This is a genomic window from Bacillus sp. Y3, from assembly GCF_008123875.1.
Lineage (GTDB): Bacteria > Bacillota > Bacilli > Bacillales > Bacillaceae > Bacillus > Bacillus altitudinis.
This window is the reverse complement of record NZ_VSSC01000004.1, coordinates 227,011-457,696: the sequence shown is the minus strand read 5'-3', so window position 1 is coordinate 457,696 and position 230,686 is coordinate 227,011. Positions and strand designations below refer to the sequence as shown.

The following is a 230,686-nucleotide window of genomic DNA, read 5'->3' as shown; positions in this document are numbered from 1 at the left end:
ATGCTTGTGAAAGATCGGATGATGTTAGAAGAACGACAAAAGGAAGATCAGGTGGATGAGCGCTTCCAAAATGAAGACCAATTTGGAAGAGCTTTTCACTATGACCGGCGTGCAGCTGTTCAATATGCTGAGACGTATTGGAATAAACGAAATCCAGCCTATAAAAATTTCGAAGATAACTGTACGAATTTTATTTCACAATGTCTAAAAGCAGGGAATGCGCCAACGAGAGGATATCCGAACCGTGGATCTGGCTGGTGGGTTCGTCCACATACGTGGAGCTACAGCTGGACGGTGGCACATTCGATGAAAAATTACTTAGCGAATTCCAAAGCGGGGTTGAGAGCGAAGAAGCTCAAGGAGCCGCAGGAGCTTCAAATAGGTGATGTGATTTGCTACGATTTTGAGGGTGACGGTAGGTATAATCATACAACCATTGTCGTTGATCATGATAAAGGCGGAATGCCTCTTGTGAATGCACAAACGTATGACAGCCGTATGCGTTACTGGTCGTATGAAGATTCAACGGCTTATACACCTAGTATTCGTTATACGTTTTTTCACATTTTGGACGATGCTCCAAAGGATAGTTAATGGTATAATGTTGAGCGGAAAAGAAAATTAGAGGTGAACTTTTTTGGGACTTCATGTCGTTTTATATCAACCAGAAATTCCAGCTAATACTGGAAATATTGCGCGAACATGTGCAGCAACAAATACAACACTTCATCTGATTCGTCCGCTTGGTTTTTCGACAGATGATAAAATGCTGAAGCGTGCAGGACTCGATTATTGGAAATATGCCAATGTCGTCTATCATGATTCATTAGATGAATTGTTTGAGGCTCATCCGAAGGGGCAATTTTTCTATATCACAAAGTTTGGGCAAAAGCCGCATACAACGTTCGATTACTCGCAGCTAGATGAAGACTACTTCTTTGTATTTGGCAGAGAGACGAGTGGATTGCCAAAAGATTTGATTGAACGGAATAGGGATCGCTGTCTACGTTTACCAATGACAGAGCATGTTCGTTCACTGAATCTATCGAATACGGCAGCGATTCTTGTGTATGAGGCGCTTCGCCAGCAGCAATACCGAGATTTGATATAAGAACATGATAAAAGCCGAGATCCGATCTCGCTTTCAGTGAATATGTAAGTACTGAAAATATGAACGAAATGAAAAAGGATGTTCCGCTGATGGAACATCCTTTTTTTCATTTACCAGGCTTGCCTTCGTAGCCAGCTGTGAAAATGGATACTAAAAACGTAATGATGACACCCATCATAATGACCGTTCTCATATAAGCTCCCCCTTATCCCTTTGTTCCTTTGCTGCCGGTTTCATATGTTGTGAAGTTCGCCTTGAAAAGCAGGAGATGAAGATCATTTTTCTCCTGTTTTTCCTTTATTATGAAGGGTCTTGCGGATGGTTGTCAATTCAGTTTGCCAATTCGTCATTTTGAAGAACGAAAGCATGTAATAGGACGCCTCCGCATAGATTGTAAAACAGTATCTGATTTCTAGCTTCAATCTTGAAAGAGGAGGTTCATATGGATATTTTAAAGAAAATTGAACAGCACAGAGAAGAAGAGCAGCGACTGAAATGGGAAGGCACCTTCAGCGAATATTTAGAAATTATTAAAGAAAATCCACTTGTCGCTCAATCTGCTCATTCTCGCGTTTATCATATGATTAAGGACAGCGGGATTGAAGAGGAGAATGGGGTCAGAACCTACAAATTTTTTGATCAGGAGCTTTTTGGTTTAGAGGAATCATTGGAAAGGCTAGTGGAAGAGTATTTTCACCCTGCGGCTAAACGTTTAGATGTCAGAAAGCGTATTTTATTGTTAATGGGTCCAGTCAGCGGCGGGAAATCGACGCTTGTCACAAGGCTGAAAAGAGGGCTGGAAGAGTATTCACTAACAGATCATGGCGCAGTCTATGCGATTAAAGGCTGCCCAATGCATGAAGATCCGCTTCATCTCATTCCGCAAAATCTGCGGGAGGATTTCTATAGAGAATACGGCATACGTGTGCAGGGGAATTTATCACCTTTGAACTTGATGAGGCTCGAAGAGGAATACGGTGGCCGCATTGAGGATGTGAGAGTGGAACGAATTTTTTTCTCAGAGGACAAACGGACCGGCATTGGTACCTTCAGCCCGTCTGATCCGAAATCTCAGGACATTGCCGACTTAACAGGAAGTATTGATTTTTCAACGATTGCTGAATTTGGATCAGAGTCAGACCCGCGTGCGTACCGGTTTGATGGAGAGCTCAATAAAGCGAACCGTGGAATGATGGAATTTCAGGAGATGTTAAAGTGTGATGAGAAATTTCTATGGCATCTTCTTTCATTAACGCAGGAGGGGAATTTTAAGGCGGGGCGTTTTGCGTTGATTAGTGCGGATGAATTGATTGTTGCACATACGAATGAAACGGAGTACCGGTCATTTATTTCGAATAAAAAGAACGAGGCTTTACACTCAAGAATTATTGTGATGCCGATCCCTTATAATTTAAAGGTGACAGAGGAAGAACGCATTTATCATAAGATGATTTCAGAAAGTGATGTCTCAGATGTTCATATTGCGCCGCATACGCTAAAGGTAGCTGCGATGTTCTCTATTTTGACAAGGCTGAAGGAGCCGAAGCGGTCTGATATCGATTTGGTGAAAAAAATGCGACTGTATGATGGGGAAAGTGTCGAAGGTTTCCAATCTGTTGATATTGATGAGATGAAAAAGGAATTTCATGACGAAGGAATGAGCGGAATTGACCCGAGATATGTCATTAACCGCATTTCATCCACCATTATTCGAAAGAACATGGAATCCATCAATGCACTGGATGTCCTCCGTTCCTTAAAAGAAGGACTCGATCAGCATCCATCGATCTCAAGTGAAGATCGGGAACGTTATTTGAATTTTATTTCTGTCGCACGAAAAGAGTATGACGATATGGCGAAGAAGGAAGTTCAAAAGGCATTTGTGTATTCCTATGAGGAGTCTGCGAAAACTCTCATGGATAATTACTTAGATAATGTCGAGGCGTACTGCAATAAAAACAAACTGCGTGATCCGTTAACAGGTGAAGAAATGAATCCTGACGAAAAGCTCATGCGTTCAATTGAGGAACAGATCGGCATTTCTGAAAACGCCAAAAAGGCATTCAGAGAAGAAATCCTCATTCGGATTTCGGCTTATGCGAGAAAGGGCAAACGCTTTGATTATAATTCTCACGAGAGATTACGAGAAGCTATTCAGAAGAAGCTCTTTGCCGATTTGAAAGATGTCGTGAAAATTACGACATCGACGAAAACACCGGATGAGCAACAGTTGAAAAAGGTCAATGAAGTAGTGGCGCGATTGATTGATGAGCATGGCTATAATTCTACAAGTGCAAATGAACTCTTAAAATATGTAGGTAGTCTTCTGAATCGTTAATAAATGAAGGAGGCATTATTGGCGCAAACTAGCACCGGTAATGTCTTTTTTAAAAATCGTCGTCATTTCGACGACGACCAGCATACGATAATGGAATCGATGGGTACAAGAATTGTGCAAAAAGGTGAGGAGGGGGATGGATGTCCCGGCAAGAAAAAAGTCAGTTTATTGTGTCTCAGGAAGACTGGTCCCTCCATCGAAAAGGCTTTGATGACCAGCAGCGTCATCAGAAAAAAGTCAAAGAGGCGATTAAAAACAATTTGCCGGATCTTGTCACAGAGGAAAGCATCATCATGTCTAATGGCAAAGATGTGGTCAAAATTCCGATCCGTTCTTTAGATGAATATAAAATTCGGTACAACTATGATAAAAATAAGCATGTAGGTCAAGGAGATGGAGACAGCCAAGTTGGCGATGTGGTCGCTCGGGATGGATCTGACAGTAAGCAAGGGCAGGGAAAAGGTCAAGGTGCTGGAGATCAAGCCGGTGATGATTATTACGAAGCAGAAGTCTCATTAATGGATTTAGAGGAAGCGCTATTTCGTGAGCTGGAGCTACCAAATCTTAAACAAAAGGAACTTGATGATATCGTTGTCGAGGAAATTGAGTTTAATGATATTCGCAAAACGGGGTTAACCGGTAATATCCATAAAAAACGAACCATGCTGTCAGCATTTAAACGAAATGCCATGACAGGAAGCCCTTCCTTTTATCCCATTTATCCAGAGGATATTAAGTATAAGACGTGGAATGAAGTCACCAAACCAGAATCAAAAGCGGTTGTCCTAGCAATGATGGATACGAGCGGAAGTATGGGGCTTTGGGAAAAATATATGGCGAGAAGCTTTTTCTTTTGGATGACACGTTTCTTGCGGACAAAGTATGAGACAGTCGAGATCGAATTCATTGCTCACCATACAGAGGCGAAGGTCGTAGATGAGGAGCACTTCTTTTCTCGGGGAGAGAGCGGGGGAACCATTTGTTCTTCTGTCTATCGAAAGGCACTAGAGCTCATAGACGAACGATATCCTCCGTCACGATATAATATTTATCCTTTCCATTTTTCTGATGGTGACAATTTGACCTCTGATAATGCACGGTGCGTGAAGCTCGTTTCTGAAATTATGAAAAAAGCCAATTTATTTTGTTATGGTGAAGTGAATCAATATAATCGGCATTCTACGTTAATGTCAGCATACAAACATATTCAGGATGAGAAATTTAAGCATTATATTTTGAAGCAAAAATCAGACGTTTTTCTCGCATTAAAAAAATTTTTTCAGCAGGAAGAAGTTCTTTCTTAAAGAGAACATTCAAAAAAACCTTTCAGCATAAGGGCTGAAAGGTTTTTTGTGTGGAGAAGGAAGGGATCACCAGAAAAAAAGTAAAACTTTCTCTTTGACATTTCAATTTTCATTTATTAATATTTAATCTTGTTAAATATAAGTTTTTCAAAAAAAGATGCCGATCGTCTTTTCTTCTTTTTCTGCTTTTTGCTCATAAGTGAACAATAAGTATAAATGGGCTGCACACCATTTTCAGCAGAGTAGAAAAAGGGGAAACAGGCAGCTCTATGAGCTTGTTTCATAATCTGTCAGATGATGGGCATTCTAAGTTTGCTAAAGCAGATGACACTATATTTTTATACATGAAAGGAGAAACAAAACATGAACAGAGGGCGTTTATTGCTAACAAATATTATTGGCCTTATTGTGATTCTTGCCATTATTGCCGGAGGTGCTTATTACTACTACGAAAGCACAAACTTCGTAAAAACAGATGAAGCAAAAGTGACAGGTGACATGTATCAAATTACAGCGCCAGCAGCTGGACAAATCAAAGGCTGGGACATCAATGAAGGTGACGAAGTGCAAAAAGACAGCACAGTTGCAAAAGTTGAAGGAGAAGCAAAAACAAACATTAAAGCAGTGGCTGATGGCACATTAGTCAAAAAAGAAGTACAAAACAACCAACAAGTGCAGCCTGGGACAGTTCTTGGTGAAACGATTGACCTAAGCAAGCTTTACATTACAGCGAATATTAAAGAAACAGACATTAAGAACATTGAAAAAGGTGACAAAGTGGACATCGTTGTAGACGGCGATCCTGATACAACATTTGAAGGAACAGTTGAACAAATTGGTTATGCAACAAACTCAACATTCAATATGCTGCCAGCAACAAACTCAAGTGGTAACTACACGAAAGTGACACAAAAAGTAGCAGTGAAAATTTCAATTAAAAATCCATCTGACAAAGTACTTCCAGGTATGAATGCTTCTGTCAAAATTTCATCTTAATGATGACTGATATCAAAAAATGAAAGGAGGTTGTCTGAGATGGCAAATCAACCTGCAGCGACAAAACAGGGAGCAGGCTCCTTGTCTTTACTGATCATTTTAATGGCCGGTTTGTTCGTAGCGATTTTAAACCAAACGCTTTTGAACGTAGCCATGCCCCATTTAATGACTGAATTTAATGTGAGTGCGACGACAATTCAGTGGCTTACAACAGGTTACATGCTTGTCAACGGGGTGCTCATTCCGTTATCTGCGTTTTTAATCACACGTTTTGGCCAGCGCAGCTTATTCCTCGTGGCGATGATTTCATTTACACTAGGGACCTTTATTTGCGGTATTGCGCCAAACTTTTCTACGATGCTGATTGGTCGTTTGATTCAGGCAGTCGGTGGCGGTATCTTACAGCCGCTCGTCATGACAACAATCCTTTTTATTTTCCCTCCAGAAAACAGAGGGAAAGGAATGGGGATTTTTGGTCTTGCGATGATGTTTGCGCCAGCTGTCGGACCAACGTTATCTGGTTATATTATTGAACACTATTCATGGCGTATTATGTTTTATGGACTTGTACCAATCGGTGCGATTGTCATTATCGCGGCTTTCTTTATGTTTAAAAATATTGTAGAGCCTAAAAAAATCAAGCTGGACAGCCTTGGTGCGATTCTGTCGATCGTTGGTTTTGCTTCGCTTCTATACGGAGTAAGTGAAGCGGGAAGTGATGGTTGGACAGATCCAATCGTTTTATCTACGATTATCATTGGTGCGATTGCGATCATTCTCTTTATTTTCCAACAGCTAAAAGCGGATAATCCGATGCTTGATTTCCGCGTGTTTAAATACAGCATTTTCTCATTATCAAGTGTTATTAACATTATTATTACCGTTGCCTTATACACTGGGATGTTCTTACTACCGATCTACTTGCAGAACCTCGTTGGGTTTACTGCACTGCAATCGGGGTTATTAATGCTTCCAGGGGCACTTGCGATGCTCATTATGTCCCCAATTTCAGGGATTTTGTTTGATAAATTTGGACCTCGTCCACTTGCCATTGTAGGGATGCTGATTACGGTTGTCACCACATACGAGTTTACACAGCTGACGATTGATACATCTTATAGTCACATTGTGCTTATGTATGCAGTACGTGCCTTTGGTATGTCACTCTTGATGATGCCAGTCATGACTGCTGGGATGAACCAATTACCGCAGCATTTAAACAGTCATGGTACAGCGATGTCAAACACACTGAGACAAATCAGTGGTTCGATCGGTACGAGTTTGATCACGACGATTTATACAAATCGCACGACATTCCATTATTCCAATATGGCAGATCAAACGAATACGGCTGACCCGTTCTTTATGAATTCATTCCAGGCGGCTGTCTCTAATGTGATGCACCATATGGGCATGACAGCAGAAGCTGCTCAAAAATATGTGTCGACCCAGCTCTTTACGAAAGCACAAGTTGATTCCAATGTGATGGGCATCAATGATGCTTACATGTGGGTGACATTATTCTGTGCAGCTGGTGTGATTCTCAGCTTGTTCCTGCGAGATGTACGTAAGGATAAAAAGCGAAAAGAAAAGCAGGATAAGAAACAAGAAATGACATTGCTTCCAGCACCTAAGGAAGCAAACCAAAATGCAAGATAAGTGTGGAGGGACCGTACATGAAAATTTATGTCGTATACGATAGTGAAGGTGACCATACAAAAGCACTTGCAGAAGCGATTGCAGCTGGCGCAGGTGAAACAGAGCAAGCTGAAGTGTTCATTGATCATGTGAAAGATGCGGATATCCGCAAGCTTGATCAAATGGATGCAATCATTTGGGGCTGCCCTGGTCACTTTGGTACCATTAGTTCTGGATTAAAGACATGGATTGACCGTCTTGGGTATTTATGGGCAGAAGGAAAACTTATCGATAAAGTCGGTGCCGTTTTCTGTACCACTGCAACAACACACGGCGGATTAGAAATGACGATGCATAATTTGATTACGCCAATGTTCCATCAAGGGATGCTTGTGGTCGGCCTTCCTGGAAATGTTCCAGAAAATGCGTTATACGGCTCTTATTATGGAGCAGGTGTGACGTGCCCGATTGATTCTGATGAAGTGATTTCTACAGAAGGCATTGAGCTAGGGAAAGCATTAGGAAGACGTGTAGCATCAGTCACTGCGTCATTTAAGCGATAAGGAGAGGGTTCTTTTGGCGACGATTATTGTAGCGTTAGTAGCTGCTGTTCTAGTCATTATCGGATTAGTAGCGTTCAATGTCAGACACGCTTCGGCCGAGAAGGAAGAGATCAAAGAAGATGTATCGAATCATCCTGACGTGCCGCATAGCGAGCCAGAAGTTGCGGCGAGACCTGTAGAGCCTGAAGTGGAAGAAAAAGCGTCAGAGCCTTCTCAGACAGATGATGCTCCGTCAGGTGATGATTTCTATAGACAGGCGCTTCAAAAGTTTAAGCAGCCAGAACCACCTGTCAAAGAAGAAGAACCAGAGACGAAAATGAATGATGATATGTATCGTTCTGCTTTACAGAAACTAAAGCAGAAGGACAAATAAAAAGAGAACCTCTCGTCAGGTTCTCTTTTTTTATTGCACAAAAAAACCGCTGGCATAAAAGCCGAGCGGTTTTCCTTCACTCTATAAAGTGCTAAAAGAGCAGATGCTCTTAAATTACGCTTTGTTAACGTTAGCAGCTTGTGGTCCACGGTTACCTTCAACGATTTCGAAAGAAACTGATTGACCTTCTTCTAAAGTTTTGAAGCCTTCGCCTTGGATAGCAGAGAAGTGAACGAATACATCGTCTTGACCTTCTACTTCGATGAATCCGAAACCTTTTTCAGAGTTGAACCATTTTACTTTACCTTCTAACATGAAATTTCCTCCTAAAGCGATCTTAACGCTTAAATTCACTATTCTTGCTCTTACACAAACTTCAAAGACGAAAACTCTTTCAAAACTTTCTTCTTAAAGATGATACGAACAAAAATAATTACCTTTACTTTACCAGTGTTTGCGGGAAAAAACAACTGTTATACGAAAACTTTTTTAAAAATAATTAGCGCTAACAAATTGAGGAAAAAGCCTATGTTAAGTGTTCTCTTTTACGTCCAGAAAAGCTCACTTGGTTTCTGCCTGACTGCTTCGCTTTATAGAGCTCCTGGTCTGCAATAATCGGTAATTGTTTCATGTTTTCACTTGTTCCTGCATCATAAGCACATCCAATTGACACCGTAATGTGAATCGATGTTCCGTTTTGTAAATAAATTGGCTGATCCGCCATTTTTTTTCGTAAACGTTCCGCAATTTGCCATGTTTTTTCAACGGAACAATTCGGTAAAAGCACAGCAAATTCTTCACCGCCGATCCGCCCAATATAATCAGAGCTTCTTGTGTTCTTAATCAGCCTTGTTCCGATTTCTTTTAAAACGATATCTCCCTCATGATGTCCATACTGATCATTGATGGTTTTGAAATAATCGATGTCTAGGTAAATCAAGGACATTTGATGGATAGGTTGCTTTAAGTTCAGCGAAAAAGCATCACTTAATATTTCATCGAATTTCCGTTTATTTAAAACACCAGTTAAAAAGTCATAATGAGCTTGGAATTTATACAAATTTAACATCTGATACGCTTTTGTTTGATGCTCAATGACATAAAAGTTAAATAAACCGGCAATATACGAGAATATCCAATAGGCAGTATGCAGTTCAAATGATCTTTCATTGACGATGATGATAAATAAAATCGTCGCTATGACGTTGCTCATGGTAATAGATAACAGCATTTTTACGACGTGATTGATATGACGCTCAGCAATTAAAAAGGAAGCTGTGGCGATAAATATCATGGAAAAAATATTAATGAAAGAAGCAACATTGGCTTCGATTAATAATCGGCCAATAATGATCACACAGGCTGCAATGAACGTTTGTGCAATGCCTCCATAAAATGCCGTTAAAATAAGGGGGATATGTCTTAAATCGATGATGGCTGGTCCTGCTTTAATAGAGAAAAACATTAAGAGGACACCGAGTAACCCAGAAATCATTCCTTTAAAAATTTGTCTGAGCAAGGTGTCTTCCTTTTTTAAAAAATTCTCTTTAAACACAAGCATCAATAAATAATGGAAAGTGACAAGAATTGTTAAATTAATAAAGAGGTCTCTTAGCAAAATAAAATCACCTTTTTAAAATTACTAAAATTTGTTGCAAAAGAAAAGAGGAAACAAGATAATTAATAAAAATTTCACTTATGAGGGGTTTAAAATGAGGAGAAAACAATTTCCAGATCGAACGGACTGGCTTTCTTTTTTTGAGACGTGGCCTGATGAAGGATTTGAACGAGATATGCCCATTGAATATCAAGATCTAACGTTTCGGTTTGAGAATGAGGAAGAGCGATTTATAGTGACGATGTCTCTTGGAGTACAAGAATTTTCTTTGAAGGCTATTCGTAAAAAGGACGCATCTGTTTTAGGAGTATATGCCTTTAAAACTGTGCGACATGTAGAAATAAAAAAGGATCGGCAGCATCAAAAAGAGCTGTTGATACTATTAGATGGTGTGGAACGGTTTGTTATCACGATCGAAATCACCTTCTTACCTTCCTTCTGCATCATGGTGAAAGAGCATTTTTCAGGAGAATGAACAGGAGCCTTTCTGAAAAAAGGCTCCTGTTTTAGTTATTTGTGCTCGATGTCATTGAGTACTTGCTGAATAGATTCATCATCCATTACATTCATGACACTTTCATCAATGTGAAGAGACTGGGCGTAAGACTCTCTCGGCGGCTGATGAGTTTGGTATGTTTTTGATGATGTTTGATGCTGGCTTGTTTCATTAGGCTGGACAGCGCTGAATGCTTGCTTGATCATTTGTCCTACTTCAGCTGTGCCTTTTGAGTCTTTACGTGAATGTGAATGGGACTCATGACGAGATGACTCATGCTGGTGTTGATCTTTGCCTTTCATCATTGAGGACAAATTCATTTGAGTCATGCTGCTAAGTCTTCTCCGTAATAGTGGTGAAAATAATGCAATGATGGCTGTTGATGCTGCGATCATTGCACCAGTACTCATACCTTTTCTCTTTTTAAACAAACGAATCCCTCCATTTGATCGTGATGATACTTCTTCATCATGTTTAGGATGACCAATAAAGGCTGATTTATGAATTCATTGCTGAAATAGAGGATGTGTGCATAAAAAGTCTGCTGGATGAAAAACCTATGAGCAAAAGGAGGGAATCAATTGATGAATAAGAAATGGATGCTATCTTTATTACTCGTTCCAACATTGATCACTGCTGGGTGTGGAATGAACAACCAGGGCGATGAACGAAGAGGAACAATGAAACGACAGTATGAAAATGTCACATATAAGAACGACAACATGAGACAGGATCAACCAAATGTGCAGACACCTCAGAAGGTGAAAGTGGCAGATAAGGCATCAGAGCTTGTTGCCAACATGTCTGAAGTGAAAACAGCGAACGTACTTGTCACAGGGAAAAATGCATTTGTTGCTGTCGTGCTTGAAGGCAATAAAAGCGGAGATGTAACAGACGATTTGAAAAAGAAAATTTCTGACAAAGTTAAATCGACGGATCAACAAATTGATAATGTGTATGTATCTGCTAATCCAGACTTTGTCGATCGTATGGCAGGGTACGGAAAACGTATTAGAAGTGGAGAACCAATTTCAGGATTCTTCGACGAGTTTACTGAAACGGTTCGACGTGTCTTCCCTGAATCAAAATAGCTACGACAAAAGCCGTATGTCATATGCGGCTTTTTTGTTTGGAACCGCACCTTGCGCACCTGACTGCATAAAGTAAAAAATATATCACCTCTTGTTGATCTTTGTTTTTTCATAGAAAGAGAAAGAGGTTGCAGGATGAATTCAGGTGGGGAGTAAATGAAAGCAAAACCGTCATTAATTCATAAAAAACTTGTAAGCGGAATGATTGCAGCAGGTTTGATTTTTTATGCGTTCACTGCGTACTTGATTTATGTAGCGTTCCAGCTGGCAGAGCAATATCTAGAGCAGCATTCTTCGCCTAAAACGGTCTTAACGGAAGGACTCAATAAGCAAGTCTATGAACATATTCGAATCTACTATGCAGAGGATGAGGGCGCCTTTGTCGATCTGACCATAGAAGCGCTTGAGCAGGCAAAGAAGAGGACGATGTCAGTGTTTCAGTATGAAGCTGATAAACCGTTAGATATCATTTATTTTGATGATAAAGAGACGATTGAGCAATTTGCCGGTATCAAGCATATTACAGGTTTTTATTCTGATGTTGATCATATGATTGGATTATACCCAGATAAACGGGAAGAATTGTTGAAGAAAGAGACACTGCCTTTATACTTTTTCAACACGTTATTCATTCATGAGTATGCCCATTTTGTTTTCTATGAAAAGGTGCATGCATACAATGTATCTCCAGTCGTCTTTCCTCTTTGGTTCCATGAAGGAACAGCAGAATGGACGGCCTATGATGTGCTGAACGCCACGTCTGAACGGTTTGACGTCATTCCTTTTAAATCTCTTTATTCTGATCAAGACTGGCAAGAATCTCGCACGACGTATGAGACAGATGTTTATTTACAAAGCTACTATATGATCTATGAGCTTGTGCAGCTTTATGGACGAGATGTCATACATGAGATCATGGAGGAAACGGCGAAAACTAGTCGTTTTGATAGAGGGTTTGAACAAGCGACAGGACAACGTCTCACAGATTTTGAAGAGCAATTTAAACTGAATTATCAAAGAAAAAACGGCTGACCTGTAAATAGGTCGGCCGTTGTTTTTATTTAATGAAGCGGTTTTTGCTGGTTGGCTTTGCTCGGCGGCATCTGCACTTGTCCCTGCATAGGGGCAAATGTAGATGTCATCGCCTGCATATCTTGAGCTGTAAGCTGCGGAACTTGATAATAGCTATGTTTGTTTTGATATAAGAAAATTTCATACGCCATTTCAATAAAGTTCGGGATTTGCGCTGCAAGCACACGTCGTACCACAGGGTTTGTGACCTCTAATGCAGTCATTGAGAGTAATCCAGCATGAGATTTCACGAGACCAAGCATATGCCCTGTAATTCCCGCATCCTTTACATCCTGTAATGATTGATTTGGCTTCTTAGGCTGAGATGGTTTTATTCCGTATGTCACCTGTGTCTGTTCGTTCATCATATAAGTAGATGTTTCTTCACTAGGCTTTTGACCAGTAGAAAAGCAATCTACCGTGACGTTGTACTGGGACAATACAAATTGATATTGTCGATCTAACATGTCGGATAATGCGGGATCTTGGATAAATTGCCGAAAGATCATGTATTGATCCAAAATATTAATGGTCCCTGCTAATACCTCATGTAAATCAAATAACTCATGCCCGCCATGATTGAATTGGGGCTGCTGGACATGTCCTTGAACGTTTGGTTGCTGATCGTTTTGCATAAAGAATCCTCCTTCTGTTTTATACAGTCTGTTTTAATGTGAGGAAGTTTTCCTCCTTTCATGCAAAAAACATTATTTACAATTAGAGGGTTTTCTTCCTTTTTGTCGAAAAAATGTATCAGACGAATGAACATGGGGGTACCAGATGCAGGACAAAATCATTAATCGTTTGATAGAAGACGAACATGTGCAGGCACCAGTGATTGGCATCGGTGTTTCGCCGTTTGAACAGCATCATCTTGAGGCTTTTTTTCAATCATTTCCGCATGAATTAAATGCCTCTTTTATTGTTGTGCAAAATCATGTGACAGGCGATTGTGTAACTGATTTGGAAGCACTTGTTTTACCGATTGGCTACCGGGCAAAGCCGATTAAGCATGGTGAGAAAGTCATGAAAAATACGATTTATGTTTGTCCGCAGCATGCAGCTGTGACATTGACAGAAGACAAACGGCTACACATAACAGAGCAGCATCCTACAAACAAGGCGTGTGCTGTGAATTCGTTGTTTCAGTCACTTGCCAATGTGCAAAAGGAAGAGGCCTATGCGATCTTTTTTCAAAAAGGCTATTGTGTAGGAAGTGGTCTGCTTCAAATCGTTGAGCAAGGCGGTACAGCCATATCGTGCAGTGAGACAAATAGTGGGTTTGATCGTATGTATCATCAAACATTTCAAGACCCTTCTGCACTTGCGTCATATATAGCCAACATCATCAACGTTCCGCATACAGATGTTGCAGACCCTTTTTTGATCAGAATCATTGAACGTCTTGAAATGCATAAAGGAATTGCATTTTCAACCTATGAGAAGCGCAGACTGCTCTCTGTCATTCAAAAAAGAATGAGGAGTGCGAACCAATCGATCTCCTTGTTGTCCGAGTACGATCGTTTATTAGAGAGAGAACCAGATGAGCTTGATCGCCTGCATGTACAGCTTTTAAGCGGCACGACTTCCTTTTTTAGAGATATGGAAGCCTTTCGAGTATGTGAACATCACATCATTCCGTCGATCATTGATAATACATTAAAAAATGGGAAATCTCGATGCCGAATTTGGATTGCAGGATGTTCTACAGGTGAAGAAGCCTATTCTTTTGCGATGTTATTTTTAGAAGAAATGAAACGAAGACAAGTGTCCATTGAACTTCAAGTGTTTGCAACAGACATCAACCGGAAAGCCATTCAAAGTGCAAGCAAAGGAGTTTATTCGCTTGAATCTATGGCACGGATGCCAGAAAAATGGAGGGCGCGATATTTCGAAAAAAAAGGTGACGCTTTTATTGTGAAGCAGTCGCTTAGAAAACATATTGTCTTTGCTCCTCACAATTTATTGATCGATTCACCTTTTATCCACCTCGATTTTATCAGTTGCCGAAATGTTCTGATGTACTTCCAGCCAGAAGTACAAAAACGAGTCTTATCTCGATTCCAATATGCACTAAAGGATCAAGGGATGTTGATATTAGGACCGAATGAAAAGGTACCCAATATCCCTCGTTTATTTCATTTGTTAAATGAAAAGTGGAACATTTACACCCACTCAAACGTTCCTAAATACAATGCAGGTCATACGGAGTTAAAAAAACGAGCTGTCCAATATATGAAAGAAGTAGAGCAGGAGTATGATGCATGTTTCATCATAGACGATTGCGAGAAAATTCTCGCGATATCAAACGGTGCCTATTCTTTCTTAGCGCATGCAGAAGTCTCAGATGAATTATGTGAATATGTAACCCCTGATTATATGAAAGAGATACTAAGTCAAAGCTTTCAAAAGGTGTGGACTGAAGAGACTGAGGTTGTCTTTCAACATGTCCTCATTTCGGAAAATGGAAGAAAGCAGTATGCAGATTTTACAGTGAAACATTTTGATCGCCGTTTTAAAGGAGTATACGTCATTCTCATTCGGAAGAGTGAGAGAGGAAAAAATCAAAAGAACGGCAGGGACAAAGGGATGTTAGAGCAGAATTCGGTTTATCAACAGCGAATTGTCGATTTAGAAAACGAGCTCAATGAGGTCAAACAAAAGGAGCAAGAAGCAAGGGCTCAATTAAAAGAAAAAAACAAGCAAATAGAAGTGCGCGAGAAAACAAACGAGCATTTTATTAATATCATCAACAACTTAAAGGTGACAAGAGAAGAACTGTACCGGCCGTCTGTGAAGCCAGAACTTGCCACGTTGTTTGTGGACCGGGAAATGAATATTCGCTATCACACTCCTACAGCTACCTCTTTATTCACTTCAGCTCAAACCCGGCACCAGCAAACGTTTCAGTCGATGGTGAAGAAGTTATCGAAGGAAATGCTCTATCATGATATTCAATCTGTCATTTCAGATAGGCGCGTGATCGAACGTGAAATTGAAACGAACGAAGGAGAACAATTCACGGTTCATATGACACCTTTCTATGATCAAGATCGCGAGGGAGCGGTGATGACCTGGATCAAAATGACCGAAATGACGAAATTGAAGCAGGCTCTTCATCTTGCGGTGACAGCACTTGATAACAGCCATATTCATATTGTGGTTGCAACGGGAGAAGGTGTTATTCAGTGTGTCAATCAGCGCTTTTGTCAGTTTGTACAGCAGCATGAATATGATTTGATCGGAAAAGATATTTTTTCTGTCTATTATGCGTTGTGTCAATGTGATGATCTAGTGAAACAATGGGACGTGTGTTTAAGAGATGGCAGCTGGACAGGTGAGTTGTATTTTCAGGACTTATCAGGGCGTGAGCGATGGGAAAGAGTCTCTTTACACCGAATCGATGACCCTGACAAAATGCAGTCTACTGTCATGCGGATTTCGGAGGATATTACAAGTCAAAAACAGTCTGAGAAAATGCTGATGAAGTCTGAAATGCTGTCAGCAGTTGGACAGCTTGCAGCTGGTATTGCCCATGAGATACGTAACCCACTTACGTCGTTAAAAGGCTTTTTACAGCTAATGATTCAAAGTAAAAAGTATCAGAAGGATTATGCCGATGTGATGATGTCAGAGTTTAATCGGCTTGAGTCTATTATTAACGAATTCCTTGTGCTCTCTAGAAGCAAATCTGTTAAATTTGAACCGGTGAATGTGAATCTTCTGCTCGAAGAAGTCATTATGGTCGTTGAATCTCAGGCGGTCTTAAAAGGAGTGTCGATTCAAAAGAATCTGGCGCCCTCTCTGCCACATATTCAAGGCATTCCAAATGAACTAAAACAAGTGTTCCTTAACATTCTTAAAAATGGAATTGAAGCGATGGATGGAGTAACAGGTGTGATCCAAGTGACTTCATTATTGAAAAACGACCAAATGATGCTGATATTTGAAGACCAAGGAAAGGGCATACCAGAAGACGAGATTGGGAAATTAGGTGAACCTTTTTACACAACGAAAGAAAAAGGCACGGGTCTTGGATTAATGATGACCATTAAGATTATTGAAAGCCATGGCGGTACCATTCGTTTTGAGAGCAAAAGCTTTGAAGGGACACGTGTGATTATTACGTTTCCAAGTAATTGAGATCAGCTTTACATGAAATCCATCCATTCTCAATAATTGCTTTGTACAATAGAAGAGATGAAGTTCAAAGGGGAGAAATCTAATGAAACGTATACAATCCATTCGAATGGTCTGTTGTTTGATTTTGGTGATATTTAGTCTGCAATCTTTACTGCCTAGTATGATGACAGCTGAGACGTTTTCTTCTGAGAAAAAGGAGACTTTATGGAAACAAACAAAGCCGATGAACATAAAAAAAGCCCGAAAACTGATAGGAGAAACGGTAACAGTGAGCGGAATCGTAACAGCAGATCAATCCGCTATAGGGAATGGGAAACTATCAACATATATTCAAGACAAAACAGCTGGTCTCAATATTTATTCTGCGCAGCCTAAGAATTTTCCAGAACTGAAAGCAGGCATGAAGGTCACGGTGACTGGCAAGGTGACGACTTATAAAGGGCTTGTTGAAATTGTGCCAGATCAAGATCGTCTGAAGATAGATGCTGTGAATCAGCCATTGCCTTCGCCAAAGAAAGTTTCCATTAAACAATTGGAATCGGATCAGGCAAGCAAATATGAAGGAAGATTAGTGAAGGTAAAAGGCTATGTAGAACAAGCGCCAGATCAGCCGGCTGGCGGTGGATACAATGTGGTCATCATAGATAAAAAATATCATAGCACAGTCCTTAGAGTCATGGTTGATACGGGTGCCATTGATCAAGTGAAGACCGGAAAATGGTATGAGTTTACTGGCGTTTTAAGCAGATACGATACGCTGCAAGTATTTCCAAGACACAAAACCGATGTCAAATTGCTGAAGAACCAGCCAAAGCCGCCAAAAATCAAAAAAGAATACGAGGCAACGGTAGATCGTGTTGTGGATGGAGATACCATTCATTTGAAGAAGCCTGTGCTCGGCACAACAAAGGTACGCTTCGTGAATATGGACACACCAGAAACCTACCACAAGCCAAAAAATGAATTAGATCAAAACCAGCTGCGTTTTGGACAAAAAGCGACGGATTATTTAAAAACGCTTCTTTCAAGCGGTGATCGAGTCACATTAAAGATTGGCCCGGAAGCAAAGGATGGATATGGACGTCTTTTAGCTCAAGTCAAAACCAAAAAAGGGCTGAATACGAACCTAGAGCTTGTGAAAAAAGGATATGCCCCTACTTATTTCATCTGGCCTGTTGGAGATGAAAAAGAGTATCAGATGTTCCAGCAAGCAGTGAAAGATGCCAAGAAAAAAGGGCTTGGTATTTGGAATAAAGAAGATCCTCTTCTAGAACAGCCGTTTGAATTTAGAGCACGCGAGCAGAAAAAAGGGCTCACACGTTATGTGGGTGATTCATCTGCAAAAACCTACGTATCACCTGACAGCTGGAATGAGATCGATGTGGATAAACGTATCTTTTTTGCTTCTAAAGAAGAAGCAGAGCAGGCTGGATATCAGGCGTCAGAATCAACCCGTGAAGTTCCATTAACCATTTTAAGCATGAATGATTTGCATGGGAAAATTGATCAGCAATATGAGCTGGATGTAAAAGGTGATGGCAGTAAAGGAACATATGGACGGATGGATTATGTGGCGGCTTATATAAAACAAAAGCAAGCTGGGCAAAAAAATACACTGACAGTTCATGCAGGAGATATGATAGGCGGAAGCTCGCCGGTTTCTTCTCTTTTACAAGATGAACCAACGGTTGAACTAATGGAGAACATCGGCTTTGATGTTGGGACTGTCGGCAACCATGAGTTTGATGAAGGTGTAGATGAATTATTGCGCATCTTAAAAGGTGGAGATCACCCGAAAGGCACAAAAGGATACGATGGGCAGAACTTCCCGCTTGTTTGTGCAAACTGCGAATACAAGGACACTGGCAAACCACTTTTACCGGCCTATGAAATCATGGATGTCGAAGGAATTCCTGTGGCTTTTATCGGGGTAGTGACAACATCAGCGGCAGGAATGGTCATGCCAGAAGGAATTAAAGATATTCAATTTACTGATGAAGTCAAAGCTGTCAATGAAGCAACGAAAGAATTAAAGCAAAAAGGGATTAAAGCGATCGCAGTTCTGGCTCATATGACCGCCTCTCAAAATGGTGATACCATTACTGGAGAAAGCGCAAGGCTCGCCAAAGAAGGTGATGACGAAATTGATGTCATTTTCGCTGGCCATAATCACGAAGTGGTCAATGGAGAAGTGAATGGAAAATTAATTGTCCAAGCCTTTGAATACGGAAAGGCAATTGGAGAAGTCAATGTCACACTTGACCGGAAAACAAAAGATATTGTCAAAAAGAGTGCAAACATCCAGTATGTAGACCAGGCTGGTATTGAAAAGGATCAGGAAGCAGCGGACATTTTAGCCCATTACGGAAAAGAAGTGGAGCCGATTATTAGTGAGGTTGTTGGAGAAGCTGGCGTCAAGATGGAAGGTGGCTATTCCAATGATGGTGATACACCACTTGGCAACCTCATTGCGGATGGCATGAGATATTCAATGAAAAGTGACTTTGCCATGATGAATGGCGGCGGGATCAGACAAAATCTCGAAAAAGGACCGATTACTTGGGGAGACCTCTTTAATATTCAGCCATTTGGAAATGTGTTAGTGAAGCTGGACATCAAGGGGAAAGATTTAGTTGATATCATTGAAGCTCAAATATCTCCTCAATTTGGACCAGATTATAGTATTTCAGGCTTTTCTTATTCGTACGATCCGTTAACATATAAAGTAGTCGACTTAAAACTGTCTGATGGTTCTTCCGTTGATTTCGATAAAACGTATACACTCACAGTGAACAACTTCATGGCGACTGCCACTGGAAGTAAGTATGCACCGATTGGGCGGCTAGGGAAAAATCCGGAAACAGGCCCAGAAGATTTAGAAGCAACGGTCGCTTTTGTAAAGAGCTTCGAGGGAGCTTCTATTGTGTATCAAAAAGAGGGCCGAATTCAACAAGCGAAACAAGAAGAAAAGGCAGCAGCAAGCTAAAGAATCATCAGCAAAGACAAAGGAGTTAACGCATGAAAAAATGGCTTGCAGTGATTGTCATGTCAGCGGGAATTGTGGTGCTTGGCTGGGGAATCTGGCAAATCGCTTCTACTCACTTACAAACAGCACATTCGTTAGAGGAAGCAAAGAAGGTCGTAGAAACTGATCAAGGGATGACAAAGGAAAAATTTTCACCTGAAATGGGGAAAGCCTCTGGCATCCTGACCATTCCGAAATTAAAAGCCGATTTGCCGATTGTTGAAGGGACAGATGCGGACGACCTTGCCAAAGGCGTCGGTCATTATAAAGGCAGTTATTACCCTGATCAAAATGGACAAATCGTTTTGTCGGGACACAGGGATACGGTCTTCCGCCGGACTGGTGAACTGGATATTGGGGATCAGCTGAAAATCACTGTACCGTATGGTGAGTTTGTTTATGAAATCACGCATACGAAAATTGTGGATCAGCATGATACATCCATTATTACCTTACAAAATAAAAAAGAAGAGCTTGTGTTAACCACATGCTATCCATTTCATTTTGTCGGCAACGCACCAGAGCGGTACATTATTTATGCGAAAAGAGCATCTGTCTAACGTCAAAAGAGCCTGTATGATCAGGCTCTTTTTTCTACATATTGTCCATTAATTCAGCCATATCAGGTGGGAGCGGTGCTTCTATCGTCAGCTTTTCACCTGTGAATGGATGGTTCATGTCTACTTGTTTGGCATGAAGGGCGCATCTGTTTATCAGGTCACGCTTCCCGCCATATAATGTATCGCCAGCTAAAGGATGCCCGAGACTGCTAAGATGGACCCGAATTTGATGCGTTCTGCCTGTTTCTAATCGCAGCTTAACGGCCGTCATCTGTAAACGTTTATTGAGATGGAAGACCTCATAATGAGTCTTGGCGCTTTGACCAGTAGGAGAAACCCTCCTTCTGACGGCATGGTGTTTATCACGTCCAATGGCTGCTTGGATCGTTCCTTTCTTTTTCTTAAACAGTCCTTGTGCGATGGCAAGATACGTTCTGTTAATTGCTTTTTTTGAAAGCATTTGATCGAGTACAGCATGTGCCAACCTGTGTTTGGCAAAAATGACGGTGCCACTTGTGTCTTGATCCAGCCTATGTATATGTCTGACCCGCTTTTCTTCTCCATTTGCTTGAAAATGGAAAGCGACTAGATTCGCCAGCGTACCTGTTTGTCCTTTTTCATTTGGATGCGTCGGTCTTCCAGCAGGCTTTTGGACAACTAATAAATGCTCGTCTTCAAAGAGTACCTCTAATTCACCGTATTCTGGCGTCACATCACTTTCTTCCGTCTCAAATAAATCAATGAGAATCTGATCACCTGTACTCACTTTTGCAGCATGGTGTGCAGGTTTTTGATTGAGACGGACTTTTTGGTGCTCCATCCAAAAATGGATAATCGGTTTAGAGGCAGACACTTCCTCTTTTAAAAATTGACTTAAGGAAATGCCATTTTGCTGCTCACCTACTTTTAGTGAGAGCGTGTGTCCTTTTATGATCATGATATTCGTCCTCTCTTTGGGTATATATAGGAAACACTTACCTTAGCGAATGACTTTTTTTCTGTGCTATTCTGAATGGAGTAATAACGACAGAGAGGTAGATGCCACGTGAGATTAATGAAAGCTGCGACAGACCTTCAGGAGCAGGCAATTGAAGAAGTATCAAAGGAAATTGAAGATCTTTTAACCCATTCTGTTAATGGAGAAGAGCAGGAAAAACAATCCCCGCTTACATTCATTGATGGTGTGTATAACGGGACAATGGATGATGCTTTTCGTATCTTATCAGGTCTTCAGCTATTACATACCATTATTTTAAAGCCGAAGCGACATATCACAAAACGAGACCGTGAGTTATTTGAACTCAACCGTGAACAAGTTAATGCGTGCGGCTTTTCTTTCCCGTTTGATTTAGATGATTTTGCAGGCCGTCACCTTCAAAATGCGTAAAAGTTGGTGTGAACTTCCTTGTTAACTTACAAGGTCGTCGCACATACTATTTTTAAGGGAACGGAGAAACCTTCAAGATCTGTAATACCAATTCCGCTCTTTTTCAACAATGTCTATTCTCCACGAATCGGAGCGCTTGGATCTCTTGCAGAAAGAATCGAACATGACAGGAGCCTGACAAAACGATGCAGGCTCCTTTTATACATAATCATTTTAGCAGACATTCATCTTTGAAAGTCAATTTTATTCACGATATGATAGCAGTATGGAAGATATTTCAGACTTTCGGAAAAAAGGAGTGGCCTCTTTGGTAAAGGCGATTATATTTGATTTTGATGGATTAATTTTAGATACAGAAACACATGAATATGAGGTTCTGCAGGAAATGTTTGCGGAGCATGAATCGGAGTTGCCTCTGTCTGTATGGGGAAATGTGATTGGAACGCAGGCAGGTTTTAAGCCTTTTGAATATTTGGAAGAGCAGTTAGGAAAGACATTAGATCATGAGGCACTCACAGAAGATCGGCGTTCACGTTTTCAAAAGAGAATGAAGGACGAAGCAGCAAGACCTGGTGTAGAAGCTTATTTAGAAGCGGCAAAGGAGCTTGGAATTAAGATTGGACTTGCTTCCAGCTCAGATTATAAATGGGTGTCTGATCACCTGAAACAAATTGGACTTTTCGATTACTTTGAATGTATCCGCACGTCAGACGATGTGGAAGAAGTGAAGCCTCACCCAGAACTTTATTTGCAAACCGCACAATGCTTAGGCGTTGAGCCAAAAGATTGCGTGGCATTTGAGGACTCTGTGAATGGGTCAATCGCTGCCAAACGAGCGGGTATGAAATGTGTCATCGTGCCAAATAAAGTGACGAGCACACTGCAGTTTGAAGAATATGACGCGAGATTAGAATCCATGGCTGAAATCGAATTGCTCCAGCTATTCCATCAGCTTGAAAAAGAGGATCAGTAAGGGGGCAATACATCATGGCAGAAAAACTAGATTTAACGCGATTTGAAAAAAGAATGGTGATTCGAAATATTAGAGAAGAAGATATCGACCGAATCATCACATTGCAAGAGGTATGCTTTCCAGGCATGGACCCTTGGAAAAAAGAGCACCTTGAAAGCCACCTTGAACATTTCCCAGAAGGCCAGTTCTGTGCGGAATTCGAGGGAGAAATCATTGGCTCATGTTCAAGTTTATTAATTAACTTTGATGAATACGATGATCGTCACACATGGCAGGACATCACAGATGATGGATATATCACAAACCATAATCCAGATGGGATGAATATGTACGGAATTGAAGTAATGGTCAGTCCTGAGTACCGCCGGATGAAAATCGGTCATCGTTTATACGAAGCAAGAAAAGACTTAGCGAGAAGATTAAATTTAAAAAGCATCATTATTGGCGGACGTATCCCGAATTATCATAAATATCAAGAGGAAATGACGCCTCGCCAATATGTAGAGCAAGTTATGCTGCACCAAATTTATGATCCTGTGCTATCTTTTCAGCTGTTAAATGAATTTAGCCTGATGCGGATCAATCCGAATTACTTGCCGGATGATAAAGCTTCCAGCACGTACGCAACGCTAATGGAATGGAACAATGTCGATTATCGCCCGCAATCGAAAAGATATTATAAATCGGCGTTCCCAGTACGTATTTGTGTCATTCAATATGCAATGAAGCAAATTCATTCCTTTGAAGAGTTTATGAATCAAGTGGAGTATTACGTGGATGTGGCATCAGATGCGTCAGCTGACTTTGCCGTTTTCCCGGAAATCTTTACAACGCAGCTTATGTCATATTTAGAAGAGAGATCACCAAGTCTAGCAGTGCAGCGGATCACAGAATATACTGAGGACTACATCAATTTGTTTACAGATCTCTCGGTCAAGTACAACATTAATATCATTGGTGGTTCTCATTTCGTTGAAGAGGAAGGGAAAATCTATAATATCGCCTATTTATTTAGACGTGATGGAACGATTGAAAAGCAATATAAGCTGCATATCACGCCGAATGAAAGAAAATGGTGGGGGATTTCAGCTGGTGACCAAGTCCGGGTATTTGATACGGACTGCGGTAAAATTGCGATCCAAATTTGCTACGATATTGAATTCCCTGAGCTTGCTCGAATTGCAGCTGACAAAGGAGCGAAAATTATATTCACTCCATTCTGTACAGAAGACCGTCAAGGCTATTTACGTGTGCGTTACTGTGCGCAGGCGAGAGCGGTTGAAAATCAGATATATACGGTCATTTCTGGAACGGTCGGAAACCTTCCGCAAACAGAAAACATGGATGTCCAATATGCACAATCAGCCATCTTTGCACCATCTGATTTTGAATTCGCAAGAGATGGCATTGTAGGAGAATGCAACCCGAATATTGAAATGGTGGTTGTCGGTGATGTCGACTTAGAAATATTAAGAAGGCAGCGTCAAGATGGGACGGTTCGTCAGCTGAAAGACCGAAGAAGAGACGTGTACCATATTGAATATAAGAAATAACCAAAACAAGCGCCCCGCAGTTATGCGAGGCGCTTTTCTGTATGTTTACATTTTCTTTAATGCCACTGTAGCAAAATGGGCAATGCTTTTGGCAGCTAAAAATGGAACGTCTGATTTAACAAGAGATTGATAAATCGTTTTTTCTACTTGTTTCCATGTAAGATCAGACTCTTCTAAAAGATTTTTTAAATCAGGTCCTACATGCTGGTTGAAAAACTGTTCAAATTGTTCACGTTTTTCTTGTCCGGCAATCACTTCTAACTTTTGTAGCCACTTTTCTTGTTTTTGGAAAGATTGTTCGATGTTTTGTTTAATGGTGTCTGTTGTTGAAGGAAGCTGAAAATCACTTTCTGCTGTCACCTGCTTCGTTTGAATAGATGCAGCATCAGCTGTTTGAGTAATAGGTGAAGCGAATAAAAGGACAGAGGTGGAGAGCATCAAAGATTTTGCGATTGTTTTCATTAAGAAAACCTCCTAGTTCATTTAGTATTGTGCACGAGATTTATTATACATTTTTGTTAAAATAAGGTAATGGGGCTTACCGCTTATTTTTTCATGCGACAAAGGGATGCCAAATGAAAAGACGAATATACTGAATGGAAATGATGTTTTACAAAGGGAGAGGGATATGGGGCGAGAATCTAAACATCTGTATATCAATTTGCCGGTTAAGCATGTAAATGAGTCAAAGGATTTCTTTGAACAGCTAGGTTTTGACTTTCAACAAGAACTGACGAATGAACATGCTGCTTGTTTTGTGATGAATGAGACGATCACAGTCATGCTGTTATCACTTAAGCATTTCCAATCCATTTCAGAGAAGGAATTGGTAGATGCTAGAAATGGCGCAGAGGTCATTATCTCTTTACAGGTCGAGACGAGGGAAGAGGTTGATGAGCTTGTAGAGCGTGCGATCGCAGCTGGTGGTTCACCGTTTAAGGAAAAACAAGACCATGATTTCATGTATGGCTGGAGCTTTCAGGATCGTGATGGTCATTTATGGGAAGTGTTTTATATGGATGAGGAGAGAAGCGACCTTTCATAAGGGTGCTTCTTTTTTATTGATGATCAGTGGTATGATAAGAGGGTAAAAAAGAAGGAATTCATCTAGAGAAAAGTAGGTGCTGCATGGAGTTTTTACTTGTCTTAATGCCAGTGTTCGGCATATTCCTTATAGGGTATATTGGGCAGAAGACAATTGGTTTTGATATACATACGCTCTCATCAATGTCTTTATATTTAATGTCACCATTTCTTGCATTTGAAACCTTTTATCAAAATAAAGTATCGATGGACTATGTGTACTTATCTATATTTGTCGTAGGGCTTTGTCTTTCACTTGTTTTATGTGTCTTCATTTTATCTCGAATTTACGGGTATTCGAATGAAACGTATTGTGCCATGATTTTGTCATCAGCATTTATGAATAATGGAAATTACGGCACGCCTGTTGTCCTTCTTGTTTTTGGAGCAGCTGGTTTAGATATTGCGATTGTGCTAATGGTCCTTCAACAGCTCGTCATGAGTACGATCGGCATGTATTATGCAGCAAAAGGTGGAGAGGACGCGGGAGACTTGAAGGTCGTTCTAAAAAAAGTGCTGCGTATGCCGGTTGCTTATGGGGCTCTTCTTGGTCTATTATTTCAGCTCATTGACCTTTCATTACCTAAAGAGCTTATGACAGGTGTTCAGCTGGTCGGGGATGCAGCGATACCAACGATTATGCTGATTTTAGGTATGCAGCTCGCAGTGATTTCTTTTAAACAAGTGGATTATCGTAATATTTCCTATGCGGTGCTGCTGAAGCTGTTTATCTCACCACTCATCGCATTCGGCTTTACGCTTATTTTACCGGTAGATGATTTGGTGAAACAAATTATGATTTTAGTTGCAGCGATGCCGACTGCGGCGAATACCACGTTGATGGCTGTGCAATTTCGAACGAAACCTGAGTTTGTCTCAAGCACGACATTTCTCAGTACGATTTTAAGTATTGTGACTTTACCTGTTTTATTATGGATTTTATCCATGCACCCTCTGGGATAGGGGACGGCAAACAAAGGGGGACTTATGAATGAATGTAGATGTTCATTTTCAAGTAAGTGATGTGTTAAAAACGAAGCATTTTACGCATGCGAAAGTGTTAGCTGGGGAAAAGGGATTGTTTCGGCAGGTAAAATGGGTACATGTACTTGAAGTGCCTGCTGTAGAGGATTTGTTAAACGGAGGCGAGCTGATCTTAACGACGGCCGCAGGCTTCCATGATCAATTGGAAGTCTTTCAGGCGTTTTTAAGACAGTTGATTGACTCAGGTGCGGCTGGCTTGTGTATTGAATTTGTACCGCTCCGGTTTGATGTGCCAGAAGAACTGATTATTTATGCAGAAGAACGTGATTTTCCGCTTATTCTGTTTACAAAAGAAGTGAAGTTCGTCAATATTACACAGCATCTCCATACGATGATGATTGAACGTCAGTATCAGATGATGGCGGATTTAGAAACACTGTCGTCCAAGTTGAATGAGCTTTTATTGACCCCTCATCCGCAGATGGATATTTTGGATCAAGTGTATCAGCACGTGAGAGGGATTCTTTTGTTGATCCCTATTCAAGGTGAACCGATTATTTTATGTGATTCTTCCAAACAAACAGAAGAGCTTGTGATGAATTATTTGCAGTATGCTTCATTACCAAAAGGATATGAAGTGACGCAAAAACAAGTCCTTGCACTCAAACAAACCTTTGCAGACCTCGTCCTCATTCATCAATCGAACACGCTCTCGGAATTTGAACTGCTTGTGATGGATAAAGGAGCAAATGCCCTTGCCCAGCAAACATTAAGAGAGCTGTATACAGAAGAGCTGAAGAAGACAAAAGAGAATGAATGGCTGCAAAAATGGTTTCATGAAGAGCATACAGAAAGAGAAATCATAGAACACCTTGAGGAAACAGAAGGACTGAAAAAACCGACCGGCTGTGTGGTGATGCTCTTTCAAAAAAACCACCAAATAGAAGAAATCGCAGGGAATCTTTATTTTCTTGTCTCTTGCCGTTCTATTTTTCAGCGTGCTGGTTTCTATTTGATTGTGTACGAGCATCAAGGACAAACCTTATTTATTTTATTGAATACAAGAAAAGTTGAGGACTGGAAAGAGCGTGCAGAAAAAGCGGCAAACGACATCACGCAATTATATGACCGTGAGAAGCCCGGCGAGGCAGTCATCAATTATGGAATCGGTTCATATTGTGAGCAATTTCAGCACATGAGAAAAAGTTTTCAAGCAGCGAAAGAAGTGCTGCATTTAAAGAAAGTGATGCCGCAACGGATAAAAAGCCCATTTTATCAAGATTTACATATGCTTCGGTTGATGCCTGTCATGAAAGAAAGCGGGTTATTAGAATGCATGGTGAAAGAGTATTTAGAGCCGGTGATTTTATCTGATAAACAAAATAGCGGCAGGCTCTATCAGACGCTGAATATCTTTTTACAGACAAACGGTTCTAAAAAAGAAACCGCAAGCCAGCTCTATATTGTGAGGCAAACGCTTTATCACAGATTGGATAAGCTTCATGCTTTACTTGGTGGGGATATGATGCAAGCGCCAAAACGTCAAGCGCTTGAATTTGCGATCCTTGCTTATGAATTTTTACAGGGGAATCGCCATTAACGGTATATGTTAGATTTTGCCGAGGGATCAAGTAGAGTGTCTCATGGTTCTTTTCAATCAGTTGACGATCTGTCTAATGTAATGTGTCTGGCCCCTTTTTTATAATGAGAGTAACGACACGGGCGGTCTTGTTTCAGTTTCATATGCCTCACTTTTATCCATATAATGAATGGAGAGGTCATATGCAGGACCGGTTTAAGTTTCTTTTATGATGAAAACGGATACATGGGGGCGTGGGAAGATGAAAACACATAACGCACAAGATCTTCAGGCGAAAGATGATCAGTTCATTTGGCATCATATGAAAGGGACAAACAAAGAAAATGAAAGTATGGTGATTCATGAGGCAGAAGGCGCATGGGTGACAGATATTCATGGAAATCGCTATTTAGACGGGATGTCAGGGTTGTGGTGTGTAAATGCCGGATATGGACGTAAAGAGCTTGCAGAAGCGGCGTATAAGCAATTAAATACGATGCCTTACTACCCACTGACACAAAGCCATGTGCCAGCGATTCAGCTGGCTGAGAAGCTCAATGAATGGCTAGACGGGGACTATGTGATCTTCTTTTCTAACAGTGGTTCTGAAGCGAATGAAGCGGCATTTAAGATTGCCAAACAATATCATGCGCAAAAGGGAGAGAGTACACGCACAAAATTTATTTCTCGATATCGATCGTATCATGGCAACACAGCAGCAGCTCTAGCCGCAACGGGTCAAGCGCAGCGTAAGTACAAATATGAACCGTTAGGGCAGGGGTTTATCCATGTCGCACCGCCTGATATGTACCGGCATCCTGAAGATCAAGAGAGCTTGGCAAGTGCTGCGGCAATAGATCAGGCCATGACGTGGGAACTAAGTGAGACGATAGCTGGGGTCATTATGGAGCCGATCATTACGGGCGGAGGTATCCTAATGCCGCCAAAAGGGTATTTGAAGAAGGTCAAAGATATCTGTGAAGCCCATGGAGCGCTTCTCATTGTAGATGAAGTGATATGCGGCTTTGGCCGGACAGGAAAGCGGTTTGGATTTATGCATGAGGAAGTGAAGCCAGATATCATCACCATGGCAAAAGGGATCACAAGTGGATATTTACCGCTATCTGCAACGTGCGTGAAACGAGACATTTATGAAGCGTATGCAGGAGAAGATACGTATGACAGGCTACGGCATGTGAATACATTTGGCGGTCACCCTGCTTCCTGTGCGGTTGCGCTTGCTAACCTAGAGATCATGGAAAACGAGCAATTAGTGGAGCGGTCAGGCACGCTTGGCCAAGACATGCTCGAACGTTTGCAAGAGTTAAAAGAGCATCCATTTGTCGGTGATGTGAGAGGAAAAGGTCTGCTGTTTGGGATTGAGCTTGTGCAGGATCAGGCGTCAAAAAAGCCAGCTGATCCAAGTGTAGTCGGTCAATTGATTGCAGAATGTAAAAAGCGAGGATTGATCATCGGGAAAAATGGCGATACAGTGGCTGGCTATAATAACGTGGCACAGCTCGCCCCACCGCTAAATATCACTGATGAAGACGCCTCATTCATTATTCATACTTTAAAAGAAAGCATGGCACAATTATAGCAGAGAGATTTCTCTGCTTTTTTCTATGCCATGAAAGGATCAGGTCTGAATCGATCTGCTAGGCTGAATGGTCAATGGGCACACTAGGTGTATTGAAAAAAACATGCGATTCTATTACTGTAAGGAGAAGATAGAACCAATACACATTAGAAGGAGACGGCATATGAGTTTTCATGATCAACCCATTCTACCTGCTGTTCGCAATATGAAGCAATTTGAGGAATTTTTAAAAAGTCCATTTACATATGGGGTCTTACTAGATGTTCACTTAGGGCGGCTTAAGGGCATCATGAATGAGGCGAATGCACATCATAAAAAAATGTTTGTCCATGTCGATCTCATTCACGGAATCAAACATGATGAGTACGGAACGGAATTTATTTGTCAGGAAATGAAACCAGCTGGCATTATTTCTACTAGGTCTTCTGTCATAGTAAAAGCCAAGCAGAAAAAGGTATATGCCATCCAGCGAATGTTTTTACTTGATACAAGTGCGATGGAAAAAAGCATGGAGTTTGTCGGGAAACATCGTCCAGATTTTATTGAAGTATTGCCGGGTGTCGTGCCAGATTTAATTACAGAAGTGCGCGAAAGAGCTGGAATACCAATATTTGCAGGAGGATTTATCCGAACAAAAGAAGATGTAGAAAGGGCGCTTGCAGCAGGGGCGACAGCTGTCACCACATCGAATACAGAGCTTTGGAAAGCATTCCAAAAATGAAAAAGATAAAATGTGAAAATTGATTGACAACGTTTTCATCCTCTGATACTATAGCACTAAGTTAATATCATGTGATGGAGAAACGGAGATCCACAACGACGCTTTACTAGGTGACAAATGACCCTGATGTAAAGTATGTTTGTTGTGGATCTTTTTTCTTTATCTTTTCTACACATTTATAGGGGATGGCAACTGAACCAGAGGAGGAATTTTTCATGACACCATTTTGGGGTGAAGTCGTTGGTACAATGCTTCTGATTATTTTTGGAGGCGGTGTGTGTGCGGCAGTCAGTTTAAAGAAATCACTTGCTTATCAGTCCGGCTGGATTGTAATCGCTTTCGGATGGGGATTTGCAGTAGCGATTGCAGCTTATGCCACTGGAGGAATCAGCGGTGCACATTTAAACCCGGCGCTGACAATAGGTCTTGCATTAGAAGGAAGTTTTCCTTGGGCTGATGTTCCAATGTATATTGTCGGTCAAATGCTTGGCGCATTACTCGGAGCTATTATTGTCTTCTTACATTACTTACCACACTGGAAAGCGACAGACGATCCAGGTGCAAAACTAGGCGTATTCTCAACTGGTCCTGCGATTCCGCATACTTTTGCAAACGTGCTCAGTGAAGTCATTGGTACATTTGTATTGGTGGTAGGAATTTTAGCGATTGGTGCAAATAAATTTGCAGACGGAGTCAATCCGCTGATTGTTGGTTTCTTAATTGTCGCGATTGGTCTTTCATTAGGTGGTACAACTGGTTACGCAATTAACCCTGCACGTGATTTAGGTCCAAGAATCGCACATGCCATTCTGCCGATTCCAGGTAAAGGTCCATCAAATTGGAAATATGCTTGGGTTCCTGTTGTTGGTCCAATTTTGGGCGGTGCATTTGGCGGTGTTTTCTATAATGCAGCCTTTAAAGCGAACGTCACACCAGCCTTTTGGATTGTAAGCGTTATTTTAGTTGTGGTATTGTTAGGACTCTATGTTTCTACGAAAAACCAGACAAATGCTGTCAATGAAAGTATGTAAGGGGAGGAAAACACCATGGCAAAAGAAAAATATATTCTCGCATTAGATCAAGGGACAACAAGCTCAAGAGCGATCTTATTTGATCAAGAAGGTAAAATTGCACATACAGCTCAGAAGGAATTCAATCAATATTTTCCGAACCCAGGCTGGGTAGAACACAATGCAAATGAAATTTGGAGCTCTGTTCTATCAGTTATTTCAACTGCTTTAATCGAATCAGGAATTGAAGCAGATCAAATCGCCGGTATCGGAATTACGAACCAGCGTGAGACAGCTGTTGTTTGGGATAAACATACAGGCGCACCTGTTTACAATGCAATTGTTTGGCAGTCACGACAAACATCGGGTATATGTGATGAGCTAAAAGCGCAAGGACACGATGAAACGTTTAGAAATAAAACCGGTCTTCTGATTGATGCTTATTTCTCAGGTACTAAAGTGAAATGGATTTTAGACAATGTAGAAGGTGCTCGTGAGAAAGCAGAAAATGGTGACTTGCTGTTTGGCACAATTGATACATGGCTCATTTGGAAAATGACTGGCGGTCAATCACACGTGACAGATTATTCAAATGCATCAAGAACGTTAATGTTCAATATTTACGATCTGAAATGGGATGAAGAACTACTTGATATCTTAGGTGTTCCAGCTTCCATGCTGCCAGACGTCAAACCATCATCACACATTTATGGTGAAACAACAGACTATCACTTCTTCGGTAAAAATATTCCGATTGCAGGAGCGGCAGGAGATCAGCAGTCTGCGTTATTCGGTCAGGCTTGCTTTGAAGAAGGAATGGCGAAGAACACATATGGTACAGGATGTTTCATGTTGATGAATACAGGGGAAAAAGCAATTAAGTCGGATCATGGATTGTTAACGACGATTGCATGGGGCATTGACGGCAAAGTTGAATATGCTTTAGAAGGAAGTATTTTCGTTGCTGGCTCAGCGATCCAGTGGCTGCGTGATGGACTTAGAATGTTTAAAGACTCAAAAGACAGTGAAGCTTATGCTGAGCGCGTTGAGTCAACAGACGGCGTATATGTCGTACCAGCATTCGTTGGTTTAGGCACACCATATTGGGATAGTGATGTCCGAGGCGCTGTATTCGGTTTAACACGCGGTACTTCTAAAGAGCACTTTGTTCGTGCAACGTTAGAATCACTTGCTTATCAAACGAAAGATGTTTTAGATGCGATGGAAAAAGATTCAAACATCTCACTTAAAACATTGCGCGTCGATGGCGGGGCTGTAAAGAATGATTTCTTAATGGGCTTCCAAAGTGATTTGCTCGATGTACCAGTAGAACGTCCAGAAATTAATGAAACGACGGCACTCGGTGCGGCCTATCTTGCGGGAATAGCAGTTGGCTTCTGGAACGACCGTTCAGACATTGCAAAACAATGGAACCTTGACAAGCGCTTTGAACCTAAAATGGAAGAAGACAGCCGTGACTCGTTATACAGCGGGTGGAAAAAGGCTGTAAAAGCAGCTCAAGCTTTCAAATAAACAAAAAGTATGGTATACTTCAAGTAAGTTAATAGAACGGTTGGAGAACTGGAGAGACCGCATGCACCGAAGTGTAGAAATACGCTTTGGGTGTTTGCGGTCTCTTTTTCTTTACCGTACAACATGGGAGGAACAAGAGATGACTTTTTCTAGCTTAGAAAGAGAACAAATGCTTCAGGACATGACAAAAAAACCATATGATGTGTTTATCATTGGTGGGGGTATTACAGGCGCAGGTACGGCACTTGATGCGGCTTCACGCGGAATGCGTGTCGGTCTTGCGGAAATGCAGGATTTCGCAGCAGGTACGTCTAGCCGCTCAACGAAACTAGTGCACGGTGGACTTCGTTATTTAAAACAATTTGAAGTAAAAATGGTCGCAGAGGTCGGTAAAGAGCGTGCCATCGTATACGAAAACGGTCCTCATGTGACAACGCCAGAATGGATGCTTCTTCCGATGCATAAAGGCGGGACATTCGGTAAGTTTTCAACTTCAATCGGACTTAGAGTATATGACTTTTTAGCTGGCGTTAAGCATAGTGAACGCAGAAGTATGCTAAGTGCAAAAGAGACACTTGCAAAAGAACCACTTGTGAAAAAGGATGGCTTAAAAGGCGGGGGCTACTATGTTGAATACCGTACAGATGATGCACGTCTGACAATTGAAGTTATGAAAGAGGCTGTGAAATTCGGGGCAGAAGCGGTCAACTATGCGAAAGTAAAAGAATTTATTTATGATAAAGGCAAAGTTGTTGGTGTTGTTATTGAAGATGTCACAACACAGAAAACATACGATGTATATGCGAAAAAAATCGTCAATGCGACTGGTCCATGGGTCGATCAGCTAAGAGACAAGGATCACTCAAAAGAGGGTAAACATTTACAACATACAAAAGGAATTCACTTAGTATTTGACCAATCTGTTTTCCCATTAAAACAAGCAATCTACTTTGACACACCTGATAAACGAATGGTCTTTGCGATTCCAAGAGAAGGAAAAACGTACGTGGGAACAACAGATACCGTTTACAAAAAACAGCTGGAACATCCGCGTATGACAAAAGCAGATCGTGATTACGTGATCAAAGCCATTCAATATATGTTCCCAGATCTTCATATTACAGAAAAAGACGTTGAATCTAACTGGGCTGGTCTTCGTCCACTCATTCATGAAGAAGGAAAAGATCCTTCAGAAATTTCTCGTAAAGATGAGGTATGGACATCATCTTCAGGCTTAATCACGATTGCCGGCGGTAAATTAACAGGTTACCGTAAAATGGCTGAACACATTGTGAATCTTGTACGTGATGGACTGAAAGAGGAAACTGGAAAAGATTTCGGACCATGTAAAACGAAACATATGCCAATTTCAGGTGGGCATGTAGGCGGTTCGAAAAATATGGCATCCTTTGTTCAAGCGAAAACGGCAGAAGGAGCATCCGTTGGTTTGACAGAACCGATTGCACAAAAATTAGCTGAGAAATATGGCTCAAACGTCAGCAATGTCTTCAAGCGTGTAGAGCAGCTTCAAGGGGAAGCAGACAAACGAAACATTCCCGCATATGTGTTGGCTGAACTTGTCTATGCGATCGAAGAAGAATTGGCTGTAACACCTGTCGATTTCTTCTTGAGAAGAACAGGCAGCCTATTATTTAATATCAATTGGGCAAAAACGTATGCACAGCCTGTTGTTGACTATATGGCAGATCGTTTTGGCTGGGATGAAGCGACAAAACAGAAACATCAAACTGAATTAGACCGACTATTCCATGAAGCAGTCGTACCGCTTGATGCTGAATAAGTAAAAAGCCGATCGTGTATCGGCTTTTTTTATTTTGTTCATCGTTTTTTCATATGTTCATGATATAACATGACATGAAGGATAATTCCATATAAAATAACAGTAGATGTTATTTTATTGATGATAAGAGCTGGGAGGACGACCATGAGTTGGAATACGAATTATGAGCGTTGGATCAATGAGAAGCACCTGGATACTGAACTAAGGGAATGGCTGGAGGCACATCAAGATGATCATCAAGCGCTTGAAGACTGCTTCTACAAAAACCTTGAGTTTGGTACTGGAGGAATGCGCGGAGAAATTGGTGCTGGAACGAACCGAATGAATGTTTACACTGTTCGAAAAGCATCTGCTGGTCTTGCTGCGTATATTGCAGCACATGGAGAGGATGCAAAAAAAAGAGGCGTCGCCATTGCCTATGATTCACGCCATAAATCTCCTGAATTTGCGATGGAAGCGGCCAAAACACTTGCTTCGCATGGCATTCAAACATACGTATTTGACGAACTGCGTCCGACACCAGAACTCTCTTTTGCAGTTCGAGAACTGAATGCCTTTGCAGGGATTGTTGTGACAGCAAGTCACAATCCGCCAGAATATAATGGCTATAAAGTTTATGGAGAAGATGGAGGCCAAATGCCCCCATTTGAAGCAGATCAAGTCATTAAAGAAGTAGATGCCATCGAAAATGAATTAGCCATTTCAGTGGAATCAGAAGAAGTATTGAAGCAAAATGGTTTGATCCGCATGATTGGTGAAGAAATCGATCAAGCGTATATGGAAAAATTAAAAACCATTCGTGTGCACCCTGAGCTTGCAAAAGAAGTCGATGTTAAAGTGGTGTTTACCCCGCTTCATGGGACGGCGAATAAACCTGTCCGAAACGGACTTCAGGCCTTTGGTTATAAGCATGTGACGGTTGTACCTGAACAGGAGAAACCAGATCCGCAATTCTCGACGGTTACGTCTCCAAATCCAGAGGAGCATGCCGCTTTTGAATACGCCATCAAGCTTGGCGAAAAGCAAAATGCTGATATGTTGATTGCGACAGATCCAGATGCAGATCGATTAGGTATCGCTGTGAAAAATCATGATGGTGAATTTACCGTTTTGACGGGCAACCAAACAGGCGCATTACTGCTGCATTATTTATTATCTGAAAAACAAAAACTAGGTCAGCTGCCGCCTCGCCCCGTTGTAATGAAAACGATTGTGACAAGTGAGCTTGGGCGTGCTGTTGCCTCAGCATTTGGAGCTGACACGATTGATACGCTCACTGGCTTTAAATTTATCGGAGAAAAAATCAAGCAGTTCGAGGAAAGCGGAGAATACACGTTTCAATTTGGCTATGAAGAAAGCTACGGCTATTTGATCGGTGATTTTGCACGAGATAAAGATGCAGTTCAAGCGGCGCTATTAGCAGTTGAGGTCGCAGCCTTTTATAAGAAACAAGGCAAGTCATTATACGATGCGCTTGTTGATATTTTTAAGGAATTTGGATTTTATAGAGAAGGGTTAAAGTCATTAACCTTAAAGGGGAAAGTAGGAGCAGAGCAGATTTCTGCTATTCTTCATACCTTTAGATCAAACCCGCCAGCTTCTATCGCTGGTCAGCGCATTACGGTCATTGAGGATTATCAATCAAGTCAAAGGCACCTTGTGGCTGAAAAGAAAGAAGAAACGATTCATCTGCCGGCATCAAACGTCCTGAAATATTTCCTTGAAGATGGCTCATGGTTTTGTTTACGACCTTCTGGTACGGAGCCTAAAGTCAAATTTTATATTGCAGTCAAAGGCACATCGTTAACAGACAGCGAAGAAAAGCTGAAACACTTATCAGAAGAAGTCATGAAAGTCGTCTATGACATTGTGGAAGAAACAGCTAAATAAAACATCACAAAGCCATCATGTCATGCATGATGGCTTTTTCTCAGTCAAAAGGATGAGAAAAAATCATCCTTTTTGAGAAAGAGCCGCACAGATGCTCATGGTATAATCAACATATTGATCAGAGAGGCAGTAAAAGCCGGGGGTACACACGATGGGAGATTACCAAGAAAAAGTCAAAACATTAAAAACGTTAAAAGAAATTGCTGAAAAGCTAAATGAAGGAATGGAAATGAAGGAAACGCTTCATGAAGTGCTTCATATGCTTATGGAAGTGACAGGCTTTCAAACAGCATGGATTTATTTTATAGAAGAAGACGGATCGTATGAACTAATGGCAGAAGTATGCTTACCTGAAGCGCTGGCAAAGCATCAAAAAGAGCTCATGTGTCAAAACGATTGCTATTGCATCAAACGCTACACGAAAGGCTCACTGCAATCAGCGACCAATATCATCAATTGTAAACGGATTGAAACGGCGATTGAGCAAAAGCTTGGAGATACAGAAGGAATTACCCATCATGCAACCGTTCCGCTCCAAGCATGTAAGCGTACGTTTGGCTTATTAAATGTGGCGGCAAAAGGGAAGGTCACATTTACACAGGAGGAGCTGAATCTGCTTGAAAGTATTGCACTGCAAATAGGTACGGCTATTCAGCGTATGAAGCTTGTGCAAAATGAGCAGCAGCATGCACTGCTAGAAGAACGAAACCGGCTTGCGCAGGATTTACATGATTCTGTGAATCAAATGCTGTTTTCCGTGAGTTTGACTGCAAAGGCAGCGCGTCAAATGACCAGTGATCAACATTTAGGGGAAATGATTGATTTTATTCAGCATTTATCACAAGATGCCCTCATTGAAATGCGCTCACTCATATGGCAGTTAAGACCAAAAGGACTTGAAAAAGGATTTACGACAGCGATTGAAGAGTATGCACAGCTTTTAGGTCTAAATTGTTCATTGTCTTTATCAGGCTGTATGGAAATAGATCATTCAAAGCACGAGACCTTATTTCGCGTATGCCAAGAAGCTCTAAATAATTGCCAAAAGCATGCGGGTGTTGAGAAAGTCGAGGTCAAACTGGAGCAATCAGGAGATACGTTTGGTATGAAAATCATCGATCAGGGAAAAGGATTTCAGTACGATGAACAAATGAGCCTTCCTTCACTCGGTCTGAAAGGTATGTCTGACCGCATCAAAAGAGCTGGAGGGACATTTTGTATAGAGTCTGAGCTTGGTAAAGGAACCACTATTCAAGTAAAGGTGCCATTTTCTCAAGAAAGGAAGGGATCTTCATGAGAGTCGTCATTGCAGATGATCATCATATTGTGAGAAAAGGGCTTGTGTTTTTCCTGCAGACACAGTCTGACATTGAAATCGTTGGTGAGGCTTCTAATGGAGAAGAAGCATTAGTAATTGTCAGACAAACGCGCCCTGACATCGTTCTCATGGATTTATCGATGCCTGTAATGAATGGCATTGAGGCAACGAAACAAATGACGCTGGAAATGCCTGATACCCGTATTGTGATCCTGACAAGCTATGCGGATAAAGATTATGTTATTCCCGCCATTCAAGCAGGGGCAAAAGCCTATCAGCTCAAGGATGTAGCGCCAGAAAAACTTCTTACGACAATGATTGACGTACAAAAGGGCACCTATCAATTAGATGGTCATATCACCAATTTTCTTGTGCAGCATTTGACTGAACCAAAAGAGCAAAGATGGGAGTTAATGAAAGAGCTGACCAATAGAGAGAGAGAGGTCTTATTCGAAATTGCAAAGGGCAAAAGCAATAAAGAAATTGCCTCATCTTTGTTCATTTCTGAAAAGACTGTCAAAACGCACGTATCTCATGTATTATCAAAACTAGAGCTGGCAGATCGTACCCAAGCGGCTCTGTATGCAGTGGATTATCAAAAAAGTCAGCCCAAAGAGCTGCTATAACAGAAGGGAATTTAGTCGTATGCTAAAACTTTTAAGCACACATTTAGTTCAATGAATTGAATAAAAAGAGCACAGTTGTTGGTTTATTTGACGTGCCCTTTTGCGTGAAAAGAGATGTATGTTCAGTCTGATGTCTATTAGATAAAACGTTAAAAGACTTGATGAGTATATGCTCATCAAGTCTTTTTTATTTGAAGGAGGTGATAAGCCAAACCGGCTGACTAAAGGTGAAATGATAAAAGGAGGAAATGAGCATGGACACATATGAATTAGTGAGTGATTATCGCCATGATAACGAATTGAAAGAAAGCTTTAATCAATTAGCGATCAAAACTTTTGATTTGGATTTTAGTGACTGGTACAAAAGAGGATATTGGGATGAAAAATACATTCCTTATTCCTTTGTCCATCACGGGAAAGTCATCTCAAATGCTTCCGTTTATCTTCTGTCACTGGTCATTGATGGCGAAACGTATCGAGCTGTTCAAATTGGCACGGTCATGACGGATCAAGCCTATCGCAACAAGGGATTAGCGACAAAGTTAATGCAGCATATTATGGATGCGTACGAACATGACAGTGATTTGATTTTTCTTTTTGCCAATGAAACTGTACTGGATTTTTATCCGAAATTCGGCTTTACCCGTTACCACGAAAGTGAATTTAGTCTCGATATCGGCAAAAGCGTCATTCAAATAAATAAGGATATGCGCCTCAAGCAGCTAACATTGGAACATGACCTGCCATTACTTGAACAGTTCGCAGAAAAACGTCAAACGGGTTCAATGAAATTAGATGCTGAGGATCATGGCAGCTTATTAATGTTCTACTTTACATTGGTTTGGCCGGATGCAATTTTTTATATTGAAGCGTTGGATACGATTGTCCTGATGAATGAAGAAAATGAAACCATACATGTCTTTGATATCATTTCTCTTGAGCCACAAAATATAGAGGAAGTTGTTGCACATATTATGAATGAAACGACGATAAAAGTGATGTTCTATTTTACTCCTGATACGTCAATTGACGGCTTACACACGGTGAAGGCGCCAAATGATGAGGATGCGCTGTTTGTTTATACAAAACAAGATTGGGTCAAAGACCACTTCATGCTTCCAATTACTGCGCACTGCTAAATGTATGTAAAAAGGCTGATCATCAGCCTTTTTCTTTATGTGTACATCGGTTCTGCATATGCTTCAGCAACGGCAGCCTCTGAAGCATGGTCGATATACTGCAGGAGTCCATATAAACATTTTTCAACATCTGCATCGTTCCGGTTAAATTGATACGCATGTAAGAAATGCTCAATACGTTTCGAGAGCAAATCATCTTGCGTACGGACCATAAGAATAAGTAAATTATCCCATTGCGAGCGATGCGTATAATAAAGTGCCTTATCATAATCTGCCACATTCATTAAACCTTCTCCTTTCCCTTGAGAAGTCTTACTTAGTTTGCTCGGATCAGATCGACTTTTTCAGGGGAAAAGTTGGTGTCTGCATAAACAGGGTACCGGGAATTATAGGCTGAATAAATGCTTGATGTATGAAAAAGAACCAACCAGCAAAACCTAAACAAAATAGATATGAAAGTGAGAATATTGATATTATGCACCCGAAATTATGGATGCTTTTTGCAGCAGGAATTGTTTTATTTGGCAGTCTGATGATTCATCCATCTTCACAAGCAGCCGAGCAGCCGGCAGAGAATTGGGAAAGACTTGCGTACACTGCCTTCCAAGATGAATATGAAGGCGCCGCTTTAAACGATTATCATTACATTGGACGTACACAAGTGAATGAAGATCAAACAAAAGATGTGTTTCGCGTGACCGTGAAGGAAGGCTCCACACGATTTGCAGCACATGCAGAAATTTATTTTCATCCGGTAACGGGTCATTTGATTAGTATTAACGTGTTTCGGTTATAAAAAAGCACCTCTTTTAAAAAGAGGTGCTCCAGCTGAAAAGAAGATTTATTTCATGCTTCCTTGAAGATATGAGCGAATATCCACACCGAGTGAATCCGCTAAACGCTGTCCATAATCTTCATCTGCACGATAGAAGTTGCAGATCGCAAGTAATTTCGTTTTTTCATTTACGTCTTTCAAGTCAGCTGTCAAGTTCTTGATCAATGCTTGTTTCTCTTCTTCAGAGTAGCTTCGATATTTTTCTCCAGCTTGTTTGAAATCGTTTGGTTTTTCGATTTTTTGTCTCACCATACGGTCACCGTGAAGAACCGGTTCACTTTCTTTGTAGTGAGGGTTTTCTTTTGGCTGATCGTCATAACGGTTTGGTTCATAGTTAATATGACCGCTTGGACGAGTTGTTGTCATAAAGCCATCCTGTTGGTTATTGTGAACAGGCGCATAAGGACAGTTCACTGGGATGCGCATGTAGTTTGCACCTAGGCGGTGACGCTGCGTGTCAGGATAAGAGAACAGACGACCTTGAAGCAGTTTGTCTTCAGATGCTTCAATTCCTGGTACTAGGGCACTTGGCGTGAAAGCAGCTTGCTCTGTTTCAGCAAAGAAATTTTCTGGATTGCGGTTCAGTGTCATGCGGCCTACTTTTTGCAGTGGATAATCTTCCTCGCTCCACGTCTTCGTCGGATCACATGGATCATAATCTAGTTCATCATAATCACTGAGCGGCATAAGCTGAACGTAAAGATCCCATGCTGGATAATTTCCTTTTTCAATACGATCATACAAATCTCTTGTCGCATGCTGGAAATCGTTTGCTTGAATTTCGGCAGCTTCTTCCATTGATAAATTGCGAATGCCTTCTGATGGTCTCCAGTGGTATTTCACATATTTTGTTTCTCCGTATTTGTTTACCCATCTAAACGTATGAACACCAGAACCGCGCATTTCAGCGTAGTTCGCAGGAATACCTTCGTCAGAGAAGAGCCATGTGAGCATGTGAGTGGATTCAGGTGTTAACGTCATAAAATCCCAATAACGGTCAGGATCTTGAATGTTGGTTACAGGATCTGGCTTAAGAGAGTGAACCATGTCAGGGAATTTGAGTGCATCACGAATGAAGAAGATCGGCAAGTTGTTCCCAACTAGATCATAGTTGCCTTCTTCTGTATAAAATTTGACAGCGAAACCACGAGGGTCACGTAATGTTTCAGGTGAACCTTTAGGGTGAATAACCGTTGAGAAACGGACAAAAACATCTGTTTGTTTTCCTTCTTCACTTAAGAAAGCTGCTCTTGTATGTTTCTCCATGCTATTTTCTACTTCAAACACACCATAAGCGCCAGCGCCTCTTGCATGAACAACACGCTCTGGAATACGTTCACGGTCAAAGTGTGCAAGTTTTTCAATCAAATGGTAATCATCAAGAAATGAAGGCCCTCTGTGACCAGCAGTTCTTGAGTTTTGATTATCGCCAACTGGCACGCCTTGATTCGTCGTCAAATTTTTATGATTAGAATTTGTCATTCTTTTTCTCCTCCTGTAAACAAAAAATGGTTTCTAGCAATCTATATACCCTAATTATATTGAATCAAACATGATAGTCAATATTTATTTATAATAATTTTAAATAAATTATTATTACAAGGAGGTAAAGAAAAAGACGAAAGAAATAAATTCTTTCGCCTTAGAGCAGAAGCTCTCTTAGAGCATCTTTGTTTTGTGTTAAATCACTTAATGTGTATTGGTCAAGAACGCGTAAATAAGCAGTGAGTGCTTCATGAAGTACGTGCTTTAATGAACAAATCGGGGAGATAATACAGCTGTTTTTCTTCGGATCAAAGCATTCCACCATGACTAAATCATCCTCTGTATAGCGGACAACCTCACCAATATTAATGCTTTCTGGGCTTTTCCCCAGCCTAATCCCACCATTTCTTCCGCGGATCGTTTCTACATAACCACGTTTTCCTAGATGGTAAATGACCTTTGTCAGGTGATTTTTCGAAATGCCATAAATATCGGCAATCTGCTGAATATTTGACAGTTCATTGTTTTCTCTCGAAGCTAAATAAATGAGTACCCTTAATGAGAAATCTGTATAATTCGTAAGTTTCATTTGGACGACCTCTAAACCTAATAGAGTTTTGTATCATCGTAACACATTTTAGACAAAAACTGTTCGAGAAAGTACTAAATGTGACAACATTTAAAACGTGTATTATAAATATTGCTTTTATACGTTGTCTTCCATTACGATAAAGATGTATTTAAAATACATCTTTTGAAAGAAGGAATAACGATGTTATCCACAGATCAAATGAATGCCATTAAACAATCAGCCCCTCTTCTAAAAGCTGAGGGAACAAAACTTGTGACAGTTTTTTATCAAAATATGATTAGACAGCATCCAGAGCTACTCAATCAGTTTAATAAAACAAATCTCATGAATGGAAGCCAGCCAGAGGCGCTTGCCGCAACACTCTATCAAGCTGCACTGCACATTGATCGCTTGGCAGACTTGTTACCTGCTGTGAAACAAATTGCCCATAAGCATGTCAGTGTCATGGTGAAAAAAGAGCAGTACCCAATCGTCGGATATCACCTTCTTGAAGCAATGAAAGAGGTATTTGGGTTATCAGAGGAAGATGACACATTGTTGGCTTGGAAGGCTGCATATGACATCATTGCGAATATATTCATCACCATTGAGGCAGAAATGATGGCTGAAAATGTGAAACAAACGGGTGGATGGGCAGATGTCAAACCGTTTATTCTGAAGAAAAAGAAACAAGAATCTCCATCACTCATTTCCTTTTATTTCGTACCAGAGGATGAATCGGAGCTACCAATGTATGAAGCTGGTCAATACATTACGGTGCAGGTAGATATGCCGGGTGAAGCCTATGTATGCAGCAGACAATACAGTTTATCAGATCAATATCACCCATCTTACTATCGCATCACCGTGAAACGAGATGGGCATGTCTCCACATTCCTGCATGATGAAATGAGAGAAGGCGATATTCTTCACGTCAGTATGCCGCAGGGAATGTTCTGCTTGCAAGATGACACAAAAGAACCCGTTTATTTGATTAGTGCCGGTTCTGGTGTCACACCAATGATTGGTTTAGTGAAAACAGCGTCGCATAACAATCAGCCATTCACGATGATTCATGCAGACAGACTAGAGGATGTAACCGCTTTCGAACAAGAGTTTGAACACGTTCTCACTTCATCTCCAGAGGGGCGTATTATCCTTTGTAACGAACAATTTGAAAAGAGTGGAAAGAGTGAGCTGGTTGAGAAGGCGGCTTCCCGTATTGACCAGCCATTCCTCCAATCAGTCATTGGTGAAGGGAAAGGCCAATTTTATGTTTGCGGTTCCCCAGCATTTACACAAGAGATGATCCTTAGTTTAAAAGCGATGGACATCCCGGAAGAGAATATCCATTATGAATCGTTCGGCGGGCAGTCCATGAAAGAGATGGAAGTCGTCTAAACAACTGGCTGAACATCATGTTTTATTAAGTACGCTCATATAGTAGGGATAAGTCCGATGAGGAGGGATGGTTTCCTTGAGCGTATCTGAAAAGCGTCTTTTACAACGAGCCATTGATGAAATTACAGAAATTGCAGAAGGGTTTGGTCTAGATTTTTATCCGATGAGGTATGAAATCTGTCCCGCGGAGATTATTTATACATTCGGTGCATATGGCATGCCAACACGATTTAGCCACTGGAGCTTTGGAAAGCAATTTCACAAAATGAAGCTTCATTATGATTTAGGATTAAGCAAAATTTATGAGCTTGTGATTAATTCAAATCCTTGCTATGCCTTTCTCCTTGATAACAATTCGCTTGTTCAAAATAAACTAATTGTGGCTCATGTCTTGGCACACTGCGATTTCTTTAAAAACAACTGCCGTTTCCAAAACACAAAACGAGATATGGTGGAAAGTATGTCAGCGGCAGCAGAGCGAATTAAAGAATATGAACATATCCACGGTACAAAAGAAGTCGAGTCCTTTTTAGATGCTGTATTGGCATTGCAGGAGCATATTGATCCGTCGCTTGTTCGTTCAAAATTAAGCTGGAATCTCGACGATGAAGATGAATATGAAGAGGACAAACCAAAACGCCAAACGCCATATGATGATTTGTGGGGAATGGATGAACCAAAAACACGTGAGAAAAAGAAAACGATCAAGCAATTCCCCCCAAAGCCAGAAAAAGATATTTTGCTCTTTATCGAGGCACACTCCCGGGAGCTAGAGCCTTGGCAGCGGGATGTGCTGACGATGCTGAGAGAGGAAATGCTCTATTTTTGGCCACAGCTAGAAACGAAAATCATGAATGAAGGCTGGGCATCGTATTGGCACCAGCGGATTATGCGTGAACTTGATTTAGATTCAAGTGAATCGATTGAATTTGCCAAATTAAATGCAGGTGTCGTGCAGCCATCTAAGACAGGAATCAATCCTTACTATTTAGGGCTGAAGATTTTTGAAGATATTGAAGAGCGCTACGATCATCCATGCGAGGAATTAAAAAAAGCAGGAGTGACGGAAGGGTCCGGTCGCAGTAAAATGTTTGAAGTGCGGGAAATTGAATCAGACATTTCTTTTATTCGAAATTACTTAACGAAAGACCTTGTGATGAGGGAAGATTTGTACTTGTTTCAAAAGCAGGGGAGAGACTATAAAGTCATTGATAAAGAATGGAAGGCAGTCCGTGATCAGCTAGTCAGCATGAGGGTCAATGGCGGCTTTCCGTATTTGACAGTCATCGATGGTGACTATTTAAAAAACAATGAACTCTATATTAAACATTGGTATGAAGGCATTGAGCTCGATCTCAAATACTTAGAAAAGGTACTTCCATATTTGCATCAGCTATGGGGAAGAAGTGTGCATATCGAGTCAGTTCTTGAAGGAAAAGAAGTGATGTTTTCATACGATGGAAAAGGGGTTCATAGGAAGTATCTCACTTAATGATCAAAAAAGATGTCTACGACTAGACATCTTTTTTTGTGATTAGCACTTTATTGGTTTTTCAGCAGTTTGAAAATGTGTTTCGCTTGATCTGTATTTTCCATAAGCCCTTTTAGCTGCTCACTTGTTGGTCCATAAGCATAAAATGGTACTTCATCCCCTGTATGACCCGATGTGGTCCAGCCTGTATGAGACCTCGTATTAATGACTTTTTCGATGGCATCATCAATTTGAACAAGATCTTTTGTTTCAGCTGCCTTTTGAATAGAGGCGATTTCCTCTTTTGTGAAATCAAGGTCGATGTATTGTTTGAGCGCAGTCTCGACCGTCATACCCCCTACAATTTTATTTGCAATGAAATCAGGTGTCTTTTTTGCTGCTTTGACAGGCTGATAATTCCAGCTTCCCGAGCCGTCTGCCCCGAAGGAAAGGCCGCCAGTTGAATGATCTGCGGTCGTGATGACTAACGTGTTTTTATCCTTTTTTGCGAAACGAATGGCTTCTTCAAATGCTTTTTCAAAATCCTTCATTTCGCTCATCGCACTGACAATATCGTGGTCATGTCCAGCCCAGTCAATTTGACTGCCTTCAACCATGAGGAAAAACCCTTTTTTGTTTTTAGACAGCTGTTTGATGGCTGAGGATGTCATGTCTTGCAAGGAAGGAGTCGTTTTATCGCGATCAATTGCTTTATCGAGACCGCCGTCAGCAAAAATACCTAACAATTTTTGCTCTTTGTTTTTTTGTAAGTCAGCTTTATTGGTTACGTAACGATAGCCTGCTTTTTGAAATTCTTTCGTCAAATCACGATCTTTGCGGACAAAATCGATCAGTCCTCCGCCAAGCATGACATCGACTGTATGCTGTTTGCCAATTTTCTCATCGAAGAAATCATCAGCAATGGCTGCTGTGTTTTTTCTAGACACATCGTGGGCGGCATACGCAGCAGGTGTCGCATTGGTTAATTCAGATGTGACGACGAGACCAGTAGACTTTCCTTTGCGTTTTGCTTCTTCTAATACTGTTTTTAGTTTTTTGCCATTTTTGTTTACACCAATGGCGTTGTTGTATGTCTTTTGACCAGTTGCCATGGCTGTACCAGCTGCTGCTGAATCAGTAATGTTACTTTTAGAATCATCAGGGTATGTTTTATGCATGCCAGTGAGGTAAGGGTCAAACGCTGTTTGCTTGGAAAGATCACCGTTGTGTTTAAATGAGCGGTAAGTTGAAAGGTAAGGTGTTCCCATGCCATCTCCAATGAGCACGATCACATTTTGTACGTCATTTTTTGGTTTCTTTTTAGCCTCAGCTTTGTCAGCCTGTCCAAATTCAATTCCTGAAAAAATACCAATCGATAACACTGATGCGGCTGCGATTGCAGCTATTTTCGTTTTCGAGCTTTTCAACACACTCATTCATTTTGCCTCCTCATTGTTTATGTATCGCTCTCACGTTTACAATGGTAGAGCAGAAGTGTGGATTCCAAATGACAGCACCGTAAAGTTCACTTTAAAATTGTAAAGGTCCACTTTACATAGAATGAACCAAAAAGAGAAATGAATGTATGATTTATCTATGACAAGATGCATTTGTTTTGTCATGATTGTGTAATAAAAATGAAATAAAAAGAACCCTAAAAAAAAATAATTTTTGCCGAATTAATAAGCATAATGTCGTAGGAAGTCAAGACTATTTCTTCTGGTATTCGATCCTTATAATAGAAAGTAGATAAAAATTCGGATCACGATAGATACATACAGGAGGAACAAATGAAAAAACAATTGATCACAGCTGCAAGTGCAGTTCTACTTGGGACGACATTATTTGCCGGAGCTGCCTCAGCACAATCAGTAAAGGTTCAAAAAGGTGACTCTCTTTCTGTTCTAGCGAAAAAATACAAAACAACCGTGAGTAAGATTAAATCAGACAATAAGTTGAAATCTAACACGATTTATGTTGGACAAACTTTAAAAGTGAATGGTACTTCTTCAAAAAAGGTAACGAAAACATCAAAAACAACAACAAAAGTAAAAGCGTCTTCAGCGACAGCCACTCATAAAGTTGTCAAAGGTGATACTTTATCTAAAATCGGCAAAAAATATGGAATGACAGTGAAAGAGCTGAAATCGTTAAATAAACTCAAAACAGACCTGATTAAAATTGGACAAAAGCTGAAAGTGAAAAAGACATCCAAAGTGAAACCAACACCTGTCAAAGAAAAAACAGTTGCTACTTCTTCTTTAAACACGTCTAAACTCGTAGCAGATGCGAAAGCACAAAACGGTACACCATATAAATGGGGTGGAACGACACCGAAAGGCTTTGATTGCAGCGGTTTTATGTGGTATATCATTAACAAACAAACAAAGATTTCAAGACAAACAACTGAAGGTTTTTGGGGATCAATGAAAAGCGTCTCAACACCTAAAGTTGGAGATTTTGTCTTCTTTACAACCTATAAATCTGGCCCATCTCACATGGGTGTCTACCTTGGGAACAACAAGTTTATCCACGCTGCTTCTGATGGTGTGACGATCAGCGATATGACTTCAAGCTATTGGAAGCCAATTTACCTTGGCGCAAAGACATTTGTAAACTAATAATGGATCTTAAGAGACTGCTTACTAGGCAGTCTCTTTTTTTGTATATCGTTTGCGCAGCTCAATCAGTCCTTTATCATAGCTCTCTATGAGTCTAAAGGCTTTTAAATAAGCAAAAGTGAAGACAAGTTATCAAAAGAATAATTTTATTTTCACTTTATAAAAATTATATCAAAAAAGTATAATTTTGTATGTTGTATAATAAATAGAAGAAGCCAAGCTATGATTTGAATAAAGATTGAAGAAAATCTACCCTGATGATTGACAAATATTTTGTTGATAAATAAGAATTTTCACTCTATTTCGAAAAAAAGTGTTTTCATTTTTTAATTTTCATATATAATAATTTTACGCCACTAATTTATTGCGCTAAATTAAATCTAAATATTCAGAAAATAAAGTGAATTACGAAGTGGTGGCGTCTTTAGACGGATACTAAGTTTTGGGAGTGATGGTATGAGCAATTCGTTGTTTAGAAAGAAGAGCATTTCAGAGCTAATTGCGGCAACACAAGGGGAAAAAGCGTTAAGAAAGGAATTAGGTTCATTTGACTTAACGATGCTTGGTATTGGAGCGATTATCGGTACAGGGATATTTGTTCTGACAGGTACAGGCGCCGTCACAGCAGGACCAGGACTTGTTTTATCATTTGTGATTGCAGGTCTTGCATGTTTATTTGCGGCATTGTCATATGCGGAATTCGCTTCCACAGTGCCAGTATCAGGATCTGTTTATACATTTACGTACGCATCTATGGGAGAATTTTTAGCGTTTATCATTGGCTGGGATTTGATATTAGAATATATGCTAGCCGCTAGTGCCGTTTCAGCAGGCTGGTCAGGCTACTTTGTGTCGTTTTTAAATGGGATAGGGATTCATATACCGGTTGAATTAACAGCAGCACCAGGTGGTTTAAAGGGTCAAGTGACATATTTTAATCTTCCTGCATTTATTATTTTAATGATCATCACCTTCTTGCTGTACTTCGGTATTAAAGAATCAAAACGAGTCAACAACATTATGGTCATTATGAAAATTGCGGTGATTCTGCTCTTTATTTTAGTCGCTGTGAAATATGTAAAACCTGAAAACTGGACACCATTCGTTCCTTTTGGAACTTCAGGCGTGTTAAGTGCAGCAGCTCTCGTATTCTTTGCATTTATCGGATTTGATGCAGTTGCTTCTGCGGCAGAGGAAACAAAAAATCCATCCCGCAACTTGCCAAGAGGAATCATCACTTCCTTATTGATTTGTACCGTGTTGTATGTGGTAGTCAGTGCGATCATGACAGGCATTGTTCCATTTATGAACTTTGAGGGAGTATCCCATCCAGTGTCTCTTGTTTTACAAGTAGCCGGTCAAAATTGGGTGGCGGGTATTGTAGATGTTGGGGCGATTTTAGGGATGACCACGGTCATGCTTGTCATGCTGTACGGCCAAACACGTGTCATGTTTGCCATGTCTCGTGATGGCTTGGTACCAAAGGTTCTTTCAAAGGTTCATCCAAAACATAAAACACCTTATATCAATACTCTTTTCTTTGGAACATTGTCAGCATTAATGGGTGGATTCATTCCGCTTGATGAGCTGGCAAGTCTAGTGAACATCGGAACACTTTCAGCTTTCATTTTGATTTCAGTTGCTGTCATTGTCATGAGAAAAACACAGCCTGATTTACCGAGAGCATTCAGATGCCCCGCAGTGCCGCTCATTCCAATCTTGGCTATTCTATCTTGCGGACTGCTCATTTATAAGCTGGGCACCATCACATTTGTTCGTTTCTTAATCTGGCTTGCCATTGGGCTTGTTGTCTATTTCTTATATTCAAGAAAGCACTCCGAATTAAACAAAAAATAAGAGTGTACAGAAAAAGCCAGTCAAGTATGACTGGCTTTTTTAGTATTAAAAACCTAATTGAAGATCGACATCAATGGAGACGATCGCATAGACACAAACGATGACAAAAATATTCAGAACGACGCCTAGGAAACCTGGTCCAGTGCGGCCTTTTTTAATGAACAGTTCAATCACACCGAATGGAACTGCGGCCATTGCAAAAGGAAGCATTTGAAACGAATAAAATGTCACATTGCTAATAATGGCGAGGTTCAGCATGAGCAGCGATAAAATAGCGGTGCCGACCGAAATCCAGCCAAACACATTATGCTCTTTAAAAATTCTTACCAATTCCATAATTCCACCTCGCTCACTTTGGCCGTTTTAATGCGTTTTGTCTTCACAAATTTCTCTATTTCTTTAGAAGGACCTGTGACAACAGAACCGTAAACCGTGACACCATTTTGATTGATGTAGCGTATTCGGTTAGAGAGGTCAAGTTCAGGTCTGCCAGAGATCGTTTTTGCCCAGGATGGATGCTGGTTGACATAGGCGAGGGCATCTTTGAACTGATCAACCTCTGTTTTTGATGTGTGCTGAAGCTCTTTTAAAAATTCAGAGTCTTTCCCGGGAAAACCGATTGGACGCTGATTTCCACTTAATGAATCTTCTGTTTTTATCGCATTCCAAAGCACTTTCATATCATATTTTTTAGAAAATGAATACACGTCTTTCGGTGTGTATGCTTTGTCATAGGATACATACACTTCACTCACTGTTCCTTCAGGTAACTTGTCTAAAGTGGTGAGTGTTTGTTTTTTAGATGTATCTGCCTGCGACGAAGGGTGCGTAAAGAAATCCTCCGTATTACGTGCGCTGTCGCCATAATAAGAGATCGTAGGCTGCTTTAATTTATCGAAAAACATTTCGATTTGTTCACTACCGATGGCTTCTGTTTTATTGCCAATTTGTTTTTGCAGCTTAAGTTCTGTGTTCATACCAAACAGTTTGACTTGCCCTTTTAAATCCTTCATATCAATGGCGACATTCGGTTTTGTTAGGGCGACTGTTACAGCGGCCGTTTCCATAAAATGATTGCCTTTACTGTCTGCTCCGCCAACGCCGTAGTATAGATAACTACCTAGTGTACAAAGCGGTAAAATAATCAGTGTAGATATGACAGCAAGCACAGAAATACGTAAATAGGACTTTCTTTTTCCGTATTGTAAAATGGCTTTTTGTTTTTCAGGACTGATGGAGAAGTCTGTCCAATCTGAGTCATTCAGTTCTTGGCTTAAGCGTTTTTCATTTTCTTCGAGCTCTTCTTCAAACGCCATCATTTCTTCTTCGTTCATCTCGCCATTATTATATTGTTCCCATCGCTTATTAAACTCTTCATTCATCATTAACACCTCTGTTATATAGTGCTTTTAGGCGCTGCCTTGCACGAAATAAAACACTTTTAAAATTTGCTTCAGTAATATTCATGACCTTGGATGCTTCTTTGTAATTCAGTTCTTTTAAATAATACAATGTCAACGCTTCCTTGTAGTTATCTGGAAGCTGCTCCAAATACATGTTGAGGACTTCTTTTATTTCAATCTGTTCAGCAGGACTTTGTACAGACGTTTGTAAAAGGCCGCCAATGAGATCATCCGATATGGTCACTTCTTTTTTATGTTTCCTGACATAATCAATAAAAGCATTTCGTGCCACCTGAAATAACCAAGGTTTCACTTTGCTATGGTCGTAGGAATGAATATGTATATAAGCACGCATAAAGGTTTCCTGCAATAAGTCCTCTGCCAAATGTTTGTCTTTTGTCATGGAGAGCAGAAACCTGTAAACATCGTTCATATACATTTGATAAATTTCATCGATCGTCACTGATTTTTCTCCCCTCTATGTTATACACGCATAAGAAAGGCATAAAGTTGCACGAAACTTCTCATAGGCCGTACATTACTCATCTCTTTCACCGAATCAAAATCATTTCTCCTTATCATAGCGAAATTTGCATCATTTATAAAGTGTTTTCAATAGAACAAATCAGGAAAAAAACTCAAAAAACGACAATTTTGGACACATTTCTTCCTCTATTCTCTCCTAAAAACACATACTTGAATACAGAAAGAGCGGTCATCTTAAGTGAAAAGATGATTTTAGTGAACCGTCTCTATTTTATCAGCAGGAGAAAATTTTTAGTACCAGGTAATAAAAAATTTGTTATAATAGAAACAAATCCTTCATTCTTCAAACAAAGGAAGTGCACTATGTATAAATTTTCAGGCTATACCGTCAAAGCATTTTTTGCTCTCCGAGGCGGAATCAAAGTATATCAAAAAGAGAATCTGCCAACAGACCGGGGGTTTGTCATTGCTTGTACGCATGAGGGTTTTGTGGATGTTCTTGCATTAGGCGCAGGAATTCTTCCGTTTGAGATCCACTACATGGCGAAAAAAGAATTGTTTGCAAATAAATGGATCGGCGGATTTTTAAAGAAGATTCATGCTTTTCCAGTTGATCGAGAGAATCCTGGGCCAAGCAGTATTAAAACGCCTATTAAATTATTAAAAGAGGGGAAAATCGTTGGGATTTTTCCAAGCGGAACACGTACAACAGAAGATGTTCCTTTAAAAAGAGGGGCCGTTACGATTGCGCAGCTCGGCAAATCACCAATCGTTCCAGCAGCGTACAAAGGACCTTCTAATGCAAAAAGCCTTTTTAAGAAGGGGAAAATGCGCTTAATCATTGGTGAACCGATTGAGCTGTCTGAATTTGATCATCTGCCGCCAAAAGAAAGATTAGGTGCGATGACAGAAGTATTAAACACAAGAATCAAAGAACTTGAAGCTAAGTTAATCGAAAAGGGATAAAGAAAACGACCACTTGCTAAGGCAAGGGTCGTTTTTTTCTTAAGAAGCGCCTTCTTCAGCTGCTTCTAATAGTTGTTCGTTTAGTTTTTTGACTTCGATGTATGCCACATGGTGTCCATCGACTTCATTAATGATAAATTCATAGCCTTGTTCACGAATCGCGTCATTTTTCTCGACTTCATATTTTTGTGTAAGGAACCAGCCGCCGATTGTGTCGACTTCTTCGTTATCAAGCTGAATACCTAGTAGCAGGTTAACTTGATCTACAAGGACCTTTCCATCAAAGATATAGTGGTCTTCTCCCAGTTTACGCACTTCGTTGATTTCATCAATATCGAATTCATCACGAATCTCACCGACGATTTCTTCAAGGATGTCTTCAACTGTTACAAGTCCTGCTGTACCGCCATATTCATCTGATAAAATGGCCATGTGTACACGCTCACGCTGCATTTTAAGCAGTAGATCATGAACAGGAACTGTTTCAATTACATGAATAATCGGGTTTACAAAATGTTCGATCGTATCACTTGTGGAACATTCACCACTAATACATGCAGTGAGTACTTCTTTAATATTCACAACACCGATGATGTTGTCTTTATCGCCATCTTCAATTGGATAACGTGTATATTTCTCGACCTTTGTCACTTTCAGCATTTCCTCAATCGTAATATCATGAGGGAAGCTGACGACTTCGGTACGAGGAATCATAATTTCTTTCGCCAGACGGTCATCAAATTCAAAAATTTTATTCACATATTTGAATTCAGACTGGTTAATCTCGCCGCTCTTATAGCTCTCTGATAAAATAATCCGCAATTCTTCTTCAGAGTGCGCCATGTCATGCTCAGATACTTGTTGAAGACCAAATGCTTTCGTTAATAAACGAGCAGATCCATTTAACACCCAGATAAAAGGGAACATCACTTTGTAAAAAATCATAAGCGGTCTAGCAAATAGAAGGGACACTTGCTCAGCCTTTTGAATGGCGAGTGTTTTTGGTGCAAGCTCTCCAACCACGACGTGTAAAAACGTCATAATACTAAACGCAATAATAAAAGTGACAATATGACTGGCTGATTGAGGAATCGACAGCTCTACAAATAGTGGAGCAAGCATGTGCGCAATTGTTTCTTCCCCTAACCAACCAATCCCAAGGGCGGTAATGGTAATACCGAGCTGACAGGCCGACAGATACTCATCAAGGTGAGTCGTGACGTGCTTGACAGCAACTGCTGTTTTATTACCTTCTGCAATTAATTGATCAATTCTTGAGCTTCTTAAGCGAATGATCGCAAACTCCGATGCAACGAAAAACGCGGTTAAAGCTATAAGTAAAGCAACTATGAGTAAATTCACTATGTCCAATTAAGGCCTTCGTTCTGACTTTGAGAACGAAGGTAACACCTCCTGTTTAGTAAAAATTTTAACTTAACAGCAGTAAAAATGATTGGACAGCCGTCATTTTTTCAGGAGTAAGCTGCTCTTTTAGTTTTTCACGTTGTTCTGGCTGAAGCTGCTTACAACGTGCCAAAATGCGGTCCATATGCTCATTCATCCGATCGATATCAGAGGTTAAATGGACAAGTTCGTCATGTTCTTCCTTTTGAGAAGGGAATTGTTCATCTAATCTGGATTTGATGTCAGAAAGAGCCAATCTCTGCTGTTTGCAAAGAACGATTAATTGTAATCGTTTTAAAGCATGTTCATCGTAATAACGATAATTAGAGCAAGATCTAACAGGCGCAAGCAACCCTAGATTCGTATAATAATCTACAGTTCGTTTCGTCACCTGTGCAATCTGTGCTAGTTCACCAATACGATACTTTTTCTCAGCCCCATCTGAACATCTCCTCCTAACCGTCACGTTATAGTTTATGAAAATAGTTTAATATAATTCGAGTCTGAAATACAAGATAATTGTTCAGATTTCCTGCCAATATGAAGAAACAAAGGGCATTTCCATCAATTTAGGTTGTCATCTCTAAAATACTGTAGCGATACAGGAATTTTCAGATTATTTATGGTAAGATAAAATGAATACCGTTTCATATATATGTAGAGAGACGGATTTTACGTGAACCGGAGGTGGTTAAGTGGGGCCCTCAAAGTAGTCTTATTTAATCAGTTAACCGTTTTGCAAAAGACAACATCATCAATCAGGAGGTGACTCCTTGTTCTTCTAAGAAAGAGCAAGGTTAAATGGACGATATTGTTAATCTGAGTATAGTCGGAGTTTTGATTGCTTTAACAGCTTTCTTTGTTGCATCTGAATTTGCCATTGTAAAGGTGAGAAGTTCAAGAATTAATCAGCTTGTTGCCGAAGGGTCCAAAAAGGCTATCATGGCGAAAAAGGTGACATCAAGGCTAGATGAATATTTGTCAGCCTGCCAGCTCGGTATTACAGTGACATCCCTTGGTTTAGGGTGGATCGGTAAACCGGCAGTAAAAGAACTTTTAGTTCGAGGTTTTGGTTTGACAAACATTCCTGATTCAGCAATCAGCCTGATCTCAGCAACACTTGCGTTCTCTATTATTACCTTTTTGCATGTAGTTGTTGGCGAGCTTGCACCAAAAACACTTGCCATACAAAAGGCAGAAAAAATGACGCTTTGGCTGTCAGGACCGCTGCATGCATTTTATATCCTTATGTACCCTTTCATTTATGTGTTGAACGGGTCAGCCCGTGTACTAACGAAAATGATGGGTATCGATATGGGGTCTGAAAAAGAACATTCCCATTCCGAAGAGGAATTAAAGATTTTATTATCTGAAAGCTTAAAAAATGGGGAAATCAACTCATCAGAGTATAATTATATGAACAAGATATTCGATTTTGATAATCGAATCGCAAGAGAAATTATGATACCGCGAAGAGAAATTTGTGCGATTCCAGAAGATATGCCGTTAGACGAAATACTGGCGATCATGACAAAGGAAAAGTACACACGTTTCCCCGTGTTTTCAGGGGATAAAGACCATGTCATTGGCATGCTCAACAAAAAGCAGCTCTTTGCAGATATTGTGTATCAAGGAGAAAAAGATCAACTGAAGCTTCAAGATTATATTTATCCAGTGATTGAAGTGATTGACACGATTCCAATTCAAGAGCTTCTCGTCAAGATGCAGCGCGATCGAATGCATATGGCGATTTTAACGGATGAATATGGCGGGACATCTGGACTTGTCACAACGGAGGATATTTTAGAAGAGATTGTTGGAGACATTCGAGATGAATTCGATGAAGATGAGCAGCCTGTCATTCAAAAGAGAGCGGAGCATCATTATATATTAGATGGAAAAGTGAGATTAGAGGAAGTTCAAGATTTGATCGAAATGTCATATCATGATGAAGAAATTGATACGATAGGCGGGCTAATCTTAAATGAGAACATTGATATCCGAGAAGGACAATCCATTTATCTTGATGATATTCGGATGAAGGTCTTGGAGATGGATGGACGCTATGTGAAAAAGATCGACCTGAAAAAAGGCGTCACATCATCAGAAAAAGAAAATACACGCACAGGGCTTGATATAAAAGAGCCACTGTTAGTAAATGAAATGACCTTGAGCGAAAAATAAGCTCAAGGTTTTTTTTAGGTATTTAGCCTCTTTTTTGAGAATATATGTTCGTATATAATAAGAACAAACGTTCGTGAAGGGGGGATGGACATGCTCTGGTATGAAACAGCAAGTATCACGGAGAAAAAAACCTCAATGAAACGTATTGAGTTTCATTTAAAAAATTTCAAGAACTATCAAGCAGCCATTTTAAATATTGAAAGACAGCTTGAAAAGCGAAGTTCTCTCCAACATCATCATATGGCACGTCAAAAATTAGAAGAGCAGAAAAGTCAGTATGAACTGATTGTTGCTTGTATTGAAACGGCTTTAAAAGAATTGGATGAGATAGAGCAGCAGCTCATTGATTATAAGTATTTTCGAGATTGGCGCATGGCAAAATGTGCAATCGAAATCGGCTATAGTGAGAAGACACTGTTTTTAATGAAGCGCCAGCTGATGGATCAACTGCTCATCAGCCTAGCTGCCATCACAGATATTTAAAACAGAAGTTGTCCTATTTGATATAACACCGCAAAAAGGCATAAAGAGCCGATAATTGTCACAAGTAAATAGGCAGCAAGTTTTCCTATTTGACGCTGCATCAGCATCGTCGCAGATTCTACACTAAACGTAGAGAATGTGGTAAAGCCGCCAAAAAAACCGGTTCCTATGATCACTAGTAGTGGATGATTGGACGTTACAGCGCCTGTGAGAAAACCTAAACCGGCTGCACCTAATAAATTAATGAAAATAATACTGTACGGGAAAAGGGCATGGGATGGAGTTTTCTGGATTGTTTGGCTGATGAAGAAACGACATGCACTACCGATCCCTCCAGCTACAGCTGTACAAAAAACAATCATTTATCTGCTTCCTTTCTGCTGCTTATTTTGATGAAAGAGCCGTTCAGCAAGGATCAGGCCAGCTAAAGCAGCGGCTACTCCAGCAATGACTGAGAGCAGGATGTACATCATACTTAAATTGAACTGCCCTGCCTGTAACAGAAGAACTGTCTCTTTAGAAAAGGTGGACATGGTCGTAAACCCGCCGCAAAACCCTGTTCCAATCAAAGCTGCAAGATCTTTTTTTGCTTTCTGAAATAGAAAGTATCCTGTCGCAAAACCAAGAAGCAGGCTGCCAGAAATGTTTTCAATCATCGTTGCATAGGGGAATGTCTGGCTGATGACAGCTTGGCTTAGTTCATATCTGCAAAGTGTACCAATCAATCCACCGATAAAAACGGCGAAATAAGTTTTCATCTGCATCATTTCTCCTTTTGAAAAAATAGCGGGTTATCGGTTACCACACCATCAATTGGATATTTTTTGATTCGATCCGCTGTTTTTTGATCTTTTACAGTCCATATGAATACTTCCATTCCGAATGAATGAATACGATCTATCCACCATTTATTGATCATCGTTTTCTTCATATTAAGACAATTTGCAAACGAGCTGTATGTCGTTAACTTTCGTTTCGTTAGTTTAAATGCATCAGGCTTGATAATCAAAGCTGTGCGAAGAGAAGGGGCGAATGCTTTGATTCTTTGCAGTGCATGAACATCAAAAGATTGAATGATGATATGACGAGAATAGGAAAACCGATTGATGATGCGGGCAACGGCCTTTTCGATTCCTATCTGCCGTTTTGGGTGTTTGATCTCGATCAATATCCCAATCCGCTGACTGTATCTTTCAAGAATTTCTTGTAATGTTGGAATTCGTTCATTCGTATACTGTTGGTCAAACCAGCTTCCTGCGTCCAATTTTTTCAACTGATCAAGTGTATAGCTTTTGACTAAACCGTTTCCGTTCGTCGTTCGATCAACGGTATCATCATGGATGACGACGACGTGCTGATCCATGGTCATTTGTACGTCTAATTCAATATAATCTGCTCCTTGCTCGACAGCTACATCAAACGCAGCGATTGTATTTTCTGGGGCTGCGCTTGATGACCCTCTATGTGCGATAATATACACTTGCTCCAGCTCCCTGACATAAGTTCTGGTCTTATCATATCAAATGCTTTGGTGGTTTTCCTTCTTTACTATATGGAGAAGAAGAGCGCCGTATTATCATGGAACCTCATGTACCGAAAAAGCTTGATGTATCATTTTGAAAAGTTTACAGGAATAGAGCAAGCTTTGATTGAGTAAACCTGAATTACATCAATTTTTCTTCGATCAATTTTGTCCAAATCGTCATCGTTCGTCAAAATATTAGTGCTTTCGTCATGTTGACTGAAAATTCTGATGTTTTATAATGATGAAAAGGAGGCGAGATGATTGGGTAAAGGGAGAATTAGAGTGGAAGAACGTATTAAGGCCGAAACGGATGCTGAAATGTTTAAAGCGACTCTCCTTGATCAGGCTCAGAAGAAAAAGTAGTTTGCTGCCCGTCGATATGTCTCAAGCCAAAATTTCATAATTGAACATCATGCCTCGGGATAGGTCCCGAGGCTTTTTATATAGAGGTCAGACATTTAAGAGAGGACATAAACGAAGGTTATATTATAAACTAGAGAGGATTGTTTTAAAGGAGAGAGACAGAGATGTTTACACAAAAATGGATGGATACATATTTTACAGTCGATATTGCGATCCAAATAGGCATTAGCCTTTGTATTTTATTGCTTTTTTTATTACTTCGAAAAGTATTTACGAAATACTTGTTTCACCTGCTCTTTAAGCTGACAAACCGGTCTAAAACCGAAGTCATTAACCAAATTGTCGTGGCGTTTGAAAAACCTGCGAGGCTGTTTTTTGTGGCACTAGGTTTATATTTTGCGTTAAGACAAGCCCCATACTTTGAGCACCATATGGATGTCATTGTCAAATTGTATAGATCCTCTATTATTTTGATGCTGACGTGGGGACTTTGTAATCTAACCGCAGCTTCTTCTTTCTTATTTCAAAAAGTGAATTCAAAATTTGAATTAGAGATGGATGATATTTTAGCGCCATTTTTATCAAAGGTTCTTCGTTTTATTATTATTGCACTGAGTATTAGCGTCATTGCACAAGAGTTTAATTATGATGTGAACGGACTTGTGGCAGGGCTTGGTCTAGGTGGTCTTGCTTTTGCGCTCGCTGCGCAGGATACAGTGGCGAACTTTTTTGGAGGAATTGTGATTATTACAGAGAAGCCTTTTACAATGGGCGATTTTGTAGAGACTCCAAGTGTACTTGGGACTGTAGAGGACATTACCTTCCGAAGCACAAAATTTAGAACACCTGCTGAAGCGGTGGTGACTGTACCAAATTCGACCCTTTCAAAGGAGCCGATCACAAATTGGACGAGAATGAATAAACGTCAAATTACGTTCTCCGTTCGCGTATCTTACAATACACCGAAAGAAAACATTGATAAGTGCATCAAACGTCTGAAGCAAATGCTTTATGAGCATGATGGGGTTCATAAGGAAACGATTATGGTGAATTTCGATGTGCTGGCAGACAGCTATTTAAACTTATTCTTTAACTTTTATACAAACACAACGGCTTGGTCTGAAAACCTGGATATTAAGCAGGATATTAACTATCGCATTATTGATATTTTCCATGAAGAAGGGGTAGAATTTGCTTTCCCTGGACAGACCATTTATATGAAACAAAAAGGTGAGAAACAGCTCGGTGAATAAAGGAGGAATGGTGGTTGGATCAAACAAAAGTGGCAGCGCTAAGAGAGAGATTATCAAAGGTCTCACATATTACGGTCCTTTCAGGTGCTGGGATGAGCACAGAATCGGGAATTCCCGATTTTAGATCAACGGGTGGACTATGGACAGAAGATACCTCTCGCATGGAGGCAATGAGCCGGTCTTACTTTTTATCACATCCTCATCAATTTTGGCCGAAATTCAAAGAATTGTTTCAAATGAAGATGAGTGGAGAGTACGAGCCAAACGCTGGACATGCTTTTTTAGCCAATTTAGAAAAGCAAGGAAAACGCGTGGATATTTTCACGCAAAATATCGATGGTCTGCATAAAAAAGCGGGAAGCCAGCATGTGTATGAACTGCATGGTTCCATTCAAACAGCTACATGTCCATCATGCGGGTCAACATACGAACTGCCTTATTTATTACAAGAAGAGGTGCCGGTTTGTGAGCGGATTTCATCAGACGGCCGCACATGTGGACGAGTAATTAAAACAGATGTTGTCCTTTTTGGAGACATGGTGAAGCACTTTGATCAAGTGGAGAAATCGCTCCAGCAAACGGACATGCTGCTCGTCATGGGAACTTCCTTGGAAGTGGCACCAGCACGATATATTCCAGAAGATGCTGCTCATCATCCTTCCATCTTTAAGGTCATGATGAATTTAAGTGAAACGGAATTCGATCCGCTGTTTGATCTTGTCTTTCACGAACGAATTGGCGAGCTTGTGAATGCTTTATAAATCATAAAAAACCCGCATCCAACAGGTGCGGGTTTTCTTTATTGCTGTAGTGGCTTCATTGTTTCATCAAGGACTTCAAACGTGTAGCCCTTTGCCTTTAATTGTGTGATCAGACTGTTTAAGTATTTTGCGGTAGCTGGTTGATCATGCATTAAGATGATTTTTGGCTCTTTCGGGTACTTGGTTTCAAGCACTTGCAGCTGATTTAATACTTCTGGTACATATTTTGAGCTTTTATATTTCCAGTCAAGACTGTCAATGGTCCAGTCCCAGTATACAAAGCCTTTTTGTTTTAAACGTGTTTTTTGCTGGTCTGTTAAGTTTGGAGAACTGCCATAAGGTGTTCTCACAAGATGTGTATATTCACCAGTAACAGAAGCCAATATACGTTGATCTTCTTTCATCTCATTTACAGGAGAATCACTTTTTTGATAAAAGCGTTTCACATCATGCGTGATGCCATGAAGTCCTAATTGATGACCTTCTTGATGAAGTCTTTTCACAGCTGCTGGGTGTTCTTTGATTTGCGGCCCGAGCATAAAGAATGTGGCCTTCACTTGCTGTGATTTTAGCACATCTAACAGCTGATTTGATGTAGCAGAAGGGCCATCATCAAAGGTCAAAAAGATCGTTTGATCCGTTACATGTTTGTTTGGATTGATCTTAAAATGTGCATCTAATGTTTTTGGCGAATCATCTTTTGCTTTCAGACTTGTACTTGTGTCTCGAAATGGACTGCTCGCAGACACTTCATTCGGTTGATCTGCTGCCTGCATATTGGTTTTAGATATATCCCAAATGAAAAAAAGGATCAATGTCAGAATGACTAGACCAATTGCCTTTGAGAGCAGCATCGTGTTTGAAGGTGTCTGTTTTTTCGTAACCCGTTGCATTACAATCGCTCCAATAAATCAGTAGTTTGTGTCGAATCATGTAGTGGATTCTGTCTTTTTTCGCTGTTTTTTGTCGTGCTCATATGGAGTAAGTATACAGGAAAAAAGAGCCTATGAATATAGAAGATGCTAAAAAATTGGAATCTTTTTGGTTATGAATCTATATTTGTTACAATAGAAGGTTATCCAGTCAAATGGATATGAAATAATTCTGAATAATCATTGAAACGTTTACATTTATCCGCTAAGATAGCATCAGATTCAACCATTAAGCAAAGCGAAGGGGAGATTCCATATGAAAGTATTGTACAATGGGGATTTTATTGAAAAAAAAGATGCACATGTTGATATTGAAGACAGAGGCTATCAATTTGGCGACGGAGTCTATGAGGTCATCCGCGTATATAATGGAACTTTGTTTACATTAAAAGAGCATACTGAGCGTCTATTCAAGAGTGCAAAGGAAATCGGCATTCATCTGCAAGGTACAGTATCCGATATGGAAGAGAATTTGAAGAAGCTAGTCGCAGATAATCAAGTGATTGATGGTGGCGTGTATATTCAAGTCACGCGAGGCATCGCACCTCGTAAACATCAATATGGTGCACTTACCCCTCAGATTACGGCATATACATTTCAAGTGAAAAAGCCTATTCAAGAGCAGACAGCTGGTGCGAAAGCTCTATTGTCTGAAGATCTTCGCTGGTTAAGATGTGATATTAAAAGCTTAAACCTTTTATATAACGTCATGGAAAAGCAGAAAGCGTCTGAAGCTGGTGCGTTTGAAGCGATTTTAATAAGAGACGGCTTTGTGACAGAGGGGACGTCCTCGAATGTGTATGCCGTCATTGACGGTGTCATTCGTACACACCCAGCAAATAACCTGATTTTAAACGGCATTACACGTAGAAAGCTGCTAGAGGTTTGTCAGGAAGAAGGATGTCGTATGGAAGAAACCCGCATGAGTAAAGACGAACTTTTGCATGCGCAGGAAATTTTCATTAGTTCAACGACAGCTGAAGTGATTCCAATTGTAGAGATAGATGGTCAGCCAGTTGGGGAAGGTGTTCCAGGGGAGATCACGAAGCGTGTCCAGGAAGGGTTCCAGAAAAAAATTAAGCATGAAAGCGAAGCATCTATTTCTTCGTAAAAGGAAAAAGGCTGTAAACCGATGTTTGCAGCCTTTTCAGCGTGTAGACAAACCCTCGCATTCGGTGTCAGTCCTGCGCGCTGGTACTCACGAATGTCAAATTCGCTCCGTGCCAGTGCTCGTCCTTCCTAGACTTCAAAGGTTTTCTATCACGCTGAAAAAAAGACAAAAGGCTAAAATCAAGTTCATTTTAGCCTTTTGTGATGACATTTATTTCACGATCAGTACAGGTATATCTGATTTGGACGATAACTTTTCACTCACACTGCCAAAGAGCATCTTTTTCAATCTGCTTTGGTCACGTGCTCCCATGACGATGAGGTCTGCTGAAATCTCTTCAGCGTATTCGATAATCGCTTCTGCAGGCTGCCCTTCAACAATTTCAATCGCAGCTTCAAACTGCTCTTCATTTAACAGCATTCTTGCTTCTGCAACGACCTCTTCTGTATGGTCTTCAAAAATCAAGGGACTTTGCTGTTCATCATGAGGTACATACACAGGGGGTGTTTGAAGGTCTGCCATGCCGCCTCCGATATAAGCGCCGCCAGTCATTGGGCGAGGTGCATCAAACACCTGTCTGCTGGATTTCCCATCATGAGCGTAGGCAATGGTCAGCTTGGCATGCAAAGTTTTGGCTAAAGCGATTGCCTTCTTTAATGCTTTCTTACTGTCTTCATGTCCATCAAACGCAACGACCATCCGATCAGCTTGAAACAATGTCCTCATTCCTTTCAAAAGGAGTCTATACGTTCATGGTATACCCGATATCTGAAAAAGATACACATAAAGGGTGTGAACTTTTTGTTAGAAAATTTCATTTATTGAAAAATATTTATTGACAAAATAGTGACAGCCACTATAAGATAAAAAAAGATTCAAGAGCCAAAAGGAGGAAATGTCATGTGCAACATCATTGGAAGAATGAAATCAAACTACATGAATGGGTTGATTCACGTGACAATTACACCTTCATTGGTCATTGAAAAGGGACTCGTATGTTCCAATTGATCGGATGAATCAAGGCGTATGTTGCGTATTTGTCAACATGCGCCTTTTTATCATGTATAAAAGAGGCGTACCAGTCAGCTGGTTGCCTCTTTTTTTGTTGTATACATTTCGCATCTCGAAATAATGGAATGCATCAACAACTAAATGAAGAGGAGTGAAAGCATGTGAACATGCCAAAGGCAAGACAAATGACAAAAGCTCAAAAAACGAAACAAGGTGACAATCAGGAAAATATAGAAAGCGGCTAGCTTTAAAAGGAGAGACAAACATGTTTTCAGTATTTGTGAAATTAGGCTGGTTCTTTAAACAAGAGTGGAGGCGCTATACAATCGCCATTACGCTGCTGCTCATTGTGAATGTGCTTGAAATGCTGCCACCGAGGTATCTAGGTCAAGCGGTTGATGACATTCGGTCTGGTCAATTTACAACATCCAGTATTCTGTTTTACGTAACCATTTTTTGCTTACTTGGTGTCAGTGTCTATGCGCTCACCTACTTTTGGATGTATCAGTTATTTGGCGGCGCGAATGTCATGGAGCGTGTGATGCGCGGAAAATTAATGCGCCACTTACTTAAGATGACACCCACCTTTTATGAAAAGAAAAAAACCGGAAATTTAATGGCGTTAGGTACAAATGATTTGAATGCTGTGGCTTTAACAACAGGCTTTGGCGTTTTAACATTAGTCGATTCCACTGCTTACATGCTGATGATCTTTTTTACGATGGGACTGACGATCAGCTGGAAATTAACTTTAATGGCCATTATTCCGATGCCACTGATGGCGATTTTGATAGCGTTTTATGGCAGTAAAATTCATGAACGCTTTACAGTCGCTCAAGATGCATTTGGTGATATGAATGATCGTGTATTAGAATCAGTTGCCGGCGTTCGGGTGATTCGGTCTTTTGTACAGGAAAAACAAGATGTGAATCGCTTTCGAGAAATGACAGATGATGTTTTTCAAAAAAATATGAGAGTAGCGATCATTGATTCATTGTTTGAGCCGACGGTGAAATTGCTTGTGGGGATCAGTTATTTAATCGGTATCGGTTACGGCGCATATCTTGTGTTCCAAAGTGATTTAACCATTGGTGAGCTTGTCGCATTTAACGTCTATCTGGGGATGATGATCTGGCCAATGTTTGCCATTGGTGAATTGATTAATATCATGCAAAGAGGAAATGCTTCATTAGACCGGTTGAATCATACACTCAGTTATCAACCGGATGTAACTGACGCAGCCAAGCCAAAAAGATTACAAGAGCCTGGCGATATTCAATTTGAACATGTGACATTTAGGTATCCAACTTCCTCTAAAGATAATCTAACGGATGTCTCCTTTACTGTACGAAAAGGGCAAACGATTGGTATTACAGGAAAAACGGGAAGCGGGAAAACTACGATTGTCAAACAGCTTCTTCGTCAGTATCCGACAGGTGATGGGAAGATCTTGCTTTCAGGTGTTCCAATTGAGGACATTGAATTGGATCAACTGTTCCAATGGATTGGCTATGTTCCACAAGATCATGTCCTTTTCTCAAAAAGTGTAGAAGAGAATATGCGTTTCGGTCATAGAGACGCGAGAGAAGCTGAATTAGCACAAGCGATTAAAGATGCTTACTTTGAAAAGGATTTACGCCTTTTACCAGAAGGCTTGGAAACCATGGTTGGAGAAAAGGGAGTGGCGCTGTCAGGAGGACAGAAGCAGCGGATTTCCATTGCACGTGCACTATTAATTGATCCAGACATTTTGATTTTGGATGACTCGTTATCTGCAGTTGATGCAAAAACAGAAACGGCTATTTTAGAGAATTTAAGACAAAATCGTCATGGGAAAACGACATTTATTACAACTCACCGTCTATCAGCTGTTGAGCATGCGGATCTCATTCTTGTCATGGAAGAAGGGCGTATTGTTCAAAAGGGAACCCATCAAGCGCTTATTCAGCAGGATGGATGGTATAAAGAGCAATTTCTGCGTCAACAGCTGACAAATCAGCTGGAAGGAGGGGATGAGGCATGACAACAGGGAGAAGACTTCTTGCCTATGCACTCCTATATAAAAAAGTATTGTCTGTTGCTTTGATCTTTCTGATCATTGCAGTTGGTGCTGAGTTGACAGGACCTTTCATTGGGAAAAAAATGATTGATGATCATATTTTAGGTGTAGAAAAACCGTATGTTGAGGTAAATGAAAAAACAGATAAAACGGTTTATTACCAGGGAAATAACTATATAAGAAGTGACCGGCTACAGAATCAAAATGAAGCTGGAAAGCAAATCAATGTCGTGCAAGTCGGATTTGGGTACTATTTTGTGAATGAACCGATTCGATTTGACGGGAGCCGGACAATAGAAGGGGATCAGCTCACCATTGAAAATGGGAGCGAGCGTGAGACGTATCAGGTACAGCGTTTATCCAAAGAGGAAATCTTTGCTTTTTATCAGCCGGAAATCAGTGGTTTGGTACAGCTTGTTCTATTTTATTTTGGGATGCTCGTCATTGCGATTTTCTTTCAATATGGGCAGCACTATTTACTCCAGCGTATTGCAAATCGCATTATTCAAAAAATGCGAGTGGACGTATTTGAACATATTCAAACGCTTCCGATACGGTATTTTGATAATTTACCGGCTGGAAAGGTTGTCGCGCGGATTACGAATGACACAGAAACCATTCGTGATTTATATGTAACAGTACTCGCTAATTTCGTCACAAGTGCCATTTACATGGTTGGCATTTATATCGCCATGTTCTTATTAAATGTGAAGCTGGCGCTTATTTGTTTAGTGGCTGTTCCGATTATTTTCCTATGGTCGATGACTTATCGAAAGTTTGCGTCGGTTTACAATCACCGCATTCGTTCCATCATTAGTGAAATTAATGCCAAGCTAAATGAAGCCATTCAAGGAATGACGATCATTCAGGCGTTTCGACATGAACAAGCAACGAAAGAAGAGTTTGATGAGCTGAATAACAATCACTTTCGATATCAGCGAAAGATGCTTCATTTAAATTCACTGCTCTCACATAACTTGGTGAATCTGCTTCGGAACTTAGCATATGTCGCACTCATTTGGTATTTTGGCGGCGCGTCCTTAAGCGCGACGGGCATTGTGTCGATTGGGGTGCTCTATGCATTTGTCGATTATTTAAATCGTTTGTTCCAGCCGATTACAGGCATTGTGAATCAATTTTCTAGATTAGAATTAGCAAGGGTTTCATCTGAACGGGTCTTTCGATTATTAGATGAGCCTGGTACTGAAGTGGAAGAACCGGTTCAGAAGAAAATCGAGGGGCACGTTCAATTTCAGGATGTTACCTTTGCGTATAATGAAGGGAAAAATGTATTAAAGAACATCACCTTTGAGGCGAAAAAAGGTCAGACGGTGGCACTCGTTGGACATACCGGTTCTGGGAAAAGTTCGATCATGAATTTGCTGCTACGTTTTTATGATATTCAGCATGGGGATATCCTCATTGATGGAGAAAGCATCTATGATCAGTCGCGCCAAACGCTGCGTAAACAAATGGGCATTGTACTGCAAGATCCTTATTTATTTTCTGGAACGATCGCATCCAATGTCAGTTTGGGAAATGAAGACATTAAAAGAGAAACGATTGAAACATCGTTAAAGCAAGTGGGCGCAGCAGAACTATTAAAGCATTTGCCTGAAGGTTTTGATGAACCAGTTGTTGAAAAGGGGAGTACTCTTTCCTCTGGGGAGCGTCAATTGATTTCATTTGCCCGTGCACTGGCATACGATCCAGCGATCTTAATTCTAGATGAAGCGACGGCTAACATCGATACAGAAACAGAAGCCATCATTCAACGGGCACTAGATGTCGTCAAAGAAGGACGAACCACTTTTGTCATTGCACACCGATTATCTACTATTAAGAAAGCTGACATGATTTTGGTGTTAGAAAAGGGTGAGATTGTCGAGCGCGGCAGCCACGAAGAGCTCATGGAGCAAGGCGGACTGTATGCGCAAATGTACGAATTACAAAAGGGAGCTGTGACGAGCAGCTGATAGGATAAGCAGCAAAAGCCTCTTTCAATTTGAAAGAGGCTTTTTCATGGCAATGAAAAAAGTCGAGGCTTCATGATATGATCTCGACTTTTACTGGTTGTATATCATTTACACGAACTAAATGGTCAATAAGCGATACCGACGCGTTGATGCACAAATTCTTTTGAGTTTAACTGCTGATACAAAAAGTGTGCGGTATCTTCAACTGAGATTTTCTGTCCATCTATAGGGAGAAAATTCTTTTCATAGCGATATGACCGTGTCACTTCTCCATCTGGTAAATAGGTTGGACAAATGATTGTCCAATCTAGTTCAGTTGATTGAAGAATTTCAAATGCTTTGGCATGTTCTTTAGCAGCTCGGGAAGTGGTTCGCCTTGATTCATTTGTTTCAAAGCGGTAAAGCTCAGGCTGCTGCCTTGCTTTCAAAATCCCTGCTGTACCAATCGTTATAATTCTTGATGTTCCTGTTTGCTTCATGGCTTGTACGATATGCTCCATTGAAACAGATAAAGTATCATCACCATCTGTTGATAGACAGCTCACGACAATATCTGATCCTTTAATTGTTTCAAGAACATCCTCTTGATTTCTGGAATTGCCGGTGACTTGAAACATACCCGCAAGCATTTCTTCCCGGTTTGTCCGAATTAACGAGCGAACCATGTAACGATCATCTTCTTTTACGAAACGAAGAAATGCTTGTCCTACACGTCCATGAGCACCGAAAAGAGCTATTTTCATCTGATCGATCCCTCCACTACATACTATAAGTGAAAAGAACTTAAAATGGTACAGTTTTATGTCATGCTTTTTTTATAAAGATGAAAGGACCGAATACTATGAGCATATTCACATAATAGAGAGAGACCGACAAATTGTAGAAGTTCAAAATTCACACCTGAAATAATGTCCATGAAGATCCGCTCCTTTCTAATACATCATATGAATTCAAAAGGAATCGGTGAGGGATAAAACCAAAAAAAGAAGACACCATAAGAGGTGCCTTCTATGATCCAGATATGAAATTAAGCTTTTGTTCCGCCAAGGTTTTGCTGAGCGTAAGATACAAGACGTTTCGTGATTTCTCCACCAACTGAACCGTTAGCACGAGCTGTTGTTTCTGCTCCAAGGTTTACACCAAACTCAGAAGCGATTTCGTATTTCATTTGATCGATTGCTTGCGCTGCTCCAGGAACTAGTAATTGATTTGAACTATTAGAATTTGCCATGATGTGAATCTCCTTTTTATATATGATTTTTTTGGTTGGGTTTGCTGGAATCGCACCAGCGAAATGACCAAGTCATTTGCCACTTGGCGAAACCCAATGCGGTAACTGCTTTGTACTAAATATTATGGTTCGCATCGAAAAAAACATACGGAAAAAGAACATGGTAAATGTTGTTTTCATATACAAAAAACCACCACCCAATGGTGATGGTTTGTGGAACGTCTTCTTATTCAGCTGAGCGAATGCGCAGCTCAGTCTCTGTATCAAAGAAGTGCGCTTTATTCATATCAATGGCAAGAGGGATCGTCTGACCTGCCTGAATATCTGTGCGAGAATCAACACGTGCAATAAACGTTTGACCAGCGAGAGAAGAATAAAGCATCGTTTCGGCTCCCATTAATTCAGCCACTTCTACGTTTGCTTCAATTTTTGTTCCTTCAGAAGCCTCTATAAACACAGGCTCATCATGGAAATCTTCTGGCCTGATGCCTAGAATCACATCTTTTCCGATATAGCCCTGACTGCGTAATACTTTCATTTTTCCTTCTGGTACACGAATGTGCGTATTCCCAATGGCAATGGCTCCGTCAGACAGTTTTCCTGTAAAAAAGTTCATCGCTGGAGAGCCAATAAATCCTCCTACAAAGACATTCTCTGGGTTTTCATACACATCCTTTGGTGCGCCAACCTGCTGAATAAAGCCATCTTTCATGACAACAAGCCGAGTAGCCATTGTCATGGCTTCTGTTTGATCGTGTGTGACATAGATGAATGTCGTCTGCAGCCGCTGATGAAGTTTAGAAATTTCGGCACGCATCTGAACTCGAAGTTTAGCATCTAAATTAGAGAGAGGTTCATCCAAAAGAAAGACTTTGGCATCGCGCACAATGGCCCTTCCAAGTGCAACACGCTGTCTTTGACCTCCAGACAATGCCTTAGGTTTTCGATCTAAGTATTGTTCAAGCCCTAATATTTTTGCAGCGTTTCGTACCCGCTCATCAATTTCTGCTTTAGGAAATTTTCGAAGCTTTAATCCAAAAGCCATATTATCGTACACATTCATATGAGGGTATAAGGCATAGTTTTGGAAAACCATCGCAATATCCCGATCTTTTGGTGCCACATCATTCATTCGCTTGCCGTCTAAAAGAAAATCCCCTTGTGAAATTTCTTCAAGGCCTGCAATCATGCGGAGAGTTGTTGATTTTCCGCACCCAGATGGACCAACAAACACAATAAATTCTTTATCCTCAATATGTAGATTAAAGTTATCTACTGCTGTTACTTTGTTATCGTACACTTTATAAATTTGATTCAGCATCATTTCAGCCATAGGTGGTAGCCTCCCAGTCCTTTTTTGAAAGCGCTTTACTTATAAATGAAGTGTATAAAAAGGAAGGGTGTCTGTAAATGGACAACGTGCACAACATCTTATTTTCATTTTTAGGCAAGGTGCTCATGATAGGATCATTTAAGAAAGATCGAGAAGATTCATCATGAAATAAGCAGCTGATGCTTCTTGAAAATGCCGTATATCCAGCCCTGTCCGTTCAATAAATTTATCAATCCGATACTGAAGGCTGTTTCGATGAACATATAACGCTTTTGCTGCCTGCGATGCATTTAAATTACAATGCATATAGGTCGTGAGAGTCCGGTAAACGTCCCGATCAAAGATTGTTTCTATAAATGCATCTGAAATAGCGGCAGAAACCATATCTGTATCATGGCGAATGAAAGCAGGTAGACATTGATAAAATGTTGCAACCCCTGACCTAAGTTTTCCTTGCTTCAGATGCCATAAAAAGAGCTGATGTTCATTTAATAATCTCAATTTTAAATTTCCATTCGGCAAATGCAGCTGTCCTTGCATGAAGACAACGTCTGTTAAAAAATCACTTGTGATGGCTTGAGACAAATCATGTAGCTGTTCAAGTTGACCATTTTCTGATGTAGCATTTGTTTGAATGAGCATAGCTGTTTCAGTGCCTGTCCATATGAAATGAATATGTTCGAGGCTGCTGTTCACAGCCTCTTTTATTTGCTGCCTTTGTTCTGCTTGGTGATCCATTTTAAAAAAATGAACACGGACGGATTGATCGATGGTGATTGATTTGTTTTCAAAGAGATAGCTGTACCATTTCTGTTCTTCTTCCGTTTCCTGCGTATGAGGTACATCAATTGGTGTGAGGAATGAATTGAGAAGAAGCGCTTCTCTTTCTGTTAGCTCCGTTTTGTTTACTCCGAAAATTTCGCCTTCGTCTGTTTGATACCAGAGAATTTGTTTATCATTTGTTGGTGAACTGATGATATGGTGTCCGTAAACAAGTTTTAGTTTTTCTAACATGGCGAGGCTCCTTAAACAGTTTAATCATACACATGGAATAGCATTAATTCGTGGATTTCTTCTTTTAAGGTTGGTTCAACTTCATGAGGCGGAAGCTGAGAGCCCCATTCAATATCACCCGTTTTGTGATAAATGCCTTCATAGTGTGAACCATTATGAAAAAAGGATATTTTCCAGCCAGGTAATTGCGCTTTTTTAAAGAGAGGTTTCCATTGAAAATGAGAAATCATATCATCATTGCCTCCTTGCTTTTATTGATGAAACAATAAATACACACGACAATACGGAAACAACCTTGAACTTGGTTTTATTGTATCTCATCTGATGAAAAGAGCATAGGGAAAGCACAGATTTCAGAGACATGAAAAGAAAACATCAGTAGGCGTTTGCATGGTCTATAGGAGTAAGAGCCATTTGTGTTAGGTAAGATGCGTATTCAACGATTCTTTTCCCAATCAGCCATTCTGAGTTTTTCAATGGTGCATGCAGAAAAATCTCGCGGCCTGGACGAGAATTGGCTTCAAACATCCAGATAGCACCCAAGTGATCAATACCTAAGTCAAAGCCAATTTCCCCAATCAGACCAGGCATTTTTTCATCTATCACACGACTAAGTGCTAGGGCAGTATCAGAGAGCTCTTGCAAAATCTTCAAACGTTTCTCTGCATCAGGAAAGATATCATACAGTGTTTTTACTGAACCACCATGCAGTTGATGGGTTGTGACAGTGTGATCTCCTGAAACTTTTCCAGCAACGGCTGTAACAGTCCAATGACCATACTTATTTTTATTCGTATGAATTCTGAAATCCAGTGGTTGATTGTCTATTTGAAGAAGCTCAATGCCTTGTTGTGCAATCAAGTCTTGCATTGCACAATCTTTTCGCAGTTTTTTCACGAAATGGTCTACGGAATGATATGAAGTGGATTTCCCTTTATTTGAGCAGACAGTGATCCCGTTTTCCGTCTTCTTTAACTGATAAATACCGTCTCCGTGACTGCCGTTTGTTGGTTTTAAATAAATGACATGATGCAGATGAAGGAGTGTTTCTATTTTAATTAAAGCATCAAAAGGATCTAATCGTATGGAATGTGGTAAGAAAAAGCTTGTTTTTTCATCTGTTAATAGCTGTTCATGAATGTCCCATTTATTAAAAAAATAAGGGTTGAACCAAGGGATATCGTAGTCTTGAGTGAGTTTTCGTTTTGTTTCTTGAATGAATGCCGACTGAGCAGCCTTTCTATTAGGCAGCCGGTCATAAACAACGGATGGGAGGGGCATCTGCTTTTTTACCCAGCGCTCCTCTTGGTAAAGCAAACCGTCTACTATTCCTTTATCCCAATCGATAGAATGAGTACCAAAAAGATATGCAAAACCAGCATGCTGCCTGCAAGATTGCAGCAGTTTTATAAAATAGGAAGATCTTGCGCCTAAAGGTGCTGTATTTTGTTCGAATCCTGCAGTGAAAATGCCGATGAGAGGTCCTATATAGAGTGTATGTTTAACTAATATGACATCAGCTTTCGTTTTGTATGGAATGAGTAAAGCGCGATAAAGGTCTTCTGATAATAAAATCCTTTGTGATTGATGATGATAGGAAATGGTGAAATCATCTACTAAACAAGAACCTAAAGCAATCGATAAAATTGCTCCCTGCTCTTTAAACTGGACAGGGAGATGTACTGTTTTTTCACTTGCTGAATGAGGAGCGATGATGTAGCGTTTTCTCTTCATAAGGAACCTCCTTTTCTTCAGCCATCATCGATTTGGCATGTTCAAGTATGGTCTGAATCAATTGATTCTCCCTCTCAGGGTAAGCTTTTAAAAAAGAGGATCGTCCTGGCTTGGATCTTACATTTGAGATGAAAAGTCTGCCTTCATTTGTATGAAGCAAGTCTATAGCGAATTCAATACACGGTGAGAAAGTTTTGTCTATAAACGCTGGAAGAGATGACTGAATGGAGGCAATATCATCTAACAGCAGCTCTTTGATGTGTGGCTTTAATGAGTTTAAGTAGTGATCAAAGGCTACCACATGAATGGAATTTTGTGTATTGCTTAAAAGGCTGTTTTCTACTGATGGTTTTGTATGAATCCCCATGCTATTCCATTGATTTTGTGAATTTTTTATAAGAAAAATCCTAATTTCATTGAATATAACGTCTTTTTGATCATTCGTGTTAAAAAATTGAAGGAAAGATCGGCCGATATACTTTTTGCACCAGCGCACAACCTCTGCTGAATGTGAAAAGGTGATGATTTGCTTAGCGTTTAGCTGCACAGTAATGAGTGATTTGTCTCTTAAAGAAATGAAGCAAGAGGGTGCTGCGTGCTGTTGAGAAAGCGGCTGTATTTTACAATATCCGCCCTTTCTGACCAAGTTGAGAAGGTCTGAAGGCTCTGTCAATAGAGAGCAGACAGGTAAGTATGGTTGTAAAGAAGGGAGGAGACGGAGTTGCTCGAATAGCCGCATTTTATTTGAAATTCCAGTATTCAAAAAAACGGTTTTTGGATACTTTTTTAACCAATTCATGATAGGTTTTGCTTTTTTAGATTGTGCGTCATGCTGATAAAGACAACGATCATAAATCAAGTCAGGAATCTGAAATTCTGACGCTTCAAATCCTTTGCCAGTCTTAAATTTTTGACCGTGAATGACATTTGAAGCAGGCTTTAAATCTAGAGGTGAAAAACGAACAACTTCTAAATCAAAAGAAGAGGCTGCTTTGGCAAGCTGATGTGTGAATGCTTCTTCATGCTTCGGAGAAAGAGTGACAATGCCGAGCGTTGACGTCATGAAACAACACCTACTTTTCAAATTCTTTTTTTAACATCTGAAAAACACTTTTTGTTGATTTTACATAAACTTGGCGTTCCTATATCATTACGACAGATCGTTGTCTCATATGTCACATTGAATGCTTCATTTGCTTGGACTCTTGACAACAACTATAATACGTATAGATAAAAACAATAAACTTCAGGTGTTGTTTGAAAGGTAGATGACGACTTTGGATATATTCACAACGTTTATCTTTATGATTGTGATAGGTGCAGTGATAGGGGCAGCAACAAACCATCTCGCGATTAAAATGCTTTTTCGTCCGTATAAGCCATATTATTTATTTGGGAAGCAGCTCCCATTTACGCCGGGTCTCATTCCTAAAAGAAGAGATGAAGTAGCCAAGCAGGTTGGCGTCATGGTGATGGAGCATTTACTAACGCCAGTGGGTATTAAAAAACGATTTGAATCATCAGAGGCAAAGCAAGAGATATTGCAGGCAGTGCACCGATATATTGATAAAGGTTCCGATATGGAAATGACGGTTTTCTCTATGTTAGAAAAACACGGTTTTTCACAGGCTGACGTTAAAGCTGACGCATGGCTTCATCAGTGGACTGATCATAAGCTCCATTCACTGCTTGAAAAGTATGATCAGCAAACGTTGTCTGAGCTGCTACCACAGGATGTAGAAAATAAGCTTGCATCCAAAATTCCAGATGCCGCAGATTATATTTTAAAGAGAGGCATTCATTATTTTGAAAGTGATGAGGGAAAAGCAAGACTCGGTCATATGATAGATGATTTCTTAAAAGAACGAGGAATGCTTGGCAGTATGGTCCAAATGTTTTTAGGGAATTCAAGTTTAATTGATCGCGTGCATCCTGAAATGATGAAGTTCTTAAAGAATGCAGAGACAAAAAGGTTTTTATCAGATTTACTTGTTCAAGAATGGGACAAGGTAAAGCAATTTTCTTTACATGAGCTTGATAAAAAATGGAATGTGAAGGAGCTTCTATTTAGTGTGAAAAAGCAATTGCTTTCACATCTTTCTACAAAGGTGCTGCTAGATAGACCAGTAGGAGTTTACATCAGTGCAGTAGCGGATGATCTTAAGACCAAATTTGCTCCATCTCTCATTGATAAAGGGATTGAAGCCGCATCTAATGCGCTTGAGGGACTGCTCGCAAAGCTCCAATTTGAAGAAATTATTCGTGAACAAATTGAACTTTTCCCGCTTGAAAAAATGGAAGAGCTTGTGATCAGCATATCTAATAAGGAGCTGAAGATGATCACATTTTTAGGCGGTCTTTTAGGTGGATTGATCGGTGCTGTCCAAGCGATTTTTGTCACCTTATTCTAAGGCAAGATCGAGAAATTTCGATGAATTTATTGTATATATGTGAAACGAAAGCCATAGTTTGTTATAGTGGAGTGGTGTCCGCCGATCCATATCGGTGATAACGGATAGAAAGGAGACATAACATGTCTGTAAATCTTTATGATGTTGCATATGACCTTGAAAAAGCACTGCGTCATAGCGAAGAATATTCAGCGTTAAGAAATCTTTATGATGAGGTAAACGGGGATGAGTCCTCTAAAAGAATGTTTGAGAACTTCCGTGACATTCAAGTAAACCTTCAACAAAAACAAATGACTGGTCAAGAGATTACACAAGAAGAAGTAGAGCAAGCGCAAAAAACGGTTGCACTTGTGCAGCAGCACGATAAAATCTCTCAGTTGATGGAAGCAGAACAACGCGTAAGTGTTCTCATCGGTGAATTAAATAAAATTATCATGAAGCCTCTTGAAGAGCTTTATGGAAATGCAGAAGAAAATTAATTGAAAGGGCGATCATATTCGCCCTTTTTTTCATTCATATCGCCGCTTGTATATCTTTAAAAAAAGGGTTGTCGAAGCTCGTAAATTCTGCGATAATACTTATTGAAAGTGCTTTCAAAAAGCGCTATCGTGATGAATTGGGTGCGTTCCACTTTGGATTTACGACGATGAGTCAAATGAGAGAGAAGCGCTTCTGGGAGAAAAGCAAAGCATAAGGGGATATGATATAAGCAATGCTTTGGTGTGTGAAAGATAAGGGGATCATGGGGAGCTTCATCACGCCATTGTTACGCATCCAAACCATACATAAAAAAAAGCCTAGGGGTAGGCTTTTTTTATTTGCGATTGAGGCATAAAACAAGGGCTGCTTCAACTGCATGTTCTAAAGCGATAAGCTAGGGCATATCCTCATCGTAAGTACAGTCATCAAGAAGGGGGATGCCTCAGTGTCAAAAAAGCTACTTGCACTCAATATAGATGGAACGTTACTTCGTTCCAATGGGAAAATCCATTCCGCTACAAAAGAAGCTGTGGAATATGTTAAGAAAAAAGGGGTTTACGTGACGATTGTCACCAACCGTCATTTTCGATCTGCACAAAAAATTGCCAAGGCGTTGAAAATACCAACTTCAACTCTTGTGACGCATAGTGGTGCATTTATCGCGGATAAGCTTGATGAGCCGCTCCATGTGAAGAAATTAACGGAAGAGAAAACATTTAATCTTGTGCAGATCCTTGAAAGCTTTGATTGTAATGTTCGCTTGTTACATGAAAAATTCTCAATCGGCAATCGGAAAAAAACACAGTCTCAACTGATGGGAAAAACGTTGATTCATCCGTCTGATCCCATTTTCTATCCCGTTCAATTTGTTGAATCATTAAGTGATATGCTCATGGATGAACCGGTTAGCACACCTGTCATTGAAGTGTATTCGACGGCAGCACTTCAGCCTGAAATCCACACAACCATTCAACAAGCATTCCCATCTGTTGATCTGATTAAGATCAGTGATGAGAAAATGAACATTGTATGCAAAGGGGTATCGAAAGAAGCAGGACTTTCTCTTTTAACTTCAGCATTAGGTTTTACATTAGAAGATACGGTCGTGATCGGTCACGGGACAGACGACATCCCGATGCTTGAGTTAGCTGGCTTAGGCGTTGCGATGGGAAATGCACCTCATTCGGTCAAACGTAAAGCCGATTGGGTGACACGTTCTCATGATGAACAGGGTGTTGCTTATATGATCAAAGAATACTTTAGAATGCAACAAAGGGAAGGTTTTTTACATCAATTTGATATTAAACGATAATATAGTGAAGGCCCTGTCTATTAAGAAATGGCAGGGCCTTCATCTGTTCTCTTCATTGCTTTTCCTAGATGAATTTTGTAAAATGAAACAAGTTTGAAGATAAAGGTGATACGATGCGAATTTTAGTTAAAGGGCTGTCTGATGACCGATTTCATCGACCGCTTGTCAATATAGCCAATTTATTCGAGGAAGATAGTGAAGTGCTGTTTGATTCAGGTGAAGCAAACGATGGCCTAGTGATGGTGTTTGATTGGAAAGAAACTGGCGGTATGGTGGAGGCTTCTGGCCATATTGCTGGATCAGATATGACGAGTCGTTTTACAAGAGAGATGCCGGAGGGCTTGAACGATAAAGAGCGCTGGAAGCAAATCAAAAACACTGTGCTGTCTGTTTATTTACATCTGCTTCAGGAATATACAGGAATGACGCAAAAATGGGGGATTCTTACGGGGATACGCCCTACGAAATTACTTCATAAGATGCTAAGAGAAGGCATGACAAAGGAAGAAGCACATGCAGCGTTAAAGCGCGATTACTTGATTCATGATGAAAAGATCAATTTGATGCAGGAGATTGTTGATCGTCAAATCAAAGCCATTCCAGATCTGTACGATCTACAGGAGGAAGTGAGTATTTATATCGGTATCCCTTTCTGTCCAACAAAATGTGCTTATTGCACGTTCCCTGCTTATGCCATTCAAGGACAAGCTGGAAGAGTGGGAACGTTTCTTTTTGGGCTGCATTATGAGATGCAAAAAATGGGCGAATGGTTAAAGGAACATGGGATTAAAGTGACGACTGTTTATTTTGGCGGAGGTACTCCAACAAGTATTACAGCAGAAGAAATGGATTTGCTGTATGAGGAGATGTATCGCTCTTTTCCAGATGTGAAACATATTCGGGAAGTCACTGTAGAAGCGGGACGACCTGATACGATTTCACCTGATAAGCTGGAGGTGCTCAACCGTTATCATATTGACCGGATTAGTATCAATCCGCAATCATATGAGAATGAAACATTGAAAGCGATTGGCCGGCACCATAGTGTGGAAGAAACGATTGAAAAGTATCATTTATCAAGGCAGTATGGCATGAATAATATTAACATGGACTTAATCATTGGACTGCCAGGAGAAGGGCTAAAGGAATTCCAGCATTCCTTGAACAAGACAGAAGAACTGAAGCCTGAATCTTTAACGGTGCATACACTTTCCTTTAAGAGAGCGTCTGAAATGACCCGCAATAAGGAAAAGTATCAAGTGGCAGACCGAGAAGAGATCACACGTATGATGGATGAAGCGGTTGCTTGGACAAAAGTACATGACTATCATCCGTACTATTTATACAGACAAAAAAACATTTTGGGGAATCTCGAAAATGTCGGGTATTCGTTAGATGGACAGGAAAGTTTGTATAATATTATCATTATGGAAGAAGTGCAGACGATCATTGGCATCGGATGCGGTGCTGCGAGTAAATTCATTGATCCGCGAACCGGAAAAATTACGCAATATGCCAATCCAAAAGATCCAAAGTCTTATAATGATCGTTATGAGCACTATACGGAAGAGAAGATTCAATTCCTTGAGTCATTATTTGCTTCTCACATGTAAACACTGCGGTGACGCAGTGTTTTTTTCATTTGTAAAAGGGTATATAGGGGGTAAAAAGGTAAAGCAGGTGTACATATGATGGATGTGATCGGAATTGGGATTGGGCCAGCAAATTTAGGATTGGCCGCTTTATTAGAGGAGTATGAAGATGTGACATGCTGTTTTTTTGAACAGGAAACCGAATTTGCTTGGCATCCTGGTATGCTCATCAAAGGAACGGACTTACAAGTTTCCTTTCTAGCGGACCTTGTGACAATGGCTAATCCAAGGAGCAAGTATACATTTTTAAATTATTTACATGAATCAAACAGGCTTCACCGCTTTTATACATTTGAACAATTTGATATCCCCCGGAGAGAATTCAATGAGTATTTATCCTGGGTTGCAGGTGAATTAGATAGCTGTCAGTTCGGGATGAAGGTGGAAGAAGTGACCGACTGTGAAGACGGGTATCTTGTAAAAGTTCGGCGGTTGAAAGATGGGGCGCTTTCTGAATATCGTGCAAAGCATGTCGTCCTTGGTACTGGAAGCAAACCGATGATTCCTGTCGATGTGCCAGAAGCTGCGTTGCCGCATGTGACCCATAGCAGCCGTTATGTAGATCAACAAAAAGAACTTCATGAAGCTGAAACGGTGGCGGTGATTGGTTCAGGTCAGAGTGCAGCTGAAATTTTCTTAGACCTGCTTCAGCATCAGAAGAAAGGACAGCAGCTTTCATGGTTTACACGTTCAAGTGAATTTAGAGAACTAGAGACAGCGGAGCTTGGTCAGGAGCTATTTACACCTAAGTATGTTGAATATTTTCATTCCCTTCCATATGAAGAACGGATGAACACATTGCCTAGACTGGCAGGATTAAGGAATGGCATAGATGCATCGACGCTTTCTCGCATTTATCAGGAATTGTACCATCGATCCGTTTCAGGAGAAGAGCCATCTGTACTCATTCAGCCAATGACGGAGCTTGAAGCGATACATATGGAGGATGAGCAGCAGGTAGAGCTGCATTTGACACAATGGCAGCTGAAGAAAGAAAAGAAAATCACAGTCGATCATGTGGTATTGGCTACAGGATATACGCCTAATATTCCGGAATGGTTTAGCGCATATGAACCATTGATTGAATGGGAAAGCGATGAGCATTTTAAAGTGACAGACGACTTCAGGCTTGTGTTTAAAGACAAACGGTCTCATCATCTCTTTACATTCACGAACCTCGATCACTCTCATGGAACAGCGGCGACCAATTTAAAACTATCGATCTACCGCAATCAGAAAGTCATCCGAACCATTCGCGGGGATACGAAAGAACAAGTGAAGCAAGAAACAGCATTTCAGCAATTTGAATATATATAAAAAAGGGCCCCTGCACAGGGCCCTTTTCAATTAAATGGTTGTTTCTCTTTTTACTTTTGGTTTTTCAGTTTTCCATTTGAAGATTTTGTTTAGGATTTGATAGATACGCTTTGATTCTTTCGTCACTAGCGGTCCTAAAATCGCAAGGATTAATACATATAATGCAGCAAATGGCTTCAATGTAGCGGCAAGCCCGCCTGCAATCCCAAGTTCGGCTACAATGATGGAAAACTCTCCTCTTGATACGATGGTTAATCCAATATTAGAAGAGGCTTTATGAGAGAAACCGGCTCTTCTTCCAGCAAACATCCCAGCGGTGAAGTTCCCGATCAAGGTGAGAATGACAGCACCGATCGCAAGCCAGAAGGCATCTCCTAATGTAAATGGATCAATACTTAGTCCAAAGCTGAAGAAGAACATGGCGCCAAAGAAATCTCTAAAAGGAACAACGAGATGTTCAATGCGGTCTGAGTGCTCTGTTTCTGAAAACACAAGACCGAGTAAGAGAGCGCCAATGGCCTCTGCGACATGAATCGTCTCTGAAAAACCAGCCACGAAGAACAAAGCGGCAAAAATGACAATGATAAATACTTCATTTGAACGGATATCGAATAGTTTGTTTAATAGTTTTGGCAGCTTACGCGCGATGATAAAGAAAATCATCATGTAACCAAAAGCGATTAAAATAGATAATAAGGCACCGCCAACGGACGTGGCATCTCCAAGGACAAGACCGGATACGACAGATAAATAAACGGCGAGAAAAATATCCTCAAACATAATAATCCCAAGAATTAACTCTGTTTCAGGGTTCGCTGTCCGTTTTAAATCGACAAGGACTTTGGCGACAATGGCGCTGGATGAAATGGTGATAACGCCTGCCATAATGAGAACTTCGAGGAATCCAAAGCCTGTGATAAACCCATAAAGCAATCCTAAGCTAAAGTTGATCAAAATATAAATAGATCCGCCGACTGCAATGGATTTACCCGATTTTATGAGTTTGCCGACAGAGAACTCAAGCCCCAGATAGAATAGAAGGAACAGGACACCCATTCTACCAAAAAACGAAATAATCTCGGTGCTCTCGATAAACTTCAAATCAATGATCCCGATGGTTGGTGCATGCGGACCAACAATCATCCCGAGGACAATGAGAAAAGGAATGATAGAAAATTTAATTTTATTGGCGATTAAGCTGGCAATGGCGATGAGAATAAGCGCCGTTCCAACTTCAAAGACTAAATGATCCATTCATCACTCTCCCCCTCTAGAAAGAAAATCACGTATCAATCGCTTCAAGTGTTTTCTTTCGCCTGAAATGACCATCGTATCATTTGCTTGAATAATCGAATCGGCACCGGGGTTGAGTAATTTTTCATTTGTATGTTTAATGATCGCAATGACGGTGACTTCATAATTTTGTCTCACATCTAAATCGCCGAGTGTATGTCCAACCGCTTTTGCGTCTTTTTCTACCTTAAACCATTCAATGATCAAATCATTGAACGCCATTTCAATCGTTTCAAGTGCTTGCGGCTTATACACCATACCGCCAATAATGGCAGCAATTTGCCGGGCTTCAGCATCATCGAGAGAAATGGTGGACAGTACTTCATCTGGATCTTCATCGTCGAAACGATAAATCTCCCGTCTACCATCATCATGAATCACAATCGTCATCTTTTCTCTATTTCTCGTTTCAATTTCAAATTTCTTTCCAATCCCAGGAAGATCATTTTCTTTAATGTTCATTTTATCCCTCCGAATATGATAGGTTTTGTTTTTCATATAGTGAGTACGGATGAAATAAAATGAATCAGTCGAGGTAATTTGATTGGTACATAACGGGGATCGCACACTTCATTTCTAAAAAACATAAATCAATAGATAACGCTGTGGTTGAAGCAATCTTTACAAGAAAAGCTTTTGAAGCGCCCATTGATAACCTCTGTTTTAACAGAAGAGATGCGGCATGTTTTTTTGAAAATGGAGGTGTCTTCACAGCATTGATTTCTTCATCATAAATCGATGGAGAAATCAGGCTGAGTGTGCTCGCTTCTGCTTGTGAAGCAAAAACGACATTTGAAAAGGGAGAAAACATGACGATGCAGCTAATCAATATACATATGGAACTTCTTATCAATCATTCTCCCCCTTTCATATGATGTTTTATTTCTTATTTTACTATATAAAAATATATTTCTCGTTTCAACAATTATGCTTATTTTAGTATCAGTTGATCTTGAAATTTTTTATGTAGAGGAAAAGGAATTACTTGATGGAAATTGAAGTAAGTGATGAGCTTGAAAAGAAAGAGGGGGAATGGATGATGACATATATCAATTGTCAGGTAGATGGGGATATTTTTGAAATCGTTTTCAATAGGCATGAAGCGTATAATTCGTTTCATGTTGACATGTTTGCTGAATTGAAGGAAGCGTGTGATAGAGCGAGTGAGAGCAGTGCGAAAATTGTTGTACTCAAGGGGATGGGCAAAGGGTTTTCAGCAGGCGGAGATATTGGAATGATGCTAAAGCAAGATCGTGAAGAAGATTTTCATCGCGTGATGGATCTGATCGAGGGAATTACACTTTCTTTAGCCAGTATGAAAAAAGTGACGATTGCACTTGTCCACGGAGCAGCGGCTGGTCTTGCTTTTAGCTTTGCCCTTAGCTGTGACTATTTGTTTATGCATCAAGATGCTAAACTTGCCATGAACTTTAATGGAATCGGGTTAATCCCAGATGGCGGAGGGCATTTTTTCCTCACCAAAAGAGTTAGTGAACAAACCGCTAAACAATTGATTTGGAGCGGGCAAAAGCTGCCGGCTGAAGAAGCGCTCAAGCTTCGCCTTGCAGACGGCGTGTTTCAAGATGAGGTGGATACGTATCAGAAAGCGTGCGTCAAGCCGTTTTTAAATATGCCGCTTCAAGCCTTTGTTGAAACAAAGATGATTTATTTTCAGCAGTCAGAATCACAGCTGTTAGCCGTTCTTCAAAAAGAGCGTGCTGCACAAGCTAGACTGAGACAAAGCCGTGATCATCAGGAGGGTGTTCAAGCGTTTTTGGAAAAAAGACGTCCTGTGTTTCATTAAATAGAAGAATGAATGGCCGGCGGATGCCGGCTTTTTTAACGTTCAAATAAAAGAAGTTTACCTGCATCATTGACAAGCCGGTGAGAATGCTTTTTGTATTGTTGTTCGATTAAACGATGCCGTCCTAATTCTTTTGCTTTTTCATCACTATCTGTGGTGATTTTTTCATTTAATAAGGTTTCACCTGACGAATCAAATACAGTCAAAAAGTAGGTTTTCTCCATCTCTGATCTTCCCTTTCTTCTTGTTTTTTAATGAATTATACAAGGAGGAAGTTAAAACCTCTTTTTTCACCCCTAAAAATGTGTTTTTTAGAATAAGAGCGATAGAACGTGCATTCGTAAAAACGGCGTGATAAAATATGGACAACTACAGTAACGTACAAGGAGATAGACGTTTGACGAAGCTCACTTTTATTCATGCCGCAGATCTTCATTTAGATAGTCCGTTTGCGGGAATGTCCAATATACCGAACCGAATTTTTAAGAGGTTGAAAGAAAGCACATTTCAAAGTGCCAAGAACATGTTTGAACTTGCAATTGATCGAGAAGTAGACTTTATGCTGCTTAGCGGAGATCTATTTGACGAATCGAATCGCAGCCTAAAAGCACAGCTTTTTTTAAGAAATCAGTTTCTTCAGCTGCAATCACACGGGATTGAAGTGTTTATTATTTATGGTAATCATGATCATTTAGGTGGTGAATGGACACCAATTGAGTGGCCAGAGAATGTTCACGTTTTTTTGAGCAGTACGCCAAGTGAGCAAGCCTTTTATAGAGAAGGTCAGCTTGTGGCAAGTATTTACGGGTTCAGCTACAAAGAGCGGGCTGTCCATGAAAATATGACACCTTATTATGAAAAAAAAACAGATGCCCCCTATCATATTGCCATGCTTCACGGCACATTAGCAGGTCAAGAAGGGCATGATGCGTATGCACCATTTCAGCTTCAGCAGCTTCTAGCGCGGGATTTTGATTATTGGGCGCTTGGACATATTCATAAGCGGGCTCTTCTGCATGAAGATCCAATGGTGATCTATCCTGGAAACGTGCAAGGAAGACATATAAAAGAAACAGGAGAGAAAGGCTGTTATGTCGTCTACCTATCTGAAGATGCTCAAAGAGCGGAGTTTATGAGCTGTTCAGATGTCATCTTTGAGACATTGACAATAGATATCACACATACCGCTCATATGACCGATCTTGTGACACTTGTGGACAAAAAGATGAGTGGACTGAAAGAGAGAGGTGTTGCTCATTTTGTGAAAATCGTACTAACTGGCGATGCTCCTGCTTATATGGAGCTCACGCAGCTTGAAGTGCTTGAGGAGCTGATGGCTGTACTTCATGAACAGGAGGAACATGAAGACTTGTTCGTTTGGGTGATGTCGATTGACTGCCGGACACATGAAGATGCCGTCTATCCAGAAGATTCTTTTTTGACAGAACTAACAGCAGAAATTGCCGAGTTTGATGCGTATGATGAGCTGCTTTTACCGATCAAGCGTCATCCAACCTATAGAAAAGCAGGAAAAGTTCTTACAAAAGAGGACGAGATCGATATTAAAGAAGAGGCACAAAGGCTGCTGGCAGAACAGCTGAAGCAATTATGAGAAAAGGAGAGGCATGATGAAAATACGTTCACTCCATATTGCGAATTTCGGGAAATTTTCCAATCAAACCTTCCAATTTTCTGATGACGGTTTTCAGTTAGTTTATGGCCTGAATGAATCGGGGAAAACGACATTGAAGGCGTTTATTGAATCGATGTTATTTGGTTTTTCCAAAAGCCATATGTATAAGCCAAAGCATGGCTCGTTTTATGGTGGTTCTCTTACGTGTTTAGATGAGGAATTAGGTGTGATTCATATTGAAAGAACATCTGATCATGGCGGCCAAGCTCAGGTGTTGCTTCCAAATGGTGAAGTGAAAGATGAAGCTTTTCTACATGCGATGTTAAAGGGAACGGATCGCAGATTATACCAATCGATCTATTCTTTTGACGTGTTTGGTCTGCAAAATGTACAAGCATTAAATCAAGATCAAATAGGGGAATTTTTACTCTTTTCAAGTTTGTTTGGCTCAGATGCGGCATCCAAAATGGACAGTAGGTTGCTAAAACAGCAGGAGCAGCTTTTTAAACCGAATGGACGTAAGCCTGAATTAAATCAGCAGCTTGATCATGTAAAAGAGCTGTCAGGTAAGTTGAAACAGGCCAAATTGGTAGAAAGTCGTTATACCGCAAAGAAAAAAGAACAAGCTGAATTAACCGAAAAGGTAGAAATGCTTCAGCATGAAATGAGACAGACTGAAGAAGAGATTCAGCTTTTGACGGAACATATTCGACTTTATCCTATGATAGAAAACAAGATAGAGTTAAAAAAAGATTTGGCTAGTTATCCAGAACGTGTCAAACGGTTTAGACCGGAAACCGCGCATGAACTTGATAAATTAGAATCACACCTTCACCCAAAAAAGGCGCAAGTGACGGCACTGAAACAAAAATTAGATCATTTGCAAACGTCGCTCACGCAAGTTCAGCCACTCTATGACAAGGATACGGTATTGGAGATGAAGCGAGTCATAGCTGAATCATCTGATGCTGAACTTGTGAAGAAACGCTTAGCAGAAGGGAAAACAGAGCAGAATTCTTTGAAACAAAAAATAGAAGAAGCATCAGCGAAGCTGAAGTGGCAGCGTCCAATCAAGCTTGACCAGCTGGATGATTCACTTGACTTTGAGTGGGAATTAAAAGAGGCTGTGAGCCAATACGTTCGTTTAATGGATAGGAAAACACAGCTCGATGACCGGTTTGATCATGCAAGACATGAGCTTGAAGAAGCGGAAACCGCTCTAAAAGGATTAAAGGAACAGCCCGTTAATCAGCAAGATGCAGAAGATGTCAGGGGCACAAGGGCTACAGTGAAACAGAATCATTCCAGAGTGTGGTTATTCCCGCTGATGTTCGTGCTATGTGCTGTCATTCTCACGGTCTTATTCGTTTTAGCAGAGAGCTGGGTGACGTTACTGTTTGCAGGATTTTCTGTATTTATCTTGATCGCAATTTATCCAGTGCTTAAACAGACTCAGATGAAGGAAGCAAACGACAGTAACGCCTATCATTCCTTTCAAGTTCAAACAGCTTCAGCTGAAACGCTAGTGAAGCAAAAGGAGCTTTTATACGAAAGAATGATACAGCAATATGAAGACTGGGAGCGGGAACTGGAACCTGTACAGCAGCAAGTAGAAGGTATGAGAAGGCAGCTGGGTTTGTCCTCAGAGCTCTCATTCCTTGTGGAAGCTTTCCATATCTTGAAACAATTAAAAGCGAATACAGCGGCATATGAGGCGCTTAACAAGGAAATAGAGATGCTCACACAGCAGCAATCGACCTACGAGCAAAGAGTTTCAGCGCTCATGAGTCTCCTTCAAAGAAAAGAAGGGACCATTCAAGAGAATATCTCAGCCTTTCAAGAGATATTGAAAGATGAGGAAAAAAGAGAAAAAGAACGTCAGACATTGCACGTATCCATTCAACATGTAGAGCAGCAGCTGACAACATTAGAAGGAGAAGTTCAATATTATGAAAAACAAACGGACGAGCTTTTTCGAAAAGTAGAAGCAGCGTCAAAAGAAGATTATCATGTCCTATCTCATCTATCCAAAGAATACCGGGAGCAGCTGTACAATTTGCAGCAGCTGAACCAAGAGCTGCACAAAAGCGGTTATATAGATGAGGAAGAGGTCATTGTCCGTAAAGGTTTACGCATCCTTGAGGAGCAGTGTGCACAAGCAAAAAGACGTCTGAATGACATGCAAGAGAATGCGACGAATATGAAAAAACGCTTGGCAGAATTAGCAGTAGAAATACGCCAAATAGAAGCATCAGGTACGGTGTCTGATTTGACTCATCAGCTTGCTGTAGAGCAGGAGCAGGCAAAGCACCTAGCGAAAAAATGGGCGGCTATTCAGCTCGTTCGTTCCGTCATTCGAGAGAAACTCAATGAGCATAAAGAAACGAGGCTACCAGCACTCCTCCAAACAGCTTCCCGATTTATTCAGCCGTTAACGAATGATCGATATGAAGTGATTTTATTTTCTGCCGAAGATGACCGGCTGATTGTGAAACGGAGAGATGGACGCCTATTCCGCCCGGAGGAGCTTTCACAAGCAACATGTGAGCAGATTTATCTCTCGATTCGTTTTGCACTTGCTTTGTCCCACCAGCAAGATTGTCAGCTCCCATTTATGATGGATGACAGTTTCGTTCACTTTGATCATGTCCGTCTAGACAGGGTGCTGGAGCTGATGAGTGAACTCACTCGTTTTGAATCACAGCTGTTTTATTTCACTTGTCATCATTATATGAAACAAGCAGCGGAAGACGGGCAGATTACGAGTTTAGTAGTGGAATGATTGACAAATTATGACTTATGTTATACTTATATGAGCAGAAACATGGAAGGAGCATTTATTGAATGGCTAAAGGGATCATGACCTATGACGTCGGCGAACAAGTTGACCTGCATTTATTAATTAAATCATCTACTAAAGGGATTGCGAGTAATGGCAAACCATTTTTAACGTTAATTCTTCAAGATCAAAGTGGAGATATTGAGGCGAAGCTATGGGATGCAAAGCAGAATGATGAACTCACATATGCTGCGCAAACCATTGTGAAGGTAGTAGGTGATATTCATCATTATCGCGGAAGGAATCAGCTGAAGCTTAGGAATATACGTCCTGTTGCTGAAAACGAGCAAATCCGCATTGATGATTTTCTAGAAACAGCTCCTATTCCAAAGCACGATATGATGGATACCATCATGCAATATATTTTTGATATGAAAAACCCTAATATTCAGCGTGTCACAAGACATTTGCTGAAGAAATATGGACAGGAATTCGCTGATTACCCAGCAGCTACGAAAAACCATCACGAGTTTGTTTCGGGTCTTGCCTATCACGTGGTATCGATGCTTCATTTAGCGAAATCCATTGTTGATCTATACCCATCACTAGATCGAGATCTTTTATATTCAGGGATCATTCTACATGATTTAGGGAAAGTCAAAGAGCTTTCGGGTCCTGTCTCCACCACATATACAGTAGAAGGGAACTTAATTGGCCACATTTCTATTATGGTGACAGAAATTGCGAAAGCCGCAGAGGAGCTTGGCATTGATTCTGAGGAAATTCTGATTCTGCAGCATTTAGTGCTGAGTCATCATGGAAAAGGGGAGTGGGGCAGTCCTAAACCACCAATGGTGAAGGAAGCCGAAATTCTCCACTATATAGATAATTTAGATGCAAAAATGAATATGATGGATCGTGCGCTTGAGCATGTGAAGCCAGGAGAATATACAGAGCGTATTTTTGCACTAGAGAATCGTTCGTTTTATAAACCAACCTTTCACAATGAATCATCATGATAAAACGCCCGTTTGATGCGGGCGTTTTTTTTCATAACTTGTCTTCTTTTCGCATAAGCATGTAACACAAAGGAAGAGAGATTAGTCCTGAAAAAGGGGGGGAAGACGATGTTATTTTTTCCATGGTGGGTATATGCATGTATCATTGGCATTATTTTTTGTGCCTATAAATTAATGACGACAGCCAAAGAGGAGCAAGAGATTGATCAATCCTTTATTGAAAAAGAGGGAGAAATCTTTATCGAACGAATGGAGCAGGAGAGAGAGCGTAGACGTCAAGGACAGCAAATGAAACGATCACAGGAAACGGCGAAGCATGAGGACCATTCGATTGCATAATCAATAAGAATAAAAAAACCCCTCTACAAGTTCATGTAGAGGGGTTTTTCGTTCATTATTGGTTTGTTGTTTGTTGTGTGGTTTGCTCAGATTTTTCTTTGAATGTATTTTCAAGTTCTTTATCTTTTACTTTCACATCAGCATCTTTCACCAATTTGTTTAAGATCGTCTGAATTTCATTGTTATCTGCTTGTTTTTGATCAAGCAGTTCTTTTTTCAAGTCTGCTTTCATGTCATCGTATTTACCGCGTTCTTCGGTCTTTTTAATGATATGGTAACCAAATTGAGATTTTACTGGTTTGCTGATTTCATTTACTTTTAGTTTGAAGGCAGCTTTACTGAAGTTCTCATCCATTTGGCCATCTTTTGCGAACCAGCCTACATCGCCGCCTTGTGCTGCTGAAGCAGTGTCAGTTGAATATTCAGATACAAGGTCATCCCATTTTTCGCCTTTATCTAATTTCTTTTCTACTTCATCTGCTGTTTTCTTGTCAGCAACTAAAATGTGGCTTGCACGGATTTTCCCTTTTAGGTCATCATAATACGCTTTTACTTCTTTGTCAGTGATTTTGATGTTAGCTTTGGCAGCCTTTTGAGTCAGCAGCTCATATTTTACTTGATCTTTGATGTAATCTTTTCCGAATTCATCTTGAAGTTGTTTTAAACGATCTTCACCAAGTGTCTTTTTATATTCTTCCAATTTCTTATCAATTTCTTTATCTGATACTTTGTATTTGTCAGCAAGAACCTTTTGTTGAACAAGTAGGTTTAAAGCATCTCCACCTGCTTGTTTTTTAAGTGTTGTGTAAAGCTCTTCTTTTGTGACATCTCCTGATTTTGTTGTTGCGATCACTTCTTTGTCACCGCTACTGCATGCGCCAAGAGTTAAAACACTTACTGCTGTTACAGCTGCTAAAGCCATTTTTTTCATTCAAAAAACACTCCTAATCTTTCCAATTTATTTATCATTGCTTGTATCATAACATATTGTGACATGCTGTAAAAAGAAATGCAAATGGGAGGGCATTCGTCTAGTCAAATTTTTGCGACCAACATACACATATATTGATCACAAAAAGGAGGCTGAATTATATGGGAGCAGGATATTCTAATGGGTTTGCTTTATTGGTCGTGCTATTCATTTTGCTGATCATCGTTGGTGCAGCATATCTTTATTAATTAAATCGCTGTTACAGAAAGGAGCCGTCCTGCCATGCGTGCGGGCGGTTCTTTTTTAAAACGATGACAAGTGCCTAAACGTTTTAAAATTTTCTGCATACACTGAGCTTAGAACAGAGGAAGAACTGGCAGGAGGTGTTTTCACATGGGAGGAGAAGTCTTTGCTGGCGGTTTTGCACTAGTCGTCGTATTATTCATCTTATTGATCATTATCGGTGCATCTTGGATTTGCTAATAAATCATCATACACAAAAAGCTGCCATCAAACAGGCAGCTTTTGCTTTGATCTTAAATAGATATGGTAATTTCAACAAATGATGAGATCAGTAAGATCAGTATCGATACATTGATAAAGCGAAACACCTTATCTTGCCGTTCTTCAGGAATCTCTCTGACAAGGCATAATGTATTAGTAAGCCTGTTTATTGAATACACAATAAACGCGGCAAAGACGATGAAGTAAAATAAAACTATCGGAGATCCCCCCTCTCTATGCTATTCCCATACTACATTACCAAATTTTTTATGAAAAAGATAGAAGTTGGCTTTAAAAACCTCATGATGAGGAAGTTGGGTCAACTAAAATATCAAACTCGTCTTGGGCTTGATCAATGATGCATGATTTTGGCGCTTTGAGCAGTTTCCAAGCAAATAAAAAGTCAGGCAAACAATAGCCTGCATGAATACTTGCGATCATGATAAAATAGTGTGCGTACATTGGAAATGCCATTCCTAAAACAAAGTAAACAGGTGAGATGACACAAAACGGGCTGAGCAGTGAGAAAAGCATCACTCTCTTAGGCACGCGCTGCCAGCAATTTCGTTTAAATAACGTCATTTTTTTCTTATGTTTCATGACTGGGATCAAGTGAACCACACGGTGGACAAGCAATGTCGCAAGTAAAAGCACGACAAAAAGTGGTGCATTGTGACTGCTGAGTCTCGTTTCAGGATGAGTCAGTTGAAAACATAAAAATGCCATAATGAAAAAAAATACAGTAAGACATATGGCTGAAATCATCATTCTCGTATAACCATAATCCTTTTCAAGATTAATGGTCTTCCAACAATTCATTTTTCATCCTTCCAATCTCAAAAAAACTAATTGAATATCTCAAGATAATTTACTCTTCCTGAGGATAAAAATCAATGGTTTTCAAGAAAAAAAATAAATTGTTACATTCATATGGAATAAAGAGAGGAAACTTTGGGTTTTTCAAGAAAAAAAGACATAAGAGGGAGGTTCGTCTCTTTCGTCAATGAGTAATTTCGGCTAAAATAGAGTGACTAAGAGAAAGAGGGAACGTACATGAGTATTGAGGAACGAATGAGCCAGCTCGAATATTATATGGAACTGTTACTGACGGCGACAGATATGAGCCGTTATCCATATTATGCGCTATTGATCCGGCAGCGTGTATCGAAAGAAGAGGCAAAGGACATTGAGCGTATTTGTGCTGAGCTCTCAGATGAAATGGACAAGCAAAAAGCACAAGGCTATGTCATGTTCGACGATCTCCTTGCGCTGTTTGCGGGACAGTTAATTGAAAAGCTGGATGTTCATGAGACGATTTTTGCTTTGCATGATCAAGGGCTGTTTCAGCCGTTAATGAATGAATTTATAAAGATCATTAAACAATTTGATTTGCTTTAGCCGCTTTTTCCTCTGCTGAGTCTTCAAGTTCTTCAGGCTTTTTCGTGACTTTCCCACGTTCATTCAAAAAGTCCTTCTCAATGTTTGAAAACGATTTCTCAAAAATCTCCATGAAATCCTCACCATAAATGTTTCGGATAATACACATCATTTCTAAAATTTCAGGGAACTTTCCGTAAATGTCATGAAGCGGCTGTGCGCCTTTGACAATACCAGTTCGGGCCGGGTCGTAATCTTCGAGTAGTTTATGGAATGTCTCTTCGCCTTTTGGCGTTAGTTCAATATACGTATTGCGTTTATCGTTTAACTTTTTAGAAAATTTTAAAAATCCTCTTTCCTCTAATTTTTTAGAGAAGTTAAACGCCGTTGATACATGCATGACGCCAAACTTTGCAATTTCTGATATTGAAGCTCCTTTTAATTGATACGCAATCCACAAAATATGATGTTCATTGATATTTAGGTTATACGGTTTGATCCACTGCTGCCAGTCCTTTTCAATGGATTTCCAAAGAGCTTTGCTCAATTGGGCCATTCTTTGACTGAATAAAAGTGCTTCTTTTACATCGAAAGGCTGTTCCGAATGATTCATCCATTTCACCTACTTCTCTTTTTCTTGTAATTCTATTATGCCAATAAAATAAAGATTAATAAAGCTGAAAATTCAAGAATTTTTAAAAGTCATGAAAAACATTGACAAAATAACCTTTTTTCAACAAAAAAAGTGCGGGATACGCACCCCGCACACTTTTGTAAACGAATATTTTTTTGTGAGTATATTAGTTTTGTAAGGTTTTCTCCAGTTGTTTGAGCTTTTCCTCAATTTCCTGAATTTCCTTTTGTAAGTCCTGCTGATGAGGTTTGATTTCCTCGCGCCATTGCTGAATGGATGTTTGCAATTCAGTTCCGACCTCTTTAATGACCTCAGCACTTTCTTTTGCGGTTTCAACAATCTGCTCTTTTAAAGCTTGTCCATCTCTTTTTAATCTTGTCAGCGTATCTTCGAATTTGTCATAGCCGTCTTTCATCTTTCCGCGTACATCTCTGCCAGAAGAGGGAGTCGTCAGGAGCACTGCCGCACCTCCGAGGAGACCGCCTACAAATAATCCTGTTAATAAAGAACGTCCACTAGCCATTCCAATCACCTCTAGTCAAATTTTACACATTCGCATGTTCTCTCTGAGCTGACGATCAGCTTCATTGAACTTCCATACATAGCTTGCTTTATTTTAGCATACTTTTGAAGAAAAGGGAGGGGAGAAGGTTGTCTGTCTTTCTGTTCGTTTTTACGTGTATGTGTGTGATTTTCGCAGGTGGTTCTATTCATTATGTAAGGCAGCTTGGGTATGCAGGGTCTTATCCGCCAAAACATGTATTAAGACAAAAAGCAATTGTGTGTGCAGCAGGTGCAGGGATTTCGCTCTCCATTTTGCTGCTTACCCTTTTTCTTTTATAGAAGCATGAAAAAAACCTCTTCATTTGATGAAGAGGTTCAGTTATTCGTTAAGCGACTTCAATCATTCTTGCGCGCTTTAATATGGACTGAGCAATCGGGAAGACAAATACCATAGCTATCGTATTGATCACAGTTGCTGGCAGGACAACACCTACAAGAAGTGCTGGTAACGCAGCCGGCAGTCCAGTAATCAGTAAAGCGGCAGATAGGAAAATCACGCCCGATACGACGGTCCCAACAGCGGTGAGTACAGCGGTCAGAACGACTTTGTTCTTGATCTTCTGGCAAGATAAGAAAAGGGCTAAGAAGATAAAGGCTGTCACCGGTTTATCAATCATATTTGGAATTTGTCCGCCTGGAAAACCTGTTGTCAAAGCGGAAATGACCCCCGTGACTAGGGCGATCACAACGACATGCTGTACCTTCGGAAAAAGGATGATGCTTAAAAACATCATAACCAGCATCATATCAGGTTTCATTCCGAAAAAGATGGGCGGGAAAATCGTATGCAAAACAGCTCCCATTGCTGCAAGCAATGACATAATCACTAATTCTTTTGTTTTCATTTCTATGCTCTCCTCTGCTAAGCTCTTAGGACTCTCCAATAATATGGCTGATCATTTATTGCAAGAGTCATGACTTTATATTTCTCGTTATTATAACAAATTTATTTCACGATAGAAAAGCCTTTTTACTCATTTTCTTGCTGGAACTTTTTCATAAAGTCCGCAAGCTTTTGGCAGTCTTCTATAGAGACGGCGTTGTAAATCGAGGCTCTGCATCCGCCAACAGAACGGTGGCCGGCGAGTCCAACCATTTGTTCTTGTTTTGCTTTCTCCACAAAAGATGCAGTGAGTGCATCATCACGAAGGGTAAACGTGACATTCATATGCGAACGGCTATCAGCACGTGCATGTCCTTTGTAAAAACCGCCGCTTTGATCAATCGTATCATACAGAAGCGCTGCTTTTTGTTCATTGCGTTTTTCTGCTGCTTCTACACCGCCCGCCTGTTTCACATGCTCCAGGACAAGAGACAGCATATAAATCGCAAAAGTCGGTGGTGTGTGATAAAGAGAATTGGCTTTGGCATGTGTTGAATATTTTAAAATTTTAGGTGTGCCGCTTTTTTCTTTCTCTAATAAACGTTTGCGCGCGATCACAATCGTGATACCAGAAGGCCCTAGATTTTTTTGTGCCCCGGCATAAATGAAATCAAATGAAGACACGTCTATTTTTTTGCTGAGAATATCACTGGACATGTCGGCAATAAGCGGGAGTGACGTGTTCGGGAACGTTTTCCACTGAGTACCGAAAATGGTATTGTTCGATGTGATGTGCAAGTAAGCACCGTCATTTAAAACGGACGCATCTACATCTGGAATATACGAATAGTTGTCGTCTTCACTTGAGGCAAACACTGATGTTTCACCAAACCCTTTTGCTTCTGACAAGGCTTTCTCTGACCAAGCACCTGTTTGGATGAAATGAGCCGTTTCGCCTTCATGTAAGAAGTTCATCGGAATCATTGCAAATTGAAGACTTGCCCCGCCTTGTAAAAAGAGGACCTCATAATCTTCTGGAATGTCCATCAATTCTACCAAGAGTGCTTTCGCTTTATTGTGGACTTCTTCATACTCACCGCTGCGATGAGAAAGTTCCATCACAGACATTCCGGTTTGTTTAAAATCAACAAGTTCTTCCTGTGCTTTTTGAAGCACTTCTAGCGGCAGCGCCGCCGGACCAGCATTAAAATTCGTCGTTCGCTTCATCACAATCTCTCCCTATTTCTCGCGTTAATGGATCAAAAGATAAAACCATCCTATCACAAATTTGAAGCATTTGGACAAAAAATTTGAATCGTCCTAAATATCTTACGATTCACAGGATAAGCACAGAAAAGAGGTGAAAAAAAGAAAAACCTCATCCATTAAGATGAGGTAAGGCGCGTATGAATGGCAGAAGAAATGTCTTTTAAATCCTCTGATGTATATTGATCTTGGTGAGATTTCCATACGGCACCAAAGCCGTCGCCTTTGCCATAACGCGGAATAATGTGCATATGGTAATGGAACACAGATTGTCCGGCTTTTTCACCGTTGTTGTTCAGAAGGTTTAAACCAATTGGTTCAAATTCTTGCTTAATCGCTCTAGCAATTTTCGGAATCGCTTGGAAGTAATGATTAGACACTTCTGGTGTCATGTCATAAATGTTTTCTTTATGTATTTTCGGGATTACTAGGGTATGTCCTTTCGTTACTTGGCTAATATCAAGAAAAGCCAATACGTGCTCATCTTCATATACTTTTGCACATGGAATGTCTCCATCAATGATCTTGCAAAAAATGCAGTCGCTCACGCCATGTCACTCCTCATTATTTTTCCTTTATCGTATCACAAAAAGAAGCAAAAAAGAAAACAGGACAAGCGAACTCCTTTGGTCGCTCATCCTGCTCCTGCAGAAGAAATGCTGATGCTTTCATTTGATATGCCTTTTGAATTCTCTATTTACTGAAATAAAGAATTCATATGCCTGCTATTTCTGCCGTAAACACCTCATTTGACGTTTTGGTTCGTCGTATACATATTTGTATAGGACACAAAAATCAAGAATCAGTGAAGCAAAACAGAAGCTAAGGTTTTTAGATGAAAAACCAATTTGTCATGCGGTCATTGCCTTTAACAAACACCTCATTTACGTATTGGTCATCAAGTTCATTTCTTCTACATACATTATGATGACCAGTATGCCGATGTTTTATTCATGAGTTGTCTATAGGTAAACATTTCAAATTGTCTTTCGTTTTTGGTACTATAAAGGAAAAAAGAAAGAAAGGAACGAACTGATGTCCCTTCTAACTGTAAAAGATGTAACGGGTGGATATACAAAGAATCCCGTTCTGAAAAATATTTCATTTGAATTAGAAAGAAACCAAATCGTTGGTCTCATTGGCTTAAACGGGGCGGGAAAAAGTACAACCATTCGTCATATTATTGGATTAATGAAACCTCATAAAGGGGTCATTGAGCTGAACGGACGAACCCTTCAAGAAGATCAAGAGGCGTATCGTTCACAATTTACGTTTATTCCAGAGACACCTGTCTTATATGAAGAATTAACGTTAAAAGAGCATTTAGAGCTGACAGCGATGGCTTACGGCCTTTCAAAAGAACAATTAGAAGAACGTCTGCCGTCTTTGCTGAAGGAATTCCGAATGGAGAAGCGATTGAAATGGTTCCCTGCTCATTTTTCTAAAGGGATGAAGCAGAAGGTGATGATTATGTGTGCGTTTCTTGTGGAGCCAGAGTTGTATATTATCGATGAGCCGTTTTTAGGGCTTGATCCGCTTGCGATCAACGCACTATTAGAACGGATGAATGCGGCGAAACAAAATGGCGCAAGTGTTCTGATGTCAACGCATATTTTAGCCACAGCGGAACGTTATTGTGATTCCTTTATTATTTTGCACGAAGGAGAAATTAGAGCGAAAGGAACACTGACAGAACTAAGAGAGCAGTTCAACATGAGAGATGCGACACTCGATGATCTTTATTTGGAATTAACAAAGGAAGAAAGCTATGAGTAAAACAACGCAAACCATTTGGAAATCACGATTAGAAGAACACGTACAAGAAACAAGAAAATATTTAAAATATATGTTCAATGATCATCTTGTGATTGTGCTCATTTTTTTCCTTGCAGGCGGGGCGAGCTGGTACAGTAATTGGCTGAAGCATATTCCAGCTCACTTCCCATCCTATTGGGTCATGGCAGTTGTTTTCTCATTGGTACTGACTAGTTCTTACGTGCGAACGTTGATCAAAGAGGCAGATCTTGTGTTTATGCTTCCTTTGGAAGCTAAGATGGACCCTTATTTAAAACAAGCGTTTAACTTTAGCTTCATTTCTCAGTTATTTCCTTTGATTGCCGTGTCCATTATTGCACTTCCGCTATATTCGGCTGTCTCCTCAGGCGATCTGATGCTATATGTGCTCATTTTGGCGCAAATGATCTTAATAAAAGGTCTGAATACAGCGATTCAGTGGAGAATCACTTATTTTCAAGGGAAACATGTCAGATGGATTGATGCAGTGATTCGTTTTCTGCTCAATACAATGTTAATGTATACCGTTTTACAAGCAGCTTATGCCATTGCCATCGTCTTTTATCTTTTATATGCTGTCTATCTCATTTATCTAACAAATGCAGTAAAAAAACAGCCCTTTCAATGGGAATTGCATATTTCTGATGAGTTAAAACGAAAACAGCGTTTTTACCGCTTGGCAAACTTATTTACGGATGTCCCTCATTTAAAGAAACAAGTGAAAAGAAGGGCGTATATGGACTGGGTCTTGCAGTTTGTTCCTTATGAACAGCGTAAAGCTTTTTCTTATATGTATGTGAGGGCGTTTTTACGTTCAAATGACTATTTTGGTCTTGTGTTTAGGTTAACGGTCGTGTTTGTGCTCATCCTCTTGTATACAGGTGCAGCATGCTGGGTGGGGGCATTACTTGTCTTGTTTACAGTCTTTATCACAGGTGTACAGCTTGTCCCGTTAACAAAGCACTTTGCTCATCTGTCGTTACAGGCACTTTATCCTGTGTCTCAGCAAGAAAAAGATCGAAGCTTTTTTGTTCTCGTACGAAATGTACTCATTATCCAGTCAATTTTACTGAGCTCCGCCGTTTTCCCAGCAGGTGGATGGAAGGGAAGCGGACTTGCTCTTCTCATTTCATTGGTATTTGTGCTTGTCCTATTTAAGCCTTACGTACAAAGTAGATTAAAAAAGATGAGATAAGCATTTTTTACAGCGTGTGTATGATGTCACCAAGGAGGGAACTGGGATGAATGCAGCTGAACGGGAACTGTATGAAGAGGCCATTTTTTTTCAAATGCGTTTTTTAAGAAAACCATCCAAGATCGAGCGGTTTTCAAAAGGCGTTCAGCAGCAAGTGAATCGCCGAATCCCTACTCGATTTCATCAAGTCATCACAAGTGCGGTGAAAACAATGGTTGAATCCACCGTATCAGGAAGCCATTTTACTTCATTTACAGTCATTGATGAACAATTGTCTATTGTAGAGCGAAATGAGCTGGCAAAGGAAAAGGTGACATATTATCAAAAGGCCGCTGCGATTGAAGGAATTGGCACAGGTGCGGGTGGATTGTTTCTCGGAATGGCGGATTTCCCTCTCCTTTTGAGTATTAAAATGAAATGTCTATATGAGCTTGCTTGTATATATGGATTTGATTTGTCTCAAAAAGAGGAAAGGCTCTTTTTGCTTTGTATTTTTCAACTCGCCTTTTCAAGCAGTGCACACCGTCAAAAAATGATGAAACTCATTGAAGAATGGGAAACAACCCGGGAAGAAATGGATTGGTATAGCTTTCAGCAGGAATATCGAGATTATATTGACCTTGTGAAGCTGTTTCAATTAATGCCTGTGGTCGGTGCCGCTGTTGGTGGGGTGGCAAATCATCAGCTGACAGGACAGCTTGGTGAAGTCGCACGCCATGTGTTTCACTTGCGTGTGTTGAAGGAATTGAAATAGAAAAGCCGCTGTTGGGCAGCGGCTTTTTTTCATTCATCGTAGGAAAGGACGGCATGAGCGAGTACCTTTGCTGCGACAGGCATTGCGTTTTCGTTAATATCAAATTTCGGATGGTGGTGTGGATACACATCTTGGCTGTTTTCTGGCATAGCGCCTGTGTAGAAGAAAGTACCAGGAACATGCTGAAGGTAGTAAGCAAAGTCTTCTCCGCCCATTTGGGTTTCTGCTTCTTTTACTTCTGTGACTCCTTCTGTCTGTTTGGCTATTTCTGCTATATATTCAGTTGGTGCAGGGTGATTTTTGACTGCAGGATAGCCTCTTACATATTCATAAGTATAAGAGGCATCGTGCATGTGGCAGACACCTTTCACCACCTGTTCAATTTCACGTTCAATGATATGGCGTGCACTCTCTTCAAAGGAACGTGCAGTACCTGTTAGCACGGCCGAATCTGCAATGACGTTAAAGGCATTTTCAGCGACAAATCCCCCTACAGATACCACCGCAGAATCAATCGGGTTGACTTTACGGGCCACGACCTGCTGAAGATTGGCTACAATTTGTGAACCGATGAGTACGGCATCTTTCGTCAGGTGCGGCTGTGCGCCATGTCCGCCTTTCCCTTGCACTTGAATAGAGAAACGATCGGCGGCTGCCATAAAGTTCCCGCTTTTATAAAGAACAGTGCCGCATGGCTCTGAGGACCAAAGGTGGGTGCCGAAAATGACGTCAACACCGTCTAAACAGCCATCTTCAATCATTGGTTTCGCACCGCCGGGGGCATATTCTTCAGCGTGTTGATGAATGAGGACGATTTTTCCTTTTAATTGATCTCGGTGCTCATGTAAGATCTTCGCTAAGACGAGAAGTGTTGCTGTGTGGCCATCGTGACCGCATGCGTGCATGACGCCAGGTTTTGTTGAACGGTAAGGTACATCCTTTTCATCATGAATGGGAAGTGCATCAAAATCAGCTCTCAGTGCAATGGTCGGTCCAGGGTAAGCTCCTTCAATAAAAGCGAGTACACCATGTCCGCCTACATGTGTGCGTGTTGGGATATGTAATCTGTCATAATATTGAGCGATGTAAGCACCTGTTTCCTCTTCCTGAAAAGAAAGTTCTGGATTCATATGGAGATGGCGTCTAATTTCAACCATTTCCTCATATTGTTCATCAAGACGTTCATTGATCCTTTTGTGTAAAGTGGATACTGTCATTGATCCGAAAACCTCCTTTAGGCTCTTTTACTGATTGTATGGTAATTGTTAGAATCTTTCAACAGAAGAGGATGTCGAGAATGACAGAAAAGGTCATTTTACATAAAAGTCGAAGGTTAAGTATGAAGCTTGAAAAAGGGGGAGTGGCATTGGGAAGCTGTCCAAATTGTTCAAAAGCATTTTCTTTCGTCGAAAAATTTCATTTATCACATACGAGAATGATGCTGTGTCCAAGCTGCCGGCATCAAATCAAAGAAACGTTCGTTTCGAAGATGAGCTTTTTGATGATTTGTTTGATTCCACTGTTGGTACTACTTATTCAGATGAAAGGTGCTTCACCTATGTTAAAATGGCCCATCTTATTAGGATGGATCTTGCTGAATTTTTATGTACTTCAGCCAATCATTCATCGGTACGAGCTTAGAGATAAGCGTTGAAAGCCCAGCAGAAGGGCTTTTTTTTATGAAAAAAAGAAGTGCGAAGAGCAGCACTTCTTTAATGGTCTATGACGGCATGATAGGATGTCAGATAGGCAGGACGAGAGAAGATGGAGCCAGTATCCTCGTGCGGCTGAAAGAATGCTTCTGACTCTTGAAAGTCTTGAAATAAGTCTTCAGATTCCCAAAGGGTCAAAATTAAGTACACTTCTTCATCCTTTTTTGGTCTTAACACACGAAGCGCCTGAAAGCCGCGCTGGTGCTCTGATATGTTTGTTTTTTTCTGAAAGGTGGATTCAAAAAGTGCTCTGCTTTCGAGCTTTACAGGGATATGATTCAGCGTGACAAAGCCAGATTGGACGAGCTCACCTTTTGTATAAATCACATCATAGGAATGGGGTGCTTTAAAGACTGTCTCACCCTCCGTTTCATGAAAAAGAGCCGCTTGTTCCTTACCGACCGTATAAAGCAGATTTTCAAGATGATGTTTTTTTGCGATTTTTTGCAAAAAGTCTGCTGTTCCATATGTAATATAGAAATTCATCTAAACCGCCTCCTGCTTGATAGTATAACAAAAGAATGATATATAATTCTTTGGTAGTCAATCCATAAAACATATTATGAAGCAATACATCCCATACTATCCGTATAAAGGAATGAGGTGACCTAATTTGAAGAAAAAGAAGATAATCATTCCATTAGTCATTGCAGGAAGTACAATCGTGCTTTCATTTATTGGCTATCTGACCATTTTATTTTTAGGACATTATGTCATAGATGAGAAGAAGCTCGTTTTTCACGCTTCCTCGAAAATCATTGATCAGAATGGAAAAGAACTCACAAGCATGTATTCAGAAAATCGGGACCCTGTGTCATTAAAAGAGGTCCCAGATAAAGTGGCGAAAGCTTTTGTTGCTGTAGAGGACAAGCGCTTTTATGAGCACCACGGAATTGATGCACAATCGATTTCAAGGGCGGTTTATCGAGATATATTAGCAGGTGGAAAGGTAGAAGGCGGCAGTACCATCACCCAGCAGCTCGCCAAAAATATCTTTCTCACAAATGATAAAACGTTTCTTCGAAAAACAAAAGAAGTCATTATTGCGATCAATTTAGAAAGAGATTATTCAAAGGACAAGCTGCTTGAAATGTATTTGAATCAGCTTTACTTTGGTCATGGCGTCTATGGGATCCAAGCAGCGGCCAATTACTATTTTAGTAAAGATGTAAAAGATCTCACTGTCAGTGAAGGAGCTACACTTGCTGCCATGCCAAAGGCACCTTCAACGTATTCCCCTGTTCTACACCCAGATAAAAATAAACAAAGACGGGATACCATCCTGAATTTAATGAATGAACAAGGATATTTGTCTTCTACAGAAACAGTTGAAGCAAAAGGAAGAACACTTGGTATTCATTTAAAAAAGAAATCAGAAACCCCTTGGGTGGACAGTTATGTAGATCTCATGATTAAAGAAGCAGAATCACAGTATTCGATTTCGCATGAACAATTGCTTCAAGGCGGCTATACCATTACGGTACCAATCGATATGAATTTGCAAAAAGTTGCCTATGATGCGATGAAAAACAATCGTTATTTCTCGGGAAAAAGCGGGTCACCTGAAGGAAGCGCTGTGTTTATTGACAACGCATCTGGTGGTGTAAAAGCAGCAATAGGCGGACGAGAATATCAGGCAAGAGGCTATAACAGAGTCACAGCTGTTAGACAGCCTGGTTCTGTCTTTAAGCCGATCGCAGTATATGGTCCAGCGATGCAGGAGAAAAAATTCAGACCGTATTCACTGCTTGAGGACAAGGAAAAAAGCTATGACGGCTATTCTCCAAAGAACTACGATGGACAGTACGAGGGCAGGGTCACGATGGTAGAGGCTCTCATGAAAAGTAAAAATACATCTGCCGTATGGACGTTAAGCCAGCTTGGCATCGATACGTCTAAATCCTATCTTGAGAAAATGGGAATGGATATTTCGGATAAAGGACTTGCCATAGCGCTTGGCGGTTTAGAAAAAGGGGTTTCTCCGTTGCAGATAGCTGGAGCATTTCATACATTTGCAAATGAAGGCGTCTATAAAAAGCCGTTCTTCATTCAGAAAATCACGAATGATGATGGTGAAACCGTTGAAAAAAATCGAAACAAAGAAGAACGAGTGTTTAGCGTACAAAATGCTTGGAATATGACAAGAATGCTTCAACAGGTCGTCAAAGGCGGAACCGCTCAGAGCGGATCATACGCTGGAGATTTGGCTGGTAAAACAGGCACAACTACGTATTCCGGTGTCAAAGGGGCAACGAAAGATGCTTGGTTTGCTGGCTACACGCCTAGTACAACAGGGGCAATCTGGATGGGGTATGACAAAACGGATAACAGTCATTATTTAACTGGCGGCAGTCAGTATCCAGTGCAGTTAATGAAAGATATTTTAACGACAGCCCAAATAACCAATGAAACATTCCAAAAACCAGAGGGAATTAAAGAACTTCAATCGCCAATCCATTTAGAAGGACTGTCAGGCTTTGAAGCACGTTATGCATTTAAAATCAAAGGGCTCTTTACATTGGAGCTGTCATGGGATGAACAGGAAGACAAACGCGTTGAATATCGTATTTATGAAAAGAGAAATGGAAGCGAGACCCTGATCGACTCAGTAACAGGAACAAACAGCTACACAATGCCGTATGCAAATGTGTTTTCAGATGCGCAGTATAAAGTTGTTCCATACAATACTCAAACACAAGAAGAAGGCGAAGGCAGTGCTTATATCAAGCCAGAGGCTTTTGGACGTTAATATTCGGCGATTTTTTGAACATTGAGCCGCTTTAGTATACCGAGCCCTGAAAAAGCGGTATAGTAAAAGCAGTGTTTGAGCCTTATACAAAGAGAGTGTGAGGCGAAAGGTGGAATGAAAGGTAATGGGAAAAACGAAGGCTTTTAATGACACGTTCTTAAAGGCGTGCAAAGGGGAAAAAACAGACCATGTACCGGTTTGGTATATGAGACAGGCAGGACGCTCGCAGCCTGAATATCGTGCCCTTAAAGAAAAATACGGGCTATTTGAAATTACGCATCAGCCAGAGCTATGTGCTTACGTAACAAGACTTCCTGTAGAACAATATGGTGTAGATGCCGCTATTTTATATAAAGATATTATGACTCCGCTTCCAGCTATTGGAGTGGACGTTGAAATTAAAAATGGAATTGGACCAGTGATTGACTCGCCTATTCGGACAAAGGCAGATATCCAGCGTCTTGGAGAGCTTCATCCTGAAGAAGACCTGCCGTATGTGCTTGATACGATCAAGCTGTTAACAGAGGAGCAGTTGAATGTTCCGCTGATTGGTTTCGCAGGTGCACCTTTTACGATGGCAAGCTATATGATCGAAGGCGGTCCATCTAAAAATTATCATAAAACAAAGGCGCTCATGTACAGTGAGCCAGAGACATGGATGCTTTTGATGAATAAATTAGCCGATATGACGATCACATACATACGCGCTCAGGTAAAAGCAGGCGTCCGAGCATTTCAAATCTTCGACTCTTGGGTTGGCGCTTTAAATGCAGCAGATTACCGGACCTTCATTAAGCCTGTCATGCAGCGTATTTTCACAGAGCTGAAGTCTGAAAACGTACCAATGATTATGTATGGTGTCGGTGCGAGCCATCTAGCGAAAGATTGGCATGACTTGCCGCTTGATGTCGTTGGACTGGATTGGCGTATGAGTATAGACGAAGCGCGAAAAGAAGGCTTAACAAAAACGTTACAAGGAAACCTTGATCCAACGATTTTACTTTCTCCTTGGGAAGTGATTGAAGAAAGAGCAAAAGCGATTTTAGATCAAGGGATGAAATCAGATCAATTCATCTTTAACTTAGGTCACGGGGTATTTCCTGATGTCTCACCAGACACGTTAAAGAAGCTGACTGACTTTATTCACGATTATTCAGCTAAACATAAAAAAACATCCATCTAAATATTTCAAATGATCTGAAGGAGTGTTGGTTGTGGAGAAAAAGAAAATGGGGCTACTTGTCATGGCATATGGCACCCCATATAAAGAAGAAGACATTGAACGTTACTATACACATATCCGCAGAGGCAGAAAGCCAGAGCCGGAGATGCTGCAAGATTTAAAGGACCGCTACAAGGCAATTGGCGGCATTTCTCCTTTATCAAAAATTACAGAACAGCAGGCAAATGGTTTGTGTGAACATTTGAATGAGATCCAAGACGAGATTGAATTTCATGTATACATTGGGTTAAAACACATCGAGCCTTTCATTGAAGATGCTGTCGCTGACATGCACCGAGATGGTATCACAGAAGCGGTGAGTATTGTCCTTGCACCGCACTTCTCCACATTTAGTGTGAAATCGTATAACAAACGTGCACAAGATGAAGCAGAAAAGCTTGGCCATCTGAACATTACTTCTGTTGAAAGCTGGTACGATGAGCCGAAGTTTGTGGACTATTGGGTGAAACAAGTGAAAGAGACGTATGCATCCATGAGTCAGGAAGAAAGAGATTCAGCAGTACTGATTGTGTCTGCACACAGTCTTCCTGAAAAAATTATTTCAGCAGGGGACCCATACCCTGATCAGCTTGCACAATCTGCAAAAATGATTGCTGAAGGTGCAGGAATTGAGCATTATGAAATTGGCTGGCAAAGTGAAGGCAATACGCCTGATCCATGGCTTGGACCAGACGTACAGGATCTCACACGTGACCTATTTGAGCAAAAAGGCTATAAAACATTTGTATACGTGCCTGTTGGATTTGTCGCTGATCACCTTGAAGTGTTATACGACAATGATTATGAATGTAAAGTCGTCACGGATGAAATTGGTGCAGCCTACTATCGTCCAGAAATGCCAAATGCGAAACCAGCATTTATTGATGCACTGGCAGCAGTCGTATTAAAGAAGCTTAATGAAAGCAAGTAATCATATAAAAGAAGGCGATCCTATGCATGACAATCAAAAACACCTTGTCATCATTGGCGGTGGCATCACAGGTTTGGCCGCCGCCTTCTATTTGGAAAAGGAAATTGAAGAAAAAGGCCTTCCTATCCAAATATCTCTTATTGAAGCGAGTCCTAGGCTAGGTGGAAAAATTCAAACATTATATAAAGACGGTTATATCATTGAACGTGGACCCGATTCATTTTTAGAAAGAAAGGTCAGTGGACCTCAGCTGGCAAAAGATGTTGGGCTATCTGATCAGCTCGTCAATAATGAAACAGGGCAAGCGTATGTATTAGTCAATGAAACCCTTCATCCGATGCCAAAGGGCGCTGTCATGGGCATTCCAACTCAAATCAGTCCTTTCATTACAACTGGGCTTTTTTCAGTTGCCGGAAAAGCACGTGCAGCGATGGATTTCGTTTTGCCAAAAAGCAAACAGACAGAAGATCAGTCTCTGGGGGAATTTTTTAGAAGACGTGTGGGTGATGAAGTGGTGGAGAATTTAATTGAACCGCTACTATCAGGCATTTATGCTGGTGACATTGATCGCCTGAGCTTAATGTCTACCTTCCCGCAGTTCTATCAAACAGAACAGAAGCATCGCAGTTTGATTCTTGGGATGAAAAAATCACAGCAGCATGCAAAAGCGCAACAAGTGACAGCGAAAAAGCAAGGACAGTTCCAGACAATCAATCAAGGGCTGCAAGCACTTGTTGAAGCGGTCGAAAGTAAACTAAAGCTGACGAAGATTTACAAAGGGACAAAAGTGACCCAGATCGAAAAAGCCGAGGGAGGTTATGGCGTTCAATTAGACAGCGGTCAAACGCTTTTTGCAGATTCTTCCATTGTGACAACTCCTCACCAATCGATCTATTCCATGTTTCCAAAAGAAGCAGGGCTTGAGTACTTGCATGACATGACATCGACTTCTGTTGCAACAGTTGCACTCGGATTTAAAGAAGAGGATGTTCACAATGAATATGATGGCACTGGTTTTGTCATCTCAAGAAATAGTGATTTCTCCATTACAGCATGTACGTGGACAAATAAGAAATGGCCTCACACTGCACCTAAAGGAAAAACATTGCTTCGTGCATATGTTGGGAAAGCTGGTGATGAATCAATTGTTGAACAGTCTGATCATCAAATCGTGAGCATTGTGCTGGAGGATTTGAAGAAAATCATGGATATTAAAGCAGATCCAGAGCTGACGACAGTGACTCGCTGGAAAACAAGCATGCCGCAATATCATGTGGGTCATCAAAAACAGATTTCGACTATGCGAGAAACGTTTAAGCAATCATATCCTGGTATTTATATCACGGGTGCTGCTTTCGAAGGTGTTGGGATTCCTGATTGTATTGATCAAGGAAAAGCTGCCATCTCAGAAGCTGTATCTTATCTATTTTCATAAAAAACAAACTCCCTTTTCTGTCATGGAAAGGGAGTTTTTCATGTTTGTATGTTTAGAAAAGAGTGGTGAATAATAAAATTAAACAAAGTTGTTGCATCTGAGGAAAAGGATATGGTATATTACTTTCTGTACTTAATGACCGAAACGTTCAAATAGTCATTTTGGGAGTGAGATCATGAGTGTTGATAGGAGACAAATGATTTTAGATGGAGCAACAAAGGCATTTACTCAGTTCGGGTATAAAGCCACGACAATGGACCTTGTAGCAAAGCTTGCCAATGTTGGAAAAGGAACGATTTATACTTTTTTCAAAAACAAAGAAGAGCTGTTCGATGAAATTTTCACATCACTGTTAATGGAGATGAAGAAAATTGCAGATGAAGCAATAGATGAGAAGAATAGTTTCTCAGAAAACCTTCACTTAGCACTCTTTGCAATATTAGAATTTCGAAAAAACCACCAGCTTACAATTAAAATCTTTCAGGAAAATGCGGAGCTTGGCACGTCAGCAGTGAAAGAAATGATTGAAAAAATGGAGCAGATGATCATTCGTTATATTAAAACAAAAGTAAAAGAAGCGATTGAAAAAGGCGACATTAAGCCCTGTGATCCTGAATTGACGGCATTTGTGATGGTGAAACTATATATTGCACTTATTTTTGACTGGGAAAAGCGATATGAGCCTTTAACAAAAGAAGAGGTCGCTGAATCGCTCGAGCTTTATGTACTAAAAGGACTGTCTGCAACAACATAATTTTTTTTGAGTTCAAATGACCGAATTCTTAATTTAGTCATTCACCAATGGGAGGAAAACAGCAATGAATGTAATTCGGAATCAATGGAAAGACATTGTGACGAGCAAAAAACTACTGATCCCGATTTTAGCTGTCTTATTTATTCCACTGATTTATAGTGGTGTATTTTTAAAAGCTTACTGGGATCCATATGGTACAGTTGATCAATTACCTGTAGCGGTTGTCAACTTGGATGAAGGCAGTCATTATGACGGCAAAACCCTTCAAGTAGGCGATGATTTAGTGAAGGAATTGAAGAAAAACGATAGTTTTAAATGGCATTTTGTTGATAGTGAAGAAAAGGCCATCAAAGGGTTAAATAACGAAGACTATTATCTTGTCGTCGAGATTCCGAAAGATTTCTCGGAAAATGCGAGTACAGTACTAGACAAACATCCGAAAAAATCGAATCTGAAATATTATACGAATCCAGGCGCAAACTATGCTGCGTCTCAAATTGCGAATAACGCCATTATCAAATTAAAAGATTCGGTTTCAAAGGAAGTCACAGAAAATTATGCAGAGGTCATCTTTGATAACTTCAAAACGATTGCAAAAGGATTAGATCAAGCAAGCGATGGAGCGAAGAAAATTGATGACGGAACAAAAAGCGCAAAAGACGGTAGCCAAAAGTTAAAAGACAATCTGGCGAAGTTGGCAGAAGGAACGTTAACGTATAGCGAAGGTGTTCATCAGTTTGCAGGAAAAATGGGTGAACTGAACACTGGAATTCAATCTCTTGATAGCGGTCTTGGTCAGCTCTTAACAGGCTATCAAACGATTGATCAGAAATTTGGAGAGCTTGGCACAGGGATTGATACATTGACTGAAGGGTTAAACACAAGCCGTAAAGGACATGAGCAGCTTTCTTCTAAAATGCCGCAATTCACAGCAGGCATTGAGCAGCTGAACAATAAAGCACTGGCATTTTCAGAAAAAATCGCTGCTGTGGAGAAAGTATTGTCTTCACCTGAATTAGCGAATCTTGAAAAGATGGCGCCTAAGATTGATCAGGTGAAAAAAGATGCAAAAACGTTTAGTACCAAACTTGCTTCTTTAAAAGAAGCATTATCTAATCGAGATGCAAAAGTAAAAAGTATTATTCAAAACAGCTCGATGACAGATGAAGAGAAAAAGGCGGCAATGGATCAGCTAGACAGTCTTCCTACAATCGAACTGCCTGATATGTCTGGTCTTGAGCAAAGCTTAGCGGCGCTGCAGGAACTGCCTGATGCAAGTGAAGTTCAGTCTGCGGTTGCATCTGCAAAAGCACAGCTACAGCAAGTCAAGCAGCTGCCAGAGAAAACAGAACAGCTGTATACATCGACAGTCGCCATACAAAATGCGATTGATCAAATGACATCCGGTACGAATAAATTGTATCAAGGTGCACTGAAGCTTCAAACGGGCCAAGGGAAATTACAAGATGGCCTGCAAACAGCAAATGGAAAGCTTGATACAGCGAAAAGTGGTGCGGATAAACTGGCAAATGGTTCAAGCCAGCTTAGTGCAGCATTGAATAAACTAGAAAGTGGATCAGCGAGTATCCAAAGCAACTCATCTAAACTGGCTGAAGGGTCAAAATCCCTTGATAAAGGATTAGGTGACTTAAAAAGTGGAACTGGAAAGCTTTCTGATAAGCTAAAAAGCGCTGCAGATGAAACAGGAGACATTGATGCGGGGCAGGACAATTACAATATGATTGCAAGCCCAGTCAAAACAGAGAATGATACAGCGAAAAAAATTGATAACTATGGAACAGGGCTCACACCATATATTTTATCAATGGGACTCTTTGTTGGAGCTCTAATGCTGACTGTTGTATTCCCAATGAAAGATCCTGCAGGACGCCCTAGAAATGCGTTTGAATGGTTTGTCAGCAAATATAGTGTGCTTCTCTTAGTCGGTATCTTGCAGGCAGTGATTGCAAGCACCATGCTGATCTTTGGGCTTGGACTTGAAGTGGAAAGCCTCTGGCGCTTCTATCTCTTTGCAATCATCGTCAGTTTGACATTCCTAGCGATCATTCAGCTTCTTGCGACGACGATGGGGAATCCAGGACGCTTTATTGCCGTCATTATCTTGGTTCTTCAGCTTGCAGCAAGTGCGGGTACATTCCCGCTTGAGCTTGTACCAAAATTCTTCCAAGTTATTCACAGTCTGCTTCCAATGACGTATACCATCAACGGATTTAGAACGATCATTGCAAGCGGTGATAACAGTTATTTATGGCACCAAGCAGCGATTCTTGGAACAGTAGCCATCATCATGATGGCTGCAACAACAGCATACTTTGCTTGGAACATAAGAAAAATGAAACAAGAAGAAGCTTAATCAAAAAAACCTTTCTCTTCCATGAGAAAGGTTTTTTTGATTAGAAATTAGACATCAGGAACCCGAAGCGATATATTTTAAGAAGGATGCTGAAAAAAGGCATGCTTGGAAAGAATTTCTTTTAGATGAAGGAGGATATGCCGAATGACAACGGAAGTAAATGAAACGATTCAGCTTATTCAAAAGCTTGTGTCGATCCCAAGTCCATCAGGAAATACTGAGAAAGTGATTGGCTTTGTCGAACGTTTTTTACAAGATTTACATATTGAAACGAAGCGAAATCGAAAAGGCGGATTAATTGCCACCCTAAAAGGAACAGATGACAAGGAACACCGTATGCTGACAGCACATGTCGATACGCTCGGTGCGATGGTCAAAGAAATTAAATCAAATGGCCGGCTGCGTCTTGCACTCATTGGAGGCTTTCAATATAACTCGATAGAAGGCGAGTATTGTGAAATTGAAACAGTAACAGGCCGTACATACACAGGTACCATTCTGATGCATCAAACGTCTGTTCACGTATATGAGGATGCTGGAAAAGCGAAGCGAAATCAAGAAAATATGGAGATTCGCTTAGATGAGAAAGTGAAAAATGCAGACGATGTGCAAGCACTCGGCATTCAAGTAGGAGACTTTATCTCATTTGATCCTAGAGTGGAAGTGACGTCTTCAGGTTTTATTAAATCAAGACATCTTGATGATAAGGCAAGTGTGGCGTTGTTGCTGAGATTGATTCACCGTATTCAAACAGAGAACATCACATTGCCGCATACGACACATTTCTTAATTTCAAATAATGAAGAAATCGGATACGGTGGGAACTCGAATATCCCGGAAGAAACGGTGGAATATTTGGCTGTTGATATGGGAGCCATCGGTGACGGTCAATCAACCGATGAATACAGTGTGTCGATATGTGTGAAGGATTCTAGCGGTCCTTATCACTATGGTCTGCGCAAACATTTAGCAGCATTAGCTGAGGCAAATAAGATCGATTACCGCCTTGATATATACCCTTATTATGGCTCAGATGCGTCGGCAGCGATTCGAGCAGGGCATGATATCATTCATGGACTGATTGGACCTGGCATTGACTCTTCGCATGCCTTTGAAAGAACCCATGAAGACTCCTTGATTCATACAGCCAATCTTCTGTACCACTATGTTCAAAGCAAATTAATCACAGTATAAAAAAAGAACCCCCATCGCGGGGTTCTTTTTGATTAGCTTGAAAGTTGTGTTGGCTCAGGTACATCTTGTCCAGTCATCACGCGGTGTCCTTTTTCAGGGTCATATTGCCCTTCCCATTTAGACATCACGACAGCTGCAAGTGCATTACCAGTTAAGTTGACAACGGTTCTTGCCATATCCATGATACGATCAACACCTGCAATAAAGGCTAGACCTTCAGCAGGAACACCGATCGTTCCAAGTGTTGCAAGTAATACAACAAAGGATGTACCAGGAACGGCAGCCATTCCTTTTGATGTCACCATCAGTACAAGGATTAGTGTGAGCTGCTGTACGATTGTGAGGTCAATGCCATATACCTGCGCTAAGAAAAGCGCCGCAATGGCTTGATACAAGACGGAGCCGTCCAGATTAAACGTATAACCAATAGGGATTACAAAAGAAACAATTCCTTTTGGACACCCGATGCGCTCCATTTTATCCATGACTCTCGGTAAAACTGTTTCAGAGCTGGATGTACTAAAGGCGAGAAGCATTTCGTCTTTCATGTAAGCAAGAAATCTGAAAATATTGACGCCAATCATCTTTCCAATAATTCCGAATACAACGATAAGGAAGAGAGCGAGCGCAAAATAAACAAGACCTACGAGCTTACCTAATGAAACAAGAGATTCAAGACCAAATTTTGATACTGTCACACCCATGAGCGCGAACACACCAAATGGTGCAGCTTTCATCACAACATTGACGACATGGAACATCGCATGTGACACACCTTCAAAGAAGGCGAGCACTGGTTTGCCGCGTTCACCAATCGCTGAAACGCCAAGTGCGAATAATACAGTGAAGAAAATAATCGCAAGCAAATCACCTTCCGCCAATGATTGGAAGAAGTTCGTCGGAACGATATGAAGGAACGTATCAGCAACTGATTTACTGCTTTGTTCTTTTTCCGTTTCAACATACTGGCTAATATCCTGTTTTTCTGTATGTCCAAAGTCAACGCCTGCACCTGGTTGAACAAAGTTCGCAAGCACAAGACCAAGGATGATCGCAAACGTTGTGATAATTTCAAAATAAAGAATGGTTCTAAAACCAAGCTTCCCTACTTTTTTACCATCACCCGCACCTGCAACACCTAAAATTAAGCTAGATACGACAATCGGAATGACAATCATCTTAATGAGTCGTAAGAAGAAGTCTCCAATTGGTTTTAAATATGTCTCAACACCAGGGTTACCGAAAAAGATCGCACCAACCACGACACCGAGAATAAGACCGATTAGGATTTGAGTAGCTAATCCAAATTTTAATTTTTTCATAGATTTCCTCCCTAACATATTCATTAAAGGAATATTCCCATTATATTAAGTTTTAATATATGAATTAAAGTATAACTAAAATTAAAGAGGTTCGTCCACGATTAAATTATATTAAGAAAATACAAAATTATTTGAAAAAATGGACACTTCGAACCCCCTTCGTTGTTTTAAGTCAATAAAAAGTGCCTTCCGAACTAAAAGTCATCATATGAAAATACTAAAAAACCCTTTTGTACCAAGGGTTTTACCTTTTTACCTATTTTTCAGAAAAAATAAAAAGCACTTTTGACTCCAACTGACGAAGGAGGAAAAAAGTGCTTTTTTATTCTATTTATTCCCTTATTTAAGATAACTTACTTGTGAGCATTCCTCACATTCATTACCGTAACACTCGTGCTGTTCCATTAAATCATTTCCACATTTTGTGCATTTTTTTGAAGGCAAATTTCTAAAAAACTCAGTGATTTTTCCTAGCATTTGTCATCCTCCAATACGTTTTATTGCTATCATTGTATTATAACAGATTGATAATTGTCAATCTGTTTTGTAACAATAGGCAAGAAGAATGCTTTTTTTATGAAAAATGGGTATATTGTAAGAAGGGGATTTTTTGAAAAGGAGGAAATATGACGATGAAATTAACCGTGATTGGTTGCTACGGAGGATTTCCAGCAGCTGGTGAAGCCACATCAGGTTATCTTTTTGAATCAGATGGTTTTCGTCTGCTTGTCGACTGCGGGAGCGGAGTTCTGTCAAAGCTTCAGCAATACATTGATATAGAAGAACTAGATGCTGTACTCCTTTCTCATTATCATCACGATCATATTGCAGATATCGGACCTCTCCAATATGCGAAGCTAGTGGGTTATCATTTAGGAAAAAGCAGTGGTCCGCTGACGATCTACGGACACACCGGGGATCAAGCAGCATTTCAGCGGCTCTCTGATGATGTACATACAAAGACAAAACCTTATCAGCCGGAAGAGGGCATTCAAATCGGACCATTTCAAATTGATTTTTTGAAAACGGTTCATCCGGCAGAATGCTATGCGATGAGAATTCAGGCACATGAGGCTGTGGTGGTGTATACAGCCGACTCCAGCTATCAGGATGCATTTATCCCTTTTAGCAAGGATGCAGACTTACTTATTGCCGAAAGCAACTTTTACGCCGGACAAGACGGATCGGGTGCAGGACATATGAACAGTACTGAAGTAGGGAAGCTGGCTAGTGAAGCAAATGTTGGGGAGCTCATCATCACCCATCTGCCTCATTTCGGACGGCATAAAGACCTAGTCAATGAAGCACAGGCGTTATATACTGGCAATATACAGCTTGCCCATTCAGGGCTTAGATGGAACAAGGAAGGAAGATAGAGATGCTGTTTATCGATAACGAGCAACATTATGACCCAATGATTAATTTAGCCATTGAAGAGTATTGCTTAAAATATTTAGATCCAGAAGAAACGTATTTGCTGTTTTACATCAACCAGCCGTCTATTATTATTGGAAAGAACCAAAATACAATAGAAGAAATCAACACAAAATATGTGGAAGACAATCGCATCAAAGTCGTTCGCCGGTTATCTGGCGGTGGTGCGGTTTACCATGACAAAGGAAACTTGAACTTCAGTTTTATCACAAAAGACGATGGGGACAGCTTTCATAACTTTAAAAAATTCACCGAGCCAGTCATCAAAGCGCTTGAAAAACTTGGCGTCAAAGCGGAATTAAGCGGCAGAAATGACATCATGGCAGATGGGCGTAAAATCTCGGGGAATGCTCAATTTGCTACACGAGGACGTATCTTCAGTCATGGCACCCTATTATTTGATTCAGAAATCGAACATGTTGTCTCGGCACTAAATGTGAAGAAAGAAAAGATCGAATCAAAAGGCATCAAATCCATTAGAAGCAGGGTTGCGAATATTAGTGAACTGATGGATCAAAAGATGACAACAGAAGAATTTAGAAAAATTCTTTTAAGCTATATTTTTGACACGAACGGAGACGTGCCTGAGTATCAGCTGACAGAAAAGGATTGGGAGAAGATTCATGAGATTTCTCGTGATCGATACCAAAAATGGGAATGGAACTACGGCCGTTCACCTAAGTTTAACTTGCAGCACTCTAAGCGTTTTCCAGCTGGATCGATTGATCTTCGATTAGAAGTGAAAAAAGGCATCATTCAAGACTGCAAAATTTTTGGTGACTTCTTCGGTGTAGGGGATATTGCTGATATTGAGAAACGACTCATTGGGCAGCAATATGATCGCAAAACCATTAGTGATGTATTAGAAGACATGGATATGCGCCATTATTTTGGTAACGTATCAAAAGAAGATTTTCTGGATTTGATTTATTAAGCAAGGACAAGCACGGCTAGAGATAGCGGTGCTTTTTTAATGAAAGGGATGAAAGCGGTTTACATTTGATCTTGTGGATTTTTTCGATTGTCTATTATAATAGAAAGGAGGAATGTTTGGTCATAAAATGAATGGCTATTCATTCATTGATGAAGTATAAGGGGTGGGAGAATGGATTTGATCAAAAATCTTGAGCAGACTGCGATGACCAAGGGAGAGAACGTCGCACTGATCTTTGAAGGGAACAAGTGGACCTATCGAGAACTGATGACAAGTATCGAACGTTTCGCAGATGGTTTAGTGAGCGAAGGGTTTCAAGCGGGAGATCATATCGCGCTGATTTTAGGAAATTCACCGCATTTTGTGATTTCATTTTTTGGTGCATTAAAGGCAGGGCTTGTTGTTGTACCTGTCAATCCAACATATACGCCAAGTGAAATTGGCTATATGCTGGTCACTGGTGATGTAAAAGGGATTGTTGCACCGGATCAGCTTCTGCCGATATACGAGCAGGTGTATGAACAGCTTCCAGCGATTGAACGAGTCATTATTTGTGCACAAAATGAATCTGCGTGTAGGTCAAGTTTAAAAGAAGTATCTGATCGTCTTGTTTTCTTCGGAAAGCTTGTGTCTGGAGATGCACCAGAAGCTGAGCATCCTTCCATACAACCTGACGATACGGCCGTTATTTTATTTACATCTGGCACAACAGGAAAACCAAAAGGGGCAATGCTCACTCATGTTAACCTTTATTCAAATGCAAGAGACATTGCGGAGTACCTGTCAATTGATGAGAAGGACAAGGTGATTGCTGCTTTGCCGATGTTCCATGTGTTTTGTTTGACCGTCTGTATGAATGCCCCTTTGATGCATGGAGCGACCATTTATGTCCTGCCGCATTTCAGCCCATCAGAGCTTTTACGAATGATGGAGAAAGAAAAACCAACGCTATTTGTGGGAGTTCCAACCATGTATAACTATTTATACCGCCAGGACGGTCATGAGGAAGCGATGAAGTCGGTGAGGATTTGTATATCAGGCGGTGCGTCCATGCCTGTTGCTTTACTTCACGGTTTTGAAGAAAAGTTCGGTGTCACGGTGCTAGAGGGCTATGGATTATCAGAGGCTTCCCCAGTGACGGCATTCAATCCCCTTGATGGAAAAAGAAAACCAGGCTCGGTCGGCACTGATATTATGAATGTGAAAAATAAGATTGTGAATGAACTTGGAGAGGAAGTTGGACCAAACGAAGTCGGAGAACTCATCGCAAAAGGGCCAAACATTATGAAAGGCTATTATCAAATGCCAGAAGACACAGAGGCGGCCCTGAAAGACGGCTGGCTGTACACAGGAGATTTGGCGAGAAGAGATGAAGACGGATATATTTATATCGTCGATCGAAAAAAGGATATGATTCTCGTTGGCGGGTATAATGTCTATCCAAGAGAAGTAGAAGAAGTGCTTTATCAACATGAAGCTGTAGCAGAAGCCGTTGTCATCGGTGTGCCAGATCCAAACACAGGAGAGGCTGTTGTCTGTTACATTTCCCCTAAGAAACATGCTCACATCAATCAAGAAGACATCATCACACATTGTTCACGCTATTTGGCGAAATATAAGCAGCCCCAAACGATCCATTTCATTGATGATATTCCAAAAAACACGACTGGTAAAATTTTAAGAAGAGCGCTAAAGGATAAGTACCAAGCAGAAACAAGTAAATAAAAAGGGAGCCTCTTGAAGAGACTCCTCAGATTGTTGACAAAGGGCTAAAATGTTGTTTATTTTAGCCCTTTGTCTTCTTTTCAGCGTGATAGAAAACCTTTGCAGCCCTAGGAAGGACGAGTACTGGCGCGGAGCGAATGTCACATTCGTGAGCACCAGCACGCAGGACTGACAAAGAATGCGAGGGTTTGTCTACACGCTGGGGAGTCTCCTATGAAGAGGCTCCTTTTTGAATCGCTTCTTGTACCTGTTTTCGAAAGGAATTTGACTGTTTTTGATTTAATTCATAATAGGTGCCGTCTACTAAAAAAACAACTTGAGAGCGGTTGGTCCATAGCTGAAAAGAAGTGCCATTTGTCCGTCCGAACATGACCTTGGCGATATAATCTGGCTTTTTTACATTCTTTTTGAGATGGCTGCTTGTTTGTTTCCCTTTGTTTAATTGTTCAATTAGATCTTCAGTTGTATCTTTATCATCTATTTCATAAGAAATGGACTGGTTCGTCGGTGAAAGCAATAATTTCTCTGCTCGATTTTCATCGAAGATGTCACTTGTCCGGCTGAACACATAAAAGAAGGTAATCAGTAAAAGCCCAAAGATCACAATTCCTGCAAGGATTTTCTTCATGATGAACCTCCAACTCACTTTTTTATGGTTAGTTTCTCCGATTTTTGAACAGCATAATCATTTTTTTCACTCAAGCTTTTTCAGATAGGGCATGCTATGATGGAGCCACATGAGACAGGTTCTAAACAAAAACGTGCGTGATTACAATAGAGAGAAATGGAAAGGAGGCTGGCCAGTGCGAGTACGCAAATGGGTAGCTCTTGCAACGGTAGCATACATATTGTACGGTCTTTTTATTTATTCTTACTTATTTCTAATGGGGGATTCATCTGTCCCTGACAGTGTGAAAGGGACAAGTGCAGACCCGCATACATTTATGACAAGCCATGAGCTTGTGATCAGTGGAAGTTACTCGAACATTCGTAACCTGTTGTACTTTATGACAATTCCTTTAGATTGGTATGTCTTTTTCCTTTTGCTCATTTCTGGGTTTTCAAGGAAATTAGCAGATTGGAGCTTGGAAGCAGCTCGTTTTCACTTTTTGAGCAAACTTGTGTATGTGTTTGTGCTGTCACTTTTGACGATGCTGATCACATTGCCGGTCAAGTGGGTGAGCTACCAGTTGTCCTTGCACTACGGTGTTTCAGCACAAAGCACGGCAAGCTGGCTAAAAGACCAAACGCTTGATTTTTGGATTCAATATCCGCTGCTTGTTCTATGCGCCATTGTGTTCTTTTGGCTCATTCAAAAGAAAAGGAAATTTTGGTGGCTGTATGCTTGGTGTTTAACTGTTCCAGTTACACTGTTTCTCTTCTTTATACAGCCGGTCGTTATTGATCCACTCTACAATGATTTTTACCCATTGAAGGATCAGGCGCTTGAGAAAAAGATATTAACCCTTGCAGAGAAAGCACACATTCCAGCAGATCATGTATATGAAGTCAACATGTCAGAGAAAACAAACACGATGAATGCTTACGTCACAGGAATTGGTGAAAATAAGCGTATTGTTTTGTGGGATACGACACTTCAAAAGCTGAAAGACCGTGAAATCTTATTTATCATGGCGCATGAGATGGGACATTACGTGATGAAGCATGTGTATATCGGTTTAGCAGGATATTTAGTACTGTCTCTGGTTGGATTTTTTGCCATTGACCGTCTTTATTTTTCCCTTTACCAAAAAGGCGCTTCTCCATTTCGTCTGAAGGCACCACATGACGTTGCTGCTCTTCCGCTTCTTTTGATCATTGTATCTATGCTGTCATTTGCTGCTTCTCCTTTTACAAATGCTGTGTCAAGGCATCAAGAACGTGCAGCTGATGAATACGCCGTGAACTTGACGAAAGATGGAGAGGCGGGGGTGACATCATTTCAAAAGCTTGCAAAATCAGGGCTTTCCCAAGTCAATCCGCCACTTTTAGTGAAAATATTCCGCTATGGACACCCGACGATGATGGAGAGAATCATCGATATGGAAAAAGCGGCGAAAAAAGAGGAAACATCGAAAAAGCAATAAATAAAAAATCCGGCTCAGTTAGCCGGATTTTTTTGTCACACTTATTTTAGTTAGAAGCTGCTTGAACGTTAATCAATCCTTTTCCGTAATAGAACGAATTACCAAGCGGTGTTGCTGTATTTTCTAAGCGCTGACGAACCTGAGAAGTTGATAGATTCGGATACTTAGAAAGGATAAGCGCTGCTGCTCCTGCTACATGAGGAGATGCCATCGATGTTCCCGTATAAGATGTATATCCACTGCTTGGTACTGTACTTAAAATCGATGTACCAGGTGCAGAAACATCTAATTCAGGACCTGCGCTAGAAGATGAGTTTCTGACATTGTTGCTGTTCACGTTGGCAACAGCAATCGTAGAGTCGTATTTTGCAGGATAGCCTACGGTGCTAGTAGAGCCAGTGGAACCTGAATTCCCTGCTGCGGCAACGACAACCACTCCGCGATTATTCGCTGTGTCTACAGCATTTTTAAGCGCTGTGGAGCCGTTTGGTCCGCCTAAGCTCATATTGATGACATCCATGTTATTGGCAACAGCCCATTCAATACCACTGATAATCCAGCTGTATTGTCCATCGCCGTAACGATCTAACACTTTAACGGCATACAAGGAGGCGCTTGGCGCAACCCCAAGAACACCAATCGTGTTATCAAGGGCAGCAATGGTTCCGGCTACGTGAGTTCCGTGTGATTGAAAGTCTTGTGTGGCATTTGGCTCTGAAGGGACGAAGCTAGCACCGCCTGCAACATTTAAGTCAGGGTGTGCGGCGTGGATTCCAGTATCAAGGACAGCTACTTTGACGTTAGCACCTTTATAACCTTGAGCGTGTACGGCTGGAGCTTTGATTTGAGGGATACCATAAGGGACGGTTTGTGCATATGCTTCTGCTTTGTGGTCTTCTTCTACATAAGCAATGCTAGGGTCGTGTTCAAGTTTTTTTGCGGCTTGTTCAGACATCTTCACTTGTGCAGCATTAATGAGGCGGTATTGTTTTTCTAATTTCCCACCATTTTGTGTAACTGCTTGTTTCTTAGAGCTGTTTGTGGTGGCAGAAGCTTTAAAGCCAACGATATAGCTTTTTTCACTTTCTGACTTTGAGGCAGTCTCGGCATTTGCCATCGAGCCTCCAAACCCTGCTGAAAACAGAAGAGGGACAGCCAATAAAACACTTGTCATCACATTTTTCTTTTTCACGCACATTCCACATCCCTTTTTCTTATTTCAGAATAATCATCCGTAGTCTATTAGAATGATCCGTTTGATTATTCTGTATTTTCAGTTTAATAGAGATAGGCAAATAAGAGTAGACCCGAATTTTTGTGGAAGTCCTAGCGAAAAATAGGGAATTAAGTCGCTTGGAAATGATGGTAAAATATGTTTATTCTGTATTTCCAACGGTTTTCTATTAAAAAGGAATCGTGCTTTTTTTCTCATGATCCATTTGAGGATAAACATTCGATACCCGAAATGCCATAAAATAGGTAGAAAAGGCTATCATCTATTTCGAATTTCGATATAAAAAAATATTATTTTATCATTATTTTTGACATGAAAAAGAACCTGCTTTGGAAACAGGTTCTTTAAGAAGGGGCAGATTGTGTTAAATGGCTGACCACGTTGTAATCGTTCACCTTCCATTCACCATCTGTCCATTCCACATAATTTAAGCAGGCATTCTCAAGTCTTGTATCCTTAATACCCATCTGTTCGTCAGCTAGTGAGGTGAGTAAGGCATGGATGGCAGCACCGTGTGCTACGATTAGTACCCGTTGATCTGGGTAGGTTGCTCTCACTTTTTCGATACCTTCTAGCATTCGATCTTGAAGTGCCGATAGTGGTTCCATATTTGGATACTGTTTATTTGGAAACAGTTTCTGACGTTCCTCAAATGACATGCCTTCAGCGTCGCCATAGTCACGTTCAATAAAATCGTCCATGATCACGAGCGGTGCATGTACATGCTGTAAAATCAAATGAGCTGTTTCTTTTGCCCTTGATAGCGGACTGGAAATGACAACATCCCAGTGGGCATCTTTTAAGTAAAGACCGGTTTGTTCCGCTTGCCATTTACCAGTGTCATTTAAAGGGATATCTGTTCGTCCTTGAATTCGTTTTGCTGCATTCCAATCGGTTTCTCCGTGTCTGACTAGGCAAATTGCTGTCAATCAAATCCCGCCTTTTCTATCTTTTCTTCTATTATACTAAAACAGAAGAAGAATGACTGGATCAGTGATTTGTCAGACTCGTTAAGGACTCGACCGAACTTGCCACTTGGGACACTGTTTGTTTGACTTCTTTCAATTCGTTTAGGAATGTTTGCAAATCTATTTCAATTTTTCCGTTTTGGTTTTTGCTTAAGTTCATGCTGCTGACGATATCATCGAATAGCGAGTTGATTTGGGTCATTTTTTCTTTACTGTCTGTCACAAGTAAATTCACATCAGCAATATGCTGTGACACAATGGCGATTTGTGAATTTGTGTTGTTGACGAGCTCAGATACAGTTGAAACCGTTTTCTTTGTATCCTCTGATAATTTGCGAACCTCGTTTGCAACGACAGCAAAGCCTTTGCCATGTTCACCTGCTCGAGCTGATTCGATTGAAGCGTTTAAAGATAGTAAATTCGTTTGCTCCGCAATACCTGTGACAATCCCAAAAATTTGTTCAATTTGTTTTGCAATTTCTTCTAAGCGTTTAATTTCTGTTTCAATCTTTGTCATACTGCCGTCAATTTGGTTCATTTGCGTCTGCTGAATTTCTAACTCTTTTTTACCGCCAATTGATTTCTCTTCAACTTGTGCTGAAATCTTTGTGCCAGCCTGTGACATGTCCGCCATCTCATCAGATTTTGATACAAGTTTGTCCACTGCATTTGTTGTGTTTGAGAAGAGAGAAGCAAGCGAATTAGATGTTTCTGTAATTTTTGTATGAAGCTCTTTTTGCTGTACTTCTGCTTCATCACGAACTTTAGAGTATTCGTTTTGGAACGTATCTAGGACAAGCTGCTGCTCTAGATTTAAAATTTTCGTCGTCGCTTTCACTGCCGTCTGATATTCTTTGAAATCTTGGATATGCTGGGCAAATAAATCCATAATGGATAGCAATAGGTCTTGGAAGGCTGCCATATACCATTTAGGTTGAAGTCCAATTCTTAAATGAACTTGTGCAATTTTAATTCTTTTGGCCACATAAGATTCGTCAATCACACCAGCAAACATTTCACTAATATGAATGCGTAGTGTTTTCTTTAGACGCTCGACTGAGCTGTTATCTTGAATGATGTGCATCAAGGAAGACTCGACTTCTAGGTTTTTATAAAATTTATCGACGATATGTTCAATTTCATCTTGAACGATTGGATTCAGCTGTTTCAAGATAAAAAGGTCTTGCTGCGTCAAATCAATCATTTTAATTTGTTTGGCAATGTCCGTATTCTCCGGAAAATTGATTCGTTTTATCCCATCATCCTGCTGTGTGAAAAAAGCAGTGTTTTTCTTTTTACTCTCTTTTTTAAATAACAATGTGTTTGTCCCCCCATGATCATCAAAAATATCAGACTTTATGTTTTTTATCGGATAATATTGGATTTTTTAAAGGGGAAACAGTGAAATTTTACTGTTCTTTATATGACCTTTTTAGTGGTTTTTTCGCCGGACCTTCTACTACTTCTCCCGTAATGGAGAAACGAGACCCGTGACAAGGACAGTCCCACGTGCGGTCACTATTATTCCACGCGACTTCACAGCCTAAGTGAGTACAGGTTGTATCGACAAGAAAGATACCGCCGTCCTCTGACTTAAAAGCGCCACATTTTTTGTGCTCATAAGATACAATGCCGCCTTCACCCGGTTTTAAATCATCAATTGTTTGATCAGCTCGCTTTAATTTACCGCTGATCAGCTTTGCTGCAACATTGGTGTTTTCTTTGATAAAGTCTTTTACGAATGCGTCTGATACGAGTCTTGATGGAGTAAAGATGGATTCGTAAGGATTCGATTTTCCTTCGATCAAATCTCCGATCAGTGTCGCTGCTACGTGGCTTGTGGTCATGCCCCATTTTCTAAAGCCTGTTGCCACAAAAATATTCGAATGATGCGATGTCAGGCGGCCAATGTAAGGGATTTGATCCATTGTGACCATATCGTGCGTGGACCAGCGGTAAAGGACTTCCGTTATACCAAGGGTGGCTTCACCAAACTTTTCTAGTGCTTCATAGTGTGCGGATTCATCTCCGCCTTGTCCGGTTTTATGGCCTTGTCCACCGATGAGCACGACATCTTCTCCATGGAATTTCGCCGTTCTTAATGAATGGGCAGGCTGATCAATTCCTAAGTACATGCCGTCTGGGAGCGGTTTTTTTGTTTTGGCTGCGACGACATAAGATTGCTCAGGATGGATTCGCGTGAAATACAGTCCTTTGCCATCGTAAAAAGGAAAGTGTGAGCATGAAATGATAGAGCGCCCCATCAGATGATGGCCACTTTTTGTGATGACAGCAGGGTGTTTTCCTTCTTTTACATCGACTGCCGTTGTCTGTTCAAATATGCGTACGCCTCGGTCAATGAGCTGATCGATCAGTGCATGAAGATAATGAAGAGGATGAAATTGTGCCTGCTGCGTCATGGCGAGGGCTGCCTTGATGCCAGCATCAAACGGGAGCGCTGTTTTCCATTCGCGATCGATACCGAGCTGTTTGTACGCATCTAATTCCTTCTTTAACTTTTTGACGCCGTTTTCTTCTGTTGTATAAAGATAAGCATCTTTTACCTCAAGATGACAATCAATATCATACTCTTTCACACGTGCTTGGATGAGTTCCTTTGCTTTTTCATTTGCTTCTACATATAAACGGGCTTTCGGCATACCAATATGCTGAATCAGCTCATGATAGTACACATCATGCTGGGAGGTAATTTTCGCTGTTGTATGTCCGGTGGTTCCTTGCAATACTTGATCAGCATCTATGATGATGACATCCAGTCCGCGTTCTGTCATTTCAAATGCAGTAGCGATACCGGTAATACCGGCACCGACAATGATGACATCTGCTGTAAGATCTTCGCTAACAGTAGGAAAAGAGGGCTTCTCACTATCAGCTAGCCATAATGACTTTGCTTGTTCCGATCCTTTATGTTCTTGTTCCATGTTGTCGCCTCCAGTCACTTGTTGTGTATAATTTTTCCACGATGCTGAAAATCATACATTTTAGTGAAAACAAGAGCGAAATACATAAAAAAATGAGCAACACATAAAAATAAACGAGATAAAAAGGAAGGAGTGGCCTGACGTGTCAACAAAGCAGCCAAAGAAAACGTTACCGCCTCAGCATCAGAACGAACGTCCAGGACTTGAATATAAAATGAACCCTAGACCTATCTTTGATCGAGAGGTGCAAGGCAAAAAGCTGACAGGGAAAACGGCGATTGTCACAGGTGGAGACAGCGGGATTGGAAGAGCAGTATCTGTCTTATTTGCGAAAGAAGGAGCCAATGTAGCGATTGTTTATTTGAATGAACATCGTGATGCGAAAGAAACGAAGGACTATATTGAAAAAATGGGAGGCCGCGTCATTTTAATATCAGGTGACCTAGGGGATGAAGCTTTTTCAAACGAGGTCGTCAAACAAACAAAAGATGCTTTCGGTTCGATTGATATTTTGGTCAACAACGCAGGTGAACAGCATCCGCAAAAAAGCATTGAACAGATTACTTCTCACCAGCTTCTTCGGACATTTCAAACGAATATATTTGCCATGTTCTATTTAACAAAAGCGGTGCTCCCTCATTTAAAGAAAGGAAGCAGTATTATTAATACAGCATCGGTCACTGCTTATAAAGGTCATGAAACCTTAATTGATTATTCATCGACAAAAGGGGCGGTTGTAACGTTTACAAGATCATTATCTCTATCTCTTATCAAACAAGGGATTCGGGTAAATGGGGTAGCGCCTGGACCGATTTGGACACCGCTGATTCCATCCACATTTACGGAAAAGGAAGTGTCTGAATTTGGTGGAGATGTCCCAATGGAGCGGCCTGGTGAGCCAGTAGAGTTAGCGCCGAGTTATTTATTTTTAGCGAGCGAAGACTCTTCTTATATGAATGGACAAATGATTCATGTGAATGGCGGAACCATATTAAATGGATAAAAACAAAAAACTTGCGGTAAAGAGACAAGTTTCTGTCTCTCTGCCGCAAGTAAAATCATCATGATTGATGTAAGCAATGTTCTGCATATTGAGCTGACAGGTCATTAAAACGCTTTTCATCACGCTGATCTAGCGCCTTGTCAATCTCTTCTCTAAGGAAGGTTAAGCGCTGTTTATAAAGCGCCTCATCTAAAACCATTTGAATATAAATGTCTAAAATAGTAACGCCATTCTCTTCGGTTTTTTGGGTGTTGCGGGACTTCATGAGCTCAGCATACGTTTTTTTCTCTTTCATAAAGAATCCCCCCGATGCCTTTTTTATAGTATATGGATTGGCGGAGAAAAAATCAACAAGAATTTATAATTTTTAGACAATTTATTTTTGAGCCATATCGACACCCCTTGTCCAGTCGACAAGATACGATATATCTTTAAAAATGGCTTTTAGATAGATCGAATGTACTAAAAAATATGATAAAAAGATAATTTTAAATAAATATTGAAAAAATCCTGTCGTTTCTTATACGTTGGTGATAGATTAATAGTATCTAAAATAACCAAAAATTAACACAGGAGGAAATGAAGTGTCAGGAATTAGTGAAACACCATTAGATTCATACGTCATTAATCAAACAACAATGGCGGTCCTTCCGGTTGAAGAAGGAAAACGAGTATATTCAAAAGTGATCGAAAGAGAGACAAGCTTTTACGTTGAATTAAAGCCGCTGCAAATAATAGAACGCAGTTGCAGGTTCTTTGGCTCAAGCTATGCAGGCAGAAAAGCGGGAACATACGAAGTAACAGGAATATCTCATAAGCCTCCCATCGTGATTGACTCATCCAATCATCTGTATTTCTTCCCAACCTATTCATCCAACCGCCCTCAATGCGGATGGATCTCCCACAAATACATTCATATCTTTCAGGAATCATCCCTCGGAGACACGGTTGTTACTTTTACAAATGAGCAATCGGTCAAACTAGATGTCTCATATAAGTCATTTGAGAGTCAGGTACACCGAACAGCGTATCTCCGAACGAAATTTCAAGATCGACTTGATGGAGGTCTTCCTAAGAAACAAGAATTTATGCTGTATCCAAAGGAACAGCAGCTCAACCTTGTGTATGATTTTATCTTAAGAGAACTTCGTAATCGTTATTAGTGAGAGACCAGCGGCAGACAGCCGCTGGACTGCTTACTCATTGCCATCACTTTTTTGCAGAAAAAACCATTGATTATCGTATAAAAAAATATATAATTTATCTATATCGTATAATTTTTTATACAATGAAAGGGGTCATGGGGATGATGTATGAAGAGCTGGATACGCCGGCACTACTCATTGATAAAAGGGTGATGATGGAGAATGTAGCGGCGATGCAGCAATACGCAGACCGTCAGCATGTCAAATTGCGCCCTCATACGAAAACGCATAAAACGCCTGCACTTGCCAAGCTGCAGGAAGAGAAAGGTGCATCTGGCATTACGGTGGCGAAAGTAGGAGAGGCTGAAGTAATGGCAGCCCATGGGCTCAAGGATATTTTTATCGCCAATCAAATTGTAGGTGAGACTAAACTCAAGCGGATTCGCAAACTGGCAGAGTCGATACAGATTTCATTCGGTATAGATTGTGTTGAGCATGTGAAGCAGATTGAGCAAGTCTTTCGTGAATCAGAGAACAAAGCGGAGGTTTTAATTGAGATAGAGGTTGGAGAGGGGAGGTCTGGTGTCATTGAAGAACGTGATTTCTGCCACATATTAGAGGCGATTCAAACAAGTGATGCCGTTCATTTAAAGGGGATTTTTTCTCATGATGGTCATACGTATCAAGCCGAAAGTAAAGCACATTGCCATACATTATACAATGAGGCTGTAAATCGAACGCTCCGTTTTGCGCAGATTGCAGAAGAAGCTGGTATGCCGATAGAGGTCGTCAGTATTGGATCAACACCGCCATTTTTATTTCAATTTGATATTCCAGAAGGAGTCACAGAAATACGGCCAGGCACATACATCTTGATGGATGCTTCCCAGTCCAATGTAATCGGCACATATTCACATTGTGCAGCATCTGTGCTGACGACGGTCATTAGTAAACCGACAGAGCGCCGGGTGATTACAGATGTAGGGGCCAAGGGGCTTACGGCACAAACACGTACAAAAGGGCTGACCAAAACAGAGGGCTTAGGCAAAGTGAAAGAATATGATGATGTATTTGTTTCAAGCGTATTTGACGAGCATGCCATTATCTATCATGAAGGCTTTCGTCAAAGTGTACAGATCGGTGAGAAGGTGCAAGTTATTCCGAATCACATCTGTCCTGCTGTGAATCTTCATGAAAAAGCATATCTCATTCAAGATGGCGAAGTGGTAGAAGAGCTGGAGATTGCTTGTAAAGGAAAGCTGCAATAAATGGGTAGGATCATAAAAGGCGCCGAAAGGGGTCTTTTTTATTGGAGAAAAAATGGCGAAGATGAATTAGATTGAAACCAAATGTGCCTTTCTCGTCGTCTATTGACTGTATCATCATGAAATGGCAGGGAAATGTGAACCATTAGAAGGATTTTCATTCATTTCCGCATAAATCACAGAAGTGATACATGCGGTCTGTTACAATAAAAATAAGTCATTTCTTGCAAGGTGTTCGTATGAGGTAAAAGTTGATCATATTTGACCGATATGAACAAATGGGAAAGAGAAATGGGGGCCGTGTATGAAAAAACGATGGCATTTGATGCTGCTATTTACCGTGACAGTGACACTACTCACGGCCTGCAATCAAGCAGGTCAGCCGCCTTCAAAACAAAACACAAAAGAAGCTGCGTATGAACAATGGGTTCAGCGTTATATGGATGAGTTAAATGAAGCATATGAAAACATGACCGATCAATTTATTTCGGATGGACATGGAAAAATTCAAGTCAATGAAAAATTGACAAAAGCAACGAAAGCATTCGACCGTGTCATTCAAAAAGGGCTTACTCATCAAGAAGTGCCAGCTGTGTATCAAAAGGCAGACAAACAATTAAAGACAGGTCTTGCTTCATTTGAAAAAGGAATGAGCAAGGTAGAGCAGCTGTTGAAGCGTCCTGATCAAGAAAAGCTGTTTATGTCAGCCACTCAATATTTTCAAGATGGATTGCAAGAGACAGCCTCTTTCATTGAAGAAGTAGGAAACGTTCAGCAATCACAATGAAAAGCCTGGAAGAGAGACTTCCAGGCTTTTTTAGATGTGCAGTGTTTGCTTTAATCGGCGTACACCTTCTTGAATCATGGCTTCATCCGTACAGGCAAAACCAAGCAGCAACCCTTTCCTTTTGCTTTCATAACAATAGGGGCTTAATGGATAAATGCCGACACCTGCCGCTTTTGCGGCCTCAATCGTACCTTGTTCATCAAAGTCTGATGTTCCTTCCAAAAAGACGTGAAGGCCTGTATCGGTTCCATATAAACGGAAGTGTTTGTCAAAGTGATGTGTCAAAAGAGCATCCATCATCGCTGCCTGCCGTTTTTTATACATCTGTCTCATCCGCCTGACATATCGCGTAAACTCGCCTTCTCTGAAAAAAGAGGCAAGAGTGATTTGCTCCATGATCGGCAGCTGTCTTTGAATAAGTGATTGCAGTGCAGCGATTTCTTTGATGACTGCTTTGGAGCCGATGATGGCAGCAAGGCGGATGCCTGGTGCAAGCACCTTGGAAAAACTGACAATATAGATCACATGATCGGGTGCTTCTGAAAATAAAGAAGGAAGCGGTCCGCCATGATAACGATAATCCCCATCAAAATCATCTTCTAATATGTAAGATTGAGCCTTCGCAGCAAACTGCAGCAGCTCCCGTCTTCTATTGACGCTCATACAGACACCGGTTGGCCGCTGATGAGAGGGCGTTACAGCGATCAGCTTTGTACGTTCTGGCAATGTATTCACCATCATTCCTTCTTCATCGACTGGTGCGGGGTAAATAGTCATTTCGCGATGTAAAAAGGATAACCTAGCTCCAGGAAAACCAGGATCTTCAACAGCGACTGTATCTCCTTTTTTGAGCATGACTTGTGAAATCAAGTCAATGGCTTGCTGTGTGCCCCCTGTTAACACCATTTGGTCTTCTTCTATATCAATGCCGCGTTCAACCGATAAGTATTGGCGAATTTCTGAACGCACTTCCCATAATCCATGCGGAGAAGAATAGCCCCAATCCTTCATATTTAAGCGCTGTAGTGCTTTTAGAAGCGAGCGTTTCCATATGTTTTGAAAATGGTCGTCGATGGCTGGTTCTTGATGGCGGAAATCAATCTCAAGTGTGTCATGAAATTGATTGGCCGAGAGCCAGTGATCCATTTGTTTTTCAGCCTCGTCAAAGTGAGGTCTTGTCGGAAGTGCAAAAGGCGGTTCGTTTTGATGTGGGGGAGAAGCAGCATAGTGATTACTTGAAATGACCTTTGTCCCGCCTCTTCTAGAGGTGCTGACATAGCCTCTTGCTAGCAGTTCATCATAGGCAAGCTGTACGGTGGATCGAGATACGTTGAGCTCTTGTGCTAATACTCTTGTCGGAGTCAACTGATCATCAGGATTCAGTGTGTTTGTATGAATTTTTTGAATGATGCCATTGACGATTTGCTGCCAGAGCGGGGTAGAGCTGGAACGGTCTAAATGAATGTACACAGTGCACCTTCTTTCCTTTGTCATGTCATCATTGATGATGACATGGAATTATGGACTGGTCAATAGCTTCATTTTTGGATGTGGGAAGAAATCCAAATGATGTGTACACTGGTTCATATCATTTACACAGAGGAGAGAGTCCCATGATTCCTGCATCAAAAGAAGAAACAGCACAGCTATCCATGATTCCGTTTGTGTTCGTTTTATTTAGCCTTTTTATGATTACAACAGCAGTGAACCTGCAAGTCCCTCTTTATACGGAATATGCAGAGCAGGCAGGATACGGAAAGGCGTCAACAGCCCTTGTGTTTGCTGCGTATGTTTTCGGACTGATTCCAGTATTACTGTTACTTGGCGGCATGTCTGACCGGGCTGGACGAAAACCGATTTTATTGATCGCTCTTTGCTTTTCATTATGTGCCACCCTGCTCATGATCGTGCATCCGACCATACAAATGCTCTTTGTCGCCCGGCTGCTGCAAGGAGTGGGACTTGGGTTAAGTGTTGGCACATGTACTGCCTACTTGATTGCTTTATATCCAGAGAAATCGGGCTGGATCCCAACGTTTATCGCATTATGCAGTTCAATTGGATTTGGTGGAGGTGCTCTTTTTACAGCGATTCTTTCTTTTGAGCAAGTGTCACTGACGCCTCTTAGCTATTGGATTGTGTTGGTCTTGATTATGTTGACGATTGTTGCTGTATTCTTTTTGGTGCCGCCTGTACAAGGGGATGCAAGTAAACCGCTAATGAACATGCCGAGGTTTCCAAAAGGGACAATGCCTGCGAACATAGCCATTGCTATCGCATGGTCTGTGTGCGGTCTTGTCATTTCGATTTTGCCAGCACAGCTTAAATTAAATGGCTATGAATTGTGGGTAGGCCCGGCGCTGTTTTTTATTAATATGGCAGGTGTTCTGATGCAGCCTTTTGTCCGAAAGATGAATAGCAGTGCAGCGCTTCGTATCGGTTTTATTTGTCTTCCGTGCGGATATGGCCTGCTGTTATTCGGTGCTAATAGCGGGTCTATATTCCTTGTCCTTGCTGGAACTCTTTTAGCGGGCACAGCTTGCTATGGATTTACTTACTTAGGCGGTCTCCAGCTGATTGTTGAGAAAGGGAAGAAGGAAGCGGCTAGAGCCGTTGCTGGATATTACTTGTTTGCGTATCTAGGTCTTGGCATACCAAGTGTGTTCGTTGGTCTCTTTGCTGATATGTACGGTACTCAGACAGTGTTAACGCTCTTTTTCATGCTCGTGCTGGCAGCCTGTCTGATCTTGTTTAGTTTAAGTTTCAGAGAGAGGCAAAAGTGAAATGGATTCTTTCTCTTTCCTCTCCAATTCGTTTAAAATAAAGACAGAAGAGGGGGAGGAAAATGAAAAAAGTACAGCTAAATGGAGCGATGTGCAGATCACAAGAGGAGCTTCATGATCAACTAAAAACAGTGTTACAACTTCCTGATCATTACGGGAAAAATCTTGATGCCCTTTGGGACTGTTTAACAGGAGAAGTGAGCTTGCCTGTAGAGCTTACATGGATTCATTATCAAGCAAGCAAAGACGAGCTTGGTGATTATGCAGAGAATTTGCGGCAGTTATTTCAAGAGGCTGAAGAGGAACTGCAAGGGCAGTTTCAATTGAATATTGAAGTGTAAAAAAGCAGCTGATCCTAAAAGCTGTTTTTTTATGCAGTTTTCACCCTTTCTCATTCTACTATTGAATATTTCACTAAATATGATAATATATGAACTGCCGTTAATTGATAATGATAATCATTTGTGGCAGAGAGCTTGATAGAAAGTGTGAACCCTGTATGAAGTTGTACCAATTAAGTTTGTTGTTTGTGTGTTTGGCATGTGCGTCGCTGTTTGTCGGAGTACAGGACCTGTCTCTTTTACAGTTGTTTCATCTATCAGATGAACAAATGAACACCTTATTTTCAAGTCGCATCCCGCGGCTGATGAGTATTGTGCTTGCTGGCATGAGCCTGAGCTTATGCGGTTTTATCATGCAAAGCATGACGAGAAATAAATTTGTCTCTCCAACGACTGCAGGAACAATGGATTGGGCCAAGCTGGGTATTTTAACCGCTATGCTTGTTTTTACACAGGCAAGCCCGCTGATGAAAATGGCGATTGCGTTTTTATTTACGTTAGCTGGCAATCTATTATTCTTAAAAATTCTACGCCATATTAAGGTGAACGATACGATCTACGTACCGTTAGTCGGCTTAATGTTTGGCGGAATTGTTAGTTCAATTTCCACGTTTATAGCCTATAAATATGATTTGATCCAAAACGTATCCGCATGGCTGCAAGGGGATTTTTCTCTTATTGTTCAGGGGCGTTATGAACTGCTCTATGTGAGTGTTCCTCTATTGATCATCGCGTATTTATATGCTGACCGCTTTACAGTGGCTGGTATGGGTGAGAGCTTTGCCGTCAATTTAGGTTTAACGTATAAACGTGTCATGGCAGTTGGTTTGGTGATTGTTTCGATGATTACTTCTGTAACGATTTTGACTGTTGGCATGCTACCTTTCCTCGGCTTAATCATTCCGAATATTGTATCGATCTACCGAGGGGATCACTTGAAAAAGAGCCTTCCGCATACGGCTTTATTAGGGGCCATTTTTGTGCTCATATGTGACGTGCTCGGACGAGTGATCATTTATCCATATGAAATATCTGTCGGGCTTATGGTCGGCATCATTGGAAGTGCGATCTTCCTGTACATGTTATTAAGGAGGAAGCGCTATGCATAAGAAACGAACATTATTTCTCATTGCAGCCATTGCAGTCGTATTCGTTGTCATCTTCGTCACCTTTCAAATGGGGTACTGGGAGTACACAGTGCCGAGCCGTTTAAAAAAGGTGCTTGCCATGACTTTGACAGGAGGCGCGATTGCCTTTTCCTCTGTTGTGTTTCAAACATTGACCAATAACCGAATCTTAACGCCAAGCATTTTAGGGTTAGACGCGCTTTACTTGTTTTTGCAAACGGCAATTATTTATCTTTTTGGATCGACCAATTTGATGATCGCGAATAAGAACCTGAATTTCTTTCTCTGCGTTGGATTAATGATTCTGTTTTCTGTGCTGCTCTATACGGTCATGTTCAAGCGCAAAAACAAGCATATTTTCTTACTCCTGCTTGTCGGGATTGTGTTTGGAACATTGTTCAAAAGTCTTTCTTCCTTTATGGAAATGCTCATTGACCCGAATGAATACCAAGTCGTACAGGACAAGTCCTTTGCCAGCTTTAATCACATGAACACAGATATTTTACTCTTCGCTTCTCTTTTATTTGCGGCATTTTGTCTTTATATATGGACCTTCCGCGCGAAATTAGATGTCATGTCGTTAGGAAAGGAACAGGCTGTGAATCTCGGGATTGACTATGACAGGATCACAAAAAAGATGCTGATCGTCATTGCCGTCCTTGTTTCTATTGCGACGGCCCTCGTCGGCCCGATTACGTTTCTTGGCTTACTCGTTGTCAATGTGGCAAGAGAGCTGTTTCGTACATATCGGCACACGTACTTGCTATTAGGCTCGTTTTTCATTAGTGTCATTGCGCTTGTAGGCGGGGAATTTCTTGTGGAAAAGGTATTTACGTTTCAAACACCGCTTAGTGTGCTGATTGATTTAGTCGGCGGACTGTATTTTATTTATTTACTTTTAAAGGAGAGTCGTTCATGGTCGTGATGAAGGGAGTCAGTAAGACATATAACGGAAAAACAGTGCTTCACGAAACAACTGTCAGTGTAAAAAAAGGACAGCTGACCTCTCTCATTGGTCCAAATGGCGCAGGCAAAAGTACGCTTTTGTCCATCATGAGCCGCCTGATTCAACCTGATACTGGGGAAGCTTATTTAGAGGATAAACCTTATCGAGCGTACTCTCCTCAGGATCTTGCGAAAAAAATGAGCATCTTGAAGCAGTCGAACCACATGAGTGTGCGTCTGACCGTTCGTGAGCTTGTCAGCTTTGGCCGCTTTCCTTACTCTCAAGGCCGCTTGACAAAAGGAGATGAGAACATGATTGATGTGTCGCTTCAATACATGAGACTCGTCGAAATCCAGCATCAATATTTAGATGAACTAAGCGGCGGACAAAGGCAGAGAGCCTTTATTGCCATGGTGCTGGCTCAGGATACGGATTATATTTTCTTAGATGAGCCTTTAAATAATTTAGATATGAACCATTCAGTTGAAATGATGAAGCTGTTTCAGCAGCTCGTCAAAGATCTTGGAAAAACGATTGTTGTTGTTCTCCATGATATTAACTTTGCATCTGTCTATTCAGATCACATCGTCGCCTTAAAAGAGGGTCAGGTAATCAAAGAAGGAAGCGTTGATGAAGTGATTCAAACAGAAGCACTTGAACACATTTATGACATGCGCATACCGATCGAAGTCATTCGTGGTGAGCGTATTTGCTTATATTTTTCTTGAAAAAATGAAGAGGTGATCAATCATGAAAAAATGGATTTGGATGATAACAGTATTAACAGCGATTGCTGTCCTTGCTGCCTGTGGTAACCAAGGAAAAACAGCGGGAACGAATGAGGAAACCGTAACAGTAAAGGATATGTTGAATAAAGACGGTGTAAAAATCAAGAAAAACCCGAAAAAAGTCGTCGTCTTTGATATGGGAAGTCTCGATACACTTGATAAGCTTGGTGTCAACGTGACAGCCTTACCAAAACAAGTGATTCCTCACTATTTATCTAAATATGAAAGTGACAAATATGAGAATGTCGGCGGCTTAAAAGAGCCAGACTTTGAGAAAATTGCAGAAATCAAGCCTGACTTGATCATTATTCAGCATCGTCAAGCAGATGCATTTGATGAATTTTCTAAAATTGCTCCGACGATTTATATGGATGTAGATAACGCAAACTACATGGAATCATTTAAAAAGAATGCTGAAACATTAGGGAAGATTTTTGATAAGGAAGACAAAGTCAAAAAAGAACTTTCTGCCATTGACCAAAAAGTGGCTGCATTAAAGAAACAAGCCAAAAAGTTAAAGAAAAATGGTCTCGTCATCATGGCGAACGACAGCAAAATGACGGCATTTGGTCCTAAGTCAAGATATGGTCTGATCCATGATGTATTTGGCATCACACCAGCAGATCAAAAGCTAGAGCCATCTGATAAACATGGACAAAGCATTTCGTATGAATATATGGTCAAAACGAATCCAGATTACTTATTTGTCGTGGATCGCGGCGCGGCGATTGGAGAAGAAACGTCTGCGAAACAGCTTGTGGAAAATGATTATGTGAAATCAGTCAAAGCGGTTAAAAACAATCATGTGGTGTATCTAAACTCTGACATGTGGTATTTAGCAGGCGGTGGCCTTGAATCATTGAATGCGATGATTGATGAAGTGAAAAAAGGAATTGAACAAAAGTAATGGATGAAAAGCTGCTCCTATCGAGCAGCTTTTTATTGTGGATACATAAAAATATGTTGCATGCAGGAAACTTTCATCAAAATATGTTATAGTGGAACCTACATTGTGAGACTAAGATAGAGTGAGGGTTCGGAAAGGATGAAGGAGAAAACAAGATCAAAAAGAAGGCTAAGACCTTGGGTGAAAGTCGTGCTGTTTATCATGGCATTTGTCATGATCATGGCAGTATCTGTCACAGGATACGCATACTATAAAATTTCAAAAGCGTCGAATAAAACGCAAGTATCTTTAGAAAGAGGAGAGACCTCGCAAAAGCGTGTGAAAGCTTTTGATCCAGGAAAGGATAGCTTTTCGGTGCTGCTCTTAGGGATTGACAGCCGTCCAGGTGAAACGGTAGACGAAGCAAGAAGTGATGCGGTCTTACTGGCGACGGTGAATCGAACAGACAAAACGATCAAGCTCCTAAGTATTCCTCGTGATTCTTATGTTGATATACCGGGGAGAGGATATGATAAAATTGCTCACGCCCATGCGTTTGGGAGTGCAGATTTATCAGTCAAAACGGTAGAGAATTTGTTAAACATCCCGGTAGACTATGTGATTGCAGGAAACTTTAAGGCGTTTCAAGACATTGTCGATGAGCTAAATGGAATTGACGTAACGATTGAAGATGAAGGTATTGCAAAACAAATGGAAAAGGATTCAAAAGGAAAAGTTCATGTGGAAACAGGCACGCATACGCTCAGTGGTGAAGAAGCATTAGCGTTTGTGAGAACGAGAAAGGCAGATAGTGATCTCATGCGCGGAAAGCGCCAAATGGAAGCACTTCAAGCCATCTTTGAAAAATCCAAATCCATTTCGTCCATACCGTCTTATGACAACATCATTGATACACTTGGAGATAACGTCTCCACCAATTTATCCATGAAACAGTTGATCGGTCTATTCCCTTTACTGAGTTCATTAAAATCAGTGGATACCATCCAGTTAAAAGGGCACGATTACCAGCCTGGGAATGTGTATTACTTTGAGTTAGATGGACCAGGATTAGAAGAAGTGAGACAAGAGCTGAGAAAACAGCTCGAATTATCATAATGGAGAAAGAGCCTGCCGCTGTGGCAGGCTTTTTTTAATAATAGAGGGTTGCAGGCATCGTTGGGTACCACACACCATTTAAAGCAAGCGCCCAGCCATACACCTTTTGACCTGATTCAATCTTGTCCTTTACCGAAGTGAGCGCTTCGTATGAAAAGACTTGATAAGACTGTCCGGTTTTTTTAGCGACAATGACCGATAGAATATTGTCATTGAATACACTTGGCTCTTCGTCCGTACTCGTCCAAGCAATTCGATTATAGTAATTCATGTTGAAAGGATTTTCGAGTGCTTTCACTTCAAACTTTACTCGTTTTCCAACGATAGAAACCGTTGTATAGGCTACACTTGTTATTTGTGTAGATGCTGCTGGGGCTTGTTTTCCTGTTTGCAGTGGTTCTAATGCTGACACTGTGCTTGGCACAAGTAATCCTGCTGCTAAGGTAAGTGCTGTTATTTTTTTGAACATGAGTTGGAACCTCCTAATTTTTGGTATAATAATCAATTCGCCAAAAAGTGAAGAGTTCCTTCTATAAATGTAAAATATAACCATATTATTTTCCTGAATGGAGGAAATAATGGGTGAGCATTTCCTCTACACGATGACGTATACGGGGATTAAAATATTTATGCTTTTCTTCATAGCCATTGATCAGAAATAAATATGTCGTAAATCCTTCATCGTGTTCAATTTGCTGTACGTTCATTTTTTCTTTACGTAACTGTTGTTTCAGTTGATAAAGGGCTTTTTGTGCTTCTTTTAATGAAGAGGTGACTAGCTGAATATATGGTTCATTTAGTTTGAATGTTTGATGTTTTTTAAGGTGCGTCAAATCACGATTGAGGATGGAGATGACCATTGGAAGAAAGATGGCTTGTTCCATCATCTGAAGTTGTACGCTTGATAATCTCGTCATGTCCATGCCTGCTTTCTTTATATATAGAACATTTGTTCTTATTTATTATATCGGATGAGTTAAAAAATCTCAAGGGGGGGCTGAGAGGGATTCATTTGTATATTTTTATGTTTTCCATGTAAAATGAAAGATAGACAAACCTTGAAGGAGTCAAACAAGTTGCCATTATTTCTTTCTATATTTACTCATGAAAATATCACATCATTTTTTGAAAGCTACAAGGCTTTTGGACCCATTGTGGCTATATTACTCCCTTTAATAGAAGCATTTCTACCGTTTTTACCTCTCGTGGCATTTGCGGTGGCCAATGCAAATGCTTTTGGGCTATGGGAAGGCTTTTTATTGACCTGGATTGGTGCAAGTGCAGGGTCTATCCTTGTCTTTTTACTGATCAGAAAATTTGGACAGATGAGGATGTTGAACTTTATTAGCAGACACCCTTCTATTCAAAAGCTAATGCTTTGGGTTGAAAAGCGGGGATTTGGTCCGTTGTTTATTTTACTCTGCTTTCCTTTTACACCTTCTGCTGCCGTTAATGTCGTAGCAGGTCTATCAAGAATCAGCGTCTGGCAGTTCTCATTAGCTGCTTTATCAGGGAAGTGTGTCATGCTCTTTATTATTAGTTTTATCGGCTATGACATTTCAGCTTTAGTAAAGAATCCGTTAAGAAGTGTTTTTGCGGTTCTAGTCATTGCTTTATTATGGTATGTTGGAAAGAGAGTAGAAAATAGGTTGAATATACGGATGAGTCAGCGTGAGGACAAAGGAGGCTCTTAATGAAAAAGAAGCCATTGCTATGGTTCATGATTATTACATGCATCGTCTTGTTGTTCCAAGTAAAGAATTTCATGTTTGTCACGTACAAAGTAGAAGGGGTTAGTATGGACCCGACATTTACAGATGGAACAGAATTATTAATTAACAAGTTCTCGCCAAAACTCACGAAAATTAGCCGGTTTGACTATGTATTATTTCATGGCCCTAAAAATCAAATCTTGATCAAACGGGTCATTGGGCTTCCAGGAGAAACAATCAAATATGAAGATGATCAACTGTTTGTTGATGGTGTAAAGTGGAAAGAGCCGTATTTAAAAGAGCAGAAAAAACATAAAATGGGCAACGTCCTAACAGGTGATTTTCAGCTGAAAGCCATCACCGGTCGTCAGAACATACAAAACAATCATTACTTCGTGATCGGAGATAATCGAATACATAGCTTTGACAGCCGGCATTTTGGAACGATCTCAAAGGATCAAGTAGTCGGTGTAAAAAGGAATCATGATGAATAAAAAAGAGCCGCTCTGCATAAGTAGAGCGGCTCTTTCTATTTAGCGGTTTTATAATCAGTCTGTCTTTTTGCCCAGACATGATGTAAGAAACGAAAAAACGGTGGCAGCATGGCGATGACCAAAATAATTCTGACGACTTGTACAGCCACAACAAATGTGGAATCCTCATGAAGTGTAACAGCTGTTGTGGCCATTTCTGCAATACCGCCAGGCGAAAAAGCAAGAATGGCTGTAATGACAGAAATACCTGTTATTTCTGCGATGGCAATTGAACTGAGAACGGTCGCAGCAATCAATCCGGCTGAGCTGACGACTGCCACAATCAAGGTATTTTTTAACCCGGCAAACATTTGTTTATTCATTTTTGACCCGATGGTTGCCCCTAGAAATACCTGTGACGCAATGTTTGCTTGGGCTGGCCAGTAAGGAATCAAATCATGACCTGTCAAGGCGCCTGCCCCTACTTGGAGAGCTGCCACACCTAACATACTGCCGATGAGCCAAGGGGCGGGAAAGTGAAGACGCACGGCTAGGCGTGACATCAGCCATGCCCCTAAAATGAGTGCAGCAGTCCAAGAAATGTTTGATATTGTGAAAACGCCTGATGAGAAGGCGCTGCCTTGGGCGACTACCACATCTGATTGGCTTTTTGTATTTAAATAAAATACCGTAAATGGAATGGTCAGTACGACCATTAACACACGTATCGTTTGTACGAGACTCACTACAGCTGTATTTGCTCCAACCTCTTGGGCGATGCCCGGCATAGCGGAAAGACCGCCGGGGGCAGTGCCGACAAAGCTAGTCAGCATATCTGTTTTACTCAGCTTCCATAAGACAAACCCGGAGAGCATGGCTAATAAAATAGAAAAGACGAGCATGAAACTCACGGGAAGCCAATTTTCAGCGAAAATGTGAAGGACTTTCATGTTCATTTTTTGTCCTAGTTCGATTCCGAGAATGAATTGACCAAGGAGTAGCCATCTGCTGTGAATACGTAAGGTATTCTTTCCTTTACGCTGAAACAGGGCGGGACGGCGCAGGGCAATAAATGCAGCTGTCATTAATGTGCCAATCATCCAGCCGATAGACATCCCTGTTAGAGACAAAAGGAATCCACCTAAACCGCTTACCGCAATCAAAATGAGATCGGTTCGAAGGCTGTTTCCTTGCTTCATCACGTATAAACCTTCTTCCTGTATATTTGTTCAGTAAGTGAAATGTTGTTATCTTCACTATAATACAAAAGTCTCTATAAATAAAATACGAATTTTTTTAGTATTTTCATAAGATTATCTTATGGTTAACTCTGTTAGAAAAAAGATTGTTTTTGATATAAATGACATATAATTTTTGTCAAAAACAAATACAATATACAACGATTTTCCCCTATTTTTGTTATCGGTTGACTATCATTTTCAATTACACTACAATGCTTAGTGTGAGGTGATGACATGAAAATTCCTTCTTTTAAATATAACGAAAAGGGATTGAACCGCTTTTTCGGTCCTTTAGAAGGAAGGATTATGGAGATCCTTTATCAAGGTGAGGATATGCCGATTAAAGAGGTACAGCAGAAGCTGTCAGATGAGAAGCCAATTAATTTCAACACGGTCATGACGGTACTCAATCGATTAACCGAAAAAGGAATTGTGGAAAAGAAAACAAAAGGGCGTTCATCTATCTATAACCCTGTTTTAACAAAAGAAGAATTTCTAAATGAGCAAACGAAATGGATTACTCAAGGACTGATGGATGATTTCGGCCCCCTTGCAGTCAATCATATGGTGGACGCAATTGAAAGTGCTGATCCTGAATTACTGAAGGTACTCGAAGCAAGGCTTGCATCCAAAAAAGAGGAGAAACGACATGATTAAAATGAAGTCGAGTCTGCTGTTTTTAGGCGGTATATTGATTGGCTTAGTGATCTTTTACCAGATGGGCTATTATGTACTCTCAAGCTTTTTTGGCTGGAATCAAGCATATAACCTGATCCACGTATGTCAATCTGTTCTCGAATTTTATGGATTCACTCCTTTAAAGTATTTTCTGGATGCGTTCGTCTTGTATACGCTTGGTTTTGCCGTTTTCTATATGACAAAGCAGGTCAGAAAGTATCTTCATTTCAAAAGAAATATGATGATGGCAGTCGATCAACATTCAACGCAAAGTCTATCAGACAAGTATAGAAATGAGATCATTGTGTTTCATTGCCATGAACCGCTTGCTTTCGCAATGGGGATGCTTCGGCCAAAAGTGTATCTCTCAACAGCGCTTATAGACATGCTGGATGAAGGAGAAATCGATGCTGTTGTCTATCACGAATTACATCACAAATACAGCTACGATCCTTTAAAGACTTTCACTTTCTCTATGCTCACGAAAGTGATTTGGTACATTCCTGTGTTAAAGCATATGAGACAAAGTTACTCCGTTTTTCGTGAGGTCATTGCAGATGACTATGCCATTCAGCAGACAGGGACTGAGCTAGGAGTAGGGCAAGCCCTTTTGAAACTCATTAAAAATAGAACCCAGTTTCAAAAACAAACGAAATTTGCCGTGTCCTTTGGAGATCGAGCATTGAATTTAAGAATCCAAAAAATCTTAAACCCAACATACAACATACCGTTCAATGTACCACTTATCCCAATTGTGACATCAACCATCCTCATGTTGGTCTTAATGATTATGCTCAACTTAAATTACTAATTTTTTTTACGAATGAACATTACATGATGTAGTGTAAAAATGGGAGGAAATCACTATATGAAAACAAATCAAGAAATAGGAACACTTTTTGTACGCGTCATCTTAGGCATTATTTTCTTTTTACATGGGCTTCAAGCATATCAAGGTGGACTAGGAGGCACTGCGGCATTTTTTGGTCAAATTGGTGTCCCAGAATTTATGGCCTATATTGTCAAAACAATTGAACTGGTTGGTGGAATTGCCCTGATTCTAGGTTTAGGCACACGTCTTTTCGCAGCTTTATTTGTGCCAATTATGGCTGTAGCCATTATCACAGTTGGTTTTGCAAGAGGGTTTGTGGGCGGTTATGAATTTGAACTTTCTTTAATGGTCATGGCGCTTTACTTGACACTTAGTGGCAGCAAGATGCTTTCGATTGATGGATTGTTAAAACAACAGCAACAAAGCAATGAAGCAAAATTTCATTAAATAACAAAAAACTCCTTCTGCAATTTGTAGCAGAGGAGTTTTTTTATGGTCAAAAGGTCGTTTTATCATTAAAAAAGGAAAAGCGAAGAGGCGTTTTGATGATGACAGCCCTTTATTTCACATATTGAATGAGCAAAAAAGCAATTTCATTTTTTGACGGAACATACGATCTCCTATTAAAATAGGGGTAACTAAGAAACATGGTGCGTTAAAAGATATAGAAACCAGACAGCATGCTGCTGTTCATCTTGAGCAATACGCTTCATTAATTCCTTTGTTCCTTGATCACGGACATAGTCTGATACCGTTAAGTAAAAATCGACTGTTTTTTGTTCGTCTTTAAAGGCAAATAAGAGACCTTCCCTAAATTGGTCTGGACAAGGCTCTGTTATGCTTGGTTTGTGGTTTTTACCAGTCAAAGAATAGTATAGCTTTGTAAATAGCTGATAATGTCTGACTTCATCCTGACGTATTTCTTGAATGATTTTTTTCGCTTCAGGATTTTTTGCTTTTTGTGCAAGTTTTTCATAGCATTGGATCGCAGAATATTCGCCATTGATGGCCTTTTCAAGGTCTGCAATGATCCTTGTGTTTTGGCGCATGTCATATGGCGAGTAGTCATAATAACCGTAATACATGATATTGCCAGCCTCCTTTTAGATCATGATGGTTTATGATATGAAAAGAGTCGGGAAAGGTGCCTATTTTCTTTTCAATCGGAGGAGAAAGGGAAGGTGATAGGAAAATAGCTATTTACCTTTATTTTCGCTAGAATATGAGTACATAAGAAAGGTGTTGTGGAACGTGGAGATTCAGTTTTTAGCAGGCAGATCGGGGAGTGGAAAAACGACTGCAATTCTAGAAGAAATCAAAGAACAACTTCGGCTTGATCCGCTGGGTCCACCAATCATTTTTTTAGTCCCGGATCAAATGACATTTTTAATGGAATATGAGCTTGCAAAAACATCTGAAGCTGGTGGAATGATCAGGGCCAAAGTCTTTAGTTTTACTCGGCTTGCCTGGTCTATATTACAGCAGACTGGCGGTGCGAACCGTCAATTTGTCACAAGCACAGGGATTCAAATGCTCTTAAGAAAAGTAATAGAAGAACAGAAAGACAAGTTTAAGGTATTCAAAAAGGCGAGTGATAAACCGGGATTTGTTGAGCAAATAGAAAAGACGATGGCTGAATTCAAAAGGTACTGTATGATGCCAGAGGATATTGAAAAAATCTCGGCATCCAGCATGCATTCAGAGTATACAGAAGAAAGACGTGCGGCGGAAAAATTGCATGATCTTCATGTTCTTTATCAGCAGATGGAGCAGCATCTGCAAGATGAGTATGTGCACTCAGAGGATTACTTGACACTTCTGGCTCAGCAAATTCCTTTATCAGAAGAATTGAGAGGGGCACACATTTATATAGATGGTTTTTATCAGTTTACCCCCCAGCAGCTTCTTGTCATTGAACAGCTTTTGCTACATGCCGAAAAAATAACAGCTGCATTCACAGTGGATCGTTCCTATCATGACACGCAGCCAAATGAACTTGATTTATTTCGCATGACAGGTAAGACATATTCCCAGCTTTATCAGCTGGCCAAAGAGTGCGGAGCGGCTATTTCTGAGAACATTTTGGAGAGAAATAAGCGGCATTTTCATACCCCAGATCTAGCTTATTTAGAAAATCAATATGAACAGAGACCTTTGCAGCCGTATCAAGAAGAAACGCCTCACCTTACCGTATCGAAAAGTGCAAATAAACGAGCTGAAATTGAGGGAGTAGCGAGAGATATTCTTGATTTAGTAAGAGGGGAAGGTCTTAGGTTACGAGATATCTCAATTGTTGCAAGACATGTAGACGACTATAAAGATACGTTAAAAGAGGTGTTTCGAGATTACGATATTCCTTTCTTTATTGATGGAAATGAATCGATGCAGTATCATCCGCTCATTGAGTTCATTCGTTCGAGCCTCGATGTCATAAAAGGGAACTGGCGGTATGAGGCGGTGTTTCGCTGTGTGAAAACGGAGTTCTTATTTCCGCTTGAACTCGCTAAAAACAAAGCGAGAGAACAGGCGGATCAGCTTGAAAACTATTGTATTGCTTACGGTGTAAAAGGTGAACGCTGGACGAATGGTTCACGATTTCATTATCGCCGCTTCCAATCACTAGATGAAGATTTTGGACAAACCGATCAAGAAATAGAAATGGAGCAAATGCTGAATGATGTAAAAGAATGGATTGTTCCGCCTCTCTTTCAATTGCAAAAAAGATTGAAAAAAGCGCAAAAGCTAAGCGACATGGTCGAGGCAGTGTATGTTTTTCTAGAAGAAGCCCAAGTGCCAGAAAAGCTTGAAAAGGCAAGGCTTGAGGCAGAAGAAGCAGGCAGGTTAGCTGAAGCGATGCAGCATGGGCAAGTGTGGGATGCTGTCATTCAATTGATGGATGAATTTGTTGAAATGCTGGGCGAGGAGGAGCTCTCATTTCCATTATTTCAACAGATGATAGATACAGGACTGTCCTCTCTTAAGTTCGCTTTGATTCCCCCTTCACTTGATCAAGTGTTTATCGGAAGTATGGATTTATCCAGAATGTATCAAGTAAAGTGTACGTTTGTCATTGGAGTAAATGATGGAGTTATACCTGCACGGCCCTCTGATGAAAGTGTATTGTCTGAAGACGACCGGGAATGGTTAAAACGGGCAGGAGCAGAGCTGGCAGAGACAGGGAAGGAACGGCTGCTGGATGAACAATTTTTGATATATCAAGCGTTGTCCAGTCCATCGCACTACCTGTATGTATCCTATTCAGCTTCAGATACGGAAGGGCGGTCTCTTTTGCCTTCGACCCTTATCAAGTATTGTGAGGAACTGATGCCAAACCATCAGCAAGCCCTCTATGTGTTAGATCCAGAGCAGTTGGATGATCAGGAGCAATTAAAATTTGTAACAAACGAGCATGTCTCGTTATCCTATACCGTTTCGCAGCTGCAACAATGGCTCAATCAATATCGGATCAGCGGCGTATGGTGGAGTGTATATAATCATTTGATGACCTCGTCCAACCGCGACGTATCAAAAAAAATCATGTCCAGCTTGTTCTTTACAAATAGAGCGAAACGTTTAAATCCGAATGTCACAAAAGAACTTTACGGTGACCATATTCAGGGCAGTGTTTCAAGAATGGAGAAATTCAATGCATGTGCATTTTCTCATTTTGCTTCCCACGGGTTAAAACTAAAAGATCGACAATTTTACAAATTAGAAGCACCTGATATCGGTCAGCTCTTTCACTCGGCTTTAAAACTGATTTCAGATACGCTTGTTGAACAAAAAAAGGATTGGAAAAACTTAACGAAGGAAGATTGTGTGACCTACTCAAGGCATGCAATCGAACAGCTGGCTCCACGTCTTCAAAAAGAAATTTTATTAAGCTCTAATCGGCATGCTTATATAAAAGAAAAGCTTCAAAAAATCCTCATCAGGGTGTCTTCTATATTAAGCGAACATGCAAAAGTGAGCGGATTCTCTCCGGTTGGACTTGAGTTAGGTTTTGGAGGTCAAGGACCTCTGCCGCCGTTTACTTTTCAATTAAAAAACGGCTGCACGATGGAGCTTGTTGGAAGGATTGACCGAGTGGATAAAGCAGAAGGATCAAAAGGACTTCTTTTAAGAATTGTCGACTATAAGTCCAGTGAGAAGGGGCTTGATCTAGCAGAAGTTTACTACGGTTTAGCCTTGCAAATGCTCACTTATTTAGACCTGACCATTACGTATTCTAAAGAATGGCTTGGCATGGAAGCGACACCGGCAGGAATTTTATACTTCCATATTCATGACCCGCTGATTCAAGCGCCTATTCCGCTTGGAGAAGATGCAATTGAGCAGGAAATATTGAAGAAATTTAAAATGAAGGGTCTATTGCTCGAAGATGTGGAAGCAGTGAAGTTGATGGATCAAACACTCGAATCAGGAAGATCACAAGTCATCCAAGCTGGTTTGAAAAAGGATGGTTCTTTCCGATCTGACTCTGCGGTATTAAGTGAAGATCATTTTCACATTCTCACAAAACACGTTCGGCGAACCTTTGAAGAGGCAGGAGAAAGAATTACAAGCGGTGAGGTAGAAATAAACCCATATAAATTAAAGGATCAAACCCCTTGCCGCTTTTGCTCCTTTAAGTCTATTTGCCAATTTGATGAATCAATAGAAGATAATGAATTTAGGGTGCTCACCTCTGAGAAGGATGATGTCATGTTAGACCGGATCAAAAAAGAAGGGGATCAGTATGCAAATACCAAAACCGAATAACAGTACTTGGACAGATGACCAATGGAACGCCATCGTTTCAGAAGGACAAGATATTCTTGTTGCTGCGGCGGCAGGGTCAGGAAAAACAGCGGTCTTGGTTGAACGGCTGATTCGAAAAATGACTCGGCCTGAGCAGCCAGTTGATGTGGACAGGCTGCTCGTAGTGACTTTTACCAATGCTTCAGCAGCAGAAATGAAGCACCGGATCACTGAAGCACTTGAAAAAGAACTATCTAAAAACCCTGGATCACTTCATATGCGGAGACAGCTGTCACTTATGAATCGTGCCAATATTTCTACCTTGCACTCTTTTTGTTTGCAAGTTCTCCGTACCTTTTATTATGAGATTGACCTTGATCCAGGTTTTCGTTTGGCTGATCAAACAGAAGGAGAATTATTAGGAGATGAAGTGTTAGATGAACTGTTTGAGGATGAGTATAAGGCTGGAAAGCCGTCATTCTTTGAACTCGTTGATCGTTACACATCTGATCGGCATGATTTAGATCTTCAATGGCTTGTCAAAAGAATTTATGAGTTTTCTAGGTCACATCCAGCGCCCGAACAATGGATGCGGGCATTCCTTTCTCTTTATGATGTGGATACACAGACAAAGGTAGAAGAGTTACCCTTTTATCCATATATCAAAGAGGACCTTTCTCTCGTTTTAAGAAGCTGTCAGGAACTGCTGGAACAAGCGCTCACTTTATCAAAAGAGCCGGGAGGTCCAGCACCGAGAGCAGAAAATTTTATAGATGATTTAGAGCAAGTAAATGAATTAATAAGGCATCAAGATGATTTTGGGACACTTTATGAGCTTTTGCCAAACATCAATTTTAAAAGGTTAAAGACTTGCAAAGGGGATGACTATGACCCGGCTCTGTTAGAAAAAGCAACAGATGCACGCAATCAAGCCAAAAAACAATTAGAAAAGCTAAAAGATGAATACTTTATGCGCAGTCCCGATCAGCATTTAAAAAGCTTGGCTGAAATGAAGCCAGTTGTAGAAACACTTGTAGAGCTTGTGATTCAATATGGAGAGCGTTTCGAGAGAGCAAAACAAGAAAAATCAATCGTAGACTTTTCGGATCTAGAACATTATTGTTTGCGCATTTTAGCGAAGCAGGACGCAGAAGGAAATCTCATTGAAACAGAAGCGGCTAAATACTATCAACAGCAATTTGAAGAAGTACTCGTGGATGAATACCAGGATACAAACCTTGTCCAAGAAACGATTTTAAAGCTCGTGTCTAAAGGAAAACATCCTGCCGAAGGCAACCGCTTTATGGTTGGTGATGTGAAGCAGTCCATTTATCGCTTTAGACTTGCAGAGCCGATGCTCTTTTTAAATAAATATAAACAATTCAAAGCAGACAGCAATGAAACAGGTAAAAGAATTGATCTAAATAAAAACTTCCGTAGCCGGGCTGATGTTTTAGACAGTACCAACTTTCTGTTCAAACAGCTGATGGGAGAAACGGTTGGAGAAATTGAATATGACGAACAAGCTGAATTAAAGCTTGGAGCGAGTTATCCGCAAAGCGAAGACACGACGACAGAAATGCTTCTTGTTCATTTAGATCAGCACGACACAGAAAGCGATGAAGAACGAGAAGAGCTAGAGACGGTTCAATTTGAGGCGAGAGTGATTGCAAAGAAAATAAAAGAATTGGTAGAACAGCCTTTTCAAGTGTACGATGCAAAACAGCAATTGACCCGCAACTTGCAGTATCGAGACATTGTGATCTTGCTTCGCTCAATGCCGTGGGCTCCGCAAATGATGGAAGAGTTGAAGAAGCAGGGAATCCCTGTTTATGCGAATCTTTCCTCAGGCTATTTTGAAGCTACAGAGGTATCTGTCATTCTTTCTTTGTTAAAAGTGATTGATAATCCATATCAAGATATTCCGCTCGCTGCTGTTTTAAGGTCACCTATTGTTCATTTAGACGAAAATGAGATGGCACTGATTAGAACCAGTGATAAAAAAGGTACTTATTATGATGCTGTGAAGGCATTTATGAGTGTGACACACTCTGATCATCCAACATGCAGAAAGCTGGAGCGTTTCTTCCTTCAATTACGCAAATGGCGTGATTTTTCTATTCAGCATTCGGTAGCAGAACTGATTTGGGAAGTGTACCGAGATACACAATATCTAGATTATGTCGGCGGGATGCCAGGAGGTAAGCAAAGACAGGCAAACCTTCGGGCTTTATATGATCGAGCAAAACAGTATGAAAAGGCTGCTTTTAGAGGGCTGTTTCGATTTCTTCGATTTATTGAAAGAATGCAAGAGCGTGGAGATGATCTTGGAGCGGCAAAAACGTTCAGTGAAACAGAGGATGTTGTCCGCATGATGACCATTCATAGCAGTAAAGGACTCGAATTCCCTGTTGTGTTTACTGCAGGACTTGGCAGGAACTTTAATATGATGGATCTAAATCAGTCCTACTTGCTCGATAAAGAACTAGGTTTTGGCAGCAAATATATTCATCCTGAGCTGAGAATTAGTTATGCAACATTACCGCTGATCGCGATGAAAAAAAAGATGAGAAAAGAGTTATTATCTGAAGAACTGAGGGTTCTATATGTGGCGCTCACAAGGGCGAAGGAAAAATTATTTTTAGTCGGCTCTGTCAAAAATCAAGTGAAAGCTTTAAGCAAGTGGCAAAATGCCGCAAACGGAGACGACTGGCTCCTCCCTGATTTTGAACGTTATCAAGCGAGAACATACTTAGATTTTATTGGCCCTGCTCTTATCCGCCATCAAGCGATGTCATCTCTTTTAGAAGAATCGAGAGAAGTCGTTCTCTCTCATCCATCATCATTTTCTATCACCTTTCATCAAGCGTCCGATCTTCTACAAGAAGACATGTCACTTGAAAAACAAAAACAAGACGAAGTGGTACAAGCATTAATGGAAGGGGTGCCTGTTCAAGGATATGGCGATTACGAGGAGGAAGTAAAAGAAAGACTTTCATGGCGTTATCCATATTTAGCGGCCTCCCAAGTAGGGACTAAGCAGTCAGTTTCTGAGATCAAAAGAATGAAAGAAATACAGGATGAATACAGTGTGCCTTCTTCCGTTCGAAAAGCTCGTGCGACATTGTACGAACGACCGGCTTTTATGAAGAAAAAAACACTCACAGCCGCAGAACAAGGGACGGCCATGCATACAGTCATGCAGCATATCCCTCTTCCTTCAAATGAACCATACGATGAATCTCGTGTAGAAGAGCTGCTCCATTCTTTAAAAGAGAAAGACTTACTAACAGATGAACAAATCCAGTCAATCAATCGAGAAGGAATTGTGGCCTTCTTTTCTACTGCTATTGGTCAAAAACTGCGTAAAGCGGACTGGGTGAAACGAGAAGTATCGTTTAGTATGGTTTTACCGGTTAAAGAGATATACAGCCATATTGATGCAGAAGGTGAACCTGTGCTCATTCAAGGAATGATTGATTGTTTATTTGAAGCAGATGGCAAGCTCTATTTACTTGATTATAAAACAGATCGAGTGACTGGCAAATTCTCAGGTGGATTAGAGGAAGCTGAAGCGATGTTAAAAAAACGCTATGAAACGCAAATATCGTTGTATACAGCAGCGGTAGAGCGTTTAACAAACAGAACATTAGAGGAAAAAATCCTTTATTTCTTTGATGGAAATCTAGAAATTTCTTTATAGGTGGAATGAATGAGAGGTGAATCACATGAGGATTCTGCATACGGCGGATTGGCATCTAGGGAAAACCCTTGAAGGCCGAAGCAGGCTTGAGGAGCAAGCGGAGTTTTTAGATGAATTAAATCAAATCGTCAAGGATGAACACATTGATGTCATTGTGATGGCAGGCGATGCCTTTGATACAGTGAACCCTCCTGCTCGCGCAGAACAGCTTTTTTATGAAAGTCTGTCTGCATTATCTGATAAAGGAAAGCGTCAGGTGGTTGTGATCTCTGGCAACCATGATAACCCAGACCGTTTATCAGCCGCATCTCCTTTAACGAATGAGCAGGGGATTCATTTAATTGGATATCCGACAAATGATTTAATTCATGTCGATGTTCCTTCTGCAAGTGAACGTCTATCTATTGCAGCACTCGCTTACCCGTCCGAAGCAAGGCTCAACGAAGTGCTGGCTGAAACATTTGAAGAGAAACTGCTCCGTGATCAGTACAATTTAAAAATACAACAAATGTTTCAACATTTAAGCAGCCAATTTCAGGCGGATACGGTTAATATCGCAACAAGTCATATTTATGTGGCAGGTGGCAGTCAAACGGATTCGGAAAGGCCGATTGAAGTGGGAGGCGCATATACCGTTGCGGCCGAAAGTCTGCCTGAGGCGGCTTGTTATGTCGCACTGGGGCATTTGCATCGCCCACAAACCATTAAACGCGCCAAAACGATTGCCCGCTATTCTGGATCTCCACTTGCATACAGCTTTTCTGAAGCAGGCTACGCCAAATCAGTCACCATTGTGGATGCAAAACCGAATGAAACAGCAAGCTGGAAAGAAGTGTTTTTATCAAGCGGTAAACCACTTATGAAGTGGAAGGCGACTGAAGGACTGAGCCAAGTACACAGTTGGCTGGATGAAAAGCGGGATCTTCAAGCCTGGATTGATTTAGAGATTCACTTAACAGATCAGCTGTCGATCGAACAAATTCATCAGCTTAGAAAACAGCATAGTGGATTTGTCCATATTAGACCAAAGTTTAAAGAGTTACAGCAAAAAGAAGAACAAAAACAAGTGGAAAAGCTCTCGATTGAAGAGCGGTTCGTGAAATTTTATGAGCGTCAGACAGGTGGAGGTCTACCTGATGAAAAAACCGTCAAGCTATTTTTAGAGCTTGCCAATGACATGCAAGAGGAGGAAGCGAATTGAAGCCGATCACGCTAACCATTAAAGGACTTCATAGCTTCAGAGAAGAGCAAACCATTGACTTTAGCTCCTTATGTGATGCAGGTGTGTTTGGTATTTTTGGACCGACTGGAAGCGGAAAATCGTCCATATTAGATGCCATGACACTCGCACTCTATGGCAAGGTCGAACGTGCACTCAATAATACGCATGGTATTTTGAACCAAGCTGAAGAAAAGCTGTCTGTCTCCTTTACGTTCGCTTTGCAAAGGGAACACCATATTTCTTATAAAGTGGAACGTGCCTTTAAACGGGCAGATGAAATGAAGGTTAGAACGACGTTATGCCGATTGATTGAAATTGGTGATACGCAGACAGTTCTTGCAGATAAAGCAAGTGAGGTCAATCGTAAAATAGAAGAATTACTTGGTTTAACCATTGACGATTTTACGAGAGCGGTTGTTTTACCCCAAGGAAAGTTTGCGGAATTCCTTTCATTGAAAGGAGCCGACAGACGCCAAATGCTGCAGCGCTTGTTTAATTTGGAGAAATATGGTGATCAGCTCGTCAAACGTTTACGCGCAAAGGCTCAAAATCACTATGGACAGAAAAACGAACTGCTGGCTGAACTGACTGGATTAGGAGAAGCTGGTCCAGAGGCATTAGCGAAAGCTAAAGAAGCAGCTGCGCAGGCGCAAGCTATTTTTCTTGAGAAAAAACAAACGCGGGACGAAGCGTTCACTACTTTTACAAAAGCGCAAGCCATCTGGCAGTATCAAAAGGAACAAGAAGCGTACGAGAAGGAACAAAACAAACTCAATCTACTGGCACCAACGATGGAAGAGAAAAAGAATCAACTTCGCATTGCAGAGCAGGCAGAGACATTAAAGCCTTATGCGGATGCATTAACAAAGTCTGAAAAGCAGCTCTCTCAAGCATCAAAAGAGAAGCAGGAAGCAGAAAAACATTTACTTCATCAACGAACGATCTATGATCAAATGACGCAGGAGTATGAGCAAACGCGGCAAAAGAAAATGGAAAATGAGCCAGAGCTTCTTCAAAAGAAAGAGCAGCTGATTCAATTAAAAGAAATTGAACGAAAAAAAGAAACAGCTCTTCAGGAAAAGACCGTACTAGAGCAGCAAAACCATGAAAAAACGCAGCAATTGACTCAAAAAAAAGCGGAAGCCGAAAACCTGCAATCTTTATTAGAGCGTGCGCTTGCGAAACAAACACAGTTGAAGCATGAGCTGGAACAATTACAAGTCTCTGTCAAAGAGCGGAAACTTGTACAAGACGCACTTCGTTTCAGTGAAAATGTTCAAAGAATGAATGTGAGCATTCAAAAGGAAGAACAAAAGATTGAGGAGCTAAGACAGCGTTCAGCACAGGCGACACAATCATATGAAAAGCTTCAAAAACAGCAAAAAGATCATCATGAAAAAATAAATCAATCGTTTCAAGCGATAGAACAATTGTATTTTTATGTATGTGAATTTGAACGAGGTCTTACAGAATGGAGTCATAAAGAGCAGGACAAAAAACAAGAAAAATTAAAACAGCGTGATGTTGTCAGATCGGCAGAATTAAGAAAAGAATTAGCGGCAGAGCTAGTAGACGGTGAACCATGTCCTGTTTGTGGATCGATTCATCATGATCCAAATGCTGTGATAGACAATGACCATGAAGAAACGGTTGCCCAAATTGATGAATGGATTGTAAAAATGGATAAAGAGCTCAAGCTGGCAGAGGAATATGCTAGAGACATGTTTGCTGCAAAGCAGCTGCTTGAAACGCATGCCAATCAATTAGTTAAACAGTTCTCCTTTTTATCTCAAAAAGCCCCCAATTCGGAAGTAGCTGCAGCAGTAGAAGCAGTACAGAATCCGCAGTCTTTGTACCAGCTGATTCAAGAATGGAAAGGTGTAAAACAAGATATTCAAGCAATCGAAAGCAAACGAGCTCGTTTAATGGACGTCACTTATGATCAAGCGGCAGAAATGAGCAAAGTAAAAGATCAACTGACATTTGAGCAGCAGCGCATACAAGAACTAGACATGCTGATCAAGGAGCTTCGGTCTGAGCTTTCCGAACAACTGACGCAATTTGAACAGACCTTTCCTCACCTGACAATCAACCAAGTGCAGGAAATGCAGCAACAAATTGACGAAAAGGATCAACAAGCGGAAGGTTATCAAGAGCGTATTGAGAAGAGTATTTCTTTTCTAGAGGAAAAACAGCAGGCAAAAGAGCATCTGCAAACAGCCATATACGATCTAGAGAAGGAACTCGATAAGCTGGCGCATCAACTGGGAAGCCAGCAGCACCTGATCGATCAATATGAAACAGATCTACAGCGATATCCTTTAAAAGCCGCTTCTCTTTCTGATGAACTGGACGAAGTTCAACAATCTCTTGCTCATCTAAATGAAAAAGAACAGCATTCGTACGAGCAATTAAAGCATGCACAGCAATTATTTAGTGAGGCGCAAAGCCATTTCTCAAGCAGTGAACGTCAGCTCCAAGAGGCTAAGCGGCGAAAACAAGAAGCTGAGGAAGCATGGCAAAAAGAAACAGGACCTACTCCTTTTGATCAGCCGCAGGAGATTGAACCTGCTTTAATGGATCGATCTGTACGTCTTACAGTCAAACAGGAAATTGAGGAATTTGAGGATAAAAGAAAGCAATGTGCAGCAAACTTAAAGCGAATTTCGGAACTGTTAAAAGGTGAGTCGCTGGATGAAGACGAGTGGACAGATATTCAACTAAAAAAAGAAGCGGCGGAAAAAGCGCTTGAAGAAGCGACAGCGCTGAGTGGATCTGCACAAGAGCATCTGCGAGTGATTGAAGCAAACCATCAACGCTTTGCAAGCATTCATGAACGTCTTGAAGAACTGCAGCAAGAAATTGACCGGCTGGATAAGCTTCAAACTGTGTTTAAAGGGAATACGTTTGTTGAGTTCCTAGCAGAAGAACAGCTAGAAAGTGTCAGCCGCGATGCTTCTCATCGTCTTGGGATTTTGACAAGACAAAGATATGCCATTGAAGTCGATTCAGAGGGCGGTTTTGTGATGCGGGATGATGCCAATGGAGGTGTCAGACGTCCGGTATCCAGCTTGTCTGGGGGAGAAACTTTCCTGACGTCTTTAGCACTTGCTCTTGCTCTGTCTGCACAAATTCAGCTGAGAGGTGAGTTCCCGCTGCAATTCTTCTTCTTAGATGAAGGATTTGGTACACTCGATCAAGACTTGTTAGATACGGTGATTACAGCATTAGAGAAGCTGCAGTCTCAAAATTTAGCTGTTGGTGTGATCAGCCATGTGGAAGAATTAAAGATGAGACTGCCAAAGAAACTGATTGTCCACCCAGCAGATCCAAGCGGGAAAGGAACAACAGTCTCGATGGAATTAATGTAAAGTGAGGTGATCTCAGGATGGCAAAGCAAACGATTGGATTATGTGAGCTGTGCGGAAGACAAGAGGTCGTCCTTACGGAACATCACTTGACCCCAAAAGAAGAGGGAGGGGCCTTTCTACCGACTGCCTTCCTGTGTATCCCTTGCCATAAACAAGTACATGCTCTTTATACAAACCAGGAGCTTGCCGCACGTTTGAATACGCTGGATGCACTAAGACAAGATGAAAAGCTTGTTCCGTACATCAAATGGATTCGAAAGCAGCCGGCAAGCAAGCTGGTCAAAACAAAGAAATCAAGACAACGCAGAAAGAAATAAGCATAAAAAAGCGCTCCTCTAAATGAAATGAGTGTAGAGGAGCCGCTTTATGCATTGCCTACCATATTCTGATCATTTAAGTCAGGATCCACATAGTTGGTGGCGCTAATGCCATTATTTAAAATCAAGAAATCTCCGGTATTCCCCGCTCCAGAGCCTAAAGCAGATTTTGAAGAACTTTTAGGCGAAAGATAAAATGAGTCACCGACGTTTACGACGCCCCCAGAAATCGAGTTAATGTAAATGGGTCCGACAATTGCTGGCATAATCGACATCCTTTATTCGAAGTCATATCACCATCATATGCGAAGGTAGGTCCAATTGTGAGTTTGGCGGATGTTCGTCATTGTTGCTAAATAACTCTCGAATATGCTTCACTCGCGCAACGGCATTTATTCCGCACGTAGAGCCAATTTGATAGATAGAGGAGGAAGAGACCCCTTCTACATGAATGGACGACACTTTAATGAGAGGCTTTTCATGATAAAAGGCCGTTCTAACCGCTCGTTCTGGCAGCATCAATGGGATCGGCTCATAATACACTTCAAATTCTTTTTCATCTAGGTTTTCAGCTTCATTTCCATAAAACAAACTAATGGTTCGCTGAACAGCTAGCACCTTCACGTTCGGACATAGCTCTTGTGTATCACCAATTTGAACAACACTCGCAATCCCGACAGAATTCACCTTCGAGAACTTTACTTGAGATGTGCGCTTGATCATTATCGAGGGGCTAGAGGAACAAACGGGCCAATAATTAAAGATTCTGGCGGTGTATCAAAAATCGATGACAGCTGTACGTGATCCGTGTCCCCGATAATAAATAGGGAAGAGGACGATACCCCAACTACTTTAATGCTTCCGGTTTCGATGTTGCGGTTGACGACTGTGAAATTCATCCGTTTTCCTCTCCTTTCGTTTCATTTGGAATATGGGCTAAAAAGTGCTCGATTGCCCGTTTGACATCATGTTTCACATATTCAGCAATTTGCTCGGAACGTTGAAGCGGGGTCATATCTTCCCTTTGTGGCAGCTGCCCCGCATAATATTTGATTCTACTGTCTATTTGTTTTCGAATGTCCTCAATGATATGGTGTTTGTTGCTTTCATCAAGCGAGCCTTCGTATCGCTGCTCTAGTTCTTCAAGAAGCTGCGGTGCTTCTTCATTTAAGAATGCATCGACAAGCTGGCGTGTTTGATTGAAAAATTGATCAGCCATTTCTTGCTGCATCATTCCAATTCCCGGGGTTGTTGTTTGGCCCACTTCAAAATTTTGAACACTATTTGGATCAGATGGATTGAGGCCGATATTTAATGTGCCTTCCAGCCGCTCGATTTTCAGTTGATCAAATTGATAATCAATCCGTTCAATCGTTGTTGTCGGTTTATCTTTGATCATTTGCATTTCCTGCTGAAGCTCGTTAAGCCTTTTTTCAAGCATCATGATTTGCTGTGTTTGCTTTTGAATGATGCCATACATTTGTGAAGCGCTGTTTTGATAGTCATACATATGCATACACCTCCGGGGATTGCAGATGAACTTATGTTGTTGGTGACTGAAGCGGTACAAAAGGTGCCGTGCTTGCGCCCTGAGACTCTTCAATTCCTTGTGTGCCTGCTGCGGCAGGTGCTGCTTCTACGTAGCTACCAGTGTTATATAGATTGGAGAGTGCTTTGATTGATCCAGCACTGCCGATTTGAAGAACGGATGAGTTACTCACAGACTCCACACGTAAGTAATTAATTTGTATCGCTTGATTAATATAGAAGTTCAATGGATTCTCACTCCTTACAAGTTACCAACAAGCGGTTGATCAATGACATCACTATCATACGTATTTGTCACACTTTTATAGTTGCTAATGCGTAATTGATCACCAGTGTTAAAACTGCCTGCGCCGGCAAACGTTTTAACCTGACTATTTGGAGAAATGGTGATGCAATCTCCAACATGAACGACTCCGCTCGTTCCGACGGCATTTACTTTAAAGGCTCCAACAATAGCCGGCATAGCGGTGCACATCCTTTAGAAAAATAGGGCACTTCGTTTTTGGGCGTTTCACCATAGCTTATGATGGGGCTTTTAATATGTGATTGTCTTTTTGAAGAACTTTGATGAGAGGAATGAAGTGTATGGTTTACCCTTTATTCGAGCATTCTTTAGAGGTGGTTTTGATGCCTTTATTTAAGAGTGTGTCAAGCTCTTGACTGCACCTGATGGTTTCTTCGGCATTCATTCCGAATTTTTTTGCGGTCTCAATTAAATGTAATCTTTTTTGTTCAATTTCATAATTGATCATAACGGACGCCAACTCTCACATTTTTTATCAAATAGAAGGATATGGTTAGTATACCCTATTTTTCTATAAAAAAAGCTCTTTCGTCAATATGAGAACTAAAGTGACAAAATTCGAAAGTGTCTTTACAGGTGCGATGTCTCTTTTTTAATCTCAGTTTGTAAATAACGTCGTCTTTTGTTGATATACTGTCGGATTAATTCTCGCTCTGAACGCAGCATGTCTTGTCGGTTTTTCGTATATGGATCATCTCCAATTCGCTGCTCAATCGAAGCATGCCATGTCTCAATGATGGGGAGAAGTCGTTTTTCTAAAAAATGTGTATCTAGTACGTGCTGGAAAAGGGCATAATAGTCTCTTTTAAATGCAGGGATGTCTAGTAATCTAGCGGTTAATGTATTGAAACCGCTGACTGGAATATAATCAAACGCCATTTCTTCTCCGTGAATATCACGCCCCCAAGTCGCATCATAATCCCAAGGCATTACTTGAAACCTTCCTTGATCATTCACATATAGCGCATAGTTATGAACAAAGCCATCAAAATTTTGGGTACACACGACACCAATGAGCCAGCGGAAATATTGTGTCACATCAAGATACTGCTCAATCTTATTTGCAAACGTGTCGTCCCTTGCGGTGTTCAAAAAGTAAATAAATTCACTCAGCTGCTTGTCGTGTTCAGGTGTTCCCGTTTTTTTCTCATAACCGAGAAGAAGATGTTTTTTTGGCTTTTTATCAAATGAGCTTAAAAGAGAGAAGTTGGCGTCATCATCTACAGCATAATAAATGCCGCCTCCATGCAGCTGTCGTTTTTGGAGGAACAGCTCATCTACAGATTCTATTTTTAAATAAATGCCTTCTTTTCTTCCATTAATGGTCAGAAACACATGAGAAGCGGACGGGCTGAACACACCCATTTGTTCAAAGAAATAAAAAGACAGCCTGTTGCGAATGAAAGAAGGATCATTGTACTCTGCATTTAAGTGAAAAAGGGATTCGCCCTGTCTTTGCTTTGGTTTTCGATATTCAATTTGATAGGATTTTTTCTTGAGCTTTCGGATGTGTGATCCTCGGTATGAGGCATAAATATGTGACTTGGTTTGGCCGGTTTTCAGAATGGCCTCGACGGGTTCATCGTTCCATACGTCCTTTTTTAATTCCATGAGATCTTTTGGATGAATCCAGATATCCAGTTGTTTTAAAGGTTCTGTGTCCATGCGTTCATCACCCTCCTATATCTCCTCCACTATATGAAAATGAAGGAATGTCCTGTACCTGCTGGTAGGTATTCATGGAGTTTTCTAAGAAAGAGGCATTCGCCAAGAACACTTGTCTATCGAGTCTCGTAACATAAAGCAGAGAAGATAAACAGCTTCGTCTGTTTGTTTTGTCAGAGCACAGATTGGGAGGGGAATTGTTCGTGAGCACATTTGATCATTCGCATATTGAACATGCAGTTGATTCACTTCGAAGTGAGGGGCGTGATCAACACTTAGATCGTGAACCAGAATCGGGACATTCGCACAAATCATCTCGTTCTCGTCATTCAAATCGCCGTCACTGGTTCTTTGGTGGAGGCGGCTGCCGTAAGTCACATCGCAGCAAAAAAAGCCATAAAAGCTATCGTTCTAAAAAAAGCTATCGCTCTAAAAAAAGTCGCTGCTCAAAGAAAAGTGTAAAGAGCGAGAAACCATGTAAAAGTAAAAAGTCGTATAGAAGCAAGAAATCATGCAAAAGCAAAAAGTCGTATAAAAGCAAAAAGTCGTATAAAAGCAAAAAGTCATACCGCAGTAAAAAGAGTGAACCAAAAAAATCATGCCGCAGCAAACACAGATCACATCATAAGAAAAGCTGCCGCAAATCACACCGTAGCCATCGATCTAAACGTTCTCATCACCACAAACGGAGTCACTCTTGCCGAAGATGCGGGAAGAAAAAACATCATTCCCGCCATCAAGGAAATGTTGATCGTAAATGGGATCAAGGGAATATGTGGGAGTATCGACGCTACCGCTAAATGTCAGGTCTTCATTTTTGAAACCCTTTTTAAAAGAGAGTATGATAAAAAAGGGTTTTTTTTATTTCGTAGAGAAATAAAAATGAGACATCATAATGTATTGAAATGAAGATTGTGAGGGGAAGACATGAAGTTTTTTACAGGTGAGATACATAACAGATTGTTTATCGGGGTCGTCATTGATGATGAATGGGTGATGGACGTCAAAAAGGCAGAAGCAAAACTATTTGAGCTAGAAACATTGCCAAACTCTTTATCTGAATGCATCAACATGGGGGACAAGTTTGTCGAACACGTCAAACAGCTTCTTGATTGGGCGGAGAAAAAAGAAGAAGACCGCGGCTCTTATGTCTATCCGCTTTCGGACGTGACACTCCATGCACCGATTCCAAAACCAACGAAAAACATCATGTGTGTTGGGAAAAACTATCAAGATCACGTCATGGAAATGGGAAGTGCGGCAGATATTCCTAAAGACGTGATGATCTTTACAAAGGCGCCTACCTCTGTTGTAGGGCATGAAGCGGACATTCTTCTCCATGAAGATGTGACAAGTGAATTGGATTACGAAGGGGAGCTTGCCATTGTCATTGGCAAAACAGGAAAGAATATTGCTCCAGAAGAGGTCCAAGATTACATTTTCGGTTACACCATTTTAAATGATATAACGGCAAGAGATTTGCAGAAAAAACACAAACAATTTTTCATCGGAAAAAGCTTAGATACAACTTGTCCAATGGGACCTTATATCGTTCACAAGTCAGTGATCGAGGATCATGGAGCACTCCATGTGGAAACAAAGGTAAACGGAGAGGTTCGTCAGTCTGCCAGTACGGAATTAATGATCTTCCCAATTGAAGACATTGTGTCAACTCTTTCAAAAGGGATGACGCTGGAAGCGGGAGACATCATTGCAACAGGTACACCTTCTGGAGTCGGCAAAGGTTTTGAACCGCCAAAATTTTTAGCCTCAGGCGATCAGGTTGAAGTAACAATTGAACCAATTGGGACGTTATCAAATCGCGTCAAATAAAGGCGTGTTGACACAGGATTGTCGCTTTGTGTTCGACTTATTTCGTGGTACGATGAGAAGGTAATTGTTCTGATAAAGGGGGAAATCACAAATGGGAACACATTTACATATTACAGCGTGGGTGCTAGGTATTATTTTATTTTTCGTTGCCTTTGCATTAGCAGGTAAAAACGATAAAGGCGCTAAAATTGTGCATATGATCGTACGCCTATTTTACTTGATTATTATTGCAACGGGTGTAGAGCTGTATGTTCGCACAGGAATGAAAATCCCGGGTTACGGGGGCGAGTATGTTGGAAAAATGATACTTGGTATTCTTGTGATTGGTTTCATGGAAATGGTCCTTGTACGCAAGAAAAAAGGAAAATCGGTGACGGGTGTATTCATTGGTTTTATCGTGGTTGCCATTGTGACCATTCTTCTAGGCTTACGTCTGCCGATCGGTTTCCATATCTTTTAAGATAAAAAGGGCATTGCTTATTAAAAGCAGTGCCCTTTTTATGTGAGATCAAACTGAGACATCAGCCGGTGACCGTCAGACGTCGTCCATTCCAATTGAACTTGATTTGCGTCCGAATGATGGTGGCATTGAAGGGCAAGTGATTGCATGTCTCCTGAAAACTGAAAAAAAGACACGCGATGAGAAGGATGGAAGGAAGAAAAGACACAATCATAGACGGAAAAGCCAAACTGTTCTACATAGTCAATGATCTGATAAAAGACGCTTTCTGGTACGAACATAAGCAAATCAAGCCACCCTTTAGAAAGAGACGCTGTATATTGAATGCGTTCACCGCCTTTTACCTCCATCAACTTCCCATTCTCACAAAGAACGACAGACCCGAGCAATTCTCCTTTTGTCCATCGATCCTTTTCTTTCAAACAGATCATAGAACTTTGAAGGCTTTCAGGCAGCATGATGTCTCCTTCTTCGTCTTCAATCAGACAATGACCGTTTTCCATCAGTAAGTACCCGTTACACCATTTTGGGTGGTTTTGCTGAAGATATGTCATGCGGTTCTCCATTCGCAAAACCTCCTTTCCTCTTTCTTTTCTTACCAAATGAAGCTTGTCCTATACACAGGCGGAAAAAAGGACAAATCAACTATCAAGGAGACGATGCATAAACTAAGAAAGGCTAAATGAGAACACTTGATGAAAAACGGATGGGAGCTGATGATGATGTGTGGAATAACAGGCTGGGCAGACTTTAAAAAGCAGCTCATCCAACAGGATCATGTAATCAATCAAATGACAGATACATTATCTAAACGAGGGCCGGATGATACAAATACGTGGAAAAGTGAGCACGTTCTTTTCGGCCATAAACGGTTAGCCGTTGTCGATGTTGAAGGCGGAAAGCAGCCGATGACATATACCCATCAACACCATGATTATACGGTGGTATACAATGGAGAACTCTATAACACAGAGGATATACGAAAAGAATTATTCAAAAGGGGGCACCGCTTTCTTGGGCATTCTGATACAGAGGTTCTTCTTCACGCCTATACAGAATGGAAGGAAGAGTGTGTGACCCATTTTAATGGAATTTTTGCATTTGTCATTTGGGATAGTGAACGTGAATTATTATTTGCAGCAAGAGACCGGCTCGGTGTCAAGCCATTTTTCTATACAGAACGTCATCATTCCTTTTTGTTTGGCTCAGAAATCAAAGCACTTCTGGCTCATCCTGAAATGAAAGCCAAAGTGGATCATGAAGGGTTATCAGAAATCTTTGGTTTAGGGCCGTCTAGAACACCAGGGCAAGGCGTATTTAAAGGGGTGAAAGAGCTGAGACCTGCTCATGCCTTAACCTTCTCAAAAGATGGTTTGCGTGTGTGGAGGTACTGGAATGTCAAAAGCAAGCAGCATACAGACTCGCTTGATGACACCGCTCAGCACGTGAAGGAACTCTTTACGGATGCTGTTACAAGACAGCTCGTCTCTGATGTGCCTGTATGTACGTTTTTATCGGGCGGTGTGGATTCTAGTGCCATTACGGCCATTGCCGCCAAGCACTTTGAGAAAATAGGGAAAGCCCCGCTGCATACGTATTCCGTTGATTACGACGGAAATGATCAATTCTTTGAAGCAAGTCAATTCCAGCCGAATGCTGATGGCCCGTGGATTGATCGAATGACCAAAGCGTTTCAAACGAATCATCACAGCTGCATCATTGGGCAAAAAGAGCTGGCTTCTTATTTGAAAGAAGCGGTTGAAGTGCGAGATTTGCCGGGGATGGCAGATATTGATTCTTCCTTACTATGGTTCTGCCGAGAAATTAAAAAGGATTTTGTTGTCGGTTTATCAGGTGAATGTGCAGATGAAATTTTTGGAGGTTACCCATGGTTTCACATGGCAAGCGAAACCAATGGATTTCCGTGGATGAGATCAACGGAAGCACGCATTCAGCTTCTTCAAGACTCATGGCAAAAGAAATTATCACTGAAGGAATATGCGCAAAGCAAATATGAAGAAACCGTGGCAGAAACCCCTCTTTTAGATGGGGAAACTGGAGTAGATAAAGCCCGAAGAGAACTTTTTTACTTAAATATGATTTGGTTTATGACCACGCTACTTGATCGAAAAGATCGTATGAGCATGGGGGCGAGCCTTGAGGTACGTGTTCCATTCGCAGATCATCGTCTTGTTGAGTATGTATGGAATATTCCTTGGGAAATGAAAATGTATGGAAATCGGGAAAAAGGGGTTTTGAGAAAAGCATTAGAGGGAATTTTACCGAATGAAGTGCTTTATCGCAAGAAGAGCCCTTATCCGAAAACACATCATCCTGCTTATACTCAGGCGGTAAAAGAGATGTTAACAGATTGTCTCGCGCAAAAGGATTCTGTGCTTCATGAATTTTTAGATCCACATCAATTAAAACAGCTGATTGAAACAGAAGGGGCTTCTTTCCAGGTTCCTTGGTATGGTCAGTTAATGAAAGGCCCACAGCTCATTGCCCATTTGGCACAGATTCATCATTGGTTTGAAACATATCGAATTGATATAGAAGCATAACAAAGGGTCGGCTTTCTTGCACTTGTTGAAAGGAAGTCGGCTTTTTTGATACATAACATGAGACTTTTAGAGCACATCAAAAGTTGAACTAACAGTTTTAATTTGTATAATTAACTTAAAGTGAATTAATTTGGAGGAAAAAGGATAATGAAAATCATTGTGATCGGAGCAGGACCAGGGGGACTTGCAGCAGCTATGATGTTGCAAAGCAAAGGACATGATGTTCATATATATGAAAAACAGTCCTTTGTTGGCGGACGTAACTCTAAGTTTCAACTTGGTGATTTCACGTTTGATACAGGTCCTACTTTTCTCAGTATGATTCATATTGCAGAGGAACTGTTCACTTTTGCTGGTAAAAATCTCTATGATTATATAGATGTGATTGAATTAAAAGAAATGTATAGATTAATCTTTCAAGATGAGAAGCTTGATATGGTTCGAGATCGAGACGAAATGTACAAACGACTAGAAGCCTTTGCACCTGGTGAGGGCGAGGGGTATGTACGTTTTATGAATGATACAAAACGAAAAATGGACCGCCTAACGCCGATTCTACAAAGTAAAATGGATCGTTTCCATCATTATTTGCGTCCAAAAGTCATCAAAGCACTTCCTCAGCTCTCATTAAATAAAAGCTTATATGATGTGCTGTCGGATTATTTCTCAAATGAATCAGTGAAATATGCCTTTACATTCCAATCAAAATATTTAGGGATGTCACCTTGGGAATGCCCAGGAGCGTTCTCAATTCTTTCCTTTATGGAGCATGACACAGGCGTTTATCATCCGAAAGGCGGAGTGAATCAGCTGTCAGAAGCGATGGCAAAGGCAGCTGTTGAATCTGGCGCTACCCTTCATCTATCAACTGGAGTTGAGAAGTTGCTGACGGAAGGCAGGAAAGTGAAGGGCATTCGCTTAGAAACTGGTGAAGAAATACAAGCAGATGAGGTCGTCGTAAATGGTGATTTTGCACACGTGATGACAAAGCTTGTAGAGCCGGGTCTTTTAAAGAAATATAGCGAGAAGAAACTGAAAAAGAAAAAATTCTCATGCTCCACCTTTATGCTGTACCTAGGTTTAGATACGATATATGATGAGCCACATCATACCATCGTTTTTTCCGATGACTATGCGAAGTTCGTCAAAGAGATTACGAAAACCTTTGAGCTGCCGGATGATCCGTCCATTTATATTCAAAATGCAAGTGTGACAGATGATTCGCTTGCGCCAAAAGGCAAGTCCGCTCTTTATGTATTAGCACCCGTTGCCAATAATCAAAGCGGTATTGACTGGGAAGCGCATCAAGAAGAATTTAGAGAGCTTGTACTGGATACATTGGAGCGGAAAACAGGCTTTAAGAATATCAGGCAGCATATTGAAGTCGAGCGGATGATCACGCCGAAGCATTGGGAAGAAGAGCTGTACGTGTATGAAGGAGCTACATTTAATCTTGGTCACCAGTTGACGCAGATGATGGTACTCAGGCCGCATAATGAATTTGATGAGTTGAAACACTGCTGGCTCGTTGGTGGAGGAACCCACCCGGGCAGCGGATTGCCAACCATTTTAGAATCAGCACGTATTACGACAAATGCGATTTTGTCAAAAGAGAAACATACGCACAAAAGAGTGCCACATCAAGAAAAGGGGAGCGCCTCATGAAAAAACATATATTGATTGCTGGCGGCGGTATTGGCGGAATGATCTCAGCCCTCTATTTAAAAAAAGCTGGACATGATGTCACCCTTGTTGAAAAAAATGAACGGCTCGGCGGGAGACTTGCTTTTGTACGTGAGAAAGGATATAAAGTAGATGAAGGTCCGACCATTGTCCTACTTCCTGATATGTTAAAAGGCATTTTACATGACGTAGGCATTGATGAAACATCTCTTGATCTCTTGCAGCTCGATCCGCTGTATACGATCCACTATCAAGATGGAACCTCCTATACGAAATACTCTGATACACGGCGACAACTAGAAGAAATCAAACGTGTATTTCCAAAGGAAGAACAGGGATATTTAACATTTATGAAAGAAATGACGGATCGGTTTCAAGAAGGGCAGGAAGCTTTTCTAGAAAAATCATTTCATGAAAAACGAACCTTTTTTACAAAAGCGAACATGAAGATTTTAATGAAATTAAAAGCATATCGAACCGTTCAAAGTTCTCTCAAAAAATATTTTTCAGATGAGCGCCTCCGAGATGCATATGCACTTCAAACCCTCTATGTCGGAGGAAATCCGTATGAAGCATCTGCCATTTATTCGCTTGTTTCATATAGTGAGCACGCACACGGAATTTACTATTTAAAAGGCGGATATGCGAGTTTAGTAGATATATTGGAGAGACAGCTCTTAAAGACGGGTGTACGCATAAGAAAAAGTGAAGAAGTCGCACAATTTGAGTTTGAGGGGAAACGTGTGGTCAAGGCAAAAATAAATGATGAACACATAGTAGCTGATGCATTTGTGATGAACGGAGATTATCCAGCGGCGTTAAAACAGCTTGGTTTAGGTGAACAAGACCGGCGTAAATACGTTCCATCCTCCGGCTGCGTGATGGTGTATCTAGGGTTAAACAAAGTATACGATGAAGCACCTGTTCATCAATTTTTCATGGGAGAACACTTTGATCAGCATATGAGAGAGGTGTTCCAAACGAAAACGATACCTCAAGATCCATCATTTTATACGTTTAATCCATCGACCATCGATCCATCCCTTGCCCCAGAAGGCAGCAGTGTCCTATATATGCTCATTCCTGTTCCATCAGGAGATCACATCAACTGGGAACAAGAGACAGACTTTGTGGATAAAATGGTGGAGCGTCTTGAAAAAAGAGGCTTTCCACAGCTGCGAGAGGCGGTTGTCTGGCATAAGGTGAGAACACCGAATGATTCAATGCGAGAAGGATTGTTTGAAGGCGGCAGCTTTGGACTCGCTCCTAATTTGTTTCAATCAGGTGTGTTTCGCCCGCAAGTAAAGGTTGCAGATTTAGACAATCTATATGCGGTAGGTGCTTCCATCCATCCCGGCGGCGGGGTACCGATCGTGATGCAAAGTGCAAAGCTCATGGCTTCTGTACTGCTTAAAGAGCTGAACAACAGAAAGGAAGTGAAGCTAAGTGGTTGATGTGCAAACAGCATTGAAAATATGTGAAGAGACCATTCAAACCCATTCAAAAACGTTTTATCGTGCCTTTTCCATGCTGCCTAAAAAGAAAAGACAGGCTGTTTGGGCTGTTTATTCCTTTTGTAGGAGAGCGGATGACATTGTAGATGAGTCTCCTTCACCAAAGGAAGAACTGGCGTCTTTTCAGGAGGCATTTGAACGTTTCTTGCAAGGAGAAGTAGATCGTAATGATCCAATGTGGGTGGCGCTGGAGTATACATTTCAACAGTTTCGTATGGATGAATCCCCATTCCGTGACCTGCTGCGAGGACAGGAGATGGATCTAGAGCAGCACCGGTATGAAACGTTAGATGAACTGCTCATCTATTCCTATCATGTCGCAAGTACAGTTGGATTAATGCTGCTTCCGATCATTGCACCGCGTAAAAAAGAACAGCTAAAAGAAGCCGCGATTTCCCTTGGGATTGGCATGCAGTTGACCAATATTCTTCGAGACATTGGTGAGGATAAGGCGGAAAGGAACCGCATTTATTTGCCAAAACAAGTCATGGATCAATTTGGGTATACAGAGCAAGAATTACAAGAAGGGATCGTCAATCAAGCCTTCCAGCACGTATGGGAATATATTGCGTTTGAGGCAGAGGCGTACTATGAGGAATTTTTTGACCATCTACATGAATTCCCACTTTATTCAAGGATACCGGTGAAAGCAGCTGCTCACTTTTATAAGGCTATTTTAGATAAAACTAGAGAAAACGAATACCGCGTCTTTACGAAGCGGTCATATATTTCAACACAAGAAAAAGCACTTATTTTAGAAGATATTACGTAATGAAAAGAAGACAAAGGGGTAAAATAAAGTTCGTTTTAGCCCTTTCAGCGTGTAGACAAACCCTCGCATTCGGTGTCAGTCCTGCGCTTAAATTCGCTCCACGCCGATGCTCGTCCTTCCTAGGGCTGCAAAGGTTTTCTATCACGCTGAAAAGAAGACAAAGGGCTAAAATAAAGTTCATTTTAGCCCTTTGTCAACAATCTGAAAGGACTGCACCCGCAGTCCTTTTTATGTGGAAGTAAACCGATACTCCGTCCACACCCTTGAACGCCACCGCCTATACATGAAGATACCTCTTACCCATTCATCCACGATAAAAGAAATCCAAACCCCGATCAGGCCCATCTCAAGTTGAATGCCTAATAAATAAGCGATCGGAAGGCCGATGCCCCACATTGAAATCATCGCCATATAGACTGGAAACTTCGCGTCACCAGCTGCCCGCAAGGAGTTGATGATGACCATATTAAAAGAACGTCCAGGCTCTAAAATAATCGTCAATATGAGGAGGACGCTCGCGATTTGAATGATCTCACTGTTGCTAGTGAAAAAAGTAAGTAAATGCGTCGATGATAAAGATAAAGCAGTCGAAGAAAGAAGCGAGATGGCAATGGCCCAGTATAAGCTTTTCATGCATCTTCGATAGGCCGCATCAAATTCTTTCGCCCCGATCAGGCGCCCGATTAAGATTTGTGTTCCTTGGCTAATGGCGGCACCAAATAACATAATGAACATCATCAAATTCTGGGTATAGACTTTTGCTGCCAGTGCTTGCGTGCCCATAAATGTGATAAACAGCGTAATAATCATTTGAGAGCCATTATAAGAAAGCTGTTCTCCAGCAGAAGGAATGCCGATTTTTAGCAGTTTTTTTAAATGCGTTCGCTGGATGTAAAACATTCGCTTGAATGAAAACTGCAATCCAATTCGGTGTCGAACAATGAGGATCATGGCAGTTAGACCGATCAACCGTGCAAATGATGTGGAAAGAGCAACACCCATGACACCTAATACAGGGAAGCCAAATGGTCCGAAGATGACCAAATAATTACCAGCAACGTTTAACAGATTCATACCGATGGTGACATACATCGTATCTCTCGTGAATCCATAGCTTTTTAAAATAGCACTATAGGTCATAATGAGCGCCTGTATAAAAGAAAGCAGGCCGACAATCTGTAAAAAGACGGTTGCATCTGGCATTAGCTCGCTTGATAATCCCATCATATGCAGGATGGGCACAGCTAACACAAACATAAGAAGACTGATCACAAAGCTAATGAGGAAGTTGGTGCCTAGTGATACATAGGCAACTTGGGTCGCTTCCTGCTTGCGGCCCGCTCCTAAAAGCTGCGCAATGACAATCGTCGTCCCAGTCGTAATGAAGCTGAACATCACAATCAATAGATTTAATAGCTGATTACTAACCCCTACTGCGGCAACACTATTGTCAGAATACTGGCTGAGCATCAGTGTATCTGCGCTGCCCATCAGCATATATAAAGAGATTTCGATAAAAATAGGCCAAGTTAATGCAAATAATGAAGGGTGGGATTTTTCACTTTTGGCTTGAACCTTTTGTATTGTTAGTGCTTGTGGTTTCATCACATCGCCTTCTTTCGTATAAATCCGATTTATAGTGTACCTTGCATCGACTATAATAAGAAGAGATGAAACCGAAACTTATTGGAGAAATCCGACTTCATAAGGGGATGAATATGGGTCCGTTTATTACATTTACTGTACCGCCATTTCCAGTCTATATTGCTTCAGGCAAAGGTGTATTCCATCCAGGAGAACGACATATCTCCAGAATTTTCACCGTATTTGATCTTCTTTATGTCACGAAAGGGGAACTATGGATCACAGAAGACGAGGTGCCTCATCACGTAAAAGAGGGAGAATATATCATCTTATCACCGGGACTTGCCCATGGTGGACATGTGCCATGCAAAGAAGAAACACTTTACGAGTGGCTGCATTTCTCAATTGATTCATTTGAGTTCACAGATCGGCCGAGAGAACACTGGTTTGATATGAAGCAAAATCAAGCCACTTTTGAAAAAGCAGCAAGCTATGAATTTCGTCTGCCCCGAAAAGGAAAAGTGAAAGGGGGAAGCGTGCTACAGAAGCATCTTTCAGCGATGCGCGCTTTAAATGATGATGCGTCTGAACTTCAGCTCAAAAAGCAGCTTCAATTTGAGGAAATGCTCATTCATTTACAAAAAGAAGCATTTCATATTCCAAGTGCAAAGGAGACTGTCGCTTCAGAAGTGGTTCACTATCTTGAACGTCATTTTACGCAAAAATTACAGATGGAGAAGCTGGCAGAGATTCTCCATTATCATCCTGATTACATGACAAGGTGCATGCAGACCGTGTACGGACTGACGCCGAGCCAGTACATCAATCGACTCAAAATTGAAAAAGCCAAAAGCCTGCTTGCTTCAACGAATGAAAAAATAGCTCTCATTGCAGAACATGTAGGCATTGATGACCCTACTTATTTTTCAAAGCTGTTTCGGCAAAATGAAGGCATGAGGCCTATCGAGTATCGTCATCTTGCTAAAAGAACGACAAAGTAAAGGAACGTGAACAGATGAAAGGAAAAAAAGAAGAGATTGTGAGCATACGTCCATTAGACGAAACCGATTTAGAAGTGGTATGGCATTTAAGGTTTAAAGCCCCAGACCAGGCCTATCGAAAGTGGAATGCACCGTATTTTATTGAACATGACATATCGCTTGCTGCATTTAAAAAACGCTATTTACAGGATGATTCTGTCCTGCCAAAACTATTTGGCATTGATGTCGGAGGTGAATTAAAGGGTACAGTTTCTTATTATTGGGAGAATGAGCGCACACGTTGGCTGGAGTGTGGGATTCTTATTTATGACTCACGCTTTTGGAATGGGGGCGTTGGAACAAAGGCATTGCGTCTATGGATCGATGAACTCTTTTCACACATTGATATCCCACGCATCGGTCTGACCACCTGGTCTGGAAATGAACGCATGATGCGTTGCGCAGAGAAATGCGGGTTTATCCTTGAGGGAAGACTGCGTAAGGTTCGTTACTATCAAGGGGAGTATTATGATTCGATGCGGTATGGGATGCTGAGAGAAGAATGGCAAAGCCTTCCGAATCATTCATTTGAATAGTTGTTTTTAAGATTAGGAAAAAAGTATAGTAAGATTCAATAAATTGAAAAAGAAGGGTGGCGGATGAATGTGAAATGGATTACAGGTTGGTTTGTATCCATCTTAGTCGCAATCTACCTATTCGTTGATGCACCAAAACACGGGAAAAATAAATGGTTATGGGCCATCTTAGGTCTTTTACTCGGGCTCTTCACACTTGGAATATATCTCATTCAAACAGGAAGAAAAGGGTTGGGCTGGACAGTACTGATTGTGTCCATTCTCATCTATGCGATTGCCATCCTCGTCTTTGTCTTGTACTTTCTCATGCTGGTCTTCGGGTACTCCAACGCAAATTAGAGAGTACGGCTGTGGCGATTTTTTTCACTTCAAGTTGCTACCGATTGATGGTTTGATGGCGCCATAGCATCATAAGGATAAAAGGTGTTGGGCTCAGGCATGATGATCCTCATGTTTATCCATCTTATTTTATCTCATGTGGCTCACTGCTTTGGTCAAGTAAGTCCTTCATAAAGAAGGGCTTTTTTCTTTTATTTTTTGAGCAGGGACACCTGCAATGACAATCCGCTCTTCATGAAAGGAGCGATTCACTACTGCATTTGCTCCGATGGAAATATGATTCGCAATATAAATATTTCCAAACAGTTTAGCGCCAGGGCCGATCCATACATGATCTCCAATGACGGGCACATCTTTTTCATGATGGTTTTGACCGATATTCACGCCTTGATGAATATCACAAAACGATCCGATTTTGGCGTGCTTGTTCACAATCAACAGCCCAGTATGGTTGATTCTGAGCCCAGGTCCAAATACACCAATTGGGATATCAAAGCCAAGCTGCATGCCTTTCTTTTTATGTAAGTAACGATAAAACCATTTGCGTAACGTAGCACCGCTATTCGTATAGTACTCATATTTTCGTAAATATCTTTGATATTTCCAAATATCATCCCCAAGCCACTTTGGTCTTTTTCGATTGATGGCAAGTGCTTTCTGATCTTGTGCCAAGTAGTGGTGAAGGTCATGCTTCGTTAAAATCATCAGATCTCCCTCGATTCCCTTTCGTTTCAGAGAAATTATACCATCATAACCATTTATATCAAGATAAAATAACGTTCATTTTTTGTTTTACTACATTCATTTCATTCGGCCGTCGCGTATCAAGCAAGGGAGCTACAACGCATAGAGCAAAAGAACCAGGAGAATTGTTTTGTAATTTTTTTCAATATTTTTCATACTCAAACGTTACATCGCCTTATGGCTGTAGATGTTTGTAAAAAATACACGAAATTACTCGTTAAAAAGAGAATATAGCATTCATATGCTTTTAGAATCATCTTTTTGAATACAATTGACTTTCATATCTTACATCCTCTAGGCTAGTAAATGAAAATGATAATCTTTATCAATTGGAGGAGTGTTTTATTATGTCCATCAAAACCGTTTCTAAAAATCAGCAATTTTTAGAGCAACAAAGTCAAAGAGAATCTAATGCAAGGTCTTACCCGAGACGGTTCCCATTAGCCATGCAAAAAGCCGAAGGTATGATCGTGACAGATGCAGATGGTAGAGAATTTTATGACTGCCTAGCAGGTGCAGGAACACTTGCCCTTGGTCACAATCACCCGGTTGTTATAGATGCTATTGAACGTATGCTTCATGAAAAAAGACCGTTGCATACGCTGGACATCACTTCAGAGATTAAAGAAGAATTTGTGAATGAGATTTTTTCTCACTTGCCAGAAGAGTTTGCAAAAAGAGCAAAAATTCAATTTTGTGGACCAACTGGTGGTGATGCTATAGAAGCAGCAATTAAATTAGTCAAGACAGCGACGGGAAATCGTTCCATTCTATCATTCCACGGAGCATATCATGGTGCTACACATGGCACGATGTCATTAAGCGGCAACTTATCGCCAAAAGAAAAAGTACAAGGATTAATGCCAGATGTTCACTTCCTGCCTTATCCATATGAATACCGCTGCCCATTTGGAATCGGCGGTAAAGACTCACATCGCATTTCCAGTTCTTATATTGAGCGTGTATTAAATGATCCTGAGAGTGGAATTCTCCCGCCAGCAGGCATGATCTTTGAAGCGGTGCAAGGGGAGGGCGGCTCCATCCCGGCATCAATTGAATGGATACAAGAAATGAGACGAATCACAAAAGAAAAAGGAATTCCACTTATTATTGATGAGGTTCAGTCAGGCATCGGCCGAACTGGTAAGATGTTTGCCTTTGAACATGCTGGTATTGTGCCAGATGTCATTGTGTTATCAAAAGCAATTGGGGGAAGCCTTCCGCTATCCGTTGTGATTTATGACAAAGACTTAGATCAATGGAATCCAGGTGCACACATTGGCACGTTTAGAGGAAATCAAATGGCGATGGCAGCTGGAACTGCTACGCTTAAATATATAAAAGAAACCAATCTGCTTGATCATGTAGAAGCGCTTGGTCAGCGTATGCAGGCCAATCTAAAAGACATTCAAAAACAAGTGCCTGCTCTCGGTGATGTGCGAGGAAGAGGATTAATGATTGGTGTTGAAGTTGTGAATCCAGATGAGAAACAGGATGTGGACGGCAGTTATCCAGCAAATCCAGAGCTAGCCAGTCTCATTCAAAAGAATTGTTTCGATAAAGGCTTAATTGTGGAGACAGGAGGCCGTTTTGGAAGTGTGATTCGATTCTTACCGCCTTTGATCATGACAGAAGAACAGCTTGAAAAAGTCATCACGATTTTTAAAGAGGCAGTTTACGATGCAGTCAACTAAACCATCTGTCGATTCATTATTTATTCAACAAAGCCAGCTTGGGAGGGAGTCCTTCCAAGCGGCACTCTACACATCCATCGACAGCTTACTGGCAGAGTGGCAAACAAGCAGAGGACCGTATAGCGGAATATTGCCTGGGAAATTAGCGGCTCATGTCGAATCGTTATTCCAGATTCAACCGGCTGGTGAATCCATTGAGTCTGTTTTTCAAGATATAAAAAATCACCTTTTACCGCATTTAGTGGATGTGTCACATCCTAAATGCCTGGCACATTTGCATTGCCCACCTCTTATCCCTGCTCTGGCAGCAGAGGTGATCGTAAGTTCCTTTAACCAATCAATGGATTCCTTTGATCAAAGCGGCATTGCATCTTTGGTTGAGGAGGAAATCCTCAAGTGGTTATGTGAAAAGTTTTCTTATGGAGAACGAGCAGATGGGACCTTTACGAGCGGTGGAACCCAATCTAACTACATGGGACTGCTTTTAGCAAGAGATGCATTTTGTGAAAACACTTGGCAATGGAATGTACAGCAGAAAGGGTTGCCGAGCGAGGCAAATCGTATGCGGATTCTTTGCTCCAAGAATGCCCACTTCACTGTAAAAAAATCAGCATCTCAGCTAGGTTTAGGTGAACAGGCTGTTGTGTTAGTTGAGACAGACGAACATCACCGAATGGACCTGCATGATTTGCAGAAGAAGCTTATGGAGCTTAAGGAGCAGGATTTGCTTCCATTTGCAGTCGTGGCGACTTGCGGGACAACTGATTTTGGCAGTATTGATCCTGTACATGACATATATGACATGGTGAAGCCTTTCGGTTTGTGGATTCATGCAGATGCTGCCTATGGAGGAGCACTTGTATTAAGCAAAACCTTCCAAGGAAAATTAGATGGCATCGAGCTGGCTGATTCGATCACGATTGACTTTCATAAGCAATTTTATCAGCCGATCTCCTGCGGGGCATTTTTACTAAAGGATAAAAGACATTTTGGTTTGATTGATTACCACGCAGATTATCTCAATCCAAAGGAAGATGAACTGGAAGGCATTCTGCATCTCGTGAATAAATCTGTTCAGACGACGCGCCGATTTGATGCGCTAAAACTCCTTCTCTCTCTGCGTATGATTGGAGAAGAAGGATTTGCAAGTATCATTGACCATACCATCCATTTTGCGAAAGATGTGGCTACGTTGATTGAGAAAAATGAGCATCTTGAGGTGATCAATCCTGATCCAGAAATCAATGCAGTCGTGTTTCGTTTTATAGATGATCATCACGCAGATGACATTAATAAAATCATTCATCGCACACTTTTCCAAACAGGAACGGCTGTCGTAGCAAAAACAGTAGCCGATGGTCAAACTTGCTTAAAATTCACTTTGTTAAATCCGAGAACGACTATTACACATATTGAGGAAATCCTTTCTGACATTGTTGATATCGGGATCGCTCATATTCAATCCGGGAGGGTACTACGTTGAGTCAATATAAACAAATGGCTGAAAATGCAACGATGCAAAGCTTTTTAAACTGTTTTTTACGTGAAACAGGAATTGATCGATCTGCAAAGAAAGAGACAAAAGCAGACGGCTCACTTGTATTTGTAGCAGCATTAGCAAAACAAGATCTTGAGCTTGTCATTCCGATTCGATATTTTTCGCCTGTAGGCCGTCATCTCTTTGATTTTCCCGTTCGCTTTCGCCCGCAAGGTAGTGAGCAACAGGGAACGATCGTTGATTACACCACACTTGTTGCTTTATGTTCAAAGGAACTTCTCATTGAATATGGCCGCACAGATGCAGAGGATGAGTTCATGCTTCGCATCATTTTAAGCTGCCGGAATATTGAACGATTCATCAGAGAGAGAGATGGTGATCGAGCAGCTCTTTCTTCAGCTGATTTTGAATATATCGAAGCGGAGCAGTCACTCCTTCTTGGGCATTTAACGCATCCTACACCAAAAAGCAGACAAGGAATGACAGAAGAGGAGGAAGCTATTTATTCTCCTGAGCTGAAAGGCTCTTTCCAGCTTCATTACTTTAAAGCACATCCGTCAATTGTGCTTCAGGATTCTTCAATTTCACAGTCTGCGGCAAGTCTCATGTTTGAGGAGCTCATGCGCCAGATGCCAGAAGAAAAAGAGAGACTGACGACGTTAACAGAAGGCGGTGAATATGTCCTGATTCCGATTCATCCGCTACAAGTCCAAGTGGTCATGGAGAAAGCGTTCGTCAAGCGTTATATAGAGGACGGGATGCTGACGTATTTAGGGCCGCTAGGATCTGAATACACAGCGACATCTTCCTTTAGAACGGTCTATCAAAAAGACTCTGCGTACATGCTCAAATTCTCTGTCCCTGTAAAGATCACAAACTCTTTACGCGTTAACAAACAAAAGGAACTTGATCGCGGAGTTGAGATGTCTCGTATCTTAAAAACAGAATTAGGCGTTTCTTTATATGACAAATTCTCTGGATTCCGTGTGATTGAAGATCCTGCGTATCTATCTATTCAAGGGGATGAGGCGGAATCTGGCTTTGAAGTCGTCATTCGTCAAAATCCATTTTTGCATCATGAAAAAGGGGCTAGCTTAATTGCAGGGCTATGTCAGGATCATGCATACGGAGGAAAATCAAGGCTTTCAGGCATTATCCATGAATTAGCAGACGCTGAAGGCAGATCAACAGAAGATGTCAGCCGTGATTGGTTCACACAATATTTATCGATTTCGTTAGAGCCGATGCTTTGGCTGTTTGAAACGTATGGTCTTGCCCTTGAAGCCCATCAGCAAAATGCTGTCGTACAGCTAAAGAATGGATATCCGCACACATTCTATTATCGTGACAATCAAGGCTACTATTATAGCGAATCGAAAAAGGATCAGCTTGCGAAGCTTGTTCAAAACTTAAGCGTCAGAAGTGAAACCATTTGTGCAGACGATGTAGCGGTTGAGAGACTGCGTTACTATTTCTTCTTTAATCATTTGTTTGGTCTTGTGAATGGTTTTGGTACAGAGGGGCTTGCAAAAGAAGAAGATTTATTAGCCCTGATTAGAGACACACTGCTTGCGCATGAAGAGACATATGGTGCATCTGAGCTGACGAACAGTCTTCTCCGGTCACAGGAGCTGCCTTCAAAAGCGAACTTACTCACGCGGTTTGAAGATATGGATGAGCTGACGGGTTCTTTAGAAACGCAATCCAGGTACACGTCTGTGTTGAATCCGCTCTTTTTACATAAGGAGGCGCTGATTGGATGAGGCATCGAATTGGGTTCATTCGCGCTGAATATGAACGGGACGTCCAGCTTGTCCACAAGTGGATGCAAGAAGAGTATGTCCACCCATTTTGGCATTTGAATATTCCATTTCCTGCTTTTGAAAAGCACTTTTATCAGGCCATTCATGATCCGCATCAAACCCTTTATTTAGGAACCATTGATGGCACGCCGATGAGCTATTTTGAAGCATACAATGTGAAAGGGGATATCATTGAATCGTACTATCAGCCTTCTCCGCATGATCAAGGCATTCACCTGTTAATTGGAGAGCCAGATTATGTAGGGAAAGGATTTGCGGCTCCGCTGCTTCAAGCCATGACAGCATTTCAGTTTGAGCAGAACAAACGAACAGAAAAAATCGTGGCTGAGCCAGATATTCGGAACGAAAAAATGATTCATGTCTTTGAAAAGTGTGGATTCGAACGTGTGAAACCAGTCACTTTACCAGATAAAACAGGTCTTTTAATGTTTTGTCATCGAGATCGATTTGAAAGGAAGTATAACCATGACGCGGTTCAACAAGCAAAATAATGTAGTGGATGTCATTGGGATTGGCATTGGACCATTTAACCTAGGGCTTGCTGCATTATCTGAAGAAGTAAACGAAATTGACGCTTTGTTTTTTGAAAGAAGTGAAGCGTTCCACTGGCATCCAGGTATGCTCATTGAAGGGACAACACTTCAAGTCCCCTTTTTAGCGGATCTTGTCAGTATGGCGGATGTGAAAAGCAAATATAGCTTTCTCAACTATTTGCAGGAACAAAACCGTTTGTATTCATTTTACTTTCTAGAAGACTTCCATATCCCGCGCAAGGAATATAGCCATTATTGCCGCTGGGTCGCGGATCAATTAGATTCTTGCCGATTTGGCATGAATGTCGAATCTGTCTCCATTGTTGAAAAAGCTGGAGAAAAACGATATGAAGTGCATGTCCGTCATGTGAAAGATCAAACGGTAGAGGTGTTTGAAAGTAAGCATCTTGTTTTAGGTATCGGCACACAGCCTGCGGTACCAGCACCTCTTCAGCCAGCTTTAGGGGATCGGGTGTTTCATTCTGCTGATTACTTGAAACGAAAGAAAGAAGGCTGTTTTAAAGGAAAATCCGTGACGGTCATCGGTTCTGGTCAAAGTGCGGCAGAAGTATTCTATGACATTTTATCAGACGATGAGGCGAAGGATATTCATTGGTTTACACGCTCTAAAGGGTTTTTCCCAATGGAATATTCAAATTTGGGTCTTGAGTATTTCTCTCCAGACTATATTGATTTCTTTTATGAGCTTCCGCAACTTAAAAAAGATGCGCTATTAAAGCAGCAAGATTTGCTGTATAAAGGCATCAGCTCAGCGATGATCCGAGATATTTATCACTTGCTTTATGAACGTTCTGCTTGCGGAGAGCAGCTGAACACCGTGCTGCAGGCGATGACGGAGGTCAATTTGATTGAGGAAACGAGGGACGGCTTATCGCTTTCATGCAATCAATGGGTCAAAGAGGAATCCTTTACGCATGAGACAGACATTGTCGTTTTGGCAACGGGCTATCAATCCGTATTACCGCCATTTATTGATCCGATTTCCCATCATATTCAGTGGGATCATCAAGGACGCTTCCAGGTCGAACGTGAATATCGATTGAAAACAAACACATTAGGTGAGAATGATATTTTTGTACAAAATGCAGAGCTGCATACACATGGAGTAGGCGCACCAGATTTAGGGCTAGGGGCGTACCGAAACAGTGTCATTATCAATGAACTGGCTCGTCGACCTGTGTATCCACTTTATGAAAAGCATGTCTTCCAGACATTCGGTACACATAAACACGCAAATACATTTGAAGAAATCAAAGGGTAAGGAGGATGAACCGATGAGTGTACAAGATGAATTGAAAAAAGCGGTAAATCCTGCTGCTTGGAAAAAAGCAAACCAGCGAATGGTGGCAAAAATGCTGTCCGAATATATGTATGAGGATATGCTTCATCCCGTTCAGCTAAATCATCAGGATGGCATCGCCCAATATGAATTAATCATTCACGAACAGAAGAAATATCGTTATCTCGCAAAACCTCGTTTGTTTGATAGTTTTGATACGATTGCTGAATCGATCGAGTGCTGTCAAGACGGAACATGGACAAAGGATGTTAGTGCCATTGTGTTTTTACTAGACATTCAGCCAATCATCCCAATGTCTTCTGAAACAACTGGCCATCTGATCAAAGAGCTTCACCATACCTTGTTAGCGGATGTTCATTTGCTGTCGAAAAAAGCACTTCGTGCAGATGAGTTAACGGATACAGATTACGCATGGATTGAAGGCGAGATGACGGGTCATCCTTGGATCGTCTATAACAAAGGGCGTATTGGATTCAGCTACGATGATTACTTAGCCTATGCACCTGAAAGGCAGGAATGTGTTCAGCTGTCTTGGATTGCTGTTCACCGAGAACTTGCGACATTCCATGCGGTCGATCATGAGAACTATGAGCACATCATTGCCAAAGAATTAGATGAAGTCACGATTCGTCAATTCCAACGTGTGTTAAAGGATGAAGGGCTAAATGCGGCTGATTATTATATGATGCCTGTTCATAAATGGCAGTGGACGCATATGATCATCCAGCATTTCCCCGAAGATTTAGCCATGCGCCGTATTGTGTATTTAGGAGAAGGGCTGGATCAATATATTCCACAGCAATCGATCAGAACCTTTACGAACATCTCAAATAAAGGCAAGCATCATATTAAACTGCCAATGAGTATTTTAAATACGCTAGTGTACCGGGGGCTCCCATCAGAACGTACGGTGATTGCGCCACGTATTACAGCGCATATTAAAGGAATTGCCGATCAAGACGCCTTTTTATCCGATGTATGCCGCGTCATTTTACCAGGTGAGAATGCGAGTATCAATGTTGATCATCCTTATTACAGCAAGCTACCTGGTGCGCCATATCAATACCTTGAAATGCTTGGGGTCATTTTTAGAGAAAGCATTTATACGTATTTAGATGAAGGGGAGAGCCCTGTTACGCTGGCGGCACTGACGTATGAGGATCATGAAGGCGAGCCTTATCTAAAGCAGCTCATTGAAAAATCGGGTCTGTCAGCAAAAGAATGGATGGCGTCATTCTTCCATGTTGTCATGCCGCCGCTTCTGCACTTTATGTATCAATATGGCACGGTGTTTTCACCGCACGGACAAAATACAATTCTTGTATTAAAAGATCATAAGCCGCATCGTTTGGCGATCAAAGATTTTGTTGATGATGTGAACATTAGTGATCAACCGCTGCCTGAATTGGCTTCATTAGAAGAAGATCTAAAGGAAGTGCTGCGTAGTGAGCCGCCTGAGGGTCTTGTACAATTTATTTTTACGGGTCTGTTTATTTGCAATCTTCGTTACGTGTCAAACGTGTTAGACAATCACAATCTGTTAGATGAAACGACGCTTTGGCGCTTGCTTGCAGAAGAAATTCAGCAGTATCAAAAGCAATTTCCACAGCTAAAAGATCGTTTTGCTTTATTTGATCTATTCCAGCCTCAGCTGACAAAGCTTTGCTTAAACCGTAATCGCATGATTGATTACGGCTATGGAGATGGAGATGACCGGCCGCATGCATCAGAGCATGGCAAGGTCACAAATGCACTCGCTCAAGTTCTCTCATCCGTAGGCGAAAAATAAAAAAGAAAAGCTGTAGACAACATCTGTCTACAGCTTTTTGATTTTTTATGAAAATGCTTGTGAGGCCAGGAAATAGAGAAGCGCCGAATCGTTCTGCTTTTCGTTCCCGCGAATCATCATAAAATGTGCGACGTTTGTTTTCGTAAATCCTGCTTCTACAAGTGATGTATGCAGGCGTTCAGCTGTTTCTTCCTGCATATCTAAACGAAAGGCGCCAGAATAAGACGTGAGAAGTGATTGAATGAGTGATAGCGCCGTTTGTTCATCGTTTGCTGCAAGCGGGCCAATCATCAGATTAGCTGGTGTTTCCACACCAAACGCGAAGCCGGTGATTTCGTGGTGTTCATCCTTTGCGATCAGTTTAAATGCTGCTCGCTCCATTCGTTTTATTAAGAAGTTTGATCGATTGGTCCCTGCGCCTTTTTCATCCAGCCTTTCAATAGACGGGAGGTGCGTTTCATCAGCGGGAAAAAGATGAATCTGATGTGACGGATGAAGCGCACTAGGATTTGTTTTTTGTGCTTTGTATGTATGAATATAACCGGCTGTCTGAAAGCCGATTTTTTCATAAACTGGCTGTCCTTGTACAGTAGCCGTTAAAACGACAGGGACACTTGGATCACTATGACGAAGCAGTGTGTCAATCATTTGACGGGCAAGACCGAGGCCTCGATGTGTCTCAGATACAATGACCGCTCCAATTGATGCCACTCTGTCATATTGAAAAAGTCCTGCGCATGAAATGACTTGTCCGTCAGTTGTTGTAAAACCGGTAAAATGTCCATTTGTTAAAAGAGATGTGAGCTCTTCCGCATTGTAATCAGGCCAGTCGACCTCTTTTGACAATGCGACAAGGTCTGGTATGTCATCAAGGGTTAAAGATCGTTGAATAACGTTTGGCAATACACGCAACTCCTTCTTAGCTGATTTCTCTCTATGTATCGTACCATAAGAACGCATAAGAAAAAGGAAAAGGGGATACCTTTTCCTTTTGTCTAGTTTAATAATTGAGGTCACGGTTGTATTCATATTCAAAGGTGAGCTGTAAGTTCTTAATTGAGACAACGCCTACTTTGATTAACCGTCCACCGATCAATTGAGGAACCTCGGTTGCATTAAAAGAAACAAAAAAGCGGTCTTTTGCTGGCACTTGACTTGTTTTATAAGAAGAGATGTCAACTTTTTGACCGTTCCAAGGTACGTTCACTGTTCCGCCTTTTAAGGAAGAGACGGTGAATACATAATTATATGCATTTGTACTACCTTTTTCAGCTTCTAATGACAGGCCAGTGACAACGGCATCCTGCGGCAAGCTGCTTAAATCAAAAGAAGAATTGGGAGATCCGGCTTCATTGAAACTATTCAATGTGGCAGGTGATCCATATCGTTTGGTTGTGCCTTTTTCAATACTTTTATCAAAGACAATACGATACATGTTGTCCTCTTCATTTAATAATTGCTTTGGTTTGACGGCTAAATAGTAGTCAGTACTGGCGGCAATTTTCGGCATATGGATGATTTCATTTTGGTTGTTTGTCCGCACAGAGGAAGACACGAGTGACCCGCTCTGATTGTAAAGATAAAGATCGAAATCATTTCCAGCTTTCACATTGACGAGTTTGATAGAAAAGCGGCCATCTGCTCCATCAAATTTAGAGCTGGTGAACCGATAAAAATCAATGTCATTCATAGAAGAGATACTACCTTCGTGATATAAATAGGTCTTGTTTAGATGAAGAGAGTGCTGTAAGAATTGAGCTTTGTCCATCGTATCATTGTTTGCATAATCACTGTCTGGATACAGATGCTCCAATTCTTCTGTATAATATTTTGTTTGTTTCGTAGACGTTTCACTTGCTTGAGCAGGTGATTGGAAAAGAGGGCTAGCGATAAAGAGGCCTGTAAGCAATAAAACCCCGATCTTCTTTTTGAACATGACAAACATCTCCTTTTAAGTAAATGACTTTCATTTATAATATCGGTAAATAAACGTATTTTTTCATATATATTCCATTTTTATTTATAAAAAGAACCTCCAATTCAGGAGGTTTTTTTAGTGAACGTTAAAATATCGAGCTTCAGGATGAGAAACGACAATGGCTGAAACGGATGCTTCAGGCTCCATCATAAACCCTTCTGTGAGATGAATCCCGATTTTTTCTGGCTGCAGCAGGTGGAATAGTTTTTCTTGGTCTTCTAGATTAGGGCACGCTGGATAACCAAAGGAATAGCGCTGACCTTGATATTTGGCTTGGAATCGTTTCTCCATCGTGAAATCGACTGGGTCTGGGAATCCCCATTTATCACGAATTACTTGGTGCGTTCGTTCAGCCAATCCTTCTGCAAGCTCAAGTGCTAAAGCTTGGACAGCATGCATTTTCAAATAGTCACCCTCTTGTTTAAATTGCTGCGCAACTTCTCGTATGCGGGCACCAGCCGTCACTGCAAATAAGGCGATATAATCTTTCTCGTTCTCTCCGGTTTTCCGCACATAATCAGAAATAGACCGGTACGGAAGTTTTTCCTGTCTTGGAAATTGGAATGTCTCAATGACGCGGTCAGGCGCTTCTGGATCATAGATATGCAGGTCATTCCCATTTGAATTGGCAGGGAAGAATTGATAGACGAATGCAGGTGCAAACCAGTTTTTCTCTCTGCCTTCTTGAAGAAGATCTGTGATCAGCTGTTTTAACTCCAATGCTTTTGGATGCTGTTCAGCCAAGAGCTTTTTGACCTTTCCTTTTAAACCGAGGTGATGGCCGATCAGCATTTGCTCATTGACATAGGGCATTATGTGGTGCAAATCAATATCCCGTACATAATGGCGTTTCGTATTTTCTGGCGTGAATATCGCTGCCTCCGGAAGTGTCGCGCGTTTTTCTAGTAATTCAATCACAGCTTTTGGCTGCGTTGTTTCTTTTTCCTTATGGAGCGTTTCTTGATCCTCTAAGGGTTTTGTTTGAAATTGAAGAGGGTTCGTTCTTAATTCATTCGCTAAAGACAGACCGTCCATTGCATCTTTGGCGTAAAGGACGGGGCCATCATATTGAGGCGAAATTTTCATCTTCGTAAACTTCCGTGAAAGCGCCGCGCCGCCCACCAAAATGGGAACAGAGATGTTTGCTTTTTGTAAATCTTGAGCGGTCAAGACCATTTGCTGTGCTGATTTGACAAGTAAACCTGATAGTCCAATCATATCTGGCTTTTCTTTTTGCACCGCTTCAATCAATGTTTGTGGGGTTACTTTGATTCCGAGATCGACGACGTGAAAGCCATTATTGCTCAAAATGATGTCGACCAGGTTTTTCCCTATATCATGGACATCTCCTTTGACGGTGGCGAGGAGAATCTTCCCTTTGCCGCTTGCGTCCTTTTTCTCCATAAATTGCTCAAGGTATGAAACAGATGCTTTCATGACCTCAGCGGATTGAAGCACTTCAGCTACAATCAATTCGTTTTGATTAAAAAGGCGCCCAACCTCTGACATTCCCTGCATTAATGGTCCATTGATGATATGAAGAGGTGATTCAAATTTCTCCAAAGCAAGGGCAAGGTCATCAATCAGGCCTTCTTTCGTCCCTTCGACGACATAGAGTGCCAGTCTTTCATCAAGCGATAAGGAGATCTTTGGTTTTTTCTCTGTTTTCTTTTTCCCGCGATAAAATTGTGTGAACTCAGCAAGGGTTTGATCATTTGTTTCATAAAGTAAAGTTTCAGCCAGCTTGATTTCTTCCTTTGGAATTGAAGCGAAGCGTTCAAGCTTTTCAGTATTCACGATCGCATAATCAAGCCCTGCTTTGACGCAGTGATACAAATAAACGGCATTCAATATTTCTCTACCAACTGGCGGGAGTCCGAAAGACACGTTACTAATGCCTAAAATGGTGAGACATTCAGGCAGTACTGCTTTGATTCGCTCAATGCCTTTAATCGTCTCTTCAGCAGCACCAATATACTGTTCGTCTCCAGTACCTACTGGAAAGACAAGCGGGTCAAAAATGATATCACTCGCAGGGATTCCATATTTTTTCGTGAGCAGGTCATGGGATCTTACGGCAATTTCAAGTTTTCGATCTGCTGTGACGGCCATCCCTGTTTCATCGATTGTTCCAACAACAAGTGCGCCGCCATATAGCTTGACAAGCGGAAGAATCTCTTCAAAGCGCTCTTCTCCATCCTCTAAATTAATAGAATTAATAATGGCTTTTCCTTGAGAATACATGAGTGCTTTTTCGATGACATGTTTATCGGTTGAATCAATGACAAAAGGAGCTTTCACTTTTTTCATGGCTTCTTTTAAAAAGCCTTCCATGTCTGCTATCTCATCACGATCAGGGTCTGCTAGACACACATCAATGACGTGAGCGCCATTTTTCACTTGAGCACGAGCAATTTCTGCTGCCTCTTCAAACTTTTGTTCTGCGATGAGCCGTTTGAATTTGCGTGAACCAATGACATTTGTGCGCTCACCAACAAAGAGGGGGCGCATCGCTTCTTCATAAATGAGGGGCTCGATTCCTGATACGGTATGCGGTGATGACTCATGCGTCATACTGCGGGGCTGAAGCGGACGTACTTCATCTGACAATGCCTGAATATGTGCAGGCGTTGTACCGCAGCAGCCGCCGACGATATTTAACCAGCCTTCTTTTGCAAAAGCGGCAATTTTTTTAGCAAGCGAAGCAGGGGATTCGTGATATTGTCCCTCTTCATCAGGGAGACCAGCGTTTGGGTAGCAGCTGACAGCCGACTTTGAGATGGAGGAGAGTGTACGGATATGGTCTGTCATAAATTCTGGACCAGTTGCACAGTTTAAGCCGACGCTGATTGGTTTCATATGCTCAAGTGAGATATAAAAGGCTTCAATATCTTGGCCTGCAAGGGTAGTGCCCATCGGCTCAATCGTACCTGACACCATCAGTGGCAGCTCAATACCGGTCGCTTGAAAGGCTTCTTGAATGCCTTTAAATCCAGCTTTGACATTCAGCATGTCTTGACTCGTTTCTAAAAGAAGAGCATCACATTTCCCATCAATCAGGGCGCGGGCTTGTTCTTCATAATTTGCAACGAGCTCTTCAAACGTTGTGCCGCCTGTTACGGATAATGTTTTTGTAGTGGGCCCCATTGCGCCTACTACAAAGCGGGGCCATTCTGGTGTCGACAAACGGTCTGCTTCACGCTTTGCCAGCTGAGCTGCTTTTACGTTCAATTCATAGGCGAGGTGGCCAAGTCCATATTCATCGAGAACGAGCTTCGTCGCACCGAATGTATTTGTTTCAATGAGGTCAGCACTTGCCTCTAGGTATTGCCGGTGAATCGTGGAGATAATGTGAGGGGCTGTGACGTTTAAATATTCGTTACAGCCCTCATACTCTTCTCCGCCGAAATCCTCTGCTGTGAGATCGGCGTTTTGAATCATTGTGCCCATTGCACCGTCAAGGACGAGGATGCGTTTTTTGAGCTGTTCAGTGATAGTTGGCATGGATGTTTGGCTCCTTTTCTTTCTGATGGATGTAAGTTGTCAGTTCTGCTGTTAAATCTGATCGAAGGAAAGGGGTAATTAAATAGATACCATTAAACAATTCGCAAGCTGTATCTAATAAAGAGCGGGCAATCGCTAATCCTTCTGTCCGCTGCTTTTCTTTATCTTCGCCTGCCTTGGCCATAATCTCACGAATCGAGTCAGACAATTTAATGCCGGGAATTTCATGATGAATAAACTCAGCATTTCGGCTGCTTGTTAGCGGCATAATGCCGATATAAATCGGTTTATCCAAATGTCGGCTTTCTTCATGAATTTTCACAAGCTGTTCCTCAGAGTAAACAGGTTGTGAAATAAAATAATCGGCCCCGTATTCGATTTTCTTCTCGAGGCGTTTGACTGCTTTATCAATATGACGGACATTTGGATTAAACGCGCCAGCCACTGAAAAATTAGTCTTTTTCCCGAGCGGCTTCCCGGAGAAAGATAGTCCCTCGTTAAATTGTTTGATCAGACGGATCAAATCAAAGGAGGTTAAATCATACACAGATGTCGCACCTGGGAAGTCTCCAATTTTAGACGGATCGCCTGTGATGGCTAAAATATCGGTTAGTCCAAGTGTGTCCAGCCCCATTAAGTGGGATTGGAGTCCAATCAAATTGCGATCACGACATGTGATATGGACAAGTGAACGCATATTAAGCTGCTGTTTTAATAAAGCGCCGCATGCCACATTGCTAATACGCGGGGTAGCTAGAGAGTTATCGGCCAGTGTGAGGGCATCAATGCCTGCACTTTTTAATTCGTTCGCTGCGACGAGGAATTTTTCAAAGTTCAGCTTCTTCGGCGGGTCTAGCTCGACGATAATCGAACGTTTTTTCACAGCCAGCTCGTCAAGACCTGGTTCTGTCCGTTGATCTTGGATGGAAATGATTTCTTCTTTTAATATTTTCACTTCTTTTTCGGTGATAGGTGCTAAATCTTTGACCGCCTCAGCCATGGCGCTAATATGCTGAGGGGTTGTTCCGCAGCAGCCTCCAATGATTCGTGCGCCCTGATTTCTAAACTCAAGTGCACTTTTTCGGAAATAATCATTATCTGTATCATAGACGAGTCTGCCTTCTTCAAGGGAGGGGAGACTGCTGTTTGGATAGACAGATAAATGAGAATTTTCCAAAAGTGGAACACCTTCAAGTGCCTGAATCATATGATAAGGGCCCAGCCGGCAGTTAATGCCGACGACATCAGCGCCAAGTGAGGATAATTCAGATAAACCGTCTTTTAGCGGTGTCCCGTCCTGCAATACACCTTGCTCATGCATGGAGACGTTCATGACAATCGGAAGCGCTGTTTCTTTGCGAGCAATCTCAAGAACGGCTTTTGCTTCTTCAATATCGTAATATGTTTCAAGCAGTAATCCATCAGGCTCTTCATTTAAAAGGATATAGAGCTGTTCTCTAAAGCTCCGTTTAATCTCGTCTAAAGAGTAGGCATTTTTGTTAAATGTTCGAATGCCACCGATCGTTCCAAGGACATAAGCTGAGCCAGCGGCTGCTTTGGCAATTTGTACAGCTTTTGTGTTAATGCGTTTTGTTTCTTCTTCTAAACCGTAGCGGGATAGTTTAATATAATTCGCACCGTATGTGTTCGTTTGAATAATGTCCGCTCCAGCTTGCACATATGCCTCGTGCACTCTTTTGACTTCATCTTCTTTTGATAAATTTAATTCTTCAAAGCAGCGGTCAATGCCATAAGAGTATAAAAGTGTTCCCATTGCTCCATCAGCAATCAGTACGCGATTTTGTAAGTCTTGTAATAGGCCCATTGGTTTCCTCCTTATTTCTATGTAACAAAAAAAGCCTTCTGATAAGAAGAAGACTTTTTGGCTGTATGGAAATTCTTCTTCTTATCTTCCAAGCAGTTGCTTGCTGGATTTAGCACCTTGGTCATAGAAAATAGATTTCTACTACACCGGTTGCTGAGGCTTCACAGGGCCAGTCCCTCTGCCTCTCTTGATAAGAAAGCGATATGAACATGTCAATGAATTGAACTTCCATCAACTGTATCGAAAAAATCGGAAATAATCAATGGAAAATTTGAAATTTATCGAAAATTTATAAATTGGACGTCAATCGGTAAATCTGCCTTGCGCATAAGCGCAATCACTTCTTGTAAATCATCTTTATTTTTTCCTGTCACACGCACTTGGTCATCTTGAAATTGCGACTTTACTTTTATACCAGATTGTTTGATCAAGGCATTGATCTTTTTGGCATTGTCCTTATCAATCCCGCTAATCAGCTTTGCACGCTGGCGAACGGTTCCACCTAGGGCATGTTCTGTTTTTCCGTAGTCAATGTTTTTAGTCGGTACGTTTCGTTTAATCAGTTTTGTCACAAGGACATCCTTTAGCTGCTCCAGCTTGAAGTCATCATCAGAAATGAGAACGAGTTCTTCTTTTTCTAGTGAAATATCACTTTTACTTCCTTTAAAATCATAACGGTTTTTAATTTCTTTCAGTGCTGCTTGAATGGCGTTTTGCACCTCTGGCAGCTCCACCTTCGATACAATATCAAATGAACTTTCTTTTGCCATCACATATGACCTCCAACTATAGATATTGCGTCTATTTTATCATGCCCATAGGGGAAGAAGAAACTTTATCGAAGAGAGTTCAGATGTATGCGGTATAATTCAAGTACAGTTTGTCCACTTTAGCTAACAGAACTAGAGATGTTCATGATGACTGAAGTATAGTAGAATAAAGTGAATCAAAAGATGAACGAACGCTCTTTTAAGGGCAGATAGGAAGGAAGAGAACATGAGACCAGGTGAGCAACTGACCTTGCAAATAGATAACGAGATGGAATACGGCTACTTTTTAACAGATGGCGAAGATTCTGTTCTCCTACATCGCAGTGAGATGACAGAGGATATTGGAGATCGTGATGAAGTAGAGGTCTACTTATATGTAGATCATGAGGAAAGACTGGCAGCGACGATGAAAATTCCTAAAATCAATGCACATACATACGACTGGGTAGAAGTCGTAGACGTTGTAGAAGATATGGGTGCTTTTGTCGATATAGGTTTGTCAAAGGATGCACTTGTTGCAACTGAACACCTCCCGCCTTTTGAGGAAGCGTGGCCGAAAAAAGGCGACAAACTATACTGTATGCTCAAAGTGACAAGTTACGGGAGAATGTTCGCAAAACCAGCCACTGAAGATGTGATCAGTGAATTATTTACTGAAGCGCCAGAAACGTTAATGAACAAAGAAATTACGGGAACGATTTATCGCTTAATTGCGACAGGTTCTTTTATGCTGACAGATACAGGCGTGCGTGGGTTTATCCACCGCACGGAACGAAAGGAAGAGCCTAGATTAGGATCGACCGTGACAGGACGCGTCATCGCAGTGAAAGAGGACGGAACCGTGAACGTTTCTCTGCTTCCTAGAAAACAGGATGCATTGTCTGTCGATGCAGAAGAAATTTTAACTTATATGAGAACGAGAAACGGTGCAATGCCTTACGGAGATAAAAGTGACCCAGAAGATATCCGGGAAAGATTTCAAATGAGCAAAGCAGCCTTCAAACGAGCATTAGGTCATCTGATGAAAAATGATCTTGTTTACCAAAAAGAAGGGTGGACATACGAGAAAAAGTGAGCATTTGCTCACTTTTTTTATTTTTGTCATAAATAATGGTTTTTTTCAGTGAAAAAAGTCATGAAAAAAGCTGAAAATCCTTCACTTTATCATTGAAACAATGACTCTCAAATCCGATAAATAAGGGGTAAGGATGATAAAAGGAGTGTGTTTTTGGATGAAAGTGAAGATTTCATTACTTCTGATGGCAGCTATGATCATGGTACTCGCCTCATGCAGCAATCAGCAGGGAGGACCACCGGTATCAAATACGAAGCATATTGGTGTCATGCTGACGGATGATGGTCTTGGTGATCAATCATTTAACGATTCATCATTTAAAGGATTAGAAAAAGCACGTGATGAGCTTGGCATTGAATTCGATTATAGAGAAATTGCAGAAACCGATACATATGAAAAAGGGCTGACCGAGCTTGTGAAAGATGGAAATGACCTGATCATCGGTGTAGGTTTCAGTATGCAAGAAGACTTAGAAAAGGTAGCGAAAAAATATCCAAAAAAGCAATTTTTACTCATTGATGCTGTGTCTGAATTGAAAAATGTCACATCAGTGACTTTTAAAGAAGAGCAGGGCAGCTATTTAGCGGGAGCACTTGCTGCCATGACAACAAAAAGTGATGTTATTGGTTTTGTGGGCGGAGTCGATGCAGAGGTGATCCATCGATTTGAACAAGGCTATCAAAAAGGCGCAAAATCAGTGAATCCGAAAATCAAGGTCGTATCCACGTATGCTGGCACATTTAGTGATGCAGGTAAAGGCAGTAAAATAGCGAAAAACATGATCAAAAAGAAAGCAGATGTTTTATATGCCGCAGCCGGTTATACGGGTGTTGGTGTATTAAAAGAAGCGCAAACGCAAGGCAAATATGCAATCGGCGTGGACAGCGATCAGTATTATACAGCTGAAAAAGCCGTTATTTCGTCTATGGTCAAAAAAGTAGATGAAGTCGTTTATCAATTCAGCGAACAGCTCGTCAAAAGCAGCAAAATCAAAAGCGGGCATATCGTTTATGACTTAAGTAATGACGGAATCGATATGGCAAGAATCCGGGTGCTTAAAGATGCTGAGAAATTGACCAAAAAATTAAATGGACTGAAGCAGACACTTCTGAAAGAAGAGGGGGCAGCATCATGAGCTTACGCATCAAAATTTTGCTCAACTCACTCATTTCACTTCTTTTAGCGGTTGGCGTAATTGCCTTTATTATTGTGAGTATGACAAAGATTCAGTCATCAAGCGAAACAGAAGTTCAAACATTACTGAACGTACAAAAAACGAAGGCCAGCTTTGAAAGTGTCGAACAAGCCATGACCAATTATTCCATGACCCTTTCAGATGAACAGCTAGAGGTCGTTCAAAGCGATATATCGACAGCGAAAAAACAGCTGCAAACGTTAAACAAAAACGCAGGAAATATGAACAAAGAAGCCCTAACACGGTTAAATTCAAAGTTTGACACATGGACGCAAGAAGCAAACAATGCCATTGGTGAAAAAAATGCCTCTGATGCCAGACGAGTGGCTGCCAGAATTGACGGTGTTTTAAACGACGTGCATACGATGAATAAAAGAGCACAAGAAGCGTATGAATACCATTTAGAGGAGGCGGCAGACAATGTGCAAAGGATCATCACAAGCGCATCTGTCGCAGCCCTCACGCTGATTGTCATTGCCGTCTTTTTAAATATTGGGTTAACGAGATCCATTGTGACGCCAATCAAATCCCTTTCTTACCGGGCAAAACAGATTGCCGAAGGAAACCTCGCTGTGGAGCGGATGGACATCAAGCGGAAAGATGAAATCGGTGGCTTAAATGAGTCGTTCAATCAAATGACGGATCAGCTGATTAGCTTGATTCAAGAAATCAGCCATGTATCAAGCCAAGTAGAATCATTCTCGGTTCAGTTAGATGATGAAAACAAAAAGCTTATGGAATCGGCCAATCAAGTGTCTGTATCGACAGACGAAATGGCGAATGGTTCACAAGCGATTTCAGAAGACCTTCAGCATGGCGTTAGTTTGATTGAAAAAATGGATTCACATGGCCGTAAGAATTCCGAAAGATCACATACAGTCATCCGTAGTACAGAGGATGCCATTGAAGCGGTGGAAAGCGGAAAGCACACGTTAACAGAAACAAAAGCAGCCATTGAAAAAAATACACGTGCGACGAGACAAATTGAAGAGTCTGCAGGAGAATTCACTCAGTACGCAAGCGGAATCTCCGCAATGGCCAAAACGGTTTCTGATATTGCGGACCAGACAAACCTCCTCTCGCTCAATGCGGCGATTGAAGCGGCAAGAGCAGGAGAAGCTGGCAAAGGGTTTGCCGTCGTAGCGGACGAAATTCGTAAGCTGGCAGATGAATCGTCTCGTGCAACAAGACAAATTTTTGACATGGTGAGTCATATTGAAAAAGGCATTCAATCCATTAGCCAAACTGTACAAGAAGGGGTCAAGCTATCACTTCAGCAGCAAGATGCAATGGACAAAACCTCACACTCCTTTGAAGATATAGAAACAAAAGCACAACATATTAAGCAAGAAATGGCGGTCTTAAATGACCAAATTATTCAATCAACAGAGCTTGGCGGACAAGTGCTGCACTCGATTGAAAATATTAGTGCCGTTGTAGAAGAAACGGCAGCGGGCAGCGAAGAAATTTCTGCCTCGGCAAACGAACAACTGCAATCTTTCCATCAAATGAACAAACAAGTAGAAGAACTGATGAGTATGACGGCAAGGTTAAACGAAACCGTTCACCGATTTAAGCTATCATAAGAAAAGCACCCTTCCCGTGATGTTTCAGGGAAGGGTGCTTTTTATGATGGGCTGCCTGTAAAGAAGATGGCAAGTGTGCTAGGGCCTGAGTGGGACCCGACAGCCGCGCCGATGACCTGGATGTCGATTTTTTTTGGATGAAATTCGGCTTCGATTAATTGTCTCATTTCTTCTGCAAGTGCAGGGTCGTCTCCATGACTAATGCCAACAGTTTGACTAGACCAGTCAGATCCGCGTTCTTTCATCAGCTCGATAATGCGTTTCAATAATTTTTTACGGCCACGAATTTTTTCAAGGGGTATCAGTTTTCCATCCTCAACGTGTAAAATGGGTTTAATACTTAACAATCCGCCAACAAATGCGGACGCTTTACTGATTCTTCCGCCTCTTGCTAAATACGATAAATCGTCTACAGTAAAAATATGTTGTAAAGATTCACAAAAATGCTTTACAGACGTTTCAATTTCTTGTATTGTATTTCCGTCAATGGCAAGTGATTGAGCGTGTTTGACAGCTAGTCCATAACCAAGTGAAGCACATTTAGAATCAATGATTCGTAAATCGAAATCAGGGTATTCTTCCTTCACTTCGTTTGCCATCATCACAGCGGTTTGGTATGTACCTGAAAGCTCTGATGAAAAGGCAACATAAATAGCGGATGTATGGGTTTGTGCTGCAGAAACAAAGGCTTCTTTGATCCGATTCGGTGAAGCTTGTGATGTTTTTGGACTTGCACCTTGTCTCATCGCATCAAATACTTGTTTTGGTTCAATGGTGATCAAATCCTCAAATTCCTGCTCGCCGAGTAATACACGCAGCGGAATGAGTGTCATGTTTTGTTCATCATAATAAGAAAGAGGCAGATCAGCAGCACTGTCTGCTATGATATGAACAGTCATCAAAATCCCTTCTTTCTAAAAAAATCAACCATATTTTACATCTTTTTAGCCTAACTATATCATAGAAAATCATTTTTTCGTGTTCAAATTCTAAATTTTAGGGAAAACCATAGAGAGAATGGTAAGTGGAGGAATGACAACATGTTCATTGGAGAAGCAAAAAAACTCATCGTCGTCGTCATTGGTGCCTTACTCAATGCGATTGGGCTGAATTTATTTTTAATCCCTGCTGACGTATATGCAAGTGGTTTTACAGGGGTTGCCCAGCTGTTATCTAGTTTAATCGATCAATATGCACCGTTTTATTTATCAACAGGGATCCTATTATTTATTTTAAACATTCCGGTCGGCATTTTAGGCTGGATGAAGGTTGGTCGTTCCTTTACTTTGTATAGCATTATTAGTGTCGCACTGACAACGATTTTCCTCGGCATTTTACCAGAGACAAGTGTTTCTGAAGATATTTTATTAAATGCTGTATTTGGCGGAGTCATTTCTGCACTTGGCATTGGGATTACACTGAAATATGGGGCATCTACAGGCGGCCTTGACATTATTGCGATGATTTTAGCGAAATGGAAAGACAAACCAGTGGGCACGTATTTCTTCATTTTAAACGGAATTATCATTTTTACAGCAGGATTGTTACAAGGTTGGGAGAAAGCTTTATATACCCTTGTCACATTATATGTGACGACTAGGGTAATTGATGCCATCCATACGAGACATGAAAAGCTGACTGCCATGATTGTGACAAAGAAAGCAGATGAAATCAAAGAAGCCATTTATGGAAAAATGGTCAGAGGGATTACGACTGTTCCGGCAAAAGGGGCATTTACCAATGAACAAAAAGAAATGATGGTCATTGTCATTACAAGGTATGAGCTGTATGAACTTGAACAAATTATAAAGGAAGTCGATCCAAAAGCCTTTACAAATATTGTTCAAACAACCAATATTCTTGGATTTTTCAGACGAGATTAAAAGGTGGGTAGAAGATGAAAAAAGGGTTAGTGCTTTTTCTCGTTCTATTGGTTTTAACAGCTTGTGGACAACAAAAAAAGGATGAACCAGACAAGGAGGTATCCGGTCAAATGGGAGAAAAAACCGTTGTACTCACAGTAGACCCCGTCCAAAAAGGTTCTTCGGTTCAATTTCATATGTCACTCAAAAATGAATCAGATCGAGATATTGAATTCACGTTTAACACAAGCCAAAAATTCGAATTGAGTGTGTACGATGAAGACGGAAATGAAAAATACCGTTACTCGAAAGACCGTATGTTCACACAAGCCATCCAATCCTTTGTGCTGAAAGCAGATGAAACATATGACTTCCAAGATACGTGGTCAAACGGTGTGGAGCCGGGAACGTATGAAGCGGTCGTCACATTTAAAGGAAAAGCAGAAGGGCTAAAGCAAATCACTGAGAAGAAAACGTTCCAAGTGAAATAAGCATAAGAAAAGCTGTCCACAAAGCGGACAGCTTTTTTCGTTAAAGATCATCAAGCAGGTCTTGGAACGTATGCAGCTGGTTTCTTTCTGCATCTGTCGAATTAGCAAATGCAGATGATACGGCGTTTTTAGCTCGCTGAACTGCTTGTTGACGCTCTAAACCAGATGGAAATGAAGAAGTAAGGGCTTCTTCAGTAAATGATTTGGCTTGATCAAAAAGTTCGTTTCTCACAATGAACCTCCAGAAGCATCAGTCTTCATATTTCCCCTGTCCTCCGCAGCTTCTTCAAGTGTGGAACGATACGGAAAACGTGCGTCATGCAGACTGACTGAATCTTTACCTTGTTGTATAAAGCGTTTCGATTTGCTTCTTTTACCCATTCGGAATCCGCCCCTTTACACAAGCTGACAGGACAACCTGTCTAACGGTAGTATGCCCGCTTCGACCTGCTATGTATGAATGGAAAAATTAAAGCGAGAAGTAATTCGTTAGGAATTTTGCAATCCCATCTTGTTCATTCGTATCTGTCACTTCATTAGAGACGCGTTTCACTGCATCAATCCCGTTGCCCATTGCAACCCCGCATCCAGCAAATTCAAGCATCTCTAAATCATTGTCTTCATCTCCGAATGCCACAATCCGTTCCTGAGGCACACCGTAATAATCACTAATTTTTTGCAGTCCAACGGCTTTGTTCATGCCTGTTTTAATGATTTCAATGACGTGCCACGGAGCAGCCCAGCGTCTGTGGTCAATCACTTCTGCATGAACATCTGTCAAATAGCTCCGAATCGCTCCGACGTCTTCTTCTTTTGCGTGAATTAAGACGCTTGTGACATTCTCTCCAAGATTGTTCCGAAGGTCTCCAACGGTCACTTTGTTTGCATTCATATTAAATATATCAATGAGCTTTTCATCATGATAATGGAAATACAAATCGTCTAGCACTTCAGCTAACACATTGTGTACTTTATATTCCTCACTAATATCCACAAGCTGTTTTACGACTTGAAGATCAAGTGATGTGTGAAATCTGCCCCATTTTTCATCAAGAGGATGATGGACAAACGCTCCATTAAAGTTCACAATCGGAGAATCGAGCTGCAATTGCTGATAATAAGGAGAGCTGGAACGAAATGGCCGGCCAGTTGAAATACAGACATGATGCCCGCTGTCTTTCACTTTTTGAATGACATCAAGTGTGTGTGCTGAAATCGTTTTATCGTCTTTTAATAACGTGCCATCCAGGTCAAGTGCGATTAGATAAGGTTTAGTCTCCATAAAATCTCCTTTGATCTGTAAGTAATAGGAGGCAGCTGGTGCGGGTGCCTCCACCTATAGTGTATCTTTATCACATCTTCGTTGTCTACATGTTAAAATAAACAAAGACGGGAATGATAAAGGAGGATTCATAGGCTGTGATCACCATTGATGAGCAAATGACGCACGATATTCCATTTTTACATATCGTAAAAGCTGAAAATAAAGATAAACCACTGCCACTTGTATTTTTTATACATGGATTTACAAGTGCACGCGAGCACAACTTACACTTCGCCTTTCATTTGGCGGAAAAAGGCATGAGAGTCATTTTGCCTGACTGTGCTTATCATGGTGTAAGATCAGAAAACCTCAGCTTAGAGGAACTGGCATCAAAGTTTTGGGAAATCGTCCTAAACGAAATACGTGAAATCGATATACTTAAGACACATTTTCAAGAAAAACAATTGATTGAAGCTGATCTAATAGGTGTTGCAGGTACATCTATGGGAGGGATCACGACCTTTGGTGCACTTGCAAAGCATGATTGGATTAAAGCGGCAGTCAGCTTGATGGGCAGTCCGAAATATACGACATTCCTACAAGCACAAATCATGGACATGCGTCACAAAGGGTTGATGAAAGATATCACGGACGAAGAAGTCAATCAGCAATTAGACGCTCTGCGTCCTTATGATTTAACGCTGCAAACAGATCGATTAAACAAAAGACCGCTGTTATTCTGGCATGCAGAAAACGATCCAGTTGTCCCTTACAGACATGCAAAAGCTCTTTATGACGAGTTAGCAGAAACCCAATATAAAGAAGATCCGCACCTGATTCGTTTTATTACAGATGGACAGGCTGGCCATAAGGTCTCAAGACAAGCGATGTTTGAAACGATTGATTGGTTTGTGACACACCTGAAAAGCACAAACGTTTAGCCAAAAGGAAAAGTACGTTATACTAGTTGAAAAAGGAGTGGATATCATGGATGAAGCATTGAAAGAAAATATTTTAGGCGCCCTAGAACAGGTGATTGACCCTGAGTTAAACGTAGACATCGTCAACCTTGGACTTGTCTATGATGTCGATCTTGATGAGAATGGAAAAGCGGATATCACAATGACTTTAACATCAATGGGGTGTCCCCTTGCACCAGTTATCGTGGATGAAGTGAAAAAAGCATTAAGCGACTTGCCTGAAGTGAAGGAAACTGAAGTTCACATCGTCTGGAATCCACCTTGGACACGTGACAAAATGTCAAGATACGCAAAAATTGCGCTTGGTATTCAATAAGTAAATACGACCTGGTATGAGTTGAACTCATGCCAGGTTTTTTTATGAAAAATTAAGGTAGAGGAGGAGTATGGAATGATATAATGGATGTAATTTTATAGAACGGAGTACCTATAATGAAGCGAAAGTGGATATGGATCGTCCTTTTGATGGGATATGGTGCTGCCTTTTTTGCATCAGTCTCTATACGTGAAGGTCAAGCACACAAAAGACAAGGACTTGAGGCGTTTACAGATGTGAGTCACCTCATGCCGGTCAAAATAAAAAAAGTCGTGCAAGGAAAAGAAATAGAATCTTTAAAAGAAGTATTAGAAGAAGCAAAAGAGAAGAATCTGCCCATTTCAATCGCCGGAAAGCAGCATAGTATGGGCGGCCACACGTATTATGAAAATGGCATTGTACTAGACATGACGAAATTTCGCCGAATCGTATCATTTAATGAAAAAAAGAAGACCATTCGGGTCCAAAGCGGCGCCACATGGGATGATATTCAAAAATATGTGAACCCATATGGTCTTGCAGTAAAGGTGATGCAATCTCAAAACATCTTTACGATTGGTGGCTCGTTAAGTGCAAATGCACATGGACGTGACATTCGCTACGGCTCACTTATTGATACTGTTCGCTCTTTCACACTGTTAAAAGCAGATGGAGAGATCATCACAGTAAAGCCTAGCGATGATTTATTTACTGCCGTGATTGGAGGATACGGCTTATTTGGTGTCATTTTAGATGTTGAGCTGTCCTTAACAAAGGATGAATTATATAAAATGGAGACAACCTCTCTACACTTCGATGAATACACTGATTATTTTCAAAAGCATGTAAAGAACAATAAAGAAGTGCGCATGCATCTCGCAAGAATCTCTACAGCGAAAACAAATTTTTTGAAAGAGATGTATGTGACGAATTATTCACTTACTTCTGATCAACAGATCGATCCATACCGCGAGCTCAAAGAAGATCAGCTCGTCATCCCTTTAAAATTTATGCTCGGCCTTTCGAGAAGATTTGATATGGGGAAAGATTTGCTATGGAACTTGCAAAAGAAGTATTTTCAAAGTCAAAATGACCAGCTGATCACAAGAAATAACGTGATGCGGTCTGATTCTGCTTTTTTAGAATATGAAAATGAGTCAGATACCGATGTGCTTCAAGAATACTTTGTTCCAGTTGATCGTTTTCGTGCGTATATCGATGACATGAGAAGCTTTTTACAACAGGAAGAATTGAATTTAATGAACATCACGATCCGTTACGTACAAAAAAATGAAAAAGCGGATCTCTCATATGCGAAAGAAGATATGTTTGCACTTGTTTTGTTAGTGAATTATGGTTTTGAGAAAGAAGAGAAGGCAGAAGCAGAGCGGGTCATCCGGCAAATGACAGATATCACCTTACGGCACCATGGAAGCTATTACTTACCATACATGCCTTATCAAACGAAAGCACAAATGAAACAAGCGTATCCAAAAACCGATCTATTCTTTCAAAAGAAAAAGCAAGCAGATCCAGATGGCAGATTTATCAACTACTTTTATGAAAGGTACAATACACAATGAATGCTAAAGCAATGAAATGGTTTGTCTATTCACAAAGTCTACTGTTTTTCGCCAGTAGTCTCATTTTCCCTTTTTATATTCTTTTTATTAAAAATGTTGGGTCGAGCTATTCTCAATTTGGTCTTGCTTATGGTCTGTTTGGTTTGAGCGGTGCGTTCATTCATTTATTATTAGGAAAACTTCCTGAAACGACCGACAGGCGTCTCTTTTTAATCATTCATTCGTTTGGTATGGCGTTTCTTCTTCTCCTTTTTCCACATATCACAGAAGTAGAGCAAGTTTATATGATTCAGATTGCCTTAGGTGTGCTAGGTGGTGTTCAGAAGCACGGAGAGAAACTGCTCGTCACCGAACTCACAAATGAGAAGAAGCGAATGAAAGAAGTTGGGCACTATCATTTTTGGACAGCGCTTTTTTCATCTATCGCCATTATGCTTGGCGGCCTGTTTGCTGATTTCTTCACCATTCATTTGATTTTTTATGCAAGTTCCCTATTATATTTATGCAGTGCGCTTCTGGTCCTCAATATGAAGAACAATAGATAAAATCCGCATGTCTCACGAAGATATGTGGATTTTTTTATGAAAAAAAATGAAAACAAATATTAAATATACAATTGAATTAATTTTTATACATGTTATAATGTTAAATAATTTCACAAAGATCAAGAGGGTGTATTGACGTTGAAAATAGGTATTATAGGTGCTACAGGGTACGGTGGTGCGGAATTAGTTCGTATCTTTAAGCAGCATCCACATGTGGAGGAATGTATATTGTATTCATCAAGTGGTGATGGGCAATTATACAGTCAATCTTATCCGCATCTGACAACGATTACTGACCAAACATTAAAAGCCATTGATCCGGCTACCATTGTGCAAGAAACAGATGCTGTGTTTCTAGCGACACCAGCAGGTGTTTCAAGTGAACTCACACCGAAGCTCATGAATCAAGGGGTGCCAATTATTGATTTATCAGGTGACTTGCGCATTCAAGATGGAACTGTTTATGAAGCGTGGTATAAACGAAGGGCAGCGGATGAAGCATCGGTTCAACAAGCTGTATACGGATTATCTGAATTGAATCGTGAAACCATTAAGCAAGCGGAAGTCATTGCAAACCCAGGCTGCTTTCCTACTGCAGTTCTTCTAGGATTAGCACCGCTGATGAAACAGAATTTAATCGATGAATCTATGATCATAATAGATGCAAAAACCGGGGTGTCCGGTGCAGGACGATCAGCCTCACTTGGCACACATTTTTCAGAGCTGAACGATAACTTTAAAATTTATAAGGTGAATGAACATCAGCACACACCTGAAATAGAACAAGTACTTAGAGAATGGAACCCGCAAACGGCGAACATCACATTTTCAACACACCTTGTCCCGATGACAAGAGGGATTATGGCGACGATGTATACACAATTGAAATCAGATGTCACAAAAGAAGAATTAATGAAACGGATGAAGGACTTTTATGAAGATTCCTATTTTGTAAGAGTGAGAGATCATGGGATATATCCGCAAACAAAAGAAGTATACGGCAGTAACTTCTGTGACATTGGTTTTCATTTAGATGAGCGAACAGGCAGACTGACGATTGTATCTGTCATAGATAATCTCATGAAAGGCGCAGCCGGCCAAGCGGTTCAAAACTTCAATATCATCAAAGGCTTACATGAAGAGGCGGGCCTCACAATGACACCTCTCTATCCATAAGAACAGGGGAGACAACAAACATGATCGAATTGAATGAAAAAAGTATTGTCAAAATAGACGGGGACGTATCATCACCAAAAGGTTTTGAAGCAAAGGGGATTCATATAGGATTACGCTATTCAAAAAAAGACCTTGGCTTGATCATCAGTGAAGTACCAGCAGCGAGTGCAGCGGTATACACTCAAAGTCACTTTCAAGCTGCGCCTCTTCAAGTCACACAAAAAAGCTTGAAAAAGACGGGCAAACTAAAAGGTGTCATTGTCAATAGTGCCATCGCCAACGCATGTACAGGTGAGCAGGGATTAAAAGATGCATACGACATGCAGGCAGCCTGTGCAGACATGTTAGGGACAGAGCCTGATTACATTGCTGTTTCTTCTACTGGTGTCATTGGAGAGTGTCTGGATATGGATAAAATCAAAACAGGCATCGCTCAGCTAAAAGAAGCAAAAGCAGGAAATGGCCACTTTGAAGAAGCGATTTTAACAACAGATACAGTCATTAAAAATACGACATACTCCTTGACGATAGACGGGAAAGAGATTCTCATTTCTGGTGCAGCAAAGGGCTCTGGTATGATTCATCCGAACATGGCCACAATGCTCGGGTTTGTCACAACCGATGCAAATGTCGAACAAGAAGCTTTGCAAAATGCTCTTCGTGACATTACAGATGTGACGTTTAATCAAATTACCGTCGATGGAGAAACATCAACTAACGATATGGTGCTTGTGATGGCAAATGGAATGGCAGAAAACCAGGCACTGAATGAAGAACATCCAGAATGGCCATTGTTTAAAGAAGGATTAAAACTAGCCTGCGAAGATCTAGCAAAAGAGATTGCAAGAGACGGAGAAGGCGCAACCAAATTAATCGAAGCGAAAGTTGTTGGTGCAAAAAACAACTTAGAAGCTGGTATTATTGCAAAAAAAATCGTAGGTTCAAGTCTTGTGAAAACAGCCGTATACGGTACGGACGCCAACTGGGGCCGGATTGTCGGAGCAATCGGGCATAGCGCAGCTTCTGTCACGCCAGAAGAGGTGGAAGTTTACTTAGGCGGGCAATGTCTGTTTAAACATAATGAACCTCAGTCTTTCTCAGAAGAGGAAGCAAAAGCGTATCTAGAGCAGGATGAGATTACGATTTTCATTCAAATGAATGAAGGAAATGGTGAAGCGGCCGCATGGGGCTGTGACCTTACCTATGATTATGTGAAAATTAACGCGAGCTATCGCACATAATGAAGGAGATAGACATGGATAAAACGATCGTGTTCAAGTGTGGAGGCAGTGTCATTCGAGAACTTTCCGATACCTTTTATGAAAATGTCCGCTCACTTCAAGCTGCTGGATTTAAACTGGCTATCGTACATGGCGGGGGTCCTGAAATCACGAGCATGCTGCAAAAATTAGAAGTGAAAACGGAATTTGTAGATGGACAGCGCAAAACAACAAAGCCGGTGTTAGAGGTAGCCGAAATGGTCCTTTCAGGAACGGTGAATAAATACTTTGTTTCAGAGCTGGCAAAGCATGATATATCATCTGTCGGTGTATCTGGTAAAGATGGACAGATGCTTGTCGCCGATTTTCTCGATCAAGATGTATATGGGTACGTTGGCGAAATCAAAGAAGTCAATCCAGAGATGGCAGAAGCACTAATGGAGAAACAATTCATTCCCGTCATTGCGCCGCTATCTATGACCGAAGAATGCCAAACGTTAAATGTAAATGCTGATCTTGCGGCATCAGCAGTCGCAGGAGCTATGAAAGCTGATAAGCTCATGTTTGTCACAGATGTGGAAGGAATTTTAAAAAATGGTGAGCTGTTAGACGTTGTCACCGAACAAGAAGCGCTCAAGCTCATCGATGAAGGCATTATTTCCGGGGGAATGATTCCAAAGGTGCAATCTGCGCTAAGTGCTTTATCAGGAGATGTGGATGAAGTCATGATTGTGAATGGAAAAGGCAGTATTTTTACAGGAGATACCTTTAAAGGAACTCGAATTGTAAAACAAAAGGAGGCGGTCCTGTGAGTCATCTCTTTCAAACGTACGGACGGTGGAATGTTGAAATTAAAGAGGCAGAAGGTTCTTGGGCAGTTGATACAACTGGGAAAAAATATTTAGACTTTATACAAGGCATTGCGGTCACGAATTTAGGTCACAATCATCCAAAGGTCAATCAAGCCATCAAGAAGCAGCTTGACGAGGTCTGGCACGTATCAAATCTATTTGAAAATGGACTGCAAGAAAAAGCAGCGGAAAAGCTGGCATCCAACAGTTCAGGAGATCTCGTATTTTTCTGCAACAGCGGGGCTGAAGCGAATGAAGGGGCTATCAAATTGGCCCGAAAAGCAACAGGTAAAACAAATATTGTGACGTTTTTGCACTCTTTCCATGGGCGCACGTATGCTGGTATGGCTGCCACAGGTCAAGATAAAATCAAAACTGGTTTTGGACCGATGCTGGAAGGCTTTCATTATGTACCGTTTAATGACCCTGAAGCGATCACAGCGTGTGAAATCGATGATGTCGCAGCGGTCATGCTGGAAGTGGTGCAAGGTGAAGGTGGAGTGAATCCTGCTACTGCTGAATTTCTAGAAGCCGTTCAAACGTTTTGCAAAAAACATCAAGCACTGCTGATTGTAGATGAAATCCAAACGGGTATTGGGCGAACAGGGACAGCATTTGCCTATGAGCAATCGGGACTTGATCCTGATATTATTTCATCCGCAAAAGGTTTAGGAAGTGGGTTTCCAGTCGGTGCAGTGATAGGGAAAAAAGCTTTAGGAGATGCCTTTTCTCCAGGCTCTCATGGCACAACATTTGGTGGCAACATGCTCGCTATGTCAGCTGTGAACGCAACCCTTGATGTAATATTCAAAGAAGACTTTCTTTCAGAAGTGAAAGAAAAGGGTGCGTACCTTTTAAAGAGACTGCAAGAAGTCAAACAGCTGAATATCGTGAAAGAAGTACGGGGCAAAGGATTAATGGCAGGGATTGAGTGTCACCAGCCAGTAGGTGATTACATCACAGCCCTTCGAGAGCAAGGTTTGCTGGTGCTTCCAGCTGGTCCGAATGTCATTCGTTTATTACCTCCACTGAATGTCAAAAAAGTTGAATTGGATCAAGCCATTGAAGCAATCATTCAAGTGTTAGCAAATGAAACAGTAACGGTCTAAATTTTTTTGCAACAAAACGTATAAACATACATTTATATTATTAATTATTCAATACGGGGTGACACAAGCATGAAAGGTTATTTAAATTTAGAAGATGGAGCCTCTTTTGAAGGAGATCTGACAGGAGAAGCTGGCATAACAGGTGAAGTGGTCTTTTTTACAGGGATGACAGGTTATCAAGAGGTGCTCACAGATCCTTCTTATAAAGGACAAATCATTGTTTTCACATATCCACTCATCGGAAACTACGGGATCAATCATGAAGACTTTGAGAGCAAAAAACCACAAGTAAAAGCGGTCGTTGTCTATGAGGCAGCTGAGCATTTTTCTCATCACCTTGCAGCCGTAAGCTTAAAAGATTATTTACAGAAGTGGAACATTCCGCTTCTTACACATACAGATACTCGCGCAGTCGTGCAGAACATTCGAGCCAATGGAACGATGAATGCAGTGCTTAGTTTAGACGAAAATGAAACGCCACCTGCAATGAAGCAAGACAATGTGGTAGAGCAGGTCACAGAAGATGAAGTATACACACAAGGCAGCGGTGAGGAACATGTAGCGCTCATTGATTTTGGCTTTAAAAAATCAATTGCGGACTCACTCGAAGCGCGCGGCTGTAAAGTCACAGTGATTCCGTACAAACAAATGGAAAAGGTATTTGATATCAAGCCAGATGCGATCCTTTTGTCAAATGGACCTGGAGATCCAAAAACAATGAAGCCATATTTAAAAACCATTCATGACATCATGATGACCTTCCCGACACTAGGCATTTGCTTAGGTCATCAATTAATTGCTCTTGCGCTTGGCGGGGATACGTATAAGCTTCCTTTTGGCCACCGCGGGGCGAATCATCCTGTACAAGATACAGAATCAAAACGTGTCTTTATGACAAGCCAAAATCATAGCTATGTGGTCAATGAAAAAAGCATGAATGACAAAGAAGTGGACGTCAAATTCCTCCACGTGAATGACGGATCTGTTGAAGGATTCATTCATAAAGAGAAGCTGATTATGTCCGTTCAATTTCATCCAGAAGCACACCCAGGCCCTGCAGAAAGTGAATGGGTATTCGATGATTTTATTGAGAAAGTGAAACAAGCAAGGAGAGAAGTCGCACATGCCTAAAGATCAAAGCATACAAACCATTCTAGTCATCGGGTCTGGTCCAATCATCATTGGTCAGGCAGCAGAATTTGATTACTCAGGAACACAAGGTTGTATGGCCTTAAAAGAAGAAGGCTACAACGTCATCTTAGTGAATAACAACCCAGCAACCATTATGACAGACGAGTCATTTGCTGATGAAATTTATTTTGAACCGCTTTCAGTTGATTCAGTGACAAGAATCATTGAAAAAGAGAAACCAGATGGTCTTTTAGCCAATCTTGGCGGACAGACAGCTTTAAACCTTGCTGTCGAGCTAGAAAAAGCCGGTGTGCTGAAAAAGCATGGGGTAAAACTGCTCGGAACGTCAGTTGAAACAATTGAAAACGGTGAAGATCGTGAGAAATTCCGTGCTCTCATGAAGCATTTGAATGAACCTGTACCAGAAAGTGAAATTGTGGATAATGCGAAAGACGCCCTTCAATTTGCAAAAGAAGTGGGCTTTCCTGTCATTCTTCGACCAGCCTACACACTTGGTGGTAAAGGGGGAGGCATCGCTTTAACTGAAGAGGCTTTTAAACCGCTGATTGAAGGTGCTCTTCTAGCGAGTCCGATTCATCAGTGCTTAGTTGAAAAAAGCATTGCTGGCTTTAAAGAAGTCGAGTATGAGGTCATGAGAGATCGTCAAAATACGTGTATCACTGTATGTAACATGGAAAATATCGATCCAGTTGGTGTGCATACAGGTGACTCGATTGTCGTTGCGCCGTCACAGACATTAACGGATCAGGATTATCAAATGCTCCGCTCAGCGAGCTTAAAAATTATTTCAGCGCTTGATGTCGTTGGCGGCTGTAATATCCAATTCGCTCTCGATCCACTCAGCAAAGAATATTTTGTCATTGAGGTCAACCCTCGGGTCAGCCGGTCTTCTGCTCTTGCATCGAAAGCAACAGGCTATCCGATTGCCAAAATGGCGGCAAAACTTGCGGTCGGTTATACACTAGATGAATTGAAAAATCCGCTTACAGGAACAACGTATGCTAGCTTTGAACCGGCACTCGATTATGTCGTGGTGAAATTCCCGCGCTGGCCGTTCGATAAATTTAAACAGGCAGACCGGAAATTAGGCACAAAAATGAAGGCGACTGGTGAAGTCATGGCGATTGACCGTAATTTAGAATCTGCCATTCAAAAAGCAGTCGCATCACTTGAAATTAAAACAAAGGGCTTCCACTTGCCTGAACTGAAAGAACATTCGACTGAACAGTTATTTGAATTAATCAAAACACCGGACGATCGCCGTTTCTTCGCTGTCATGGAGTTGCTTTCCAGACAAGAAACCGTTGAAACGATTCATGAAACGACGAAGATTGATCTGTTTTTCTTACATGTTTTCAAGAATATGATCACACTCGAACAAGAATTGAAGAATCATCAGGGGACGCTATCCAAAGACACCTTAAGAAAAGTGAAGGAAAAAGGCTTTCTTGATGAAACAATCGCTTCTCTGACGGATCGCAGTGAACAAGATATCAGACAGCTTCGCCAAGAGTATGGCATTGCCGCTTCATTTAAAATTGTCGATACATGTGCGGCTGAATTCGATGCAAAAACGAATTACTTCTATTCTACGTACTTTGGCAAAAGTGATGGAGAGCATCAAGAGAAAACAAAGCAGCGTGCACTCATCATTGGCTCCGGTCCGATTCGAATTGGGCAGGGAGTCGAGTTTGATTATAGTGCCGTTCACGGCGTTCTTACTCTACAAAAGCTTGGATTTGAAACCATCATGATGAACAACAATCCAGAAACGGTTAGTACCGATTATGAGATTGCAGATCGTTTATACTTTGAGCCGATCACGTTAGAACATATGTTAAACGTAGTTGAAGCGGAGCAAATTGATTTTGTCATCGTTCAATTTGGCGGGCAGACGGCAATCAATGTGGCGGAAGGTTTAGAAAAAGCCGGCGTTACCTTGTTAGGCACGTCCTTTGACACACTAGATGCATTAGAAGATCGCGATTTATTCTATCAGCTTCTTGATGAACTGAATCTTCCTCATGCAAAAGGAGATACAGCACATTCAAAAGAAGAAGCACTGGAGCATGCTGTAAGCATCGGGTACCCTGTTCTTATTCGTCCATCATATGTCATTGGTGGAATGGGCATGATCGTTGTTCATACAGAAGCTCAATTGGCAGAACTACTTGATCAGCCAGATCATTTACCTTATCCGATCTTAATTGATGAGTATGTCACTGGAAAAGAAGTGGAAGTGGATCTCATTTCAGACGGACAAACGACATTCATTCCAACAATCGTTGAGCATATTGAAAAAGCGGGCGTACACTCAGGTGACAGCTTTGCCATCTTACCAAGTGTCTCTATTAGTGAAGACATCAAAGAGCAGGTGTATAACGCTTCTGAACAAATCGCAAAGAAATTAGCTTTTAAAGGCATTATGAATATTCAATTTGTGATAAAAGGGAACCAGGCGCTCGTATTAGAGGTGAATCCTCGGGCAAGCCGGACTGTTCCAGTTGTAAGTAAAGTCATGGGTGTTGACATGATCCCAATGGCGACTCAGCTGTTAGCTGGTGCAACGCTTGAAGAATTGAAACCGGAAACGAAGAATAAGGGGGGCACAGCTGTTAAATTCCCAGTCTTCTCCTCACATGCCATTCAAGATATCGATTTAAAGCTGACACCTGAAATGAAAGCGACGGGTGAAGGAATGTGTGTTGGAAAGAACGTCGAAAGCGCGTTGAAAAAAGTGTTTGCACCGATCTGGAAACAGAAAGGAAGCCTCTTTATACAAGGCAGTGAATTATTCGTAGATGAAGCAAAACGAGCAGGCTTTGACGTCTGGACTGGCAGCTTTGAATCGTGGCTGCAACAAGACGATAAATCGCTTCACATTCATTTAGGTGATGATGAAGAGGCAAAAGAACAGCGTGTAAAAGCACTTACACATGGTGTTCAAGTTCTAACCGAATATGAAACAGCGCAAGCGTTCCTGCAAGGAAAAGATGGAGATGTATCACCAGTATCTCTCCACGAATTATATAAAAAGGAAGTGACGGCATGAGCCAAGTCGACGTGCAACCGGCATTATACGGAAAAGACTTTTTATCGTTAAAAGACTTTTCGATCAATGACATTGCGTACTTAATTGAAAAAGCAGAAGAAATGAAACAACATCCATATCAAGATTTATTCAAAGGAAAAACATTAGCGATGATCTTTGAAAAATCTTCAACTAGAACCCGTGTCTCGTTTGAAGCGGGCATGACGCAGCTAGGCGGACATGCGCTCTTCCTCAGCTCAAATGATCTGCAAATTGGCAGAGGAGAAACGATTGGTGATACAGCGCAGGTGCTGTCTGGGTATGTAGATGGCATTATGATTCGAACCTTTGAACATGAGAAGGTAGAAGAACTTGCAAAATACGCCTCTATTCCAGTGATCAACGGACTAACGGACTACTCTCATCCATGTCAGGCACTGGCTGATTTACTGACGATTAAAGAAGCAAAAGGCACACTAAAAGGTGTGAAAGTGGCGTACATCGGTGATGGGAATAATGTGGCTCATTCCTTAATGGTCGGCTGCGCGCAGTTAGGCTGTGACATTGCCGTTGCATCACCAAAAGGCTATGAACCTCTTCAAGAGGTGACAGAGACTGCCCAGGCGTTTGCAAAACAATCAGGCGCAGAAGTCATCGTCACAACAGATCCAGTAGCTGCTGTTCAGGATGCAGATGTCATTTATTCAGACGTATTTACAAGCATGGGACAGGAAGCTGAAACAGAGAAACGTCTAGCTGAATTTAAAGAATATCAAGTCAATGAGGAACTCATGCAACATGCAGCAGCAGATTATATCTTCCTTCATTGTTTGCCGGCACACCGCGGAGAAGAAGTGACGGCTGATATCATTGATGGACCACACTCTAAAGTATTCCAGCAAGCAGAAAATCGCCTGCATGTGCAAAAAGCGTTAATCAAAGAGCTCATGTATCAACAACCTAAATAAATCACAAGTGTCCCTGTCTCGACTGAGCAGGGACTTTTTACATGTTGGATTGGAGAGACAATGGACGGGACATAATAACATCAATCGAGAAAGGAGGATGGAAATGGGTCAACAGCATCAGTTTAAATCTGGTAATAAGGCACCTAATAATGGTGTTTATATCGAAATCGGTGAGACCGGTAGTATGGTGAAAGATCCTTTAAAGATAAAGCTTAAAGCAGGAGACGTCTTTCCAGATAACTCGAACCATAACCGCGTTTGGACTTACCAAAGAAAGCCGTAAGCAATTGACTAAGAGTCCATATGAATAAGTCTTTAGAGGCATGTGTCATGCCTCTTTTTTCTTTATAATAAAAAACAATTAAGTTCCAATTTTCAAATAAATAGTATGAAAAAAAGAAAGTTTAAGGTAAAATATGTAAGAATAGTATAAGGTTGAAAGGATTTGTGTGATGGAAAAGATGAATCTCAGTGAAAGTGTTTGGAATAAACGCTTCACCTCATTGTTCATATCAAGACTCATAAAAAATACAGGAGAAAGTTTTGCTTTTACATCCGTTCTTTGGTTATTGATTTTAAGAGGGGATGGAGCGCTCGGTACCGGACTTCTTCTAGCAGTGACAGTTCTTCCTTCATCATTGTTGGCCCCAATACTAGGACCTCTTATGAAAAGACACCATTTATCTAAATGGATGTTTGCTTCAGATGTCATTCGAGCAACCATTGTACTCATTATTCCACTACTGCATTTTTCGCACATATTGCCTCTATGGTTATTGATCTCATTAATGGTTATTCAATCGGCAACAGGTGCAGCCTATAACCCGGCTTCTGTGGCTATCCTTCCGCAGATTGTTCCAAAGCATCTCATTCAAAAAGCAAATGCGATCCTGCAATCATCTTTTGAAATTGTCGCACTTGCTGCGGTGATGGTCGCTGGTCTTTTGGTCAAATTAATTGGACCTGCAGATACGCTCCTGATCACCACTGCTTTATTCATCATATCGGGCTTGTTCATTATTGGCGTTAAACTCCAAAAGTCAGATGCAGAAAAAGCAGCAGACATTAAACAAGCAAAGAATACATATCTGTATAACTTAAAAAGAGGCTTTCTAGTCGTTAAAAATCATCATATTTTATTTGCACTGACCCTTTATTGTATTTTAATGAATGTCGCCGCAGCTCCGTGGCAGGCATTATCCGCTGTATATGTAGCAGAAGCGCTGCAAAGTGATTCAATGGTTTATTCCATTTTAAGAGGTGTCGCCGCAGTTGGTGCGTTTATGATGGGCTTTGCACTGGCGAAGGTGAAAATCAAAAGATTCGGCTTGTTCTTTATTGTCGCAGGCATGATTGAAGGAGCTGCATTCTTTATCACTGGAATGAGTACATGGCTTCCAGTCGTTCTTCTAGCTTCCTTTATTTTTGGTGCAGCCGTCAGTGCAATCAATGTCCCAGAGATGGTCATTATTCAAACGTCTGTTGACCAAGAAGATCAGCCACAAGTATATGCCGTGATCAATGCGTCATCGAATGTCTTTCTCCCGCTTGCAGCCGTCATATCGGGCGTCCTGGCAGAACGCTTTGGAGCAGGACCTGTCATTGCGGGGGGTGGTGTGCTTGAAATTTTATCGGGCATCGCGATCTTCCTGTTCACAGGGCTTGCGAAAAGCCATTTGTCAGCAGACAAACAGAAGTCCGAAACGGTTGATGTGTAACTCAAAGACCCCCTGTAATTGACGGCAGGGGGTTTTAGCGTGCCCTCTCAACTTCTGGTCATCATTCTGAAAAAAAGAAAAAGAGCTAATCTCAAATCATTAGCTCTTTTCCAGCAATATTAAGAATGTTCTGTTGAACTTTCTGTTTCTTTCATTGGACTTACTTCAGCAAAGATGAATAAAATAACCGTAAACACTATGGCAAGAATGGAAGTTAACGTAAAATCATAAGCAGCTCCATTCATAGATGAAACGATGTAACCAGCCATATGTGTCAGCAGAAAAGTCCAAATGAGGGTGATAATGTAATGCATTATTCCACCGTCCTTTATGTAACAATCTATTGACTATCATACCATAGATACGAGTTCAGAGAAAAGACTGTTTTCCGCCTTTATGTGATCATTTTGAGACCTTCTACTATAAAAATAAAAAGAATTCTTCTGTCTTTAGGGGATTTCCTTATTCCTACAAGAGTTGTTGTTCATATCATAGAAAGCAGAATCACTGAAAGGAGGCTGGCCATATGGGTGTAAGCGAACGTTTTTTCCAGCTTGGTTCCCAGTGGAACGTCATTCACCTTCCTCAAAAACCAAATGGCTTTGGCATTCTAATCCTCGGTGACCGAAATCACTTTGTGCAGGAAAATACATCATTCTGGCTTCAGCATTACGGAAGAAAACAGCTATTAACTGCTTTAAAGGATGAAGGATATACATTGTTTAATAGTCATCTTCATGGGAATCACTGGGGATGTGAAGATGCTGTTTTTAGTGCGAAACAGCTTGTTCATCACACATTAAAACAAGAAATATTAAACCGGGAAATTCATGTGCTGGCAGAGGGAATGGGCGCACTTGTCGCCATGAGTCTTGCCGAAGAAATGCCAGAAGTGCTAAGGTCTATAGCCATGATGAATCCATGTTTACACCTGCAAGCACAAAGAGAAAGAGAAAAGGAACACAAATTCTTCTACAAACAGTTCATGAAAGAACTCGCACAGAGCTATGGGTGCTCTGCAAAGGAAGCAGAAACGTATCCACTTCCTTCTTGCCCCGTTCATTCAGCTCATGTACCGATTCATATATGGCAGAGACTAAACGGCGCACCGTATGCCTATGAACTACATGCAAAGCCTTTTATTGATCAACATATGATGAATCCAGACCATTGTCAGATGGACCTCACCTTGCATATGTTTGATCATCCAAGAAGAATCTTTCAGTCCATTCACAAGTTTTATAAATCGCATGAAAGAGAATTGTAATGAATAGGATGATAACAGCCCTTCATGGAAAGGGCTCTTCTTTTTATTCGATATGCTAAAAAAGGGGACATGAACATGGAAACAGGACTGATCATAGGTGCAGATGAATTTTTTGGACTGACACTTTGTGAATATATGATGAAAGAGGGCATACAAGTGGATATCACATATCCTAAGGAGCAGTCAGAGGAGCAAAAAATGTTATTAGAAGAGCGGATGATGTGGCTCGGCCGCAATGATCTTGTCCGCGTTATTGATGGTCAAGATAGGAAAGAGGCATATGACCTGATCTTTTTTCAATCAGATGATTCAATGAACAGAGAGACAGACCTCGAAGCGAAGCATGGCATATACCGCTTGTTTTACGAAGAACCCGAAAGCCATTCGCATGAACAAAGCGTTTCGGCTGTTATCCTTCCACGCATGTTTGGTCCGTGGACACTCCATGAAGAGAGACGAATAAAGGATGATCACACATTTTTTGTAGAAGATGTCGCAAAGGAGCTTTTAAAGTGGGCACGGACTGATCAAAGGGAGGAAATGATCCATCAATTGAAGGTAGAAAGACAAACAGATGACAAACAAGCAGAAGAAATCATAGCAGAATGGAAAAGACAAAACTCAACATTTTTCGACAAAAAGCAAGAATGATCTTCCATCTTATCTTTTTTCAGTATAAAATAAACCTATATTTAACATACAGGTTCATGCCTGCGTGTTGCAAAGGGAGTTGAACATGGCATGAAGTACCAGCGGCTTGTCATGATCTTTTCGTTCCTTCTTCTTATGCTATCTGCCTGCTCGCAGGCGCCGTTAAAAGGACATATTGAGAAGGTGGGTTTACTCGTCCCCGATACGATTAATGATCAAGTTTGGGGAACGAAAGGTTATAAAGGCTTATTAAATATCCAATCAACATTTGGTGTAGATGTTTATTATAAGGAAGGGATGGTCGACAAGGAGAAAATCGTTGATGCCATTGAAGAATTTCATAAAAAAGGAGTCAATTTGATTATTGGCCATGGCAATGAATACAGCGAAATTTTCAACTTGATCAGTGAAGATTATCCGAAAACACAATTTATCACGGTCAATGGAGGCAAGCCTCAAGCTGATAATGTCACAAACGTCACGTTTAAAGGAGAAGCAATGGGCTTTTTCGGAGGCATGACAGCAGCACATATGTCCAAAACAAAAAAGATTGGTATTCTGGCTACATATGATTGGCAAAGTGAAGTAGACGGTTTTATCAAAGGTGCAAAATATCAGGACGAACATGTGCAAGTCCTAGCGGAATTTGTCGAAAACTGGGATGATGCTGACAAAGCGGTGAACCTCTATCAAAAATTGAAAAAACAAGGTGTAGATGTTGTGTATCCAGCAGGTGATGGTTATAATATCCCTGTCATTGAACAAATCAAAACCGACAATTTATCTGCGATCGGATATGTCACAGATCAATCCAACCTTGGAAGCCATACGGTGTTAACTAGCACAGTCCAGCATGTCGATAAAGCGTACAGTATCATTGCGAAGAAGTTTAATGAAGGCAAGCTAAACGAACAAGGTGAGTACTCCTTTGACTTTAAAGAAGGAGTGATCGAAATGGGGAAATTTAGCTCAACCATAGACCGCGCTTTTGTGAAAGACATTGAGAAGGATATTGCGAATTACAAAAAAACAGGCAAACTGCCAAATGAAAAGTGAGGACGTTGAACATGCAGCACGAAAAATCGATGGAGTTTTTACAAATTGCGATGAAGTATTTTCCACAAGCAAAAGAAGAATTAGATAAAGCAGGGATTCAGCTTGATCCACAAGCACTTCAGCCGCTTCTCTCTTTGTTTACATCTGTCATGCAAGAGGCATATGAGCTTGGAAAAGCAGATGCAGCATCAGAAAAAGCCACAGAATAGTGGCTTTCAGCGTGTAGACAAACCCTCGCATTCTTTGTCAGTCCTGCGCGCTGGTGCTCACGAATGACAAATTCGCTCCGTGCAAGTAGCTGTCCTTCCTAGACTGCAAAGGTTTTCTATCACGCTGAGTAGAAGACAAAGGGCTAAAATATTTTAGCCCTTTGTCAACAATAAAAAAAAGCCACAGAATAGTGGCTTTTTTTTATGATAATTTTTTCTTGAAGGCACTAATCATAGGGCCAACATCTTTAAACACAGGCTTCAGCTCATCGATGGAGTTCATAATGTTTCCAATTTGATTCATGACATGCATGTAGTCAATGGAGTCATCACTTGAAGAAGTCTCTGCACGCTCCTCCTTTTTTTCTGTCTTGCTTTTCTCCTTTTCAAGCGGCTGACCAAACATCATTGCTGAGAAAATATCCTTTTGCGCCATATCACATGTTCCTTTCTACTATTGGTATATCATTAATCTATGAAAAAAGTGAGAGGAAAGGTTAGACGTTTGTATTGCCAAGGAGAAAAAAATAAGGTAAAATTAGTACCAGATACTAATATAAGATCACAATATCACATGCTCGTATGAGTAAAAGGAGTCTTATTCAATGAATGCTGGAATTATTGGCCTTGGCCGCTATATACCTGAAAAAGTATTAACAAATCGTGATTTAGAAAAAATGGTTGAAACTTCTGACGAGTGGATTCGTACTAGAACAGGTATAGAAGAAAGAAGAATTGCATCTGATGATGTCAATACATCTCATATGGCGCTTGCTGCTGCAAAAAAAGCATTAGCTGACGCAGATGTGGCTGCAGAAGATATTGATATGATTCTTGTAGCGACAGTTACGCCAGATCAAGCATTTCCGACAGTCGCTTGTATGATTCAAGAGCAGCTCGGTGCACATAAAGCATGTGCAATGGATATTAGCGCTGCCTGCGCTGGCTTTATGTATGGGCTTGTTACTGGAAAACAATTTATCGAATCAGGCACTTACAAACACGTGCTTGTCGTTGGTGTAGAAAAGCTTTCTCGCATTACCGACTGGGATGACCGCAACACAGCTGTTTTGTTTGGAGATGGAGCAGGTGCTGCTGTACTAGGAACAGTCAGCGAAGGCAAGGGAATTCTATCATTTGAGCTTGGAGCCGATGGAAGCGGCGGGAAGCACTTGTACTTAGATGAAAAAGATCATACAATCATGAATGGAAGAGAAGTATTTAAATTTGCTGTGAGACAAATGGGCGAGTCAAGCGTAAACGTGATTGAAAAAGCTGGACTATCAAAAGAAGACGTAGACTTCTTGATTCCGCATCAAGCAAACATTCGCATTATGGAAGCAGCACGCGAACGCTTAGAGCTGCCAGTTGAAAAAATGTCGAAAACAGTCCATAAATATGGAAACACATCAGCAGCATCCATTCCAATTTCACTATGTGAAGAAATCGAAGCCGGAAAAATTCATGACGGCGATGTGATTGTAATGGTTGGTTTTGGTGGAGGATTAACGTGGGGCGCAATCGCTATGCGATGGGGCCGATAAAAGAGTGGGGTGCACAAATTAATGGATAAGAAACGAGTAGTTGTTACAGGATTAGGTGCTTTGACACCTCTTGGCAACGATGTAGAGACAACATGGAAAAATGCTGTAGCAGGTGTATCAGGTGTTGGCCCGATCACACGTGTTGATTCAAGTGAATATACAGCAAAAGTAGCTGCAGAACTAAAAGATTTTAACATCGAAGATTACATGGAGAAAAAAGAAGCGAGAAAGATGGCACGCTTCACACAATATGCAGTCGTTGCTGCTCAAAAGGCTTTAGATGATTCACGCCTTGAAATTACAGATGAAAACGCACCTCGTGTTGGGGTATGGGTTGGATCTGGTATTGGCGGACTTGAAACATTCGAAGAGCAATTCGAAGTGTATTCGAATAAAGGAGCAAGACGCGTAAGCCCGTTCTTCGTTCCAATGATGATTCCAGATATGGCGACAGGTCAAATTTCGATTGCACTTGGCGCAAAAGGGGTTAACTCTTGTACAGTGACAGCATGTGCGACAGGAACAAACTCCATTGGTGATGCCTTTAAAGTCATTCAGCGCGGAGATGCAGATGCGATGATTACAGGTGGAACAGAAGCACCGTTAACGAAAATGTCGTTTGCTGGCTTCTGTGCAAACAAAGCCCTTTCGACAAATCCTGATCCAGATACAGCAAGTCGTCCATTTGATAAAAACCGTGACGGATTTGTGATGGGTGAGGGAGCGGGAATTGTTGTTCTTGAAGAATTAGAGCATGCGTTAAAACGTGGTGCGACCATTTATGCAGAAATCGTTGGCTACGGCTCAACTGGAGATGCATACCATATCACAGCACCTGCTCCAAACGGAGAAGGCGGCGTACGTGCAATGAAAGAAGCCATTCGTGATGCAGGTTTAACAGTGGAAGAAATTGATTATATCAATGCCCACGGAACAAGCACACCGTATAATGATAAGTTTGAAACAATGGCGATTAAAGAAGTGTTTGGAGAGCATGCGAATCAGCTTGCGATCAGCTCGACAAAATCAATGACAGGTCATTTACTTGGCGCAGCAGGCGGAGTAGAAGCGATTTTCTCTGTTCTGGCGATTAAAGACAGTGTCATTCCGCCAACGATTAACCTTGAAACACCAGATGATGAATGTGATCTTGATTATGTAGCAAATGAAGCACGTTCAAAAGAAGTACAAGTTGCGTTGAGCAACTCACTTGGTTTTGGCGGGCACAATGCGACAATTATCTTCAAAAAATATGAAGCGTAATATGTCTTAAGAAGGCGGCGATCTATAAACAGATCGCCGCCTTTTTGCATATGATGAAAATGGAGGTGTTCAGCGGTATGGGTCTGATCAATACACAATATCTCATTGAGCAATCATCATCATTTCAGGAGCTGGCGGCACGTTTTGTCCCTTATTTTAAAGGAGCGGATAAAAAAGAAGGATCATCTATTCTCGCCCATTTACAACATCACGGAATGGTGCGATCATGGAACGCCTGCCTGGAAATGATCGACAAGCTCAAAGAAAAAGGGTATTTCCAGCTTGTGATGAAAGAATACAAAGCGCTGCAAAAAAAGTGGGGAGGTCCTGATGTCCCTGTCTTTATTTTGCCTGTTAATGAGAGCAGCAAAGAGATCAGAGAACAATTTTACTTTCAATCCGGCATGGCATTTGATGACAAAATCTTTCTTTTTTTATCCCCGCATACACCGAAGGAGCGAATCGGTACGTTGCTGACGCATGAATATCACCATGTATGCAGGTTGCATTTTCTCACGAAAGAAGAAAAAGATTTTACATTCCTTGATACAATCATGATGGAGGGGCTCGCTGAATATGCTGTGTATCATAGATATGGAGAAAGCTATACAGCAAAGTGGACGACTTTATATGACGAATCGCAGCTGCAGCGCATGTACAAGAAATGGGTATCCAGTCACCTTTATCAGAAAGTGCAGGACGACGAAAGGCTGATACAGAATCTCCTTTATGGAAAAGGGAACTACCCCAAAATGCTTGGCTATGCCACTGGATTTTATATCGTAAAAAAGTATTTCGATGAGCACCGAATCAGCGAGGAGTCTATGATTGCGGAGCCAGCGGAAACGTTTTTAAAGGCGATAGAATCATAAAGACAATCATTCACAAAAAAAGTGTCATATTACAATTTTACTAAATACTTCTTGATTTCGTCATGCTGATGTAATAATATACAAATATAAATTTTGATAATTCTTTTTATTCTAAAAAGACGGAATTTTTCGATTCGGTTCATTTGATCTATGGAGAAAGGGGCGAATGCATGAGCACACTGCTTGAAGTGCAAAACTTAAAAACCTATTTTTTTCGAAAAAAGGAACCAATACCTGCTGTTGATGGCGTTGATTTTAGTATCAAAAAAGGGGAAACAGTCGCATTAGTCGGTGAGTCTGGGTCTGGTAAAAGTATTACGTCTTTATCCATCATGGGTCTGATTAATGGGACTGGTGGGAAGATTATGGATGGTTCCATTAAGCTTGATGGAAAAGACCTTGTTACATATAGTGAAAAGGAATTGTGCAATATTCGTGGTAATGATGTATCCATGATCTTTCAGGAACCCATGACCTCACTTAATCCCGTCTTAACCATCGGGGAACAAATAACAGAAATCCTCATTTACCACAAAAAACTTTCAAAAAAAGAAGCGACCAAAAAAGCGATTGACTTGCTAAAGCTTGTAGGCTTTTCCAGGCCAGAACAAATCATCAAAGATTACCCGCACCGTTTATCCGGCGGTATGCGTCAACGAGTCATGATCGCCATTGCGCTAAGCTGTGATCCGAAGCTCCTCATTGCGGATGAGCCGACTACTGCGCTCGATGTGACCATACAAGCCCAGGTGCTGACCTTAATGAAAGATTTATGTTCGACCTTTGGTACATCTATACTTCTCATTACGCACGATTTAGGTGTTGTGTCGGAAGTAGCAGACCGCGTCATTGTCATGTACTGCGGACAGGTTGTTGAAAATGGAACCGTTGAAGAGTTGTTTGATCAGCCGCTTCACCCATACACAGAAGGACTGCTTGAATCCATTCCAGTCATTGACGGAGACATTCAGCCATTAACAGCGATAAAAGGAAATGTCCCTGCGCCAGATCAGCTTCCCGCAGGATGCCGTTTTGCGCCAAGATGCCCGAAAGTAATGGAACACTGCATAGGTGAATTGCCCAAACTGACAACCTTTGAAAATGGTAGAAGCGTCAGGTGTTTCTTATATGAGGAGGCAAGCCAAACATGACACTTGCTGAAAATCAACCATACATGACAGATCGATCTGAGAAAGAAACCATACTGGAATTAAAAAATATACGAAAACACTTTCCGATTAAAGCTGGCGTGCTGCAAAAGAAAGTAGGAGCAGTCAAAGCGGTTGACGGCATCGACTTAAACATTTATAAAGGCGAAACGTTAGGCATCGTTGGAGAGTCTGGATGCGGTAAATCCACATTAGGACGGACGATGATTCGTTTATATGAACCAACAGAAGGACAAATTCTATTTAAAGGGCAAGATATCTCTCATGTATCTGAATCAAAACTAAGACAATCAACAAGGAAAAACATCCAAATGGTTTTTCAAGATCCCTTTGCATCACTCAACCCTAGAAAAACACTTCGAAGTATCATCAAAGAACCCTACAAAACACATCACTTATATTCCTTAAAAGAAAGAAATGAAAAAGTAGAACAGCTTTTATCCAAAGTCGGCCTTCACCCAAGTTTTGCGAATCGATACCCGCACGAATTCTCTGGCGGACAAAGGCAGCGGATCGGTATCGCTCGTGCACTTGCCATGAATCCTGAAATGATCATAGCAGATGAGCCTGTTTCAGCGCTTGACGTCTCCATTCAGGCGCAGGTCATCAATTTGATGGAAGAGCTTCAAGAAGAGTTTGACCTCACCTATCTATTTATCTCTCACGATCTCAGTGTGGTCCGCCACATTAGTGATCGAGTGGGCGTCATGTATCTTGGCAAAATGATGGAACTTGCGGATAAGCACAGCCTGTACGATGATCCGCTTCATCCGTATACACAGGCGCTTTTATCTTCCGTTCCAGTCACCCGTAAAAAAGGTCAGGTGAAAAGGGAACGGATTATGCTGCAAGGGGATTTACCAAGCCCTGCAAATCCGCCAAAAGGCTGTGTGTTTCATACAAGATGCCCACACGCGAAAGAAGTCTGTAAAGAAAAAGTACCAGAATTTCAAGAATTAAAAACGAACCACTTTGTGGCCTGCCACCTCTACGACGCTTGATTACGCTTGTATGATCTCATCTTTGAGAGGGGGGATGAAACGGGCTTCTGTCATCATTTTTTAAAAAAGATAGGGGGAATTGTCTATGAAAGATAGAAAGAGAAAGTCCATTTTGGTCAGTTTGCTGCTGATCTTTACATTGATCCTTGCTGCTTGTTCTGGTGGAAATAAAACGTCTGGAGACAGTGAAAAGAAATCCACAGGTAAACCTGTACAAGGTGGCGATCTTGTCATTGGTTCGATTGCAGAGCCTACATTATTTAACTCACTTTACTCAACAGATGTGGCAAGTTCTGATATTGAAGAGAGAATCTATAGCTTTTTACTGCAAACAGATGGAAAGCTTAACCCACAGCTGGCGTTGGCAGAAGATATTAAAGAATCCGATGACGGCAAACAGTTTGATGTGACCATTAGAAAAGGCGTGAAGTTTCATGATGGAGAAGAACTGACTGCTGATGATGTTGTGTTTACATACAGCATTCCGATCAATAAGGATTACAATGGTGAGCGTGGATCAGGCTTTGAAGTATTAGAGTCTGTCAAAAAAACAGGAGACTATTCGGTCGAATTTAAGCTGAATAAAAAAGATCCATATTTTTATAACGTCACGCTAGGAAGCTATGGCATTTTACCAAAGCATATTTTAGGTGATGTCCCTATAAAGGATCTTGGCGAAAATGAATTTAACCGAAAAAATCCAATCGGCTCTGGCCCATTTAAATTTGCCGAGTGGAAAGAAGGAGACTATGTCAAACTTGAAGCATTTGATGACTATTGGGATGGACGGCCATACCTTGATACAGTCACCATTAAAACGATTCCTGATCAAAATGCAGCCATGGCTCAGCTATCCGCAGGTGATATTGATTTCTTTGCAGTGCCTGGAGCAGAACTGCAAACAGCTGAAAAAGTTAGTAACATCAAAATCGAATCTGATCTAGGGCTTAATTATTCATATATTGGCTGGAATCAGAAAAACGAACTGTTCAAAAGCAAAAAAGTCCGCCAAGCGCTTACCCATGCCATTGACCGTCAAACAATTGTCGATCAAGTGTTAGATGGAGACGGGAAAGTAGCCAACATCCCAGAAAGCCCGCTGTCATGGAACTACCCTAAAAATGAAAATGTCCCAGTATTTGAATTTGATCAAGAAAAAGCGAAAAAGATGCTGAAGGAAGAAGGCTGGGAGGATACAGATGGAGATGGTTATCTTGATAAGGACGGTAAGAAGTTCTCCTTCGTCTTGAAGACGAACCAAGGAAACAAAGTCCGTGAAGATATTGCTGTCGTTGTCCAGCAGCAGCTCAAAGAAATTGGCATTGAAGCAAAACCGCAAATTGTGGAGTTCAGTGCATTAATCGAACAAACAACTCCGCCAAAATGGGATTATGATGCGTTATTACTCGGCTGGAGCTTAGCGACATTCCCTGACCAATACAGCATTTTCCATTCAAGTCAGTCTGAAAAAGGCTTAAATAACATTTGGTATAAAAATGAAGAAGTCGATAAACTGCTAGTTGATGCCAAAAACTTGAGTGATCGAAAAGAGTATTCAAAGGCATATGAAAAAATTTATGAGCTGATTGCAGAAGACCAGCCGTATACGTTCCTTTATTATGCCAACTCACATCGCGCGATGCCATCTAATCTACAAGGCTACTCTTACCACCCGAAAGATGAATATTACAAAATCGAAAAATGGTGGATTGAACAGTAGTTTGCTAGTGAAGAAGGGGAGGGGTCTCCCCTTTTTTCATCATAGTATGGCCATCCGATGAAAAAGGAGTTGTGCACATGGTTACATATATCATTAGAAGGACACTTCTTTCCATCCCAATTTTGTTTGGTATTACGATTTTGTCCTTTGCGATTATGAAAGCAGCACCAGGCGATCCGATGTCACTCATGATGGACCCGACCATTAGTGCCGCAGACCGGGAAGCCTTTATTGATAAGTACGGCTTGAACGATCCTGAATATGTGCAATATATGAAATGGCTTGGTAATATGCTTCAAGGTGACTTTGGCACATCCATTGTAAAAAAAGGAACGCCCGTGGCTGATTTAATTTTTGCCCGGCTGCCTAATACTCTCATCCTCATGATCTTTTCTACATTAGTTGCCCTGATCATTGCCATCCCATTTGGTGTTCTTTCAGCAAAACGTCCGTATACAAAACTTGACTATGGTATTACGGTTACATCATTTATCGGACTGGCTATTCCGAATTTCTGGTTTGGTTTGATCCTTATAATGGTGTTATCAGTGAATTTAGGATGGTTTCCGACCGGGGGTGTCTCTACCTTAAATGCAGATTTTAATCTATTTGACCGGCTTCATCATATTATTTTACCGGCCTTTGTTTTAGCAACGGCTGATATGGCCGGCCTTACACGTTATACAAGGTCAAGTATGCTCGATGTGATGCGGCAGGATTACATTCGCACGGCGCGAGCGAAAGGTTTTAGAGAGAACAAAGTCATCTTCAAACATGGATTGAGAAACGGTCTGATGCCTGTTATTACGATCTTTGGACTCATGATTCCATCCTTTATTGGCGGCGCAGTCGTGGTGGAACAAATCTTCACATGGCCAGGGCTTGGGAAACTGTTTATCGATTCTGCTTTTTCAAGAGATTATCCCGTCATTATGGCGATGACTGTTATCTCTGCTGTGCTCGTGGTCGTTGGAAACTTAATAGCGGATATTCTCTATGCGATCGTTGATCCGCGTATTGAATATTAGAAGGGAGCTGAGGCACAATTGGCACAACCTAATATGGGAACACCTCCTGTTGATCTCAAATTAAAAGAAGGCCTTCCGCCAAAACCAGAGACGATGCTTCGTTTATTTTGTGAGAAATTTTTCAAAAATAAATTGGCGGTTGCCGGCTCCGCTATTTTATTGATCATTATCTTTTCCGCTATTTTCGCCCCGGTGATCGCACCTTACGCACCGGAACAGCAAGACTTATTGAAACGGCTACAGCCTCCAAGTGCAGAGCATTTTATGGGAACCGACAAGTTTGGTCGAGATATTTTTTCAAGGGTGCTATACGGAGCGAGGGTGTCTCTATTAGTTGGCTTTGTCTCCGTAGTCGGAGCCATCACCATTGGTACCGTCATTGGGGCGGTAGCGGGATACTTTAAAGGCTTTGTCGATTCTGTGCTCATGAGAATGGTGGATGTCGTATTGTCTATTCCAGATATTTTTCTCTTGATCACACTAGTGACAATTTTTAAACCGGGTATTGATAAATTGATTTTAATTTTTGCGCTGACTGGCTGGACAACAACCGCCAGGCTGATCCGCAGTGAATTCTTGTCACTTCGCACAAGAGAATTCGTACTCGCAGCAAGAACGATCGGAACGAAAAACCATGTCATCATCTTTTCGCATATTTTACCGAACTGTATCGGCCCTATCATTGTGTCTGCTACATTGAAAGTCGGTTCTGTTATTTTAGCTGAGTCGACACTTAGCTATCTAGGGTTTGGCATCCAGCCTCCAACGGCGAGCTGGGGAAACATGCTTCAAGATGCACAAAATTTCTCCATCATGGTGCAAGCATGGTGGTATCCACTGTTCCCAGGTTTACTGATTCTACTTACCGTTTTATGCTTTAACTTCTTAGGTGATGGACTGAGAGATGCCCTTGATCCTAAAAAGCTAAAATAAGGTTCTGCTTATAGAAGATCGTGAAAGGACTCTGCGAGACGTTCTCCTTTTCCCAGGAAATAAAGCCGTCCTTCCGTCAGGGCGAAGTTTTAATAAAGTTGGAATAATTTCTCTATCCCTTGCCCATACTGTGGACAACAGTTTTTAAAAAGTGAGGGATTGGTTATGTTATTTCTTCATGACGTATGGGTGAATTGGTTTGAAGGGGAAGAGAATGGCTATAATGTGTGCCATTTTCATGAGTGGCGCAAGGAGGACAGCGTGGAGCTGTTAGATCAAGTACCTTTACTCAAGGTGCAGAGTCCTTTGTTTGATTACATAGAGAATGATCTATCAGAGCTGCCGAAGACGCTGCTAGAGACTGTATTTGAGAAATCATATATTCGAAAAAATCATGAACGCCGTAAATTAGAGTATTGCTTTGTGGTCACGGACGGGATTAGAATCATCGCTGTAGATACGATTGGTTATTCCATCCCTGTGAGAAAGAGCCGATTGATTCCAAGACAGGAGCAATTGGTGTATGAAATGGTGAAAGATGTGAAGGCAGAGGAGTATGAATTCACAACAGACAGCCTTGAATCGACGAAAGAATATCACATCCTATCATTACCACCGCAGCATATCAGCGGATTAACGAGAAAAGAAAGACAGCTGAAGCAGCTGATGTTTATGGCGCTTGATCAACTAAAGGGGCTTCAAAACCGAGCAGAAATTGCCTATTGGTATACAGAATGGAATCCGCGTATGTACAACCAGATCAAACGAATGTCTTTCGAGGAAATTTGGAACATGCTTTATAACGAAACCATTGATGGATGGTCAGAAAACCATTTAGCCTTTTGTGAAAAAATGATTAAAGGACAGCCATTTTTTGAAAAACTTTGGGAAATGGAAAACGAATCGAAAGTCAATTAGAAAAAGCTTGCAGCTGAATATGCTGCAAGCTTGTTTTATTTGCGTTTCCGGCCAAGACCCATCGCATTCTCCATTTTTTTCAGCATTTTGTTTGCCGCACGGTTAGCCTTTTCAGCACCTTCATCTAAAATGCGGTCAAGCTCATCTGACTCAATGAGTTCATAATAGCGATCTTGAATCGGTTTTAATGCATCCACAACAACGTTCGCAAGATCTCCCTTAAATTCACCATAACCTTTGCCTTCGTATTTTTGTTCAAGCTCTGCAATCGATACGTTCCCTAATACAGAATAAATCGTCAGTAAGTTGGCAATTCCAGGTTTGTTTTCTTTGTCATATTTGACGATGCCTTCTGAATCAGTCACAGCACTTTTGATTTTCTTTTCAAGCTGTTTTGGCTCATCTAATAAGGTAATGAAAGATTTTTGGTTCGGATCAGATTTGCTCATCTTTTTCGTTGGGTCTGCTAAAGACATAATCCGAGCGCCTTCTTTTGGAATTTTGACTTCAGGTACAGTAAAGATGTCGTTATACTTTCGGTTAAAGCGTTCAGCAAGCGTTCTCGTTAATTCAAGATGCTGCTTTTGATCTTCTCCTACAGGAACTAAGTCCGTACCGTATAACAGAATATCGCCAGCCATTAATGGCGGATACGTTAATAGTCCTGAAACGACTGCTTCCTTACCAGCAGATTTGTCCTTAAATTGAGTCATTCTTTCTAATTCTCCAATATAAGCGACACATTGCAGCATCCATCCTGCCTGGGCGTGGGCAGGTACCTCTGATTGGATAAACAATGTTGCCTTCTCTGGATCAAGTCCCACTGCCAAATAAAGAGCGGCTAAGCTTCTAATATTTTGTCGAAGGGCTAAACGATCCTGACTCACCGTAATGGCATGCTGATCGACCACACAAAAGTAGCCGTTGTAATCATGCTGAAGATCGACAAATTGCTTCATCGCTCCAATGTAGTTCCCCAATGTCACAGAACCGCTAGGCTGTATGCCTGAGAATATCGTCTTTTTTGTCATACTAAAACCTCTTTTCTTCAATATAAAAAGGCCCACCCATCACTTTTCAACAGAAAAGGGACGAATGAACCGTGGTACCACCCTTGTTATTTCAATACGAAATCACTCAAGACGTTGATATCGGAGACTGCTCCGTCTAAGCCTACTGACTCTGTCAAGTGTTCGGTTAGCTGCTCCAAAGCCCATTCCATACATGCCATTATCTGCTTGCACCAACCGCAGACTCTCTGTAAATGGTGAATATATGTACTCTTCTTTTTCATCGCAACAGTATGTCTATCTATTATAAAGGATGACCATGAAAAAGTCACGAAGCCTATTTGTGACCTTCTCATCATGTCGTTTGACACTTAAAATTTTAGATAAAATAGTAACTATCTGTCAGAATTTTTTAAAAAGGGATGATTAATTATATGTATAAAACATTATTCCTGCTGAATTTGTTAAATTATTTTAATCAATTTACGCTTTAATTTGTTGAAGTGATTGAGACTTTAGTTTATAAAAATCAATCTTTATCCCCATTTACGTTTTTTAAAAATATGTGAAATTGATATTGCAATAAATTATTCTATTCATTATAATGAATTTGTTCACACGTTTGTGCTAGGCTCTTTACATAGTGAAAATTCAGAAAAAACAAAAGAAATAGAAAGTAAGCTATTCAGGGACTTTTTTACGCTATTTCTTAAATCTGAATCTCATCTTCTATCGAGACCTTTGAACTAAAAACATATTATAAGGGGGAATACAGTTGAAAAAGCGTTGGTCTGTTGTTACTTTAATGCTTATTTTCACACTTGTATTAAGCGCTTGTGGTTTCAGCGGAAACAAATCAGGCGACAGCACGAGCAGTTCTGGAGAGGCTAAAACAACATTAAATGTGAATATCTCCACTGAGCCTTTTTCTCTACATCCGGGATTGGCAAATGATTCAACTTCAGGAAGTGTCATCCGTCAGACTTTTGAGGGATTAACAAGAATTAACGCTGAAGGTAAGCCAGAAAACGCAATGGCTTCTGATATCAAAACAAGTGATGATGGTAAAACTTACACATTCACACTTCGTGATGCAAAATGGTCTAATGGTGACCCTGTCACAGCACAAGACTTCGAATATGCTTGGAAATGGGCATTAGATCCTAAAAATGAATCTCAATATGCTTACCAGCTTTATTATATTAAAGGTGCTGAAGCTGCTAACAAAGGGGAAGCAAAAGTTTCTGATGTTGGCATTAAAGCAAAAGACGACAAAACGCTTGTAGTTGAGCTAGAGAACCCAACACCGTTCTTTACTGAACTAACTGCATTCTATACGTATATGCCAATCAACAAAAAAGTGGCTGAAAAGAATAAAAACTGGTACACAAATGCTGGTGAAAACTACGTATCTAATGGACCATTCGTTCTTTCTAAATGGAAGCATGGCGGTTCTATCACACTTGAAAAGAACAATGAATACTGGGATAAAGACACTGTGAAATTGAAAAAGATTAACATGTCTATGATCAAAGATACAAACACTGAACTTAGCATGTTCAAAAAAGGCGAACTTGACTGGGCTGGTTCTCCAACTGGAAACCTTCCAACTGAGTCTTTAAAAACGTTGAAAAAAGATGGCGGTCTTAAAATCCAAACGATCGCTGGTATTTATAACTACAAATTCAACACAGAAGTAAAACCTTTAAACAATGCAAACATCCGTAAGGCCCTTGCATACTCTATCAACCGTCAAGCGATCGTTGACAAAATTACGCAAGGTGAACAAGTTCCAGCGATGGCAATCGTTCCTCCAACAATGGAAGGATTCACGGATAACAAAACTGGTTACTTCAAAGATCACGATGTAGATACGGCTAAAAAACTTCTTGAAAAAGGTGCGAAAGAATTAGGTTATAAGTCTGTTTCTGATCTTCCAGCTTTGAAACTTTCTTACAACACTGATGAAGCTCATCAAAAGATTGCACAAGCAATTCAAGAAATGTGGAAAAAAGATTTAGGTGTGAACGTTGAACTTGATAACTCTGAGTGGAACGTATACATCGATAAAATCCACAGTGGAGACTACCAAATCGGACGTATGGGCTGGTTAGGAGACTTCAACGATCCAGTGAACTTCCTTGAGCTTTACAAAGATAAAGACGGTGGAAACAATGACACTGGATGGGAAAGCAAAGAGTACAAACAATTATTGAATGATTCTGCAAAAGAAACAGACAAAACAAAGCGTGAAGAAATGCTGAAAAAAGCAGAAAAAATCATCATCGACGATATGCCTGTAGCACCTATTTACTTCTACACTCAGCTTTGGGTACAAGATCCAAAACTTAAAGGTGTGGTTGTATCTGGACTTGGTGATGTTCAATACAAATGGGCACATTTCGAAAAGTAAGAGTTATAGTGTAAGAGATCTACGGCAAGGATCTTAAGGTATATGGAGGATGTCTCTCCATATACCTTTCTTGCTGATTAGAGAAATTGTTGTAAAATCATGGAGGTGCAATTCCGTTGCTTAAATATATCGGTAAGCGATTAATATATATTTTAATCACACTGTTTGTTATTGTAACTGCAACTTTCTTTCTCATGCAGGCAGCACCTGGTGGTCCATTCTCTGGAGAGAAGAAACTTCCTGCTGAAATTGAAGCAAACCTAAACGAGCACTACGGGTTGGACAAACCCTTATTTGTTCAATATGTGAGCTACTTAGGTTCAGTTGCAAAATTAGATTTTGGTCCCTCATTTAAATATAAAGGACAAACTGTTAATGATTTAATCAGTTCTGGATTCCCCGTTTCCTTTACCCTCGGAATTGAGGCAATTCTCCTCGCATTAGCATTTGGTGTATTGTTTGGGGTCCTTGCAGCGCTCTATCATAACAAGTGGCAAGACTATACGATTGCCATTTTAACGATCTTTGGAATCTCAGTTCCAAGTTTCATCTTAGCGGCGCTATTACAATATGTATTTGCATCTGAGGCAAGCTTTTTAGCGATCTTCCCAGTTGCAGGATGGGAGTCTTGGGCAAGCACCGTACTACCTTCTATTGCACTTTCCTTCATGCCAATGGCATTTATCGCTAGACTTGCACGGTCAAGTATGCTTGAAGTATTAAATAGTGACTACATTAGAACGGCTAGAGCAAAAGGATTAACAAAATCAGCTGTGACGATCAAACACGCCATTCGAAACGCATTGTTACCTGTTATCACATACATGGGACCAATGGCAGCTTCAGTGTTGACAGGTAGTTTTGTCGTGGAGAAGATTTTTGGTATTCCGGGTCTAGGCTCTCACTTTGTTACAAGCATTACAAACCGTGACTACACCGTCATCATGGGTGTCACAGTCTTCTACAGTATTATTCTATTAGTCAGTATTCTAGTTGTTGACGTCCTCTACGGTATTATTGATCCTAGAATTAAACTGACGAAGGCGAAGAAAGGGGTCTAACACATGGAAGAGATGAGAAAAGATTTATTTGTGCCTGCGACAGCTGACGCAGCAGAATCTGAAAAAATTTCTAAACCTAGTCTATCTTTATGGAAGGATGCCATGCTTCGCTTCCGTGCAAATAAACTTGCAATGGTTGGACTTGCAATCATTTTCATTATTGTGATTCTGGCCATTTTCGTTCCAGTGTTCTCGAAATATGATTATTCAACGACAGATTTGCTTAATGCAGATCAGCCGCCATCAAAAGAGCATTGGTTTGGTACAGATGATTTAGGCCGAGACATGTTTGTTCGTACATGGGTAGGGGCAAGAATTTCGATCTTCATCGGTCTTGCTGCAGCAGTTCTTGACGTGATCATTGGGATCATCTGGGGAAGTATTGCTGCGTTCAAAGGCGGCCGTACAGATGAAGTCATGATGCGTATCGCAGACGTTTTATGGGCAATTCCAACACTATTAATGGTTATTTTAATGATGGTTGTTCTGCCAAAAGGATTATTAACGATTATCCTTGCTATGACAGTCGTAGGCTGGATTAACATGGCACGTATCGTTCGAGGGCAAGTTTTACAATTGAAGAGCCAAGAATACGTTCTTGCAGCACAAACATTAGGTGCAAAAACATCTAGACTTTTATTTAAACACTTGATTCCAAACTCAATGGGACCGATTCTTGTCACAATGACATTAACGATTCCTTCTGCTATTTTCACAGAAGCATTCTTAAGCTATCTAGGGCTTGGTGTACCGGCTCCATTAGCTAGCTGGGGAACAATGGCTTCTGACGGAATTCCGGCCATGACGTATTATCCATGGAGATTATGGTTCCCAGCCGCATTTATCTGTATTACAATGTTTGGTTTTAACGTGGTTGGAGACGGACTAAGAGACGCTTTAGATCCGAAGTTGCGTAAATAAGGAGTGATTAGGATGGAACGTGAACGTATTCTAGAGGTGAAAGACCTTGCAATCTCATTTAAAACATATGGTGGAGAGGTTCAAGCCATTCGTGGTGTGAACTTCCACTTAAATAAAGGCGAGACACTTGCTATTGTAGGTGAATCTGGTTCTGGTAAAAGTGTAACATCACAGGCCATCATGCGATTAATCCCGATGCCGCCAGGTTATTTCAAGCGCGGAGAGATTTTATTTGATGGGCAAGATATTGTCAAGAAAACGGAAAAGCAAATGCAAACCATTCGAGGAAAAGACATTTCGATGATCTTCCAAGATCCGATGACTTCTTTGAACCCAACCATGAAGGTCGGGAAACAAATTACAGAAGTACTTTTCAAGCATGAACAAATCTCAAAAGAAGCGGCTGAAAAAAGAGCCATTGAACTTTTAGAGCTTGTTGGGATTCCAATGCCTGAAAAAAGAATCAAACAATATCCGCATGAATTTAGTGGCGGGATGAGACAAAGGGTTGTCATCGCGATGGCACTTGCAGCCGACCCAAAGCTGTTGATTGCTGATGAGCCAACGACTGCACTTGATGTAACCATTCAGGCGCAAATCTTAGAATTAATGAAAGAAATTCAGCAAAAAGTCGAAACATCTATTATCTTTATTACCCATGATCTAGGTGTTGTGGCCAATGTTGCTGATCGTGTAGCCGTTATGTATGCTGGACAGATTGTGGAGACAGGGACTGTTGATGAAATTTTCTACAATCCGAAACATCCATATACATGGGGACTTTTAGCATCTATGCCAAGCCTAGACACAGATGGAGGAGCTGAAGGGAAACTAACGGCGATTCCAGGAACACCACCAGATTTAACAAACCCGCCGAAAGGAGATGCATTTGCACTCCGGAGCGATTATGCAATGAAAATTGACTTTGAACAAGAACCACCAATGTTCAAAGTATCAGATACGCATTATGTGAAATCATGGCTACTTCATCCGAATGCCCCTAAAGTTGAACCGCCTGCTTCCGTAAAGGCGAGAATGCGTGAACTAGAAGGTAGCTACGAAAAACCTGTATTAGTAAAAGAGGGTGAATAGCATGGCAGAAAAACTGTTAGAAATTAAAAATTTAAAACAGCATTTCCATACAGCAAGAGGGACTGTAAAAGCAGTTGATGGTGTCTCATTTGATATTTATAAAGGTGAAACACTTGGACTTGTAGGTGAATCTGGATGTGGAAAGTCGACAACTGGCCGTTCAATCATAAGACTTTATGATGCGACAGATGGCGAAGTTCTCTATAAAGGAGAAAGCGTACACGGAAAGAAATCAAGACAAAAAATGCTTGAATTTAATCGTCAAATGCAGATGATTTTCCAAGACCCATATGCTTCACTTAACCCTAGAATGACAGTGCTTGATATCATTGCAGAAGGTATTGACATTCATGGTCTTGCGAAAACAAAACAAGCACGTAAAGAGCGTGTGTATCAATTGCTTGAAACGGTTGGTTTGAATAAAGAGCATGCGAATAGATACCCGCATGAATTTTCAGGTGGTCAAAGGCAGCGTATTGGGATTGCTCGTGCGTTAGCTGTTGAGCCGGATTTCATCATTGCCGATGAGCCAATCTCTGCACTAGATGTGTCGATCCAAGCGCAGGTCGTCAACTTAATGAAAGAGCTGCAAGAAGAAAAGGGCTTAACGTATTTATTCATTGCCCATGACCTTTCCATGGTGAAATATATCAGCGATCGTATCGGCGTGATGTATTTTGGGAAATTGGTTGAGCTGGCACCAGCGAATGAATTATATGAAAACCCGCTTCATCCATATACAAAATCATTACTATCTGCGATTCCGCT

221 protein-coding genes, 1 pseudogene, 1 riboswitch and 1 other annotated feature (2 of these 224 running past the window's edge) are annotated in these 230,686 nt (G+C 41.0%); of the genes and pseudogenes, 145 read left to right on the top strand and 77 right to left on the bottom strand.

Annotated features, from left to right (window positions below):
• The 8 genes from FXF70_RS12010 to FXF70_RS11975 form a co-directional block, all read left to right on the top strand.
• On the top strand, positions 1-594 hold the 3' portion of the coding sequence (locus FXF70_RS12010; protein WP_008349082.1) for an amidase domain-containing protein. Its footprint begins 309 nt before the window's first position; the window shows 594 of its 903 coding nt (coding positions 310-903); the start codon falls outside the window, past its left edge; its stop codon occupies positions 592-594.
• A 43-nt stretch (positions 595-637) separates the two neighbouring features.
• Positions 638-1,111 (top strand): tRNA (uridine(34)/cytosine(34)/5-carboxymethylaminomethyluridine(34)-2'-O)-methyltransferase TrmL, encoded by a 474-nt coding sequence (gene trmL, locus FXF70_RS12005; protein WP_148780302.1) that lies wholly within the window; start codon positions 638-640, stop codon positions 1,109-1,111.
• A gap of 442 nt (positions 1,112-1,553) precedes the next feature.
• Entirely contained in the window at positions 1,554-3,449 is a 1,896-nt protein-coding gene (locus FXF70_RS12000; RefSeq protein WP_148780301.1) for a PrkA family serine protein kinase, read from the top strand.
• Between the two features lie 140 nt (positions 3,450-3,589).
• Positions 3,590-4,753: a sporulation protein YhbH gene (yhbH, locus tag FXF70_RS11995; RefSeq protein WP_007497035.1), complete on the top strand. Its 1,164-nt coding sequence runs from the start codon at positions 3,590-3,592 to the stop codon at positions 4,751-4,753.
• 363 nt (positions 4,754-5,116) lie between these two features.
• Entirely contained in the window at positions 5,117-5,749 is a 633-nt protein-coding gene (locus tag FXF70_RS11990; protein WP_007497037.1) for a biotin/lipoyl-containing protein, read from the top strand.
• Between the two features lie 39 nt (positions 5,750-5,788).
• Complete coding sequence (locus tag FXF70_RS11985; protein ID WP_148780300.1) at positions 5,789-7,408, top strand: DHA2 family efflux MFS transporter permease subunit; 1,620 nt, start codon at positions 5,789-5,791, stop codon at positions 7,406-7,408.
• A gap of 17 nt (positions 7,409-7,425) precedes the next feature.
• On the top strand, positions 7,426-7,950 hold the full coding sequence (locus FXF70_RS11980; RefSeq protein WP_017366904.1) for a flavodoxin family protein: 525 nt from the start codon (positions 7,426-7,428) through the stop codon (positions 7,948-7,950).
• 13 nt (positions 7,951-7,963) lie between these two features.
• Positions 7,964-8,323 (top strand): hypothetical protein, encoded by a 360-nt coding sequence (locus FXF70_RS11975; protein ID WP_017360371.1) that lies wholly within the window; start codon positions 7,964-7,966, stop codon positions 8,321-8,323.
• 114 nt (positions 8,324-8,437) lie between these two features.
• Here the strand turns inward: FXF70_RS11975 and cspB are convergent, their stop codons facing one another.
• Positions 8,438-8,638 carry a cold shock-like protein CspB gene (gene cspB / locus FXF70_RS11970; protein ID WP_008349061.1) on the bottom strand — a complete coding sequence of 67 codons (201 nt, stop codon included), beginning with the start codon at positions 8,636-8,638 and terminating at the stop codon, positions 8,438-8,440.
• A gap of 211 nt (positions 8,639-8,849) precedes the next feature.
• A complete protein-coding gene (locus FXF70_RS11960) occupies positions 8,850-9,941 on the bottom strand; it encodes a GGDEF domain-containing protein (protein ID WP_148780299.1) in 1,092 nt (363 codons plus the stop codon).
• A gap of 94 nt (positions 9,942-10,035) precedes the next feature.
• Here FXF70_RS11960 and FXF70_RS11955 point away from each other — a divergent pair, with 94 nt between their 5' ends.
• On the top strand, positions 10,036-10,416 hold the full coding sequence (locus tag FXF70_RS11955) for a hypothetical protein (protein ID WP_148780298.1): 381 nt from the start codon (positions 10,036-10,038) through the stop codon (positions 10,414-10,416).
• A gap of 35 nt (positions 10,417-10,451) precedes the next feature.
• On the opposite strand, the gene FXF70_RS11950 is transcribed toward FXF70_RS11955, so the two are convergent.
• Positions 10,452-10,868, bottom strand: coding sequence for a hypothetical protein (locus FXF70_RS11950; protein ID WP_039962740.1), 417 nt, complete (start codon positions 10,866-10,868; stop codon positions 10,452-10,454).
• A gap of 153 nt (positions 10,869-11,021) precedes the next feature.
• Between FXF70_RS11950 and FXF70_RS11945 the strand changes: the two genes are divergently transcribed.
• Both FXF70_RS11945 and FXF70_RS11940 read left to right on the top strand, forming a co-directional pair.
• Complete coding sequence (locus tag FXF70_RS11945) at positions 11,022-11,528, top strand: YhcN/YlaJ family sporulation lipoprotein (protein ID WP_008349054.1); 507 nt, start codon at positions 11,022-11,024, stop codon at positions 11,526-11,528.
• Between the two features lie 156 nt (positions 11,529-11,684).
• Positions 11,685-12,560, top strand: coding sequence for a hypothetical protein (locus tag FXF70_RS11940; protein ID WP_144740629.1), 876 nt, complete (start codon positions 11,685-11,687; stop codon positions 12,558-12,560).
• 29 nt (positions 12,561-12,589) lie between these two features.
• Here FXF70_RS11940 and FXF70_RS11935 read toward each other — a convergent pair whose 3' ends face one another.
• Positions 12,590-13,234: a spore coat protein gene (locus FXF70_RS11935; RefSeq protein ID WP_050827090.1), complete on the bottom strand. Its 645-nt coding sequence runs from the start codon at positions 13,232-13,234 to the stop codon at positions 12,590-12,592.
• Between the two features lie 145 nt (positions 13,235-13,379).
• Here FXF70_RS11935 and FXF70_RS11930 point away from each other — a divergent pair, with 145 nt between their 5' ends.
• The 3 genes from FXF70_RS11930 (at position 13,380) to FXF70_RS11920 (ending at position 20,327) form a co-directional block, all read left to right on the top strand.
• Complete coding sequence (locus FXF70_RS11930; RefSeq protein WP_148780297.1) at positions 13,380-16,742, top strand: CheR family methyltransferase; 3,363 nt, start codon at positions 13,380-13,382, stop codon at positions 16,740-16,742.
• Between the two features lie 82 nt (positions 16,743-16,824).
• Positions 16,825-19,728, top strand: coding sequence for a 5'-nucleotidase C-terminal domain-containing protein (locus FXF70_RS11925; RefSeq protein ID WP_148780296.1), 2,904 nt, complete (start codon positions 16,825-16,827; stop codon positions 19,726-19,728).
• Positions 19,729-19,760: 32 nt separating this feature from the next.
• Positions 19,761-20,327 (top strand): class D sortase, encoded by a 567-nt coding sequence (locus FXF70_RS11920; protein ID WP_025207002.1) that lies wholly within the window; start codon positions 19,761-19,763, stop codon positions 20,325-20,327.
• Positions 20,328-20,361: 34 nt separating this feature from the next.
• Here FXF70_RS11920 and FXF70_RS11915 read toward each other — a convergent pair whose 3' ends face one another.
• Positions 20,362-21,264, bottom strand: a complete 903-nt coding sequence (locus FXF70_RS11915; protein ID WP_108611627.1) for an RluA family pseudouridine synthase — start codon at positions 21,262-21,264, stop codon at positions 20,362-20,364.
• Between the two features lie 108 nt (positions 21,265-21,372).
• On the opposite strand from FXF70_RS11915, the gene FXF70_RS11910 reads away from it, so the two are divergent.
• The 3 genes from FXF70_RS11910 (at position 21,373) to FXF70_RS11900 (ending at position 24,240) form a co-directional block, all read left to right on the top strand.
• On the top strand, positions 21,373-21,714 hold the full coding sequence (locus tag FXF70_RS11910; protein ID WP_148780295.1) for a DUF5365 family protein: 342 nt from the start codon (positions 21,373-21,375) through the stop codon (positions 21,712-21,714).
• 307 nt (positions 21,715-22,021) lie between these two features.
• Positions 22,022-22,687 (top strand): HAD family hydrolase, encoded by a 666-nt coding sequence (locus tag FXF70_RS11905; protein WP_017366913.1) that lies wholly within the window; start codon positions 22,022-22,024, stop codon positions 22,685-22,687.
• Positions 22,688-22,701: 14 nt separating this feature from the next.
• Entirely contained in the window at positions 22,702-24,240 is a 1,539-nt protein-coding gene (locus FXF70_RS11900; protein WP_025207005.1) for a bifunctional GNAT family N-acetyltransferase/carbon-nitrogen hydrolase family protein, read from the top strand.
• Between the two features lie 45 nt (positions 24,241-24,285).
• On the opposite strand, the gene FXF70_RS11895 is transcribed toward FXF70_RS11900, so the two are convergent.
• Positions 24,286-24,702: a hypothetical protein gene (locus FXF70_RS11895; protein ID WP_046343052.1), complete on the bottom strand. Its 417-nt coding sequence runs from the start codon at positions 24,700-24,702 to the stop codon at positions 24,286-24,288.
• A gap of 166 nt (positions 24,703-24,868) precedes the next feature.
• On the opposite strand from FXF70_RS11895, the gene FXF70_RS11890 reads away from it, so the two are divergent.
• The 12 genes from FXF70_RS11890 to FXF70_RS11830 all read left to right on the top strand — a co-directional run bounded on the left by FXF70_RS11890 (position 24,869) and on the right by FXF70_RS11830 (position 39,524).
• Complete coding sequence (locus FXF70_RS11890) at positions 24,869-25,285, top strand: VOC family protein (protein WP_024719950.1); 417 nt, start codon at positions 24,869-24,871, stop codon at positions 25,283-25,285.
• Between the two features lie 83 nt (positions 25,286-25,368).
• A complete protein-coding gene (locus tag FXF70_RS11885; RefSeq protein WP_007497064.1) occupies positions 25,369-26,286 on the top strand; it encodes an AEC family transporter in 918 nt (305 codons plus the stop codon).
• 28 nt (positions 26,287-26,314) lie between these two features.
• On the top strand, positions 26,315-27,907 hold the full coding sequence (locus FXF70_RS11880; protein ID WP_148780294.1) for a PucR family transcriptional regulator: 1,593 nt from the start codon (positions 26,315-26,317) through the stop codon (positions 27,905-27,907).
• A gap of 241 nt (positions 27,908-28,148) precedes the next feature.
• Positions 28,149-29,486, top strand: coding sequence for an aspartate aminotransferase family protein (locus FXF70_RS11875; protein ID WP_008349026.1), 1,338 nt, complete (start codon positions 28,149-28,151; stop codon positions 29,484-29,486).
• 163 nt (positions 29,487-29,649) lie between these two features.
• The gene (locus FXF70_RS11870; RefSeq protein ID WP_017360356.1) at positions 29,650-30,207 is read left to right on the top strand and encodes a glycerol-3-phosphate responsive antiterminator; all 558 of its coding nucleotides are present in this window, start codon (positions 29,650-29,652) and stop codon (positions 30,205-30,207) included.
• Between the two features lie 215 nt (positions 30,208-30,422).
• Positions 30,423-31,238, top strand: coding sequence for an MIP/aquaporin family protein (locus FXF70_RS11865; RefSeq protein ID WP_008349011.1), 816 nt, complete (start codon positions 30,423-30,425; stop codon positions 31,236-31,238).
• Positions 31,239-31,253: 15 nt separating this feature from the next.
• Positions 31,254-32,750, top strand: a complete 1,497-nt coding sequence (gene glpK / locus FXF70_RS11860; protein ID WP_007497075.1) for a glycerol kinase GlpK — start codon at positions 31,254-31,256, stop codon at positions 32,748-32,750.
• A gap of 139 nt (positions 32,751-32,889) precedes the next feature.
• Positions 32,890-34,551 carry a glycerol-3-phosphate dehydrogenase gene (gene glpD, locus FXF70_RS11855; protein ID WP_039169256.1) on the top strand — a complete coding sequence of 554 codons (1,662 nt, stop codon included), beginning with the start codon at positions 32,890-32,892 and terminating at the stop codon, positions 34,549-34,551.
• A 144-nt stretch (positions 34,552-34,695) separates the two neighbouring features.
• The gene (locus FXF70_RS11850) at positions 34,696-36,441 is read left to right on the top strand and encodes a phospho-sugar mutase (RefSeq protein ID WP_098681052.1); all 1,746 of its coding nucleotides are present in this window, start codon (positions 34,696-34,698) and stop codon (positions 36,439-36,441) included.
• A 151-nt stretch (positions 36,442-36,592) separates the two neighbouring features.
• Positions 36,593-37,738, top strand: coding sequence for a GAF domain-containing sensor histidine kinase (locus FXF70_RS11845; RefSeq protein ID WP_148780293.1), 1,146 nt, complete (start codon positions 36,593-36,595; stop codon positions 37,736-37,738).
• Complete coding sequence (locus tag FXF70_RS11840; RefSeq protein WP_148780292.1) at positions 37,735-38,385, top strand: response regulator; 651 nt, start codon at positions 37,735-37,737, stop codon at positions 38,383-38,385. The genes FXF70_RS11845 and FXF70_RS11840 overlap by 4 nt, the downstream gene beginning before the upstream one ends.
• A gap of 254 nt (positions 38,386-38,639) precedes the next feature.
• A complete protein-coding gene (locus tag FXF70_RS11830; RefSeq protein WP_017360351.1) occupies positions 38,640-39,524 on the top strand; it encodes a GNAT family N-acetyltransferase in 885 nt (294 codons plus the stop codon).
• 35 nt (positions 39,525-39,559) lie between these two features.
• Here FXF70_RS11830 and FXF70_RS11825 read toward each other — a convergent pair whose 3' ends face one another.
• A complete protein-coding gene (locus FXF70_RS11825) occupies positions 39,560-39,808 on the bottom strand; it encodes a YhdB family protein (protein WP_008349000.1) in 249 nt (82 codons plus the stop codon).
• Between the two features lie 128 nt (positions 39,809-39,936).
• Between FXF70_RS11825 and FXF70_RS11820 the strand changes: the two genes are divergently transcribed.
• Entirely contained in the window at positions 39,937-40,320 is a 384-nt protein-coding gene (locus tag FXF70_RS11820) for a YqzG/YhdC family protein (protein ID WP_148780291.1), read from the top strand.
• Between the two features lie 45 nt (positions 40,321-40,365).
• On the opposite strand, the gene FXF70_RS11815 is transcribed toward FXF70_RS11820, so the two are convergent.
• Positions 40,366-41,841: a catalase gene (locus FXF70_RS11815; RefSeq protein ID WP_041091807.1), complete on the bottom strand. Its 1,476-nt coding sequence runs from the start codon at positions 41,839-41,841 to the stop codon at positions 40,366-40,368.
• Between the two features lie 160 nt (positions 41,842-42,001).
• Positions 42,002-42,433, bottom strand: coding sequence for an Rrf2 family transcriptional regulator (locus FXF70_RS11810; protein WP_007497090.1), 432 nt, complete (start codon positions 42,431-42,433; stop codon positions 42,002-42,004).
• A 183-nt stretch (positions 42,434-42,616) separates the two neighbouring features.
• On the opposite strand from FXF70_RS11810, the gene FXF70_RS11805 reads away from it, so the two are divergent.
• Complete coding sequence (locus FXF70_RS11805) at positions 42,617-43,816, top strand: globin domain-containing protein (RefSeq protein WP_148780290.1); 1,200 nt, start codon at positions 42,617-42,619, stop codon at positions 43,814-43,816.
• 67 nt (positions 43,817-43,883) lie between these two features.
• On the top strand, positions 43,884-45,308 hold the full coding sequence (locus tag FXF70_RS11800; protein ID WP_377862888.1) for a SpoVR family protein: 1,425 nt from the start codon (positions 43,884-43,886) through the stop codon (positions 45,306-45,308).
• A 50-nt stretch (positions 45,309-45,358) separates the two neighbouring features.
• Here the strand turns inward: FXF70_RS11800 and FXF70_RS11795 are convergent, their stop codons facing one another.
• Positions 45,359-46,723: an alkaline phosphatase gene (locus FXF70_RS11795; protein WP_148780289.1), complete on the bottom strand. Its 1,365-nt coding sequence runs from the start codon at positions 46,721-46,723 to the stop codon at positions 45,359-45,361.
• A 354-nt stretch (positions 46,724-47,077) separates the two neighbouring features.
• Between FXF70_RS11795 and FXF70_RS11790 the strand changes: the two genes are divergently transcribed.
• The gene (locus FXF70_RS11790) at positions 47,078-47,908 is read left to right on the top strand and encodes a C40 family peptidase (RefSeq protein ID WP_008348987.1); all 831 of its coding nucleotides are present in this window, start codon (positions 47,078-47,080) and stop codon (positions 47,906-47,908) included.
• A 456-nt stretch (positions 47,909-48,364) separates the two neighbouring features.
• The gene (bcaP, locus tag FXF70_RS11785) at positions 48,365-49,765 is read left to right on the top strand and encodes a branched-chain amino acid transporter BcaP (protein WP_008348986.1); all 1,401 of its coding nucleotides are present in this window, start codon (positions 48,365-48,367) and stop codon (positions 49,763-49,765) included.
• 45 nt (positions 49,766-49,810) lie between these two features.
• Here the strand turns inward: bcaP and FXF70_RS11780 are convergent, their stop codons facing one another.
• From FXF70_RS11780 to FXF70_RS11770, 3 genes are read right to left on the bottom strand one after another with little or no spacing between them, the layout of a single operon-like run.
• Positions 49,811-50,101 (bottom strand): hypothetical protein, encoded by a 291-nt coding sequence (locus FXF70_RS11780; protein WP_008348984.1) that lies wholly within the window; start codon positions 50,099-50,101, stop codon positions 49,811-49,813.
• On the bottom strand, positions 50,089-51,147 hold the full coding sequence (locus FXF70_RS11775) for an anti-sigma factor (protein ID WP_017366923.1): 1,059 nt from the start codon (positions 51,145-51,147) through the stop codon (positions 50,089-50,091). Before FXF70_RS11775 ends, FXF70_RS11780 begins: the two co-directional genes overlap by 13 nt.
• Entirely contained in the window at positions 51,140-51,631 is a 492-nt protein-coding gene (locus FXF70_RS11770; RefSeq protein ID WP_008348979.1) for a sigma-70 family RNA polymerase sigma factor, read from the bottom strand. Before FXF70_RS11770 ends, FXF70_RS11775 begins: the two co-directional genes overlap by 8 nt.
• A 386-nt stretch (positions 51,632-52,017) precedes the next feature.
• On the opposite strand from FXF70_RS11770, the gene FXF70_RS11765 reads away from it, so the two are divergent.
• Positions 52,018-52,620 carry a lysophospholipid acyltransferase family protein gene (locus tag FXF70_RS11765; RefSeq protein ID WP_017360344.1) on the top strand — a complete coding sequence of 201 codons (603 nt, stop codon included), beginning with the start codon at positions 52,018-52,020 and terminating at the stop codon, positions 52,618-52,620.
• Positions 52,621-52,659: 39 nt separating this feature from the next.
• On the opposite strand, the gene FXF70_RS11760 is transcribed toward FXF70_RS11765, so the two are convergent.
• Together FXF70_RS11760 and FXF70_RS11755 are read right to left on the bottom strand one after the other, a co-directional pair.
• On the bottom strand, positions 52,660-53,991 hold the full coding sequence (locus FXF70_RS11760) for a hemolysin family protein (RefSeq protein WP_007497105.1): 1,332 nt from the start codon (positions 53,989-53,991) through the stop codon (positions 52,660-52,662).
• 58 nt (positions 53,992-54,049) lie between these two features.
• Complete coding sequence (locus FXF70_RS11755) at positions 54,050-54,490, bottom strand: MerR family transcriptional regulator (RefSeq protein WP_076821966.1); 441 nt, start codon at positions 54,488-54,490, stop codon at positions 54,050-54,052.
• 335 nt (positions 54,491-54,825) lie between these two features.
• On the opposite strand from FXF70_RS11755, the gene FXF70_RS11750 reads away from it, so the two are divergent.
• Both FXF70_RS11750 and FXF70_RS11745 read left to right on the top strand, forming a co-directional pair.
• On the top strand, positions 54,826-56,208 hold the full coding sequence (locus tag FXF70_RS11750; protein ID WP_017360343.1) for a hemolysin family protein: 1,383 nt from the start codon (positions 54,826-54,828) through the stop codon (positions 56,206-56,208).
• Between the two features lie 90 nt (positions 56,209-56,298).
• Positions 56,299-56,691 carry a hypothetical protein gene (locus tag FXF70_RS11745; RefSeq protein WP_017360342.1) on the top strand — a complete coding sequence of 131 codons (393 nt, stop codon included), beginning with the start codon at positions 56,299-56,301 and terminating at the stop codon, positions 56,689-56,691.
• On the opposite strand, the gene crcB (FXF70_RS11740) is transcribed toward FXF70_RS11745, so the two are convergent.
• The 3 genes from crcB (FXF70_RS11740) to FXF70_RS11730 are packed head-to-tail and all read right to left on the bottom strand — an operon-like array spanning position 56,688 to position 58,171.
• Complete coding sequence (crcB, locus tag FXF70_RS11740; protein WP_148780288.1) at positions 56,688-57,053, bottom strand: fluoride efflux transporter CrcB; 366 nt, start codon at positions 57,051-57,053, stop codon at positions 56,688-56,690. The genes FXF70_RS11745 and crcB (FXF70_RS11740) overlap by 4 nt on opposite strands.
• Complete coding sequence (gene crcB, locus FXF70_RS11735; RefSeq protein ID WP_148780287.1) at positions 57,054-57,455, bottom strand: fluoride efflux transporter CrcB; 402 nt, start codon at positions 57,453-57,455, stop codon at positions 57,054-57,056.
• The gene (locus FXF70_RS11730) at positions 57,455-58,171 is read right to left on the bottom strand and encodes a glycerophosphodiester phosphodiesterase (RefSeq protein ID WP_148780286.1); all 717 of its coding nucleotides are present in this window, start codon (positions 58,169-58,171) and stop codon (positions 57,455-57,457) included. Before FXF70_RS11730 ends, crcB (FXF70_RS11735) begins: the two co-directional genes overlap by 1 nt.
• Before the next feature lie 306 nt (positions 58,172-58,477).
• Here FXF70_RS11730 and FXF70_RS11725 point away from each other — a divergent pair, with 306 nt between their 5' ends.
• From FXF70_RS11725 to FXF70_RS11715, 3 genes are all read left to right on the top strand, one after another.
• Positions 58,478-58,579: a YhdX family protein gene (locus FXF70_RS11725; protein WP_017360338.1), complete on the top strand. Its 102-nt coding sequence runs from the start codon at positions 58,478-58,480 to the stop codon at positions 58,577-58,579.
• A 164-nt stretch (positions 58,580-58,743) separates the two neighbouring features.
• Entirely contained in the window at positions 58,744-59,832 is a 1,089-nt protein-coding gene (locus FXF70_RS11720) for a mechanosensitive ion channel family protein (protein WP_017360337.1), read from the top strand.
• Positions 59,833-59,861: 29 nt separating this feature from the next.
• On the top strand, positions 59,862-60,593 hold the full coding sequence (locus tag FXF70_RS11715) for an NAD-dependent protein deacylase (RefSeq protein WP_395947865.1): 732 nt from the start codon (positions 59,862-59,864) through the stop codon (positions 60,591-60,593).
• Between the two features lie 38 nt (positions 60,594-60,631).
• On the opposite strand, the gene FXF70_RS11710 is transcribed toward FXF70_RS11715, so the two are convergent.
• Positions 60,632-61,486, bottom strand: a complete 855-nt coding sequence (locus FXF70_RS11710; protein ID WP_035703432.1) for a polysaccharide deacetylase family protein — start codon at positions 61,484-61,486, stop codon at positions 60,632-60,634.
• 295 nt (positions 61,487-61,781) lie between these two features.
• Here FXF70_RS11710 and dat point away from each other — a divergent pair, with 295 nt between their 5' ends.
• On the top strand, positions 61,782-62,636 hold the full coding sequence (gene dat, locus FXF70_RS11705) for a D-amino-acid transaminase (RefSeq protein WP_148780284.1): 855 nt from the start codon (positions 61,782-61,784) through the stop codon (positions 62,634-62,636).
• Positions 62,637-62,846: 210 nt separating this feature from the next.
• Here dat and FXF70_RS11700 read toward each other — a convergent pair whose 3' ends face one another.
• Positions 62,847-63,353 carry a universal stress protein gene (locus tag FXF70_RS11700; protein WP_148780283.1) on the bottom strand — a complete coding sequence of 169 codons (507 nt, stop codon included), beginning with the start codon at positions 63,351-63,353 and terminating at the stop codon, positions 62,847-62,849.
• 559 nt (positions 63,354-63,912) lie between these two features.
• Here FXF70_RS11700 and bmrC point away from each other — a divergent pair.
• Both bmrC and FXF70_RS11690 read left to right on the top strand, forming a co-directional pair.
• The gene (bmrC, locus tag FXF70_RS11695) at positions 63,913-65,670 is read left to right on the top strand and encodes a multidrug ABC transporter ATP-binding protein BmrC (RefSeq protein ID WP_024719974.1); all 1,758 of its coding nucleotides are present in this window, start codon (positions 63,913-63,915) and stop codon (positions 65,668-65,670) included.
• Positions 65,667-67,682: an ABC transporter ATP-binding protein gene (locus FXF70_RS11690; RefSeq protein ID WP_148780282.1), complete on the top strand. Its 2,016-nt coding sequence runs from the start codon at positions 65,667-65,669 to the stop codon at positions 67,680-67,682. The genes bmrC and FXF70_RS11690 overlap by 4 nt, the downstream gene beginning before the upstream one ends.
• A gap of 125 nt (positions 67,683-67,807) precedes the next feature.
• On the opposite strand, the gene FXF70_RS11685 is transcribed toward FXF70_RS11690, so the two are convergent.
• The 7 genes from FXF70_RS11685 to FXF70_RS11655 all read right to left on the bottom strand — a co-directional run bounded on the left by FXF70_RS11685 (position 67,808) and on the right by FXF70_RS11655 (position 74,057).
• Positions 67,808-68,425 carry an NAD(P)-dependent oxidoreductase gene (locus FXF70_RS11685; RefSeq protein ID WP_008348943.1) on the bottom strand — a complete coding sequence of 206 codons (618 nt, stop codon included), beginning with the start codon at positions 68,423-68,425 and terminating at the stop codon, positions 67,808-67,810.
• A gap of 284 nt (positions 68,426-68,709) precedes the next feature.
• Entirely contained in the window at positions 68,710-68,913 is a 204-nt protein-coding gene (locus FXF70_RS11680; protein WP_008348940.1) for an alpha/beta-type small acid-soluble spore protein, read from the bottom strand.
• 226 nt (positions 68,914-69,139) lie between these two features.
• Positions 69,140-70,246, bottom strand: coding sequence for an ABC transporter ATP-binding protein (locus FXF70_RS11675; protein ID WP_024719977.1), 1,107 nt, complete (start codon positions 70,244-70,246; stop codon positions 69,140-69,142).
• Positions 70,247-70,384: 138 nt separating this feature from the next.
• The gene (locus FXF70_RS11670) at positions 70,385-71,260 is read right to left on the bottom strand and encodes a helix-turn-helix domain-containing protein (protein WP_148780281.1); all 876 of its coding nucleotides are present in this window, start codon (positions 71,258-71,260) and stop codon (positions 70,385-70,387) included.
• 20 nt (positions 71,261-71,280) lie between these two features.
• Positions 71,281-71,490 carry a YheE family protein gene (locus FXF70_RS11665; protein WP_008348933.1) on the bottom strand — a complete coding sequence of 70 codons (210 nt, stop codon included), beginning with the start codon at positions 71,488-71,490 and terminating at the stop codon, positions 71,281-71,283.
• A gap of 145 nt (positions 71,491-71,635) precedes the next feature.
• Complete coding sequence (locus FXF70_RS11660; protein ID WP_148780280.1) at positions 71,636-72,994, bottom strand: YheC/YheD family endospore coat-associated protein; 1,359 nt, start codon at positions 72,992-72,994, stop codon at positions 71,636-71,638.
• The gene (locus FXF70_RS11655) at positions 72,951-74,057 is read right to left on the bottom strand and encodes a YheC/YheD family protein (protein ID WP_146269871.1); all 1,107 of its coding nucleotides are present in this window, start codon (positions 74,055-74,057) and stop codon (positions 72,951-72,953) included. The genes FXF70_RS11660 and FXF70_RS11655 overlap by 44 nt, the downstream gene beginning before the upstream one ends.
• Positions 74,058-74,271: 214 nt before the next feature.
• On the opposite strand from FXF70_RS11655, the gene FXF70_RS11650 reads away from it, so the two are divergent.
• The 5 genes from FXF70_RS11650 to FXF70_RS11630 all read left to right on the top strand — a co-directional run bounded on the left by FXF70_RS11650 (position 74,272) and on the right by FXF70_RS11630 (position 80,166).
• The gene (locus FXF70_RS11650) at positions 74,272-75,405 is read left to right on the top strand and encodes a DUF445 domain-containing protein (RefSeq protein WP_148780279.1); all 1,134 of its coding nucleotides are present in this window, start codon (positions 74,272-74,274) and stop codon (positions 75,403-75,405) included.
• Positions 75,406-75,527: 122 nt separating this feature from the next.
• Positions 75,528-75,884, top strand: coding sequence for a YlbF/YmcA family competence regulator (locus tag FXF70_RS11645; protein ID WP_007497132.1), 357 nt, complete (start codon positions 75,528-75,530; stop codon positions 75,882-75,884).
• A 446-nt stretch (positions 75,885-76,330) separates the two neighbouring features.
• Positions 76,331-77,197: a Cof-type HAD-IIB family hydrolase gene (locus FXF70_RS11640; RefSeq protein WP_008348923.1), complete on the top strand. Its 867-nt coding sequence runs from the start codon at positions 76,331-76,333 to the stop codon at positions 77,195-77,197.
• A gap of 113 nt (positions 77,198-77,310) precedes the next feature.
• Positions 77,311-78,810, top strand: a complete 1,500-nt coding sequence (locus FXF70_RS11635) for a coproporphyrinogen III oxidase (protein WP_148780278.1) — start codon at positions 77,311-77,313, stop codon at positions 78,808-78,810.
• A gap of 75 nt (positions 78,811-78,885) precedes the next feature.
• Positions 78,886-80,166: a lysine N(6)-hydroxylase/L-ornithine N(5)-oxygenase family protein gene (locus tag FXF70_RS11630; protein WP_148780277.1), complete on the top strand. Its 1,281-nt coding sequence runs from the start codon at positions 78,886-78,888 to the stop codon at positions 80,164-80,166.
• 30 nt (positions 80,167-80,196) lie between these two features.
• Here the strand turns inward: FXF70_RS11630 and FXF70_RS11625 are convergent, their stop codons facing one another.
• The 3 genes from FXF70_RS11625 to FXF70_RS11615 form a co-directional block, all read right to left on the bottom strand.
• Positions 80,197-81,420, bottom strand: coding sequence for a cation:proton antiporter (locus tag FXF70_RS11625; protein ID WP_007497140.1), 1,224 nt, complete (start codon positions 81,418-81,420; stop codon positions 80,197-80,199).
• 3 nt (positions 81,421-81,423) lie between these two features.
• Positions 81,424-81,921: a cation:proton antiporter regulatory subunit gene (locus FXF70_RS11620; RefSeq protein ID WP_017366937.1), complete on the bottom strand. Its 498-nt coding sequence runs from the start codon at positions 81,919-81,921 to the stop codon at positions 81,424-81,426.
• Positions 81,922-81,985: 64 nt separating this feature from the next.
• Positions 81,986-82,312: a potassium:proton antiporter gene (locus FXF70_RS11615; RefSeq protein WP_224559635.1), complete on the bottom strand. Its 327-nt coding sequence runs from the start codon at positions 82,310-82,312 to the stop codon at positions 81,986-81,988.
• A gap of 135 nt (positions 82,313-82,447) precedes the next feature.
• Here FXF70_RS11615 and FXF70_RS11610 point away from each other — a divergent pair, with 135 nt between their 5' ends.
• Complete coding sequence (locus FXF70_RS11610; protein ID WP_148780276.1) at positions 82,448-83,263, top strand: enoyl-CoA hydratase; 816 nt, start codon at positions 82,448-82,450, stop codon at positions 83,261-83,263.
• A gap of 35 nt (positions 83,264-83,298) precedes the next feature.
• On the opposite strand, the gene FXF70_RS11605 is transcribed toward FXF70_RS11610, so the two are convergent.
• Positions 83,299-83,487 carry a YhzD family protein gene (locus FXF70_RS11605; RefSeq protein ID WP_148780275.1) on the bottom strand — a complete coding sequence of 63 codons (189 nt, stop codon included), beginning with the start codon at positions 83,485-83,487 and terminating at the stop codon, positions 83,299-83,301.
• 173 nt (positions 83,488-83,660) lie between these two features.
• Here FXF70_RS11605 and FXF70_RS11600 point away from each other — a divergent pair, with 173 nt between their 5' ends.
• The 4 genes from FXF70_RS11600 to FXF70_RS11585 all read left to right on the top strand — a co-directional run bounded on the left by FXF70_RS11600 (position 83,661) and on the right by FXF70_RS11585 (position 89,033).
• Positions 83,661-84,875, top strand: a complete 1,215-nt coding sequence (locus tag FXF70_RS11600) for a metallophosphoesterase family protein (RefSeq protein WP_148780274.1) — start codon at positions 83,661-83,663, stop codon at positions 84,873-84,875.
• Between the two features lie 16 nt (positions 84,876-84,891).
• Positions 84,892-87,678: an ATP-binding protein gene (locus tag FXF70_RS11595; RefSeq protein WP_148780273.1), complete on the top strand. Its 2,787-nt coding sequence runs from the start codon at positions 84,892-84,894 to the stop codon at positions 87,676-87,678.
• A gap of 62 nt (positions 87,679-87,740) precedes the next feature.
• A complete protein-coding gene (gene yhaM, locus FXF70_RS11590) occupies positions 87,741-88,694 on the top strand; it encodes a 3'-5' exoribonuclease YhaM (protein ID WP_007497151.1) in 954 nt (317 codons plus the stop codon).
• 108 nt (positions 88,695-88,802) lie between these two features.
• Positions 88,803-89,033 (top strand): sporulation YhaL family protein, encoded by a 231-nt coding sequence (locus FXF70_RS11585; RefSeq protein WP_017360318.1) that lies wholly within the window; start codon positions 88,803-88,805, stop codon positions 89,031-89,033.
• A 55-nt stretch (positions 89,034-89,088) separates the two neighbouring features.
• On the opposite strand, the gene FXF70_RS11580 is transcribed toward FXF70_RS11585, so the two are convergent.
• On the bottom strand, positions 89,089-89,964 hold the full coding sequence (locus FXF70_RS11580) for a peptidylprolyl isomerase (RefSeq protein WP_007497153.1): 876 nt from the start codon (positions 89,962-89,964) through the stop codon (positions 89,089-89,091).
• A 161-nt stretch (positions 89,965-90,125) separates the two neighbouring features.
• Here FXF70_RS11580 and FXF70_RS11575 point away from each other — a divergent pair, with 161 nt between their 5' ends.
• A complete protein-coding gene (locus tag FXF70_RS11575) occupies positions 90,126-90,212 on the top strand; it encodes a YjcZ family sporulation protein (RefSeq protein ID WP_008361129.1) in 87 nt (28 codons plus the stop codon).
• Positions 90,213-90,357: 145 nt separating this feature from the next.
• Positions 90,358-90,447, top strand: a complete 90-nt coding sequence (locus FXF70_RS11570; protein ID WP_017360317.1) for a YjcZ family sporulation protein — start codon at positions 90,358-90,360, stop codon at positions 90,445-90,447.
• Positions 90,448-90,500: 53 nt separating this feature from the next.
• Here the strand turns inward: FXF70_RS11570 and FXF70_RS19265 are convergent, their stop codons facing one another.
• Both FXF70_RS19265 and FXF70_RS11560 read right to left on the bottom strand, forming a co-directional pair.
• Positions 90,501-90,686 carry a hypothetical protein gene (locus FXF70_RS19265; RefSeq protein ID WP_072368131.1) on the bottom strand — a complete coding sequence of 62 codons (186 nt, stop codon included), beginning with the start codon at positions 90,684-90,686 and terminating at the stop codon, positions 90,501-90,503.
• Positions 90,687-90,768: 82 nt separating this feature from the next.
• Positions 90,769-91,287 carry a DUF3267 domain-containing protein gene (locus FXF70_RS11560; RefSeq protein WP_007497155.1) on the bottom strand — a complete coding sequence of 173 codons (519 nt, stop codon included), beginning with the start codon at positions 91,285-91,287 and terminating at the stop codon, positions 90,769-90,771.
• Between the two features lie 234 nt (positions 91,288-91,521).
• On the opposite strand from FXF70_RS11560, the gene FXF70_RS11555 reads away from it, so the two are divergent.
• Complete coding sequence (locus FXF70_RS11555) at positions 91,522-91,866, top strand: YhaI family protein (protein ID WP_007497157.1); 345 nt, start codon at positions 91,522-91,524, stop codon at positions 91,864-91,866.
• Here the strand turns inward: FXF70_RS11555 and FXF70_RS11550 are convergent.
• Positions 91,844-92,458 carry an HTH-type transcriptional regulator Hpr gene (locus FXF70_RS11550; RefSeq protein ID WP_008348891.1) on the bottom strand — a complete coding sequence of 205 codons (615 nt, stop codon included), beginning with the start codon at positions 92,456-92,458 and terminating at the stop codon, positions 91,844-91,846. The genes FXF70_RS11555 and FXF70_RS11550 overlap by 23 nt on opposite strands.
• A gap of 187 nt (positions 92,459-92,645) precedes the next feature.
• Positions 92,646-93,002 (bottom strand): YtxH domain-containing protein, encoded by a 357-nt coding sequence (locus tag FXF70_RS11545; protein WP_007497160.1) that lies wholly within the window; start codon positions 93,000-93,002, stop codon positions 92,646-92,648.
• A 128-nt stretch (positions 93,003-93,130) separates the two neighbouring features.
• Here FXF70_RS11545 and yhzF point away from each other — a divergent pair, with 128 nt between their 5' ends.
• Complete coding sequence (gene yhzF, locus FXF70_RS11540) at positions 93,131-93,322, top strand: membrane protein YhzF (RefSeq protein ID WP_008348888.1); 192 nt, start codon at positions 93,131-93,133, stop codon at positions 93,320-93,322.
• A gap of 47 nt (positions 93,323-93,369) precedes the next feature.
• Here yhzF and FXF70_RS11535 read toward each other — a convergent pair whose 3' ends face one another.
• The 3 genes from FXF70_RS11535 to FXF70_RS11525 form a co-directional block, all read right to left on the bottom strand.
• Positions 93,370-93,888: a tryptophan transporter gene (locus tag FXF70_RS11535; protein WP_008348886.1), complete on the bottom strand. Its 519-nt coding sequence runs from the start codon at positions 93,886-93,888 to the stop codon at positions 93,370-93,372.
• A 125-nt stretch (positions 93,889-94,013) separates the two neighbouring features.
• Positions 94,014-95,093 (bottom strand): 3-phosphoserine/phosphohydroxythreonine transaminase, encoded by a 1,080-nt coding sequence (serC, locus tag FXF70_RS11530; protein ID WP_007497164.1) that lies wholly within the window; start codon positions 95,091-95,093, stop codon positions 94,014-94,016.
• Between the two features lie 158 nt (positions 95,094-95,251).
• The gene (locus FXF70_RS11525) at positions 95,252-95,680 is read right to left on the bottom strand and encodes an HIT family protein (protein ID WP_008348883.1); all 429 of its coding nucleotides are present in this window, start codon (positions 95,678-95,680) and stop codon (positions 95,252-95,254) included.
• Positions 95,681-96,167: 487 nt separating this feature from the next.
• On the opposite strand from FXF70_RS11525, the gene FXF70_RS11520 reads away from it, so the two are divergent.
• From FXF70_RS11520 to FXF70_RS11510, 3 genes are read left to right on the top strand one after another with little or no spacing between them, the layout of a single operon-like run.
• Positions 96,168-96,908 (top strand): ABC transporter ATP-binding protein, encoded by a 741-nt coding sequence (locus tag FXF70_RS11520; RefSeq protein ID WP_008348877.1) that lies wholly within the window; start codon positions 96,168-96,170, stop codon positions 96,906-96,908.
• Positions 96,901-98,121, top strand: a complete 1,221-nt coding sequence (locus tag FXF70_RS11515; protein WP_148780272.1) for an ABC transporter permease — start codon at positions 96,901-96,903, stop codon at positions 98,119-98,121. Before FXF70_RS11520 ends, FXF70_RS11515 begins: the two co-directional genes overlap by 8 nt.
• 46 nt (positions 98,122-98,167) lie before the next feature.
• Entirely contained in the window at positions 98,168-98,875 is a 708-nt protein-coding gene (locus FXF70_RS11510; protein ID WP_025207035.1) for an EcsC family protein, read from the top strand.
• Positions 98,876-98,904: 29 nt separating this feature from the next.
• Here FXF70_RS11510 and FXF70_RS11505 read toward each other — a convergent pair whose 3' ends face one another.
• Both FXF70_RS11505 and FXF70_RS11495 read right to left on the bottom strand, forming a co-directional pair.
• Positions 98,905-100,092 carry a M20 family metallopeptidase gene (locus FXF70_RS11505; protein WP_056705108.1) on the bottom strand — a complete coding sequence of 396 codons (1,188 nt, stop codon included), beginning with the start codon at positions 100,090-100,092 and terminating at the stop codon, positions 98,905-98,907.
• 495 nt (positions 100,093-100,587) lie between these two features.
• Positions 100,588-101,073: an antibiotic biosynthesis monooxygenase family protein gene (locus FXF70_RS11495; RefSeq protein WP_125589131.1), complete on the bottom strand. Its 486-nt coding sequence runs from the start codon at positions 101,071-101,073 to the stop codon at positions 100,588-100,590.
• 127 nt (positions 101,074-101,200) lie between these two features.
• Here FXF70_RS11495 and FXF70_RS11490 point away from each other — a divergent pair, with 127 nt between their 5' ends.
• The 7 genes from FXF70_RS11490 to FXF70_RS11460 all read left to right on the top strand — a co-directional run bounded on the left by FXF70_RS11490 (position 101,201) and on the right by FXF70_RS11460 (position 111,246).
• Positions 101,201-103,336: a transglycosylase domain-containing protein gene (locus FXF70_RS11490; protein WP_148780271.1), complete on the top strand. Its 2,136-nt coding sequence runs from the start codon at positions 101,201-101,203 to the stop codon at positions 103,334-103,336.
• A 124-nt stretch (positions 103,337-103,460) separates the two neighbouring features.
• A complete protein-coding gene (hemE, locus tag FXF70_RS11485; RefSeq protein ID WP_007497181.1) occupies positions 103,461-104,519 on the top strand; it encodes a uroporphyrinogen decarboxylase in 1,059 nt (352 codons plus the stop codon).
• Between the two features lie 31 nt (positions 104,520-104,550).
• Positions 104,551-105,489: a ferrochelatase gene (gene hemH / locus FXF70_RS11480; RefSeq protein ID WP_148780270.1), complete on the top strand. Its 939-nt coding sequence runs from the start codon at positions 104,551-104,553 to the stop codon at positions 105,487-105,489.
• Between the two features lie 22 nt (positions 105,490-105,511).
• Positions 105,512-106,924: a protoporphyrinogen oxidase gene (hemY, locus tag FXF70_RS11475; RefSeq protein ID WP_100325468.1), complete on the top strand. Its 1,413-nt coding sequence runs from the start codon at positions 105,512-105,514 to the stop codon at positions 106,922-106,924.
• A gap of 175 nt (positions 106,925-107,099) precedes the next feature.
• Positions 107,100-107,678 (top strand): TetR/AcrR family transcriptional regulator, encoded by a 579-nt coding sequence (locus FXF70_RS11470; protein ID WP_026050070.1) that lies wholly within the window; start codon positions 107,100-107,102, stop codon positions 107,676-107,678.
• 64 nt (positions 107,679-107,742) lie between these two features.
• A complete protein-coding gene (locus tag FXF70_RS11465; RefSeq protein WP_148780269.1) occupies positions 107,743-110,052 on the top strand; it encodes a YhgE/Pip domain-containing protein in 2,310 nt (769 codons plus the stop codon).
• 144 nt (positions 110,053-110,196) lie between these two features.
• On the top strand, positions 110,197-111,246 hold the full coding sequence (locus FXF70_RS11460; RefSeq protein ID WP_017360302.1) for a M42 family metallopeptidase: 1,050 nt from the start codon (positions 110,197-110,199) through the stop codon (positions 111,244-111,246).
• A gap of 32 nt (positions 111,247-111,278) precedes the next feature.
• Here FXF70_RS11460 and FXF70_RS11455 read toward each other — a convergent pair whose 3' ends face one another.
• On the bottom strand, positions 111,279-112,568 hold the full coding sequence (locus tag FXF70_RS11455) for a glutamate/proton symporter GltT (RefSeq protein WP_148780268.1): 1,290 nt from the start codon (positions 112,566-112,568) through the stop codon (positions 111,279-111,281).
• 339 nt (positions 112,569-112,907) lie between these two features.
• Positions 112,908-113,045 (bottom strand): protein YhfH, encoded by a 138-nt coding sequence (yhfH, locus tag FXF70_RS11450; protein WP_008359029.1) that lies wholly within the window; start codon positions 113,043-113,045, stop codon positions 112,908-112,910.
• Positions 113,046-113,200: 155 nt separating this feature from the next.
• Here yhfH and FXF70_RS11445 point away from each other — a divergent pair, with 155 nt between their 5' ends.
• The 3 genes from FXF70_RS11445 (at position 113,201) to FXF70_RS11435 (ending at position 116,661) form a co-directional block, all read left to right on the top strand.
• Positions 113,201-113,944 carry an MBL fold metallo-hydrolase gene (locus FXF70_RS11445; RefSeq protein ID WP_056705114.1) on the top strand — a complete coding sequence of 248 codons (744 nt, stop codon included), beginning with the start codon at positions 113,201-113,203 and terminating at the stop codon, positions 113,942-113,944.
• Between the two features lie 2 nt (positions 113,945-113,946).
• Positions 113,947-114,936 carry a lipoate--protein ligase gene (gene lplA, locus FXF70_RS11440; RefSeq protein ID WP_148780267.1) on the top strand — a complete coding sequence of 330 codons (990 nt, stop codon included), beginning with the start codon at positions 113,947-113,949 and terminating at the stop codon, positions 114,934-114,936.
• Positions 114,937-115,107: 171 nt separating this feature from the next.
• Positions 115,108-116,661 (top strand): fatty acid--CoA ligase family protein, encoded by a 1,554-nt coding sequence (locus tag FXF70_RS11435; RefSeq protein WP_056705118.1) that lies wholly within the window; start codon positions 115,108-115,110, stop codon positions 116,659-116,661.
• Positions 116,662-116,872: 211 nt separating this feature from the next.
• Here FXF70_RS11435 and FXF70_RS11425 read toward each other — a convergent pair whose 3' ends face one another.
• A complete protein-coding gene (locus FXF70_RS11425) occupies positions 116,873-117,289 on the bottom strand; it encodes a YhfM domain-containing protein (protein ID WP_007497192.1) in 417 nt (138 codons plus the stop codon).
• 175 nt (positions 117,290-117,464) lie between these two features.
• Here FXF70_RS11425 and FXF70_RS11420 point away from each other — a divergent pair, with 175 nt between their 5' ends.
• Positions 117,465-118,748, top strand: coding sequence for a M48 family metallopeptidase (locus FXF70_RS11420; RefSeq protein ID WP_148780266.1), 1,284 nt, complete (start codon positions 117,465-117,467; stop codon positions 118,746-118,748).
• A 46-nt stretch (positions 118,749-118,794) separates the two neighbouring features.
• On the opposite strand, the gene FXF70_RS11415 is transcribed toward FXF70_RS11420, so the two are convergent.
• From FXF70_RS11415 to FXF70_RS11400, 4 genes are all read right to left on the bottom strand, one after another.
• Entirely contained in the window at positions 118,795-119,940 is a 1,146-nt protein-coding gene (locus FXF70_RS11415) for a serine alkaline protease SapB (RefSeq protein ID WP_008348814.1), read from the bottom strand.
• Positions 119,941-120,326: 386 nt separating this feature from the next.
• Positions 120,327-120,911, bottom strand: a complete 585-nt coding sequence (locus FXF70_RS11410; RefSeq protein WP_007497198.1) for a histidine phosphatase family protein — start codon at positions 120,909-120,911, stop codon at positions 120,327-120,329.
• A gap of 61 nt (positions 120,912-120,972) precedes the next feature.
• The gene (locus tag FXF70_RS11405; RefSeq protein ID WP_395947864.1) at positions 120,973-122,334 is read right to left on the bottom strand and encodes a globin-coupled sensor protein; all 1,362 of its coding nucleotides are present in this window, start codon (positions 122,332-122,334) and stop codon (positions 120,973-120,975) included.
• A gap of 25 nt (positions 122,335-122,359) precedes the next feature.
• Entirely contained in the window at positions 122,360-123,892 is a 1,533-nt protein-coding gene (locus tag FXF70_RS11400) for an FAD-dependent oxidoreductase (RefSeq protein ID WP_148780264.1), read from the bottom strand.
• A 142-nt stretch (positions 123,893-124,034) separates the two neighbouring features.
• On the opposite strand from FXF70_RS11400, the gene FXF70_RS11395 reads away from it, so the two are divergent.
• Entirely contained in the window at positions 124,035-124,895 is an 861-nt protein-coding gene (locus tag FXF70_RS11395; protein ID WP_148780263.1) for an SDR family oxidoreductase, read from the top strand.
• Between the two features lie 58 nt (positions 124,896-124,953).
• On the opposite strand, the gene FXF70_RS11390 is transcribed toward FXF70_RS11395, so the two are convergent.
• Positions 124,954-125,190: an IDEAL domain-containing protein gene (locus FXF70_RS11390; RefSeq protein ID WP_008348804.1), complete on the bottom strand. Its 237-nt coding sequence runs from the start codon at positions 125,188-125,190 to the stop codon at positions 124,954-124,956.
• A 289-nt stretch (positions 125,191-125,479) separates the two neighbouring features.
• On the opposite strand from FXF70_RS11390, the gene FXF70_RS11385 reads away from it, so the two are divergent.
• From FXF70_RS11385 to FXF70_RS11375, 3 genes are all read left to right on the top strand, one after another.
• Positions 125,480-126,058 carry a competence protein ComK gene (locus tag FXF70_RS11385; protein ID WP_017366958.1) on the top strand — a complete coding sequence of 193 codons (579 nt, stop codon included), beginning with the start codon at positions 125,480-125,482 and terminating at the stop codon, positions 126,056-126,058.
• 143 nt (positions 126,059-126,201) lie between these two features.
• A complete protein-coding gene (locus FXF70_RS11380; protein ID WP_148780262.1) occupies positions 126,202-127,308 on the top strand; it encodes an alanine racemase in 1,107 nt (368 codons plus the stop codon).
• Positions 127,309-127,609: 301 nt separating this feature from the next.
• Complete coding sequence (locus FXF70_RS11375; protein ID WP_046343108.1) at positions 127,610-128,092, top strand: hypothetical protein; 483 nt, start codon at positions 127,610-127,612, stop codon at positions 128,090-128,092.
• Positions 128,093-128,122: 30 nt separating this feature from the next.
• On the opposite strand, the gene pdxR is transcribed toward FXF70_RS11375, so the two are convergent.
• Positions 128,123-129,562: a MocR-like pyridoxine biosynthesis transcription factor PdxR gene (pdxR, locus tag FXF70_RS11370; protein WP_181566834.1), complete on the bottom strand. Its 1,440-nt coding sequence runs from the start codon at positions 129,560-129,562 to the stop codon at positions 128,123-128,125.
• Between the two features lie 143 nt (positions 129,563-129,705).
• On the opposite strand from pdxR, the gene FXF70_RS11365 reads away from it, so the two are divergent.
• The 7 genes from FXF70_RS11365 (at position 129,706) to FXF70_RS11335 (ending at position 136,079) form a co-directional block, all read left to right on the top strand.
• Positions 129,706-130,875: an MFS transporter gene (locus FXF70_RS11365; RefSeq protein WP_017360232.1), complete on the top strand. Its 1,170-nt coding sequence runs from the start codon at positions 129,706-129,708 to the stop codon at positions 130,873-130,875.
• A 62-nt stretch (positions 130,876-130,937) separates the two neighbouring features.
• A complete protein-coding gene (locus tag FXF70_RS11360) occupies positions 130,938-131,216 on the top strand; it encodes a barstar family protein (RefSeq protein ID WP_025207101.1) in 279 nt (92 codons plus the stop codon).
• 158 nt (positions 131,217-131,374) lie between these two features.
• Positions 131,375-132,325: an ABC transporter permease gene (locus FXF70_RS11355; protein WP_017366964.1), complete on the top strand. Its 951-nt coding sequence runs from the start codon at positions 131,375-131,377 to the stop codon at positions 132,323-132,325.
• Complete coding sequence (locus FXF70_RS11350) at positions 132,318-133,268, top strand: iron chelate uptake ABC transporter family permease subunit (RefSeq protein WP_148780261.1); 951 nt, start codon at positions 132,318-132,320, stop codon at positions 133,266-133,268. The genes FXF70_RS11355 and FXF70_RS11350 overlap by 8 nt, the downstream gene beginning before the upstream one ends.
• On the top strand, positions 133,259-134,017 hold the full coding sequence (locus FXF70_RS11345) for an iron ABC transporter ATP-binding protein (RefSeq protein ID WP_146269907.1): 759 nt from the start codon (positions 133,259-133,261) through the stop codon (positions 134,015-134,017). The genes FXF70_RS11350 and FXF70_RS11345 overlap by 10 nt, the downstream gene beginning before the upstream one ends.
• Before the next feature lie 22 nt (positions 134,018-134,039).
• A complete protein-coding gene (locus FXF70_RS11340; RefSeq protein WP_148780260.1) occupies positions 134,040-134,984 on the top strand; it encodes a siderophore ABC transporter substrate-binding protein in 945 nt (314 codons plus the stop codon).
• A 138-nt stretch (positions 134,985-135,122) separates the two neighbouring features.
• On the top strand, positions 135,123-136,079 hold the full coding sequence (locus FXF70_RS11335) for an LCP family protein (protein WP_072368152.1): 957 nt from the start codon (positions 135,123-135,125) through the stop codon (positions 136,077-136,079).
• A 34-nt stretch (positions 136,080-136,113) separates the two neighbouring features.
• On the opposite strand, the gene FXF70_RS11330 is transcribed toward FXF70_RS11335, so the two are convergent.
• Together FXF70_RS11330 and FXF70_RS11325 are read right to left on the bottom strand one after the other, a co-directional pair.
• Complete coding sequence (locus FXF70_RS11330; protein WP_035700181.1) at positions 136,114-136,548, bottom strand: hypothetical protein; 435 nt, start codon at positions 136,546-136,548, stop codon at positions 136,114-136,116.
• Between the two features lie 85 nt (positions 136,549-136,633).
• Positions 136,634-136,996, bottom strand: coding sequence for a YhjD family protein (locus FXF70_RS11325; protein ID WP_008348633.1), 363 nt, complete (start codon positions 136,994-136,996; stop codon positions 136,634-136,636).
• A 159-nt stretch (positions 136,997-137,155) separates the two neighbouring features.
• Here FXF70_RS11325 and FXF70_RS11320 point away from each other — a divergent pair, with 159 nt between their 5' ends.
• Both FXF70_RS11320 and lepB read left to right on the top strand, forming a co-directional pair.
• Positions 137,156-137,773 (top strand): TVP38/TMEM64 family protein, encoded by a 618-nt coding sequence (locus tag FXF70_RS11320; protein ID WP_017366969.1) that lies wholly within the window; start codon positions 137,156-137,158, stop codon positions 137,771-137,773.
• The gene (lepB, locus tag FXF70_RS11315; RefSeq protein WP_007499139.1) at positions 137,773-138,285 is read left to right on the top strand and encodes a signal peptidase I; all 513 of its coding nucleotides are present in this window, start codon (positions 137,773-137,775) and stop codon (positions 138,283-138,285) included. The genes FXF70_RS11320 and lepB overlap by 1 nt, the downstream gene beginning before the upstream one ends.
• A gap of 35 nt (positions 138,286-138,320) precedes the next feature.
• Here lepB and FXF70_RS11310 read toward each other — a convergent pair whose 3' ends face one another.
• Positions 138,321-139,463 carry an AbrB family transcriptional regulator gene (locus FXF70_RS11310; RefSeq protein WP_148780317.1) on the bottom strand — a complete coding sequence of 381 codons (1,143 nt, stop codon included), beginning with the start codon at positions 139,461-139,463 and terminating at the stop codon, positions 138,321-138,323.
• Positions 139,464-139,739: 276 nt separating this feature from the next.
• Here FXF70_RS11310 and FXF70_RS11305 point away from each other — a divergent pair, with 276 nt between their 5' ends.
• From FXF70_RS11305 to FXF70_RS11295, 3 genes are read left to right on the top strand one after another with little or no spacing between them, the layout of a single operon-like run.
• Positions 139,740-140,162 (top strand): BlaI/MecI/CopY family transcriptional regulator, encoded by a 423-nt coding sequence (locus FXF70_RS11305; RefSeq protein ID WP_007499135.1) that lies wholly within the window; start codon positions 139,740-139,742, stop codon positions 140,160-140,162.
• The gene (locus tag FXF70_RS11300; RefSeq protein WP_017360221.1) at positions 140,155-140,994 is read left to right on the top strand and encodes a M56 family metallopeptidase; all 840 of its coding nucleotides are present in this window, start codon (positions 140,155-140,157) and stop codon (positions 140,992-140,994) included. The genes FXF70_RS11305 and FXF70_RS11300 overlap by 8 nt, the downstream gene beginning before the upstream one ends.
• 57 nt (positions 140,995-141,051) lie before the next feature.
• On the top strand, positions 141,052-141,462 hold the full coding sequence (locus tag FXF70_RS11295; RefSeq protein WP_008348626.1) for a DoxX family protein: 411 nt from the start codon (positions 141,052-141,054) through the stop codon (positions 141,460-141,462).
• 191 nt (positions 141,463-141,653) lie between these two features.
• Here the strand turns inward: FXF70_RS11295 and FXF70_RS11290 are convergent, their stop codons facing one another.
• Positions 141,654-142,100 carry a ferritin-like domain-containing protein gene (locus tag FXF70_RS11290; RefSeq protein WP_007499129.1) on the bottom strand — a complete coding sequence of 149 codons (447 nt, stop codon included), beginning with the start codon at positions 142,098-142,100 and terminating at the stop codon, positions 141,654-141,656.
• Between the two features lie 166 nt (positions 142,101-142,266).
• On the opposite strand from FXF70_RS11290, the gene addB reads away from it, so the two are divergent.
• The 5 genes from addB to FXF70_RS11265 are packed head-to-tail and all read left to right on the top strand — an operon-like array spanning position 142,267 to position 154,368.
• Complete coding sequence (gene addB, locus FXF70_RS11285; protein ID WP_146269911.1) at positions 142,267-145,776, top strand: helicase-exonuclease AddAB subunit AddB; 3,510 nt, start codon at positions 142,267-142,269, stop codon at positions 145,774-145,776.
• Positions 145,754-149,458: a helicase-exonuclease AddAB subunit AddA gene (addA, locus tag FXF70_RS11280; protein WP_148780259.1), complete on the top strand. Its 3,705-nt coding sequence runs from the start codon at positions 145,754-145,756 to the stop codon at positions 149,456-149,458. Before addB ends, addA begins: the two co-directional genes overlap by 23 nt.
• Positions 149,459-149,483: 25 nt before the next feature.
• A complete protein-coding gene (sbcD, locus tag FXF70_RS11275) occupies positions 149,484-150,659 on the top strand; it encodes an exonuclease subunit SbcD (protein ID WP_025207109.1) in 1,176 nt (391 codons plus the stop codon).
• Positions 150,656-154,051, top strand: a complete 3,396-nt coding sequence (sbcC, locus tag FXF70_RS11270) for an exonuclease subunit SbcC (RefSeq protein WP_148780258.1) — start codon at positions 150,656-150,658, stop codon at positions 154,049-154,051. Before sbcD ends, sbcC begins: the two co-directional genes overlap by 4 nt.
• A 17-nt stretch (positions 154,052-154,068) precedes the next feature.
• Positions 154,069-154,368: a hypothetical protein gene (locus FXF70_RS11265; protein WP_025207111.1), complete on the top strand. Its 300-nt coding sequence runs from the start codon at positions 154,069-154,071 to the stop codon at positions 154,366-154,368.
• 47 nt (positions 154,369-154,415) lie between these two features.
• On the opposite strand, the gene FXF70_RS11260 is transcribed toward FXF70_RS11265, so the two are convergent.
• The 8 genes from FXF70_RS11260 to FXF70_RS11225 form a co-directional block, all read right to left on the bottom strand.
• Positions 154,416-154,634, bottom strand: a complete 219-nt coding sequence (locus tag FXF70_RS11260) for a spore germination protein (RefSeq protein WP_003211468.1) — start codon at positions 154,632-154,634, stop codon at positions 154,416-154,418.
• A gap of 22 nt (positions 154,635-154,656) precedes the next feature.
• Positions 154,657-155,091 (bottom strand): spore germination protein GerPE, encoded by a 435-nt coding sequence (locus FXF70_RS11255; protein WP_007499121.1) that lies wholly within the window; start codon positions 155,089-155,091, stop codon positions 154,657-154,659.
• A complete protein-coding gene (locus FXF70_RS11250) occupies positions 155,091-155,267 on the bottom strand; it encodes a germination protein GerPD (RefSeq protein WP_003210893.1) in 177 nt (58 codons plus the stop codon). The genes FXF70_RS11255 and FXF70_RS11250 overlap by 1 nt, the downstream gene beginning before the upstream one ends.
• Positions 155,264-155,878 carry a spore germination protein GerPC gene (locus FXF70_RS11245; RefSeq protein ID WP_008348607.1) on the bottom strand — a complete coding sequence of 205 codons (615 nt, stop codon included), beginning with the start codon at positions 155,876-155,878 and terminating at the stop codon, positions 155,264-155,266. The genes FXF70_RS11250 and FXF70_RS11245 overlap by 4 nt, the downstream gene beginning before the upstream one ends.
• Positions 155,879-155,909: 31 nt before the next feature.
• Positions 155,910-156,143 (bottom strand): spore germination protein GerPB, encoded by a 234-nt coding sequence (locus FXF70_RS11240; protein WP_003210877.1) that lies wholly within the window; start codon positions 156,141-156,143, stop codon positions 155,910-155,912.
• A gap of 14 nt (positions 156,144-156,157) precedes the next feature.
• Positions 156,158-156,379, bottom strand: a complete 222-nt coding sequence (locus FXF70_RS11235) for a spore germination protein (RefSeq protein WP_003211745.1) — start codon at positions 156,377-156,379, stop codon at positions 156,158-156,160.
• Between the two features lie 127 nt (positions 156,380-156,506).
• The gene (locus FXF70_RS11230) at positions 156,507-156,668 is read right to left on the bottom strand and encodes an aspartyl-phosphate phosphatase Spo0E family protein (RefSeq protein ID WP_008348605.1); all 162 of its coding nucleotides are present in this window, start codon (positions 156,666-156,668) and stop codon (positions 156,507-156,509) included.
• 122 nt (positions 156,669-156,790) lie between these two features.
• Positions 156,791-157,885: a CotH kinase family protein gene (locus FXF70_RS11225; protein WP_007499119.1), complete on the bottom strand. Its 1,095-nt coding sequence runs from the start codon at positions 157,883-157,885 to the stop codon at positions 156,791-156,793.
• 203 nt (positions 157,886-158,088) lie between these two features.
• Here FXF70_RS11225 and FXF70_RS19480 point away from each other — a divergent pair.
• From FXF70_RS19480 to FXF70_RS11205, 4 genes and pseudogenes are all read left to right on the top strand, one after another.
• Positions 158,089-158,139 (top strand): annotated as a pseudogene (locus FXF70_RS19480) (hypothetical protein); the annotation flags it as partial.
• A gap of 328 nt (positions 158,140-158,467) precedes the next feature.
• The gene (locus FXF70_RS11215; protein WP_148780257.1) at positions 158,468-158,794 is read left to right on the top strand and encodes a hypothetical protein; all 327 of its coding nucleotides are present in this window, start codon (positions 158,468-158,470) and stop codon (positions 158,792-158,794) included.
• 18 nt (positions 158,795-158,812) lie between these two features.
• Positions 158,813-159,718 (top strand): fumarylacetoacetate hydrolase family protein, encoded by a 906-nt coding sequence (locus FXF70_RS11210; RefSeq protein WP_035700212.1) that lies wholly within the window; start codon positions 158,813-158,815, stop codon positions 159,716-159,718.
• Positions 159,719-159,809: 91 nt separating this feature from the next.
• Positions 159,810-160,178 (top strand): YisL family protein, encoded by a 369-nt coding sequence (locus tag FXF70_RS11205; RefSeq protein WP_007499115.1) that lies wholly within the window; start codon positions 159,810-159,812, stop codon positions 160,176-160,178.
• A gap of 38 nt (positions 160,179-160,216) precedes the next feature.
• Here FXF70_RS11205 and FXF70_RS11200 read toward each other — a convergent pair whose 3' ends face one another.
• Positions 160,217-160,744, bottom strand: a complete 528-nt coding sequence (locus FXF70_RS11200) for a DUF2777 family protein (protein WP_148780256.1) — start codon at positions 160,742-160,744, stop codon at positions 160,217-160,219.
• A gap of 156 nt (positions 160,745-160,900) precedes the next feature.
• Between FXF70_RS11200 and asnB the strand changes: the two genes are divergently transcribed.
• From asnB to FXF70_RS11180, 4 genes are all read left to right on the top strand, one after another.
• Positions 160,901-162,742 (top strand): asparagine synthase (glutamine-hydrolyzing), encoded by a 1,842-nt coding sequence (gene asnB, locus FXF70_RS11195; RefSeq protein ID WP_024720029.1) that lies wholly within the window; start codon positions 160,901-160,903, stop codon positions 162,740-162,742.
• Positions 162,743-162,889: 147 nt separating this feature from the next.
• Positions 162,890-164,407, top strand: coding sequence for a phytoene desaturase family protein (locus FXF70_RS11190; RefSeq protein WP_060832220.1), 1,518 nt, complete (start codon positions 162,890-162,892; stop codon positions 164,405-164,407).
• Positions 164,404-165,879, top strand: coding sequence for a phytoene desaturase family protein (locus FXF70_RS11185; protein ID WP_148780255.1), 1,476 nt, complete (start codon positions 164,404-164,406; stop codon positions 165,877-165,879). Before FXF70_RS11190 ends, FXF70_RS11185 begins: the two co-directional genes overlap by 4 nt.
• Positions 165,872-166,711 carry a phytoene/squalene synthase family protein gene (locus FXF70_RS11180; protein WP_148780254.1) on the top strand — a complete coding sequence of 280 codons (840 nt, stop codon included), beginning with the start codon at positions 165,872-165,874 and terminating at the stop codon, positions 166,709-166,711. Before FXF70_RS11185 ends, FXF70_RS11180 begins: the two co-directional genes overlap by 8 nt.
• 228 nt (positions 166,712-166,939) lie before the next feature.
• Here FXF70_RS11180 and FXF70_RS11175 read toward each other — a convergent pair whose 3' ends face one another.
• Positions 166,940-168,316, bottom strand: coding sequence for an MATE family efflux transporter (locus FXF70_RS11175; protein ID WP_148780253.1), 1,377 nt, complete (start codon positions 168,314-168,316; stop codon positions 166,940-166,942).
• 113 nt (positions 168,317-168,429) lie between these two features.
• Here FXF70_RS11175 and FXF70_RS11170 point away from each other — a divergent pair, with 113 nt between their 5' ends.
• The 3 genes from FXF70_RS11170 to FXF70_RS11160 all read left to right on the top strand — a co-directional run bounded on the left by FXF70_RS11170 (position 168,430) and on the right by FXF70_RS11160 (position 170,210).
• The gene (locus tag FXF70_RS11170) at positions 168,430-169,296 is read left to right on the top strand and encodes an AraC family transcriptional regulator (protein ID WP_148780316.1); all 867 of its coding nucleotides are present in this window, start codon (positions 168,430-168,432) and stop codon (positions 169,294-169,296) included.
• A gap of 14 nt (positions 169,297-169,310) precedes the next feature.
• Entirely contained in the window at positions 169,311-169,871 is a 561-nt protein-coding gene (locus FXF70_RS11165) for a GNAT family N-acetyltransferase (protein ID WP_035392472.1), read from the top strand.
• Between the two features lie 63 nt (positions 169,872-169,934).
• On the top strand, positions 169,935-170,210 hold the full coding sequence (locus FXF70_RS11160; RefSeq protein ID WP_008348576.1) for a hypothetical protein: 276 nt from the start codon (positions 169,935-169,937) through the stop codon (positions 170,208-170,210).
• Positions 170,211-170,378: 168 nt separating this feature from the next.
• Here FXF70_RS11160 and FXF70_RS11155 read toward each other — a convergent pair whose 3' ends face one another.
• Complete coding sequence (locus FXF70_RS11155; RefSeq protein WP_008348575.1) at positions 170,379-170,915, bottom strand: serine O-acetyltransferase; 537 nt, start codon at positions 170,913-170,915, stop codon at positions 170,379-170,381.
• A 386-nt stretch (positions 170,916-171,301) separates the two neighbouring features.
• Between FXF70_RS11155 and FXF70_RS11150 the strand changes: the two genes are divergently transcribed.
• From FXF70_RS11150 to FXF70_RS11125, 6 genes are read left to right on the top strand one after another with little or no spacing between them, the layout of a single operon-like run.
• Positions 171,302-172,648, top strand: a complete 1,347-nt coding sequence (locus tag FXF70_RS11150; protein ID WP_017360200.1) for an aspartate aminotransferase family protein — start codon at positions 171,302-171,304, stop codon at positions 172,646-172,648.
• Complete coding sequence (locus FXF70_RS11145; protein WP_148780252.1) at positions 172,635-174,131, top strand: pyridoxal phosphate-dependent decarboxylase family protein; 1,497 nt, start codon at positions 172,635-172,637, stop codon at positions 174,129-174,131. Before FXF70_RS11150 ends, FXF70_RS11145 begins: the two co-directional genes overlap by 14 nt.
• Positions 174,128-175,909 (top strand): IucA/IucC family protein, encoded by a 1,782-nt coding sequence (locus tag FXF70_RS11140; protein ID WP_046527334.1) that lies wholly within the window; start codon positions 174,128-174,130, stop codon positions 175,907-175,909. The genes FXF70_RS11145 and FXF70_RS11140 overlap by 4 nt, the downstream gene beginning before the upstream one ends.
• Positions 175,906-176,460, top strand: a complete 555-nt coding sequence (locus FXF70_RS11135) for a GNAT family N-acetyltransferase (RefSeq protein ID WP_008348567.1) — start codon at positions 175,906-175,908, stop codon at positions 176,458-176,460. The genes FXF70_RS11140 and FXF70_RS11135 overlap by 4 nt, the downstream gene beginning before the upstream one ends.
• Positions 176,435-177,784 carry a lysine N(6)-hydroxylase/L-ornithine N(5)-oxygenase family protein gene (locus FXF70_RS11130; RefSeq protein WP_148780251.1) on the top strand — a complete coding sequence of 450 codons (1,350 nt, stop codon included), beginning with the start codon at positions 176,435-176,437 and terminating at the stop codon, positions 177,782-177,784. Before FXF70_RS11135 ends, FXF70_RS11130 begins: the two co-directional genes overlap by 26 nt.
• Before the next feature lie 13 nt (positions 177,785-177,797).
• Positions 177,798-179,612 carry an IucA/IucC family protein gene (locus tag FXF70_RS11125; protein WP_035700240.1) on the top strand — a complete coding sequence of 605 codons (1,815 nt, stop codon included), beginning with the start codon at positions 177,798-177,800 and terminating at the stop codon, positions 179,610-179,612.
• A 45-nt stretch (positions 179,613-179,657) separates the two neighbouring features.
• Here FXF70_RS11125 and FXF70_RS11120 read toward each other — a convergent pair whose 3' ends face one another.
• From FXF70_RS11120 to FXF70_RS11100, 5 genes are all read right to left on the bottom strand, one after another.
• Positions 179,658-180,515, bottom strand: a complete 858-nt coding sequence (locus FXF70_RS11120; protein ID WP_148780250.1) for a GNAT family N-acetyltransferase — start codon at positions 180,513-180,515, stop codon at positions 179,658-179,660.
• Between the two features lie 97 nt (positions 180,516-180,612).
• Entirely contained in the window at positions 180,613-181,548 is a 936-nt protein-coding gene (locus tag FXF70_RS11115) for a hypothetical protein (protein ID WP_008348558.1), read from the bottom strand.
• Between the two features lie 117 nt (positions 181,549-181,665).
• Positions 181,666-185,094 carry a methionine synthase gene (gene metH, locus FXF70_RS11110; protein WP_148780249.1) on the bottom strand — a complete coding sequence of 1,143 codons (3,429 nt, stop codon included), beginning with the start codon at positions 185,092-185,094 and terminating at the stop codon, positions 181,666-181,668.
• Positions 185,078-186,919, bottom strand: a complete 1,842-nt coding sequence (locus FXF70_RS11105) for a bifunctional homocysteine S-methyltransferase/methylenetetrahydrofolate reductase (protein WP_048002555.1) — start codon at positions 186,917-186,919, stop codon at positions 185,078-185,080. The genes metH and FXF70_RS11105 overlap by 17 nt, the downstream gene beginning before the upstream one ends.
• A gap of 78 nt (positions 186,920-186,997) precedes the next feature.
• Positions 186,998-187,116, bottom strand: a riboswitch (SAM riboswitch).
• Positions 187,117-187,197: 81 nt separating this feature from the next.
• A complete protein-coding gene (locus FXF70_RS11100) occupies positions 187,198-187,689 on the bottom strand; it encodes a YajQ family cyclic di-GMP-binding protein (protein ID WP_007499076.1) in 492 nt (163 codons plus the stop codon).
• 226 nt (positions 187,690-187,915) lie between these two features.
• Here FXF70_RS11100 and FXF70_RS11095 point away from each other — a divergent pair, with 226 nt between their 5' ends.
• The 3 genes from FXF70_RS11095 to FXF70_RS11085 all read left to right on the top strand — a co-directional run bounded on the left by FXF70_RS11095 (position 187,916) and on the right by FXF70_RS11085 (position 191,545).
• On the top strand, positions 187,916-188,764 hold the full coding sequence (locus tag FXF70_RS11095; RefSeq protein WP_017360190.1) for a CvfB family protein: 849 nt from the start codon (positions 187,916-187,918) through the stop codon (positions 188,762-188,764).
• 157 nt (positions 188,765-188,921) lie between these two features.
• Positions 188,922-189,899, top strand: a complete 978-nt coding sequence (locus tag FXF70_RS11090) for a BMP family lipoprotein (protein WP_148780248.1) — start codon at positions 188,922-188,924, stop codon at positions 189,897-189,899.
• Positions 189,896-191,545 carry a methyl-accepting chemotaxis protein gene (locus FXF70_RS11085; protein ID WP_148780247.1) on the top strand — a complete coding sequence of 550 codons (1,650 nt, stop codon included), beginning with the start codon at positions 189,896-189,898 and terminating at the stop codon, positions 191,543-191,545. The genes FXF70_RS11090 and FXF70_RS11085 overlap by 4 nt, the downstream gene beginning before the upstream one ends.
• 41 nt (positions 191,546-191,586) lie before the next feature.
• On the opposite strand, the gene FXF70_RS11080 is transcribed toward FXF70_RS11085, so the two are convergent.
• Positions 191,587-192,444 carry a DegV family protein gene (locus FXF70_RS11080; RefSeq protein ID WP_148780246.1) on the bottom strand — a complete coding sequence of 286 codons (858 nt, stop codon included), beginning with the start codon at positions 192,442-192,444 and terminating at the stop codon, positions 191,587-191,589.
• A gap of 141 nt (positions 192,445-192,585) precedes the next feature.
• Here FXF70_RS11080 and FXF70_RS11075 point away from each other — a divergent pair, with 141 nt between their 5' ends.
• Together FXF70_RS11075 and FXF70_RS11070 are read left to right on the top strand one after the other, a co-directional pair.
• Positions 192,586-193,428, top strand: coding sequence for a YitT family protein (locus tag FXF70_RS11075; RefSeq protein ID WP_025207135.1), 843 nt, complete (start codon positions 192,586-192,588; stop codon positions 193,426-193,428).
• 14 nt (positions 193,429-193,442) lie between these two features.
• Positions 193,443-193,898 (top strand): BsuPI-related putative proteinase inhibitor, encoded by a 456-nt coding sequence (locus FXF70_RS11070; RefSeq protein ID WP_008348542.1) that lies wholly within the window; start codon positions 193,443-193,445, stop codon positions 193,896-193,898.
• A gap of 40 nt (positions 193,899-193,938) precedes the next feature.
• Here the strand turns inward: FXF70_RS11070 and FXF70_RS11065 are convergent, their stop codons facing one another.
• From FXF70_RS11065 to FXF70_RS11055, 3 genes are all read right to left on the bottom strand, one after another.
• A complete protein-coding gene (locus FXF70_RS11065; protein WP_008348541.1) occupies positions 193,939-194,130 on the bottom strand; it encodes a DUF3813 domain-containing protein in 192 nt (63 codons plus the stop codon).
• A complete protein-coding gene (locus FXF70_RS11060) occupies positions 194,127-194,279 on the bottom strand; it encodes a hypothetical protein (RefSeq protein WP_008348539.1) in 153 nt (50 codons plus the stop codon). Before FXF70_RS11060 ends, FXF70_RS11065 begins: the two co-directional genes overlap by 4 nt.
• Before the next feature lie 88 nt (positions 194,280-194,367).
• Positions 194,368-195,180 (bottom strand): Cof-type HAD-IIB family hydrolase, encoded by an 813-nt coding sequence (locus tag FXF70_RS11055; protein WP_008348537.1) that lies wholly within the window; start codon positions 195,178-195,180, stop codon positions 194,368-194,370.
• 137 nt (positions 195,181-195,317) lie between these two features.
• Here FXF70_RS11055 and FXF70_RS11050 point away from each other — a divergent pair, with 137 nt between their 5' ends.
• The 13 genes from FXF70_RS11050 (at position 195,318) to FXF70_RS10990 (ending at position 209,790) form a co-directional block, all read left to right on the top strand.
• The gene (locus FXF70_RS11050) at positions 195,318-196,103 is read left to right on the top strand and encodes an alpha/beta fold hydrolase (RefSeq protein WP_017360185.1); all 786 of its coding nucleotides are present in this window, start codon (positions 195,318-195,320) and stop codon (positions 196,101-196,103) included.
• A 46-nt stretch (positions 196,104-196,149) separates the two neighbouring features.
• A complete protein-coding gene (locus FXF70_RS11045) occupies positions 196,150-196,458 on the top strand; it encodes a metal-sulfur cluster assembly factor (protein WP_003211530.1) in 309 nt (102 codons plus the stop codon).
• Between the two features lie 116 nt (positions 196,459-196,574).
• Positions 196,575-198,020, top strand: a complete 1,446-nt coding sequence (locus FXF70_RS11040) for an FAD-binding oxidoreductase (protein ID WP_045034692.1) — start codon at positions 196,575-196,577, stop codon at positions 198,018-198,020.
• Entirely contained in the window at positions 198,017-198,565 is a 549-nt protein-coding gene (locus tag FXF70_RS11035) for an MFS transporter (RefSeq protein ID WP_048001695.1), read from the top strand. Before FXF70_RS11040 ends, FXF70_RS11035 begins: the two co-directional genes overlap by 4 nt.
• Before the next feature lie 138 nt (positions 198,566-198,703).
• Entirely contained in the window at positions 198,704-199,741 is a 1,038-nt protein-coding gene (gene argC, locus FXF70_RS11030) for an N-acetyl-gamma-glutamyl-phosphate reductase (RefSeq protein ID WP_176544686.1), read from the top strand.
• Between the two features lie 20 nt (positions 199,742-199,761).
• Positions 199,762-200,982, top strand: coding sequence for a bifunctional ornithine acetyltransferase/N-acetylglutamate synthase (argJ, locus tag FXF70_RS11025; protein ID WP_007499060.1), 1,221 nt, complete (start codon positions 199,762-199,764; stop codon positions 200,980-200,982).
• Positions 200,983-200,996: 14 nt separating this feature from the next.
• Positions 200,997-201,773, top strand: coding sequence for an acetylglutamate kinase (gene argB / locus FXF70_RS11020; protein ID WP_017360181.1), 777 nt, complete (start codon positions 200,997-200,999; stop codon positions 201,771-201,773).
• The gene (locus FXF70_RS11015; RefSeq protein WP_148780245.1) at positions 201,770-202,921 is read left to right on the top strand and encodes an acetylornithine transaminase; all 1,152 of its coding nucleotides are present in this window, start codon (positions 201,770-201,772) and stop codon (positions 202,919-202,921) included. The genes argB and FXF70_RS11015 overlap by 4 nt, the downstream gene beginning before the upstream one ends.
• Positions 202,922-202,990: 69 nt before the next feature.
• Complete coding sequence (locus tag FXF70_RS11010) at positions 202,991-204,052, top strand: carbamoyl phosphate synthase small subunit (RefSeq protein WP_017360179.1); 1,062 nt, start codon at positions 202,991-202,993, stop codon at positions 204,050-204,052.
• Positions 204,045-207,125, top strand: coding sequence for a carbamoyl-phosphate synthase (glutamine-hydrolyzing) large subunit (locus FXF70_RS11005; protein WP_148780244.1), 3,081 nt, complete (start codon positions 204,045-204,047; stop codon positions 207,123-207,125). Before FXF70_RS11010 ends, FXF70_RS11005 begins: the two co-directional genes overlap by 8 nt.
• Positions 207,122-208,072 carry an ornithine carbamoyltransferase gene (gene argF, locus FXF70_RS11000; RefSeq protein ID WP_017360177.1) on the top strand — a complete coding sequence of 317 codons (951 nt, stop codon included), beginning with the start codon at positions 207,122-207,124 and terminating at the stop codon, positions 208,070-208,072. Before FXF70_RS11005 ends, argF begins: the two co-directional genes overlap by 4 nt.
• Positions 208,073-208,175: 103 nt before the next feature.
• Complete coding sequence (locus FXF70_RS10995; protein WP_008348517.1) at positions 208,176-208,355, top strand: YjzC family protein; 180 nt, start codon at positions 208,176-208,178, stop codon at positions 208,353-208,355.
• A 169-nt stretch (positions 208,356-208,524) separates the two neighbouring features.
• Positions 208,525-209,790: an MFS transporter gene (locus tag FXF70_RS10990; RefSeq protein WP_148780243.1), complete on the top strand. Its 1,266-nt coding sequence runs from the start codon at positions 208,525-208,527 to the stop codon at positions 209,788-209,790.
• 119 nt (positions 209,791-209,909) lie between these two features.
• Here FXF70_RS10990 and FXF70_RS10985 read toward each other — a convergent pair whose 3' ends face one another.
• A complete protein-coding gene (locus tag FXF70_RS10985) occupies positions 209,910-210,104 on the bottom strand; it encodes a YjzD family protein (protein ID WP_024720055.1) in 195 nt (64 codons plus the stop codon).
• Positions 210,105-210,316: 212 nt separating this feature from the next.
• Here FXF70_RS10985 and FXF70_RS10980 point away from each other — a divergent pair, with 212 nt between their 5' ends.
• The 4 genes from FXF70_RS10980 to FXF70_RS10965 all read left to right on the top strand — a co-directional run bounded on the left by FXF70_RS10980 (position 210,317) and on the right by FXF70_RS10965 (position 212,973).
• Positions 210,317-211,057, top strand: a complete 741-nt coding sequence (locus FXF70_RS10980) for a hypothetical protein (protein ID WP_148780242.1) — start codon at positions 210,317-210,319, stop codon at positions 211,055-211,057.
• A 75-nt stretch (positions 211,058-211,132) separates the two neighbouring features.
• The gene (locus FXF70_RS10975; RefSeq protein ID WP_148780241.1) at positions 211,133-211,708 is read left to right on the top strand and encodes a nad binding enzyme; all 576 of its coding nucleotides are present in this window, start codon (positions 211,133-211,135) and stop codon (positions 211,706-211,708) included.
• Between the two features lie 90 nt (positions 211,709-211,798).
• Complete coding sequence (locus FXF70_RS10970) at positions 211,799-212,764, top strand: BMP family ABC transporter substrate-binding protein (RefSeq protein ID WP_017360174.1); 966 nt, start codon at positions 211,799-211,801, stop codon at positions 212,762-212,764.
• Between the two features lie 11 nt (positions 212,765-212,775).
• Complete coding sequence (locus FXF70_RS10965; protein ID WP_008348507.1) at positions 212,776-212,973, top strand: ComZ family protein; 198 nt, start codon at positions 212,776-212,778, stop codon at positions 212,971-212,973.
• A gap of 202 nt (positions 212,974-213,175) precedes the next feature.
• On the opposite strand, the gene FXF70_RS10960 is transcribed toward FXF70_RS10965, so the two are convergent.
• On the bottom strand, positions 213,176-213,409 hold the full coding sequence (locus FXF70_RS10960) for a hypothetical protein (protein ID WP_008348506.1): 234 nt from the start codon (positions 213,407-213,409) through the stop codon (positions 213,176-213,178).
• A gap of 169 nt (positions 213,410-213,578) precedes the next feature.
• Between FXF70_RS10960 and FXF70_RS10955 the strand changes: the two genes are divergently transcribed.
• The 9 genes from FXF70_RS10955 to FXF70_RS10915 all read left to right on the top strand — a co-directional run bounded on the left by FXF70_RS10955 (position 213,579) and on the right by FXF70_RS10915 (position 223,421).
• Positions 213,579-214,517 (top strand): beta-ketoacyl-ACP synthase III, encoded by a 939-nt coding sequence (locus FXF70_RS10955; protein WP_008348504.1) that lies wholly within the window; start codon positions 213,579-213,581, stop codon positions 214,515-214,517.
• 21 nt (positions 214,518-214,538) lie between these two features.
• Positions 214,539-215,780, top strand: a complete 1,242-nt coding sequence (gene fabF / locus FXF70_RS10950; protein WP_148780240.1) for a beta-ketoacyl-ACP synthase II — start codon at positions 214,539-214,541, stop codon at positions 215,778-215,780.
• Positions 215,781-215,857: 77 nt separating this feature from the next.
• Positions 215,858-216,652, top strand: coding sequence for a DUF2268 domain-containing putative Zn-dependent protease (locus FXF70_RS10945; protein WP_136944450.1), 795 nt, complete (start codon positions 215,858-215,860; stop codon positions 216,650-216,652).
• A gap of 170 nt (positions 216,653-216,822) precedes the next feature.
• Complete coding sequence (locus tag FXF70_RS10940; RefSeq protein ID WP_046527013.1) at positions 216,823-217,803, top strand: ABC transporter ATP-binding protein; 981 nt, start codon at positions 216,823-216,825, stop codon at positions 217,801-217,803.
• 23 nt (positions 217,804-217,826) lie between these two features.
• The gene (locus FXF70_RS10935; protein ID WP_025207148.1) at positions 217,827-218,822 is read left to right on the top strand and encodes an ABC transporter ATP-binding protein; all 996 of its coding nucleotides are present in this window, start codon (positions 217,827-217,829) and stop codon (positions 218,820-218,822) included.
• A gap of 85 nt (positions 218,823-218,907) precedes the next feature.
• Positions 218,908-220,542 carry a peptide-binding protein gene (locus tag FXF70_RS10930; protein ID WP_008348494.1) on the top strand — a complete coding sequence of 545 codons (1,635 nt, stop codon included), beginning with the start codon at positions 218,908-218,910 and terminating at the stop codon, positions 220,540-220,542.
• A gap of 77 nt (positions 220,543-220,619) precedes the next feature.
• Positions 220,620-221,570 carry an ABC transporter permease gene (locus FXF70_RS10925; protein WP_007499031.1) on the top strand — a complete coding sequence of 317 codons (951 nt, stop codon included), beginning with the start codon at positions 220,620-220,622 and terminating at the stop codon, positions 221,568-221,570.
• A gap of 33 nt (positions 221,571-221,603) precedes the next feature.
• Complete coding sequence (gene opp4C / locus FXF70_RS10920; RefSeq protein ID WP_017360169.1) at positions 221,604-222,503, top strand: oligopeptide ABC transporter permease; 900 nt, start codon at positions 221,604-221,606, stop codon at positions 222,501-222,503.
• A 165-nt stretch (positions 222,504-222,668) separates the two neighbouring features.
• Positions 222,669-223,421: a YjbA family protein gene (locus tag FXF70_RS10915; protein ID WP_017367012.1), complete on the top strand. Its 753-nt coding sequence runs from the start codon at positions 222,669-222,671 to the stop codon at positions 223,419-223,421.
• A 35-nt stretch (positions 223,422-223,456) separates the two neighbouring features.
• On the opposite strand, the gene trpS is transcribed toward FXF70_RS10915, so the two are convergent.
• The gene (gene trpS / locus FXF70_RS10910; RefSeq protein ID WP_148780239.1) at positions 223,457-224,452 is read right to left on the bottom strand and encodes a tryptophan--tRNA ligase; all 996 of its coding nucleotides are present in this window, start codon (positions 224,450-224,452) and stop codon (positions 223,457-223,459) included.
• Between the two features lie 53 nt (positions 224,453-224,505).
• Positions 224,506-224,724, bottom strand: a binding site (T-box leader).
• 482 nt (positions 224,725-225,206) lie between these two features.
• Between trpS and FXF70_RS10905 the strand changes: the two genes are divergently transcribed.
• The 5 genes from FXF70_RS10905 to FXF70_RS10885 all read left to right on the top strand — a co-directional run.
• Positions 225,207-226,844, top strand: coding sequence for a peptide ABC transporter substrate-binding protein (locus FXF70_RS10905; RefSeq protein WP_148780238.1), 1,638 nt, complete (start codon positions 225,207-225,209; stop codon positions 226,842-226,844).
• Between the two features lie 116 nt (positions 226,845-226,960).
• On the top strand, positions 226,961-227,905 hold the full coding sequence (locus FXF70_RS10900) for an ABC transporter permease (protein ID WP_007499022.1): 945 nt from the start codon (positions 226,961-226,963) through the stop codon (positions 227,903-227,905).
• A 3-nt stretch (positions 227,906-227,908) separates the two neighbouring features.
• A complete protein-coding gene (locus FXF70_RS10895) occupies positions 227,909-228,826 on the top strand; it encodes an ABC transporter permease (RefSeq protein ID WP_017360167.1) in 918 nt (305 codons plus the stop codon).
• A gap of 12 nt (positions 228,827-228,838) precedes the next feature.
• Positions 228,839-229,918, top strand: coding sequence for an ABC transporter ATP-binding protein (locus FXF70_RS10890; protein ID WP_007499018.1), 1,080 nt, complete (start codon positions 228,839-228,841; stop codon positions 229,916-229,918).
• Between the two features lies 1 nt (position 229,919).
• On the top strand, positions 229,920-230,686 hold the 5' portion of the coding sequence (locus FXF70_RS10885; RefSeq protein ID WP_007499016.1) for an ABC transporter ATP-binding protein. 151 nt of this gene lie beyond the right edge of the window; the window shows 767 of its 918 coding nt (coding positions 1-767); its start codon is at positions 229,920-229,922; the stop codon falls past the right edge of the window.

Excerpts from the sequence above, each read along its gene's own strand:
- FXF70_RS12000 (WP_148780301.1), top strand. The coding sequence starts at position 1,554 with ATGGATATTTTAAAGAAAATTGAACAGCACAGAGAAGAAGAGCAGCGA.
- yhbH (WP_007497035.1), top strand. The coding sequence starts at position 3,590 with ATGTCCCGGCAAGAAAAAAGTCAGTTTATTGTGTCTCAGGAAGACTGG.
- FXF70_RS11990 (WP_007497037.1), top strand. The coding sequence starts at position 5,117 with ATGAACAGAGGGCGTTTATTGCTAACAAATATTATTGGCCTTATTGTG.
- FXF70_RS11985 (WP_148780300.1), top strand. The coding sequence starts at position 5,789 with ATGGCAAATCAACCTGCAGCGACAAAACAGGGAGCAGGCTCCTTGTCT.
- FXF70_RS11980 (WP_017366904.1), top strand. The coding sequence starts at position 7,426 with ATGAAAATTTATGTCGTATACGATAGTGAAGGTGACCATACAAAAGCA.
- cspB (WP_008349061.1), bottom strand. The coding sequence starts at position 8,638 with ATGTTAGAAGGTAAAGTAAAATGGTTCAACTCTGAAAAAGGTTTCGGA.
- FXF70_RS11955 (WP_148780298.1), top strand. The coding sequence starts at position 10,036 with ATGAGGAGAAAACAATTTCCAGATCGAACGGACTGGCTTTCTTTTTTT.
- FXF70_RS11945 (WP_008349054.1), top strand. The coding sequence starts at position 11,022 with ATGAATAAGAAATGGATGCTATCTTTATTACTCGTTCCAACATTGATC.
- FXF70_RS11940 (WP_144740629.1), top strand. The coding sequence starts at position 11,685 with ATGAAAGCAAAACCGTCATTAATTCATAAAAAACTTGTAAGCGGAATG.
- FXF70_RS11935 (WP_050827090.1), bottom strand. The coding sequence starts at position 13,234 with ATGCAAAACGATCAGCAACCAAACGTTCAAGGACATGTCCAGCAGCCC.
- FXF70_RS11930 (WP_148780297.1), top strand. The coding sequence starts at position 13,380 with ATGCAGGACAAAATCATTAATCGTTTGATAGAAGACGAACATGTGCAG.
- FXF70_RS11925 (WP_148780296.1), top strand. The coding sequence starts at position 16,825 with ATGAAACGTATACAATCCATTCGAATGGTCTGTTGTTTGATTTTGGTG.
- FXF70_RS11920 (WP_025207002.1), top strand. The coding sequence starts at position 19,761 with ATGAAAAAATGGCTTGCAGTGATTGTCATGTCAGCGGGAATTGTGGTG.
- FXF70_RS11915 (WP_108611627.1), bottom strand. The coding sequence starts at position 21,264 with ATGATCATAAAAGGACACACGCTCTCACTAAAAGTAGGTGAGCAGCAA.
- FXF70_RS11900 (WP_025207005.1), top strand. The coding sequence starts at position 22,702 with ATGGCAGAAAAACTAGATTTAACGCGATTTGAAAAAAGAATGGTGATT.
- FXF70_RS11895 (WP_046343052.1), bottom strand. The coding sequence starts at position 24,702 with ATGAAAACAATCGCAAAATCTTTGATGCTCTCCACCTCTGTCCTTTTA.
- FXF70_RS11890 (WP_024719950.1), top strand. The coding sequence starts at position 24,869 with ATGGGGCGAGAATCTAAACATCTGTATATCAATTTGCCGGTTAAGCAT.
- FXF70_RS11885 (WP_007497064.1), top strand. The coding sequence starts at position 25,369 with ATGGAGTTTTTACTTGTCTTAATGCCAGTGTTCGGCATATTCCTTATA.
- FXF70_RS11880 (WP_148780294.1), top strand. The coding sequence starts at position 26,315 with ATGAATGTAGATGTTCATTTTCAAGTAAGTGATGTGTTAAAAACGAAG.
- FXF70_RS11875 (WP_008349026.1), top strand. The coding sequence starts at position 28,149 with ATGAAAACACATAACGCACAAGATCTTCAGGCGAAAGATGATCAGTTC.
- FXF70_RS11870 (WP_017360356.1), top strand. The coding sequence starts at position 29,650 with ATGAGTTTTCATGATCAACCCATTCTACCTGCTGTTCGCAATATGAAG.
- FXF70_RS11865 (WP_008349011.1), top strand. The coding sequence starts at position 30,423 with ATGACACCATTTTGGGGTGAAGTCGTTGGTACAATGCTTCTGATTATT.
- glpK (WP_007497075.1), top strand. The coding sequence starts at position 31,254 with ATGGCAAAAGAAAAATATATTCTCGCATTAGATCAAGGGACAACAAGC.
- glpD (WP_039169256.1), top strand. The coding sequence starts at position 32,890 with ATGACTTTTTCTAGCTTAGAAAGAGAACAAATGCTTCAGGACATGACA.
- FXF70_RS11850 (WP_098681052.1), top strand. The coding sequence starts at position 34,696 with ATGAGTTGGAATACGAATTATGAGCGTTGGATCAATGAGAAGCACCTG.
- FXF70_RS11845 (WP_148780293.1), top strand. The coding sequence starts at position 36,593 with ATGGGAGATTACCAAGAAAAAGTCAAAACATTAAAAACGTTAAAAGAA.
- FXF70_RS11840 (WP_148780292.1), top strand. The coding sequence starts at position 37,735 with ATGAGAGTCGTCATTGCAGATGATCATCATATTGTGAGAAAAGGGCTT.
- FXF70_RS11830 (WP_017360351.1), top strand. The coding sequence starts at position 38,640 with ATGGACACATATGAATTAGTGAGTGATTATCGCCATGATAACGAATTG.
- FXF70_RS11825 (WP_008349000.1), bottom strand. The coding sequence starts at position 39,808 with ATGAATGTGGCAGATTATGATAAGGCACTTTATTATACGCATCGCTCG.
- FXF70_RS11820 (WP_148780291.1), top strand. The coding sequence starts at position 39,937 with ATGAAAAAGAACCAACCAGCAAAACCTAAACAAAATAGATATGAAAGT.
- FXF70_RS11815 (WP_041091807.1), bottom strand. The coding sequence starts at position 41,841 with ATGACAAATTCTAATCATAAAAATTTGACGACGAATCAAGGCGTGCCA.
- FXF70_RS11810 (WP_007497090.1), bottom strand. The coding sequence starts at position 42,433 with ATGAAACTTACGAATTATACAGATTTCTCATTAAGGGTACTCATTTAT.
- FXF70_RS11805 (WP_148780290.1), top strand. The coding sequence starts at position 42,617 with ATGTTATCCACAGATCAAATGAATGCCATTAAACAATCAGCCCCTCTT.
- FXF70_RS11800 (WP_377862888.1), top strand. The coding sequence starts at position 43,884 with ATGGTTTCCTTGAGCGTATCTGAAAAGCGTCTTTTACAACGAGCCATT.
- FXF70_RS11795 (WP_148780289.1), bottom strand. The coding sequence starts at position 46,723 with ATGAGTGTGTTGAAAAGCTCGAAAACGAAAATAGCTGCAATCGCAGCC.
- FXF70_RS11790 (WP_008348987.1), top strand. The coding sequence starts at position 47,078 with ATGAAAAAACAATTGATCACAGCTGCAAGTGCAGTTCTACTTGGGACG.
- bcaP (WP_008348986.1), top strand. The coding sequence starts at position 48,365 with ATGAGCAATTCGTTGTTTAGAAAGAAGAGCATTTCAGAGCTAATTGCG.
- FXF70_RS11780 (WP_008348984.1), bottom strand. The coding sequence starts at position 50,101 with ATGGAATTGGTAAGAATTTTTAAAGAGCATAATGTGTTTGGCTGGATT.
- FXF70_RS11775 (WP_017366923.1), bottom strand. The coding sequence starts at position 51,147 with ATGAATGAAGAGTTTAATAAGCGATGGGAACAATATAATAATGGCGAG.
- FXF70_RS11765 (WP_017360344.1), top strand. The coding sequence starts at position 52,018 with ATGTATAAATTTTCAGGCTATACCGTCAAAGCATTTTTTGCTCTCCGA.
- FXF70_RS11750 (WP_017360343.1), top strand. The coding sequence starts at position 54,826 with ATGGACGATATTGTTAATCTGAGTATAGTCGGAGTTTTGATTGCTTTA.
- FXF70_RS11745 (WP_017360342.1), top strand. The coding sequence starts at position 56,299 with ATGCTCTGGTATGAAACAGCAAGTATCACGGAGAAAAAAACCTCAATG.
- crcB (WP_148780288.1), bottom strand. The coding sequence starts at position 57,053 with ATGATTGTTTTTTGTACAGCTGTAGCTGGAGGGATCGGTAGTGCATGT.
- crcB (WP_148780287.1), bottom strand. The coding sequence starts at position 57,455 with ATGCAGATGAAAACTTATTTCGCCGTTTTTATCGGTGGATTGATTGGT.
- FXF70_RS11720 (WP_017360337.1), top strand. The coding sequence starts at position 58,744 with ATGTTTACACAAAAATGGATGGATACATATTTTACAGTCGATATTGCG.
- FXF70_RS11710 (WP_035703432.1), bottom strand. The coding sequence starts at position 61,486 with ATGCAACGGGTTACGAAAAAACAGACACCTTCAAACACGATGCTGCTC.
- dat (WP_148780284.1), top strand. The coding sequence starts at position 61,782 with ATGAAAGTATTGTACAATGGGGATTTTATTGAAAAAAAAGATGCACAT.
- bmrC (WP_024719974.1), top strand. The coding sequence starts at position 63,913 with ATGTTTTCAGTATTTGTGAAATTAGGCTGGTTCTTTAAACAAGAGTGG.
- FXF70_RS11690 (WP_148780282.1), top strand. The coding sequence starts at position 65,667 with ATGACAACAGGGAGAAGACTTCTTGCCTATGCACTCCTATATAAAAAA.
- FXF70_RS11685 (WP_008348943.1), bottom strand. The coding sequence starts at position 68,425 with ATGAAAATAGCTCTTTTCGGTGCTCATGGACGTGTAGGACAAGCATTT.
- FXF70_RS11680 (WP_008348940.1), bottom strand. The coding sequence starts at position 68,913 with ATGGCAAATTCTAATAGTTCAAATCAATTACTAGTTCCTGGAGCAGCG.
- FXF70_RS11675 (WP_024719977.1), bottom strand. The coding sequence starts at position 70,246 with ATGGCTGAAATGATGCTGAATCAAATTTATAAAGTGTACGATAACAAA.
- FXF70_RS11670 (WP_148780281.1), bottom strand. The coding sequence starts at position 71,260 with ATGTTAGAAAAACTAAAACTTGTTTACGGACACCATATCATCAGTTCA.
- FXF70_RS11665 (WP_008348933.1), bottom strand. The coding sequence starts at position 71,490 with ATGATTTCTCATTTTCAATGGAAACCTCTCTTTAAAAAAGCGCAATTA.
- FXF70_RS11660 (WP_148780280.1), bottom strand. The coding sequence starts at position 72,994 with ATGAAGAGAAAACGCTACATCATCGCTCCTCATTCAGCAAGTGAAAAA.
- FXF70_RS11655 (WP_146269871.1), bottom strand. The coding sequence starts at position 74,057 with ATGACGTCAACGCTCGGCATTGTCACTCTTTCTCCGAAGCATGAAGAA.
- FXF70_RS11645 (WP_007497132.1), top strand. The coding sequence starts at position 75,528 with ATGTCTGTAAATCTTTATGATGTTGCATATGACCTTGAAAAAGCACTG.
- FXF70_RS11635 (WP_148780278.1), top strand. The coding sequence starts at position 77,311 with ATGCGAATTTTAGTTAAAGGGCTGTCTGATGACCGATTTCATCGACCG.
- FXF70_RS11630 (WP_148780277.1), top strand. The coding sequence starts at position 78,886 with ATGATGGATGTGATCGGAATTGGGATTGGGCCAGCAAATTTAGGATTG.
- FXF70_RS11625 (WP_007497140.1), bottom strand. The coding sequence starts at position 81,420 with ATGGATCATTTAGTCTTTGAAGTTGGAACGGCGCTTATTCTCATCGCC.
- FXF70_RS11620 (WP_017366937.1), bottom strand. The coding sequence starts at position 81,921 with ATGAACATTAAAGAAAATGATCTTCCTGGGATTGGAAAGAAATTTGAA.
- FXF70_RS11610 (WP_148780276.1), top strand. The coding sequence starts at position 82,448 with ATGGAAATTGAAGTAAGTGATGAGCTTGAAAAGAAAGAGGGGGAATGG.
- FXF70_RS11605 (WP_148780275.1), bottom strand. The coding sequence starts at position 83,487 with ATGGAGAAAACCTACTTTTTGACTGTATTTGATTCGTCAGGTGAAACC.
- FXF70_RS11595 (WP_148780273.1), top strand. The coding sequence starts at position 84,892 with ATGAAAATACGTTCACTCCATATTGCGAATTTCGGGAAATTTTCCAAT.
- yhaM (WP_007497151.1), top strand. The coding sequence starts at position 87,741 with ATGGCTAAAGGGATCATGACCTATGACGTCGGCGAACAAGTTGACCTG.
- FXF70_RS11585 (WP_017360318.1), top strand. The coding sequence starts at position 88,803 with ATGTTATTTTTTCCATGGTGGGTATATGCATGTATCATTGGCATTATT.
- FXF70_RS11580 (WP_007497153.1), bottom strand. The coding sequence starts at position 89,964 with ATGAAAAAAATGGCTTTAGCAGCTGTAACAGCAGTAAGTGTTTTAACT.
- FXF70_RS11575 (WP_008361129.1), top strand. The coding sequence starts at position 90,126 with ATGGGAGCAGGATATTCTAATGGGTTTGCTTTATTGGTCGTGCTATTC.
- FXF70_RS11570 (WP_017360317.1), top strand. The coding sequence starts at position 90,358 with ATGGGAGGAGAAGTCTTTGCTGGCGGTTTTGCACTAGTCGTCGTATTA.
- FXF70_RS11560 (WP_007497155.1), bottom strand. The coding sequence starts at position 91,287 with ATGAATTGTTGGAAGACCATTAATCTTGAAAAGGATTATGGTTATACG.
- FXF70_RS11555 (WP_007497157.1), top strand. The coding sequence starts at position 91,522 with ATGAGTATTGAGGAACGAATGAGCCAGCTCGAATATTATATGGAACTG.
- FXF70_RS11550 (WP_008348891.1), bottom strand. The coding sequence starts at position 92,458 with ATGAATCATTCGGAACAGCCTTTCGATGTAAAAGAAGCACTTTTATTC.
- FXF70_RS11545 (WP_007497160.1), bottom strand. The coding sequence starts at position 93,002 with ATGGCTAGTGGACGTTCTTTATTAACAGGATTATTTGTAGGCGGTCTC.
- FXF70_RS11535 (WP_008348886.1), bottom strand. The coding sequence starts at position 93,888 with ATGAAAACAAAAGAATTAGTGATTATGTCATTGCTTGCAGCAATGGGA.
- serC (WP_007497164.1), bottom strand. The coding sequence starts at position 95,093 with ATGAAGCGAACGACGAATTTTAATGCTGGTCCGGCGGCGCTGCCGCTA.
- FXF70_RS11520 (WP_008348877.1), top strand. The coding sequence starts at position 96,168 with ATGTCCCTTCTAACTGTAAAAGATGTAACGGGTGGATATACAAAGAAT.
- FXF70_RS11515 (WP_148780272.1), top strand. The coding sequence starts at position 96,901 with ATGAGTAAAACAACGCAAACCATTTGGAAATCACGATTAGAAGAACAC.
- FXF70_RS11510 (WP_025207035.1), top strand. The coding sequence starts at position 98,168 with ATGAATGCAGCTGAACGGGAACTGTATGAAGAGGCCATTTTTTTTCAA.
- FXF70_RS11505 (WP_056705108.1), bottom strand. The coding sequence starts at position 100,092 with ATGACAGTATCCACTTTACACAAAAGGATCAATGAACGTCTTGATGAA.
- FXF70_RS11495 (WP_125589131.1), bottom strand. The coding sequence starts at position 101,073 with ATGAATTTCTATATTACATATGGAACAGCAGACTTTTTGCAAAAAATC.
- hemE (WP_007497181.1), top strand. The coding sequence starts at position 103,461 with ATGGGAAAAACGAAGGCTTTTAATGACACGTTCTTAAAGGCGTGCAAA.
- hemY (WP_100325468.1), top strand. The coding sequence starts at position 105,512 with ATGCATGACAATCAAAAACACCTTGTCATCATTGGCGGTGGCATCACA.
- FXF70_RS11470 (WP_026050070.1), top strand. The coding sequence starts at position 107,100 with ATGAGTGTTGATAGGAGACAAATGATTTTAGATGGAGCAACAAAGGCA.
- FXF70_RS11465 (WP_148780269.1), top strand. The coding sequence starts at position 107,743 with ATGAATGTAATTCGGAATCAATGGAAAGACATTGTGACGAGCAAAAAA.
- FXF70_RS11460 (WP_017360302.1), top strand. The coding sequence starts at position 110,197 with ATGACAACGGAAGTAAATGAAACGATTCAGCTTATTCAAAAGCTTGTG.
- FXF70_RS11455 (WP_148780268.1), bottom strand. The coding sequence starts at position 112,568 with ATGAAAAAATTAAAATTTGGATTAGCTACTCAAATCCTAATCGGTCTT.
- yhfH (WP_008359029.1), bottom strand. The coding sequence starts at position 113,045 with ATGCTAGGAAAAATCACTGAGTTTTTTAGAAATTTGCCTTCAAAAAAA.
- FXF70_RS11445 (WP_056705114.1), top strand. The coding sequence starts at position 113,201 with ATGAAATTAACCGTGATTGGTTGCTACGGAGGATTTCCAGCAGCTGGT.
- lplA (WP_148780267.1), top strand. The coding sequence starts at position 113,947 with ATGCTGTTTATCGATAACGAGCAACATTATGACCCAATGATTAATTTA.
- FXF70_RS11435 (WP_056705118.1), top strand. The coding sequence starts at position 115,108 with ATGGATTTGATCAAAAATCTTGAGCAGACTGCGATGACCAAGGGAGAG.
- FXF70_RS11425 (WP_007497192.1), bottom strand. The coding sequence starts at position 117,289 with ATGAAGAAAATCCTTGCAGGAATTGTGATCTTTGGGCTTTTACTGATT.
- FXF70_RS11400 (WP_148780264.1), bottom strand. The coding sequence starts at position 123,892 with ATGGAACAAGAACATAAAGGATCGGAACAAGCAAAGTCATTATGGCTA.
- FXF70_RS11390 (WP_008348804.1), bottom strand. The coding sequence starts at position 125,190 with ATGAAAGAGAAAAAAACGTATGCTGAGCTCATGAAGTCCCGCAACACC.
- FXF70_RS11380 (WP_148780262.1), top strand. The coding sequence starts at position 126,202 with ATGATGTATGAAGAGCTGGATACGCCGGCACTACTCATTGATAAAAGG.
- FXF70_RS11375 (WP_046343108.1), top strand. The coding sequence starts at position 127,610 with ATGAAAAAACGATGGCATTTGATGCTGCTATTTACCGTGACAGTGACA.
- FXF70_RS11365 (WP_017360232.1), top strand. The coding sequence starts at position 129,706 with ATGATTCCTGCATCAAAAGAAGAAACAGCACAGCTATCCATGATTCCG.
- FXF70_RS11360 (WP_025207101.1), top strand. The coding sequence starts at position 130,938 with ATGAAAAAAGTACAGCTAAATGGAGCGATGTGCAGATCACAAGAGGAG.
- FXF70_RS11355 (WP_017366964.1), top strand. The coding sequence starts at position 131,375 with ATGAAGTTGTACCAATTAAGTTTGTTGTTTGTGTGTTTGGCATGTGCG.
- FXF70_RS11350 (WP_148780261.1), top strand. The coding sequence starts at position 132,318 with ATGCATAAGAAACGAACATTATTTCTCATTGCAGCCATTGCAGTCGTA.
- FXF70_RS11345 (WP_146269907.1), top strand. The coding sequence starts at position 133,259 with ATGGTCGTGATGAAGGGAGTCAGTAAGACATATAACGGAAAAACAGTG.
- FXF70_RS11340 (WP_148780260.1), top strand. The coding sequence starts at position 134,040 with ATGAAAAAATGGATTTGGATGATAACAGTATTAACAGCGATTGCTGTC.
- FXF70_RS11335 (WP_072368152.1), top strand. The coding sequence starts at position 135,123 with ATGAAGGAGAAAACAAGATCAAAAAGAAGGCTAAGACCTTGGGTGAAA.
- FXF70_RS11330 (WP_035700181.1), bottom strand. The coding sequence starts at position 136,548 with ATGTTCAAAAAAATAACAGCACTTACCTTAGCAGCAGGATTACTTGTG.
- FXF70_RS11325 (WP_008348633.1), bottom strand. The coding sequence starts at position 136,996 with ATGACGAGATTATCAAGCGTACAACTTCAGATGATGGAACAAGCCATC.
- lepB (WP_007499139.1), top strand. The coding sequence starts at position 137,773 with ATGAAAAAGAAGCCATTGCTATGGTTCATGATTATTACATGCATCGTC.
- FXF70_RS11310 (WP_148780317.1), bottom strand. The coding sequence starts at position 139,463 with ATGAAGCAAGGAAACAGCCTTCGAACCGATCTCATTTTGATTGCGGTA.
- FXF70_RS11305 (WP_007499135.1), top strand. The coding sequence starts at position 139,740 with ATGAAAATTCCTTCTTTTAAATATAACGAAAAGGGATTGAACCGCTTT.
- FXF70_RS11300 (WP_017360221.1), top strand. The coding sequence starts at position 140,155 with ATGATTAAAATGAAGTCGAGTCTGCTGTTTTTAGGCGGTATATTGATT.
- FXF70_RS11295 (WP_008348626.1), top strand. The coding sequence starts at position 141,052 with ATGAAAACAAATCAAGAAATAGGAACACTTTTTGTACGCGTCATCTTA.
- FXF70_RS11290 (WP_007499129.1), bottom strand. The coding sequence starts at position 142,100 with ATGTATTACGGTTATTATGACTACTCGCCATATGACATGCGCCAAAAC.
- addA (WP_148780259.1), top strand. The coding sequence starts at position 145,754 with ATGCAAATACCAAAACCGAATAACAGTACTTGGACAGATGACCAATGG.
- sbcD (WP_025207109.1), top strand. The coding sequence starts at position 149,484 with ATGAGGATTCTGCATACGGCGGATTGGCATCTAGGGAAAACCCTTGAA.
- FXF70_RS11265 (WP_025207111.1), top strand. The coding sequence starts at position 154,069 with ATGGCAAAGCAAACGATTGGATTATGTGAGCTGTGCGGAAGACAAGAG.
- FXF70_RS11260 (WP_003211468.1), bottom strand. The coding sequence starts at position 154,634 with ATGCCAGCAATTGTCGGACCCATTTACATTAACTCGATTTCTGGGGGC.
- FXF70_RS11255 (WP_007499121.1), bottom strand. The coding sequence starts at position 155,091 with ATGATCAAGCGCACATCTCAAGTAAAGTTCTCGAAGGTGAATTCTGTC.
- FXF70_RS11250 (WP_003210893.1), bottom strand. The coding sequence starts at position 155,267 with ATGAATTTCACAGTCGTCAACCGCAACATCGAAACCGGAAGCATTAAA.
- FXF70_RS11245 (WP_008348607.1), bottom strand. The coding sequence starts at position 155,878 with ATGTATGACTATCAAAACAGCGCTTCACAAATGTATGGCATCATTCAA.
- FXF70_RS11235 (WP_003211745.1), bottom strand. The coding sequence starts at position 156,379 with ATGCCGGCTATTGTTGGAGCCTTTAAAGTAAATGCCGTCGGAACGAGC.
- FXF70_RS11230 (WP_008348605.1), bottom strand. The coding sequence starts at position 156,668 with ATGATCAATTATGAAATTGAACAAAAAAGATTACATTTAATTGAGACC.
- FXF70_RS11225 (WP_007499119.1), bottom strand. The coding sequence starts at position 157,885 with ATGGACACAGAACCTTTAAAACAACTGGATATCTGGATTCATCCAAAA.
- FXF70_RS11210 (WP_035700212.1), top strand. The coding sequence starts at position 158,813 with ATGAAGTTTTTTACAGGTGAGATACATAACAGATTGTTTATCGGGGTC.
- FXF70_RS11205 (WP_007499115.1), top strand. The coding sequence starts at position 159,810 with ATGGGAACACATTTACATATTACAGCGTGGGTGCTAGGTATTATTTTA.
- FXF70_RS11200 (WP_148780256.1), bottom strand. The coding sequence starts at position 160,744 with ATGGAGAACCGCATGACATATCTTCAGCAAAACCACCCAAAATGGTGT.
- asnB (WP_024720029.1), top strand. The coding sequence starts at position 160,901 with ATGTGTGGAATAACAGGCTGGGCAGACTTTAAAAAGCAGCTCATCCAA.
- FXF70_RS11190 (WP_060832220.1), top strand. The coding sequence starts at position 162,890 with ATGAAAATCATTGTGATCGGAGCAGGACCAGGGGGACTTGCAGCAGCT.
- FXF70_RS11185 (WP_148780255.1), top strand. The coding sequence starts at position 164,404 with ATGAAAAAACATATATTGATTGCTGGCGGCGGTATTGGCGGAATGATC.
- FXF70_RS11175 (WP_148780253.1), bottom strand. The coding sequence starts at position 168,316 with ATGAAACCACAAGCACTAACAATACAAAAGGTTCAAGCCAAAAGTGAA.
- FXF70_RS11170 (WP_148780316.1), top strand. The coding sequence starts at position 168,430 with ATGGGTCCGTTTATTACATTTACTGTACCGCCATTTCCAGTCTATATT.
- FXF70_RS11165 (WP_035392472.1), top strand. The coding sequence starts at position 169,311 with ATGAAAGGAAAAAAAGAAGAGATTGTGAGCATACGTCCATTAGACGAA.
- FXF70_RS11160 (WP_008348576.1), top strand. The coding sequence starts at position 169,935 with ATGAATGTGAAATGGATTACAGGTTGGTTTGTATCCATCTTAGTCGCA.
- FXF70_RS11155 (WP_008348575.1), bottom strand. The coding sequence starts at position 170,915 with ATGATTTTAACGAAGCATGACCTTCACCACTACTTGGCACAAGATCAG.
- FXF70_RS11150 (WP_017360200.1), top strand. The coding sequence starts at position 171,302 with ATGTCCATCAAAACCGTTTCTAAAAATCAGCAATTTTTAGAGCAACAA.
- FXF70_RS11145 (WP_148780252.1), top strand. The coding sequence starts at position 172,635 with ATGCAGTCAACTAAACCATCTGTCGATTCATTATTTATTCAACAAAGC.
- FXF70_RS11135 (WP_008348567.1), top strand. The coding sequence starts at position 175,906 with ATGAGGCATCGAATTGGGTTCATTCGCGCTGAATATGAACGGGACGTC.
- FXF70_RS11130 (WP_148780251.1), top strand. The coding sequence starts at position 176,435 with ATGACGCGGTTCAACAAGCAAAATAATGTAGTGGATGTCATTGGGATT.
- FXF70_RS11125 (WP_035700240.1), top strand. The coding sequence starts at position 177,798 with ATGAGTGTACAAGATGAATTGAAAAAAGCGGTAAATCCTGCTGCTTGG.
- FXF70_RS11115 (WP_008348558.1), bottom strand. The coding sequence starts at position 181,548 with ATGTTCAAAAAGAAGATCGGGGTTTTATTGCTTACAGGCCTCTTTATC.
- metH (WP_148780249.1), bottom strand. The coding sequence starts at position 185,094 with ATGCCAACTATCACTGAACAGCTCAAAAAACGCATCCTCGTCCTTGAC.
- FXF70_RS11105 (WP_048002555.1), bottom strand. The coding sequence starts at position 186,919 with ATGGGCCTATTACAAGACTTACAAAATCGCGTACTGATTGCTGATGGA.
- FXF70_RS11100 (WP_007499076.1), bottom strand. The coding sequence starts at position 187,689 with ATGGCAAAAGAAAGTTCATTTGATATTGTATCGAAGGTGGAGCTGCCA.
- FXF70_RS11095 (WP_017360190.1), top strand. The coding sequence starts at position 187,916 with ATGAGACCAGGTGAGCAACTGACCTTGCAAATAGATAACGAGATGGAA.
- FXF70_RS11090 (WP_148780248.1), top strand. The coding sequence starts at position 188,922 with ATGAAAGTGAAGATTTCATTACTTCTGATGGCAGCTATGATCATGGTA.
- FXF70_RS11085 (WP_148780247.1), top strand. The coding sequence starts at position 189,896 with ATGAGCTTACGCATCAAAATTTTGCTCAACTCACTCATTTCACTTCTT.
- FXF70_RS11080 (WP_148780246.1), bottom strand. The coding sequence starts at position 192,444 with ATGACTGTTCATATCATAGCAGACAGTGCTGCTGATCTGCCTCTTTCT.
- FXF70_RS11075 (WP_025207135.1), top strand. The coding sequence starts at position 192,586 with ATGTTCATTGGAGAAGCAAAAAAACTCATCGTCGTCGTCATTGGTGCC.
- FXF70_RS11070 (WP_008348542.1), top strand. The coding sequence starts at position 193,443 with ATGAAAAAAGGGTTAGTGCTTTTTCTCGTTCTATTGGTTTTAACAGCT.
- FXF70_RS11060 (WP_008348539.1), bottom strand. The coding sequence starts at position 194,279 with ATGGGTAAAAGAAGCAAATCGAAACGCTTTATACAACAAGGTAAAGAT.
- FXF70_RS11055 (WP_008348537.1), bottom strand. The coding sequence starts at position 195,180 with ATGGAGACTAAACCTTATCTAATCGCACTTGACCTGGATGGCACGTTA.
- FXF70_RS11045 (WP_003211530.1), top strand. The coding sequence starts at position 196,150 with ATGGATGAAGCATTGAAAGAAAATATTTTAGGCGCCCTAGAACAGGTG.
- FXF70_RS11040 (WP_045034692.1), top strand. The coding sequence starts at position 196,575 with ATGAAGCGAAAGTGGATATGGATCGTCCTTTTGATGGGATATGGTGCT.
- FXF70_RS11035 (WP_048001695.1), top strand. The coding sequence starts at position 198,017 with ATGAATGCTAAAGCAATGAAATGGTTTGTCTATTCACAAAGTCTACTG.
- argJ (WP_007499060.1), top strand. The coding sequence starts at position 199,762 with ATGATCGAATTGAATGAAAAAAGTATTGTCAAAATAGACGGGGACGTA.
- argB (WP_017360181.1), top strand. The coding sequence starts at position 200,997 with ATGGATAAAACGATCGTGTTCAAGTGTGGAGGCAGTGTCATTCGAGAA.
- FXF70_RS11010 (WP_017360179.1), top strand. The coding sequence starts at position 202,991 with ATGAAAGGTTATTTAAATTTAGAAGATGGAGCCTCTTTTGAAGGAGAT.
- FXF70_RS11005 (WP_148780244.1), top strand. The coding sequence starts at position 204,045 with ATGCCTAAAGATCAAAGCATACAAACCATTCTAGTCATCGGGTCTGGT.
- argF (WP_017360177.1), top strand. The coding sequence starts at position 207,122 with ATGAGCCAAGTCGACGTGCAACCGGCATTATACGGAAAAGACTTTTTA.
- FXF70_RS10995 (WP_008348517.1), top strand. The coding sequence starts at position 208,176 with ATGGGTCAACAGCATCAGTTTAAATCTGGTAATAAGGCACCTAATAAT.
- FXF70_RS10990 (WP_148780243.1), top strand. The coding sequence starts at position 208,525 with ATGGAAAAGATGAATCTCAGTGAAAGTGTTTGGAATAAACGCTTCACC.
- FXF70_RS10985 (WP_024720055.1), bottom strand. The coding sequence starts at position 210,104 with ATGCATTACATTATCACCCTCATTTGGACTTTTCTGCTGACACATATG.
- FXF70_RS10980 (WP_148780242.1), top strand. The coding sequence starts at position 210,317 with ATGGGTGTAAGCGAACGTTTTTTCCAGCTTGGTTCCCAGTGGAACGTC.
- FXF70_RS10975 (WP_148780241.1), top strand. The coding sequence starts at position 211,133 with ATGGAAACAGGACTGATCATAGGTGCAGATGAATTTTTTGGACTGACA.
- FXF70_RS10970 (WP_017360174.1), top strand. The coding sequence starts at position 211,799 with ATGAAGTACCAGCGGCTTGTCATGATCTTTTCGTTCCTTCTTCTTATG.
- FXF70_RS10965 (WP_008348507.1), top strand. The coding sequence starts at position 212,776 with ATGCAGCACGAAAAATCGATGGAGTTTTTACAAATTGCGATGAAGTAT.
- FXF70_RS10960 (WP_008348506.1), bottom strand. The coding sequence starts at position 213,409 with ATGGCGCAAAAGGATATTTTCTCAGCAATGATGTTTGGTCAGCCGCTT.
- FXF70_RS10955 (WP_008348504.1), top strand. The coding sequence starts at position 213,579 with ATGAATGCTGGAATTATTGGCCTTGGCCGCTATATACCTGAAAAAGTA.
- fabF (WP_148780240.1), top strand. The coding sequence starts at position 214,539 with ATGGATAAGAAACGAGTAGTTGTTACAGGATTAGGTGCTTTGACACCT.
- FXF70_RS10945 (WP_136944450.1), top strand. The coding sequence starts at position 215,858 with ATGGGTCTGATCAATACACAATATCTCATTGAGCAATCATCATCATTT.
- FXF70_RS10940 (WP_046527013.1), top strand. The coding sequence starts at position 216,823 with ATGAGCACACTGCTTGAAGTGCAAAACTTAAAAACCTATTTTTTTCGA.
- FXF70_RS10935 (WP_025207148.1), top strand. The coding sequence starts at position 217,827 with ATGACAGATCGATCTGAGAAAGAAACCATACTGGAATTAAAAAATATA.
- FXF70_RS10930 (WP_008348494.1), top strand. The coding sequence starts at position 218,908 with ATGAAAGATAGAAAGAGAAAGTCCATTTTGGTCAGTTTGCTGCTGATC.
- FXF70_RS10925 (WP_007499031.1), top strand. The coding sequence starts at position 220,620 with ATGGTTACATATATCATTAGAAGGACACTTCTTTCCATCCCAATTTTG.
- opp4C (WP_017360169.1), top strand. The coding sequence starts at position 221,604 with ATGGGAACACCTCCTGTTGATCTCAAATTAAAAGAAGGCCTTCCGCCA.
- FXF70_RS10915 (WP_017367012.1), top strand. The coding sequence starts at position 222,669 with ATGTTATTTCTTCATGACGTATGGGTGAATTGGTTTGAAGGGGAAGAG.
- trpS (WP_148780239.1), bottom strand. The coding sequence starts at position 224,452 with ATGACAAAAAAGACGATATTCTCAGGCATACAGCCTAGCGGTTCTGTG.
- FXF70_RS10895 (WP_017360167.1), top strand. The coding sequence starts at position 227,909 with ATGGAAGAGATGAGAAAAGATTTATTTGTGCCTGCGACAGCTGACGCA.
- FXF70_RS10890 (WP_007499018.1), top strand. The coding sequence starts at position 228,839 with ATGGAACGTGAACGTATTCTAGAGGTGAAAGACCTTGCAATCTCATTT.